224 protein-coding genes, 1 pseudogene and 3 riboswitches (1 of these 228 only partly in view) are annotated in these 230686 nt (G+C 30.0%); of the genes and pseudogenes, 45 read left to right on the top strand and 180 right to left on the bottom strand.

Features of this window, described 5'->3' with window-relative positions; genetic code table 11:
• Positions 1-104: 104 nt before the first annotated feature.
• The 18 genes from P3X86_RS08165 to P3X86_RS08250 form a co-directional block, all read right to left on the bottom strand.
• Positions 105-1040: a thiamine pyrophosphate-dependent enzyme gene (locus P3X86_RS08165; protein WP_483292176.1), complete on the bottom strand. Its 936-nt coding sequence runs from the start codon at positions 1038-1040 to the stop codon at positions 105-107.
• Positions 1041-1053: 13 nt separating this feature from the next.
• Entirely contained in the window at positions 1054-2226 is a 1173-nt protein-coding gene (porA, locus tag P3X86_RS08170) for a pyruvate ferredoxin oxidoreductase (protein WP_483292177.1), read from the bottom strand.
• A 12-nt stretch (positions 2227-2238) separates the two neighbouring features.
• A complete protein-coding gene (locus P3X86_RS08175) occupies positions 2239-2535 on the bottom strand; it encodes a 4Fe-4S binding protein (RefSeq protein WP_483292178.1) in 297 nt (98 codons plus the stop codon).
• Entirely contained in the window at positions 2535-3110 is a 576-nt protein-coding gene (locus P3X86_RS08180; protein ID WP_483292179.1) for a 2-oxoacid:acceptor oxidoreductase family protein, read from the bottom strand. Before P3X86_RS08180 ends, P3X86_RS08175 begins: the two co-directional genes overlap by 1 nt.
• 373 nt (positions 3111-3483) lie before the next feature.
• The gene (locus P3X86_RS08185) at positions 3484-4941 is read right to left on the bottom strand and encodes an ABC transporter ATP-binding protein (protein ID WP_483292180.1); all 1458 of its coding nucleotides are present in this window, start codon (positions 4939-4941) and stop codon (positions 3484-3486) included.
• Positions 4942-4950: 9 nt separating this feature from the next.
• Positions 4951-5670 (bottom strand): energy-coupling factor transporter transmembrane component T family protein, encoded by a 720-nt coding sequence (locus tag P3X86_RS08190; protein WP_483292181.1) that lies wholly within the window; start codon positions 5668-5670, stop codon positions 4951-4953.
• On the bottom strand, positions 5670-6245 hold the full coding sequence (locus P3X86_RS08195; protein ID WP_483292182.1) for an MptD family putative ECF transporter S component: 576 nt from the start codon (positions 6243-6245) through the stop codon (positions 5670-5672). Before P3X86_RS08195 ends, P3X86_RS08190 begins: the two co-directional genes overlap by 1 nt.
• Before the next feature lie 68 nt (positions 6246-6313).
• A complete protein-coding gene (locus tag P3X86_RS08200; protein WP_483292183.1) occupies positions 6314-8053 on the bottom strand; it encodes an ABC transporter ATP-binding protein in 1740 nt (579 codons plus the stop codon).
• Positions 8046-9818: an ABC transporter ATP-binding protein gene (locus P3X86_RS08205; protein ID WP_483292184.1), complete on the bottom strand. Its 1773-nt coding sequence runs from the start codon at positions 9816-9818 to the stop codon at positions 8046-8048. Before P3X86_RS08205 ends, P3X86_RS08200 begins: the two co-directional genes overlap by 8 nt.
• Before the next feature lie 162 nt (positions 9819-9980).
• The gene (locus P3X86_RS08210; protein WP_483292185.1) at positions 9981-11405 is read right to left on the bottom strand and encodes a sigma 54-interacting transcriptional regulator; all 1425 of its coding nucleotides are present in this window, start codon (positions 11403-11405) and stop codon (positions 9981-9983) included.
• A 28-nt stretch (positions 11406-11433) separates the two neighbouring features.
• A complete protein-coding gene (locus P3X86_RS08215; RefSeq protein ID WP_483292186.1) occupies positions 11434-12093 on the bottom strand; it encodes a Dph6-related ATP pyrophosphatase in 660 nt (219 codons plus the stop codon).
• Positions 12094-12117: 24 nt separating this feature from the next.
• Positions 12118-13065, bottom strand: coding sequence for a class I SAM-dependent methyltransferase (locus P3X86_RS08220; protein WP_483292187.1), 948 nt, complete (start codon positions 13063-13065; stop codon positions 12118-12120).
• A gap of 197 nt (positions 13066-13262) precedes the next feature.
• Entirely contained in the window at positions 13263-13493 is a 231-nt protein-coding gene (locus P3X86_RS08225) for a thioredoxin family protein (RefSeq protein WP_483292188.1), read from the bottom strand.
• Between the two features lie 133 nt (positions 13494-13626).
• Positions 13627-14640 carry a permease gene (locus tag P3X86_RS08230; protein ID WP_483292189.1) on the bottom strand — a complete coding sequence of 338 codons (1014 nt, stop codon included), beginning with the start codon at positions 14638-14640 and terminating at the stop codon, positions 13627-13629.
• Positions 14621-14998: an ArsR/SmtB family transcription factor gene (locus P3X86_RS08235; RefSeq protein ID WP_483292190.1), complete on the bottom strand. Its 378-nt coding sequence runs from the start codon at positions 14996-14998 to the stop codon at positions 14621-14623. Before P3X86_RS08235 ends, P3X86_RS08230 begins: the two co-directional genes overlap by 20 nt.
• Before the next feature lie 147 nt (positions 14999-15145).
• Positions 15146-16192 carry a 5'-nucleotidase, lipoprotein e(P4) family gene (locus P3X86_RS08240; protein WP_483292191.1) on the bottom strand — a complete coding sequence of 349 codons (1047 nt, stop codon included), beginning with the start codon at positions 16190-16192 and terminating at the stop codon, positions 15146-15148.
• A 382-nt stretch (positions 16193-16574) separates the two neighbouring features.
• Positions 16575-17255 carry a DNA alkylation repair protein gene (locus tag P3X86_RS08245; protein WP_483292192.1) on the bottom strand — a complete coding sequence of 227 codons (681 nt, stop codon included), beginning with the start codon at positions 17253-17255 and terminating at the stop codon, positions 16575-16577.
• 127 nt (positions 17256-17382) lie between these two features.
• Positions 17383-19389 carry a methyl-accepting chemotaxis protein gene (locus P3X86_RS08250; RefSeq protein ID WP_483292193.1) on the bottom strand — a complete coding sequence of 669 codons (2007 nt, stop codon included), beginning with the start codon at positions 19387-19389 and terminating at the stop codon, positions 17383-17385.
• Between the two features lie 374 nt (positions 19390-19763).
• On the opposite strand from P3X86_RS08250, the gene P3X86_RS08255 reads away from it, so the two are divergent.
• Complete coding sequence (locus P3X86_RS08255; RefSeq protein ID WP_483292194.1) at positions 19764-20105, top strand: helix-turn-helix domain-containing protein; 342 nt, start codon at positions 19764-19766, stop codon at positions 20103-20105.
• 158 nt (positions 20106-20263) lie between these two features.
• On the top strand, positions 20264-21625 hold the full coding sequence (locus tag P3X86_RS08260; protein WP_483292195.1) for an aldehyde dehydrogenase: 1362 nt from the start codon (positions 20264-20266) through the stop codon (positions 21623-21625).
• Positions 21626-21822: 197 nt separating this feature from the next.
• Here P3X86_RS08260 and P3X86_RS08265 read toward each other — a convergent pair whose 3' ends face one another.
• A complete protein-coding gene (locus tag P3X86_RS08265) occupies positions 21823-22230 on the bottom strand; it encodes a YjdF family protein (protein WP_483292196.1) in 408 nt (135 codons plus the stop codon).
• Positions 22231-22430: 200 nt separating this feature from the next.
• Positions 22431-23162, bottom strand: coding sequence for a sugar phosphate isomerase/epimerase family protein (locus tag P3X86_RS08270; RefSeq protein WP_483292197.1), 732 nt, complete (start codon positions 23160-23162; stop codon positions 22431-22433).
• Between the two features lie 495 nt (positions 23163-23657).
• Between P3X86_RS08270 and P3X86_RS08275 the strand changes: the two genes are divergently transcribed.
• Complete coding sequence (locus P3X86_RS08275; protein ID WP_483292198.1) at positions 23658-23978, top strand: hypothetical protein; 321 nt, start codon at positions 23658-23660, stop codon at positions 23976-23978.
• A 38-nt stretch (positions 23979-24016) separates the two neighbouring features.
• On the opposite strand, the gene P3X86_RS08280 is transcribed toward P3X86_RS08275, so the two are convergent.
• From P3X86_RS08280 to P3X86_RS08315, 8 genes are all read right to left on the bottom strand, one after another.
• Positions 24017-24772, bottom strand: coding sequence for a hypothetical protein (locus tag P3X86_RS08280; RefSeq protein WP_483292199.1), 756 nt, complete (start codon positions 24770-24772; stop codon positions 24017-24019).
• A gap of 13 nt (positions 24773-24785) precedes the next feature.
• Positions 24786-25424 (bottom strand): hypothetical protein, encoded by a 639-nt coding sequence (locus P3X86_RS08285; RefSeq protein WP_483292200.1) that lies wholly within the window; start codon positions 25422-25424, stop codon positions 24786-24788.
• Between the two features lies 1 nt (position 25425).
• The gene (locus tag P3X86_RS08290; protein WP_483292201.1) at positions 25426-26169 is read right to left on the bottom strand and encodes an ABC transporter permease; all 744 of its coding nucleotides are present in this window, start codon (positions 26167-26169) and stop codon (positions 25426-25428) included.
• On the bottom strand, positions 26169-27089 hold the full coding sequence (locus P3X86_RS08295; RefSeq protein WP_483292202.1) for an ABC transporter ATP-binding protein: 921 nt from the start codon (positions 27087-27089) through the stop codon (positions 26169-26171). Before P3X86_RS08295 ends, P3X86_RS08290 begins: the two co-directional genes overlap by 1 nt.
• Positions 27090-27285: 196 nt before the next feature.
• Positions 27286-27567 carry a YciI family protein gene (locus P3X86_RS08300; RefSeq protein WP_483292203.1) on the bottom strand — a complete coding sequence of 94 codons (282 nt, stop codon included), beginning with the start codon at positions 27565-27567 and terminating at the stop codon, positions 27286-27288.
• 68 nt (positions 27568-27635) lie between these two features.
• Positions 27636-27824, bottom strand: coding sequence for a hypothetical protein (locus P3X86_RS08305; protein WP_483292204.1), 189 nt, complete (start codon positions 27822-27824; stop codon positions 27636-27638).
• On the bottom strand, positions 27794-28108 hold the full coding sequence (locus P3X86_RS08310) for a flavodoxin family protein (protein WP_483292205.1): 315 nt from the start codon (positions 28106-28108) through the stop codon (positions 27794-27796). Before P3X86_RS08310 ends, P3X86_RS08305 begins: the two co-directional genes overlap by 31 nt.
• Before the next feature lie 131 nt (positions 28109-28239).
• Positions 28240-28881 carry a biotin transporter BioY gene (locus tag P3X86_RS08315; RefSeq protein WP_483292206.1) on the bottom strand — a complete coding sequence of 214 codons (642 nt, stop codon included), beginning with the start codon at positions 28879-28881 and terminating at the stop codon, positions 28240-28242.
• A gap of 141 nt (positions 28882-29022) precedes the next feature.
• Between P3X86_RS08315 and bioD the strand changes: the two genes are divergently transcribed.
• Both bioD and bioA read left to right on the top strand, forming a co-directional pair.
• The gene (gene bioD / locus P3X86_RS08320) at positions 29023-29739 is read left to right on the top strand and encodes a dethiobiotin synthase (protein ID WP_483292207.1); all 717 of its coding nucleotides are present in this window, start codon (positions 29023-29025) and stop codon (positions 29737-29739) included.
• A 1-nt stretch (position 29740) separates the two neighbouring features.
• Entirely contained in the window at positions 29741-31099 is a 1359-nt protein-coding gene (gene bioA / locus P3X86_RS08325; protein WP_483292540.1) for an adenosylmethionine--8-amino-7-oxononanoate transaminase, read from the top strand.
• 154 nt (positions 31100-31253) lie between these two features.
• Here the strand turns inward: bioA and P3X86_RS08330 are convergent, their stop codons facing one another.
• The 13 genes from P3X86_RS08330 to P3X86_RS08390 all read right to left on the bottom strand — a co-directional run bounded on the left by P3X86_RS08330 (position 31254) and on the right by P3X86_RS08390 (position 42411).
• Entirely contained in the window at positions 31254-32096 is an 843-nt protein-coding gene (locus P3X86_RS08330; RefSeq protein ID WP_483292208.1) for a hypothetical protein, read from the bottom strand.
• 68 nt (positions 32097-32164) lie between these two features.
• Positions 32165-33007 (bottom strand): hypothetical protein, encoded by an 843-nt coding sequence (locus P3X86_RS08335; RefSeq protein ID WP_483292209.1) that lies wholly within the window; start codon positions 33005-33007, stop codon positions 32165-32167.
• 39 nt (positions 33008-33046) lie between these two features.
• Positions 33047-33856 carry an ETX/MTX2 family pore-forming toxin gene (locus P3X86_RS08340; protein ID WP_483292210.1) on the bottom strand — a complete coding sequence of 270 codons (810 nt, stop codon included), beginning with the start codon at positions 33854-33856 and terminating at the stop codon, positions 33047-33049.
• A gap of 158 nt (positions 33857-34014) precedes the next feature.
• A complete protein-coding gene (locus P3X86_RS08345; protein WP_483292211.1) occupies positions 34015-35157 on the bottom strand; it encodes an ABC transporter permease in 1143 nt (380 codons plus the stop codon).
• The gene (locus P3X86_RS08350) at positions 35158-36291 is read right to left on the bottom strand and encodes an ABC transporter permease (protein ID WP_483292212.1); all 1134 of its coding nucleotides are present in this window, start codon (positions 36289-36291) and stop codon (positions 35158-35160) included.
• Positions 36292-36302: 11 nt separating this feature from the next.
• A complete protein-coding gene (locus P3X86_RS08355) occupies positions 36303-37241 on the bottom strand; it encodes an ABC transporter ATP-binding protein (protein ID WP_483292213.1) in 939 nt (312 codons plus the stop codon).
• A 5-nt stretch (positions 37242-37246) separates the two neighbouring features.
• A complete protein-coding gene (locus P3X86_RS08360) occupies positions 37247-37960 on the bottom strand; it encodes a SagF family protein (protein WP_483292214.1) in 714 nt (237 codons plus the stop codon).
• 4 nt (positions 37961-37964) lie between these two features.
• Complete coding sequence (locus P3X86_RS08365) at positions 37965-38600, bottom strand: CPBP family intramembrane glutamic endopeptidase (protein ID WP_483292215.1); 636 nt, start codon at positions 38598-38600, stop codon at positions 37965-37967.
• A complete protein-coding gene (locus P3X86_RS08370; RefSeq protein WP_483292216.1) occupies positions 38575-39936 on the bottom strand; it encodes a YcaO-like family protein in 1362 nt (453 codons plus the stop codon). Before P3X86_RS08370 ends, P3X86_RS08365 begins: the two co-directional genes overlap by 26 nt.
• A 24-nt stretch (positions 39937-39960) precedes the next feature.
• Positions 39961-41028, bottom strand: coding sequence for a streptolysin associated protein SagC (locus P3X86_RS08375; RefSeq protein WP_483292217.1), 1068 nt, complete (start codon positions 41026-41028; stop codon positions 39961-39963).
• 1 nt (position 41029) lies between these two features.
• Positions 41030-41959 (bottom strand): SagB family peptide dehydrogenase, encoded by a 930-nt coding sequence (locus P3X86_RS08380; protein WP_483292218.1) that lies wholly within the window; start codon positions 41957-41959, stop codon positions 41030-41032.
• A gap of 74 nt (positions 41960-42033) precedes the next feature.
• Positions 42034-42195 (bottom strand): streptolysin S family TOMM toxin, encoded by a 162-nt coding sequence (locus P3X86_RS08385; RefSeq protein ID WP_483292219.1) that lies wholly within the window; start codon positions 42193-42195, stop codon positions 42034-42036.
• 45 nt (positions 42196-42240) lie between these two features.
• Positions 42241-42411: a streptolysin S family TOMM toxin gene (locus P3X86_RS08390; RefSeq protein WP_483292220.1), complete on the bottom strand. Its 171-nt coding sequence runs from the start codon at positions 42409-42411 to the stop codon at positions 42241-42243.
• A gap of 378 nt (positions 42412-42789) precedes the next feature.
• Here P3X86_RS08390 and P3X86_RS08395 point away from each other — a divergent pair, with 378 nt between their 5' ends.
• Entirely contained in the window at positions 42790-43395 is a 606-nt protein-coding gene (locus P3X86_RS08395) for an accessory gene regulator ArgB-like protein (RefSeq protein WP_483292221.1), read from the top strand.
• On the top strand, positions 43376-43516 hold the full coding sequence (locus P3X86_RS08400) for a hypothetical protein (RefSeq protein WP_483292222.1): 141 nt from the start codon (positions 43376-43378) through the stop codon (positions 43514-43516). The genes P3X86_RS08395 and P3X86_RS08400 overlap by 20 nt, the downstream gene beginning before the upstream one ends.
• A gap of 47 nt (positions 43517-43563) precedes the next feature.
• On the opposite strand, the gene P3X86_RS08405 is transcribed toward P3X86_RS08400, so the two are convergent.
• From P3X86_RS08405 to pulA, 17 genes are all read right to left on the bottom strand, one after another.
• Complete coding sequence (locus P3X86_RS08405; RefSeq protein ID WP_483292223.1) at positions 43564-44835, bottom strand: sensor histidine kinase; 1272 nt, start codon at positions 44833-44835, stop codon at positions 43564-43566.
• 33 nt (positions 44836-44868) lie between these two features.
• Positions 44869-45600: a LytR/AlgR family response regulator transcription factor gene (locus P3X86_RS08410; RefSeq protein WP_483292224.1), complete on the bottom strand. Its 732-nt coding sequence runs from the start codon at positions 45598-45600 to the stop codon at positions 44869-44871.
• Positions 45601-46216: 616 nt separating this feature from the next.
• Entirely contained in the window at positions 46217-46624 is a 408-nt protein-coding gene (locus P3X86_RS08415) for an arsenate reductase ArsC (RefSeq protein WP_483292225.1), read from the bottom strand.
• A gap of 16 nt (positions 46625-46640) precedes the next feature.
• Positions 46641-47696: an endonuclease/exonuclease/phosphatase family protein gene (locus P3X86_RS08420; RefSeq protein ID WP_483292226.1), complete on the bottom strand. Its 1056-nt coding sequence runs from the start codon at positions 47694-47696 to the stop codon at positions 46641-46643.
• A 27-nt stretch (positions 47697-47723) separates the two neighbouring features.
• The gene (locus P3X86_RS08425) at positions 47724-48542 is read right to left on the bottom strand and encodes a sugar nucleotide-binding protein (protein WP_483292227.1); all 819 of its coding nucleotides are present in this window, start codon (positions 48540-48542) and stop codon (positions 47724-47726) included.
• Positions 48543-48555: 13 nt separating this feature from the next.
• Positions 48556-49194, bottom strand: coding sequence for a CatA-like O-acetyltransferase (locus tag P3X86_RS08430; protein WP_483292228.1), 639 nt, complete (start codon positions 49192-49194; stop codon positions 48556-48558).
• Between the two features lie 317 nt (positions 49195-49511).
• Complete coding sequence (locus P3X86_RS08435; protein WP_483292229.1) at positions 49512-50531, bottom strand: methyltransferase family protein; 1020 nt, start codon at positions 50529-50531, stop codon at positions 49512-49514.
• 94 nt (positions 50532-50625) lie between these two features.
• Complete coding sequence (locus tag P3X86_RS08440) at positions 50626-52350, bottom strand: ABC transporter ATP-binding protein (protein WP_483292230.1); 1725 nt, start codon at positions 52348-52350, stop codon at positions 50626-50628.
• 1 nt (position 52351) lies between these two features.
• Positions 52352-54094, bottom strand: coding sequence for an ABC transporter ATP-binding protein (locus P3X86_RS08445; protein WP_483292231.1), 1743 nt, complete (start codon positions 54092-54094; stop codon positions 52352-52354).
• A gap of 159 nt (positions 54095-54253) precedes the next feature.
• Complete coding sequence (locus P3X86_RS08450; protein ID WP_483292232.1) at positions 54254-55252, bottom strand: helix-turn-helix transcriptional regulator; 999 nt, start codon at positions 55250-55252, stop codon at positions 54254-54256.
• Between the two features lie 119 nt (positions 55253-55371).
• Positions 55372-56214 carry a multinuclear nonheme iron-dependent oxidase gene (locus tag P3X86_RS08455; RefSeq protein ID WP_483292233.1) on the bottom strand — a complete coding sequence of 281 codons (843 nt, stop codon included), beginning with the start codon at positions 56212-56214 and terminating at the stop codon, positions 55372-55374.
• A 1-nt stretch (position 56215) separates the two neighbouring features.
• On the bottom strand, positions 56216-56968 hold the full coding sequence (locus P3X86_RS08460; RefSeq protein ID WP_483292234.1) for a gamma-glutamyl-gamma-aminobutyrate hydrolase family protein: 753 nt from the start codon (positions 56966-56968) through the stop codon (positions 56216-56218).
• A 687-nt stretch (positions 56969-57655) separates the two neighbouring features.
• Complete coding sequence (locus P3X86_RS08465) at positions 57656-60202, bottom strand: FtsX-like permease family protein (protein ID WP_483292235.1); 2547 nt, start codon at positions 60200-60202, stop codon at positions 57656-57658.
• On the bottom strand, positions 60195-60878 hold the full coding sequence (locus P3X86_RS08470; RefSeq protein ID WP_483292236.1) for an ABC transporter ATP-binding protein: 684 nt from the start codon (positions 60876-60878) through the stop codon (positions 60195-60197). Before P3X86_RS08470 ends, P3X86_RS08465 begins: the two co-directional genes overlap by 8 nt.
• Before the next feature lie 99 nt (positions 60879-60977).
• Positions 60978-61889 carry a sensor histidine kinase gene (locus tag P3X86_RS08475; protein ID WP_483292237.1) on the bottom strand — a complete coding sequence of 304 codons (912 nt, stop codon included), beginning with the start codon at positions 61887-61889 and terminating at the stop codon, positions 60978-60980.
• Positions 61882-62571, bottom strand: coding sequence for a response regulator transcription factor (locus P3X86_RS08480; protein WP_483292238.1), 690 nt, complete (start codon positions 62569-62571; stop codon positions 61882-61884). The genes P3X86_RS08475 and P3X86_RS08480 overlap by 8 nt, the downstream gene beginning before the upstream one ends.
• 1175 nt (positions 62572-63746) lie before the next feature.
• Positions 63747-66764, bottom strand: coding sequence for a type I pullulanase (pulA, locus tag P3X86_RS08485; protein ID WP_483292239.1), 3018 nt, complete (start codon positions 66762-66764; stop codon positions 63747-63749).
• A gap of 295 nt (positions 66765-67059) precedes the next feature.
• Here pulA and P3X86_RS08490 point away from each other — a divergent pair, with 295 nt between their 5' ends.
• Complete coding sequence (locus P3X86_RS08490; RefSeq protein ID WP_483292240.1) at positions 67060-67695, top strand: hypothetical protein; 636 nt, start codon at positions 67060-67062, stop codon at positions 67693-67695.
• A gap of 184 nt (positions 67696-67879) precedes the next feature.
• Here the strand turns inward: P3X86_RS08490 and P3X86_RS08495 are convergent, their stop codons facing one another.
• Positions 67880-68812: a multicopper oxidase family protein gene (locus P3X86_RS08495; protein ID WP_483292241.1), complete on the bottom strand. Its 933-nt coding sequence runs from the start codon at positions 68810-68812 to the stop codon at positions 67880-67882.
• Between the two features lie 274 nt (positions 68813-69086).
• Between P3X86_RS08495 and P3X86_RS08500 the strand changes: the two genes are divergently transcribed.
• The 3 genes from P3X86_RS08500 (at position 69087) to P3X86_RS08510 (ending at position 72561) form a co-directional block, all read left to right on the top strand.
• The gene (locus P3X86_RS08500) at positions 69087-70388 is read left to right on the top strand and encodes a cation:proton antiporter (RefSeq protein ID WP_483292242.1); all 1302 of its coding nucleotides are present in this window, start codon (positions 69087-69089) and stop codon (positions 70386-70388) included.
• Positions 70389-70604: 216 nt separating this feature from the next.
• On the top strand, positions 70605-71342 hold the full coding sequence (locus P3X86_RS08505) for a hypothetical protein (RefSeq protein WP_483292243.1): 738 nt from the start codon (positions 70605-70607) through the stop codon (positions 71340-71342).
• Positions 71335-72561 carry an anti-sigma factor domain-containing protein gene (locus P3X86_RS08510; RefSeq protein ID WP_483292244.1) on the top strand — a complete coding sequence of 409 codons (1227 nt, stop codon included), beginning with the start codon at positions 71335-71337 and terminating at the stop codon, positions 72559-72561. Before P3X86_RS08505 ends, P3X86_RS08510 begins: the two co-directional genes overlap by 8 nt.
• Before the next feature lie 87 nt (positions 72562-72648).
• Here the strand turns inward: P3X86_RS08510 and P3X86_RS08515 are convergent, their stop codons facing one another.
• Positions 72649-73110 (bottom strand): hypothetical protein, encoded by a 462-nt coding sequence (locus tag P3X86_RS08515; protein WP_483292245.1) that lies wholly within the window; start codon positions 73108-73110, stop codon positions 72649-72651.
• A 374-nt stretch (positions 73111-73484) separates the two neighbouring features.
• Between P3X86_RS08515 and P3X86_RS08520 the strand changes: the two genes are divergently transcribed.
• On the top strand, positions 73485-73904 hold the full coding sequence (locus P3X86_RS08520; RefSeq protein WP_483292246.1) for a hypothetical protein: 420 nt from the start codon (positions 73485-73487) through the stop codon (positions 73902-73904).
• A gap of 36 nt (positions 73905-73940) precedes the next feature.
• Here the strand turns inward: P3X86_RS08520 and P3X86_RS08525 are convergent, their stop codons facing one another.
• The 7 genes from P3X86_RS08525 to P3X86_RS08555 all read right to left on the bottom strand — a co-directional run bounded on the left by P3X86_RS08525 (position 73941) and on the right by P3X86_RS08555 (position 82082).
• Positions 73941-74792, bottom strand: a complete 852-nt coding sequence (locus P3X86_RS08525; RefSeq protein ID WP_483292247.1) for an amidohydrolase family protein — start codon at positions 74790-74792, stop codon at positions 73941-73943.
• A gap of 15 nt (positions 74793-74807) precedes the next feature.
• The gene (locus P3X86_RS08530) at positions 74808-77870 is read right to left on the bottom strand and encodes a GNAT family N-acetyltransferase (protein WP_483292248.1); all 3063 of its coding nucleotides are present in this window, start codon (positions 77868-77870) and stop codon (positions 74808-74810) included.
• Between the two features lie 296 nt (positions 77871-78166).
• Entirely contained in the window at positions 78167-78868 is a 702-nt protein-coding gene (locus tag P3X86_RS08535; protein WP_483292249.1) for a permease, read from the bottom strand.
• Positions 78868-79344: a permease gene (locus tag P3X86_RS08540; RefSeq protein WP_483292250.1), complete on the bottom strand. Its 477-nt coding sequence runs from the start codon at positions 79342-79344 to the stop codon at positions 78868-78870. Before P3X86_RS08540 ends, P3X86_RS08535 begins: the two co-directional genes overlap by 1 nt.
• A gap of 258 nt (positions 79345-79602) precedes the next feature.
• Positions 79603-80277, bottom strand: a complete 675-nt coding sequence (locus tag P3X86_RS08545; RefSeq protein ID WP_483292251.1) for a Crp/Fnr family transcriptional regulator — start codon at positions 80275-80277, stop codon at positions 79603-79605.
• 46 nt (positions 80278-80323) lie between these two features.
• Positions 80324-80728: a hypothetical protein gene (locus P3X86_RS08550; protein ID WP_483292252.1), complete on the bottom strand. Its 405-nt coding sequence runs from the start codon at positions 80726-80728 to the stop codon at positions 80324-80326.
• Positions 80718-82082 (bottom strand): sulfurtransferase, encoded by a 1365-nt coding sequence (locus tag P3X86_RS08555; protein WP_483292253.1) that lies wholly within the window; start codon positions 82080-82082, stop codon positions 80718-80720. The genes P3X86_RS08550 and P3X86_RS08555 overlap by 11 nt, the downstream gene beginning before the upstream one ends.
• Positions 82083-82249: 167 nt before the next feature.
• Here P3X86_RS08555 and P3X86_RS08560 point away from each other — a divergent pair, with 167 nt between their 5' ends.
• Genes P3X86_RS08560 through P3X86_RS08570 form a run of 3 tightly spaced genes read left to right on the top strand, consistent with a single transcriptional unit; the run spans position 82250 to position 84361 of the window.
• Positions 82250-83086, top strand: coding sequence for a heterodisulfide reductase-related iron-sulfur binding cluster (locus tag P3X86_RS08560; RefSeq protein ID WP_483292254.1), 837 nt, complete (start codon positions 82250-82252; stop codon positions 83084-83086).
• Position 83087: 1 nt separating this feature from the next.
• Positions 83088-83669: a CDP-alcohol phosphatidyltransferase family protein gene (locus P3X86_RS08565; protein ID WP_483292255.1), complete on the top strand. Its 582-nt coding sequence runs from the start codon at positions 83088-83090 to the stop codon at positions 83667-83669.
• 17 nt (positions 83670-83686) lie between these two features.
• Positions 83687-84361 carry a TVP38/TMEM64 family protein gene (locus P3X86_RS08570; RefSeq protein WP_483292256.1) on the top strand — a complete coding sequence of 225 codons (675 nt, stop codon included), beginning with the start codon at positions 83687-83689 and terminating at the stop codon, positions 84359-84361.
• 8 nt (positions 84362-84369) lie between these two features.
• On the opposite strand, the gene P3X86_RS08575 is transcribed toward P3X86_RS08570, so the two are convergent.
• The 14 genes from P3X86_RS08575 to P3X86_RS08640 form a co-directional block, all read right to left on the bottom strand.
• A complete protein-coding gene (locus P3X86_RS08575; RefSeq protein WP_483292257.1) occupies positions 84370-85254 on the bottom strand; it encodes a M23 family metallopeptidase in 885 nt (294 codons plus the stop codon).
• Between the two features lie 368 nt (positions 85255-85622).
• Positions 85623-85937 (bottom strand): DUF3795 domain-containing protein, encoded by a 315-nt coding sequence (locus P3X86_RS08580; protein ID WP_483292258.1) that lies wholly within the window; start codon positions 85935-85937, stop codon positions 85623-85625.
• Between the two features lie 164 nt (positions 85938-86101).
• A complete protein-coding gene (locus P3X86_RS08585; RefSeq protein ID WP_483292259.1) occupies positions 86102-87076 on the bottom strand; it encodes a type I phosphomannose isomerase catalytic subunit in 975 nt (324 codons plus the stop codon).
• 15 nt (positions 87077-87091) lie between these two features.
• Positions 87092-89065 carry a BglG family transcription antiterminator gene (locus P3X86_RS08590; protein ID WP_483292260.1) on the bottom strand — a complete coding sequence of 658 codons (1974 nt, stop codon included), beginning with the start codon at positions 89063-89065 and terminating at the stop codon, positions 87092-87094.
• 72 nt (positions 89066-89137) lie between these two features.
• Positions 89138-89458 (bottom strand): PTS fructose-like transporter subunit IIB, encoded by a 321-nt coding sequence (locus tag P3X86_RS08595; RefSeq protein WP_483292261.1) that lies wholly within the window; start codon positions 89456-89458, stop codon positions 89138-89140.
• Positions 89459-89757: 299 nt separating this feature from the next.
• Complete coding sequence (locus tag P3X86_RS08600) at positions 89758-90816, bottom strand: PTS fructose transporter subunit IIC (protein ID WP_483292262.1); 1059 nt, start codon at positions 90814-90816, stop codon at positions 89758-89760.
• 200 nt (positions 90817-91016) lie between these two features.
• On the bottom strand, positions 91017-91484 hold the full coding sequence (locus tag P3X86_RS08605) for a PTS sugar transporter subunit IIA (protein WP_483292263.1): 468 nt from the start codon (positions 91482-91484) through the stop codon (positions 91017-91019).
• 182 nt (positions 91485-91666) lie between these two features.
• Positions 91667-91891, bottom strand: a complete 225-nt coding sequence (locus P3X86_RS08610; protein WP_483292264.1) for a DUF2164 domain-containing protein — start codon at positions 91889-91891, stop codon at positions 91667-91669.
• Between the two features lie 24 nt (positions 91892-91915).
• Positions 91916-92992, bottom strand: coding sequence for a M42 family metallopeptidase (locus P3X86_RS08615; protein WP_483292265.1), 1077 nt, complete (start codon positions 92990-92992; stop codon positions 91916-91918).
• 145 nt (positions 92993-93137) lie between these two features.
• A complete protein-coding gene (gene ribH / locus P3X86_RS08620) occupies positions 93138-93599 on the bottom strand; it encodes a 6,7-dimethyl-8-ribityllumazine synthase (RefSeq protein WP_483292266.1) in 462 nt (153 codons plus the stop codon).
• 9 nt (positions 93600-93608) lie between these two features.
• Positions 93609-94811 (bottom strand): bifunctional 3,4-dihydroxy-2-butanone-4-phosphate synthase/GTP cyclohydrolase II, encoded by a 1203-nt coding sequence (locus tag P3X86_RS08625; protein WP_483292267.1) that lies wholly within the window; start codon positions 94809-94811, stop codon positions 93609-93611.
• Positions 94812-94815: 4 nt separating this feature from the next.
• Positions 94816-95469 carry a riboflavin synthase gene (ribE, locus tag P3X86_RS08630; protein ID WP_483292268.1) on the bottom strand — a complete coding sequence of 218 codons (654 nt, stop codon included), beginning with the start codon at positions 95467-95469 and terminating at the stop codon, positions 94816-94818.
• A gap of 2 nt (positions 95470-95471) precedes the next feature.
• On the bottom strand, positions 95472-96566 hold the full coding sequence (ribD, locus tag P3X86_RS08635) for a bifunctional diaminohydroxyphosphoribosylaminopyrimidine deaminase/5-amino-6-(5-phosphoribosylamino)uracil reductase RibD (protein ID WP_483292269.1): 1095 nt from the start codon (positions 96564-96566) through the stop codon (positions 95472-95474).
• A 147-nt stretch (positions 96567-96713) separates the two neighbouring features.
• Positions 96714-96830: riboswitch (FMN riboswitch) on the bottom strand.
• Between the two features lie 83 nt (positions 96831-96913).
• Positions 96914-97588 carry a TraX family protein gene (locus P3X86_RS08640; protein WP_483292270.1) on the bottom strand — a complete coding sequence of 225 codons (675 nt, stop codon included), beginning with the start codon at positions 97586-97588 and terminating at the stop codon, positions 96914-96916.
• A gap of 550 nt (positions 97589-98138) precedes the next feature.
• Here P3X86_RS08640 and P3X86_RS08645 point away from each other — a divergent pair.
• Positions 98139-98579, top strand: coding sequence for a hypothetical protein (locus tag P3X86_RS08645; RefSeq protein WP_483292271.1), 441 nt, complete (start codon positions 98139-98141; stop codon positions 98577-98579).
• A gap of 175 nt (positions 98580-98754) precedes the next feature.
• Here P3X86_RS08645 and P3X86_RS08650 read toward each other — a convergent pair whose 3' ends face one another.
• From P3X86_RS08650 to P3X86_RS08735, 18 genes are all read right to left on the bottom strand, one after another.
• Entirely contained in the window at positions 98755-99513 is a 759-nt protein-coding gene (locus P3X86_RS08650) for a YdcF family protein (RefSeq protein ID WP_483292272.1), read from the bottom strand.
• Positions 99514-99590: 77 nt separating this feature from the next.
• Entirely contained in the window at positions 99591-100760 is a 1170-nt protein-coding gene (locus P3X86_RS08655; RefSeq protein ID WP_483292273.1) for a dicarboxylate/amino acid:cation symporter, read from the bottom strand.
• A 225-nt stretch (positions 100761-100985) separates the two neighbouring features.
• Positions 100986-101651 carry a response regulator transcription factor gene (locus tag P3X86_RS08660; protein ID WP_483292274.1) on the bottom strand — a complete coding sequence of 222 codons (666 nt, stop codon included), beginning with the start codon at positions 101649-101651 and terminating at the stop codon, positions 100986-100988.
• Between the two features lie 206 nt (positions 101652-101857).
• Positions 101858-103090 carry a hypothetical protein gene (locus P3X86_RS08665; RefSeq protein ID WP_483292275.1) on the bottom strand — a complete coding sequence of 411 codons (1233 nt, stop codon included), beginning with the start codon at positions 103088-103090 and terminating at the stop codon, positions 101858-101860.
• A gap of 283 nt (positions 103091-103373) precedes the next feature.
• Positions 103374-103523 carry a hypothetical protein gene (locus P3X86_RS08670; protein WP_483292276.1) on the bottom strand — a complete coding sequence of 50 codons (150 nt, stop codon included), beginning with the start codon at positions 103521-103523 and terminating at the stop codon, positions 103374-103376.
• Between the two features lie 52 nt (positions 103524-103575).
• Complete coding sequence (locus tag P3X86_RS08675) at positions 103576-105000, bottom strand: HAMP domain-containing sensor histidine kinase (protein ID WP_483292277.1); 1425 nt, start codon at positions 104998-105000, stop codon at positions 103576-103578.
• Complete coding sequence (locus P3X86_RS08680; protein WP_483292278.1) at positions 104997-105662, bottom strand: response regulator transcription factor; 666 nt, start codon at positions 105660-105662, stop codon at positions 104997-104999. Before P3X86_RS08680 ends, P3X86_RS08675 begins: the two co-directional genes overlap by 4 nt.
• 299 nt (positions 105663-105961) lie before the next feature.
• Positions 105962-106837, bottom strand: a complete 876-nt coding sequence (locus tag P3X86_RS08685; RefSeq protein WP_483292279.1) for a CAP domain-containing protein — start codon at positions 106835-106837, stop codon at positions 105962-105964.
• Between the two features lie 112 nt (positions 106838-106949).
• On the bottom strand, positions 106950-108416 hold the full coding sequence (locus tag P3X86_RS08690; RefSeq protein WP_483292280.1) for a hypothetical protein: 1467 nt from the start codon (positions 108414-108416) through the stop codon (positions 106950-106952).
• 100 nt (positions 108417-108516) lie between these two features.
• Entirely contained in the window at positions 108517-109968 is a 1452-nt protein-coding gene (locus tag P3X86_RS08695; RefSeq protein WP_483292281.1) for a HAMP domain-containing sensor histidine kinase, read from the bottom strand.
• Position 109969: 1 nt separating this feature from the next.
• A complete protein-coding gene (locus P3X86_RS08700; protein ID WP_483292282.1) occupies positions 109970-110677 on the bottom strand; it encodes a response regulator transcription factor in 708 nt (235 codons plus the stop codon).
• Positions 110678-111415: 738 nt separating this feature from the next.
• Positions 111416-112021: a hypothetical protein gene (locus tag P3X86_RS08705; protein ID WP_483292283.1), complete on the bottom strand. Its 606-nt coding sequence runs from the start codon at positions 112019-112021 to the stop codon at positions 111416-111418.
• Positions 112022-112381: 360 nt separating this feature from the next.
• On the bottom strand, positions 112382-112816 hold the full coding sequence (locus P3X86_RS08710; RefSeq protein WP_483292284.1) for a DMT family transporter: 435 nt from the start codon (positions 112814-112816) through the stop codon (positions 112382-112384).
• A gap of 18 nt (positions 112817-112834) precedes the next feature.
• Positions 112835-113653, bottom strand: coding sequence for an undecaprenyl-diphosphate phosphatase (locus P3X86_RS08715; RefSeq protein WP_483292285.1), 819 nt, complete (start codon positions 113651-113653; stop codon positions 112835-112837).
• Between the two features lie 194 nt (positions 113654-113847).
• Entirely contained in the window at positions 113848-115272 is a 1425-nt protein-coding gene (locus P3X86_RS08720; RefSeq protein WP_483292286.1) for a copper amine oxidase N-terminal domain-containing protein, read from the bottom strand.
• Positions 115273-115382: 110 nt separating this feature from the next.
• Positions 115383-116252, bottom strand: a complete 870-nt coding sequence (locus P3X86_RS08725) for a radical SAM protein (protein WP_483292287.1) — start codon at positions 116250-116252, stop codon at positions 115383-115385.
• Positions 116253-116267: 15 nt separating this feature from the next.
• Positions 116268-117074: a lysophospholipase gene (locus P3X86_RS08730; RefSeq protein ID WP_483292288.1), complete on the bottom strand. Its 807-nt coding sequence runs from the start codon at positions 117072-117074 to the stop codon at positions 116268-116270.
• Between the two features lie 432 nt (positions 117075-117506).
• On the bottom strand, positions 117507-118241 hold the full coding sequence (locus P3X86_RS08735; protein ID WP_483292289.1) for a hypothetical protein: 735 nt from the start codon (positions 118239-118241) through the stop codon (positions 117507-117509).
• Between the two features lie 228 nt (positions 118242-118469).
• Between P3X86_RS08735 and P3X86_RS08740 the strand changes: the two genes are divergently transcribed.
• Complete coding sequence (locus P3X86_RS08740; protein ID WP_483292290.1) at positions 118470-118844, top strand: winged helix-turn-helix transcriptional regulator; 375 nt, start codon at positions 118470-118472, stop codon at positions 118842-118844.
• Positions 118845-119914: 1070 nt separating this feature from the next.
• Here P3X86_RS08740 and P3X86_RS08745 read toward each other — a convergent pair.
• The 11 genes from P3X86_RS08745 to P3X86_RS08795 form a co-directional block, all read right to left on the bottom strand.
• The gene (locus P3X86_RS08745; protein WP_483292291.1) at positions 119915-120784 is read right to left on the bottom strand and encodes a radical SAM protein; all 870 of its coding nucleotides are present in this window, start codon (positions 120782-120784) and stop codon (positions 119915-119917) included.
• A 296-nt stretch (positions 120785-121080) separates the two neighbouring features.
• Complete coding sequence (locus P3X86_RS08750; RefSeq protein ID WP_483292292.1) at positions 121081-122103, bottom strand: electron transfer flavoprotein subunit alpha/FixB family protein; 1023 nt, start codon at positions 122101-122103, stop codon at positions 121081-121083.
• An 18-nt stretch (positions 122104-122121) separates the two neighbouring features.
• Positions 122122-122901, bottom strand: a complete 780-nt coding sequence (locus P3X86_RS08755; RefSeq protein WP_483292293.1) for an electron transfer flavoprotein subunit beta — start codon at positions 122899-122901, stop codon at positions 122122-122124.
• Positions 122902-122929: 28 nt separating this feature from the next.
• Positions 122930-124069, bottom strand: coding sequence for an acyl-CoA dehydrogenase (locus P3X86_RS08760; protein ID WP_483292294.1), 1140 nt, complete (start codon positions 124067-124069; stop codon positions 122930-122932).
• 277 nt (positions 124070-124346) lie between these two features.
• Positions 124347-125936, bottom strand: a complete 1590-nt coding sequence (locus P3X86_RS08765; RefSeq protein WP_483292295.1) for a BCCT family transporter — start codon at positions 125934-125936, stop codon at positions 124347-124349.
• Positions 125937-126024: 88 nt separating this feature from the next.
• A complete protein-coding gene (locus P3X86_RS08770; protein WP_483292296.1) occupies positions 126025-127209 on the bottom strand; it encodes a CaiB/BaiF CoA transferase family protein in 1185 nt (394 codons plus the stop codon).
• Positions 127210-127232: 23 nt separating this feature from the next.
• Positions 127233-128426 carry a CaiB/BaiF CoA transferase family protein gene (locus tag P3X86_RS08775; protein WP_483292297.1) on the bottom strand — a complete coding sequence of 398 codons (1194 nt, stop codon included), beginning with the start codon at positions 128424-128426 and terminating at the stop codon, positions 127233-127235.
• A gap of 554 nt (positions 128427-128980) precedes the next feature.
• Positions 128981-130351 carry a sigma-54 interaction domain-containing protein gene (locus P3X86_RS08780; protein WP_483292298.1) on the bottom strand — a complete coding sequence of 457 codons (1371 nt, stop codon included), beginning with the start codon at positions 130349-130351 and terminating at the stop codon, positions 128981-128983.
• Between the two features lie 873 nt (positions 130352-131224).
• Positions 131225-132016 (bottom strand): ABC transporter ATP-binding protein, encoded by a 792-nt coding sequence (locus P3X86_RS08785; protein WP_483292299.1) that lies wholly within the window; start codon positions 132014-132016, stop codon positions 131225-131227.
• Complete coding sequence (locus P3X86_RS08790) at positions 132013-132903, bottom strand: glycine betaine ABC transporter substrate-binding protein (RefSeq protein ID WP_483292300.1); 891 nt, start codon at positions 132901-132903, stop codon at positions 132013-132015. Before P3X86_RS08790 ends, P3X86_RS08785 begins: the two co-directional genes overlap by 4 nt.
• A 21-nt stretch (positions 132904-132924) precedes the next feature.
• Positions 132925-133554, bottom strand: coding sequence for an ABC transporter permease (locus tag P3X86_RS08795; RefSeq protein ID WP_483292301.1), 630 nt, complete (start codon positions 133552-133554; stop codon positions 132925-132927).
• A gap of 159 nt (positions 133555-133713) precedes the next feature.
• Here P3X86_RS08795 and P3X86_RS08800 point away from each other — a divergent pair, with 159 nt between their 5' ends.
• A complete protein-coding gene (locus tag P3X86_RS08800; protein WP_483292302.1) occupies positions 133714-134091 on the top strand; it encodes a hypothetical protein in 378 nt (125 codons plus the stop codon).
• A 111-nt stretch (positions 134092-134202) separates the two neighbouring features.
• On the opposite strand, the gene P3X86_RS08805 is transcribed toward P3X86_RS08800, so the two are convergent.
• Complete coding sequence (locus P3X86_RS08805) at positions 134203-135960, bottom strand: M56 family metallopeptidase (protein ID WP_483292541.1); 1758 nt, start codon at positions 135958-135960, stop codon at positions 134203-134205.
• On the bottom strand, positions 135960-136334 hold the full coding sequence (locus P3X86_RS08810; RefSeq protein ID WP_483292303.1) for a BlaI/MecI/CopY family transcriptional regulator: 375 nt from the start codon (positions 136332-136334) through the stop codon (positions 135960-135962). Before P3X86_RS08810 ends, P3X86_RS08805 begins: the two co-directional genes overlap by 1 nt.
• Before the next feature lie 159 nt (positions 136335-136493).
• Between P3X86_RS08810 and P3X86_RS08815 the strand changes: the two genes are divergently transcribed.
• From P3X86_RS08815 to P3X86_RS08850, 8 genes are all read left to right on the top strand, one after another.
• The gene (locus P3X86_RS08815; protein ID WP_483292304.1) at positions 136494-138023 is read left to right on the top strand and encodes a polysaccharide deacetylase family protein; all 1530 of its coding nucleotides are present in this window, start codon (positions 136494-136496) and stop codon (positions 138021-138023) included.
• 145 nt (positions 138024-138168) lie between these two features.
• Positions 138169-138265, top strand: a riboswitch (SAM riboswitch).
• Positions 138266-138324: 59 nt separating this feature from the next.
• Positions 138325-138425: riboswitch (SAM riboswitch) on the top strand.
• A 139-nt stretch (positions 138426-138564) separates the two neighbouring features.
• The gene (metF, locus tag P3X86_RS08820) at positions 138565-139452 is read left to right on the top strand and encodes a methylenetetrahydrofolate reductase [NAD(P)H] (RefSeq protein WP_483292305.1); all 888 of its coding nucleotides are present in this window, start codon (positions 138565-138567) and stop codon (positions 139450-139452) included.
• Positions 139436-140143 carry a methionine synthase gene (locus P3X86_RS08825; RefSeq protein WP_483292306.1) on the top strand — a complete coding sequence of 236 codons (708 nt, stop codon included), beginning with the start codon at positions 139436-139438 and terminating at the stop codon, positions 140141-140143. Before metF ends, P3X86_RS08825 begins: the two co-directional genes overlap by 17 nt.
• On the top strand, positions 140118-142496 hold the full coding sequence (locus P3X86_RS08830; RefSeq protein ID WP_483292307.1) for a homocysteine S-methyltransferase family protein: 2379 nt from the start codon (positions 140118-140120) through the stop codon (positions 142494-142496). The genes P3X86_RS08825 and P3X86_RS08830 overlap by 26 nt, the downstream gene beginning before the upstream one ends.
• A 71-nt stretch (positions 142497-142567) precedes the next feature.
• The gene (locus P3X86_RS08835) at positions 142568-142831 is read left to right on the top strand and encodes a hypothetical protein (RefSeq protein WP_483292308.1); all 264 of its coding nucleotides are present in this window, start codon (positions 142568-142570) and stop codon (positions 142829-142831) included.
• Between the two features lie 216 nt (positions 142832-143047).
• Entirely contained in the window at positions 143048-144745 is a 1698-nt protein-coding gene (locus tag P3X86_RS08840) for an ABC transporter ATP-binding protein (RefSeq protein ID WP_483292309.1), read from the top strand.
• An 867-nt stretch (positions 144746-145612) separates the two neighbouring features.
• On the top strand, positions 145613-146218 hold the full coding sequence (locus P3X86_RS08845) for an SPASM domain-containing protein (RefSeq protein WP_483292310.1): 606 nt from the start codon (positions 145613-145615) through the stop codon (positions 146216-146218).
• 17 nt (positions 146219-146235) lie between these two features.
• A complete protein-coding gene (locus P3X86_RS08850; protein ID WP_483292311.1) occupies positions 146236-147882 on the top strand; it encodes an ABC transporter transmembrane domain-containing protein in 1647 nt (548 codons plus the stop codon).
• Positions 147883-148164: 282 nt separating this feature from the next.
• Here P3X86_RS08850 and P3X86_RS08855 read toward each other — a convergent pair whose 3' ends face one another.
• Entirely contained in the window at positions 148165-148737 is a 573-nt protein-coding gene (locus tag P3X86_RS08855; protein ID WP_483292312.1) for a rhomboid family intramembrane serine protease, read from the bottom strand.
• Positions 148738-148858: 121 nt separating this feature from the next.
• Here P3X86_RS08855 and P3X86_RS08860 point away from each other — a divergent pair, with 121 nt between their 5' ends.
• Positions 148859-149350 (top strand): hypothetical protein, encoded by a 492-nt coding sequence (locus P3X86_RS08860; protein WP_483292313.1) that lies wholly within the window; start codon positions 148859-148861, stop codon positions 149348-149350.
• Positions 149351-149476: 126 nt separating this feature from the next.
• Here the strand turns inward: P3X86_RS08860 and P3X86_RS08865 are convergent, their stop codons facing one another.
• The 4 genes from P3X86_RS08865 to P3X86_RS08880 all read right to left on the bottom strand — a co-directional run bounded on the left by P3X86_RS08865 (position 149477) and on the right by P3X86_RS08880 (position 152565).
• Positions 149477-149902: a GNAT family N-acetyltransferase gene (locus tag P3X86_RS08865; protein WP_483292314.1), complete on the bottom strand. Its 426-nt coding sequence runs from the start codon at positions 149900-149902 to the stop codon at positions 149477-149479.
• Between the two features lie 214 nt (positions 149903-150116).
• Positions 150117-150578: a hypothetical protein gene (locus tag P3X86_RS08870; protein WP_483292315.1), complete on the bottom strand. Its 462-nt coding sequence runs from the start codon at positions 150576-150578 to the stop codon at positions 150117-150119.
• A gap of 29 nt (positions 150579-150607) precedes the next feature.
• A complete protein-coding gene (locus P3X86_RS08875) occupies positions 150608-151579 on the bottom strand; it encodes a phosphotransferase enzyme family protein (RefSeq protein ID WP_483292316.1) in 972 nt (323 codons plus the stop codon).
• A gap of 260 nt (positions 151580-151839) precedes the next feature.
• Positions 151840-152565 (bottom strand): DNA alkylation repair protein, encoded by a 726-nt coding sequence (locus P3X86_RS08880; protein WP_483292317.1) that lies wholly within the window; start codon positions 152563-152565, stop codon positions 151840-151842.
• A gap of 213 nt (positions 152566-152778) precedes the next feature.
• On the opposite strand from P3X86_RS08880, the gene P3X86_RS08885 reads away from it, so the two are divergent.
• Positions 152779-153255: a hypothetical protein gene (locus P3X86_RS08885; RefSeq protein ID WP_483292318.1), complete on the top strand. Its 477-nt coding sequence runs from the start codon at positions 152779-152781 to the stop codon at positions 153253-153255.
• Between the two features lie 135 nt (positions 153256-153390).
• Here P3X86_RS08885 and P3X86_RS08890 read toward each other — a convergent pair whose 3' ends face one another.
• Genes P3X86_RS08890 through P3X86_RS08950 form a run of 13 tightly spaced genes read right to left on the bottom strand, consistent with a single transcriptional unit; the run spans position 153391 to position 166778 of the window.
• On the bottom strand, positions 153391-155511 hold the full coding sequence (locus P3X86_RS08890) for an AAA family ATPase (RefSeq protein ID WP_483292319.1): 2121 nt from the start codon (positions 155509-155511) through the stop codon (positions 153391-153393).
• 29 nt (positions 155512-155540) lie between these two features.
• Entirely contained in the window at positions 155541-156884 is a 1344-nt protein-coding gene (locus P3X86_RS08895; protein WP_483292320.1) for an MATE family efflux transporter, read from the bottom strand.
• Between the two features lie 2 nt (positions 156885-156886).
• On the bottom strand, positions 156887-157786 hold the full coding sequence (locus P3X86_RS08900) for a hypothetical protein (protein ID WP_483292321.1): 900 nt from the start codon (positions 157784-157786) through the stop codon (positions 156887-156889).
• A 12-nt stretch (positions 157787-157798) separates the two neighbouring features.
• On the bottom strand, positions 157799-158596 hold the full coding sequence (locus tag P3X86_RS08905; RefSeq protein WP_483292322.1) for a hypothetical protein: 798 nt from the start codon (positions 158594-158596) through the stop codon (positions 157799-157801).
• A 27-nt stretch (positions 158597-158623) separates the two neighbouring features.
• Positions 158624-159091: a nucleoside 2-deoxyribosyltransferase gene (locus P3X86_RS08910; protein WP_483292323.1), complete on the bottom strand. Its 468-nt coding sequence runs from the start codon at positions 159089-159091 to the stop codon at positions 158624-158626.
• 2 nt (positions 159092-159093) lie between these two features.
• Entirely contained in the window at positions 159094-160095 is a 1002-nt protein-coding gene (locus P3X86_RS08915) for a thiamine biosynthesis protein ThiH (protein WP_483292324.1), read from the bottom strand.
• Positions 160096-160132: 37 nt separating this feature from the next.
• Positions 160133-160918 carry a class I SAM-dependent methyltransferase gene (locus tag P3X86_RS08920; RefSeq protein WP_483292325.1) on the bottom strand — a complete coding sequence of 262 codons (786 nt, stop codon included), beginning with the start codon at positions 160916-160918 and terminating at the stop codon, positions 160133-160135.
• Between the two features lie 11 nt (positions 160919-160929).
• Positions 160930-162315, bottom strand: coding sequence for a coproporphyrinogen-III oxidase family protein (locus P3X86_RS08925; RefSeq protein ID WP_483292326.1), 1386 nt, complete (start codon positions 162313-162315; stop codon positions 160930-160932).
• A gap of 2 nt (positions 162316-162317) precedes the next feature.
• Positions 162318-163559: a phenylacetate--CoA ligase family protein gene (locus P3X86_RS08930; RefSeq protein WP_483292327.1), complete on the bottom strand. Its 1242-nt coding sequence runs from the start codon at positions 163557-163559 to the stop codon at positions 162318-162320.
• Complete coding sequence (locus P3X86_RS08935; RefSeq protein WP_483292328.1) at positions 163556-164329, bottom strand: creatininase family protein; 774 nt, start codon at positions 164327-164329, stop codon at positions 163556-163558. Before P3X86_RS08935 ends, P3X86_RS08930 begins: the two co-directional genes overlap by 4 nt.
• A complete protein-coding gene (locus P3X86_RS08940) occupies positions 164329-165234 on the bottom strand; it encodes a beta/alpha barrel domain-containing protein (RefSeq protein WP_483292329.1) in 906 nt (301 codons plus the stop codon). Before P3X86_RS08940 ends, P3X86_RS08935 begins: the two co-directional genes overlap by 1 nt.
• Positions 165227-165718, bottom strand: coding sequence for a DinB family protein (locus tag P3X86_RS08945; protein ID WP_483292330.1), 492 nt, complete (start codon positions 165716-165718; stop codon positions 165227-165229). Before P3X86_RS08945 ends, P3X86_RS08940 begins: the two co-directional genes overlap by 8 nt.
• 10 nt (positions 165719-165728) lie before the next feature.
• Positions 165729-166778, bottom strand: coding sequence for a radical SAM protein (locus P3X86_RS08950; protein WP_483292331.1), 1050 nt, complete (start codon positions 166776-166778; stop codon positions 165729-165731).
• 565 nt (positions 166779-167343) lie between these two features.
• Here P3X86_RS08950 and P3X86_RS08955 point away from each other — a divergent pair.
• Positions 167344-168000: a helix-turn-helix transcriptional regulator gene (locus tag P3X86_RS08955; protein WP_483292332.1), complete on the top strand. Its 657-nt coding sequence runs from the start codon at positions 167344-167346 to the stop codon at positions 167998-168000.
• A 51-nt stretch (positions 168001-168051) separates the two neighbouring features.
• On the opposite strand, the gene P3X86_RS08960 is transcribed toward P3X86_RS08955, so the two are convergent.
• On the bottom strand, positions 168052-168798 hold the full coding sequence (locus P3X86_RS08960) for a hypothetical protein (protein ID WP_483292333.1): 747 nt from the start codon (positions 168796-168798) through the stop codon (positions 168052-168054).
• A gap of 109 nt (positions 168799-168907) precedes the next feature.
• On the opposite strand from P3X86_RS08960, the gene P3X86_RS08965 reads away from it, so the two are divergent.
• Positions 168908-169480 (top strand): hypothetical protein, encoded by a 573-nt coding sequence (locus tag P3X86_RS08965; RefSeq protein WP_483292334.1) that lies wholly within the window; start codon positions 168908-168910, stop codon positions 169478-169480.
• On the opposite strand, the gene P3X86_RS08970 is transcribed toward P3X86_RS08965, so the two are convergent.
• Together P3X86_RS08970 and P3X86_RS08975 are read right to left on the bottom strand one after the other, a co-directional pair.
• The gene (locus P3X86_RS08970) at positions 169481-170686 is read right to left on the bottom strand and encodes a metallophosphoesterase family protein (RefSeq protein WP_483292335.1); all 1206 of its coding nucleotides are present in this window, start codon (positions 170684-170686) and stop codon (positions 169481-169483) included.
• A gap of 138 nt (positions 170687-170824) precedes the next feature.
• Positions 170825-171727: a DUF1385 domain-containing protein gene (locus P3X86_RS08975; protein ID WP_483292336.1), complete on the bottom strand. Its 903-nt coding sequence runs from the start codon at positions 171725-171727 to the stop codon at positions 170825-170827.
• Positions 171728-172025: 298 nt separating this feature from the next.
• Between P3X86_RS08975 and P3X86_RS08980 the strand changes: the two genes are divergently transcribed.
• Together P3X86_RS08980 and P3X86_RS08985 are read left to right on the top strand one after the other, a co-directional pair.
• Positions 172026-172763, top strand: coding sequence for a LytR/AlgR family response regulator transcription factor (locus tag P3X86_RS08980; protein ID WP_483292337.1), 738 nt, complete (start codon positions 172026-172028; stop codon positions 172761-172763).
• Positions 172756-174069 (top strand): ATP-binding protein, encoded by a 1314-nt coding sequence (locus P3X86_RS08985; RefSeq protein WP_483292338.1) that lies wholly within the window; start codon positions 172756-172758, stop codon positions 174067-174069. The genes P3X86_RS08980 and P3X86_RS08985 overlap by 8 nt, the downstream gene beginning before the upstream one ends.
• 31 nt (positions 174070-174100) lie before the next feature.
• On the opposite strand, the gene P3X86_RS08990 is transcribed toward P3X86_RS08985, so the two are convergent.
• Positions 174101-174898 carry a helix-turn-helix domain-containing protein gene (locus tag P3X86_RS08990; RefSeq protein WP_483292339.1) on the bottom strand — a complete coding sequence of 266 codons (798 nt, stop codon included), beginning with the start codon at positions 174896-174898 and terminating at the stop codon, positions 174101-174103.
• 177 nt (positions 174899-175075) lie between these two features.
• Between P3X86_RS08990 and P3X86_RS08995 the strand changes: the two genes are divergently transcribed.
• Positions 175076-176416, top strand: coding sequence for an MATE family efflux transporter (locus tag P3X86_RS08995; RefSeq protein ID WP_483292340.1), 1341 nt, complete (start codon positions 175076-175078; stop codon positions 176414-176416).
• Between the two features lie 178 nt (positions 176417-176594).
• On the opposite strand, the gene P3X86_RS09000 is transcribed toward P3X86_RS08995, so the two are convergent.
• The 16 genes and pseudogenes from P3X86_RS09000 to P3X86_RS09075 all read right to left on the bottom strand — a co-directional run bounded on the left by P3X86_RS09000 (position 176595) and on the right by P3X86_RS09075 (position 192110).
• The gene (locus P3X86_RS09000; RefSeq protein ID WP_483292341.1) at positions 176595-176942 is read right to left on the bottom strand and encodes a TIGR04076 family protein; all 348 of its coding nucleotides are present in this window, start codon (positions 176940-176942) and stop codon (positions 176595-176597) included.
• A gap of 270 nt (positions 176943-177212) precedes the next feature.
• Positions 177213-177321 (bottom strand): annotated as a pseudogene (locus P3X86_RS09005) (IS1595 family transposase); the annotation flags it as partial.
• A 193-nt stretch (positions 177322-177514) separates the two neighbouring features.
• Positions 177515-177862, bottom strand: a complete 348-nt coding sequence (locus tag P3X86_RS09010; RefSeq protein WP_483292342.1) for a DUF4180 domain-containing protein — start codon at positions 177860-177862, stop codon at positions 177515-177517.
• An 11-nt stretch (positions 177863-177873) separates the two neighbouring features.
• Entirely contained in the window at positions 177874-178713 is an 840-nt protein-coding gene (locus P3X86_RS09015) for an alpha/beta fold hydrolase (RefSeq protein ID WP_483292343.1), read from the bottom strand.
• Positions 178714-178895: 182 nt separating this feature from the next.
• Entirely contained in the window at positions 178896-179522 is a 627-nt protein-coding gene (locus P3X86_RS09020; protein WP_483292344.1) for a hypothetical protein, read from the bottom strand.
• A 46-nt stretch (positions 179523-179568) separates the two neighbouring features.
• Complete coding sequence (locus P3X86_RS09025) at positions 179569-180936, bottom strand: MATE family efflux transporter (RefSeq protein ID WP_483292345.1); 1368 nt, start codon at positions 180934-180936, stop codon at positions 179569-179571.
• Between the two features lie 26 nt (positions 180937-180962).
• A complete protein-coding gene (locus P3X86_RS09030) occupies positions 180963-182708 on the bottom strand; it encodes an ABC transporter ATP-binding protein (protein WP_483292346.1) in 1746 nt (581 codons plus the stop codon).
• Positions 182701-184455 carry an ABC transporter ATP-binding protein gene (locus tag P3X86_RS09035; RefSeq protein ID WP_483292347.1) on the bottom strand — a complete coding sequence of 585 codons (1755 nt, stop codon included), beginning with the start codon at positions 184453-184455 and terminating at the stop codon, positions 182701-182703. The genes P3X86_RS09030 and P3X86_RS09035 overlap by 8 nt, the downstream gene beginning before the upstream one ends.
• A 15-nt stretch (positions 184456-184470) precedes the next feature.
• Positions 184471-186150: a nickel ABC transporter substrate-binding protein gene (gene nikA, locus P3X86_RS09040; RefSeq protein ID WP_483292348.1), complete on the bottom strand. Its 1680-nt coding sequence runs from the start codon at positions 186148-186150 to the stop codon at positions 184471-184473.
• Positions 186151-186171: 21 nt separating this feature from the next.
• Positions 186172-186966 (bottom strand): ABC transporter ATP-binding protein, encoded by a 795-nt coding sequence (locus P3X86_RS09045; RefSeq protein WP_483292349.1) that lies wholly within the window; start codon positions 186964-186966, stop codon positions 186172-186174.
• The gene (locus P3X86_RS09050) at positions 186959-187741 is read right to left on the bottom strand and encodes an ABC transporter ATP-binding protein (protein ID WP_483292350.1); all 783 of its coding nucleotides are present in this window, start codon (positions 187739-187741) and stop codon (positions 186959-186961) included. Before P3X86_RS09050 ends, P3X86_RS09045 begins: the two co-directional genes overlap by 8 nt.
• A 122-nt stretch (positions 187742-187863) precedes the next feature.
• Entirely contained in the window at positions 187864-188682 is an 819-nt protein-coding gene (locus P3X86_RS09055; RefSeq protein ID WP_483292351.1) for an ABC transporter permease, read from the bottom strand.
• Positions 188682-189620 (bottom strand): ABC transporter permease, encoded by a 939-nt coding sequence (locus tag P3X86_RS09060; protein ID WP_483292352.1) that lies wholly within the window; start codon positions 189618-189620, stop codon positions 188682-188684. The genes P3X86_RS09055 and P3X86_RS09060 overlap by 1 nt, the downstream gene beginning before the upstream one ends.
• A 152-nt stretch (positions 189621-189772) precedes the next feature.
• Positions 189773-190747: a helix-turn-helix transcriptional regulator gene (locus P3X86_RS09065; RefSeq protein ID WP_483292353.1), complete on the bottom strand. Its 975-nt coding sequence runs from the start codon at positions 190745-190747 to the stop codon at positions 189773-189775.
• A gap of 103 nt (positions 190748-190850) precedes the next feature.
• Entirely contained in the window at positions 190851-191495 is a 645-nt protein-coding gene (locus P3X86_RS09070; RefSeq protein WP_483292354.1) for a class I SAM-dependent methyltransferase, read from the bottom strand.
• 168 nt (positions 191496-191663) lie between these two features.
• Positions 191664-192110 (bottom strand): helix-turn-helix domain-containing protein, encoded by a 447-nt coding sequence (locus P3X86_RS09075; RefSeq protein ID WP_483292542.1) that lies wholly within the window; start codon positions 192108-192110, stop codon positions 191664-191666.
• A 196-nt stretch (positions 192111-192306) separates the two neighbouring features.
• Between P3X86_RS09075 and P3X86_RS09080 the strand changes: the two genes are divergently transcribed.
• Positions 192307-193380 carry an NAD(P)H-dependent flavin oxidoreductase gene (locus P3X86_RS09080; RefSeq protein WP_483292355.1) on the top strand — a complete coding sequence of 358 codons (1074 nt, stop codon included), beginning with the start codon at positions 192307-192309 and terminating at the stop codon, positions 193378-193380.
• Between the two features lie 313 nt (positions 193381-193693).
• On the top strand, positions 193694-194182 hold the full coding sequence (locus P3X86_RS09085; RefSeq protein WP_483292356.1) for a hypothetical protein: 489 nt from the start codon (positions 193694-193696) through the stop codon (positions 194180-194182).
• Between the two features lie 988 nt (positions 194183-195170).
• Here P3X86_RS09085 and P3X86_RS09090 read toward each other — a convergent pair.
• The 4 genes from P3X86_RS09090 to P3X86_RS09105 all read right to left on the bottom strand — a co-directional run bounded on the left by P3X86_RS09090 (position 195171) and on the right by P3X86_RS09105 (position 197817).
• Positions 195171-195854: a hypothetical protein gene (locus P3X86_RS09090; RefSeq protein WP_483292357.1), complete on the bottom strand. Its 684-nt coding sequence runs from the start codon at positions 195852-195854 to the stop codon at positions 195171-195173.
• Between the two features lie 28 nt (positions 195855-195882).
• A complete protein-coding gene (locus tag P3X86_RS09095; RefSeq protein WP_483292358.1) occupies positions 195883-196425 on the bottom strand; it encodes a C39 family peptidase in 543 nt (180 codons plus the stop codon).
• A gap of 142 nt (positions 196426-196567) precedes the next feature.
• Positions 196568-197248, bottom strand: a complete 681-nt coding sequence (locus P3X86_RS09100; protein WP_483292359.1) for a hypothetical protein — start codon at positions 197246-197248, stop codon at positions 196568-196570.
• 29 nt (positions 197249-197277) lie between these two features.
• On the bottom strand, positions 197278-197817 hold the full coding sequence (locus tag P3X86_RS09105; RefSeq protein WP_483292360.1) for a C39 family peptidase: 540 nt from the start codon (positions 197815-197817) through the stop codon (positions 197278-197280).
• 526 nt (positions 197818-198343) lie between these two features.
• On the opposite strand from P3X86_RS09105, the gene P3X86_RS09110 reads away from it, so the two are divergent.
• Entirely contained in the window at positions 198344-199363 is a 1020-nt protein-coding gene (locus tag P3X86_RS09110) for an NAD-dependent epimerase/dehydratase family protein (RefSeq protein WP_483292543.1), read from the top strand.
• A 72-nt stretch (positions 199364-199435) separates the two neighbouring features.
• Here P3X86_RS09110 and P3X86_RS09115 read toward each other — a convergent pair whose 3' ends face one another.
• From P3X86_RS09115 to P3X86_RS09155, 9 genes are all read right to left on the bottom strand, one after another.
• Positions 199436-199786, bottom strand: a complete 351-nt coding sequence (locus tag P3X86_RS09115) for a DUF1667 domain-containing protein (protein WP_483292361.1) — start codon at positions 199784-199786, stop codon at positions 199436-199438.
• Complete coding sequence (locus P3X86_RS09120) at positions 199787-201043, bottom strand: NAD(P)/FAD-dependent oxidoreductase (RefSeq protein ID WP_483292544.1); 1257 nt, start codon at positions 201041-201043, stop codon at positions 199787-199789.
• A 27-nt stretch (positions 201044-201070) separates the two neighbouring features.
• Positions 201071-202507 (bottom strand): FAD-dependent oxidoreductase, encoded by a 1437-nt coding sequence (locus P3X86_RS09125; protein WP_483292362.1) that lies wholly within the window; start codon positions 202505-202507, stop codon positions 201071-201073.
• Positions 202508-202686: 179 nt separating this feature from the next.
• On the bottom strand, positions 202687-204189 hold the full coding sequence (gene glpK, locus P3X86_RS09130; RefSeq protein WP_483292363.1) for a glycerol kinase GlpK: 1503 nt from the start codon (positions 204187-204189) through the stop codon (positions 202687-202689).
• Positions 204190-204300: 111 nt separating this feature from the next.
• The gene (locus P3X86_RS09135; RefSeq protein WP_483292364.1) at positions 204301-204633 is read right to left on the bottom strand and encodes a Lin0368 family putative glycerol transporter subunit; all 333 of its coding nucleotides are present in this window, start codon (positions 204631-204633) and stop codon (positions 204301-204303) included.
• 35 nt (positions 204634-204668) lie between these two features.
• A complete protein-coding gene (locus P3X86_RS09140) occupies positions 204669-205019 on the bottom strand; it encodes a Lin0368 family putative glycerol transporter subunit (protein ID WP_483292365.1) in 351 nt (116 codons plus the stop codon).
• An 88-nt stretch (positions 205020-205107) separates the two neighbouring features.
• On the bottom strand, positions 205108-205671 hold the full coding sequence (locus P3X86_RS09145) for a glycerol-3-phosphate responsive antiterminator (protein WP_483292366.1): 564 nt from the start codon (positions 205669-205671) through the stop codon (positions 205108-205110).
• Between the two features lie 325 nt (positions 205672-205996).
• Positions 205997-206596 (bottom strand): DUF3793 family protein, encoded by a 600-nt coding sequence (locus tag P3X86_RS09150; RefSeq protein WP_483292367.1) that lies wholly within the window; start codon positions 206594-206596, stop codon positions 205997-205999.
• Between the two features lie 28 nt (positions 206597-206624).
• Positions 206625-207053 carry a flavodoxin gene (locus tag P3X86_RS09155; RefSeq protein ID WP_483292368.1) on the bottom strand — a complete coding sequence of 143 codons (429 nt, stop codon included), beginning with the start codon at positions 207051-207053 and terminating at the stop codon, positions 206625-206627.
• 196 nt (positions 207054-207249) lie between these two features.
• Here P3X86_RS09155 and P3X86_RS09160 point away from each other — a divergent pair, with 196 nt between their 5' ends.
• Complete coding sequence (locus P3X86_RS09160; RefSeq protein WP_483292369.1) at positions 207250-208407, top strand: S53 family peptidase; 1158 nt, start codon at positions 207250-207252, stop codon at positions 208405-208407.
• 530 nt (positions 208408-208937) lie between these two features.
• On the opposite strand, the gene P3X86_RS09165 is transcribed toward P3X86_RS09160, so the two are convergent.
• Positions 208938-209129: a DUF4177 domain-containing protein gene (locus P3X86_RS09165; RefSeq protein WP_483292370.1), complete on the bottom strand. Its 192-nt coding sequence runs from the start codon at positions 209127-209129 to the stop codon at positions 208938-208940.
• Between the two features lie 12 nt (positions 209130-209141).
• Positions 209142-210137, bottom strand: a complete 996-nt coding sequence (locus tag P3X86_RS09170) for a hypothetical protein (protein ID WP_483292371.1) — start codon at positions 210135-210137, stop codon at positions 209142-209144.
• A gap of 195 nt (positions 210138-210332) precedes the next feature.
• On the opposite strand from P3X86_RS09170, the gene P3X86_RS09175 reads away from it, so the two are divergent.
• Together P3X86_RS09175 and P3X86_RS09180 are read left to right on the top strand one after the other, a co-directional pair.
• Positions 210333-211415 carry a YkvI family membrane protein gene (locus P3X86_RS09175; protein ID WP_483292372.1) on the top strand — a complete coding sequence of 361 codons (1083 nt, stop codon included), beginning with the start codon at positions 210333-210335 and terminating at the stop codon, positions 211413-211415.
• Positions 211416-212008: 593 nt separating this feature from the next.
• Entirely contained in the window at positions 212009-212206 is a 198-nt protein-coding gene (locus P3X86_RS09180) for a hypothetical protein (RefSeq protein WP_483292373.1), read from the top strand.
• Between the two features lie 60 nt (positions 212207-212266).
• On the opposite strand, the gene P3X86_RS09185 is transcribed toward P3X86_RS09180, so the two are convergent.
• From P3X86_RS09185 to P3X86_RS09215, 7 genes are all read right to left on the bottom strand, one after another.
• On the bottom strand, positions 212267-213016 hold the full coding sequence (locus tag P3X86_RS09185; RefSeq protein WP_483292374.1) for a MerR family transcriptional regulator: 750 nt from the start codon (positions 213014-213016) through the stop codon (positions 212267-212269).
• 5 nt (positions 213017-213021) lie between these two features.
• Positions 213022-213858 (bottom strand): creatininase family protein, encoded by an 837-nt coding sequence (locus P3X86_RS09190; protein ID WP_483292375.1) that lies wholly within the window; start codon positions 213856-213858, stop codon positions 213022-213024.
• Positions 213859-213938: 80 nt separating this feature from the next.
• Positions 213939-215051, bottom strand: coding sequence for a hypothetical protein (locus tag P3X86_RS09195; protein ID WP_483292376.1), 1113 nt, complete (start codon positions 215049-215051; stop codon positions 213939-213941).
• Between the two features lie 242 nt (positions 215052-215293).
• Positions 215294-215914, bottom strand: coding sequence for a hypothetical protein (locus P3X86_RS09200; protein WP_483292377.1), 621 nt, complete (start codon positions 215912-215914; stop codon positions 215294-215296).
• Positions 215915-215923: 9 nt separating this feature from the next.
• Positions 215924-216556, bottom strand: coding sequence for a hypothetical protein (locus P3X86_RS09205; RefSeq protein ID WP_483292378.1), 633 nt, complete (start codon positions 216554-216556; stop codon positions 215924-215926).
• Positions 216557-216690: 134 nt separating this feature from the next.
• On the bottom strand, positions 216691-217071 hold the full coding sequence (locus P3X86_RS09210; protein WP_483292379.1) for a LytR/AlgR family response regulator transcription factor: 381 nt from the start codon (positions 217069-217071) through the stop codon (positions 216691-216693).
• A 585-nt stretch (positions 217072-217656) separates the two neighbouring features.
• Positions 217657-218613 (bottom strand): aminoglycoside phosphotransferase family protein, encoded by a 957-nt coding sequence (locus tag P3X86_RS09215; RefSeq protein WP_483292380.1) that lies wholly within the window; start codon positions 218611-218613, stop codon positions 217657-217659.
• A gap of 138 nt (positions 218614-218751) precedes the next feature.
• Here P3X86_RS09215 and P3X86_RS09220 point away from each other — a divergent pair, with 138 nt between their 5' ends.
• Together P3X86_RS09220 and P3X86_RS09225 are read left to right on the top strand one after the other, a co-directional pair.
• Complete coding sequence (locus P3X86_RS09220) at positions 218752-219231, top strand: GyrI-like domain-containing protein (protein WP_483292381.1); 480 nt, start codon at positions 218752-218754, stop codon at positions 219229-219231.
• Between the two features lie 168 nt (positions 219232-219399).
• Positions 219400-220113: a hypothetical protein gene (locus P3X86_RS09225; RefSeq protein ID WP_483292382.1), complete on the top strand. Its 714-nt coding sequence runs from the start codon at positions 219400-219402 to the stop codon at positions 220111-220113.
• Between the two features lie 148 nt (positions 220114-220261).
• Here the strand turns inward: P3X86_RS09225 and P3X86_RS09230 are convergent, their stop codons facing one another.
• The 5 genes from P3X86_RS09230 to P3X86_RS09250 form a co-directional block, all read right to left on the bottom strand.
• Positions 220262-221794 (bottom strand): helix-turn-helix domain-containing protein, encoded by a 1533-nt coding sequence (locus P3X86_RS09230; RefSeq protein WP_483292383.1) that lies wholly within the window; start codon positions 221792-221794, stop codon positions 220262-220264.
• Positions 221795-221889: 95 nt separating this feature from the next.
• Positions 221890-222198 (bottom strand): DUF3795 domain-containing protein, encoded by a 309-nt coding sequence (locus P3X86_RS09235; protein WP_483292384.1) that lies wholly within the window; start codon positions 222196-222198, stop codon positions 221890-221892.
• Between the two features lie 131 nt (positions 222199-222329).
• Complete coding sequence (locus P3X86_RS09240; protein WP_483292385.1) at positions 222330-222935, bottom strand: class I SAM-dependent methyltransferase; 606 nt, start codon at positions 222933-222935, stop codon at positions 222330-222332.
• Positions 222936-223039: 104 nt separating this feature from the next.
• Positions 223040-223888, bottom strand: coding sequence for a GNAT family N-acetyltransferase (locus P3X86_RS09245; protein WP_483292386.1), 849 nt, complete (start codon positions 223886-223888; stop codon positions 223040-223042).
• A gap of 3 nt (positions 223889-223891) precedes the next feature.
• The gene (locus P3X86_RS09250; RefSeq protein WP_483292387.1) at positions 223892-224497 is read right to left on the bottom strand and encodes a TetR/AcrR family transcriptional regulator; all 606 of its coding nucleotides are present in this window, start codon (positions 224495-224497) and stop codon (positions 223892-223894) included.
• Positions 224498-224626: 129 nt separating this feature from the next.
• On the opposite strand from P3X86_RS09250, the gene P3X86_RS09255 reads away from it, so the two are divergent.
• The 3 genes from P3X86_RS09255 (at position 224627) to P3X86_RS09265 (ending at position 228540) form a co-directional block, all read left to right on the top strand.
• Positions 224627-225886: a helix-turn-helix transcriptional regulator gene (locus tag P3X86_RS09255; protein ID WP_483292388.1), complete on the top strand. Its 1260-nt coding sequence runs from the start codon at positions 224627-224629 to the stop codon at positions 225884-225886.
• 70 nt (positions 225887-225956) lie between these two features.
• Complete coding sequence (locus P3X86_RS09260; protein ID WP_483292389.1) at positions 225957-227759, top strand: GNAT family N-acetyltransferase; 1803 nt, start codon at positions 225957-225959, stop codon at positions 227757-227759.
• A gap of 130 nt (positions 227760-227889) precedes the next feature.
• Complete coding sequence (locus P3X86_RS09265; RefSeq protein WP_483292390.1) at positions 227890-228540, top strand: hypothetical protein; 651 nt, start codon at positions 227890-227892, stop codon at positions 228538-228540.
• A gap of 97 nt (positions 228541-228637) precedes the next feature.
• Here the strand turns inward: P3X86_RS09265 and P3X86_RS09270 are convergent, their stop codons facing one another.
• From P3X86_RS09270 to P3X86_RS09280, 3 genes are all read right to left on the bottom strand, one after another.
• A complete protein-coding gene (locus tag P3X86_RS09270; RefSeq protein ID WP_483292391.1) occupies positions 228638-229003 on the bottom strand; it encodes a VOC family protein in 366 nt (121 codons plus the stop codon).
• Between the two features lie 52 nt (positions 229004-229055).
• Positions 229056-229460 (bottom strand): VOC family protein, encoded by a 405-nt coding sequence (locus tag P3X86_RS09275; RefSeq protein ID WP_483292392.1) that lies wholly within the window; start codon positions 229458-229460, stop codon positions 229056-229058.
• Positions 229461-229559: 99 nt separating this feature from the next.
• Complete coding sequence (locus P3X86_RS09280) at positions 229560-230297, bottom strand: helix-turn-helix domain-containing protein (protein WP_483292393.1); 738 nt, start codon at positions 230295-230297, stop codon at positions 229560-229562.
• Positions 230298-230485: 188 nt separating this feature from the next.
• Between P3X86_RS09280 and P3X86_RS09285 the strand changes: the two genes are divergently transcribed.
• Positions 230486-230686, top strand: the beginning of a protein-coding gene (locus P3X86_RS09285; RefSeq protein ID WP_483292394.1) for a phosphotransferase family protein. The gene runs 750 nt beyond the window's last position; the window shows 201 of its 951 coding nt (coding positions 1-201); the start codon lies at positions 230486-230488; its stop codon lies off the right edge, out of view.

Consider the following 230686-nt stretch of genomic DNA (forward strand, 5'->3'; position numbering starts at 1 on the left):
ATAGTATCATATACATACTTTTACTTCAGTATCACATGTTACCAAAAAGGTATGTTAAATTAAATTTAACATACCTTTTTATAATATTATTATTTGAGGTTATTTTATAGCTCGCCACATTTTCTTAGAAGTTCTTCCCATCTTCTATCAACCTCTGCTTGCATATCTGCAATCAGATGCTCGTTTCCTTTTTTGAATAAATGCTTAAATCTTCCTTGAGGTTTTAAGAACTCTTCAATTGGAAGTTTCTTTTTCGGTTTATATGATAACTTATATTCACCGTTTATAACTTCAAATAGTGGCCAAAAACAAGTGTCTACTGCAAGTTTGCACATCTGCATCATGTCAGCAGCATCGTATCTCCATCCTCTTGGACATGGAGCTAATACGTTTAAGAACGTTGGCCCCTCTGTGTATATAGCTTTTTCTGATTTTTCATGTATATCTTTAAAATTACCCACAAAAGTTGTCTGTGCTACATATGGTATATTGTGGCTTACCATGATACTTGTTAAGTCTTTTCTATACTGTGTTTTTCCATCTGATTCTGTTCCAGTAGGTGTTGTTGTTGTATCAGCATATTTTGGTGTTGCTGATGACCTTTGGATACCTGTGTTCATGTATGCGCCATTATCATAGCATACATAAACCATGTCATGACCTCTCTCCATTGCTCCTGATAGTGATTGGAATCCAATATCGTATGTTCCTCCATCTCCACCAAAAGCTATAAATTTATATGTTTCATTCAATTTTCCTTTTCTTTTTAATGCAACATATGCAGCTTCCGCACCACTTACTGTAGCTCCTGCATTTTCAAATGCATTGTGTATGAAAGAATCTTTCCATGATGTATAAGGGTACATAAATGTAGAAACTTCTAAACATCCTGTAGCACTACCTATTACAGCTTTATCTTCTTCTTTTAATGCTCTAAGGACACTTCTTACAGCTACTGGAGCACCACATCCAGCACACATTCTATGTCCTCCTGCTAATCTATCAGGTTTACTAAATACTTCCTTATGATTATATGCCATTTAAGTGCACCTCCTATTCTCTAACGCCTAAATATCTATATACATTTTCTGGTTCTTTTAAATCTTCTATAGCACTGTATACAGTCTCTATATCTTCAACTCTAACATCTCTTCCACCTAATCCATAGATGTAATTAACTATATTTGGTTTCTCAGTCAATTGATACATTGCCGATCTAACCTCTGCAAATAATGGTCCTCCACAAGCTGAAAAACTCTCTGCTTTATCCATTACTGCTATAGTTTTTACATTTTTAAGAGCCTGAGCAATTTCTTCAGCTGGGAAAGGTCTGAATAATCTTATTTTAAGAAGTCCTACTTTCTTACCCTCTGCTCTTAATTTATCTACTGCTGTTTTCGCCGTTCCAGCTGTAGAGTTTATTATTACTAATGCTTGCTCAGCATCTTCTAATTTGTATTCTTCAAATAATCCGTAGCTTCTACCTGATATTTTTTCGAATTCTTTAGCTACTTCTATAGCCACTTTTTTAGCATTAATCATAGCCTGTGCTTGTTGTCTCTTGTGCTCTATATAATACATAGGAGTATCATATGGTCCTACTGATAATACTTGAGCTGGGTTTAATAAATACTCTTTTGGCTCATATTCTCCAACAAATGCTTTTACTTTATCATCTTCAATTAGCTCAATATTCTCTACGGCATGTGAAGTTATGAATCCATCTTGACATACCATTACTGGTAATTGTACGTCTTTATGCTCTCCTATTCTAAATGCTTGTATAAAGTTATCGTACGCTTCTTGATTGTTTTCTGAATATATTTGAATCCATCCACTGTCTCTAGAACCCATACTGTCTGAATGATCAGCATTGATATTGATTGGGCCTGACAAAGCTCTGTTTACTACTGCTATTGTTATTGGCAATCTATTTGATGAAGCAACGTATAACATTTCATGCATTAAAGCTAAACCACATGAAGAAGTTGCTGTTACCGTTCTAGCTCCTGCTGTTTGTGAACCAATACAGGCAGACATAGCACTATGCTCACTCTCTACTGGTACAAACTCAGTATCTACTTTTCCATTAGCTACATATCTTGAGAAATATTGAGGTATTTCTGTTGATGGAGTAATTGGAAATGCAGCCATTACGTCTGGATTTATTTGTCTCATCGCTGTTGCTACAGCTTCATTACCGGATAATCTCTCACGAATACTCATTTTTTGCACCTCCTATTTTTCTTCAACCATTTCTATTGCATCGAAAGGACAAACTTTAGCACAGATTCCGCATCCTTTACAATGGTCATAATCAAATTCTAATCTCTTTCCATCTTTTACAGGCACTGAACTATCTGGACAAACTGGTGCACATAATAAACATTGCTTGCATTTATCTTCTATAAAAATTGGCTTGTTTGATCTCCAATCCCCAGTTTTAAACTCTTCAGAGTTACCACTTGCACATACATTTCCACCAGGGGTTATATCTTTCCATTTTACTGTTTCATTAATGCTTGTTTTTGCCATTATGATCTAACCTCCTCGATAGTTCTTTTTAATGCATCCATATTTCCTTTTATAACCTCAGGCTTAGATGCAAATTTGTGCTCAAATGAATGTTGCATTTGATTAACAAATACATCTGTAGGCATTACCTCACTAACCTTTACTACTGCTGCAAGCATAGGTGTGTTAGGGAAGTATTTTCCTAAACAGGCTTCTGATATCGTCCTTGCATCAACTGTATATACTCTACCTTTATATCCTTTTAAGTAACTTTTTATTTCTTCTGGTTTTTTTGCTGTATTTATGATAATTGCTCCATCTTCCTTTAAACCTTTTGTAACATCAACGCTTTCTAATAATGTCTCATCTACTACTACTACATAATCTGGCTCATATATATTTGAATGAACCAATACTCTCTCATCACTTATTCTGTTGTAAGCTGTAATTGGTGCTCCCATTCTTTCTGGACCGTACTCAGGAAAACCTTGCACATATTTACCAGTGCTAAAAGCAACATCCGCCAATAATAACGATGCTGTTTTAGCACCTTGTCCACCACGACCATGCCATCTGATTTCAATCAGTTGTTTCATTTTTTTACCTCCATTCTCTTAGACAAATTCACATACTATTATACTAGCAATATTCATGCCAATAACTAAATACTTGTATATCTGCATGTGTTACGGAATATTATATCACATTTCATTGTATCCGTTGTTATAATTTGTTGTGATTCGTTAGTGTTTGTTGTAATTTGTTATATTATTTGAGGAAGTTAATTAGAAAAGCATTCAAATTTTTAATTGCAATATAAAAAATAACCATATATAAGCTATATTAATTGCCTATGAATAGTTATTTTTTGTATTGGTAATTTATTAGTTGAATAATAGAAATTAACGATATCAATTTTAGGGTTATCGGAAATATTTTTATTTGATAACTCTAATATAAATATACTTACTAGTTTCTAAAATAGTCTTTTATTTTTTCTATACCTATTTTATCAAGAGCATAACAATCTTTTATACTACCGTTCTCTAAATGTATAATACGATGACATGTCTTTAATATGAATTCTGGATCATGTGTTATTATTATTGTGCAGTGAGTTTTTTCTTTCATATCATCAATTAATTTGCTCATTTTTCCCATATTTTGATAATCTAGTCCACTTGTTGGCTCATCATATATCAAAATATCCTTATTAGCCATAGCTGCACTCGCTATAGCAACTCTTTGTTTTTGTCCTCCCGATAATGCCATAGGATGAGATTCTATTTCTTTAGAAAGTCCCAGTTTATTAAGAGTTTCTTCAACTGCTTCTATTGAAACGTTATCTAATTTTAATGTTATTTCTTCTTTAACGCTTTCTGTAAACAGTTGAGAGTTTACATTTTGCATAACCATAAAACTTTGACTAACTCTCTGTTTGTTATTTAGTTTAATACTGCCTTGATAAATCGAACCTTTGTGTTTCAATAGCCCACATAAGCAATGTGCAAATGTAGTTTTACCTGCACCATTATGCCCAACCAAAGCAACGATTTCGTTTTTATATAATTTTAAATCCTTAATATCAAGTATCTTATTTTTTTTGCGACTAAATGCAAGATTAGTGATTTTTATGCTCTCTGTTTTCTTAATATTATTAAAGCAATCCCCTTTTAGTGATTTTATGTCCAATGTTCTAAGCCCAAGCTCACTTAAAAATTCTGGCTTTAATTTCAAAAATTCTTTAGCTAAATAAACCTGTCTCACTTCTCCTTTTCTCATATATACAAACTTATCAGCAATGTGTTTGAGATAATGAATTCTATGCTCAGATATTATAATGGTCTTACCCATTTCTTTAAATTTCTCAATGACTTCTGATAATCGTTTTATTGAGTCAGCATCTAAACTTGAAGAGGGTTCATCTAATACAACTATTTCCGGATAAGTTGCATATACTGATCCACATGCAATTCTTTGCTTTTCTCCACCTGACAAATTAAATATACTTCTATTTATTAAATTATGGAGCTTGAATACTTCTTTTGCATCTTCAATTCTTTTCAATATATCAGTTACATCCATACCTTGGTTTTCACATCCAAATGCTAATTCACTAGTTGTATCAACGTTAAAGAATTGAGTTGCAGGATCTTGAAATACAGAACCGACTAATTTAGATGTCTTTGATATAGGTTTATCTTTAAGTTTTTCACCATTTACTATTATGTCGCCTGTTAATTCTCCTTTGTAGAAATTGGGGATTAATCCATTTATCAATCTTGTCAATGTAGTTTTTCCACAACCACTAACTCCACATAAAACAACACACTCTCCTTTTTTTATGTGGAGATTTATATTTTTAATGCCTCTTTTTTTATTGTCTATATCTTCATAGAAAAATGATACATTTTCAATTTTAACCATAGTTCCTCCTTAGTAAATTACAGAATATAAAACAAAACCAATTGATACAACTAAGATTAAGTAGTCTAGTAATCCAAATTTAATCTGTTTTATACATGTTCTGTATCCATCACTGTCTAGCCCCCTTGATAATGAAGCCGCTGATAAATCATTGGCTATTTTCATTGATGACATTAATAATGGCACTAAAATATATTCAATAGTCTGAAATGGTTTTAGTAAAACAGATTTTATACTTAATTTAATCCCCCTAAATTTCATAGCATTTTGAATATTGTTCCATTCTTCAATAATAGTTGGAAAGAATCTGAACATTACTGAAAAAGGAATGATTATTTTATTGCTAACTCTAAGTTTGTTAAATGCTGATACAAATTCGCTAACCGTTGTAGTACGAACAAGGAATAAAGCTGATAAAATTATTGGCATATATATCCTACAAATTCTAGTAATAGTTAAGAACATAACACCAAGCATTCCACTTAATAAAGGAGCTACATAAATATCAAGTACTAATAGTATAATGTACAAAGAGCTAGTCTTTATTGCTAAAGGTATTTGTTTTCCATTAATAAATATCAATGTCATAAACCCAAAGAATAAAACTTCTGGTATTATATCTATTCCACCCCATATAGCGATATTTGCTGCTATAAATAAGATAAACTTACTACGTGGGTCTATCCAAAAATAAGGTTTATTTGTAAAACCTATTGTTGTAATTTGCATTATATAACACCTGCTCTTTTAAAATGTTTGCCTAATATTTTATTACCAAACTTGACACCTATTAGCCCCCCTATGATAGCTATGCCTATTAATGGAAAAGCTATCCAAAGAGGTGTTAGTTTATCTAGTTTGTCTGCATATATCTGTCCATAGTAATCAACTACTCTTTGTATATAATAACTTTTGTTAAATAAAATACCGAAATATGGACCTACTGTTGTTGTTGCAAATATACAAAAACTAATATCTATGCGTTTTTTAGACTGATGCCCTTTTAGTAATACTAACTCTGTTATCAAACCAATAGTAATTGACCAAATACTAGCATGCCAACCTGCACCTAAAAATATAAATGCCATCAATATTGATAATATAAACACACTTCCTGTCTTTGGCACCTTCATAACGAAAAGCATATATATCGTAGCGCAAATTATGGCTACAAAAAACGGTGCTAATAAATACAAAATAGGAATTGTGCCTAACGCTGTAACTGTTATCATCATTACTATAATATACATTGCTCCAAAAATACCTACACTAATTAAATCTTTAACTTTTAATTTATTGTCCATGATGCGCCTCCTTATGGTTGACTTAATTTATAATTGATTAGTTCATTTATTTATTATATAAATAAGCTTTATGCTTTTTGAATTTTCCAACTTCTAGCTTTTGTACGACGCTGCCAAAAAATGTTATACATACCTTTTTGTTTGATAAGATCTTTATGAACGCCTTGTTCTATAATCTTTCCTTCATCCATAACTAAAATTTGCTGTGCATTTCGTACTGTTGATAATTTATGAGCTATAACAATAAGAGTTTTTTCTTTTACTAGTTCATTTATAGCTTGTTGTATATATTTTTCATTATCAGGATCAACACTGGCTGTTGCTTCATCTAGTAATACTATAGGTGCATCTTTTAAGATAGCTCTTGCTATTGATATACGTTGTTTTTCTCCACCTGATAAAGATTTACCTCCTTCATCAACCACAGTATCGAATCCATTTTCTAAGTTCATAATAAAATCATAGCATCTAGCCTTTTTGCATGCTCGTATTACTTCATCTTTAGTAGCATCAGGTTTACCAAATTTAATATTATTGATAATCCTATCATTAAACAAATATACATTTTGGAATACCATACTTATATTTTTAAGTAAGCTATCGCAAGTCATCTCTTTTACATTAACTCCACCGATTAGCACCTCTCCTTGTTGTACGTCCCAAAATCTAGCTACTAAATTAGTAACTGTTGTTTTCCCACAACCTGATTTTCCAACAAGTGCTGTCATACTTTTTGCTGGAACTTTAAAATTAATATTACTTATAACATCATCTTCTTCGTATCTAAAAGATACATTTTTAAACTCAATATCAAATTTATTAATCTTTATATCCTTTCCATCTTCATCAATAATTTTTGCTTTCATGATATTATCGTAACGATTCAGCCCTGCTTCCATAATACGAGCTAATGCAGCTACAGATCCTAACACTTGGAATGGAAGGAAAAATTCAAAGATATAAATTATAATCATTAAGGCAAATGTTTTGTCTATTTCTTTTCCAACATATAGCCATGATACTGTAAGTACAACCATCGCTATCCCTAATGCAAACCAGTTATGAAAACTTACATAAGTTTTACTAAAGCTTTGTTCAAAATTTATTGAGATATCTCTGTATTTTTTAAATTCTTTTTTTATACGTTTAGATCTCTTATTTGTCATATGAAATGCTTTTATTACTGCTATACCTTTAACATATTCAATAACTGACCCTATAAGCCTTCCCATACCATCTTGCCTTAATTTAGAATGTTTAAGAGCAACTTTATCCATATTTCCAAGTGCTCTTGAACCAAGTATAAATGTGATAATTGCTATTAAGCCTATTCTCCAATCAAAAAATAACATCATTATACTACCCAAGAACATACTAACATAGGCATTAACTATCTTCGACATAGTAGACATACCAAATTGCTCTGCAAAAATTATGTCTGATGTAACAACAGCCGTAACATCCCCAACAGTACCTTGTGCAAAATATCCCATAGGTAATCTTTTAAGATGCTCTCCTATTTTCATACGTTCATCTGCAAATATTTGGTATCCTGTTCCACTTTGCAAACCATCTACTATACGCCTTGTTATAGCTTTTAATATAACACTTAGGAAAAGTAATGCTGTTACTAACCATATATCGTTAAACTCTATAGTACTTGTTACTATTTTATAAACAGTTAACATCACTAAAATTTGTGGACTTATAGTAAATATTCCCTCAAAAAAACTAATTACTATTGCCCATTTTAATTTCCCTTTATACATATCAGACATGTTGATTAGCCTTTTAACAAGTTTAAGCATACTTTCCCTCCTTTAACACTTCATCTTCGACAACACGAATATCCCATGTTGTTGCCTGTATATGTGCTTGCCATAATTGAAGATATTTAGGTGAACTTTTCAACAATTCTTCGTGCGTTCCGCTAATAGATAATACTCCATTATCCATAAGTAGTATCTGATCTGACTCTACTATAGTTGATAGTCTATGAGCTATTATTATAAGCGTTTTGCCTTTAATTAAGCTATTTAATGCATCTTGTATTTTATCTTCGTTTTCTGAGTCTGTTGCTGATGTAGCTTCATCTAGCACTATTATTGGTGAATTTTTCAAGATTGCTCTAGCTATAGTAATTCGTTGTTTTTCGCCACCAGATAGTTTATTCCCTGAGTCTCCTGGCATTGTTTGATATCCATTACTTAAATTCATTATAAAATCATGACACTGTGCTAATTTAGCAGCATTTATAACTTCCTCATCAGTTGCATCTACTTTACCTACTCTGATATTTTCTATTATTGGTATATCAAAAAGGAAAGTATCTTGTGATACATAGCTAACTACGTCCATTAATTTATCCATTGACATGTCACACAAATCAACTCCACCAATTTTTATATTACCATCCTTAACATCCCAAAACTTTACTAGCAATTTAGCAAGTGTGCTTTTTCCACCACCTGATTCTCCAACGATTGCTGTGACAGAATCTTCTTTTGCTGTAAAACTCACATTTTTTATGACATCTACTTTTTCGTATGCAAAAGTTACATTTGAATAAGTTACATCATAATTTTTTAGTTTTATACCTTTATCTTTAGTTGTAACTTCATTCCCTTCAAAAGTTTTTTCTAGTTCTCTTATTTTAAAGTTCAAATTCGGTATTAAAGGTATGAATTCCATTAATTTGATAAGCGATATTCCAATACTCATTGTTATCATTAACGAAAATAGAAAAGTACTTAGTTCTAGAGTTCCACTTAGATAAAAATAAAGCCCAACTGGTAATAATAATAAAATCGTACATGGCAACACAGCGCTAGAAATAGCCATATAAGTCCAACTCTCTTTGAACCAATCCAGTGAATAGTCTCTATAATCTTTGACATTGTCTGAGTACTTTTCAAAAGAACTTGTTGTTCGATTAAATATTTTAATAACCTCCATACCTGTTATATAATCAACAATAGTCTTATTCATGTTTTCTTCACTTTTATAGTATGCCTTCATTTTTTTTACTCCATTTGACATCATCATCTTAAATATAATAGCTCCAAATGGTACAGACCCTAATGATAATAATGCTAACCTCCAGTCAACAATCATCAAAACAATAAATACCACAACAGGACTTAAAACGTAAGGTAATCCTTCTGGTATCATATGCGCTAGTAAAACCTCTAATTGTTCTATATCATCTATAAAATTTTTCTTATAAGATCCAACTCCTTTTTGCTGTATATCTCCCATAGGTAATCTCATCATTTTCTGAGCAAACGCTATACGCATACCCATTAATGTATCAAATGCCACTTCATGTGATGCTATTAATCCTTTTGAAAGCAACCATGTCTTTAGCCATAGAGTAAATCCTATACCACTAGCCATAGCTATAACATACCCAATAGTCGCCCCATCTCCTTCTATGAAAGTAGTTAAAATATGATATGCTAAAATATACGGTATAATTTGCACTATCACGCTGCAAAATATTAAGACTATAGACAAGTAATGTTTGTTTTTATACTCTCTAGCATAAGTTAACACTTTTTTAAATCCACTCATTTCTTATTCCCTTTCTATTTTTGACATAATTAATTATAGAATTTTTTTTCATTGTTGTCAATGATAATGATAATCATTTTTATTTATTTTATTAATTTATCTCTACCAATATGATAAAAAAATTCCCCAACGTCATTTGTTAAGGAATTTTTTTACTTTATATCAATATTCTCTATTATCTTTTAATTTCTTTAAAAAATATGCCACTTGATAGTATTTTATATCGTAGCCATCTTCCTGTAGTAGCTTAGATATACGCCTTGGTCCGAGTCCTTTATTCTTTAAATCTACTATTATTTGCTTAGGTAATATACTCTTTAAGTAGTTTGGTTTATCTACCACCTTTGTATAAGAACTATTATTAACAAATACATCTGTGTGGATCGGTATGTGAGATGAATCTACGTACACATCTATGGATGAATATGGTTTTATATCACTTATAAGAGGACTTGCAGAATCTATACTTGCATTTATAACATCTCTGTATTGTCTTATATTCCTAGGATAATTATCATTGACAAGTGTTTGCATTGCCACTGGTGCATAGTTAACATGTAGATTAATTTTATTGATAGCTAATACATTTTCTTCGTATTTATCTGTAAAGTACTTTAATAAATCCTCTTTTTCCTTTATGGTTCTTTCTGATAATGGTGGTAAATATAATTCATATTGAGCTAGTCTTTGATACAACTCAGGCAAAAGCACTTCTTTTAAGTTTTTGGTTGAAGCAGCTATTATTATTACATCTACATTATGAAATCTACTCCCTCCGATTTTTTTTATACTCCTTGTTTCTATTGCTTTGAGTAGCATAGTTTGATGATTTCCTAATGCATGTGCTTCATCTAAAAACAATACTCCTTTATCTGCTTGCTCAAATAATCCTTTTTTATTTGTAGAGCCTGTAAATGCTCCTTTTTCGCTACCAAATATCTCTATGGCAGCTATATCTGGATTTGTAAACTGTGCACAATTTACTTCTATAAATGGAGCATCTTTTGATAAAGCTCCTATTTTTTTTGCATAAAGGTATATATAATATGCGAGCATTGATTTTCCTGTACCTGACTCGCCAGTAATAATAGAGTGTCTTGGGCCTCCAAGTGAACCAACTGTCTTTTTAGCTTTTTTTATTAAATTTTTCAAACTACCATCCGACCCTATTATTGTTTCATAGTTACTCTCTGATTTACTTAGCCTAATTTGTAATTCTAGATGATTTAACCGTTCGTTTAGTTGTTCTATATCATCTATACTTTTAAATACAGAAAAACCACCTTTAAATTTTCCATCAACAAAAATAGGAAATGCATTAACTAAATATCGTTTTCCATTTTTATAGTTTATTTTTCTACCTACTATTTCTTGTTTGCCAATCATTAATTCATTTAAGGCTGAATGTGGATAAAATTCATCTATGGGCTTGTTTAGCATTTCTTTTACACTCTTTTCGGCATATTTAGCCGATACATTGTTGACATATATTAGCGTTCCATTTTCATCTATGACGTTAATACCATCGTTTACGCTGTTAAACATCGCATCAAATACACTATTCTTATCAAATACAGGTAGTTCCATATAAGTTACTCCCTTCCTAAAGTAGCATTTAGATTACTAAATCTAAATCCAACATATAGTAATTACCTACTTTGATTATTTCACCTTTTTTTAGTTCTAGCTGTTCTTTAAATAAAGGTCCATCTATTACTAATGTGTGAAACTCTCCATTTTCTCCACAAGCATCTATTCCTATTTCTTCAAATTCTTTTATTAGTTCCTTATTAAATACTTTTCCTAAGTAATCCTTTGACATTACTTCACTATTTACAGTAGTTATAATAGCTTTAAAACCTAAATCAACAAATTCATTTATTATATCTCTTCTATTTTCCAGCCATATTGGATGATATATTTCTAAATTAGTGTGTCTACATGCATCTATAACCCATTGTCTATGATCATCAATATCTATGTCGCCAAACACACCAATATTTAATCCTTTTGCTTCTAGCATAGTAACCTTTTGCTTAAAAACATTTTCATAGTCTTGCCACGTGGCTTCTCCACTTATAAAATTCATATTTAATAATTCAGACTGCTTCTTTATTATCTCTGGCTTTATACCATGTCCCCTTGACCTTAATCCATCTTCTTTAAACATAGTAAACAAATACTCAACCTTTATACCCTTTTTTATTGCTCTATATAGCGATAAGCACGAGTCTTTTCCACCACTCCATGAACAGAAACCTTTGTTTTCTTTCAATATGTCTCACTCCTAATAGTTATTTTATTCTCTAGTAATTGTTGTGCAGTAAAGTCTGCTATCCATAGCATATCCTAAAGAATGTATGTTTACTTTAAATCCATCTATTTTATCTATACTATTCTCAAGTATAGGTAACCCTGGGGCATATATAAAACTACCACCACTTTTTATTGAATATAATATTTCTTTTATTTTCACAAAAAACTTATCTTTATGTAAATCTTTCTTTTTTATATGATGATAGGCATGGTTTGAAAATGCCATATGAGATACTATTGTTCCCCAATAATCACGTCTAAATCTAAAATCAAACCAGTCTAATTTGTATAAAAAAGAGTTGTTTTGAACATTTCTATCGATTCCATATGATTCTATGCCTTTATATCTAAGATATTTAACTAATCCAAAGTTACTACCACAACCTATATCTAAAACAGGTTCTAATATTTTGTTAGTATTAATATTCAAAATATCTACCTGTAACTTTGATGAATATTCCTCACATATTATTTTGTCAATATATTTATTTGATTTGCTAGTAAAGACATTTTCTCCGTTGGTATTTATTAAAAAATTACACAAATTATTAGAATGTCTATAAAGCAATCTTTCTATTTTTTGCCAGGCAATACTCTCTGTCTCAAGTAATCTATGAATATCAATTATATAAGAGCTGTACAATCTTTTTAAATCCTCGCAACTTTTTCTCTGAAAATATAGGTATTGGTTATTCTCTGTAAACAGTTTTATTGCTCTCTTAGTAAAATAGCTAGATAAAGCATCATATCTATCATTTTCGTATTCATCATCTAAACACACTTTTATTTCTTCTTTTAACTCACTACACCCAATTAAAAATTCTTTAGTAGGTCTAATGTTACTCTTGTTTTCTCTATTATAAAAAAGATTTTTTCTGCTATTATAGTTAAATTGGACATCAATAAATTCTATCAATTTTCCCCTATTCATCAACTACCTCCATAGCATTGATATTTGGTTGCTTTTTAAGCATCAACGTTTATTTATATTTTTACATATTTATTGAGGCATGTACATCCAGCATTAATTATATAATACTAGATTAATATAGACAAGGGTACTAAAAAAAGACTGTCTCACATTCTAAAACAGCCTTTTGACATATCTAATAAGTATGTCTATTTCTTCTATGCTAAAAGCTCCTTTATCTCTTTAACAGTCAACAGCTTTCCTTTAACTTTCACTACATCATCGATAACCAGTGCTGGTGTACTCATAACTCCATATCCTAATATGTCTTTAATATCTTGCACTTTTTCTATTGTAGCATCAATGCTTAGTTCCTTAACTGCCTGTTTAACATTTTCTTCTAATTTATTGCATTTACTGCAACCTGTTCCTAAAACTTTTATAACCATATTATTTACCTCCAATTATTATATTAAACCTAAATTATCCGTAAAAAATAACACTATACTACTATACAAGCCAAGTATGCTTTTAGAACTTGCAACACTAAGTATATATTATGTGCCAAATTTTATAAATATTCTAGGTCAAAAGGTGTCCAACTGCATTAAATAAATAACCTACTAATATTATAGATATACCTGTTATAGCTACAAATATAGCTATAAGTTTAGGTTTTATAACCTTACGAAGAAGTATGAGCTCAGGTAAAGACAATGCTGTTACTGCCATCATAAATGCTAATGCTGTCCCCATACCAACACCTTTGTTCAAAAGTGCTTCTGCTATAGGGATTGTTCCTAAAGCATTAGAATATAATGGTATACCAAAAACAACAGCAACAACAACTGCAAATGGATTGTCTGGTCCTGCGTATTTAGCTAATATCGGTGCAGGTGCCCAGCCATGTATAGCAGCTCCTATCCCTATTCCTATAATTAAATATATCCACACTCTTTTAACTATATCTTTTACATTTCCGATTGCAAATCTTACTCTATCTTTATGGGTCAATTCTTCTATTTCTGCTTCACCAGTTTTAATCTGATATACATATTCTTCTACTTCACTTTCAAGTTTCAACTTTCCAATAAATATACCACTCACTACGCCAACTACTACTCCTGTGATTACGTATAAAACTGCTACTTTAAGCCCAAATGCCGGTAATGCTAGTAGTATAGCAAATGCAGCTTCATTGACTATTGGAGATGTTATCAGAAACGAAAATGTTACGCCTAATGGTATTCCTGCCTCTACAAAACCTATAAACAATGGTACTGATGAACATGAGCAAAATGGTGTAACTATTCCTAATAAAGATGCCATTATATTTCCGGTAACCCCTCCAAATTTGCACAAAATCTTTTTTGTCTTCTCGGGTGAAAAGTAACTTCTAATATAAGATATTATAAATATCATAATACCTAATAATATAGCTATCTTTAGTGTATCGTATATGAAGAAATGTATACTAGAGCCTAATCTAGTTTCCATAGATAGCTTAAATACATTCTCTACTAAAGTTTCTATCCAGTTATACAGCCATCTAAATGTTATAAGATAGTCAAGTAAACTAAATATCTCTTTTATCATCTTTATCACCTCTACATATTGTCTTGCACATGCTCAAATATTCTTCTTTGTTTAATAGTTCTTTTTTATCTTCATTAAGCAATTGGTAGCTTTCTATATTCACAGCTATAATATCTATTAATCTTTTTAAGACATCCTCTTCTATTTTTAGACTGTAATATATAAATTGCTCTTTTCTTTTTGATTCTACTATGTTCATATATCTTAGCTTTGCAAGATGCTTTGATACTTTAGGCTGTGATAAATTTAAAACACCACATATCTGACACACACACAGCTCATTTTTGTGTAATAGCATTACAATTCTTAATCTAGTCTCATCCGAAAGTAATTTAAAAAAATTAGTAAGTTCTTTCATAGCGTCCTCCTATATACTTATATACCCATATGCGTATATAGGTATTATATTATGTAATTTTTTTTATGTCAATAAAAAAAGAGAGATATCTCATCTGATTATGAGATATCTCTTATAATTTTCGATATCAGCTTTTATTATCCTTAACTAATTAGATGGAACCCACTTATTTAGTGAATCTTTTCTCGTTTTATCTTTTTCTGGTGCTTTTATCCCCCAGTTGTAGTTGATTATTGCTCCATCCCACTCTCCATAAGTTGGGTTAGGTAATACTATCCAATCTATACCAAATTTATCTTTATTGCTATCTGTAACTGCAAATCTTTCTTCTACAGTTTTCTTTCCAAACTCTGAAGAGAAATCATTTAAATTATCGCCCATGTACAATAATATGTTATACTCATCTTTTACTTTTTTTCTTCTTTCTTCTTTGTCACTTGAATCAGTTCTTAATAACATATGTTTTTCATCTACATTTGGAAATCCTAATTCTTTTAAGTTATTAACTGTTGCTTGGTATCCTACCATTTTTCTATTAGTAATATAGAATACCTCTACTCCTTTTTCTTTACAATAGCTTAAAAACTCTTTTGCTCCTGGCATAGCTTGAGCTTTCTGTGCATCTACCCATTTATTCCATGTAGATGATGAATATCCAAAATTGTTACCAATTAAATATGCTTGATATGGAGTGTTATCTATAACTGTCTCGTCTGCATCTACAACAATAGCTTGTTTTTTTGCATATTTAGGAGACTTAGTAGCATTTGATAGTTTGTTATCAATAGTTAATTTCGCCATGTTAAATGCTTGATAGCTTAATGCTCTGAACTCTGAAGATTTTTGCATCCATAGAGTCGCCATAACTAATTGCTCGTTTAAATCTTTAGTTGTATATTCTGGTGTTTTAGGTATTTCAATTGGTGCTTTTTCTCCAGGTGTAGGTATATCTATTTCTGCTTTAGTTTCTGTTGTAGGTATCTTTAACTCTTGTCCTACATATATCTTATTAAGGTCTTTTAAATTATTGTGTTTTGCTATATTTTTGTAATCTACTCCTACTGCTTTGCCTATTTTCCATAAAGCATCACCAGCTTTTACTGTATACACAGAATCAGCTGACACAAATCCACTTAACAACGTTACTATCATAACAATTGTTATAATTAAACCAATCGATCTTTTGTTTTTCATCTTTACCCCTCCAAGATTTTATTTTATTAGTGCATGTCCAACATTTTTACATAAACTATATACTATATATGTCATATGATAATAACAATATTGTAGAAATATAAAGACACAGCCCTAATAATGATTCATTTCTATTGATGTATAAAAATAAATCACAGTTTTTTCGTACAATTAATTATACCAATTAAGCAAGTAACAGTCAAAAGGAAAACGCTTTATTGCTTTAGGTAATATTAACTAATATTTTATCCTCTGTTCTGTATCCCTCTGTTTGTAATCCTTTTACGTAATTTAGCTATTCTAATAAAACACTCCATTTTTGCTAAAAATTATCATTATCAGTAGCTTCAACCTATTCATATTAGTTTTTGACCATTATGATTTACTTTCTTTTCATACTACGCATTAATGTCTTTGTTTCATTACATGTTCGTGTAGATTCTACTATTTTTTGCAAAGACTTATTATACGTAAAATCATCAAGTTCATTATTTTTTAAATAGTTTAGCGTTTGTTTTGGAAATTTTATATAACAAATTGATACTGTCCAAGCAACAGCCATCTTTACATAATATCCTTCATGCTTTATGCTATCTAGTCGTTTAAATATTTTATCTATATATTCTTTTTGAATATAATATTCTAGCAACATAACTACTGCAAATCTTACTTTGAATTCGCTAGTTGAGTCTATATATGGTAGTATAAAGTTCCACATCTTTTCTTTGTAATCATTTGTTATCTTTAACCCATTACAAAACACATCACACACTGCCCAATTATTTATTTTAGGAACAAATATAGATATATATTTGATTATTTCATCTATGTCAGCTTTTGCATATCCTAATACGATTCCTTGTAGCATTGTCTCATCATAATAATCATCTTTTGCTTCCTTTATATAATCTCTAAAATCTTCTTTAACTATTTGCTTAGCAAGCTTTCTAAGTTTGGGGATCCTGACTCCTAATATATTGTTGATACCAGGGCATAATTTACTTTGAAATTTTTGATACTCTTCGTCTGCTAACTGTATTAATTGTTGTTTTATTATATCCATTTCTATTTTTATCTCCTTTATATGACTTAGCTAAATTATAACACATTATATATTATAAAAGACCAACATATCTCATGGTGGTGAGATTGTTGGCCTTTTATGATATATTGCAAAACTTTTTTACTTATTAATTTTTATCTATAACAAATTTTTTAGTAATTTCTTCCATGGTTGCTGCTATAGCTGCCAATTCTTCACTAGCTTTTGCCATCTCTTCCATTGATGCTGTCTGTTCCTCGACAGATGCATTTACTTCCTCTGTCGAAGCTGCTGATTCCTCTGATACAGCACTTATACTTTCTATTGCTGCAAATGTCCTGTTCTTATTTACATCAATTTTCTTTAATGCATCTAACAGGTTTTCAAACATCAAACTAAATTCTTTCGTAGCACTATCTATATAGCCATATGATGTAACAGTATCTTCTAAATACACATTTACTCCTTTTACAATTTGTTCAGCTTTATTCATATTATTATTGGCAATGTCTACTTTCTCAGTCATTACTCCCAGTATATTTGATATATCTCCTGTCGCTTGCTCTGTCTCTTCTGCTAACTTTCTTATTTCTTCTGCTACTACTGCAAAGCCTCTACCTGCATCTCCTGCTCTTGCTGCCTCTATAGATGCATTTAACGCTAACAGATTAGTTTGACTAGCTATATTAGCTATTGTATCTAGTATGTTAACTATTAGTTTTGATTGTTTCTCTAGTTCTTCTGTGTTTTGTTTTACTTTCCCAGTCATTTCTAAATTAAAACCAAATTCTGTTTTAAGCTTTCCTACCGTTTCTTTTCCATCAATAGTTATGTTTCTTACTTTATCAGTTCCTTCTTTAGTTTCTGTTCCTATCTTTTGAAGGCTAACTATTACATCTCCTAAATCTGATAACTCTTTTACAGCTTTTTCAGATTCTTCTGCTTGAGTTGTAGCTCCTACTGCTATTCCTTCAACTGATTTGGATACTTCTTCGGCTGTGGCAGCATTTTCGTTTATTGTGTCAGCTAATAGTTTTGATGCCTGTGTTAAGTTTCCAGCTGACCCTTGTACATTTTTTATTATATCTATCATGTTTATCGATATAGTTTGGAATGCTCTTGCCAAATCTCCAAACTCATCTTTACTATTTAAATATTTCTGTGGAAGTTGTCTTGTCAAGTCTAAGTCAGCCAGTACCCCTGCATGATCAGTTACAAGTGTTATAGGTTTTACGAAGTTACTACCAACTATATAGACTGTTATAACTGCTAGCACTAATGCTACTATTATTGCTATTATCAGATTCCTTCTAAGTTCTAAACCATCTTTCATGAGCTCTGCTTCACCAGCACGTATACCGATGCTCCATCCATTTGTTCCTTTTATTGGACAGTATCCACTATAATACGTTTTTCCCATTAACTGATATGATTCTCCGTTTGTCTCACCAGCTATCATTTTTTCACCCATCATACCTAATGCTTTTAAGTCTTCATTTTGCCTAGCTATCTCGATTAAATTTTGCTTTGTTTCAACCTTTTCATACTCTTTATGTGCTATAGTAGTACCATTTTTATCTAATATAAATGCAGCACCACTTTCCTTTATCTCAACATTTTTAATTGCTTCACTCAATAATTTAGCATCTATTATTCCTACTACCACTGAAGATACTCTGCCATTTTCTTTTACTGGCGCAGATACATAAAACTCTAAAGCTTTAGATATCTTATTTTCACATAAATCACTAAAATATGAGTTACCTTTCATTGCCTCTTTAAAATAAGCTCTATCTTTTACATTAGCAGTTTTTCCACTTAAAGTCCTAGCAGTTCCACTCGTATTTACTATGAACATATCTGTGAACTTTTTATTCTTACTAATCTCATCTTTAAGAGCAATACTTTTTTCACTCCACATTCCTGACTTTATTACATTTCTATGTGTTATTGCTTCTATAACTACCTGTGATTCTCTTATTTCTGCTTGAATATACTTGCTATATGCTTTGGATAGTTCAATCAATTCTTCGTATACAGTTCTGTTTAAAGCCACCATAGACGAATATGTTGCCATAATACCTAGTCCACCACTGATTAAAATTATAACTATTGAAAAATAAGCTATCAATTTTACTTTAACACTTTTAAACATTATGTCTCCTCCTAGCTACAACATTTTAGTATGTTTTATTATAAATATTATTAACTCATAGCTATACTTTTTCACCATGTAGTCATTTAATAATATTTTCTGTAATTTATACCTTCTCAGTATATTAGAAGATATATCTACTTTTGACGATTTTTACTTATATTACAAAAATATTGTCATTCAAAATCGTAGCTTTTTCAATAGGTCTTTAGTCCTGGCTTTCTTTACTTAGGTAATTAGCTAAACTGTATTATTACCTGATTTTAATAATAATAGCATAGCATAATTCATAATTACTGTAAAGAGTATTTACTTTCGCTAGTTGCTTATTAAAATAATAATAATAGCATATCCTATGTATAGGAGGTGATTTCTTGGAAGAAAAAACAATTTGTTTGAAAGCTCTCGGAAAAAATGTCAAAAAATATAGGCTAGTTAATCAATTAACTCAAGAAAATCTAGCCAACTCAACTAATTTGTCTATTCAATATATAGGAAACATTGAGCGTGGCTATTCTACACCATCAATAGAAACTATTATGAAAATCAGCCTAGCTCTTAATATAACTCCTAACCATCTATTGTTGCCATCATTAGTTCCTAAACCTGACACTTTGAAAGAACAAATTGCTAATTCTTTACCTGTTGATAATGTCAAATTCTTAAGACATATACTGCAGTATATTGAATTCTTAAAGGATAGTAAGTACTTTTAAAATATGTAAAATGCTTAGATAAATTAGGACTATATACCTAAATAAATTATTAATATTGGCAAACATGTCTATATTAATAATTAAAGGTAAAATAGATTTTATAAAGAAGTTATATAGTAATACTTTTTCTTAAAGCTAATTTAAAGGGGTGCTTTACGATGTTAACAAATATGAAAGATTACTTTTACAGTGATGAAACAAAATCTTACGCATTTAGAATTAAACAGCTAAAAAAGCTAAGAACTATTATCATAAACTACGAAAATGACATTATTAAAGCTTTAGAATTGGATTTAGGTAGACATGGCTTTGAAACATATGCCGCTGAAATTGGTGGCGTGTTGAGTAGTATTACTTATATGACTAAGCATTTGAAAAAATGGATGAAAACTAAAAGAGTTAAAACTCCAATTCATCAGTTTTTATCTAAAAGTTACATAAAACCAGAACCATATGGTGTAGTGCTTATTATTGGCCCTTTTAACTACCCGTTTAATTTGTGCATTGAACCATTAATAGGTGCTATAGCTGCTGGGAACTGTGTTGTTGTGAAACCTTCTGAACAAACACCAAACGTTGCAAAAGTTATAACTAATATGCTAAGGGAAAATTTTGAGAAAAGTTATATTAATGTCGTAAATGGTGGTAGAGAAACTATAACAGACTTGATACACACTCCTTTTGATTATATTTTCTTTACTGGTAGTGTTCCCGTAGGAAAGATAATAATGAAAGCTGCTAGTGAAAATCTCGTCCCCGTAACACTAGAACTTGGTGGTAAAAGTCCATGTATTGTTGATAAAGAAGCAAATGTTAAAATTGCTGCCATGAGAATAGCCTGGGGGAAATTCTTCAACACTGGACAAACCTGTGTAGCTCCAGATTATTTATTTGTGCATACAGATATTAAAGAAACCTTTATTAAAGAATTTAAGCGTATTATAAAAACATTTTATGGAGAAAGGATCCATGAATCAAAAGACTTCGGAAGGATTGTAAATTTAAAACATACCAAGAGATTAGTATCTATTATAAATAAAGACAAAGATAAAATAATATATGGTGGTGGCTATGATATAGATAGTAAATATATTGAACCAACGTTAATTGATGAAGTAACATGGGATGATGAGTGTATGAAAGATGAAATTTTTGGACCTATATTGCCAATTATGGAATATAGCAATTTAGACACTGTTATTAAAATGATTAATAATCGGCCAAAGCCTCTTGCTCTTTACGTTTTTAGTGAAAATAAAAAAATACAATCAAAAATACTAAATAAAACTAGCTCTGGAGGGATTTGTGTTAACGATACAGTTAGCCATTTCACTAGTCATTATCTTCCCTTCGGTGGAGTTGGGAACTCGGGTATTGGTGCATACCATGGAAAATCAAGCTTTATTACATTTTCTCATATGAAAAGTATCCTCAATAAATCAACCAAAATTAATATGAAGATGGCTTTTCCTCCATATACAGATACTAACTTAAAATTAATTAAGAAGATACTAAAATAAACATTAAAAGGGGCTATTGTAAAATAGCCTCAGACTGTAAACAAAAGCCACTTTTCGTGTTGCCAAAATTTCGGCTGACTTACTCTAAGTAAGCTCTGCTACTCATTTTAACACGATCCTAGACTAGAACTTTCACCACCGTCTGTTATCTAGATGTCTTTGTCATCAATCTAGGTCTATAGATAATAGCCTTATTTTTAGTGACCCTTTTTTTTCTCTTTTTTCTTTTGTTTCTTTTTTTCAAATAGTATTTTTTTTCTATATTCTTTTTCTTTAGAAGATTTCTTCTTTCTCTCTATTCTTCGTCGCTCCTGCTCTAGCTTAATTGACTGCTGTGCTTTTGTCTCTATTCCTTTTTGTTTCCTGAGCTTGTTTATTTCTCTTTGTATTCTTTTGGGATTGAGTTTTTTGGTTTTAACTTCAGCATTGATAATTGTTTTGCTAAATTGTAGTTTGTAATAGTTTTTTAGTACAAAATCATATACTTCATAATCCTTTGGCTCAGCACCAAAAACAACTTTACATGTTCTAATATTTCCATGCTCTATGCTTTGGAAAACTCCAATCCAAAACGGATTTTCAAAATACACTGTTAATTTAATCATCTTTTCCTCCTGTTTTTTGAGTTTTACTAAAGAATGGACAACCCCAGGAGGGCAGGTTACTGACAAATATATTTGCATCCGGACTACCAACCGGATAGTGTTTTTATCTTTAAACTCATTAATTCACATTTCATTATATCATAATTTGCAGATTTTGTAGTATGACTAGTTTACATAGAAAAACTAAAAATCCTACAAAATCAGTTTTTATTAATTATTTTTTCTATTAATTGTTTAGACCTAATTATATCTTCATCACTTTGGTCTATCTCAAGTATTAGTTTGCCACTAAACCCCTTTAGGATATCTAATACCAGCTCATAATCTATCTCCCCACAGCCTAGTGGTAAATGTTCATGAATTACATCAAAGTGTCTATCTGCTATATGTAGAATTTTAGGCATTTTAATGTTTATCATTTCTTTAAGATGATTATAGTCATCTATATGTGCTACATCAAGTAAAAACTCTAGCTCTTTATTCTCTTCAAACATTATTTGTATTTCTTTAGTTGTTGTAAATATAGGATCTATTTTACTGTTATTTTCTAGATATAGCTTCACCCCTATACTACTGAATTCGTCTAATGCATATCCTACCTTTCTTGAAAGCTTGTATATCGTAAACTCATTGATATCCTCACTTTGACATATTGGATGTATAATTATATCTTTATGCTTAAGCTCACACATCATAGTTTTAAGTATTGGTATGTGTTTTTCAAATTCGTTAATATCTAAAACAGCGTGTATTATAGATTTATAATCTGTATCCTTTATTGCTTTAAGCCTTGGCTCGCTGTCTTTCTGTAAACCAATCCCATTTTTGTCATACCAAATTTGAACGAAATCAAATCCATTATCTTTTGAGAACTCTACTTCATCTTTATATTGTCTAAAATACCTAACATTTCTACCTATCTCTATCATCATATATCCCTCCTTTTTTTATATAACTCTAACAAAAAAACACTTAATATTCAATTTATATTTTAAAATTAATTTACTGAATTTTTTCAATTTTCTAATAACAAACGTGCATTTTTAGGGGTTTTATTACTATTATGAGTCATATTTGTTACAAATATTAACGATATGTTACTATACTGTTAAGAAAGTATTTGTACCCTTGATTTATGAAAAGGAGGTGATATAATTATTAGCAATAGACAGGCTACTAGGGGCTGTTTATAAAAGCATCCCTATAAATATTAATTTGATGAAATACTGTATACTAAATATACTAAAATATATAAGTAAAATAATTCATCAAAATGTGAATTAACAATGTCTATTGTATATAATTGGATGAAAAATCCAAAATAATCAAAATGAAATGTAGCTAATTAAGAAAATGTATGCAGTAAATTACAGCTGATATAGCTTATACACATCAATTGATATAACACTAAAGGAGGCAATAAAAAAATGAAAAGACCAATGGTAAAAATAATATTAGCAGTGAGTATTTGTGCAATGCTTTTAAGTGCTTGTAGCAAGAAGGATGATAAAAAACCAGCAGATAACACTTCTACTCCAGCAGTTGAGCAAAATGAAGATCAAAACACAGATGCTAATAAAGATCAAAACGCTACTGATGAAGATGCTAATAAAGATCAAAATGCTACTGATGAAGATGCTAATAAAGATCAAGATGCTAACGCTGATGATAAAAATGGAGACACTTCTTCAGATCAAAGTAGTGACAAAACTGACAATCAAGATAATAACAACGAAAAATCAAATTAATAATTTTAGAGGCTGTCTTACAAGACAGCCTCATTTTTTTAGTTTGCATCAATATTTGTTCTTTGAATTATTCTATTAATTAAAAAAGTTATCCATCTACTTGGTTCTTTTTTTTGTCCGAAATCAAATTCACTATATGATTTTACAATAGACTCAGCTTGATATTTTCCATTTTTTTGTTTTTCCTTTACACAGTCTAGCATATCTATAAATTCTTTTTTGTTAACTGCATACGGATATAATGATAATACGTCTAAAACTCTTAGTATCCCATATTTAACAGCAGGGTATTTAAGTTTTTTGAAATCTCTCCCTATTCCAAAACCATATGGCCTCCACTTTTCTGCTCTTCTATCCCAATGACTTAACAATAAATCTATAGCTGGGTTGAATCTAGAATCATTTTTATATTCTTCATACTGACCTAGTAACATCAAAACATTTAGGTTGTCCATAGGACAGGACTCGGTATCTTCTAGTTTATTTCCAACTGCCCTACTTTTCGCACAGTGCCATCCACCATCAAGCCTCTGAGTTTCTAGTACATTAAACCCTATATCAGCTAGAAAGAATAAATCCCAATAAGCATTACCTGTCTTAGTATAATATACCTCTCCTGTTTTTATAGCAGATAGTCCATTCTTTGGGTCCTTCAATCTTTTTATGACTTTCATGATTTTTTCATCATTTAATGCAGTTTTTGATACTTGTTCATTGCCCAATAGCTGTTTTTTGACAGCATATTTTATCCATTCTGCGCCTTGAAGTAACCAATTCATCACATTTTTATCCACTATTACACTCCTATCATAGATCAAACTTTTTCATTAACTTATTTGATTTTTTTCTAGTTTTAGGACTAACACTCACTTTAGCCTGTTCTATAAATTCTATAATTGTACTAGTGAGTTCTTCTTTTGTATATGTTTTATCAAATATATCCAATATATCAGACTTCAACAAATCCACTTGTTTTCTTGTATATGGAGTAATATTATCTATATTTAACAATACAGGTATTATTATTTCTTTTAAATCGTCTCTATACTCAAGAACATTTGCTAGATTTCTAACTAAACATTGAGATGTCATAAATTTTTCATCCTTAAGTATATCTAAATATTCATATATTATATTGTCAAATTTCTTTTCGCTATCTACTACTACCAAATTGGCTATTATTGATAACCCAAAATCTCTATGATATGAATTTTTATGACTAAGTAATAAAACTATCTGATCCCAGTATTTATAGAACAAATCTGGTCTATGACTACTTGCTTTTTGCACAATATAATAGCAATGATAGTATACCATTATGTCAATGTTACTAATCATTTGTTCAAACACTTGATCTCTAAATACAGGTTCTTTTATTGTTCTACTTGCAAAATATTCTATGTCTAAATTCTTATCTTTAATCTTATCAATAGTTTTTTTATCCATATTATTCCCACTTGAAAAGTTTTACTGACGCTACGCTTAACACTACTGTAAAACCTAACAGTATAAGTATTTCACTTTGATAATTACTAAGTGATTCTCCAAACCAAGCTCCTTTTAATAGCTTTATTGCATGAGTAAGAGGTAAAAATTTGGAGATACTTTTCATTGTATTTGGCATTGTTTCAAGTGGTATTGTAGCACCTGTTAAAAAAAGCATCGGAAAGTAGACTATATTTGATACAGCGCTTGCAGTCTTTGTGTTATTGACAACGCTAGCAATTAGAAATCCTATTGAAAAGATGCATATTACTGTTATAAAGAAAGCACATAATACCGATAAAATATTTCCATCAAAATGTAAGTTATACTTTAGTTTCGCTACTATTATTAACAAGATAATTCCTATTATAGTCATAACTATATTTACTATTATTTGAGATACTAAAAGATGAAAAGGACTCATTGGTGTTGCTTTAAATCTCTTAAGTATCTTTTTTTCTCTATAGCTAGATACCATCAATGGTAAAGACATTATTCCTGTTATAGCTACAATCATACCTATATACGATGGAACTAATATATCCACACTCCCTCTTCCATTAAAAAGAGCATTTGGCTTGTTGCCATACATTTCTCCAAAGACCAGCAATAGAAGAACTGGAAACAAAATAACAAAAAACATACTAATTATATTTCTTACGAAACATTTAAATTCTACCTTAATCATTTCAACAAATCCACTCATTATTGTTTTCCCTCCAAGTCCTCTATAGTCTCACCTGTATATTTAAAATAGATGTCTTCTAAGCTAGGTTTTTTAACATCTATATTTGTTACCATACAGTCGTTCTCAGAAGTATATTTATTAAGCTCTTTTAGGAATGTATCTCCATCACATTTTACACTTAATTTATTATCTTTCTCATCTACAGATTTAACACAATCAAAACTCATTAGTATATCTTTTTCTATTCCATTTACTGCAATAAAACTTACTGTATCTGAAATATCATTACTGCTCTTAAGATTATCAATAGTATCAAGTGCAACTATCTCTCCTTCTTTCATTATAGCCACCCTATCACATAAATACTCTGCTTCTTCCATGAAATGAGTAGTCAAATATACTGTTAATCCCTTATCTTTAAGTTTTAGTATTGTTTGCCACATATCCTTCCTAGACTTAGGATCTAATCCTGTTGTTAGCTCATCTAAAAATACTATTTTAGGCTTAGAAATCAATGCTAAAACTATTGAAAGCTTTTGTCGTTGCCCTCCTGAAAGCTTTTCTACATAGCTGTTTGATTTTTCAAATAGATTAAATTCTTTTAAAAGTGATTCAATATCTTCTGATTCTTTATAAAAGCTAGAAAAAAGTTTGCATATTTCTTTTACCTTAAGTTTATCTTGATAAGATGTCTCTTGCAATTGCACTCCTATAACTTTGTGCAATTTCCCCCTGTCTTTTTGGGGATCTATCCCTAGTACTCTTATCTGCCCATCATATTTATTTCGCAATCCTTCTATACATTCTATTGTTGTAGTTTTCCCTGCTCCATTTGCTCCTATCATGCCAAATATCTCTCCAGCGTTTATAGAAAAACTAACATTCTTTACAACTTTTTTACCATTATATTGCACACTCAAATTGTTTACTTCAATCATTTACTATGCACCTCCTATTTAATTCCTATGTACTATCTCTTTAATTCTTGATTAATGATTCATAGATTTATAATCTTTTGGCAGGTTATCTAGGCATGTATTCATCTTACATATTGTAAGTATATTTTAATAAAACTTTAGTGTCAATAGATGCAATAGCATATTTTATAAATTATTTTTTTACAGTATAATATCACTAATTCGAGTATAGCACTATTTCCCATTCTAATAGCTCGTAACAATATAATTTCCTGCTTATCAACGGATCTGCCCTACATATATTATGTGCGTCTTGTATGTCTTTAGCACTAAACACTATCATCCCTCCTGGGTTGTTTACGTAACCTCCACCCATAAGATATCTTTGCTTGGATACTTCAGTTAGGTACTCTATGTGGTCGTCATAGTCTTTTCTTGTAATTTTTGCCCCTTCTATTTTAGTATCTGTCCTTACATACAATACATCACCTTTATTCATATCTACTTCCTCCTAACTGTTTTTTTATATTCATTGTAAAGTTTTCAATGTATATCCTACTATTATTGTCATTCTCTATATCCTTTTTTACTTGGAACCCCTATATTCCAATAACTAGAGCCAATTATCATCATGCTGTTTACTAAAAAGAAATTAGTTAAGTCATTAATCGTAGCTACATGTCCTGCTTCTCCACCTACTACTATAACCCCTCCATTTTTACCAGCTAGTGTTCCATTGTTATTGAAGGATGCCATTGTAGCCTTTGAATAAATGCTAAAAGTAATGACGATGGTATCCCTACATATACTGGACTTCCTAACACTATACATTTACTAGTTAATATTCTGCTGTATATTTCATTAAAACTATCATTTCTTATGCATTTATTAATCCCCTTACATCCTTGGCAACCTATACAATGTCCGATGTTTTCAAAAGGCAAATCAACAATCTGAGTTTCAAATCCCTGACTAATTAAAAGCTCATCGAAATATTTAAGTAATTCAGAGGTATTGCCATCCCTCCTCGAAAGATCCATTTCCCATAATTATATCCATGTGCTACCTCCATTTACGTTTTTAAATATTATATTCGAACACGAGTTCGTTGTCAATTATAAAAAAAGGCCATCTCAAATATATCTGAGATAACCTTATGCACTATTTTAATCTAACTATTTTTGTACACATATCTTAACTGTGGAACAGCATTTTTAATACGCCCAACTGACATTGCTATTAGGATACAGCTTACAGTATCTCCTCCAACTGATATGATAAAACCATAATAAATCGCATTCCATATTGAGAATGTAGAATCTGCCGTTAGATAAAATTGCTTTGCTACATAATAATATGGTACTCCTGCTATATAAATAACCATCATACTTATTAAGCTAGCTACTAAGTACCAGCTGACTTTTTCTGTCTTTTTTATCTCTATTATCTTTCCTGCTACATATGCTCCTAAAATGAACCCTATAAGATAGCCAAAGGTTGGTTGATAAATGTAATTAATACCTCCTCCAAGAGTAAATACTGGTATACCTATCAATCCAATTAAAACATATACTAACTGGCTTATTAGTCCTAATCTTGAACCCAATAATATCCCTGCCATAATAGCGAAGAACAATTGCATTGTAAACGGTACATAAGGTAATGGTATCTTAATATACGCACCTATTGCTGTCAGTGCGGCAAACAGTCCTACCAACACAATACTTCTTGCATTTAGATCCGCTTTTTTAATATTATAGAAAGTTATTGTCATAATTCCAAGTAATGCGCTAATTGCTACTAATAATTTCACTATATAAACACTCCTTTTATTGTTAGTTCACTGTTATTATAAAATGTGATCATTTATTTGTCAACCTGTTTTTTATTATTAGTTGACAATCCAATCTTGTTTATTTATACTATACATATATTGTAGAAAGAAGGTAAAGTTATGAAGCATATTTTTATTACTGGTACAGATACAGATGTTGGTAAAACATTTGTTACTGCCGGCATAACGCATATTTTAAATAAACACAATCATAAAGTATGTCCATATAAGCCTGTTCAAAGCGGCGGTATATTTTATGATAATAATCTTATAGCGGGTGACTCAAAATTTGTTAAGGATTTAACTGGTATAGATATTGATTATAACACGATGAATACGTATTGTTTAAAGACTCCTGTATCACCTCACAGAGCTTCTGAAAAAGAAGATGTAATAATAGACCCAAATCACATAATAAGCCATTTTAATCATCTTAAGAATACCTATGAATATGTAATAGTTGAAGGTGCTGGTGGAGCTATAGTGCCTATTATAAGAAATAGTTATTATATTACTGATCTGATTAAAAGCTTAGGTCTGTCTACCTTAGTTGTGACTAGAACCTCTGTAGGAACTATTAACCACACTATATTAACTATTAATTATCTTAAGAGCCTCAATATAGATGTCAAAGGTATTGTTTTTAATGGATATAAGGGAAATGATTATGAAGATGATAATATACGGGTTATTAAAGACATAACAAATATAAAAAATATCTTTGTTTTACCTCATGTAGAAAGCCAAGATATTTTAGATATAAAATGCACCTACGAAAAATATTTGCCTTATAATCAAATAACTAAATTACTAGATATGGAGGATAACAATGAATAATTTGACTAAGCTACAAAAAATTGATCTGGATAATATATGGCATCCCTGTTCTCAGATGAAGGACTATGAAAGCTTTCCACCTATTGTTTTAAAAAGCGGTAAAGGAGCTTATCTGATAGATGAAAACGATAAAAAATATTTAGATGCAGTTTCTTCATGGTGGGTAAATATATTTGGACACTCTAATCAAAAAATAAATGATGCTCTTTATAATCAAGCAAATACTCTTGAGCATGCAATATTTGCAAACTTTTCACATAAACCAGCGATAGAACTTTCAAAGAGTATCTTAGAAGTAGTACCTAATGGTCTGTCAAAAATATTTTTCGGAGACAATGGGTCATCCGCTGTGGAGATAGCGCTTAAACTTAGCTTTCAATATCACCAACAAATTGGCAAGACTACTAAAACCAGATTTGTTGCATTGACTAATGCTTATCATGGCGAAACTATTGGAGCTTTATCTGTGAGTGGATGTGAGCTGTACAATAAAATATACAAGCCTCTTTTACTTGATATATTCAGACCAACTGGTCCTGATTGCTATAGATGCCCTTATGGAAAATGTAGAGACAATTGTGATGCAGAATGCTTTGAGCATATGGAAAAATTATTAAGTGAAAAACATAATGAGATAAGTGGGGTTATTGTAGAACCTCTTGTACAATGTGCTGCTGGAATGATGATATACTCTCCTGTTTACCTCAAAAAATTGAGGGCTGCCTGTGATAAATACGATGTACATCTTATTGCTGATGAGATAGCTGTTGGTTTTGGTCGTACTGGTAAGATGTTTGCTTGCGAACATGCAAATATTACTCCTGACATTATGTGTGTATCAAAAGGTCTAACTGCTGGTTATATGCCACTTTCTCTTGCAATAATGACTGATACTATATACGACGCATTTTATGATGATTATGATACAATGAAAGCATTTTTACACAGTCATAGCTACTCTGGTAATCCTCTTGGCTGTGCTATAGCTGTAGAGACTCTAAAGATGTTCAAGAATGAAAATACTATAGAAAACAATATCGCCAAATCTGAATTCATTAAGGAGCAAATAACAGAAAAATTACTTGATATACCTTATGTAGGTGAATTTAGACAAATAGGTATGATTGGTGCTATAGAGCTTGTTATGGACAAAGAAACTAAAGAGCCTTTTGATTCTAAAAAACGTGTGGGTTACGAAATATACAAGATAGCACTTAGTAAAGGGGTTCTCCTTAGACCTCTTGGAAATATTGTGTATTTTATGCCTCCTTATATAGTAAATGAAGATGATATAACGTTTATGATTGATGTAGCTAAGGAGTCAATTATAGAATACTTAAAAAGAGAAAATATTATGTAGTAGTTGCAATAGCACTCCCTAAATCCCCATAAAAAAGAGCTCGGATTTTTATTAATTCCTGCTCTCTTTTTTATTGGACCTATTTACTTTTTGGATATCAAAACAACTCACCAACTTTATTCTATTCTATATATGATGAGTTGTTTATAAAGTTTTATACAAGAAATGATCCCTTCTGTTGACCTGTATCTTTGTCTTTCAATTCTATCTTAGAATTAGAGTAATATCCTATTTCTATATCTTCTGTTGATTTTATTGAATTTGTTATCCCCCCGGCTGACATTACTGCACCTATTGGCAAGCTCCAAAAATGATGATCTTTATAAGTTGAACCGTAGTTTACTGCTGTTGATCCTATCAAATATGCATTGTATCTGAGTCTTACTTTTAGTGTACCTCTGCTAGCTGATAGCGATGCTATTATAGTCTCCCCTGGATCTAGCTCTACCGTTACACCAGATGTAGACCCAACTGTTATAGATTTAGAATGTGAGCCTCCTATTCCCCATGACTGACTATATGACATGTTGTATTCAACCTTTGCTTTAACTATAAAATCTATCCCTACCGATATTGACCTTCCAAATGTTAACGTTCCACCAGTTGACCAATTGCTAGAAGAAGTATTATTGAGTGTCTCTGATATTGCGACATTGAATGTCCCTTTTTGACTACTTTGATTTGAAAACTCTTGTGTTTTAACTATAACAGGTTGTGAAGTTAAGCCAAGTATTTCTGCACTTTCTACATAAAGCACAGTCTGAACCTGTGGCCATCCATAAGTTTTATATAGGTCTCCCCATGGTGTAGGGCTTTTTACATATGCATCATCTGGTGATCTTCCAAAATAAGCTCCTACTGCATCTTTTAGCTGTTTATCTCCTATCAAGAAACTTGCTCTTTCATCGTCTGTTATAACATGCTGAACAGAACCTGATGCACTGACTTTAGATGAAGCAGCATCTTCTCCTGCTGTAATCAATACATCTATACCCATTTAATAAACTCCTCTCAACAATTCTATTAAAAGTTATGATAACTTTAAATTCTTACAATATATCTTTTCTAAATGAAATAAGTTGCTTTCTTCTTCCCTGTATCTTTATCCGTAAGCTCTATCTTCGAATTTGAATAATAACCAACTTCAATATCTTCTGTAGATTTTACAGAATTACTTATACCAGCTGATGCCATGACATCACTGACTGGCATCGCCCAGAAATGGTGATCTTTATACTTTGAGCTATAATTAACTGCAGTATATCCTATTAGATATGCATTGTATCTAAGTCTTACCTTTAATACTCCTCTGCTTGCTGATAATGATGCTATTACTGTCTCTCCTGGGTCTAATTGTACTGTAACCCCTGAAGTTGAACCAACAGTTACTGAGCTTGAATGTGAGCCTCCTATTCCCCATGATTGGCTATACTTCAATGATGCTCCTCCTGATACTTCTCCTATAAAATCTATAGATACACTCGTCTTTTGTTCTATGCTTAGCTCTCCACCAACGCTCCATGTGCTTGTAGAAGTATTTTCAACGCTTTCTGATATAGCTACGTCAAAGGTTCCTACTTTACTACTGTTGTTTACAAATTCTTGGGTTTTTACTATTACTGGTTGTGATTGTATGCCAAGTATTTCAGCACTTTCTACTACTAGTACCATTTGAACCTGTGGCCAACTATAAGTTTTATACAAATCTCCCCATGGAGTCGGGCTCCTCAAATACGCATCGTCTGGTGTTTTTCCAAAATACTTATTAACTGCACTTTTTAGTTGACTATCTGATAGTTTAAACGTGTTTCTTTCGTCATCTGTTATTACATGCTGAACAGAGCCTGTAGCACTTACTTTTGATGCACTCCCATCTGGGCCAGCTGTAATCAATATATCTATACCCATTTTTATCTCCCTTTCCATTATTATTATCTATGAAACTACTTAGAGAAAATATGTTGATATATCTTTTCCTGTCTCTTTATTTTTAAGCTGTATTCTTGAATTTCCATAATAGCCGACTTCAATAGTTTCACTAGAGGTTATTGAATTGGACATACCAGCTCTGCTCAATATTTGTGCTATAGGAGTTCTTATTAAATTCCCTGCTAAAGGTTTGATAATAAGATTCCCTTGCAAATACGCATCATAGTTGATTAATACTTTTAAGACACCTCTACTTGCTGATAATTCAGCTAATACTGATTCTCCTGGCTTTAGTTCAACAGTTATCCCTGAAGTTGAACCAACTGTTATTGACTGTGAATGTGAGCCTCCTTGACTCCACGACTGACTATATGATATTGATGTCTCACCTGTTCCTCCACCTATAAAACTAATACCATAACTAATCTTTTGCGTAACTGTAAGCTGTTCTGTTGTACTCCAACTATTTGATGCTGTATCTGTTACTGTATCTGAAATACTAACATTAAACGTTCCTTTCACGTTACTTGTATTGATAAATTCTTGTGTCTTTACTATTATCGGTTGGGATGTTATCCCAACTATCTGTGCACTTTTTACAGTTAGTACTCTATCAATTTCAGTATAAAAAAACGGAAATAACGGATCTAGTACTACATATGGCTTACTTTCAAACAACATCCTTTGTACTGCATCTTTAATTTTGTCCGAATTTAGGCCATATGACTTAACTTCTTGATCACTAATTTTATCTATTATCATACCAGTTGCACTTACTTTTGACGTTTCTTTGGTCATACCTGCATCTATACTTATGTCAATTCCCATATTATCACCTCATATATATTGCTCTACTATAATATATGCATGAGAATAATATCTGTCAAAGCTCGTACCTTATGTTAGTTAAACTCACAATGTGCAATAAAAAAATGAGACCGATAGATTATCATCTCACGTCTCATTTTCTTAAACAAAATTCTTTTTTATGCTATTATATTCTTTACATCATCTTCTTTTGTCATCTTTAATATAGAAATCATAGTAAGTATTACTGCAAAGCTGATTATCACAAGTATATCTATTAATACACCTTCTAGACCTGTACCATGCTGTAATTTATCAACAGCTTTCAAAACCCATGTCTGTGGAAGTATTAGTGCAAATTTTTGTAGATATGAAGGCATTAACTCTATTGGCCAAAAACATCCTGCTAACATACTCGTAGGTACTATTACTATATTCGCTAACTGCGAAGCTTGGTTTGTAGAGTTTGATATTGTTGCTATTATTACTCCTACACTCATAGCGACTAGCCCAAATGATAAGAACAATATTATTAAATTGACTATCGAAATATAAAAATTTAGCTTAAATACAACTAATGACAACACTAGTATTATTGCAAGCTGTATTGTAAACACTAATAAATTTGTAACAATATTTGCTATTAGATATTGTATTTTAGTTGTAGAAGAACAAAATATCCTCGTATATGTTTTTGTTCGTTTATCTGTTATGATATAATTTGTTACTGCTCTTGATGCCATTAACATAAACACTAACAAAAAGCCTATACTTGATTTTGTTACTCCTTTACTTTTTGATACATCTCCTACACTAATCTTATTAAGTTTGATACCTTGATTCTTATATCCCTGATAGATTTGCTTATATTGATCATTTGTATCTGCTATCTTCCCAATTGATACTAAATTATCTATATAAAAGTTTAAATAATTTTCTATCCATATTGTTGTTGTTTGTCCTTTAATGCTATATATCCCCAATTTACTTGTCGTACCTTGCATTATTTTTCCTGAAAAATCTTTTGGCACTTTCACAACACAATCAAGTTTTCTATCCTTTAATAAACTTTCAAATTTCTCATTCTTTAACTCGACAATCTGGAAGCTGTCATTTTCTTTTAAACCACTAATCATATCTACAGTAATATAGCTCTTATTTAAGTCCAATACACCTATCCTTGTTACAGTTGATGCATCTTTATTAAATGCTAGTGCTGCAAACACTCCTAGTATCGGCAAAAGTAAAAATGTAACCCAATTACCTTTTTTCCTAAATGATAGTTTAGCTATATGTTTGAATAATACTAAGAAGTTTTTCACCTATACCACATCCTTTCTGGCAAAAGAATTGATAACAGGTACTAATAAAAACAATACTCCTATAAACAAATTGATCATTATGCATTTAGCCATTATCCCTAAGTCGTTAAAGTAAATTAAATTAAACATTGCTTGATTTGTCCACTTTAATGGCGACAATTCAGCTATCTTATTGAGTATATTACTATTAAATATACTTAGTGGAACATACCCTCCTGCTAAAAATACAAATACAGGTATTGTCATATTTAATACAGCTGCCATTATTGCTGGATTTTTAACACCTTCACCTAAACCAACACCTACTGATACAGCCATGAAAATTAATGATGCTGATATAAGTAATATATAAATTGGCTCGCTTCCCCAATTTGCCCCTAGTATATATTTACTAAACAAATATACTATCAAAACTTGTAATGATGTTACTATAAAACAGCTTATGACCTTCGCCATTATATAAGTTATCCTTTGTATGTTTGAACTCATCACTCTTTGATAAGTTTTTCTAATCTTTTCAGAAAGTATTGCAAATGCTCCTATATTAGTACTATAAAGTATTATCATTGTAAACATAGTAATCGAATAATAGTCTTTGGAGCTAGGTATATTGTTTGCTATTATTGATTTATTTTCTGTAAACACGGGAGCATATCCTTTTGTAGAAAGTATTGTGTCTATTGCCTGTGGCTTCGTCTGAATCACCTGTGCTATTAGCTTACTTTTATCAATAAATGATCTCATCATAGTTTCAATAAGGTTTGCATTATATATTCTAAGATTATTAACGTATATTTTCATTTCATTTTTATTTAATATTATAAAACTGTCATATAATCCTTCTCTTAACTTATCTTTTGCTATTTCTTCATCATCCAAAGGCTCAAAAGATATATCTAACTCTTTACTAATACTCTTTGTAAAACCAATAAAACTATCTCCTAGCTTACCTTCATCATTTATTTTATAAGAAACTTTAACATCTCTTATTATATTTGACGAGTTAAAGCTACTACTAAATGCTGCTCCTAATATCACGATTAATAAAATAGGGAATATAATCATTAAGAACATTGCTCTTTTATCTCTGATATTGTGTAACATCTCTTTTTTTACTATAGATAAAAATTTCAAGTCCTTCACCTCTAATCTCTCAATTTTTTGCCTGTGAGGTTTAAAAAGATAGTCTCTAGGTCATTAAATTTGCTCTCTATATTTTTTATTGTCACATTATGATCTTTTAATTCGTTTATGATTATATCCAAATTGTATTTATTTGGCTTTGAGTACAACACTATTTGCTTATCTAATATCTCAACCTTTACTATACCACATATCGTATGAAGTACTTTCTTTACTGATTCATCAACTTTGTCAAATACATCAATATTTATGATATTGGTATCACTATGTTTTGCTATTACATCTTTTATTGACCCTTCTGCTATTATCTTACCCTTGTCTATAATAGCAACTTTATTACAAATCGTCTGGACTTCCTCCATATAATGGCTAGTATATATAATACTACTTCCTAACTCATTCAATCTCTTTATTGACGAGAGTATATGATTCCTAGATTGTGGATCTATACCTACTGTTGGTTCATCCATTATTATCAATTTAGGCTTATGAACTATACTGCATGCAATATTTAACCTTCTCTTCATTCCTCCAGAAAATTTAGAAGGCCTTACTTTAGCTTTATCCGATAATGCAACAAACTCTAAAGCTTCTTTTGTATATTCTTTTAGAATTTTTCCTGAAAGACCATATAAGCTACCAAAAAATGATACGTTCTCAATTGCAGATAAATCATCGTAAATAGCTATATCCTGTGGGACTAAACCTATCTGATTTTTAACATCCATCTGCCCTTTTTTCATTTTTTCTCCTAAAACATAAATCTCTCCATCAGTTGGTGAAAGCAACCCACAGATCATATTTATCATCGTACTTTTCCCTGCACCATTAGGTCCGAGTATTCCATATATCTGTCCTTCCTCTATTTGCAAATTCACATTGTTTACTGCTAAATTTTTACCATAAAATTTTTTTAAATTTTTTATTTCTAGAACGTTCACAACAATTACCTCCTAATGCCTGCCTTTATATTTTTAAAGGAAACAAATAAATTACATATAAACAAAAAACATACTCCTATAAATAGGCTATTTGTTATTAAGGTTAATAGTAACCCCGGTAAACATATTGATATTCCAAGCACAAATAATGATATATTCTTTTTGATGCTTCTTCTCATTATAGCCTTCATTAAACCGTATATTATTGTTATTGTAACAATGACAATCCACAGTTTGAATTCATATGTTTCTAGTAAACTGTAACATATTATATCAAAAAAAACTATACCTTCAAACAAACTAACCATAAATGTAATAAAATAACCTGTATAGAACATACTGTTTATATCTAACTCCATAATATCTATGTTGTGCATAAATTCTGTTATATTTGATTTAAAAACTATACTTATTATATAGTTTATCATAAAAATCATTTGTATAAATATCAATATAGCCGACACTAATAATAAAATGCTATATAAAATACTATACTCTCCAAATATGCTGTTTTTTAGATTGACTTTTTCCATAAACTCAATAAAAGCTAAAATAAAAACTAGTACAACTGTGATAATTGCTCTGATTGTTCTTTCTCCCTGCTTTTTTGTGTCAAACTTATCAATAATAAATCTCTTGATATATAAATTATTTAATAGTGAGAATCTGTTTTGCCCATATATAATTGTAACTATAAGAATTATTACTATTATATTCATATCGTTATTTACTCCTAGCTATAATAATTGCATTTTGTAAACCATGTGTAATTATCGGAATCAGTACTGTTCCACTTGCTATATATAAAGCACTATAAATACTACCTGCTATTATTTTTTGTATAAATACATATCTACCAATTGAAATATGGTTTAATGCGTAAAATAAAGAAGACAAGATAATTGCTAAAGCTATATGAATATTGAAAACTCCAATCAAAATAGCAAGCCAAACTTGTCTATACATTATTTCTTCTAATACTCCAATTAGTACTACACTTATTTTAGATGATATTGCGCTAGCCCCTAATCCATTAAACTCTAGCTTAATTTTCACGTTTCCTCTTATTAGATATATGATAGTTACTGTCAATATTTCAACCAATATAACTATAGGAACTAACAGTATGGCAACAACAAACCATCTATTACTAGTTGGTAACCTAAACGATAATAGTTCCCTACTTACAAGTGCTACTAAAGATGTAATTAATACATATACAAAAAGCATAATATAATTTATCTTATCAGTATTTACTTGATTTCTAGAAATACTTACCCTGATTAACTGACCAATAGATATGGGATTTATAGCTAACAAGAGTATAAATATATTAAGGCATTGGATGCGGATATTCATTTTTTACCCCTCCATACTGTAACATTCTTGGATGGTTTGCAAACGGATAATCAGGTATACACATCTCTAATATCTCTGGAACTAATACTCTTGTAACATACCATCCTTTTTCTCTTGCCTCTGGAGGCGTGATATCTAAAACTACGGCATATTCACTTACCTTTTTAAGCTCTTTTATAAGATATGCCACATCTTCTTTTGCATTTTTGCCTTCATAGTTTGGTATGTTTGTCAACTTTATTTCTCCCTCAATCATATCAGCTAATACTCTTTCTTTTTCATCCTTTCTATGTGGCATAGCATAAAACAATACATTTTTATCAAGGTCTATAAACCAAGGTTTTTCTGATGTCACTTGCTTTATTGCTTCCTCATAAAATATTGTGTTATAAAATACACTTTGTGATATAGGTAAAGCTTCCATCACTCCTCTTAGAATACCATGTTTAGGGTTAGTATCAGCCTGAACTCCCACTAACATGAAGGGGGATTCTCCATCTTTTCTTTTTAATACAACTGAGTAATTTGGAAGCTTTACATCATCAAGTGATATATATAAAGGAATTATTTCATAAGCAGATTTATCACCATAAAGATTATGTTTTTTTAGTATTTGATTAACTATCTCATCATCGATAATAACTCTCTTACTCTTTCTTTTAGTATACCAATTTATCATAAATGCATCTATTTGAATATATTCTATTAAAGAATTCTTCAGTGCATTAAAATACGATTTATGAGATGCTGTCCCTGTGCTAAAAGCTGGAATATGCCTATACTCTTTTTTTGATATATCATTCTCATAACCAATAAAAAGCATTTGCATTGGAACATATATTTCTTCATCTGGATTAAATAATGACGGGCATTTTACCCATCCAATTATGTCATCTTTACTAGCTTTTTTATCACACAAAATTAGCTTTCTTTCTTTTATTTCTACAATTTGTTCATCTGTAAAGACATTCATATATTTTAAAGGCATTGCTTTGCCTTTTTTTGATATTTCATTGTAGCTAGCATATTCTACTTTATCCTCTAACAACTTTCCACCAACTAAGGAAGCATATCTCTCTATACTTTCACCTATATATTTAATAAATGCCTCTTCGTAGTAAGATCCATATCCTATTATGTGATACTGAACATCTTGACCACCTTTTAATATATGTTTGTGATAATTTGGCATAGTACCAGTCATGCTTCTTAACGTAGGCTCTCCTATATAATTTACTAATGGCACCACCATTGAATTAATTATTCCTGTTTGACTACCAGCTACCTTGTTGAATTGCTTTAGGACATTATTATAACTTGGGTACATTCTCATCATTGTATTCACCTTCTTAGCATTAAATTATCTCAAATCCTTTAATAAATCATTCATCATAACTCTTGACTGGATATTTGTTTCCTCAAATTTTGCTTTAGATATGTTTCCACAAGCATTACAATAAGGAACTCTAAGCAAATCCTGAACTTGAATTTCTAATGATGGTATGAATACACTGAGCACTCTACCCTCAAATTTCGTCATAGAATAGTTCTTTAATAAATATGCTTCAGTTATTAGTAAATTTGTAAGCATACTCGATAATATAATTTTAGCTGGATCTATTTCGGAAGATATATTTATATCTTGCTTAACATATTTTTCATATAATATATGATCTTCTAATCTAGATAAAATTCTTGTTTCAAAACATTCAACACACCCAGTTTTAGGTGGGTTAATGCTAAATACCGTTATAAATGGTCCATCTATAAAACCTATTGTCAAAACTTTGTTATACTCTAATGCTATTCTGTTTATATTCCTTAAAAAATTCATATTTGTATGTTTAAGAGATATAACAATCGAATCGAATTTTTCAAGTTTTTTACCTATTACAGATAATGATGTTTCTACTTCATATGCATCGAATTTAGTTGTTAAATCATGTTTGCTAATTTCTCTAATAAATTCTATACCTTCATATTCAATATCTAACTCCATTTGTTTACATATTTTTTTTGACATATCTATTGAAAAATCGCAATCTGAAACAAATAAAACACTTGACTCCTTCAAATCATCTTTTACTAATGATTCTTTCATTTGACCTAATAAAGAATTTGTAATTCTGTCTTTTAAATTTGAGTTTTGATTGCTGTATATCATACCCGCCCCGAAAAGACCATTTAATAAATCCATTAGTTGTTGTTTGTTTTCATTCTGTATATCCATTTGTTCTATTTCTGCTGGATCAAATCCATTGTTCTTAAGAGCATTAAGCATACTTACTGCAGCTTTCTTCATATTGTCATCATAAGGAGAAAGATCAATAACAGCTTCGTTATAATTCCAAAGTCCTGATCTTATTCTAACTTCATCTAACCCACCGTGTAATAATCGAATATCATTTTCAAATACATACTTTGCCATATTAATCTTCCTCCCCTTCATGACCAACTATAGTTACATGTAATAGGTGTTTGGTCAATCCATCTATTTCTAGCTCTGATTCTACCAACCCTTTATCATAACCACCAATATCACATGCACCATAGCCAAGAGCTGTTGATATTAGCTGGATATTTTGAGCCATTTCTCCAATCTCTATAAAAGCAAATGCTGCTCCAATATCACCATATTTTCTTGAGTTTATAAATAAATCGTATACATATAATATCACCATATTAACCTTTGATACGTCTATTGATGCGAAATCAGCGTATGTTGTTACTGATAGTAGTTTTTCTTTATCCTTTATAATATGGATAGCATGGTTTTCTGGATAATATACATATATACCTTCTTCTAAGCCTTTTACATTGTTACAATAGAAATATAATTTTATTGGATATAATCCTCCTCCTGAAGGAACATTTCTTAGCTTAAATACTAGAGGTTCTTCATAATAATCTAACTTATTCTCATCTTTTCCAGATACACCTGAGCTATAGTAGAGTATGTTACTTAAATCTTTTAAAGACATTTTACCCTCTCTATATTTTCTAACACTTCTTCTATTCTTTATAGCTTTTGATATAGATGTCTTTATTTTTTGAGGTTCAGGTAACAAAATAGCGCTATCTAGATTCTCTCCTAATTCTTTTTGAGTCAATGTTGCTAATCCTCCAGAACCATAAAAATCTGACGCTCCTATTCTGTTACCTAAATAATTATTATTACCTCTAAAGTTTAGTAGATACTCTTCACTTTTATATCTGTTTTGTGAGAAAATTCCTCCGTTTAGTATATTGTGTTGCATCCTAACTACTGTTGTATCTGTATAACTAGATATCCCTAAATACTGAGTATTAAAATGATATATCTGCTTATACATGGCTTTATTCTTGCCATTTTTTTTCACCCTTCTTCACCTCAATAAACTTAGCTTACATTTGTAGCTATTTTGCCCATTGTGGGCTATATTCTTTCTTTAATTTAGTTATTAGTGTTTATTGTATTATTATCCCCACTAATATTGTTCACTGTTACACAACAACAACAACTACATGTGCAACAACAACAACATCCTCCTGGTGCTACTTTTATACTGTCATGTTTTAGTGAGTCATTTAAAGATACATTATTGAATTTTAACATTTCTAAACGCCTCCCCTTTATTGTGTATGTTGATTATTATAGAAACTAATTACCACCTTTTGTTGTGTTTACTGTATTACCATCTCCACTAACTACATTTGTGCTAATGCAACAACAACAACTACATGTACAACAACAACAACATCCTCCTGGTGCTACTGTTACACTTCTACTGCCTAATGAGCTAGCTAATGAATTTTTCTCAAATCTCAACATGTGCTCCCCCCCTTTCGTTTTACATATTTTTGGTAATGTTCAACAGATGAGTTCATTTCTCTGTTTAATATCATTATAGCTCTTTATAATATTTATACAATACATATGCCTCGAAACGACATCTGTACGCCTTGTAAAGTCGTACCCCATTTAATAATTTTTTTTAAGTCGAAAAAGAGCGTTTTCATGCCAAAATTGTTTATAAATCTTAATATTTCTGTTATATTATATATAAGCACTATTTTATATTTAATTTGGTAAACTTTTAGTGTTTAGTCAATAATATATATACATAATTTATGCAAAAAAACTAATTACAAATGTATTTAAGAGAGGAGGAGTTGACACAGTTTAGATGTTTAGTAACTTATTAGCATTTTGCTCAGTCAACGCTTAAATATAAAAAGTATTAAACAAATTTCAGATAAAATTGCCAGTAATATTGGTAGAAGTTCAAAATTAAATTCTCAGGATGAAATAGAACAAATGTCATATGCACTACAGGTAATCATGAATGAAGGTCTAAAACTATTATTTTTATCAATCTTGTTCTTAACAGTTGGTAAGTTAGATTTGTTTTTATTTTCTTTTGTTATCTTATCTACTTTAAGGATTTTTGCAGGAGGCTATCATTCTAATAGCTTTTTAGGGTGCTTGATGTTTTCTTTGTTCTTTTTTTCAATAACTATGATAGGTTCCATATATTTAGCAAATTATATAATATCATATCATCTATACATATTTACAATAACTCTACTAGTAATTGTTATAAAATCTCCAATAGGTAGCAAATACAGGCCTATTAAATATGGCAAAAGATACTTAGTTCTAAAAATATTAGCAGTAATTGCCACTATATTTTGGTACGTTATTTTGGTATTATTAAAATATAACACTAAGTTATTTTGTATGGGGATTATAACTATAGCCATGGAATCCATCCAATTACTTTTAAAAAGGGGGAATGAGCATGCAACTAATTAAAAAGTTTGATGCTAAGTATACTTTTGGTATATTATTAATTGCTCTAGCTCAAATGGTTTCTATCGGTACTTCTTGGATTTTATTCAACGAAGTTAAGCCGCCAAAAAGTTTAGTAAAATAAGTATAAAAAAAATTCTTGAAACGGTGCATATTTCAAGAATTTTTTTCTTAATTTTTAGGTATACTTACTTTAAACACTGTAAAACCACTATCTATCGAGATCATAACCTTTCCTTTGTTGTCATCTACTATTTGTTTAACATTGTGTAATCCATACCCACTACCTCTATTTTTAGTAGAAAACCCTTTTCTAAATATTTTATCAATATTTTGAGCTTTAAGAGTATGTCCACTGTTTCTTACTTCTACAGTAAGTATATCATTATCTTCTTGTATTATTAACATTACAATCTTTTTGTTGTTTTCATCAGCCATTACAGCTTCAAAAGCATTATTTAAAAGATTTGATAGTATTTCTGACATTTCAAATCCTTGTATAGGTAATTTTGATAATTTACTTATACTATAATCAAATTTTATATTAAAATTGTTTGCATCACATACCTTACTATATATAATTGCATTAATAATGCTGTTATCACTTTTGACAATATTTATTTGATCTAGATTTTCATTTATTGATATAATATAGCTTTCTAACTCTTGTTTTATGGTATCTTCATCAGCTACTTGTATTATGCCATAGATAGCATTAATGTGGTTTTTGTATTCGTGCTGTTTACCACGTATGTCTTCTACTATAGAAGCCATAACAGGAGAATATTTATCATAGTATTCTTGCATTTTATTTTTTTCATACATTAATACATCATTCTTAAATATAAATATATTCACAACATATATTAATAAGAAAATTAAAAATATAAAAAACTTATATTTTATTATAACTGCTGGAGAATAATCCCAAACAATCTTTATGCACATACAATAGAATAACGTATTTGCAATCCATATATTTCTAAATTTAAAATTAATATCAGTAATGTAGTTATTGATTTTTGCAAATATATTATTAGCTTTTGTATTTTTATAAAGTACATATGATATAATTACGTTCATTGTATTTGCTATCACTAAAATGATATAATTATTAGTTTGAAAACTATTGCCATAGATAAAAGCTATAATTATTAATATAATAAGTTCAACAAATACTATAATTGCAAAGGAAACTATTATTTTAAGGAGTGTGTCAATTATTCCTACCTTATATATAACAGATAAACTTACCACTATTAAGCTGTAACTTATTATAAAATCAAATATAGGATTTATCCCTTCTATCATAAATCCTATTAGTACCAAGAACATGGCGATAATCAGGTTTAGCAAAATTTTTGAGTTTTTTTCAAATTTAGACCATATAATAAGCAAACTACTTAATTCTAAAAAACTCGCTATTACCCTTACTATCGTCATTATATCCCTCCTTAGATTAACTTGTTAAATTGTCTATTCCATAAATTTTTCTTTGAGAGCATTTTTATAGGTTGATGCCAAAAGTGCTTGTTCCTCATACCCATGAAAATGAATTTCCCAAATTCCTCTTGATATTTTTTCTATTTTGTCTATATAGTTAACGTTAACTGCATATGACTTATGTGTTTGTATAATATAATCAGCCTTTATCATACTTAATATACTTTTAAGCGATTTCCTATTAAGTGAGTAATTACCTGATTTAGTATGCAATATACAAGTTCTTAAATTAACTTCTACAAAGTATATTTCATCTACATATATCTTAAGCATAACTCCCTGCAATTCAAATACTATACTTTCTCTATGTCTATCATCTTTTTTTGTACTTTCATATGAGTTATCTAATAATAGCTTAGTTACATTTATAATTTCTGATTTTTTATATGGTTTTAGAATATAATCATAGCAGTGAACTTCCTTAAAAGCTTGTAACATATAGCTTACATGCGTTGTTAAAAAAATTATCCATGTTAACTTATATTCTTTCATTTTTCTTAGTTCTTTTGCTGTATCTAATCCTGTAGAATCATTTAACATCATATCTATAAAAAAGAAATCCATTTTTACAGCTTTAGAAATTCTAACAGCATCTGATTTATTGTCAGCTTGGTAAACTTTTATGTCATTCGATATATTTTTTAATATTTTTACTAGATTTTGTCTTTGAATTTGGTCATCTTCTACAACTAAAATATTAGACATACAATAATCACTCCAATTGATCTTTTTGTATTAATTTACCCAACTTTTATAAATTCAATAATAATAATTAGTGAAAATTAACAACTATACTGCATTCTCGATCATAGTTCTTTACTCTAAATCTAAACTAACCATAAATAATATTTCAGATTATTAATTCCTAAAAATAACAAAACTTATTCCATAATATAGTCTAATTTAATAATAATATAAATATCAAACATTTTCACTGCGTAAAATTTACCAAGTATTTTTTTTACATTTCCAATTGAATCATTTTGCAAGTTAAGTATACATTTAGCAATATATAAGCATGTTACTTACAAGCAGATATTCACTACTGTAATTCGTTATATAAATATTTTAACAAAATATTTTTTCCTAATCAATTGTTCCTGTAATTATCATACCAGAGTCACTGTTTTTGTATTTTAAAATTATAAAATTCGACATTTTCTTTTATTTTAAGTATACTTTGCCGAATTTTTATAATTTCTACTCGAATCCAAGATTTATAGACAATTTGTTGAATTTAGTTAGTGATACTACAAAAACATAAAAAGATGACCATAAGTTTCAACCTAAGCAAATTGATATGGTCATCTTTATATTGAGCCTATAACTTTATTTTACCATTCTTAAAATCTTGTATGAATTTATCCATCTTCTCTTTTATAATACCTCTTGTATTTCTAAAATCTTCTATTGACCCTCCAGAAGGGTCATCTAAACCCCAATCTTCAGAATATCTGTTTGAAACAAAAGGACACAATACATTGCACCCCATAGTTATCAATATATCTAGATTATCGGGTATATCTGATAACAATTTGGGCTTGTGTTCTTTCATGTCAATACCTATTTCCTCCATGACTTTGACTGCTTTAGGTTTTACTTCGTGGTATTTTTCAGTTCCGGCTGAATACACGTTGAATATATCACTTGCTAATTTTTTTGCAAAAGCTTCTGCCATCTGACTTCTACATGAATTATGAACACATACAAATGCTATTTTATATTTCATATTGGCCTCCATATTATTATTTTAATGTGAATTTTATAGACACAGGATTATGATCTGAATTTTTGAATTCCAGTTTCTCACCCATTGTTTCTAATACATTAATGTTTTTAGACACTAAATAACCATCTATAATGGATAAATAGTTATTTCCTTTTTCATATGACGAATCTAGTGATCTATGAGTAGCGACATTTTTATCAAGTTCAAAGCTAAAATTTTCTGACTTAAAATCATCAGGTATTTTTTGTAACCACTCTGGCCACTCATCTTTATTGCCGAATATATCTAAATCTGCACCTGGTACTAGATGGTTCCAATCCCCTCCAACTACAATATAGTTACCTTTTTCATATTCATTTTTTATATATTCCTTTAAAAACCCTAATTGTTGTCTTCTTATAATTCCACCTTTATCGTATGCAGATAAATGAACATTGAGCAATATAAGCTCACTTCCATCCTCTATAGGTACTCTGCTCTCTAAGAAACAACGATCTAAAAGCGCAAGTCGTCTTGGCCATTTTTCTTCGCCTGGAAGTTTATATCTAGTAACTTTATCAACCTTGTACTTGCTAAATGTTGCTAACCCAGATTTTACTTTACCGTGTGGCTTAGTAATTGGAACTGGAACCCACGGAACTTTGTAATTAACACAAAACGTTGCATTATAACTATCTAAAACATTCTTCATATGCTCGAATTGATTTATATTATAGCTTCTAGTAGCTTTTTCATCTACTTCTTGTAATAATAAGAAATCTACATCCTTATTTTTAATAAATGTTGTTATTTGGTTGAGATTCTCAAAAACTTTTTCCTTACTTTCTGCTCTAGAGCCTGTCCCTCCATCCATGAAAAAATCCTGTTTTTTATCTAATCCACAATACCCTATGTTGAATATCATAGCTGATATTTCCATGTTTTTACTCAAAATTCTCTGAGTATTATTCTCTGCTTTTAGCTGGATAATATCTTCTGGTTTATAATCAGTGACAGTCATATATAGAAAATATCCACCTAATATTAATATAAAAATACATATGATTGCTAATATTCCTTTTACTATTTTCATTTAATTCTCCTTATAATATTTATTGATTTAAAAGTTTTCACACAAATAATCTATAACCTGCGTATTGGTAATTTCAATACGAGGATTATAATCATCTTCTCTAACTGAATGTAATGCAAAACAACCTGCTACATTCATATCTTCTTCTATATTATCATATTTATATCCTAATCTCTCAGCTAACTCTTTATAAAAAGCACTATGATTAATAGTATCTGAGGCAGTAATATGAAATATACCCTTTAACTTGTTTGTGATTATATAAGATAATTTTTTTGCGATTATGATATCTGTAACAGTGTTAAATATCAAATTGGGGAACACTTTTATTTTTTCATTATTTTTTAAAGCTTTTACAATTTGATCCATTCTCCCTCCATTTTTACTCATCACTTGAGGGAATCTTAGTATAAGAGCATCATCACCTAGAATATCCATTATCACTTTTTCACATTGTATTTTAAATCTGCCATACTCTGATTTTGCTTTAACTCTGTCATATTCAGTATATGGTTTGGTAAGAGAATCATCAAACACATTCGCTGTTGAACAGTAATAAAGCTTTCCTTTGCTTTTTTTAAGCTGTTTTGCAACAGTGGTATGAAATGTTAGCTGTTTTTTGAAATCTCCTCTTAAACAAGATATAACTATATGAGGTTTTATATCATCTAATAATGTTACTATATAATTTAAATTATTTACATCCATTTTATAGCAATTATCCGTTTTCTTTGGTTTATTATGGTAGTACGTTGTATAAATCAAGTACTCTTTTTTATACTTTAATTCATTTACTATAGCTTTGCCAATCAACCCACTAGCCCCTAATACTAATACCTTTTCCATGTATACCTCCAATCTATAAACTTAATATCTCCTCTGGTTTATCAACAAAGCCTTGGAATAATGTAAAATATTCTCCAGCATGTGATCCATCCATAAGTGCGTGATGAACTTGAACTGATAATGGCAGTTTTATATTTTTGTTCTCCTTAAAATATTTGCCCCATGCTATTCTAGGTATACAGTCAACTGGATTCATACTAATAGGATGACTTGCGCTGGTAAATGAAACCCATGGAATACTTGTCATATATAATAGATCATCTCTTTGAGAAGGATTAAGTGAAACTTCCTTTTTGGACTTGTTAATTTGAGTCTTAGCTGTTTTTTCAAATAATCTAAAGTTGCTATTATATTCTATATCACAGAAATCAAATACCCCTTCTTCTGTCATAATTGTAGTTGCTGGACTTACAAAATCGTGCTCTACTACTTCATCACCACGTATTCTAAGCTTAAACTCAGCTATGCTGTTAGCTGTCCTTGTCGCTACATAAACTATTGAAATAAAAAAAGGTATATTTTTCTCTTTAATATATTTATACCAATTAGTTATATCTATATTAGCACATATATTAAAGTGAGGGTAATCCATTTTTTTGAAAAAATCAAATTGCTTCTTTCTCTTCCAATTTTGGATATCAATATACTTCATATTTTTCTCCTTTTAGTTTTTTAATGCATACTATCTATATTATACCTTACATTAGTAAACTGTAAATGAATTTATATTTATATCAAATAAAAAATAAGTGCTTCTCTTTAAGAGATAGCACTTTAGGTTGATGACAAAGTCATCTAAATAGCAGACTGTAGTAAGAGTTCAATTTCAAGGGGTGTTAAAATTGAGTAGCAGAGCTTACTTAGAGGTAAGTGAGCAACGGAAATTTTAACAACAACGCAGAAATTGGGCTTTTGTCTACAGTCTGAAGTGCTTCTCTTTACGAGATAGCACTTAACTAGATAAATCATCTACTTCCTAAGTATATCTACATCTAATTCAGCATTTAAAAATTCTATGGTTTTTCTAGATACACTGCTAAATCCATTATTTAAAGCTGATTTACTTACCTGTCCTTGCTCTAGATAAAAGTCAATACCTTGTAAAACTGCTGGTAGCCACGTTAAGATAGCCCTGACAGGTTTAGTTCCATCATCTGTTATACCATCAGATATGCTAATAAATACTCCTTTATCATTTAAACTATCATATATTTTTTTAGTTACTATATCTAAATTATCTTTTGCAAAATTTAGAGTTCCTATCGCTAAAACTAAATCATATCCATATCCGATATCATCTTCCTGATAGTTTCCAGCTATTGTTGTAAACCAATCTTCTATATTATATTCTTTTATACATCTCTTAGTAACATTTATACTATTTGGCGTATCAAATATTACCCCTTCGATATCTTCTTTTTCTTGCCCTATACATATTCCAATAAGCCCTGCTCCACCGCCTAAATCAAGCATCTTTTTGAAGTCTTTGAATTCAGGTAATTGTTTTACTACATCACAAAATTCTTTAGCCCTTCCTATACGTTGACTTTCTATCAAAAATGTGGTGTAATCTTCATACATTTTTAATGCCTCGAATCCATCTTTACCGTTATAAATACTAGCCCCTTCTTTAACTGACTTAACTATATCCATCTTATTAAGTCCAATCGCTGAATCATAGTCTATTATTAAGTCTCCCGCAAAACCATCTGAATTTCTTGAAAGATGTGAATTTGCAATTTCACTATTTTTAAATTTTCCAGACTTCTTTTCGAGTAAATCTATGCTTGTTAAAGCATTTAATATATGCTCAGTATTAACGATATTATAATTCATTTCTTCTGCAATTTCTTTAGCTGACTTAAATTCTTCCAGATGAGTAAATAAATCAAGTTCTATAGCTGAAAATAATAATTTTTTCCTTAATTCTCCCTCTCTAATATTGAATAGATATCTGTATTCTTTTTTCACATCTACTATAGGTTTCATTGTTTTTACCCCTTTCAAATCAAAATAGACTATACATATTTTTAATACTATAATCTTTGGTTTCTAAATCTAGCTAAAGTTTTGATATTGGGTGCTATATAACCCATTTTTTTGCTTTTTCCATTTCGCTATACATGTGATAATATCTTTTTTTATTTTTTATCAGTTGGTTATGATTCCCTATTTCTAGAACGCTTCCTTCATTTAACACAATAATCTGCTGTGCATCTTTAATCGTATTTAATCTATGCGCTATTACTATTACTGTTTTATTAGCTACAAGCTCTTTAATAGATTTTCTGATTTCTACTTCATTATCTGCATCAAGAGAAGCAGTAGCTTCATCTAAAAGTATTATAGGAGCATCTTTTAATATAGCTCTAGCAATTGATATCCTTTGCTTTTCACCTCCCGATAACGTTGATCCACCTTCTCCAATTACAGTATCATACTTGTCTTCCATGTTTTCTATAAACTCATGACAATTTGCTATCTTTGCTGCTTTAACAACCTCTTCTTTAGATGCTCTAGGATTTCCTAATTTAATATTGTTATAAACTGAGTCATTCAACAAGTATACATCTTGAAATACCATGCTTATATGCTTTAGTAAAGAATCTGGTTTAATATCTCTGATGTCTTTACCTCCTATTTTTATTAAACCCGTTTTAACATCCCAAAATCTAGCTATTAAACTGGTAACTGTGGTTTTGCCTGATCCTGAAGGACCTATTAGAGCTGTCATTGTACCCTCTTTTGCTGTAAAACTCAACTTATCTAAAACCTTTTTACCTTCTTCATACTCAAAACACACATCTTTAAATTCTATATCATAATTATTTAAATTAGCATCTTCATGTATATAACTCATTTGTGGTCGGTTGTATGTTTTAGTAAGTTTGTCAGAAGCTAATTTTAGATATCTAAATTCACTATAATGTGCTCCAAAAGCTTTTAGTACATTTATAAGTGCTACGTTGATTATTATAAACGTTAAAAATTCTCTCTTATTTATACTTCCCGCTCCAAACTTTATAGTAGATATTATTAATAATATAGGAAAACTTAAATCAAGTATTATCTGAAAAATCAACACATATGGTACTATTGATACTTCCATTCTAATACTTTCCTTCTTAAAATCTCTAAAGGATTTTTCTAGTCTAACAAATTTTTTCCCAACGAGATTAAAAGCTTTAAACACTTGCATTCCACTTAGATATTCAACTATTCTCGATATAACTTCATTCATCACTTGCTTTTTGTGTTTTCCTACTTTAGCTAATCTTTTACCACCTAAATAAATTATTGGTATTGCAAGCATCACTATAACAAGCTGAATAAATGCCAGCTGGATGTTAATTACAAATGTTATAGCAAGAAGGTAAATACTTAAAAAAATAGTTCTTATTAAATCACTTGTGCTATGTGTAATTACCATTTCAAAGTCTTGTAAATCATTTGTCATTATATTTGACAAGTTGCCAATACTGTTTTTATTAAAATATCCTAGATTAATATTCCTGATATGATCTCCTAAAGATATACGCATCTTTTCTACAATCCTTGCACCATTCATTTGTATACCTGCATAGCCTTTTGTATTAACTATAGCTCTACATATAAATGCAACTATCATGATTATAGAGTATGTTTTTATCTTTGAATAGCTTAAATCTTTATTCATTAAATCTAATAAAACAAAATACATCATTCCATAAAAAAACATATGGAACAAAGAATCTATAGTTAATAATATAATAGGTTTTCTTAGCTTCTTACCATCTCTGCCCATCAATTTCCTTATATCTGAAAACATATTAAGCACCTCTTTCCTCTACAACTTCGTAATCATACATATTCCAAAGATGATTGTATAAACCACCTTTATTCATCAGCGAACTATGAGTCCCTTTTTCTACTATTTCCCCTTCATCAAGGACTATTATTTCATCTACGTTTTTGATAGTATATAGTCTATGGGCAATAATTATAGCTGTTTTATCTTCTAATAATATACTAAGTGCTTTTTGTATCTTACTTTCATTTTCAACGTCTGAATATGAAGTTACTTCATCAAGAACCACAATAGGGCTATCTTTTAATATTGCTCTTGCTATAGATATTCTTTGCTTTTCTCCACCACTAAGTTTTACTCCATTTTCACCAAGTTTGGTTTCATATCCATTTGGAAGGCTCATTATAAAATCATGAATCTGAGCTTTCTTGCTTGCTCTAGTTATTTCTTCTAAACTTCTATCAAGTCCCATTCTAATATTCTCTTCTATAGTATCATGTAACATGAATACATCTTGAAAGACAAAAGAAACATTTTTCATTAATTCATCCATTTTTAATTCTTTTATATCTATTCCATCTATAGTTATATTACCTTTCTCTACATCCCAAAACCTTCCTACTAATTGCCCTAGTGTTGTTTTACCTGAGCCCGAAGGCCCTACAAGTGCAACTATATTCTTAGGTTTTATAGTGAGTGACAGATTTTTAATAACTTCTTTTTTATCATATTTAAAAGTAATATTATTAAACTGTATTCTTCCTTGAATTTTTCTATCAAATGTTTTATGCCCTTGCTCTTGAGGTTCATGGTTAATAATATCTCTTACCTTTCCAGCTCCCTCAAGTAACATTGAAAATTTAGAACCAAATTGTAATAACTGTTTAAATGAGTTAAGAAAACTTGAACTTAATAATAAGAATAGTATATAAGTTGAACCATTTATACTACCATTTAAAAACATAATACCTCCTATAGGAATTATACATAGTAATCCAGAATCTATAATTACAAGAAAAACTCCATAAAGCGGTGCCATTTTTTTTGTAAGTTTAGCCCAATAATCTGCATACTCCTTAGTAGTATCTTTATAATTTTTAAATGATTTTGCTGATAGATTAAAAGCTTTCAATACATTAATCCCATTAATATATTGAATAATTGTAGAATTAAGCTTTTGTACTAAACTATGATATTTTACCATTCTTGTTTTCATACTGCTAAGCATTACTATTTGCGAAAGGAACCCTACAACCACTGGTATAAATAACACAAGTGCTAATTTCCAATTTAGGTATAATAGATATGAAATAACTATTAAGGGTGTTACTACTGCTGAAGCTAAATCTGGTATTTGATGTGCTATAAAATTTTCTAGTTTTTCTATATCTTCATTTATAGTCTTTTTAACTTCACCGATAGTGTGCCCTGTAAAAAAGCCCATGTTTAATTTTGATATATGTCTTACTGCTTTCATTCTAAGCTCATAGAGTATTGTAAATGCTGCTACATGAGAAAACACTCCTGAAGCTAAAAACACTATCATTCTGATTACCACAATAATACTTACCATTATCGCCATTGATTTAATATGGTTAAAATCACTAGTTTCTTTAAATAATTCTACTATTATGTTGTACATTAAGATATACGGTGCTATGGCAAGAACTGAACTTACAATACTAAATATAGCAGATATATATAGCTTAAATCTTTCTTTGCCAGATACTTTAAGTAAAAATCTCAAATTTGACTCTTTCATCATGCTCTCCTTTTTAATATATTCAGAATTCATTAACCTGCAATAAATATACAATGTTACTGAAATATCTCCTACTATATATCTTATTGATATTGATAATCATTTTCTACTCTGATAAATTAAAAAAATGCTCCAAAAAACAAATATCGTTTTTTGAAACATCTAGCTATTTTTATTTATACTAATTTTTTTTCTATATTTTAATGGCGTTATATGATTGTATTTTTTAAATAAACTTGCAAATTTACTTGGATTCAAATATCCTATCTCATTTGAAATGTCTATGATAGACATTGAAGTATTTTTTAATAAATATTTAGCTTTTTCTAATCTAGACTCTTGTATATATTGATAAATCGTAATTCCTAATATGTTTTTAAATGCTTTTTGAAGCTTATATACACTTATATCCAATTCTTTAGCTAATTGTTTAATTAATGGCGGATTTTCTAAGTTTTCATTTATTATTTTCCGAGCTTTATTTATACACACCATTTCTTCGTCAATGGCATCTTTGCCATGATTTTGATTTAACTTTTCCTCAAGTATGGCTGCTAAAAACTCCCCTGTCTTGAATTTTAACTTCATAAAATTCATCATACTATCCAATGATATTGTATCAATCATTTCTGCTATCTTTTTTAAGTTATAACTAGCTTTTTGGATTATTAAAGCATCTTCTTTAAATATACGATTTATACATTTTTGCCAATCAATAATAAGTTTATTTTCCCATATTGAGTTTATAGCATTTTTTACCTCATAAAAATTCATATGGACAGATATCGTTTTAGCTTTGTCATAGACAAATCTAAAACCTTTAATATCGTTCAGCATTTTATAAATAAATACATCTCCTTTTTTGTAAATAAACTCCTCATTATCAGGCAATATAATGATTTTTATACTTCCACTATAACAATAACCTACTTCTACAATATCATCATCGTATATAGAATTATCGAAATCTATTACCATCTTGTCTATTTTAAACTTTGAGATTTCTAAACCTTCTTCTAATTTTATCCTAGAAAAAACACCGCTACCAAATTCCTTACCTATGACGTATTTTTTGCTCAATAACTCGTCTATAACTTCATCACAATACATATTCTCTAAATAATTACAATATTCATCTAATATATTTTTATTTATTTTCACACCTAATACCCCTTTTTTATTATTCTTAGACCGGTGTATTTATTTAAATCATTACTATTATTCCTTCAACATACAATAGAAAAACATATAAGCTTTTACGTCAATAATTTACAGTTATTTTATTTATAGCACTCAAGTATTCTTCTAATTCTTATAACCTGCTCTTCAATCTCATCCATAGCTCTTACATTTATTACGTCCTTTTTCATTACTGGACATCCTGAGTTTATTCTGTCATTGTGCCTTCCATACTCTATAGTTATCATCTTTGGTTTTGATATGTCTAGTACTTGTTTTAACAGTCTATATCCTTCTTCATGTATCTTAGTGTGCGCCATAATCTCTGAACCTTTTTCTATCCAACCATTAATATGTATCTCATACACTCTATCTAATGGGAGTGCTTTCATATAATCCCATATATCAATTTTAAGACTCTTTGCTGCTACATATGCATGACTTATATCTAATAAGAAATCTGCATCTGATTGCTGTATAATTTCACTAATAAAGTCTGCCTCGTATACAAATGGATTTCTTAACAAACCTATATTTTCTAATGCAAAGAATTCTAGATCATTGAATGTATTCTTCACATATCTAATATTATTTACCACTCTTTCCAATAACTCTGCTCTTGTATCATTGATATCTGATCCATCTAAGTGAATCGATAGCCCTTTCAGCTCACAAATGTCTATCAATTCTCTTACGATATCTACATCTAAATCTTCAATAAAAGTCTTAGAGCATATATTGTGAAGTGATGGATTTAAACCATGTAGATTTATAGGTTTTGTTTGCTTTAATCTATTAGCTAGTTTTTTTAACTCTATTAGATCTGGAGAATCAAAGACATCCATTTGATACCCTAAAGCAGGAAATTTGTAATAATCAATATCTATTTTATTTTCTTTTACTAGCCTCACTGTTTCTTCATGATAGTTACATCCTATAAGCATACTAAATCTCCCTTTCAACAGTCTTATTTCTTATTTCACCTACAAAATAGTTAAATATCTTTTGTTGTATATCGTTACTCGAAGCCATCATTTCTGGATACCACTGAACACCAAATACACATGGATATTCTTCATGCTCAAAGCCTTCTATTATATTATCCTCGGAAGTAGCAGTTACTACCAATCCATCTCCTAATTTATCAACTGCTTGATGGTGGAAGCTATTTACTCCTATTTCTTCTATGCCTATTGCTTTATGTAATATGCTATCTTTCTTTAGCTTAACATTATGACAAACCATGTCTCTAGACAGCATTGTTCCAACATGTTCTTGCTTAGCAATATTTTCTTCAAATATATCTTGATATAGTGTTCCATTAAAAAAAACATTTATCAATTGAAGACCTCTACAAATCCCTAATATAGGTTTATTATATTTTATCGCTTTTCCCATAAGCATGTATTCAAAATCATCCCTCTTGATTACAACATCTCCAAGTTTCCTTTTTACAACTTGTCCATAATATAACGGATAAATATCTGCTCCACCTGAAAATAGTACTCCGTCAAGTTTTTTTACCAATTCATCTATGTATTCTTCATCTTCTATTACTGGTACTAAAACAGGTACCCCACCTGCATTTTTTATACTCTCTGGATAATCTATTGAACATGAAATCCTATCTTGTCCAGTCCTGTTCGCTTCCTTCATCTTACTTGTATAGCAAGCAGTTATCCCTATTAACGGTTTCATCTTTTGTCCCCCTTTAATTTATCAGTTTTCTAAATTATAACATACCTAATTTAGATGAGAAACTTAAATTATTCTCTGGTTGATATGTAAAAAAGCTAACGTAGCATATATAAAAGGTAATATTGTATACATTATACGAATGCTATAGCCCTCCAATAGTGCAAAGAACACTGGAAGTCGACAGCATTAAAAATGGCTTGAAATGCGGATTTTGATAAGCAATAATAAATATTTTACTTGTTCACAAAAAATAAGAAGTGTATTACAATAAAGGATAAACGGGTTTTTAGAGTAACTATGAGGAATTGAAATCGGGTCATGCTTTGGAGTGTGAAAAAAAACACAATTATAAATACTAGTTCAATGGTGAAAGGGTTATCAAAGATAATCTTGCTGGTTCAGATGAGAGGGCATTTAAAGATGATGATATGGAAACGTTGAATAAATGCCCTCTCAAATTTACCGACAAGAAATATCTTTTAATTTCCCTTGTGACATTGCTTGTTAAAAAATGATGAGGAACCGAAAGACTCACAGCAATAATCTAAAAAAAGAATATAAATAACCAACAAACTAACAAAGAAGCCTATCCGTTTTCCAAGAGTAACTTTAAAAGTTATTGGAAATTAGATAAGCTTACTACAAATAAGCTATGAGCACCCTGCGTCATAAAGCAATTCAATGCACTTATTCCGCAATCCTCAATCTTTCAACTATACTATCTTTTCCTATACTAATATATGCTACATATGGAATTATAACAGAAACCAGTATTAATATAGGTGCTACAATTAGTAATGGCATAATAACGAATCTATAACTAAAGAACCATAGATTGCTTACTATTTCGTCTATAACAAACTTAGAAAATACAGTACTTAATACTATTGACGCAAATATAGTAAACAATGCGTAATAAAGCCCCTCAAACGACAGCATACTAATTAACTGTTTTCTAGACATTCCTATACCTTGCAACATAGCAAACTCTCTTCTTCTTGACCATATACTTGTAAACATAGAATTTACAAAATTGAGTACTCCTATTAGTCCTATTATAGCACTGAGTATTCCACCTACAGTCAAGAACAAATTGTATACTCCATCAAATTCATTAACAAAAACCGCTTTAGATTCGTAATCCATCAATGTTTGAATCTTATTTGTATAGCTCTTTAAGAAGCTTTCCATATCATTCTCTGTACCATCTATTACATCAAATGCATATGTCATTAAAACAGGTTTTTTAACAATACTCTTATATTTATCTGATGGAAGATAGAATGCAAAATCGTTATAGAATCGATTTGATATCGTCCTTGAATTAATCCTAGCCTTAGCCATTACTTCATATTCATAAGCATTACCATCAACAGTTATTTTTACTTTATCGCCTATTTCATAATGGGAGGTTTCATTTATTATGTTTCCATGGTCATCATCATGAACGCCTTCGATTATATATTGACCTTCTTTAAATCTGTCTATATCCATACTACCTCCAATTATGTCTAATCTTGATAGATTAAAATCATCCATACCATATAAATCTAACATCGGTTGACCATCTCGTGCTAGATTCAATTGATATCCATGACAGCCCTTTTCATTAGGATTTTCTCTATATATTGAACAGTCTCCTCTATATACATTATAATAAATCTTACCTCCCACTTTAAACTCATCTCTTGATTTAACAGCTGATATAAATGTCGCGTTTAATTCGTCCTCTGCAGATCTAAAACGATGTTGATTGAAATAATTAGCATGACCTATTAAAAAATCTGTATCAACAAATTTTGCTAAAAATTTATCCATGTCGATACCTTTTGTGATTGTGAAAACAGAATTTAGGATTACTAAACTTAACGTCATTGATATTATTGCAATTATTGTACGTTTTTTATTACGACTTAAGTTAGATAAAGCCATTTTTCTAATACTATTTTTACCCTTTGTTCTTTTGGTTTTGTTCTTTATGTTTTCGTTACCTCCACTATACTTTACAGCCTCAACAGGTGATGATTTACTAGCTATTCTTGCTGGTTTACGAGTACTAATAAAAACTGTAATCAGCGCAAAGATAGATGAAGCTATAAATATAGCTGGATTGTAAGATATTTTAATGTCACTTAAATCATAATTTGTTATGCTAAGCACTATAGGCATAACCTTACATCCGATTATAAAACCTACCAACAATCCTATAGGTATTCCTATAAGACATAATATAATAGCTTGAAATGATATTATCCTTCGTATTTGTTTTGACGTAGTTCCTATAATCTTCAAAAGGCCATAAAACTTTATATCTCTAATTACTGATATTTGAAATATATTGTAGATGATAAGATAGCCTGAAAAAATTATCAATAGAACTAGCAATGAAAATGAGATAATTGTGGTAGGATCAAGCGAAAAGCTACTTGATATATAAGCCCAATTTATATTATTCCTTATATCTGTATCTAAAAGTTTGCCCCCATTTTTAGCTTCTGGTATAGTGTATCCACTTTCTGTTATAGTTGTAGCTAATTTATCCTCTAAATTAAAACTATTGTCAAACATCACATATGAATTGATCGCCCCTACCATACTATAATCATCATTGTACGTATATTTTAATTTATCTCCCATAGCATCTATATAAGCTTTAGATACTATAGCTAATCCAACATTAAAAACAGGATCACTTTCCCAATATCCAGATAATTTAAAAGTTCGCTTAATCTTCTCTCCTCTAACTGTATATTCAAGTGGAACATTAGCCCCTATTTTATGAGGAACTCCTAATAAATCTAGAGTTTTTGTATCCGTTATTATTTCATTTTCTTTTATTGGCTTACTGCCTGCTGTAGGCTCGCAAAATCCAAGCTCCATTGCTACGTCATCCATATAGTACATCTCAACATGCCTTTTTAAAAATTCGGTACTGTCTACACTATCAGCAACAATCTTATTATAACTAATCTTATTTATAAGCTTATGATTTTTAATGTTATTGTACTGCTCATCATTTATATATTTTAAAGCTCCGTGGCCATCCCCACCTGCTTGCCTAATTGTTTGATATTGAAAAGAATCTTTAACACCTATACTTACTGTCAATAAACAGGTAAACAACACAGTTGTTAGTACTATCGCTAATATAGCCATTATATTTCTACTTTTAGCTGAGGTCATGTTCTTAAATGCAAGTTTATTGATCATTTTTTTATTGTTAACTTTAATCATTCTTATCACCGCCACCTACGATTTTACCATCTTCAATACGTATGCTACGGTCTGCCATTTGAGCTACTTCTTCGTTATGCGTTATCATAACTATTGTTTGGTTAAACTTTTTACTTGTTACTTTTAACAAACCTATTACATCTAAACTTGTTTTACTATCAAGATTTCCTGTAGGTTCATCTGCAAGTATAATAGCTGGCTTTGTAGACAATGCTCTAGCAATTGCAACACGTTGTTGTTGTCCACCTGATAGATTATTAGGCAAGTTATTGAGTTTTGAGCTAAGCCCTAATGTATCAACTATCTGGTTTATAAAGCCTTTATCTACTTCATTTCCATCTAGCTCAATAGGTAGCGTTATATTATCATATACGTTTAAAACAGGAACTAAATTGTAGCTTTGAAATATGAATCCAATCTTTCTTCTTCTAAATATAGTTAACTCATCATCTTTAAGAGTAAACAACTCTTTACCATCAACTTTAACAGACCCTTCTGTTGGTCTATCTAATCCTCCTAGCATATGCAAAAGTGTAGATTTACCGCTTCCTGATGTTCCTACTATTGATACAAATTCACCTGATTTAACAGTCAAATCTACTCCATCTAAGGCTTTAACTAGATTATCTTTCTGTCCATAATGCTTTACGAGATTCTTTGTCTCTAATATATTCATCTATGTACCCCCTATTAAATTTATAGCTTTAATTAAACTATACCGTAAGAATATTTCTGAACTCTTTCTTAAATCTTTCACATCTGAAAGATTTAATTTCTATTTAGGGATGAAAATAGAGAACTTTGAACCTCTATCTATGGATGATTTGACTTTAATGTAACCCCCTTGTTTTGTTATTATAGTTCTGGCTATATACAATCCTAGCCCTACCCCTTCATATTGACTAACATTCTTGCATCTATAAAACCTCTTAAATATAGCGTTTATATCTTCGTTATTAATACCTATTCCTTTATCTATAATATCTATCCTACAAAACATATCATAAACTATAATAGATACTGTAATTACACTACCTAAAGGAGAATATTTTACAGCATTATCTAAAACATTATACAAGGCTTCTTCAGTCCATTTTTTATCAAATTTAGCTATACACTCTTCTCCAATAATATTGATATATATGTCTTTTTCACTAGCTTTGCTCTTTATTCTATTTGCTGTCTCTTTAATCAATTCAAACACAGAAGTATCCTTTACTCTTACTGATATTATATCTGTCTCTAGCCTAGATGATTTTAATAAAGATTGAATCAAGAAATCAAGTTTTACTACATGTCTACTTATTTGATTAGCAAATTCTAAAGTATTATCATCTAGCTCTTGTTCAGATAGTAGTTGTGAGTATAAAGAAATATTGGCTATAGGAGTCTTTGTTTGATGAGATATATCTGCTACTAAAGCTTTTATGTTTTTCTTTTCATTATTTATACTTTGTTTAGCAACCAATGTATTTTTGACATATCTACTTAACTTTAATTCTATTGCTGATAAAAACGATTCATCATACGTGTCCTCTTCAAAGCTACCATCTAAAGCCTTGTCCAACATTTGGTTTAGTTTTTGCATTAGTTTTTTTACTTTATTCCTATGAACAATAGCGATTAACAAACATAATACTATAGTAATTAAATTTATTATAATAAATATTGAATAAGGTTTATTCATTGTCAATATCTCCATCCCACATGTAGCCTAATCCATAAATAGTTTTTATGTATTTTGGTTTTGCAGGATTATCTTCTAATTTATCTCTTAGTCTTTTGATAGCCACTGACAGGGCGTTCTCATTTACGTACTCTATATCTCCTGTCCATATCTTATCTATAAGCAAATCTCGTTTTAGTATGTTGCCTCTATTACTTATTAGTATATTCAATAATTTTTGCTCTGTTTTGCTTAACTCGATATTAGATTCACCTTTATAAAAAATCATATCTTCAAAATTAAAACTAAAATCTTGAGTGTTTATTTCTTTGTTAGTATCATTTTTAGACCTTCTCAGCAAACTTGCCACTCTCGCTCTAAGTATCATTAGACTAAAAGGTTTTGTGATATAATCATCTCCTCCGAGCTCTAAGCCTGTTAATTCATCAACTTCTAAATCTTTAGCCGTTAGAAATATAATAGGCACTGATGAAGTATGTCTTATCTTTTTACAAAGAACAAAACCATTACCATCAGGTAAGTTCACATCTAGTATTATTAAATCATATTGATTCTGTGCTAAATTTTTCTCAGCTTCTTCATTTGTATAACACTGTGTAAATTTGTATGTAGATTGCTTTAAACTCATCACAATACCATTATTTAATGATACATCATCTTCTATAATCAAAATATTAATCATAATACCACCTCCATTGTTTAATTAAATGTTTGATGTGTTTCTATATAAGCTGTATATGTTTTTACCTCATCTAATGTCTTTACAGGATAGTACTAGCTCTCGGTTTTTATTTTATCATAGTTATATTTAATGTAATATTAAAAACAAGGTTTTATCTAAATAATATTTCTATTTTCTTTACTTTTATCCTATAGAAAGCTTGTATATATTGTGCTTTGCTAATGCTAGTTTCGCACTATGTCACACAAATTTTATTGCAGTTTTTAGAGTAACTATGAGAATCTGAATTAGGGTCATGCTTTGCAGTGTGACTCATTTTTTTTAACTCGGAAAGAGCAGTGTTTCTTTGATTGTAATACTCATGTAGAAACACTACTCTCAATGTCGTTTACAGCAAATGTTATTCAGCTTCTATTAGGTTTATTAATTGTTCTTTTTTAGGGTAATGCGTTGGAGTGTGGGAAAAATACTCATTTCAAAGAATAGTTCATTGGTGAAAGGGAAAGCAAAGATAAACTTTGCGGTGCAGTAGAGAAGCTGTTTCTAATAATTTAAGTAAAAGCTTTGAAGAAACAGCTCCCCAAATTTACCTACAAGTAATATCTCTTGCTCTCCCTAGTAACATTGTTGGTTGGAATATTCAGAGTAGTTTATTAGGGTCATAAGGCATGATTTATTTTGAGTAAGAATAATAATTACAGCTGAATTAATAGAATTGTGAGCAATCACAAAACCCACAGAAATAATCTAAATAAATTCTAAAAACAACCAATAAATTATCTAAGAAGCATATTCGTTTTTCCGAAGAAGCGACTTTAGAAGACTTGTTCCTACAACGCTTCTACTTACATAATTAGGAACAGGACATCTATTGAAAAAAATTAGGATATGCTTCCCACCAATAAGTAACGAACCATCATAAAACTTTGCCCTTAATCTCATAAATCATTACCCTAAAAATAATATATCAACCAACCACCTTGAAGCTGAGATTGTTTTTCGACCACAACATTGTAAGCTGTAATTTAACATCTGATATAATAAAAAAATTACAGCTTACTCCGAGCAAGAAAAGCAATTGAAATGCTGAACCAATAAAACTACTATTAACCATATAAAAAAACTAGCAACAAATGTTATAATTTCAACATTTGTCGCTAGCCCTATAATTATTGTTATTTCTTCTTCTTAAAATACACAACTGCTAAACCAATAACAGCTACACCTGTTGCTAACGCTATAGGTAACACCTTACTTTTTTTAGGTTTTTCTTCGTGCATCACTATAGTTGATAATGCTGGCACTATTACCTTGTTTCCTTTTATAGTTTCTAGTGTCTTAACTCCTGCTTTTTCTTTATTCACAACAACAGCCCAAGTCTTTTCAGCGGGTAATGTTATTTGAATATCTTCTCTATTAGCATTAAATGCTACGAATATTTCATTCCACTCATCTCCATTAGCATTAGCTTTTAAAGTATATGCAACCGTGTTAGCTGGAGATTCAACGAAAGATAAATTTTGTCTTATATCATTAGCTGTAGCCATTCTAAAAGCTGGATGAGATTTTCTCATCTTTATAAGTCCTTTAAAATACTCTACAGTATCCATATTGTCATACTTTCTTTGCCAATCAAGTTTATTGATATCATCACTAGATTTATAGGAGTTCTCATCACCATACTTAGTCCTCAAAAATTCTTGACCTGCATGTATGAATGGTACTCCTTGAGATGTAAGGATTATTGCATCTGCCAATCTATGCATATCTTTTCTTATCTCTTCACTATCTTCTGGGTTTGTCAACTCTAATTTATCCCATAAAGTATTGTTATCATGCGCTTCTACGTAGGTGACTGCTTGGTTTGGCTCAATATCTCTCCAAGTTCTTATTATATTATCGTACTTAATTGCACCCACAATACCTTTTTTTATAACAAGCTCTGTGCCTTCTTTACCATTTACAAATCCTTTATCTTTTTTGTCAAATACACTTCCCTTTAAACCATCTCTAATTGAATCATTAAAGTGTGCTATATCTTTCATTTTTTCAGCGTTTATTTGGTTTGCCTTCTTGTCATCTTTCAATGTTGCTCCCATGTTCCAGCCTTCTCCAATAGTTATTATGGAAGGATCTATTTTGCTTAATTCTTCTCTTATATCATTCATTGTATCAACATCTAAAAGCCCCATAAGATCGAATCTAAATCCATCTAACTTATATTCTGTAGCCCAGTATTTAACAGAATCTACGATATACTTTCTAACCATTTTATTTTCGGATGCTATAACATTTCCGCATCCACTTTCGTTTTTGCTAGTTCCATCATCATTGTACCTAAAATAATACCCGGGAGCTAACTGATTAAATGCTGAAGCTTGGTCACTGTACATATGATTATAAACAACATCCATTATTACACCTAAACCGTTCTTATGCATTCCTTTTACTACTTCTTTAAACTCTTTAATTCTAACATCAGGTTTGTATGCATCTGTAGAATAACTCCCCTCTACAGCATTGTAATTTACAGGATCATAACCCCAGTTAAACTGTTGTCCTTTACCCGTTTCATCAACACTACCATAATCATAGATAGGTAATAACTGTACATGTGTAACACCTAAATCTTTAATATGATTTAGACCTGTCTTTGTGCCTTTAGGACCTTTAGTGCCCTCTTCTATCAAACCTAAGAATTTTCCTTTATTTTTTATTCCTGAGTTTTCATCCATTGATAAATCTCTTGTATGAAGTTCATAGATAATAGCATCATTAGCACTCTTTATTTTTACTCTATTCTGCTTATCCCATCCATCTGGATTAGTTTTTTCTAAATTTACTATAGAGCTTTTCTCTCCATTAATTGCTACTGCTTTAGCATATGGATCTACCGCTTCCACTAAATCACCGTTTATATTTACCTTGTATTTATAAAATTTGCCTTCATTATCTCCATCCAAAGTATATTGCCATACTGCTTTATCCTTTTTTTCCATTTTATATTCTTTACCATTATCAGAATCATATTTATCGTAAACAACAACATATGCTTCTTTTGCAAATGGAGTCCATAATTTAAACATCGTACTTTCTTTAGTGTAAGTATTACCTAAATCGTCACCATCATAATAATAAAGGTCATTGAACTGTTTACTTTTTATAACTCTACCAAAAACTACTTTAGTCAAACCATAAATTTTCTTTTCAACAGTTATATCACTATCAATAGATAAATTTTCTTTTAGCTTGATTACTGCACTTCTTGTATTTTTTTGGTCATTTGTATTACTATAAACTTTTTCTATTTCTACTACTTTTCCATTTTGTTTAACAATAAATCCTTCATCTTTGCTTGATCCTAAAGTGAAATCAAGATTTGTCTCTACTGCAATATCTTTTAACGTATTCAATTTAGCAGAAACAAACTTTGGATTTAAATCTACGTCATTCATGTTATAATACACTCCTTCATTTCCTTGGGCTAACCATATCTCTGCTTTGCCTTCCTGTGTAAACTTGGTTATAAATCTGTCTGAAAACTCTTTATTTGCCCATTCATTACCACCATCACTATACTTAACTATAAAACCAATCTTTTCTAATCCTTCAATATCAGGTATTTTTACTTTTGCTACCACTCCAAAATCATCAGTTTCTGTAAACTGATATGTACCACCATCTTTTGTAAATGGCCAAATCCACAAATTCCATCCATCATAATTTTTATCAAACCTATGGTAATGGATAATAAGCTCAGTTTCTTTCCCTAACTTTCTAGGTTTAGGTATATTATCAAGATTTGGTTCCTCTGTATATACAGTTTCATCTCCACCAAAAAGCCATATCTCAGCTTTACCATTTTCGAAATTTTTAATAAACCTATCCGAATCGCCATCTTTTTTCCAATCATTTGTTTTTACTATAAATCCTAGTTCTTTTATGTCCCCTTCGAATTCATATTCAGCTACTTTACCAAAATCATCTTCCCCATTAAATTCGTATTGCTTACCTTCTTTGCCAATTTCCCAAAGCCATAAATTCCAGTCTAAATCACTATTAGCGTCTTTCGCATAATGTATGATAACCTTTGTTTTATTAACTTGTGCAAACGCTTGCATAGCTGGGCTAAAAAAAACAACATTTGCAAATGTTAAAACAATAACCATAAAAAAGACCAATACTTTCTTCATATAAAAAATCTCCTCCTAGTTAGTTGAATAAATTTATATTATAATTGTATTTAATTATATTTTAACAGTAATTTATATTAATAACCACTATTTTTTTCATCGAATTGATATTTTAATAAATTATCTAACTAAATCAAACAAATTTATGGAAAAACTGGATTTTCTATAACTCTTTCAACCCGAAAACAAAAATAGATGTAAATTTTTACACAACACTTGATTTTTTTCAAAAATGGTATATAATGTAAATATAATCTTTTTGGCCAATAAGAACTATAACTTAAGGGGGATAAAAATGAAAGAAAAAATATCAAAAATAATTTCAATAACACTTATTATGTGTCTTTTAATGGTTTCAAATGTTTCAGCTACTCAATTAAATAATGTATCTAAACTTAATTTAAATGGATTAAGTTCAGAAGAAATAAACTTCCTAAAAGCATACCAGAGAATTTTAGGTGAGTTTGAATTTGATAAAACTGGAAAATTAGTATTGAAATTATCATTGAGCGAAATAAAAGAAAAATACGAGTTTACAGATGGTCAAATTTCAAAACTAAAAGAAGTTATGCAATTTGCAGATTCAATGGGTCCTGTATCTCAAAAAGATGAACCACATAATAAAAATGATATTTTTTGTAGAATACATTTTGAAGGTAGTAAAGTATATTTCACTAATGAGGATATAGTAACATTCCTCCTTGCAGCAGCCGAAATTGGACCAGCTGCAATATATGCTGCCCTTGTAGGACTTGGTTCTACTCTTGGTCCTGTTGGTACTGGAATTGTTGCAGTTGTGGGTATATTAGGTATGCCAAGCTTAGCTACTTTCACATATCAAGTAATCCAAGCACATTATGCTGGAAAAGGTGTGTATATTGGAGTTGAATGGAATGGATTCTTTCCAAATATAGTTAGTGGTGTTTGGTAAAAAACAGGAATTGAAATAAAAAATAAATAAGCCATCGTCATTTATTGATGATGGCTTATTAAATGTCTGAATAGGTAACCCCTTTCTAGGTATCCGCGTCCTTAATGAAATGTGTCCCTTAATAAAAACTCATTAGCTTTTGTTCATTGAACCAAAAACTGTAAAATATTTTATTGATATATTCTTAAATTGGGCATATTGCATATTTCAAGTTTTTAGCATAATCAAACTCCTTATAGTTTAATAGTGTTGCCATTCCACCAAAAGGAAGTGTCATGTTATTGCTTATATGATGTGGTATGTGACAATGCATCGGCCAGTATCCTGGATTATCAGCTTTAAAAGTAATATCCCATGTTGTACCTGATGACACTAAGACTGTGTTTTTAAGTAACCAATTTTCTTTTTTTATGGCATTGCCATCTGATGCAACTATGTTAAATTGATGGCCATGCAAATGTATAGGATGATTTTTCAATCCAATATTTCCGAATCGAATCTTTATATTATCTCCACTATTTATCCACATGGGAGTTGTGAATGGATGACATCTACCATTCATAGTAAAGAAGTTTTCATCCATAGAAAATGGGTCAACATCATATATGCCTTTTGTAAGAGTAAAAGGTTTTATATTGCTTACTGAATAACCTCCAAGCATAATAAAGTAATCTTTTTGTATATTTTGTTCTTTTGGATCTAGGATTATAAAGCCCCCTTCTAAACCTATCAAATCTTGATAAACAGTATAGTAGTGAGAATGATACATATGAGTCCCTGGATTGTTTTTTATTTTAAATCTATAATCAAAATAACACCCTGGTTCAATCAATGGTGATGGTTCTACAATTGGGACTCCATCCATATTATTTGGTATATCTAAGCCATGCCAATGCACGCTTGTAGGTTGAGGTAGCCTATTATAAACTCTTATTGAAACTTCTTCTTGTGGGTAACATAACATAGTTGGACCAGGTGAAACGCCATTGTACCCCCAAAGTTTAATATATATCCCTGGGAGTATCTCTCTGACAACTGGCTCAGCTACTAATTCAAAATGTCTTACACCATTTATTACTACACCACTCATACTTGGTAAATCAGGTGTTATAACCATCCAATCACTCCTTTGTCATTTGTACATAGTATGATTATAATTTCTATAATATTCAATGTAAGAATTGATGAAAAATCGATAAATCAATTAATGATAATTATATTCTTAGTTGCTTATTCATTAAGCTTTGTCTTTCTAAAATTTACAAATTAATGTTGAAATTACATAAAAAATAACGAATGTTTAACCTAACTTTAATGCGCTTGTAATGAATTGATTATTCAATATAGTGTTACAATATAGGTATAACTAAAGATTAAATGAGGTGAATGTGATGAGCATATCAGATGGATTATTGATACTTTCTGGAATCTTTATTTTTATTGTTTTAATCAGTTATATAAACGAAAAATTTGTAAAATTACCTTCTGAGATAGGTCTTATGACTATATCTTTGAGTATATCAGTAGTTATTTTATTATTAGATGCCTTTAATATAACATCTATGGCCACCTTTGAAAATGTAATACACAAATTAAATTTGCATGATATTATTTTAAATGGCTTTTTATGCTTTTTATTGTTTAGTGGTGCAGCTACGATTAGGCTAAAAGATTTAACCAATGACAAATTACTAATCGGTTCTTTATCTTTTGTATCAACATTGATTTCAGCTTTGATTTATGCTAGTCTTGCATTTGTTATTACTAAGCTCATAGGTATTTCCATGAGTTTTATTAAATGTTGTGTTTTAGGTAGTATCATAGCTCCGACAGATCCTATATCAGCAATGAGTATTTTAAAAAAAGCTGGCTTACCAAACCGATTGTCTATTATTATGGAAGGTGAATCTCTGTTCAATGATGGTATTGCTGTAGCACTGTTTCTAACTTTTACTTCACTATTAAAAGAAACAGCAAGCAGTCCTTCTATTATTTTTATTAAGGTAGTTGGCTGGAATGTTATAGGATCTATAACAGTAGGCTGTGTTGTTTCTATTATATTGTTTAAGTTATTTAAACGAACTTCTCTAAAACATCTTGAGATACTAATAAGCTTAGCTGCTGTTACAACAGCCTATAGCATTAGTGAAAAAATTAATGTCTCAGCTCCATCGGCAGCTGTTGTAGTAGGAATATTTTTTGCTACACAGATGAATAAACTACACGAAGATAATGAGAGTTATTACTCTAATTTTTATACTTTTTGGAATGTTATCGATAAATTCTTAAATGCTGTCTTATATATATTAATTGGTATCGTTGTACTTTATTTACAAAGTGTGGACAATTTTGGGATAATTTTAATCAGTGCGATATTCGCTTCTCTTATTGCTCGTTATATTAGTATATTAGGCCCTATTGCTCTGTTTAGCAGAAATAAAAATATGAATCCTAAGTCATATACACTATCTATTAGAAAAAAAGAGTTAAGTGCTATGTCTAAACTACTAACATGGGCTGGTTTAAAAGGAGGAATATGTATTGCTTTAGCGCTAGGTACTAGAAATATATTCTCTAGAGATCAATATTTCTTTACTTTGATAAGCACATATGCAGTAGTCGTATTTTCAACATTGATTCAAGGTCTTACAGTTAGAAAAGTATACGAAAGATTAAAAAATAATCTACATTAAATATTTTTTTAAAAAGGGTGACAGAAAAATTGCTAATACAACGCATTCTATTGTATAGTTGTATTTTGTTCCCCTTAGATATTTATTTTTTGGAAACAATTGCATTACCAATATATATTAACTATCAAACTATTATATACCATAATTTGATAAGCTAACTACAAATTTATATGAACGTCACTGATTTAATTTGTAAATCCTTAGGAGGTGATGTATTTGTTGTTTAGTTTAATTACAAACAATAATAAAAATGACAATGCAGATTTAGAAAAACAATTACTTTTAATACACAGTGGTGATGCACAAGAACGTGAAAAAATGATAAAGACTTATACTCCTTTTATCATAAAAGCTACTTCAAAAGTCATAAATACTTATATAGATTTAAATAATTGTGACGAATATAGCATTGCACTTATGGCTTTTAACGAAGCAATAGATAAATATTCTTTTACGAAAGGTCCTTTTCTTAATTACAGCGAACTTGTAATTAGAAATAGGATCATTGATTACAAAAGAAAACAAAATAAAATCTACTTAAATTCTGTATCAATTAATAATGATAATAATGCAGAAGATATTTTGACATGCAATGATGATTTCACATATAGCTTAGAAATCAAAGATCAGCTTGAAATACTTAAGGACAAGCTGTACAAATATAACATTACATTGGATGATTTATTATCATTGTCTCCAAAACATAAAGATACTCGATTGAGAGCTATCCAAATTGCATATTACATGCATAACACAGAAGAAATAAGAAATAATTTTTATAGATTAAAACGCTTGCCTATAAAAAAATTGGTTGCTAATTTTAATGTTTCTAGTAGAACACTCAAGCGTTTAAAAATATTCATTATTACTATATTTATAATCCTAGAGAGTGATTTAGATTTGATAAAAAATCATTTATTACAAATCGAAAGGAGGCTTTCTAATAATGCATGAGGGATTAGTTGTGAAAAAGTGTAAAAATTATATTGTTGTCAGCACTGATTTGGGCGAAATTTTAAAACTGAAAATGAAAAATGGAGTTGAAATAGGTAGCCATATTGCATTTTTTGATGATGATATCATTTACTCAAAGAAAAAAAACAGCATTTTTATACGCTCTATAGCAGCTTGCTTACTGTTGTTAATTGCTATTAGTATAATACTATTTCCTAAAAATAAGATATACGCAATTATTAGTATAGATTCTAATGACAGTATTGAATTAAGTGTAGATAAAAATTCCATAGTCATAGAAGTGGGTATATTAGATAAAACCTCCGATAGCGCCGACAATAGTGAATTAGTTGGATTAACCTTGAAGGAAGCTCTACTTAAAACAATTGAGCACAAATCTAATAAAAGTAAAACAGTTACAAATTTGCTTATTTCTCAGACTATAACAAATAAAGAATATAATCATACTTTAAATAAAGATGCACTAATAAATATAATTGAAAAAAAATCAAATATTAAAAATATGAATGTATATTTTTTAAATACTGATCCATCAGATTTAAAATATGCTCGCAAAAACAATATAAGTGCTGGAAAATATAAAGTTATTAAAATAATGCAAATAGATATTAATAATCATGAAGCTAAACAAAGTACCAGTAACTTATTAAATAAATTGAAAGACATTAAAAAGCCACCTGTACAGCCTGTAATAAAGAATAGTTATTCAAAATCAATAAACCATAACAGAAATGTTATAAGGGAGCTTATTGAAAAGAAGAAATACGATATGAATAAGCGTATACAGCAACAAATGGACAAAATTAACAAAAATATTGAAATACAAAAGCAAAAACTTAAAGAGTTAATAGATAAAACCATTGAAAATAATAATAAAATTATACAAGATTCTATAAAAAAAACAAACGAGCAAATAAAAAACAATATTGAGAATTATACTAAGAATATTGACAAAGATATCAATAAGGAAATTGAGAATAATGTTAATACTATGAATAAGAATATTAGCACTACGAACAGCGATACTAACAAGAAAATTCAGGATAATATTAATACTATGAACAAAGATATCAATAAAAAAGTCCAAAATAATATTAGTACTATAAATAAAGATATCAGTACTATGAACGAGAATATTAACAAAAAAGTCCAAGATAATATTAATACTATGAATAAAAATATAAATGCTAATAACTGATAATTTAATATCAAAATTCTCTTTATAATAATATTCATTTTGATCATACAAAGGGGGCTGCCTAGGCAGCCCAGCTTATTTTATTATTTAATTTATTTTTACTCCATTTATCCAATTATTGCCTTCATTGATGATATTGCCTTCTCCACTTACATGATTTCCATCTGTAATTATTACATTCCCATCATTATTATCTGAATTTATAACATTTCCACCTGTGTTTATGACATTTTTCCCTGTTGATGGATAATTCCAATTAGTTCTCCATTTTGATAGGTATGAATTTACCCACGTTGGTCTTGAGAAGTAATTTGATATATAACCATTACCACTATTATCAACAGTTTGTCCATCTCTATTAATAGCTACTCCACCTGAGTTGACATTAGTATTTCCATCAACAACCCAGCCACCTGTGTTTACATAATTTCCATCTCCAGTAACATGATTACCTCCTGTATTAATTGAAGCAGCATTTACAGGTGATTGAATCACGGCTGCTAATGCAAGTGACATAATTCCAAATATGATTTTATTTTTTCTTTTCATAGCTCTTTCTCCTTTTGTGTATAAATATTTTGCTTGTATTAGTGTTTTGTGTTTTATTTTGTCTTGCTATTATAGCAATGCGTAAGCACAAAAAATTTTCTGTCACCTTTATATTTTTTAACAAATTTTTAAGCATTACTGTTTAATACATCTTCTTAATGTCCTTAGGATAAAAATACTCATTTATTATACACATTAACGAACACTAGATGTGACCAGCTGTTGAATTACTCTAATATATGCTGAAATATATGATTCTGCCATTTGGTGTTTTATAATATTATCTTTCAACTTATAGCAAAACACCAAAAATAATCAATACTCCTCATTTCTACATATATTATTTATATAATATACTAATGGAGGTGAACATTATGCCTTTTATGTATTATTATCCTATGACTACAGATGATCTATTCACTCGTTATACGGAAATACTATTGAGAAATTTCACTTTCTATGATTGGAAGTTAAAACATTATAATGTTATAGGAGGTCACTTTGATCGCTATTATCCTCCAAAAGAGATACGCTCAAACTCAATAGGGGTTATTACAACTTCAAATTCAGGACTAGGGTATATCCAAGGCCCTGAGGGAACTATAACTTATACAGCTGTTATAGATGGTATTAAGACTGATATAATCTTTTATTATCTTCATCCTGTAGGTCCTAGTAAGAGCATTTACACTATCTCAACTAATCCTTCAGGTATGGTCAAATATGACCTAGACCCTGCAAACCCAGAAGGCTGGAATCAATCAGTCATGGTTAATGTTTACAATAAGGATTAAATAATTTTAGGGATGTCACAGAAGACATCCCCATTTTTAAAGCTTAAATATTCTTTTAGCATTATTATAAAATACATCTTCGTGATATTCTAAAGGTATTAGCTTTTTAATAAATTCAACATATGAACCTATTTCAACTAAAGGCCAATCGGAACCAAACATAAATTTGTTATAACAATCTGCATATACCAAAGCTCTTTTTATATGTTCAAAAAATAGCTTTTGATTACTAGTTTTTTCAACCTGCTGTCTATCTCCTACGATTAGACCCGAAAGGTCTGCAAACACATTATCATTCTTATATACAACCTCTGCACAATCCATAACCCAAGGATCACCTAGATGAGCTATTACAAAGTTAATATCTCTATTGTAAACTGCTAATTCATCTACATTTAGAGGATGTGAATATTTTAAAATGCCTCTTTCAGAATACGTATCTCCAGAGTGGATGACTACTGGTAGTTTGTATTTAACAGCTAGCTCATATACGGGCTTATATACATCATCATATACATGATAATGATAGTATCCTGCATATATCTTCAATGCCTTTACTGCATGTGTTTGTATATATTTTTCTATATTTTTTAGTTCCTCGTTTTTATTTACTCCTACTAATCTACTTGGATTAATACCTACACAACCATAAATATTATGGGGTATATCTTTTTCTAAATCAAGTAACATTGGATTAAGGCTATTTTCATCTGGAAAACTTCCGCTTTTAGTCTCTTGCACTCCCATAGCTATACTAGCCACTATATTGTTTGCTTCAAACTCTTTTATATATCCACAAGATGAATAATCTACCTTTGACATATCTACAGCTGTTTTCTTAAATGATTCTATATTTGAAAAATGTATGTGTGAGTCTATTATATTCATAGCATTCCTCCTCAGTTATATATCAAAAGATATTCTATACAAATCTTCAAACATTATATCATTTAAATCTTCATTACTAAATATCATAAAACTTGGATCTATTTTTACACTCTTTTCTTTTTGAAGATATATGTATCCTCTATCTTCTGCTGTTGTAAGCCCAAAACTATGTGATACTTCATGTTGTCTGTCTCTACCAAGAAGTCTTATCATTTTATAACCTTTACTTTCATGCACCATATAATTTTCAACTTTTAAGTCGTATACTTTATCAGAACTAATATATCTAATTTGCTCTCCTCTATCAACTATTTGGATACAGTCCTCTATTGTACACATATTTTGTGAAAGCTCAACACCGTGCATATATTCATCTCCATTATGAGTAAGAACAGAAAAATTACAAATTAAAGGCACTCCATCCATCAATAGAAAATATTCTTCTACTACTAAACCTTTATATTTATTGTGATTATTTATATTAAGTACTGTCTTAATTCCTGACCAGCAGTTACCAAAGTGGTCTACAATATCAATAAACTCTGCACTTTTTTCTTGTTGTTCTAACAATCCGTAGCTTATATCGTCTGGTTTATTAAATAGTCCTCCTGTCCAATGATTCCACCAACCCTTGATAGATGGTGTTGGGAAACTACTATCTAGCCATTCAATACCTTTGTAGCTTATAGAAAAAATACCTCCTGAAAACTCTGGTGACGCTTTTATAGTTAGTTCACCATTAGTTGCTTCATAAACTTTTTTATTCTGCTTCATAAAAATTTCATTTTTTATTTGATTATTCCCTTTTAAAAAGATAGCTCTTTTACGATTTACTCTTTTGACACCTAAATCAATATCTAAATTTAAAACATCTATATCACTTTTTTTATCAAATGAAAGCTTTAGACTAGAAGTATTATCTACAAAGTCTAACTCTTTTGTAATATTGTTAAAGAGGCCGTTTTTTGAAGTAATTTTAACTTTTGCTTTTGCCATATCTACTCTTTTATATTCTTTAAATGATACTTCACAGCTTTTTTCTATAAATGGATTACCTTCATTGATATTACAATCAAAACTCTGTCTATAGTCTTTATAATCTATCCTTTTTGTATTTCCCATGTATTCTCTAAATTTTTCAGCAGATGTAAATGTGTCTATCATACAAACAACTGGCTCAGTTTTCTTGCTTTCACCTGACTTTAAATCTAAAATTCTATTCTCTACATTGAGTTTATCATAATTCATGGATAGCTGTGCATCTTTATCCCATCCTAGTCCTACACAGTCTTCCCCAATCCTCATTACCCAATTTTCACTTATTTTTAACGCTTCCCATGATTTCATTTCTGAACCTTCTGCATTTGGTGTTCTAATTATTTTACCATCATACGGTAACAGTCCATTTTCTAAATACATATGACAGCCAATAGAAACATATATTTCTTCTATATCTTTTTGGGACTCATTTTTTAATTCGCAATATGCATTTACTAAACCATTTTGAAACAACTCTATATAATAAGTCATTACTACACCTTCAAAATCACATGATTCAAAAACAACCTTAATAACATCTTTATTTTCATATGATTCAAATGTAACATCATCAAGTTCTTTACTAGTAAACTCTTCAGTATAGGGTTTTCCTAATCTAGGTGTTAGTAATATTATACATGCATCTTTATCGTCTACTCCCAGTTTCTCAAAGTATACAGCATTATATTTATATTTTAATGTTACCATGTATTGACCATTGTAAATATTATAGCCTCTTTCGTTTTTTCCATAATATCTTCCTTCATAACCTTTAAAAGCACCTGCAATTTTTTCTACGTATGTGGATTCTTGACTTGATGACTCAATTACCACACTAATCTCTTCTTTATAAAATCCATATTTTTTTACCACGCATGGTATTGATACTGAGTTATTTCCGTTTTTATCAACTGAGCAAACTATATCTGTCTCAGTAAATTTTACTATATCACTGTCAGGCAGTAAGAATTTCAGTCTAACTTCCTCGTCTATATTACTTTTAATATTTATGTGACAAATACTTTCTTCATTGATATGCTTTATTTCGTTTTGATTTGCGATAGTCATTACTATTGGAAATTTGGGATTGATACCAGTTCTAAAAACGGCACTTTTACCGTTTATCGTGATATTTGATACTACACACGGATATGTTTTATCTTCGTTTTGTTCTTTGTTTATTTTATCTACATAAAATTCGCCTTTTACTACACTATTTTCTACTATTCTACCTTGATAATCCATATTAAATTTAATATTTTTATTATCTTCACCTTTTATACTTATCTCTAGAGGCTTTCCACTTTTATTTATTATCTCATATAATATCTCGTATTTTCTATCTATTACTAAATCTTGTTTTTTTACTCTAGTTTTTATTTGATAGTCAACTGTATCTATTCTAGTTAAACCCCTGCCTCTTCTTTCAAACTCCATATTAAGGTATTTGTCATCTTTTTTCCAGTTATAATCATAGTATTCAAAGTTATCTTCACTTCTCCCATCTTTTTCAACTTCAATCTCTCTGATACTATCTTCATACCAATCTAATACCTCTAAATACTCTCTGACAGCTTCTGTCTTCATTATATAAGGTAAAAAATTCATAAGATGTGTTGTATCTTCTCTCTTTTCCCAAAAGAATCCACATTTTTTATATAGAGGAACTGCTTTATCGTTCCCCGGCCAAGTATGTAAATCTAGTCTAATATACTGAGACTCTATGGCTTTTTTTACAGCTTGTAGTAGTAGTTTTTTACCTATTTTTTTACCTATACAATCTGGCCTTACATTCAATAGAGGTATATATGCTGTATTTTCATCTAATAAATCTTTATTATAGCTACAGTACCCCACAACTTCATCTTTAGCTACAGCTATAAAGTTGTTTATATTATTGCTTCTTTCCAATGCATTTAGAACACTCTCTCTGGTATGTATCGCATTACTTCCCCCCCAACTCTCACCACTTTTATTCCACATGTCTACTAGAGAATTAATATACTGCTTTTCAAACTCAACGATTTTGACATTATTCATATTTTACCTCCCCTTAAAATAGATAATAAAAAAACTGTAGAAATATATCTACAGTTAATCACAATATAATTATTAACAGAAACTAACAGATAATACTGCAGATAACCCTACAGTTCTGTACATAAATATTTACATATCCCGCAGGCCGTATTTTAAAATTGTATAATTTTCTACTGTTAATATTTCTTTTACTATAGTTAACATTTTACGACCTCCTTTATGTGGTACTTTGAAAACTATTATATCATTACCATTTTATTATATCAATATTTATTTTGTAAATCATTACTCTTTTGCTATGATATAGCATCTAACGGGCAACTTTGTTTAATCATTATTATTTCATCTCTGATTATATTTTGATTATCTATTATAGCTGCTTTTCCATTAACCAACTTAAATAACTTTGGATATTTTTTTACACAATTACCACAACCTATACACGTGTTTTTATTAATGTATAGCTTATCATTGCTTATTTTTGTTTCATGTTTTAGTATCTCATCTTTTTTAACCCATAGCTTCATTATACTTCCCATTGCTATTATAGCTATTGTTGTGAATATCCATCTAACTATCATATATTTAACCGTCATAAATTTAGCTTCATTTATAAGCATAGGAACTTTTATTACTGCCCAAGAACTTAGTATTATTATGACGTTCTCAACGCTAGCACCTTTATCTATCAACATTCTACAAACTGGAAATGCTGCATAAATAGGACCTGCTGACAATGAACCTATAGCAAAAGATATCATTTTGCCTTTAACACCCGAACCTGAACCAAAATTATTGATTATAACTCTTGTAGGTACCCATGTTTGTATTATTGAAGTTATAATAAAAATTGCTGGCAATATCTTTACCATCTCAATCAAATAGCTACCACTGATTTTAAGAGCATTTCTACCCATATCCATATTATAAACGAACAAAACTATATATCCTATTATTGCAATTAGCAATATCTTGTTTTTCATTATCTTTTGTTTCATCACATCACCACCCCTACTATTACTGCTATAACAAGTGCAAATACAAAACTCAACGCATTTCTCTTTATAGTAAATGTCTTACCAAATGTTCTACTTTCCACTGGAAACGTTACAAAACCTACCATTGTAAGTGTTGTTAGAAACGCAGTTAGTGTTACAATACCAGCTCCGTTTGCCTTTAATGAACCTATTAATGGGAATGCAATAACCGGTGGTATCAACGTTATCGTCCCCACTAGTGCTGCTATAACTGTAGCAATAAAGCTACTACCACTGCCTATCATCGTTTCTATTCTTTCAGGTGGAATAATAACTAATATTAACCCTATTATAAGTAATACTCCTATAATATCTGATGCCATACTTCCCATCATTCCTTTAGCTTTCTTAATTGACTCTATTGTTTTAGCTTTGTTTTTGTATAGTGAGATTATTAGCGAAACTACTGCACATACTATTAGCACTATTGTTGTCACTTTATATCACTCTCCTTTATCATTAATGTAAATATACCAACAAAGACAAAAAAAAGCCGTAATATATATTACGGTTCAGACCGTAGACAAAAGCCCAATTTCTGCGTTGTTGTTAAAATTTCCGTTGCTCACTTACCTCTAAGTAAGCTCTGCTACTCAATTTTAACACGCCTTGAAATTGAACTTTTACTAAAGTCTGCTATCTTGATGACTTTGTCATCAATCTAAGCCGTAATATATATTACGGTTTTTTGTGCTTTATATTTCATTTTTTAGTTTGCTTATATTTATTATCTCTATTCTATTATCCTTATAGTCTATTAACCCATCTTTTTTCATCTTTATCATTTCATTAGATAATGCTGGTCTTGTCACTCCGAAAAATTCAGCCATTTTCTTACGAGATATAGGTATTTCTAGTACTTGTGAATTCTGTTTTTCGTACTCATTTATTAAATAACCAATAAGTTTTTTTCTAATAGTCCCCAAGGAACTTAGTTTAAGTCTATTGCTTAAATATACTACTTGATTTGAAAGTATTCTAACTAGATTATTAAATATACTTCTATTATTCATACACATATCTGCTATACCTTCATTTGGAACAAACATTACTTCAGAGTCACCATGTGATATCAAAGTGCTAGTGTAAAAATTAGTATCTGCAAATACAAGTGCATGCCCTATCAGTTCTCCAAAGACCATCTTTTTAACCTGTAATTGCCTGCCATCTTCATATATTTTATTTACATACACTTCTCCTTTGAGTATTACCCCTATACCTTTGACTCTATCGCCTTGTAATGCTATTATGTCTTTATCGTTATACTTGTTTACTTTATACTTGATTGTGTTTAATATACGCTTTATTTGATCTTCATTGTAATCAGAAAACAATTCAACCTTCTTTAATTTTTTAAACAATAAATCCAACACATATCACCTCGTGTTTTATTATACATGTTTTATTTGATATGTTCTATTTTATTTTGTTTAGAAAACTGACTATTTGTAAACAAATCATTACTTCAATACCTATTAACATATGTGCATAGATGTTTAGATTGTTTAAACTTGGTATATACAACATAGCAACAAATAAACAATCAAGTATAAGGAGCCATATAATATTTATTCTTCTGCCAGTGTTTTTAGCTTTATTGTTTAATACCATCATCAAAACAGTTACTAACATCACTATACCAATATGAATTATTTTTGCTCCTTGACTGTATATAGTAGATAGGTATTCAATTTTTTTATAATACAAATGATGCATAATTCCTGCTTTATATTCTGACAAATATTCTAACACCGCTAGCACAGCTATTATTATTATTTGTATTGTTATTATAAATATATTAACTATCTTTTTAGTCTTCATTGTTTGGATTTCCCATTTCTACAGGATTTTGAGAAACGTTACTCCAACCAATCCAACCATCACTGTAAACAGCTGTATCTTTTAGTCCATAAACATTAGCATAAGTATAAATTTCCGATGCTCTCCATCCACTACCACACATGAAAGATAAATGTTTTTTCAGATCTATACCTTGCTCTTGCCATAACTTAGTAAACTCACTTCCATTTCTCATAGTTTTATCGACATTTCTAAAGTATTCCATACTATACGAGTTCTCTTTACCTGCATGTCCATACACACTACCTGGTATCCTTCCCTTTTTGTCGTGATAAGAATATCCTGATATTTCTCCTATATGCTCTTTCCATGTACGATTATCTACTAATATAAATCTATTTTTAGATTTTAGACCTATTTTTACCTCATCCATTGTATCTATTACATCTGGATTTCCTGGTATAGCTCTGCCAAAATCAGTTACAGGTGTTGGCTTGTTACTAGTTTTCTCAAGCTCATAACCTGCGAGTGTCCACGAAAGTGTTCCCCCATTTAGTACTCTTACATCTTTAACTCCAATATATTTGAGTACTGTTGCAACTCTATACGAAGCAAGTGGCTCCTCTGAGGTTAATATTACAGTATCATCCTTTGTAAACCCGTAATTCAATGCAAATTTCTCTAATTCATCATCACTTGCAAGCATCCACATAATTGGTTTCTCTTTTGTAGGCGGTTCTATTATATCTGTGTTAATATGAAATGAGGTTGGTATATGCCCTTTTGCATATGAAGTTTTTTCCTCTCCCCAGCTTGCTTCGACTATCTTTATATTTTCTGCATCCTCAAACGTCTCTGGTTTTTTACCATCAATTATTTCTTTTACAACTACAGCAGGAACTATCAACTCATAATTTTCATACTTCTCTAAAGCTAACTTTTCATCATCTGCCCATTCTTTTATATCATATATATATAATTTATCAAAACCTTTATTTTTTAAATACTTATAAACTTCTTTCGCGTCTTTACCATTAGCATCATAGAGTATTACGTTTTTGGCTTTAGTTATTCCTTTTATTTCTAAAGTCTCAGCTAGCACTGTATCTTCTGCTTCAACCTTTAACCAATTAGCAGAAAAATCTATTGCTCCTTTTATTCTCCCACCTCTACTAACTCCATCTAGCTTCCATCCGTTGTATGCATCATTTAATCTAGTATCCACTATAATCCATTCGTTGTCACTTAAAGCCTTAACTACTTCGTTCGTTTTAATTGTATTAAATTTTTCTACTGTATCCATTTCTTTTTTCTCATTCGTACACCCACTAATTATAAGAATAAGTGCTATAAATATTATTGTTATTTTTCTCACGGTAATTTCCTCCCTTTTAATAATCTTTTAAAGTATACCATCATAGTAAATGTAATAAACAGTTTTATTGTATTTTTTAATAGTTTACTTATAGTTATTAGTTTTTTTAATACATAATCTTTATAAAAACTGTTATAATAGAGATAAATTTCAAACAGGAGCGTATTATGATTTCATTAGATAAACTATGTAATAGTGGTTTGCTCAAAGTTAAAACGCATCAAAAACTAAGTTTTACAAAGCTTTTGACAACCCGTGCATCAGATAAATCAAAAATAGTCTTTTTTCCAGGTTGCAGTTTGGTTGATAACAATCCTTCTTTGGTTGTAAAAGCTTATGATTACCTAAAAGATATATATAATGATATTGAAATGATAGCTATGTGCTGTGGGAAGCCAGCTCAGTCTACTAAAAACGCTAAAATAATAACAAAATATCAAGATGAAGTTATCAAAGGTATAAATAATGCTAATACTATAATAACCGCTTGTCCGAATTGTTATAATTATTTAAGTAATTTTTTAGACACCAAAATTATAACAATATGGGATATATTTCGCAGTGCGGGAGTTCCAATTAAAGACAAGTTTCTTGAATCAAATAAAGTTTTTACAATACACGACCCGTGCCCTACTAAAAATAATCACAAGCTACATACTACTATTAGAAACATATGTAGTCAGCTAGGGCTAAGTATAATAGAAAGTAAAACTAGCAGACAGAGTACATCTTGCTGTGGAGCTATAAACATGCAAAAACTCTTCAATCCTTTATTATTCTCTAAAATTAGGCAAAAAAGATTGGATACACTTGCATGTAATTTATGTATAACGTATTGCCAAGAATGTGCAAATGTCCTCCAAGATACAACTATAAAAACGTATCATTTACTTGATTTAATATTAACAGATATGGTAGATAATTGCAACGATTTGTCTTCTTTAGATAAATGGTTTAATAGATATAAATTCAAAAAAATAGTAGTAAAATTAAAGGATGATTGATATGTTAGATACGCACGGAAGAAGATTTGTAGACCCTTTACTAAATAAATTTGCATGTATCTTTTTACGACTAAGGTTTAAGCCTAACCATATTACCATAATTGCATTGATTATAGGTATGGCATCTGGCATATTTATATACTTTGACAGATTACTGCTTGGTTGTATTTTTCTTTGGGTGTCAGGTTTATGTGATGCGGTGGATGGTGCTATGGCAAGGATTAGTAAAACATCCTCTCCTTGGGGTACATTAATAGATATAGTTTTTGATAGGATAGTTGAAGCTTCAGTAATATTAGGTCTAGCATCTAAAATTAGTAATGTATTTCCATTTTTATTACTTACTATATCAATACTTCTATCAATGACAATATTCCTAACAGTAGGTACTCTATCTGATAAACAGAGTAAGAAATCTTTTTATTATCAAGCTGGACTTGCTGAAAGAACTGAAGGTTTCATCATGTTTACTCTTATGATTTTTCTTAGAAGCTATATAAATGAGATAGCTTATATTTTTACTGTATTTGTTCTATTTACTGCACTTCAAAGAATTATTGAAGCAAAGAAAATACTAAGTTAATGGATTGGGGGATAAAAATGAAAAAAAGTACTTTAAAACTTATGTTATCATTGATTATACTAATTATAGCATTTGTAATCGCATGGAATTATGGTATTTTAGATAGATTGCAGGATATAGAAAAAATGCAAAACTTCATCAAATCCTTTGGTATATATAGCTATATTGCTTTTATACTAATTTATATTATTACTTGTATATTCATGTTGCCTGCGTCAGTGCTAACTATAGTTGCAGGTGCAGTTTTTGGACCTATTGTTGGTGGAATTTTATCATTGATAGGTGCAACTCTTGGAGCTACAACTTCATTTGTAATAGCAAAATACATAGCTTTTGATATGGTAAAAGAAAAGTTAGGTGATAATAAGATATATAGACGTATTGATAAAGGTATAACTAGCAACGGAGTAAGCTTTTTAATACTTACTCGTTTAGTCCCTATATTCCCATTTTCACTTCAAAACTATGCATATGGACTAACTAGTATAAGCCTAAAAATATATGTCACAGTATCACTGATATGCATGGCTCCTGGTGCACTCATTTACTCCTATATGTCTGGAGACATCATTGCCAACGGCATATCAATGAATACTGCTCTTAAATTCTTGATAGCTGGAATTATATTATTTTTGATCTCTTTAATACCTAAGTATATTGCTAAAAAGAAAAATATCGTTATTGATAGATAGTTATTTGTTTAATAATTTGAAGTCTTTACTGGCGAGATTTTATCACGTATAGTTCCTCCCTGTGGCATTGACCTTGTAGAAAACTCTTTGATATAAAGAGGTAATCCTTCTGTAAAAAAAATACATGTTGTTTTTGGATTTTGACGTTGATGATGAATATGCAAATGCGGTTCACTACTAGAACCTGAGTTGCCTACTTTTGCTATTATTTGCCCCTCTTTAACATATTGCCCTTTTTTAACTAATACAGAGTCTTTCTTAAGATGTGCCAGAACTAAATAAGTTCCTGTATCTGCTATCTTTATATATATGTAATTACCCATCATTGTTTTATTATCTTCGGTATTTGGAAGAATATCCTCTTCTAAATCATAAGCATCTACTACATATCCATTGCTCGGACATACTACATCAGCACCGTATATTCCATAATCACTCAGCTTGTTTGATCCAACATCATATGGTTTTATCAACAAATCATATGCCCATCTTTCCATTGGAGCAACCACATGTGGATAATTTGTCTCTAAGCTATCTCCACCCCATCCTACTGAAGCTGTTTCATTTAATGGCAAACGTATTACTGCTATAGGTTTCGTAGTTTTTATATCTGCTGGATATGCAATTTGACCTATACCAAAAAACCAACATATTGGGTAACTCATAATTAAAGTTACTAATAGTAAAGCTATAGTTCCTATTTTAATACCTTTACGCTTTACTAGTCTACATATTGTTTTGCCAGCAATTATTACAAATAATAAAGCCCCCACAAAGCTACTTCCCATAATAAACCACCAACTAGCTACTGAAATAACTCCATCTACAAAAAAAACACAACTCCATTCTATAACGATTAAAATACTTAAAACTACTGCTAATGTTTTTCTCATACTATAACATCCTTTCTTATGTTCTCAAATATATTAGACTGATTTTATAGTCAATGCACTTCATATTTTTATAAGTAACAAAGATAACTTGTTGTCTAATTTCCAGAGCAAAAAGCTATGCTTTTAAGCATAGCCTAGGTTGATGACAAAGTCATCAAGATAGCAGACTGTAGTAAGAGTTCAAGTTCAAGGCGTGTTAAAATTAAGTAGCAGAGCTTACTTAGAGGTAAGTGAGCAACGGAAATTTTAACAACACCGAAGAAATTGGGCTTTTATCTACAGTCTGAGCTATGCTTTCATAAGGGCATAGCCTTAAAATATTTCTCACTAACTATCAATATTTTATCTAAATACTCAATATAGTTATTTTATGATCTACATTCTTTATTTTTTTCTTTTAGCCACTTCTCTGCACCTTTTTCTTTGATTTCTTCTTGATTTTTCATTATGTCTTGACCATATTTTCTCCAACGCTTTGAATACTTATTGAACATATTGCACGGGTAAAAATCACATTCAAAACAATAGTTTAATCCTCTCTTTTTGGAACATCTATACACCTTACATCCGCTACCTTTACAATAGCTCGCTGCTCCTAGACACGGATCATTTTTCTTATTGTAACAAGGACATTTGCCACAAAACGCACAACATGGCGGTATAGCTCCGTTATACTCTTTCACAATATCACTTCCGACTTATATAAAATATTAACACAATATTTGCAAACACAAATATTGTGTTAATACTATATTATTAATTTTCATACAAAAATGACACCTATATTTTATGTAAATATTTTGAATTTTTAAAATATTGCCTAAGAAGTTAATTTATTCGTTCTTAATTAATATTTTGTTATACTAAGTATCTCCTTTTCTAGCATAGGTATATCTGGAACATACGACTTCAATAACTTGCATTCTCCTTTTACAGTATACTCACCCAAACTTGCGGGTATTAAAACAGTATCTCCTTTAGTGATTTTTTCTAATCCGTCTCCAAATATTATTTCTCCATCACCTTCTATGCACATAAATATATAAAACCTTTCTGGATTACTCTTTTCACTAAAACTTCTTTTTACATTATACTCTTCTAAAGAAAAATGTTTATTGTAGCAATAATACGTCTTATCATATCCTTCTTCTTGAACTTTAAGACCAACTGCTCTTCTACCTTGAAGATCGAAATCAATTACGTCCATAGCTTTTCTTTTATGGACCTCTCTATCTCTATTATAATCGTATACTCTATATGTAACATCACTGTTTTGCTGTATCTCAGCTACTAAAGCTCCTTCCATACTATGTATAAGACCACTTTTAATAAAATACACATCTCCTTTTCGTACTTTTATATGGTTGAGGTACTGCTCTATTTCTCCACTTTCTAATGCTTGTTTAAAAATTTCAGGTGTGCAATTTTGCGTACCCGCTACGATATATGCATCTTCTGTAGCTTCTAATACAACCCACACTTCATTTTTTCCTAGATCACACTCTTCTTTTAATGCGTATGAGTCATTTGGGTGTACTTGCAGTGATAGTTTATTTTTAGCATCCAGCAGTTTTATCAGTACAGGAAATCTATCTGTTGATATTCTGCTTCCAATGATTTTATCACTTTCTCTTAATATTAATTCTTTTAAATTTTCACCCTTATATTTGCCATTAGAAACTATACTTGTTACATCTTTCCTACAAGATAGTTCCCAGCTTTCACCTATATCACCGTCTGGTAAATCTTTTCTAAAAAAAGAAAAACGCCTTCCACCCCAAACCTTTTTTACATATATATGTTCGAACTTTAATGGATACATTATCTATCCTCCTGTTTAATTATTGATTAACTCATTTAATAATAGATTCACTTCTTTAATGTTTTTTCTACCTTTCCTTAGCATGTTAGCAAATTCTATATTATCCATGTTTTTATATAGGTTTTTTATAAAAGTTTTAGTCTTTGATAAATCTTTTTCTGCTATGCATAACATAAAAACGAACTCCACAGTTTGACTATCCCATATTATTGGATGTTTTAAAACGGTAAGTGCAATACAAGATTTTTTTACTTCTTTCTGATCACCATGAGGAATCGCGATTAGATTTCCAACTTCTGTTGATATTAAAGCTTCTCTAGATAAAACAGTTTCTTCAAAACCATTCTTAATATATTGTTTTACTTTCAAAAACTCACACATATCATGTATGAGTTGCTTACGGTTATATATTTTTTTGCTTCTGTAGAAAATTTCTTTAGCCATATTCTCTTCTTCTGTTCCTTTACTAGATATTTTTTTGTTGATTTTATTAATAAAAAATTCTACTTTTTTTACATCCGATTGTGTGAATATAGGACTAATAACTAACACTGGTGTATCTATTTGCAGTGGTACTGTAGATATAATCAAGTCTGCTCTAGTTATCATATCTTTAGTAATTTCTGTTGAAGCTGTTATCCCTAGAATATCTAGCTCTTTAAAGCATCTTTTTATTCTAGCTGACAGCAATTGTGATGTTCCTATACCACTATGACAAATTATCAGTGTCTTAATTTGACATCTATTTCTTTCTACAGCAGCTCCAATGTGAAGAGCTATATAACCTATCTCAGATTCTGGTATTTTTTTATCTAAATATTTTTCAAATACTCTACTTGTCATCCAAGCAACTCCAAATACATCAGGATAGTTAATCTTTATATCTTCCAATATAGGATTATTTAAAGTTAGGCCATATTTTAATCTATTAATTGTAGGTCTTAAATGTAGTATAAGACCGTTTATGAAAGCTTGGTCTTTGGATAAATTTATATCCAAGACATTGCTTGTAACTCTAACAATATCTTTCGCTATTATCACAGCTGTATCTGTTTCCTGAGCTTTATCAAAATATAAATTTAACTCTCCTAAATCATCATGATAAATTTTACTTCCCAATAAATGCAGTGTAATATATCCTATTTCAGACTCTGGTATCAGTACCTCTAAAAATTGTTGCATCTTTTGGCTCATATCGTAAGCGCATTTAAATTCTTTTGTATGTTTTATGCTTTCTAGTATAGTGTCTGATAACAAAATATCTTTTCCATCTTTTATGCGCCTTATTGATATGACTATATGAATGATAAGACTGATGTACGCTTCCTGAGAAAATTTGAATTTTAGCTTTTTTTCTACCCAATTTAATATCTCTTCAAGCCGTTTATAATCTATATCAAGTAAGGATTTAATTTTAATCATTGATTTATGATCTATTCTACTTTTATATGTTGAGTACAACAATTCTTGGAGTTCTTCAACTTCTTTGTTTTTAGAAATAATATTTGAGATTGCTTTTCTATAATTTTTTTCTTTTCCTATTATCTCAATTCCATTATTTCTTTTCTTGCGAAATTTCAAATCATATTTTTTTAACCAACTTTCTAGTTCTTTTAAATCATTATTTATTGTAGCTGTACATACATATAGTTCATTCGCTAATTCTTTGACTAAAATACTTTTACTATCCATAAAGCATCTTTGTAGTATATAATTTTGTCTTCCTTCTGGTGAATAAGGCTGGACATAATTAACATCTTTAAGTCTTTTTAATAATTGGGCTTTATTTTCTTCTCTTCCTTCTAATGTAGTTCCTACACCTGTTTTTTTGATTAATATTAAACCTTCTTTTTCAATAAAATCCTGAAGTTTTTTTAAATCATTGCGAACAGTTTTATTAGATACTTTTAATACCGAGGCTATGTTATTAATTGTGACTGGATATTTTGATTCTAATAAGATTTTTGCTATCTTCTTTATTCTCTCCACATTAATCCTCCTCTGTATAACGAATTATCTAAGCTATATAGGCAATTCAATTTAACCATATGTCTTAAATTCTTATTCCTTTTTATTATTCAAATGCTGAACAATCTTATCTAACAAAGGTCCTGTCTTCTTTATAACATCTCCAATACACACATTGATAACTGGGAGACCTTTAAATCGTTCCTTTCCCTTTATTGCCATATCTTTAGTCAGAATAACCACGTCAACTCCTTTTAAATCTTCTTTTGTAATCTCGTTTTCAACTCCTATTGACCCTTGAGTCTCTACCTTTATTTCGTGTCCTTTTGCCTTTGCTTCTTTTTCCAATGCTTCTGCCGCCATATATGTATGAGCAATACCTGTTGGACATGCAGTAACAGCTAAAATTTTCATATAATCTTCCTTTCTACATAGTGTTTATAAAGATATCCTAACTTTATTATATTATAAATAATGTTAAACTTGAATTATTCATGGAATGTTGATTAATAAACTGTAGTTTTCTAAATTACAATATTTCTGCGATTTTAAAAGCGTACGTGAAAAATTGATGAAAGCATTGTAATTAGAAGGATGCTGGATAGTATTGATTTTCTATGAACTATTTAGGTTAAATAAAAACTGCCTCAATATCCAATCTTTATTTGCTTGAGACAGTCTTTTATTACATTTTTAACTGATTATCATATATTTTATAAATCCAAGCTTATTTCTAGTTCATCTCCAGCGCTTTTTACTTCTTCTATTGTTTCTTTTTTCAATAAATTAACCATTAGTGCTGAAACTGCTACCCCTACTACAACCGCTATAATAAACATTATTTTATTATCAACTACTGGAAGAACTATTGGTCCTCCATGAGGAGCATGATCACCAACTTTTCCTATTGCTGCTATTGCTGCACCTATTGCAGAACCTGTAACTATTGAAGGTATTACTCTAAATGGATCTCCTGCAGCAAAAGGAATAGCACCTTCTGTAATACCTATAAGTCCCATGGCCAAAGCTCCTTTTCCTGCTTCTTTTTCTGCTAAGCTGTATTTTTTTGGACTCAATAAAGTTGCAACACCCATTGCTAAAGGAGGAACACATATAGCTACTGCTACTGGACCCATTACTGTGAAAACACCTTCTTTTATCATAGCTGCTCCAAACAAAAATGCAACTTTATTTACTGGTCCACCCATATCAAATGCAATCATAGCTCCCATTACGATAGCTAATAATATTGAATTTCCTGTCTCCATACTTCTTAAGGTTTCTGTCATAGATTCCATGAAATTACTTATAGGTGCTCCTATTATATACATACATGCTCCAACTACTACAGATGACAAGAGTGGTATTACAAATATAGGCATGATTGCTCTTAACTGTTTTGGTACTTTCCATGACTTAATCCATCTTGCTGTATATCCAGCTATAAAGCCTGCTATTATACCTCCTAAAAAACCTGCTCCTATTTCATCTGCTAATGCTCCACCAACTAATCCTGGCGCTAATCCTGGACGATCAGCTATGCCAAATGCAATGTAGCCTGCTAAAATAGGGACCATAAGTTTAAAAGCTTTGACTCCTATATTGAGCATTTTTGTTAATATAGGATTAGTTACATCCGCTCCTGCTCCAGCTTTAATACCACTAAGTGCAATAGATAAAGCTATCAATACACCTCCTATTACAACGATAGGTATCATGTACGATACTCCTGTCATTAGGTAAGTTCTTAACTTTTTTAGTTCTGACTTCATATACACATCCTCCTCATTTTATCTAAGTACTTAAAAGTACTTGGTATTAAAGATTTGTCGCTTCATTTTAATATAAATAATATAATTGCCTATAGGGCAACAAACCTATAACACATGTTGATGAAAAAATTGACTTTATAGAAAAATATAATGTCCCAGCTTTGAAAATATTGATATTGTGTATTTCGTGTATTGTAAATTTACATGACTTGTATTTCATTTATAATATCTTCTAATAATATTAAAATATCTTTAGAATCAGTAGCATCAAGTAGTTTATTTCTATATTCTTCATTCATCAATCTTCTTGAAAGTGCTGCTAATATTTTTAGATGTTGATTAGATGCTGATTCCTCTGGTACTGCTATTAAAAAAATAGTCTTAACTGCCTCTCCATCCATAGATTGCCAATCTATTCCCTCTTCACATCTGCCAATTGCTAGAGTTGGTATTTTGACTGCACCACTTTTGCCATGAGGTATACTAATACCAAATCCTATCCCTGTTGTAAATAACTCTTCTCTTTTTAAAACTTCTTTTAGATATTCATTCTTGTCTTTTAATCTTCCACTATCGTCTATTTTTTCTACCAACTTCTTTATAGCTTCTTCTTTTGTTTTACTCTCTAATTTTAAATCTATTAAATCAACAGTTGTAATATAATCCATTTTAATCTCTCCAATCCTTACTTAATATGCTATAAATTTATGATATCATATCCAGGTTATGTATGAGTAAATTACTATTACCATATTGTTGTGGTAATATTTAAGCCATATTATTTAAACGCTTATAATAAAAAAACAACGCCTTTGTGTATTACCTAAAAGCGTTGTTTTTCTAACTGAAACTATAACATATATCCATACATATCATCTATCTTTTCATTCATGTATTTTTGCATATCAGCTATAGCTTGATTGTATATGTATGGTGCTATTTTTTCTAATATAAATTCTAACATAAGCTGTCCTTGTAAATCTCCTATTGATTCTTCTCTTTCTATTTCAAAATACTTCCTTATCTCAGAAACGACTTCTTTGTATTGCTCTTTTTCCAATTTCACTTTGCTCATATTTCCACTCCTTATTTGTATTGTTTATAAAGTTTCCAATACTTGCCCATCCAAGGATCTAACTATCTCAGTTGCCCACTTGATAGTATTTTCGTAATCAATTATAGTCGATATACCATAGTGAGTATGAATATATCTAACAGGAACTCCTATAACTATAGTTGGTACACCATTATTTGATAAGTGGATTTTACCTCCATTTGTTCCTCCCCCAGATCTAACTGCATCTTGAATAGGGATATTATTTTTTATTGCTATGCCTCTAGCAAATTTAACGAATCTTGGATGGGTTATCATACTTCTATCAAAGTGTCTTATCTGAGGACCTTTTTTTAGTACTGATTGAGCTTCGTCATCAGGCTTAAAGCCATCATCTGCAGGTGTTCCTTCAAATACTATTGCAATATCAGGCTTAACTGTATTTGATGTAATAACCGCTCCCCTTGTACCAACCTCTTCTTGAGCAGCTATAGCTCCGATAAGATTTACGTTTAAATCTTCATCTACTAGTGCCTTTATTGTTTCAATTACACATCCACATCCTATTCTATTATCAAAAGCCTTACCTATAAAAGTATCATTAATGTAATTATACTCAAATTTTACATCTGGAACTATAGGCGCTCCTACCTCTATTCCAAACTTTTCTATAACTTCTTCTCTAGACGACGCTCCAACATCTATAAACAATTGCTGTATTTTGATTTGTGTGTTCTTCTCTTCTTCAGATAGAAAGTGAGGGGGTTTGGAAGATACAATACCAGTTATATATTTATTATCACAATTCTTTATCCTAACCTTTTGTGCTGAAATATTATATGGAACCCATCCTCCTAGTGGCAAAAACTTTATTAATCCATTAGCTTTGATTGATTGAACTATAAATGCAACCTCATCTGAATGTGCATCTAACATAACTGTTATCTTATTTTCATCTCTTTTCTTTCCTTTTACACTCATATATACGTTTCTCATTACATCTTCTGTTATATCAAATAAATTATTTGTATTTTCTCTTATAACATTAACTACTTCATCTTCAAAGCCTGGTGCTCCGTTTGCGTTGCTTAACATCTCTAGCAATTTAACTTTGTCATTCATAATATTCCCCCACCTTCTTTTATCTTTAATCTTTATTATTATGATGACATTATAATAGGTCTTTGTCAATGTTTGAAAATATTAAACCTAAATTATCTATTAAACTTTGATGAACATATTTATTGATTATCGTTATTAATTTAGGCTAGATTGTATTTAGTAAATTTACCATTTCAATAGCAGTAACAGCAGCCTCATATCCTTTATTTCCACTTTTGCTTCCTGCTCTTTCAATTGCTTGCTCTAGATTATTAGTAGTAAGAACTCCAAATATTATTGGTTTTTCTGACTCTAAAGATACTGAAGCTATACCTTTTGACACCTCACTTGACACATAATCAAAATGTGGTGTATGTCCTTTAATCACAGCACCAAGGCATATTATCCCGTCGTAATCTTTTTTTGATAGCATCTTTGCCATTAAAGGTATTTCAAACGCTCCTGGCACCCAAATAATATCTATATTATCTTCATTTACACCATGTCTAACAAGCCCGTCAATAGCTCCCTCTAGTAGCTTTCCTACTATAAATTCGTTAAATCTACTAGCTATAATACCATATCTCTGTTTTTTATCTGAAACTAATCCAGCATTTATTGTTCTCATATTTTCCTCCTACACTTCACTTAATAAGTGATTCATTCTTATTTTTTTAGTCTTTAAATAAGACTCATTATACTTATTTGTCTTAATCTCTATCGGTTTTCTATCCACAGTTTCAATTCCATACTCTTTTAATCCTTGTATCTTTTGTGGATTATTGGTTAATAACTCTACTTTGTCCACATCCATATCTTTTAGTATCTGCGCTGCCATATAGTAGTTTCTTTCATCTTCTTCAAAACCCAACGCTATATTTGCATCAACTGTGTCAAGCCCTTTATCCTGTAAATTATATGCTTTTATTTTGTTTATTAGTCCTATCCCTCTCCCCTCTTGTCTAAGATATATTATTATACCTGCTCCTTGTTCATTGATTCTCTTCATTGCATACTCAAGTTGGTTTCCACAATCACATCTAAGTGAGCTAAACACATCTCCAGTCATGCACTCCGAATGAATCCTTACTAATGGTTCTCTTATCTTACTTAAGTCTCCTTTTTTAAGTACAATATGCTCTTTACCTGTGAGCTTATCAATATATCCTATTATTTCAAATTCTCCATACTTTGTAGGCATTTTAGCACTGCTTTGTCTTTCTAGGATACACTCTGTTTTGATTCTATGTTTCTTTATACTTTCTACACTTATAAGCTTTAAATGGTATTTTTTACAAAACTCTTTTAAATCATCTAATCTAGCCATCGTACCATCTTCATTCATAATCTCACATATAACGCCTGCTGGATATGAACCACACATCTTAGCTAGATCAACTGTGGCTTCTGTATGCCCTTCTCTCTCTAGTACTCCACTAGGTCTTGCTCTAAGTGGAAATATATGACCTGGCATTTTAAAATCTTTGTGTGAAGAATTTACGTCTATTGCTTTTTTAACTGTATTTGATCTTTCATATGCAGATATACCAGTAGTTGAATCTGCACAATCTATTGATACTGTGAAAGCAGTACTGTGATTATCTGTATTCTTTACTACCATTTGATTGAGTCTTAGTTCTTCTAATCTCTCTTCATTCATAGGCATACATATAAGTCCTCTCGCGTGCGTTGCCATAAAATTTATTATCTCAGGCGTTGCGTGTTCTGCTAGAACTACCAGATCTCCTTCATTTTCTCTATTTTCATCATCTACAACTACTACCATTTTGCCTTTCTTTAAGTCACTTATTGCTTCTTGTATTGTACTAAATTCAGTCATGTCATCACCTCAAAAAATTATTTTGTTCTAAAAAACTATAGCTAATACCTAGCTCACTATCTGCTTTTTCATATACTTTAAAGAATCTTTGTACGTATTTACCTAATATGTCATATTCTAAATTTACAGTATCACCTTTAATCTTTTCTTTTAATATTGTGTTAGATAAAGTATGTGGAATAATAGCCACTGTAAAGTCTGACTCTGTAACTTCAGCTACTGTTAGACTTATACCGTCAATCCCTATTGATCCTTTGTCTATTACTAACTCTTTCTTGTAATTAACTGGCTTTATGCATATTAGTAGTGCATTTTCTATTCTTTCTATTGACTGTATAACACCAGTTGTATCTACATGCCCTGATAGTATATGTCCTCCTAACCTTGTTTCCATTTTTAGTGCTCTTTCTAAATTCACTTTATCTCCATATTTTAAATCCCTTAGGTTAGAAGATTGTAATGTTTTTGTCATTACGTCTACACTAAAGCTCACTTCATCATAAGATGTCACTGTTAAACATACTCCATTTGTACATACACTATCCCCTTGATTCAAATCTGTAAGTATCCTGTCTGCTGATATTTTTAACTGTGCACTATTTGAATTCATAGTGATATCTACTACCATGCCTATTTCCTCTACAATACCTGTAAACATAATTACCTCCTTATATATCCTTGTAAATGTACATCTTCATCTATTTTTTTGATATTTATATCTCTTATGAAAAATGCATCGTCAACCAAATCTACACCGGCTCCACCTACAAAACTTCTTGACTTTGCTCCACCTATTATCTTTGGAGCTATAAATAATTCCAGTTTATCTATTATTTTTGCCTCCAATGATGAATAAGCAATTTCTCCTCCCCCTTCGATTAATATGCTATCTATATCTCTATCTAATTTTTCTAACATATCTACCAAATCTACTCTTTCATTTACTGATTTGCACTCTATAACTCGCCCTCCAAGCTTTTTTATTTCTTTAATTTTACTTTTATCAGCTATGCTAGTTGTCGCAATTATTGTCTCTGCCTCATCTGTATTTTTTAGTACATTAGCATTTAACGAAATTCTTAATTTACTATCTACTATTATTTTTTTAGGGTGAGATGGTTTACTAATGTGTGGCATTCTTACGTTTAATCTTGGATTATCTTTAAGTATAGTATTGATACCAACCATTATCGCTGAATAGTTATGGCGTAGCTCATGTACTCTATTTCTTGACTTTTGATTACTAATCCATTTTGAGTCACCAGTATGTGTGGCTATTTTACCATCTAAGCTTATTGCTGATTTCAATACACAAAATGGTGATCCCGTTGATATGTGTTTGATGTATACCTCGTTTATCTTTTGAGCTTCGTCTTCCAAAATCCCCACGTCAACCATTATGTTATTTTCTTTTAGCTTTTGTATGCCTTTACCTGCTACTAATGGATTGGGATCTAGCATAGCAACATAGACTCTTTTTATACCAGCTTTTATTATTGCATCTACACAAGGAGGTGTTTTCCCATAGTGTGAGCAAGGTTCTAATGTCACGTACATAGATGCATCTTTTATACTTTCTTTTGCACTTTCTATTGCATTAATCTCTGCATGTTTATCTCCGTACCTCTCATGATAACCTGAGGATATAACTCTATTATCTTTAGTTATAATACATCCTACTAATGGATTAGGGTTAACATAACCATATCCTCTTTTACTTATTTCTAAAGCTTGCTTCATATATTTTATATCCAAAAAGTTCCCCTCCAAAATAAAACCCCTTAAAGACAAATTCTTTAAGGGGCTTATGATATATATGTAATCTGAGACAAAAAAATCCTGAAGCCAAAAGCCTCAGGACATTAATATCACTTATTACTAATATGGTACAAAGCTATGCACCTATTTCTTCTACCATCCAGACTATAACTGTCGGCTCTGGAATTTAACCAGATCAGCTAATTTTAGCTCGCGGGCTATACCGCCGGTAGGGAATCACACCCTGCCCCGAAGAATTATTAAGTTGTTTAAATACTAACACTCATATTAGTATATGTCAAGTAGCTTTTTAAAGTTAATTTATCGACTTTATTATATATTCTTTAATAATATAGCCTTACATACGTTAAAATAAACAAATGTACTGGATAGAACATATAGAAAAAATATTTTAAGTTTGCTTTTCCCTTTTTACCATTATAAAAACATATCAATATTGTACTTATTATAGCAATCATTTGAGCTGTTGTAGCAAATCCAATAAAATTGTATTCTATACACAATTCTACAGTGTATATTATTGTTAAACCTATAAAATAAAGCGATTTTTTCAACTTACTTTCTCTAAAAATATAGAACCCAAATATTATTAGCACTCCGTAATATCCATAATCCATGCCTGTTATTTTTGCTATATAAGCCAATACGATAACTACAACCATTCCTATGTATTTATTCTTGTCATATATGTATATTGATAGTAGCCCTGCAAAAAGAGTTGTAAATATGTTTAAGTTTTCTAAATCTAATATTTTCGATTCAAAATAAAGACTAAATGGTACTTGAGAAATTAATGCAAATATAAATAGTCTAGCAAGATATTTTTTGGCATTTTTAGTATGGTAAAAACCCTCCGCTATCAAAAAGGCAAATATAGGGAACGATAATCTACCCACACTTCTCATAACTCTATATACTATATCATTATTAATTATTAATGCAGTATGGTCTATTAACATAATTATGCACGCAAACATTTTTAATCTATTACTATTCATTTTTATCTCCTCAATTTGCCATTTTGATTATTAAAACTTATTGTTAATGAAATTTTGAATTGCTTCTTAATAAAAAATACTCTCTGTTGTAGCTAATTATACTTTTGGTTTATTATTTACAAATTGCAATAACAGTCTTTATTGTCAAAAATACCTGAGCATTATCTTCTAAGGATAAAAAAGCATGTCCAACTCAGCAGGTATAGTTTTCTGCCCTAATTCTTTGAACAAATACTATAACTATATTTTATTTTTACAATTACTTTATTTCTATCTTATCATAAATGTCATAAAAAAAATTAATCATTATAATAAAATGTCATAAGGTATTATATTGATCCTATTTAATAAGATACTGCTATATAATACTAATTAAGATATAATATATACTCTTAGGAAATATTGTTTTAAATTAACTTTTTTGTCTTATTACTTCAAAACATCTACTAACAATAATTACATAATATAGTTCGGTAGCCCTATGTTTTAGGTGAAGTTTATGTAGTATCATATTTTTAATTGGCTTTAACTTACTTAAGGAGGTCTTATTATGGAAAATGAAGCTTTATATCAAAATTCAGCTCCTAGAGAAAGCCTTGTAAAGGCTATTATCGGAGGTTTTATAGGTTCAATTGTAGGAGCCTTAGTATGGGCGGGTGTTGCACTTATATTTGATGTAAAAGTAGGATGGTTAGCTCTAGGTATAGGTTTATTAGTTGGTACACTTGTAAATATTCTAGGAAAAGGAGTTAGTTTACCTTATAGAATAGTTGGTGTAGTATTTTCGTTACTAGGTTGTGCATTAGGTAATATATTCATTATAGTAGGTGTATTTTCAAAACAATTCGATATGTCTTATATGGAAGTTATAAAAAATCTAAGTTTTGATGACACTCTTTATTTATTGAAAGAAACTTTTGATAAAATTGATGTATTATTTTATGCTTTCGCAGCATATGAAGGCTTCGTTATATCAGGCAAACGTAGATAAACTCATAGAGAGATGTCTTATAAGACATCTCTCTTCAGACTGTAGACAAAAGCCCAATTTCTGCGCCCGTGTTAAATTTCCGTTGCTCACTTACCTCTAAGTAAGCTCTGCTACTCAATTTTATCACTACCACTACAGTCTACTACTTGATATCATCAATCCTATGTTAGTTACATTAACGGCCTATAACCCAGTGCTTTAACACTGCTAAAAATTCTCTTGTATGTGTCGGTATTATTGAAACATATGCTACACTAGCATTATACCTTCTAGCATTTAAGCCTAGTTCTTTAGCTATGCTTCCTGCTCTATATGAATGATAGTTATTTGTTATATATGCTATGGTGTAGTTTTTATCAAATATATCATCCAATATTGCTTTTGAATACTTAAAATTTGTATATGTGCTAGTTGCTTTCTCTTCTTTGTATATCTTTTCTTTTGGTATTCCTTTTGAGACAAGATATTTTTTCATTGCTTCGGCTTCTGTGATATCTTCCTCTGGTCCTTGTCCACCACTAACTATTATGATAGCTCTTTTATTTTTGCTATAGTATTCAACCGTTTTTATTAACCTAAAATATAGTGGTCCTGAAATCTTCTCTCCTTGTATTCCACAACCTAAAACTACTACTGCATCTTCATTAAACTCAGCTGTATCTGTCTTGCCATATACTACGATAAATGTAGTGACACCTATCATAAATACAATTCCCATTATGCATATATACCTAAGCCATTTTAATACACCATTCTTGCTTAACTCATTGACTTTTTTATAAAAGGTTGTATATGCAAACAACACTATTCCCAATAAAAGCGTCGTAATATTTCCTAAGTTAAAGTTCGAAACAAAACATATAAATACACCATTAAGTAAAATCAATACGCTCAATATCATCAATATTATTCTTATAGCTTTTTTTATATTCACTATTCACCCCCACAATGATATTTATTATATCTAATATTTTATCATTGTTTTGAAGGCATGTAAATTTACTGTTGCTATTATTTTTTTGCTCTTTTTTTAGCTATAGTATCAACTAAAATAGCTATTGCTCCATCTCCTGTAATATTTGTAGCTGTACCAAAACTATCCTGTGCTGCATGAAGCGCTATCATTATACCTTGTTGTGCTTTTGTAAATAACAACATGTCTTGAAGTAATCCAAGTGCTGCATATACACCACCACCAGGTATACCTGGTGCTGCTATCATCGTGATTCCTAACATAAATATGAAAGGTAATAACTCCGCTAGTGTTGGATCTACCCCATTTAGTAGCATTACTCCCATTGATGTCAATACCAACGCTATTGTGTCTCCAGCAAGATGTATTGTTGCACATAGTGGTACTACAAAGCTTGATACATCTTCTGAAACATCATTATTTCTTACACTCTGTAACGTCATAGGTATAGTTGCTGCTGATGATTGTGTTCCCAGTGCCATCATATATGCTGGTAACATATTTTTTAGCGATATGAAAGGATTCTTTCTACTGATGAACCATACAACTGTATACTGAATCAACAAATAACATATCTGTAGCGCGATTAATATCACAAATACTGAAGAGAATGATTTTAGTGTGTTAAATATTTTCCCTGAAACTGTTAATTTTACAAATATACCAATTATATATACTGGTACAAAAGGTATCAAAGCTTTCTTTACTACTAGTTCAATGATATGCTGAAAATCATCAAATACTCCAGCTAGTGTTTTTCCTTTAATATGGGCTAATCCTAGACCTATCATAAATGACATAATAAGTGCTGTCATTATTCCCATAACGGGAGGTATTTCTATTGAGAAAAAAGGTTTTAGCTGTATATCAGCACCTTCTACAATATTAGCTGCTTTTATAATTCTTGGTAATATCGAAATACCTGCAAAGTAAGCTAATAGTCCAGCACATATTGTTGATAAATACGCTATCCCTGCTGTAATTAATAACATTCTGCCAGATTTTTTACCTAAATCTGCAATCCCTGGTACAACAAATGCTAATATTATACATGGAATTATGAAGCTTAAAAAGTTAGCAAATAAATCTGTGAATGTTACAAACAATCGACCTATTCTATAGTCATCAATTGATTTGCATAACATTCCTATAAGTATACCTGCTATTATTCCTATTAATAATTTTACTATTATTGGTTGTTTTCTCATATAATTTCTCCTTTAATGTATTCGTACGAAATACATATGTGTTTTGTTTGATTAATCATAACAGGTTTTTATCTGTATGTCAATAACTTAGGCGATATTTTTATGATTCAACCTTTTTTGATTTATTTAATCCTATTGAACAATGGATTAGTATAAAATTGTTAACTACTAAAGTATATTATTTCTCCTAAAAAGCTCGTATTTTTTATGCTAGTAAAGCTATATTTAACCTTTACGCCACCTATATCCATATCCATATATTGTTTCTATCCTTAAATGGGGTAACTTCTTTCTAACTCTTCTTACAGAATCGTCTACCACTCTATCTCTACCAAAAAAACCACACCCCCATACCATTTCTAATATATACTCTCTTGAAAGAGCGATGTTTTTATTTTTTACCATTACTTTCAAAATATCAAATTCTTTTGAAGTAAGCTCTATTTGCTGATTCCCTTCAAATATCATTCTCCTATCAAAATCTAATCTGTAACAAGTATTAATAACCATACTATTTTTTCTTTCTTGTTTATAAATTCTTTCTAGAAGTTTTTTTATTCTAATTACTAATTCCATAGGCAAAAACGGCTTAGATATATAGTCATCACATCCAAGTTGTAACCCTGTTATAATATCCATATCTGTATCTCTTGCTGAAATAAATATAACGGGTGTATTGGGATTGTATTCTTTTATCTTCTTTAATAATTCATACCCATTGATACATGGTAAAGTAATATCTAATACCCATAAATGTGGATCATCTTTTATATGTTTTGCTGCATCTATTCCTCTTGTAAAGTTTTTAACGTTGTAACCTGCTTTTTTTAGGTACAAAGCTAATATAGCATTCAAATTTTCTTCATCTTCTACTAAATAAATATTACTCACATTTATCCCCCTTTTGCTTAAAATTTTATAATTTATTTTTATGCAGTTAAAGAAGATATACCGCTCTGTATACCTTCTTTAAAACTTTTGCTTTATAAGATTAATAGTATATTTATTAAGAATAAATTTATTAGCTAGACAGGCTTACTATTCTTAATTAACTTTAAAATTTGCTTAAAATATTATCATATTTTGTATTTACTTGTTCATTCTATAATATTTTCTAATGTAGTATCTATTGTATCTACCAAATTTTCTTCTACTTCCTCTTCTATTTCTTCTGGTATTTCTACCTCTGGTTCTTCTACCGTTGGAGCTTCAACATCTGTATCATCTATTTCTGGAGTCTCTTCGTCCACCTCTGGTGTCTCTTCGTCAACTTCTGGTGTTTCTTCGTCTACCTCTGGTGTTTCTTCGTCTACCTCTGGTGTTTCTTCGTCTACCTCTGGCGTTTCTTCATCAACTTCTGGTGTTTCTTCGTCTACCTCTGGCGTTTCTTCATCAACTTCTGGTGTTTCTTCATCAACTTCTGGTGCTTCTTCGTCTACCTCTGGTGTTTCTTCGTCTACCTCTGGAGTCTCTTCGTCAACTTCTGGAGTCTCTTCATCAACTTCTGGTGTCTCTTCATCAACTTCTGGTGTCTCTTCGTCTACTTCTGGAGTCTCTTCGTCTACTTCTGGAGTCTCTTCGTCTACTTCTGGAGTCTCTTCATCAACTTCTGGTGTCTCTTCATCAACTTCTGGTGTTTCTTCATCAACTTCTGGTGTCTCTTCATCAACTTCTGGAGTCTCTTCATCAACTTCTGGTGTCTCTTCATCAACTTCTGGCGTCTCTTCATCAACTTCTGGAGTCTCTTCGTCTACTTCTGGCGTCTCTTCATCAACTTCTGGTGTTTCTTCATCAACTTCTGGTGTCTCTTCATCAACTTCTGGTGTCTCTTCATCAACTTCTGGTGTTTCTTCATCAACTTCTGGTGTTTCTTCGTCAACTTCTGGTGTTTCTTCGTCAACTTCTGGTGTTTCTTCGTCTACCTCTGGTGTTTCTTCGTCTACCTCTGGTGTTTCTTCATCAACTTCTGGTATCTCTGGAATAGGAAAATCTACTACTTTAAATACATCTTCTACTATATTTAAGTTACTTTCATAGTATTCAAGAATTTTCTGTTGCTCTGTTAGCATATTAGTATATGTCTTTCTGTATAATTCTTGAAATTTCTCTTCATATACTCTCATATAATCAGCTGTTGTCTCTGTTATCTTTTTAATAGTTTTAGATATTCTGTTGGAACTAAAAGGAACGTATGCTCTTGTAACTACATACTTTTTGTTATTTGTTTCATCAGTTTTGGGATTTGATTCACTTGCCTTAGAAATATTAGGTGCTAATAAACTTATTGATAATAAAACACTTAATCCGATTGATAACACTTTTTTTCTCATATAAACCCTCCATTTGATATTGTATTTTTATTACTATAATTTAAGCATATACGTAAATTATGGAATAATTGTATTTATAATATGTGAAAAAAAGGACAATCATGTGCAATTTTGTGCAATCATGTGTAATTGTCGTCATTTTTACTATCTATTTGTCATGAGAGCAAAAAAATTACAGGCAACCTTTATTTTTGCCTGTAATTTTGTACATTTTGTTATTTCAAGTTAAAAAGTTTATTAAAATATTATTTAATCTATAATCGTTATTTAATACACTTGTTGATTACTTTATCTCGTTTCCGCATATCTTACATACTTGTTGCTCATTATCTCCAGTCCATAATAACTTTACACCATCTCTTTTGCACTGTGGACATGTTCCTCTCCATCCAGCTTCTCTTTTAACGTTTTTACCTCTAGTGTTTTTTGCCAAAAGTTATCCCCCCTACAAAAATATTTGTATCCATTTAAGGTATATTTTAGCACTAAGCGTGGATTTTGTCAATTTGCCATTCTATCCTAAAAGTAACTCCTATAGCTTCATTGTGTGCACTTATATTACCACCATTTATAGTCACAAGTCTTTTTACTATATAAAGTCCTAGACCCGTTTGTCCCTTTGTCCCCTTTTTAAATATATCAAAAATATTCTCTTTATCTACAAGTTTATCTCCATCATTATAAAATTCTAATACTATTTTGTTATTTATATTTTTTATAGAAATCTTAATTATAGACTTTGCATATCTAATTTGATTGTTTAGTATATTTTCCACTATTATTTTAATATGATTGTAATCTGCAGGTATTTTAACATCTTTTAGTTTTAATTTGACTTCTATATCCATAATTTCTATTAGCATATTTTTGCTTACTTCTTCTATTACTTTCTTTAAACTTATTTCTTCTCTATGTTTAATCTCACTGTCAATATAATCAAGTCTTTGAATATATAAAAGATTTGATACCAGCTTTTGTAGCCTTTTACATTCTTCATCAATAACATCTAACGAAGCTTGCTTTGAACCTTTTGGGAATATTCCTCTTTTTAATGCATCAATATAACTTTGAATTATCATGGTAGGTGTTTTTAGTTCGTGGGATATAGCATGCATCCTAAATTTTTGATTCTCATCATGCGCTAATAATTCTCTTCTCATATCTTCTATGGTTTTTGCCAAAAATCCTATTTCATCGTTTCTGTCAATATCTATTGGCTTATCGAATTTTCTATTTGATATACGCTTTACAGACTTTGTTAGTTTTACTAATGGCCTTGTTATATAACCAGATAAGAAGAAAAATACTATCAGCATTGCTAAAAATGCTATTAACAGACATTTGTATAGCTGTCTATACAGTTGTTTTTTTAAGGAATCATCTAGTGGTTCCCATCTAAGTGTAGCTCTGTAAAGACCATTTTTGTTTGTATTTATATTTTGTGTATTTATGTCATTTCCCTTTTGATCTTTTAGTACTTCTTCTGACTCTAACATATTACTATTTGTTTCATATTTGTTAATTATATAAAATAATTTTCTCCCTTCAACACTTATACTATATCTCTTTGTAAATTGTGTTTGCTTTATTATGCTATCTTCTATTTTTTTTATAATATCTTCTGTTAAATTATTTGAACTTTCTTTTGTCTTTCTTTCAAATACTCCATTGGTTTTAATCCAATAAATTCTCTCAATGCTTCTATTATCTTTATTACTACTGTTAATAAATTCTTGTATATCAGTAATTACTTTTGCTGAATCACTGTTATCTTCTAATACTTTATAAATATCTTCGTAGTAATACTTGTTAAAGGATTCTATTAGGAGTACATAACTAACTACTAAGAAAAATAATATCGCTCCTATAAATGCTGTCATTAATTTTATATTTAGTGATGCTCTTTTCATTCCTCACACCACCTATAGCCATAACCATATATAGTTTCTATTCTAAGTTTTGGTAATTTCTTTCTTACTCTTCTAACTGAATCATCTACAGCTCTGTCACTTCCAAAATAATCCAAACCCCATACCTTTTCTAATAGATATTCTCTTGAAAGAGCATTGTTTTTATTTTTTACCATTATACTCAAGAAATCAAACTCTCTTGAAGTAAGTTCTATCGCCTTTTCGTCTTCAAAAATTACCCTTTTGTCAAAATCAACTCTATAACTATTATTAATTAACATAATATTTTTTGAACCGTTTTTATAGACTCTATCAAGTAATTTTTTTACTCGTATTACTAACTCCATAGGTAAAAATGGTTTTGAAATATAATCGTCACTTCCCATTTGCAATCCTGTGATAACATCTAAATCTGTATCTCTTGCAGATATAAATATCACTGGTACATTTTTATTATAGTGCTTGATTTCCTTTAATACTTCATACCCATCAACATCTGGCAACATAATATCTAGTATCCAGATATGAGCATCTTCTTTAACACATTCAAGTGCATCTTCGCCATTTACAAAACTCTTTACATTATAACCTTCATTCTTTAAATACAATGCTAATATATCATTGAGATTTTTCTCGTCTTCTACTAAGTAAACATTAAACATTATGATAACCTCCTTATGTTGTCTATTAGTAGGAAGTGACTTTTTGAACGAATAGTTGCTTTCACAACAGCTGAAGGACTGTCTCATTGTGTTATTTTAACTATTTATGAAACAGCCCTAAGGGTTGTCTTATATAAGACAACCCTTAACAATAAATAAGTTTAAATAATGAACACAATTTATAATTATTATATACGATATTAATCGTATTTAATTAGGAGAAACAATACTTTAACATAAGATTAATTATATTCGATTTATTGTAATGTTTTTGTAACACAATCTCAATGGTATTGTAATTATTTTTTAATGAACATCTGAGTGAACATTGATCCGTATTTACCACCATCTTTTATTCCTATACCGATATGTGTATAGTTTGGATCTAGTATATTTCTACGATGTCCTGGTGAATTCATTAATCTAACATGTGCATTTTCAACTGATTGATTTCCTGCTATATTCTCTCCTGCAGCCATGAAGGTTATACCAAATTTTTTCATCATATCAAACGGACTACCATAAGTAGGCGAAGTATGATCAAAATAGTTTTTATCAATCATATCTTGAGATTTCACCCTTGCTACTTTTGTCAATTTAATATCTACAATCAATGGTTTTAATCCATTATTTTTTCTTTCTTTATTAACCAAATTAACCATCTGTTGTTCTTTAGCTGTTAAGCCTTGGTTTATGTTATCTTTTTTATCTTCCTTTTTATTATCCTTTTTATCTTCTGTTTTCTTATCTTCTGTTTTCTTGTCTTCTGTTTCCTTGTTTTCTGTTTCCTTGTTTTCTGTTTTCTTATCTTCCACATTTTCATCTTTTTTTGGTATAGGTTTATTCTGTTTTTTTGGTGTATAGTTATCCATATTCTCTAGATACGCAAGTTTTTTATCTAAAAAGCTTTTTATCATTTCATAGCCTTCTTTACTTATCCAGCCATTTTTTCGAGCTTCTTCAACCTTGCTCATGTACCCATTTATCCTTTTTACTAAATAACTTTTGTCTATGTTTCTATTTTGATATGTGTTTTTACAATAAACCCTTGTATTCTTGTACTGCGGCCTTTGACTATTCGTCATATACTTATGATTACATGCACTTGCATTTGCAGGTAATAACATACTTGCTGATATTAAAACACTTAAACCTAATGATACTATCTTTTTCACTATAAAACCTCCCATTAATTTAAAAACTGTATAGCTTTATTTCTTGCTATACAGTAATTATAAACACACAATATGTAAGAATTATAATGAGATTGTGTGAAATTGTGGTTAATTATGAGAAATTGTCATCTATATATATCTTTTTACCAGTTTTTAAATCAATAATCAAATCATAATATTCACTCGAACATTCTGCATATAACTTCCCATTCTTTGAAAAATACAAATTAAAAATATTGTTTTTTGCAGTATAATAGTATTTGATATTTGTTAATTCACCTTTTATAAAATCACCAATAAATAACTCTTTTTTATCATTATCATAAAATGCAAGTTTATTAGTCTCCTCTGAATAGGCAAATGCTGTAACACAACCCTTATATAAAAGTTTCTTTTCTTTTGTATCAAGATTACAAGTATTTAATGATACTCCGTTTCTGTTTTTATAACTACCACCATAAACTAATAAATTGTCAACAACTATAGCATAATCTATAAATTCGTTATCAATGGTTATATCTCTTTCTTTGCTCTTTTTATCTATTTGTATTATACTATTAGCTCCTTTAACAGAATCAAGTATATATTTACCTTTATATATACCAATTATTTCTCTATCCTGAATCCACTTCTGAAAGCTTGATTTGTCTTTTTCTATACCTGATTCATTGGCTTTTCTTGAATTTTCAAATAGTATTCTTCTTTTTGTTAAAGCTTCTTTTTTTAAATTTTCTATAGTTTCACGGTTATTTAGTATATTATCATATACATCTTTTGAAACATAGCACTCATCAAAAAGCTCTTTATTATTAATAATATTGTTTATCTTCATGTCTTTTACAACGTATTCATTGTGTTTATATATCTTTGCCTCAAAATCTTTACAATATTTATCACTATCTTTCTCAGCTTTTACAATAATATATTGCTCGCCGAATACACTTTTTCCATCTTGTGACCATTTTGCATACCTTACATCATCAGATATTCTTGTAAGTTTTCTTTTTTCTATATTATAGATATAGCTTATTCCTTTATTGAAGACCTTTACTTTATCGCCCTTTTCTTTTGGCTGCAGGTATTCCATTGATATTAGTATATTTTCGCCGTCTGGCGATAATTTTGTAAGTATTTCTGTATCACAAAATACTAGAGTATCGCTATAATGTGACACTTGATTTTTGTAATCGTTTTCTGTTTTAATCTCAAAATCATAGCTATCTACTATTTTAAGTTGATTGTCCTTTATCTCATATTCTTCAAATTTTAATGTGCTCTCAAATCTACCACATAGCTTGTATTCAAAAACAACTAATCTGTCTTTTCTCCATCCTATTGCTTTATCTAATTTACCATAAGACATAGTACTTTGGTTTTTTATGTATCTTATATTTTTTCTAGATCTTATCTCATCATTATCCAAATGATCTATAGGATTACTTTCAATTGTAATTGATTGTTTTTTATCTTCTTTTTTTTCAATAATAACTGTTTCTGCTTTAGATTCATGTATATATGCTACATAAATTCCTCCTATTAAAATCATCATCATTAATATAATGCTACTCCATTTTTTCATCCTATCTACCTCTCTTTCATAATTTAAAACTTAGTTAAATATTCATAAATGATTTACAATTAAAGTTTTATGAGTATTTCAAATTAATTATATACGGTAGTTATTGCAGAGTTTTATCAAATGGAATTTTTATTATTATGATTGTTCCGATACCTATATCACTTGTCACTATTATTTTAGCACCTATTAATTTCGCAATACTATCTACTATTGCAAGGCCTAAGCCACTACTTTGAGAATAATTGTCTACTTCCTTAACTTTATAAAATGGTTTGAATATCTTATTAAGATCTTCTTTCGATATACCAAGTCCGGTATCTTCTATAGATAATTCTATACTATTGTCTATTTTGGTTGCAGATATAGTTATGCTTCCATTCATTTTATTGTACTTTATACTGTTATCAATAAGATTTATCAATATAGCTTTAATAGCATCTTTGTTTTCATTTATAATTAGCTTCTCATGTATATTATTTATAATTGAAACCGAAAATTTATTTGCCTTGAACTTCATTTTTGAGGTAATGCTATTTACTAATTGATTCAAATCAAATAATTCTTTATTTTTATATAAATTAACTTCATTGTAAAAAGACATATCTAATATACTTTTGACCAACTTTAATAGTCTATAACTCTCTTGGTTTATGATTTTAATCGCTTCAATATCATGAAAGTCGTCATCAAGCTCTTCCAGTAATAATTCTGAATATCCCATTATATTTGTAATAGGAGTTTTTAGTTCGTGAGTTACACTATCATAAAACGTCTTTTTGTAACTACTTATTTTCTTTATTTCATCTCTATCTTTTTTTATAGTCTCTATCTGCTCACTTATTCTTTTTTTCATCTCATTTAAATCATCTGATAGCTCTCCCATTTCATCTTTTGATGAAATACATAGCTCACTACTAAAATCATTGTCTATTATGTTCTTAGTAAAATCTTTAATCTTAAATACCTTTTTTAGTAAATTATTTGAATTTACCATTGATAGGATTATTATTAATAGTGAAAATACAAATGATAGTACAAATATGATAGTCTGTATTTTTCTTTCTGTAATTAGCATATCTGTATAATCAACAAAATACCTTATTACTACATCTGTATTATTTTTATTTAACTTTATTGGAAAATCAACTACTGCTTTATCTTTAAAGTAATTTATATCAAAGGCTACTATATTTTCATCTTTGTTTAAGAAACTGGTCTCTTTAAAATCATAGTTTAAATACAGTGGGGCAAATTCTGATATTGTTTCTCCATTTATATATATAATCAATTGCTCATTAAAACTCTCACTTAGATCAAAACGCAACTCTTTTACTGCATCTTTATTTTTAAAATCTACATTTTTATTTAAAAATACTCTTGTTTCATTTATATAATTCAGTGTTCTTTCTTTTAGTTCTTTCATATCGTTAATTACTATTTTTTTATTATTGGATTTAAGCTTACTTGTAACTATGACATTAAAGCTTAAAAATACTGCAACACTAATTATAATATAAAACATAAAAGTCTTTGTTTTTATTGACATCCTCATACTAATCTCCAATACTAATGTTCATTTTGTATCCTATTTTAAATACTGTCTCAATCAATGACTTCTCTTTAGTCAGTTTGAGCTTTTTCCTCAGTCTTTGAACATTTACATCAACGGTTCTGATATCACCATAAAAATCAATTCCCCATACTTTATCTAATATTTGCTCTCTAGTTAGTACTTGATTACTGTTATTGATAAGAAAAACTAGAAGTTCGTATTCCTTAGGATTTAGCTTTATATGTTTGTTATCAACTTTTACCTTATGCTCTTCTTCTAAAAGTACTATATTGTCAGCTATTTGCATTAAACTATGTATCTTTTTACTACCATGTACTCTTTTTAGTAATTTTTCTATTCTTATAACTACCTCTGCTATGTGAAAAGGCTTAGTAATATAATCATCTGCTCCTTGTTCTAATCCTCTTATCTTATCATAAATATGTGATTTTGCTGTAATCATTATTATTGGTATACTGTAGATACTAGAAATCCTACTACACATTTCAAATCCTGTGGTATCAGGTAACATAATATCTAACAAAACCATATCTATTTTGCTTTTCTTTACAAATGACAACGCTTCTTTTCCATTTGTAAATATATATGTAAAAGCTTGCTTTTTCTTTAGAACTCTACTAATTAACTTAGCTATATTTATATCATCCTCTACAATCACAATCTTTTTATTCTCTAATATATTTTTCATTGTATTCCTCCTATTAGACATAGTACACCTATTATTATACAGTAATATTGTTGCAAAGTTTTATCAATGTGCAAATAAAAATATGCTTATAGTTTTCTTTTTAGTATTTTTTAAAAGTCTAATACTATTACGAAAAATTAAGCTTACGCAAAGCAGCGAAGTACTTAGGTCATGCGCTTTGTGAGTATGGTTCGTAAGTTTTTGTGCAGAAGCATTAAATAACATTTGATTAACCCTGCGAGAGTAGTGTTTCTTGATTATATAATAATGTAGAAACACTGCTCTCAATGTCGTTTACAGCAAATGTCATTCAGCTTCTAGTAGGTTTATTTATTATTCTTCTTTAGGGTAAACCTTTGGAGTAAGTAAGAAAAACTCATTGTAAAGAGAAATTCATTGGTAAAAGGGAAAATAAAGATAATCTTACTGGCTCAGTAGATAATTATATAGAAGCTTTGTATAAATGCCCTCTCAAATTCGCCGACAAGAAACATCTTTTATTTTCCCTAATAACTCTATTGGTTGAAATATTTAGGGCAATGAAATTAGGGTAAAAAAATTACAGTTTACGCCATTAAAGTAGCAATATAATTTATCTAATAGTGACAATAGTATCGGTTTCAAATTAAAACAACTTAGCATAAAAAAACTATACGATAGTGTATTTAGATGAAAAAATATAAAATCGAGATAAGATTAAATATCCTTTCTCGATTTTATATATAACGTATAGAAGTTTTAAATTTTTTGGTAAATTATTTGGTTAACGTCATTATAGAAATAAATCCATGAATTATCTTTGAATTTAAATTCTAGTATAAATCTAAAATCATCACTATCATTGTCATATTTTTCAGTTTTATATTTGATGTAATCTTTGACAATATGGTAATAATCATTTATAGCTTTTTTATCAATAAAATCTTCTTTACTTACTTTTTCAGTCCCTTCCTTTATAAACCTTTTATAGCTATGTTCAAAAATTGTTTCTATATAATCTATATTACAATCCCAATTTTTCTTTTTCATAATATTTTTATTATTTTCATCAGATAATGTTACTAACTGATCCATCTTTTGAAGCTCATATAAAAAAATATGCATTGATTCAATCAAAACTTTTCGCACATATTCAACTGGGATTTCTTCACCATTTTCTATAGAATTTAATATATTATACGAATGCATAAAATATGAATCTAATCCTTTAAATTCTTCTTGTATTTTATACGTAAGATAATTTTCATACTCTCTTATTTTTCGTTTGTCTATAATTTTCAGTGAACATAAAATAAGTATTATGACTACCATTATTGAGATTAAAATCTTATACTGTTTTTTCATACTCTCACTTCCTATCATTAAATCTTGGTATGTTATTTTTCTACAACATCAAATTTAAATGTTCGTTCTTTATATGTATCTTCATTACCCCAGTAAGGATTTAAACTACTATTACATTCTGAGTAAATATTAACCCCAAAATAATAAGTACCGAAAACATTTTTGGTCTATCTGATAAGGATTATATTCTATACTCCCCCCTTGCTTCCCTCTCTGAAAATCAAATTAAGAGTAAATTACCCAAAAGCTTGTTCCATTGACATTTTACCCATAAAAAAATGACCTTTAATTTAGGTCTTAAATAGCCATTTTTCTATTGTGTACTATAATCAACTTATGTATGTTTTATAGCTTCATATTTTATCCCTTTAATTTAAAGACTACAATCCCCACTATCATTATAAATATTCCTAGTGGTTTTGTATAATCAAATTGGACCTTAGGAGTATCAAATAACCCTAATAAATCTATAACGGTTATTGTTATTAGTTGTGCTATTAACAGTATTGTAATAGAAAAAGATCCTCCTAGTATTCCTATACTTTTTGTAATAGAAAATATAATCATTACTCCTAGTGCGCCTCCTATGAGGTATAGCTTATTTACCTGTGTTATCTTTTTGATATCTCCATCACCAAAGAAACTTGCAAGTGCGATAGCTACTATTAATCCTACCCCATGAACAATAGCAGTAGCTTCTATTACACCTACTTTGTCTCCTAGCCTAGCATTAAACACTGATTGTACACTTATCAACGTTCCTGCTATTATTGAATATATTATCCCAAATACCATATTTACACCATGCCTTTTTTAGTTTATGTAAAAATAAATTAGGACTATTATACCTAATACTATTCTGTACCATCCAAATGCCTTAAAATCATGTTTCTTGATATATCCCATTAAGAATTTAATAGTTAGTATTGACACGATAAATGCTGTAAACATCCCTATAAATAAGATTGCTAGCTCGCTCCCTGAAAACGCTAATCCGAATTTTAATATTTTTAGTAAACTTGCACCAAACATAACTGGTATTGCTAAAAAGAATGTGAACTCAGCTGCTACTGTTCTAGATGTTCCAAGTAATATTGCACCTATTATAGTTGCACCTGACCTTGATGTACCCGGTATAAGTGCTAGTAACTGAAATATACCTATAAACAACGCCACCCTATAGCTTACTTGAGGTAATCGTACTATTTTAGGTTTGCTCTTATTAAATCTTTCAATCAAAATAAATAAAATACCATAAATAATTAATGTAATTGATACTGTTTTATGGTTAAAAAACAACTTATCTATTTTATCCTCATATAATAATCCTACAACTGCAGCTGGTACACATGCAACTATAATTTTAAACCAAAGTATTATTATACTATGCTTTACCTGCAACCTCCCTTTATATGAAAAGGGAAATAGTTTCTTGAAATAAAGTACCACTACTGCTAATATAGCCCCTAACTGTATAACGACCAAAAACATCTCTTTAAATGCACTGCTGACCCCAAGCTTTATAAGTTCATCAACTAAAATCATATGTCCTGTACTGCTTATTGGAAGCCATTCTGTGATTCCTTCTACTACTCCTAATATTATTACTTTCAATATCTCTACAAAACTCATGTCACGCTTCCTTTCTTATGTCATTTATGATTACCGTTTAGATTATACCATTTAACTACTCAATGAACAAGTAATATGACTCATATAAATTTAACATAAATCATAAAAAACTCCTTTCTACTTATATGGTTCTTTTCAGGAAAGGAGTTCTTTATTTTTACTTTATCACAAATCATAATATATATGTAACTTAACTAATTCAAACAAGTCTTTATAACTACTATATTAGACCTTTTATCATATTTCACTTCGCATCCAAAAGCTTCCATTACCACTCTAATTGGTAAATAAGTTCTTCCCAATTTTACCAAAGCTTTTGTGTCGTTTGAAATTTTCTCACCATTTTTAAGTATGTATTTTTCATCTATTGGAATTTCTATCTTTATATTATCTTTCTTAACTATTGCTACTCTCTTTTCATTATTCCACTCTACTGTTGCTCCGAATTTCTCCATAACTACTCTAATTGGAACTTGGGTTCTATCATTTTCATCTATAAAAGGGAATCCATACTTTTCATTAAACCAAACGAAATCATTATCTAATTTTACTCTAGTATAATTTCTTAGTTTGGTGAAATCTCCTGTAGTACTATTTGTCAATCTATTACTTTCTCTACCTATATAGAATATTTCTCCTTCTATATCTATATAGCAGCCGTAGTATATATCAGTGTCATATTCTTTTGGCACTGTATTATTTAATTTAACCATTTTGCCATCTTTGCCCATCTCATAAAATCTAAGGCCTTCTTCTACTAATGATACAAATTTAGCTTTACCCTCGTATATTCCTAACATCCTCAATTTTTCACAATCAAAACTATCTTTTATATTTTTCATTGTGTATTGTTTCGTTTCTTCTTTATAAGCTATTTTAAAAACAGACCCACCATCATTGTGAATACCTCCATAGTGGATTTTTCCGTAAAGGAAAATGATCCCGTTATCATTAACAAAACATTTTCTAGCACCAAATCCTTCTGGACTAGGAAACTTAGCTATCGTATCACCTGTCTTATTTGTTAGCACAATATCAGCTAATGCAACTGAGTAATCGTTGTACATCGCGGCACTTGTACTAATTTTATATAATATTTGCTCTTCATTTATTTTGTATCTGTAAACTGAAACTTTTATTGGACTTTTCTTAACTTTTTGCGTATTAGTTGTAAATTTTATTACTTTAAGTCTCTTGCCCTCGTTAATTGCATCTATCTTTTTATCTCTAGTCTCACTAGCAATGCTGTCGTTTTCATATATCTCATAAAATCGATTATTATAGTCAATATACTCACCAATGTCCATTATTTTAATCTCATTATGATATAATATGTTGTCTATAATTTTTATATTTTCATCCGGCACACTCTCTCCTTGTCTCTCTGAATTTCTAGGTTTTTTAGCTTCATTTAACACATCAATTTGTTCTTGCTTTGTCATGTATTCTCTATCATGATATAAACTTTTATGTATCTTTGTTATCTGATTATTTTGTTTTAAATATATGTAATCTTGATCGTCATGCACTATATAAAAATCAGACCCTCCAAAGCTCATTGTAGCTAGTATAAAAGCAAGCAATACAACTACTCCAACTATAAATATTTTTTTTATCATCTTTCACCATCCCTTTTCTAATAATTACAATAATAGTATATCACGGGATATATTATGTTTATATTACAAACTGATTAAATCCAATTGTATCTATATTGCAAACAATATATCTATAATCTCCTCATAAACTCATCTTTATAATCAAAATTTTCTTTAAGAGATTCATTTATTTCCGTTAATAATATGCCTTTATCTTGTGGAAGAACTCCGCCTAATGCAACATAATTTGAAGCATGATTACTTCTAAATACACAATGTTCAAGCTCAAGATTTTCTATAAACATTTTAGTTTCTAACATAATTTCTTTTGGAGAAAGAAGTTTCATTTCACCTTTTTCTATTTTTTCACTCATTTCAGAGCTTTTATTTATCAGTAATGTAAGTAGTGCAACATATTGTGGATTGATAGCACTTACTACTTTTGCTGAATCAATAGCGTGATCTCGCCATTTACTTGTTCCTCCGAGACCTGAAATTATCATGACTGAAAGATTTATCCCTGACTCAACTATTCTTTGCCCTGCTTTTATCATCTGCTGGCTAGTTACCCCTTTATTTATTTCCTTTAATACTTCATCATTGCCAGATTCTATGCCTAGATAAGCTATATCTAAGCCTAATTCATGTAGCTCCTTTAATTCGTTTACTGATTTACCTAATATATCTTTTGGAGCTGAGTACACACCTACTCTCTCACACTCTGGAAAAATCTCTTTTATATTAGAAAGTATATTCTTTAGTACTTCTGTTTTTAAAACAAGTGCATTTCCATCTGCAAGAAAAATCCTTTTAACATGCTTATAGTACTCTCTCATCTCCTTTAAATCCTCGAGTATCTCGTCTTGCTCTCTTACTCTAAACTTCTTCTCCTTATACATACTGCAAAATGTACATTTATTATGGGAACACCCTATAGTAACTTGGATAATTAAGCTGTTTGCCTCACTAGGTGGCCTATACACTGCACCTTCGTATCTCATATAATATATTCTCCTTTAATTTTCTTTGTAGTTTATTCTCTTGCTAATCCATATATGTATATCTTGGTATACTTCATATATATCTTTCAATAAAACATGTTTCATTCCCTCATAAATTTTGATTTCTTTATCTTGTGATGATATATTACTATAAAACTTTATAGAAGCATTTTTGTCTATTATTTTATCTTCTTCTCCGTGCATTATAAAACATGGACAGCGATATTTATTTAAATTATTGTTCAACATTGTTATAGCATGTACTAAAAACTGAACATAAAAATTTAGTGTAACACTCTTTAATTCTAATTCATCTCTAGCAACGGGATTTTTGATTTTAATTTTAGGCACAAATCTGTTTATTGATTTAAGTATTCTTCCTTTTATTCCTCTTGACTGTTTTGGCTCTGATGTTGCCGATGCTAAAAGAACTTGACCTAATATTTTATCACCATGCTTTATCCCATAAAGTGCTGTTATTAATCCACCCATACTATGCCCTAACATAATTATTGGTATCCCCTCGTATTCTCTTTTTATATAATCAACTATATCATCCGTATCTTTTATGAAATCATCAAATAATTCCAAATGTCCTCTTTCCCCTTCAGACATTCCATGCCCTCTTATATCAAATCTACATACTCCATACCCAAGGTTATTGAATACATCTTTTACATGATCATATTTTTCTAAGTATTCTCCAAAACCATGAACTATTATCAATATTGCAATTGGTTTTTCTACCATATCTATCACACAATTAAGTTTTAGGTCATTTTTATTTATTATTTTTAGCTTTGTTACTTTTGACTGATTCATATGTCTCACCTCAATATTTAACTATACTATATAATATAGCAAAAATCATATCAATAATAAATAATATGTGCAAGGGCAACAGATATCTCTTTTACAAGTATCATCAATGCTACGTATACCACTTATGTTCTAGTAAACAATTAAGGCAACCATCATAATTGGATTATACCCTTTAATTTATACTGGTTTAGAAGTCTATTAAAGTCTAGCTCCTTTGCTTATATCCAAAAACTTCATAAAAATACACTCCTCCTTATAGTAGATTTTTTATTATTTAATCTGTCTACTATAAGGGGAGCATATCATATTTCTGCTCTCTTTTTCTTTATAAGATTTTTTTATTTTTCGACACCTCTTTAAAATATAAATAAAAAGCATTAAACTGAAGCAATGATTGGGAAAATCAATAAAGAACTACAAATGTCTATATGATTAAATACAATAATGAAAAAGACGAAACATAGTGGTTTTTTTTAAAGAATCTTTGTTTATTTTTTTATTTTGATCTACCCATTCATAATAGTTATTCATAGCTTTATCTAAATATTTCATAAAATTCATTTTGTCGGTTAACTTGAGTAATGATTCAAAATCTTTTTTAAGTTCTATAGCTTTTTCAGATTTTCCTAAGTAAAATAGATTCATTATTTTTATCATCATAATTTTAAAGAATCTAAAATCAAATAAATAATGTTTTTGTGCGACAGCTATTGTTTTATTGCAAAAATCTAATGAATTTGAATAATCTTTAAATTCATAATACCCATTACCAATATTACCAAGAATTATAATGCTCACTTCACTAATATTTAGTAAATGAAGATTATGTATTAATTTCTCCTTGTACTTTAAGAAATTTTGCTCATCTCCAATTTCAATGTAAAAACCCATTAAAGAATTAATTATCCTAAAGTGAATTACATTTTCAATTTTTTCAGGCTTTACTTTTTCTAGCAAATCAATTGCTGCTTCTTTTTTATCACATGAATAAAATTCGGCTAGAGCTTTAACCCATTCATGAAATAATTGGTCTCCACTATCACCTCTCTTCATTATTTGTGATGATAATAAAAACGCTTCTTCATACTTATAATTTTGAATAAGATTATAAACTTCTTGTATGTTTAAAACAGTGTTGTCACTTATGCTTGTCACATCTGTTTTCAAGTTTAGCCACTCCTTAAAATTTAATTTGTATAAGATTATTGTACCATATATTACATTTTGTTTCATTGATTACAATTAATAATATTGTATAATTCAATCTTTGATTTGCACTCTATACATGATATAATTTGATAATAAACATGCTTTATTATGCTGTATAGTATATTTTGAATGATTGTATCAAATTGATATATAGTATTGTTTTGAAACTATAGGGAGGTTTTAATTATGTCAAAGATAAAAGATAAGGTTTATCAATGTCCGTTATCTCTATCTATAGATTTAATCGGAGGTAAATGGAAAAGTGTTATACTATGGCAATTGCGTGAAAAAGTTCTTCGTTTTAGTCAGCTTAAAAGAAGATTACCTGGTATAACTCAAAAAATGCTGACTCAACAATTGAGAGAACTTGAATCTGATGGGCTAATAACAAGAACTGTCTATCCAGAGGTCCCTCCAAAAGTTGAATATAAATTAACTCAATATGGTAAAACTGTGCTTCCAGTTTTGCGAATGATGTTTAAATGGGGATTAAATTACTCTGATAATTTTGATGTTGAGGTTGATTTAAGTGCTTATAACAATAATGGGGAGAATGTTTAGAGTTTTTGGTGATTTTTTATCTGGTGGTGGAACCTATCCTTTTTAATAGGTGTCCTATTCCTTTTATTTATATAAAAACGTTGTAGGAATAAGCCCTCTAAGTCGCTTCTCCAGAATAACGGATATGCTTCTTTGTAACTTTATTTATTATTTATACTGTTTCTTTGGATTATCTTTGTGGGTCTTGTAGTTGGTCGTTACTTTATGGTTCAGCTTTTTAATTGTTTTTCTTACCCTGCGTAAGCTGTAATTTTTTGATTATATTAATATTAAATTACAACTTCCAATGTCGCGTTCGAAAAACAATCTCAGCTTCAAAGTGTTTTTGGTATCTTTCTTTAGAGTCATGCTAAGATAAAAAACTTCTAGTTCTTGGTTACTCATCATATATTGGTGGAAGCCTATCCTAATTTCTTACGGACTCCGTATAGTACGTGTTCCTTTTTATTATTTAGAAACGTTGGAGGAACACGCACTCTAAAGTCGCTCTCCAGAAAAACGGATATGCTTCTTTGTAACTTGATTGGTTGTTTTATTAGTGATTTAGCTTATCTCTGTAGGTCTTATTTCTACCATCAAATATGGCTACTCACCATTTTGTTAATAAAAATTACAACAAGTAAAGTCACAAGGGAAAGCGAAAGATATCTTGTAGGTAAATTTGAGGAGCTGTTTCTTCAAAGCTTCTACTTAAATCATTAGAAACAGCTTCTCTACTGCACTAAAGATTATCTTTGGTTTCCCTTCACCAATGAACCATTCTTTACAATAGGTATTTTTCACGCACTCCAACGCCTTACCCTAAAGAATAACAACCAGCAAACCTACTAGAAGCTAAATAACATTTGCTGTAAACGACATTGAGAGTAGTGTTTCTACATCATTAATATAGTCAAGAAACACTACTCTCGCAGGGTTAAGCAAATGTTATTTAATGCTTCCACACAAAAATAATGAGCCACACTGCAAAGCATGACCCTTGTTCTTCTAGTTCATTTATAGGTTGTTCATATCCGTAGAGGTCTTGTGATTGCTCATAGTTCTATTGGCTTAGCTATTGAATTGCTTTGCTAAAACCTCCTCAAAAACTCATCTTTATAATCAAAATCCTCTTTTAGAGATTCATCTATTTGTTCTAATAATAGATTCTTATCTTGAGGTAAAACTCCACCAAGCACTACATAATTTGAAGCGTGATTGCTTCTAAATACACAGTTTTTAAGTTCAAGGTTTTCTATGAACAGCTTTGTTTCTAACATGGTTTCTTTTGGAGAAAGAAGCTTCATTTCGCCTTTTTCTATTTTATCGCTCATTTCAGTGTTTTTGTTTATCAATAGCGTAAGTAGTGCTACATAATGCGGATTAATAGCACTTACTACTCTAGCTGAATCTAAGGCATGTTGTTTCCATTTTTCTTTACCACCAAGTCCAGATATTATCATCACTGATAGTTTTATACCTGCTTTAACCATCTTCTGCCCTGCTTCTATCATTTGCTCTGAGGTTACTCCTTTTCTTGTATCTATCAACACATCATCATTACCTGACTCTACACCTAGATATGCTATATCTAAACCTAGTTCATGTAGTTCTTTTAGTTCTTCTACTGACTTTCTTAAGATATCTTTTGGTGCTGAATATATACCTATTCTTTCACACTCTGGAAATAGATTTTTTATGTTTACTAGTATCTTTTTTAAGTCTTCTGTCTTTAAAACCAATGCATTTCCATCTGCAAGAAAAATCCTTCTCACGTTTTTATAATATTCTCTCATTTCTTTTAAGTCTTCAATTATTTCATCAAGTTTTCTCACTCTAAAATTTTTCTCTTTATACATACTGCAAAATGTACATTTATTATGCGAGCACCCTATTGTTACCTGTATTATAAGGCTTCTTGCTTCGCTAGGTGGTCTATATACAGCACCCTCGTATCTCATATCTAACTCTCCTTATTAATTAATTTATTTCACTACCTACGGGTAGCTTATTTTCCATATTAGTAACTTTATTTACTTAAATGGCTAAGGACTGCTTAAATAGAAGCAGTCCTAATTATTCTATTACATAACTATTTAGTTTTTTGTATAGAAGTTATTCTATTATGCTTTGTTCTGAAACACTTAAAAGGGTTGATATTATTCCAGTTAACTAAGCATATTTAATCAGATAAATCACCCGCTTGCTTGTCAGCTGTTTATTTGTAACTCATTAAATCTGTATAGTCAATATGCTGTTAAGCATTCATTGCTAACTTTTTTTCTTTTATCTGAGCTGTTAGCTCTGGAACTATTTTATTTAAGTCTCCAACAAGCCCTAAATCTGCTACTTTCATAATAGGTGCTTGATCATCTTTGTTAACAGCTATTATAAAATCACTATCTTGCATACCAGCTAAATGTTGTATAGCTCCTGATATACCACATGCGACATATATCCTCGGTCTTACTGTTTTTCCTGTTTGACCAACTTGTAATGCATGGTCAATCCAACCATTGTCTATTGCTGCTCTTGATCCAGCCACAGTTCCACCTAAAGCATCTGCAAGTTCTTGTAGCTTGGCAAAATTCTCACTACTTCCGACTCCTCTACCTCCTGCTACTAGAACTTCGGCTTCACTAATGTCGATTACTTCTTTGAGTTCTTTAACAACTTCTAATACTTTAACTCTCATTTCTTTGTCTGTTAGCGTAGCTACTCTTTTTTCTATTTTTGACTCATCCATTCTCGAGTCATCTCTTGACAACTTATCGAAAACACCCGGTCTAACTGTTGACATTTGAGGTCTATGGTCTGTACAAATGATTGTAGCCATCAAGTTACCACCAAATGCTGGTCTTGTCATTAATAAATGTCCTGTTTCTTCTTGTATGTCTAAACCTGTACAATCTGCTGTCAATCCTGTCGCCAATCTTGCAGATACTCTTGGTCCTAAATCTCTACCTATATTTGTTGCTCCAATAAATATTATCTCTGGTTTCTTTTCATTTGCTAAATCACATATTACTTTTGTATATGATTCAGTAGAATATCTAGCCAAATTCTCGTCATCAACATATATAACTTTATCTGCACCATATGCTAATAACTCTTTAGCTTGGTCTTCTATCTTATTACCTAAAAGAACCGCTGTAAGTTCAACTCCTAATTTATCAGCTATAACTCTACCATTGCCTAGTAGCTCTAATGCAACTTTCTGTATTTGTCCATCTCTTTGTTCAGCAAAAACCCAAACACCTTTGTATAGTGCTAAATTCATATCTATCCCTCCTAGTCTCTAAATGTAGTGTTTCTCTTTTAATTTTGCAATAGCGAAAGCTGCTGCTTCTTTAGGTGGTAAGTTAACAATCTCTCCTTGCCCTTTTGGCTCTTTAGTCATTGATTTAAATACCTTTGTAGGAGAACCTCCCAATCCTAAAAGTGCTCTATCTACATCTATAAATTCTGCATCCCAGATTTTAACTTCTTTTTTGAAAGTTTCAAAAATATTTGTCATATTCATATATCTTGGTTTGTTTAAAGTATCTATTGCAGTTAAAAGACATGGAGTTTGAATTTCCAACATCTCATAACCATCTTCTAATGCTCTTCTAACTTTTAGTGACTTGCCATCTACTGTTACTTGCTCTACATATGTTACTTGAGGAAGCTGTAAATGCTCTGCTATCTGTGGCCCAACTTGCGCTGTATCGCCATCTATAGCTTGTCTTCCCGCAAATACTATGTCAAAGTCTAACTTCTTTAAAGCACCTGCCAATGCATTTGAAGTCGCTAAAGTATCAGCGCCAGCAAAAGCTCTATCTGTGATCAATACTGCATCATCAGCTCCCATAGCAATAGCTTCTCTCAATACAGCTTCTGCTTGAGGAGGTCCCATAGTGATAACAGTAACACTAGCTCCATTTTCGTCCTTTAATCTCAATGCCTCTTCTAGTGCATTTTTATCATCTGGATTCATTATTGATGGCACACCAGCTCTTATTAATGTACCTTTTACTGGATCTATTTTAACTTCGTTTGTATCTGGTACTTGTTTTACACAAACTACAATATTCATTATTTACCCTCCTTGTTTATCATTTATGTTATCTAAACATATCTCCTGATATTATCATTCTTTGAACTTCATTTGTTCCTTCATATATTTGTGTTATCTTAGCATCTCTCATCATTCTCTCCAATGGATAATCTTTAATAAATCCATATCCGCCTAACATCTGAACACAATTTGTAGTTACATACATTGCACAATCTGATGCTGTCATCTTTGCTAATGCAGCAGATACTGAGTATGGTTTCCCATTGTTTTTATCCATAGCTGCCTTATATACAAGATATCTAGCTTGCTCAATTCTAGCTTTTAAGTCAGCCATTCTGAAAGCTAAGTATTGGAACTTGTAAAGTTGCTTTCCAAACTGCTTTCTTTCCTTCATATATGTTATCGTCTCTTCTAATGCACCTTCAGCAATACCTAATGCTTGAGCTGCAACACCAATTCTTCCTCCATCAAGAGTTTTCATGGCCATTCCAAAACCTTTACCTTCTTTTCCAAGTAAATTTTCTGCTGGAACTCTGCAATCTTCAAGTACAACTTCACCAACTTGAGATGATCTTATACCCATTTTGTCCTCTATTTTTCCTATAGAGATTCCTGCATATTCTTTTTCAACTATAAATGCTGATATTCCTCTAGTCCCTTTACTTCTATCTGTCATTGCAAATATAACAAATGTATCTGCTATCGGACTATTTGTTATAAAACACTTTTGTCCATTCAATATATAGTGATCTCCATCTTTTACAGCTATAGTTTGAACTCCAGATGCATCTGTTCCTGCATTAGGCTCTGTTAATCCAAATGATCCAATTTTTTCACCCGTACATAAATCCGGAAGGTATTTTTTCTTTTGCTCTTCTGTACCAAAAGCGTTTATTGCTCCCATACATAATGATGTCTGCACTGAATAAGATATTCCTAATGATCCATCAACTTTAGAAATTTCCTCTACTGCAAGAATGTATGATAAATAATCTCCACCTGCTCCTTTATAATCAGTTGAAAATGGTAGTCCTAGTAACCCCATCTTCCCCATCTGTTTGTATTGATCCATAGGAAAAACTCCTGTTTGATCAGCTTCTGCAGCAATAGGTTTTATTTCATTTTCTGCTAATTCTCTTACAGCTTGTACAACTAACTTTTGTTCTTTAGTTAATTCAAAGTTCATTTACTTACCTCCTACGTTTCGATTTGAGTTAATCTTCATTTTACACTTTGCTAAACAAGTCAATAGTCTTTATCTAAAATTCCTATTTTCAAATTATTTAATATAATTCTAACTAGTATATTTCATTTGTGCAAGTACGCACTTTTTTGTTTTATAGTACCCTTTTTGATACTATGACTATCTATGTTACTATGAGCATTTACATAGCCAAAAACTTATTTTTGACTATATAAATACTGTATATATTGTGGTGGGTTCCTTCATTCATTCTTTATCTTTATTTTGCTGTTTCTTTTAGTTGTCCCATTTTCTGAATCTCTTCACGCGATACATTTCCAAAATCTTTGCGCAATTCTCGTAAGAAGCCATAGTAGATTATACCTAATATCACTACTAGAGGTAATCCAGTGGAAAGTACAATAGATTTAATCGTATTGATATCTGTCCCAATGTATGACACAGCTATCGGAATAGCTACCAACACTATACACCAAACAAATTTTATAAATTTACTTGGTTCTTGATTTGCTTTAAGTTTTTTAGATACTGTTGATGATAGTGTAAATGATGCAGCATCTAACGTAGTTGCTAAGAATAATATTATTACAAATAGATATACAACCATTACAATTTTACCAAACGGAAGTGTATTTATTGTCGCAGTAGCTATGTTTTCAGCCTGTCCATTAAGTAGCATTTTAGGTATATCTAAAATACCTTTGATTCTCAATGACTGTTGATATCCTCCAATGATACCGAAGAACAGCAATAATCCTAACGAACCACTTATTAACATATTGGCTATAACTTCTTTAATTTTTCTACCCTTAGATATCTTAGCTACAAACAATCCTGTGAAAGGCCCAAATGTCAGCCAGTAAACTAGATAGAACGCTGTCCATCCTTGAGGATAACCTGATCTTGCTATCGGATCAGTCCATAAACTCATTCTTGGATACTCTGTAGCTAATATACCAATTGAATTTACTATAGAATCTATAATATGTTGTGTTGGACCTGCAATTAAAATGAATCCTAATAACATCATGCACATATATACATTTGAATCTGATATTCTTCTCATTCCTTTTTCTATTCCTACTAGTGAGCTAGCAGAATATAAAAGTGCAACTCCTATGAGTACCATAGCAGTAAGCATAAACGTGTGAGGTATACCCAATAAATCAGCTATTGCAGATGAAACCGTAGACGCTGATGTTCCAGCGGTTATGCTTATTGATCCAACTGCTGCAAATATGAAAATAAAATCTACAACTTTACCAAATACACCCTTAACTGCTTTTTCTCCTAGTGCATATTTACAAAGAACACTAAATCTAAGCTCGCTATCTTTTTTTATGTAGTAATGATAAGCAAAAGGTAACACAAATACACATAATAATGCCCAAGCCGATGGACCCCAATCAAAGAATGTATATGCCATAGACAACTCATAATTTACTGCTTCACTAACTACTACACCATTTAACTGTGGAGCTGCATTAAAATGATGCCCCCACTCAAGAAATGCCCAATAAACAGTTCCTGCACCGTTACCACAGAAAAACATCATTGCAACCCAGCTCAATGTTGAAAACTGTGGTTTCTCATTTCCTAATCTTATATCCCCATACTTTGATAAAGATATGCAAATTAAGAACAATAGAATAAATACTGTAAACAACTGCATCGGTGATCCAAATGTATTAGTCAATATGTTTAATATTGTATTTGCAACTTCTTTACCTTGCTCAGGATATAGTGTAAGTCCTGTAACAATACCAATTATGACTAATATACTCAATATCATAAGAACCACTTCATACTTATCAAATAAACTTAAGTTCTTATTACCCTGTTTTGCCAAAAAAATCCCTCCTACTCAGTAATATTGCCGTCATTGTTCAATATGTACCAGTCGATTATGTGACTGGCACATATTGAAACAAATTAAGTTAAACTATTTCTTTTTCATGGAAGTTCTTTATTTCTTCGTCACTATAACCAATATCTTTTAATACTGAGTCTGTATCTTGTCCCAATAATGGTGCCCCATGCACTAGCTGTGCTGGAGTTTCACTTAATTTCATAGGATTACCTATGGCAAGATATTTACCTATTCCTGGATCTTCTAACTCTAACATCATATCTCTTGCCTTAATTTGTGGATGATGCATTATTTCTGGAATTGTTAACACTGGAGCATTTGGAACTCCTGCTTCAACAAATATTTCTTCTAATTCATTTTTAGTTTTGCTCATAAAGAATTCACCAACTACAGTAGTAAACTCATCATAGTTCTTACATCTTAGTTCGTTATCTATAAATCTAGGATCTTCCTTTAATTCAGGCATAGACACTGCATCACAGAATGTTGGCCAGCCTTTATCACTTGCTAGTCCTGCTGAAAAATAGCCATCTTTACATTCATATACATCATATGGAACAAGAGTAGCAGGATCAGCGTTTCCTGTTCTTGTAGATTCCTCTCCCAATAGAGTATCAAATAGTATTGGGCTTTCTAATATTGCAAAGATTGCATCGTACATTGCTACATCTATTTTCTGCCCTTTTCCTGTATTCATTTTGTTTAAATATGCCATACTTATAGCTAATGCCATAGTTAAACCAGTGAAATTATCTCCTATAGCTGGTCCCACTTTAGTAGGAATACCATCTGCAAATCCTGTCATCTCCATAATACCTGTCATAGCTTGTACAACATTATCGTAAGCTGCAAGACTTTTATGTGGCCCTGTTTCTCCAAAACCAGAAATTGACGCATAGATTATTTCTGGATTAACTTTCTTCATTTCCTCATAACCAATCCCTAATTTGTCAAGAGTTCCAACTTTGAAGTTTTCAACAATAATATCAGCATCTTTTACTAACTCTAAAACTATTTGTTTTCCTTGTTCTGTTGACATATCCAATGAAATGCCTTTTTTATTTCTATTTATAGCAGCATAGTAACCACTATGTCCGTTTTCTATAGGAGTCCACTCACGTGATTGATCTCCTATACCTCTTCTCTCTATTTTAATAACTTCAGCGCCAAAGTCTGCTAATTGCATAGTGCAAAATGGTCCACTGTATGCTTGTGTAAAATCTACTACTTTTACTCCTTCTAATACCTTCATGTTTTTCTCCCCTTTCCTTGGATTTACGCTCTTTCGATTAACTTTTTATTACATAATTCTTTGATTTGCTCTGTTGTGTAACCTAGCTTAGTAAGGTATTCTTCTGAATGCTCACCTAAAAGAGGAGCTCCATGTTCTATATTTCCAGGAGTCCCTTCTAAATTAATAACAATTCCTGGCATTTTAACCGTTCCTAGTGCTTTATCTTCTACATCTACTAACATTTCTCTAGCAGCTACTTGCTCTGTTTGCATAGCTTCTTTAACTGTGTAAACAGCTCCACATGCTAATCTAGCTTCTCTTAATATCTTTTCTATCTCAAATTTAGACATTTTCTTTGTTACATCTTCTAAAGCTTCCTTTAACCCTGTTTCATAGTTATCTCCTCTTTTTTCGTTGTTAATGTATCTAGGATCATCTTTTAAGTGACCAAGGTTAAGAGCATCACAGAATTTTTGCCATTGTCTATCTGTAGATATACCTACTGCAACATATCCATCTTTTGTCTCTAGTGCATCATATGGAGAAATTGATGGATATGAATTACCAACTCTAGGTGGAACATGATTTCTTAGACAGTTAGTAACTGGTGCTGCTTCAAGGATAGAAAATAATGAATCTAATATTGCTATATCTACTTTCTGTCCTTTGCCTGTTTTTTTCTTATGTATTAATGCTAAGTTTATAGCCATAGCCATGTAGTGTCCACTAAATTGGTCTCCCATTGCTGCACCTACTTTTGTTGGCGGGCCATCTGGAAAACCTGTTCTATCCATAAGTCCACTCATAGCTTGTAATTGTAAATCTAAGCCTATAACTTTTTTATATGGTCCATTTTGACCAAATCCATTTAATGATGCATATATGATTTCAGGGTTTACTTTTTTTAGTTCCTCATAGCTTAGTCCCATTCTTTCCATACTACCATACTTGAAGTTTTCACAAACTACATCTGCATCTGCAACTAGCTTTTTAATGATTTCCTTGCCTTCTTCACTAGCTGCATTTATACTTATGCTTTTCTTGCCTCTGTTCAAATAAGCATAATAAGCACTATTGTCATTTTTCATAGGTGCCCAATATCTAGCTAAGTCACCAACTCCTGCTCTTTCAATTTTAATTACTTCAGCTCCAAAATCTGCTAATATCATTGTCGCTAAACTTCCTGCATGTGCTTGAGTAAAATCTATTATTTTGACTCCTTCTAAAGGTCTCATAAATACGTACCCCTTTCTATGAATTAATTTTAATTTTGAAATTGTTAAATTTTCTTTGAGCTCACGTTCTATATAATAGGCAATAAGTATGCCAATCGTATTTTAGGCAATTTACTAATTCCTTTAGTCTTTTGTGTAATCTATGTAATTGATATGAGTCAAATAAGATTCATTGTTATATTTATAACTAAGTTATAAATCACTTGCACATATTGTATTTGCAATACATTTGACTTTTGAGTCGAAAACGCATCATTTTTTTCAATAACGACTCATTTCTCACAATACAGGAGAAAATTTTTAGGTTTTTTATTTTAAAAAAATAAAAAAATATTTTTTAGGTGTATTTATTTAGGTTTTATTAATTAATTTTTTGCATATTTGTATTTATTTTAAAAATAAAAATGTTAATTATATAACAAGGTAGTGGCACAGCATTTGTTATACTGTATACAATATATTTCTTATACACTAATGAGTTTTATTAACTATATTTACATATATACAAAAACACCTTAAGAGCTGTTATATCACAGTTCCTAAAGTGTTTAAGTCTATACTTCTATTTTATTCTTATACTGATTTTTATTCACATACTTTTTTATTAATCTACATGCCTTTGTTTGACTTATCTCCAATACTTCTGCTATCTTTCTAGTTGTTTTATATTTTTTATATGCTTCATTTATCATTCTTTTTTGTGTTGCCTTGAGCGCTTTCTCTAGATTCCCTATATCGGTACTATTAGTTAAATTATCTCTTTTAAAAAAGCAAGCTGGTAAATCAGTTGCCAATATTGTATTTGTATCAGTTGTAAGTATACATCTTTCAATGATATTTGAAAGTTCCCTTACATTTCCTTTCCAAGGATATTTCGATAAAAGTTCCATTGCTTTTTCTGAGAATTTACAGCTTTTAGAATATTTTTTATTGAATACATTTAGAAAATGAGATATTAATATGTATAGGTCTTTTTCTCTTTCTCTAAGTGGAGGGATATTAATCTCAAATACATTGAGTCTATGATATAAATCGCCTCTAAACTTATTCACTTCCACCATATTTTTTAAGTCACAATTAGTGGCGCATATTATTCTAACATCTAGCTTTATAGGCTTGATACTTCCAACAGGTGTTATCTCTTCTTCTTGCAATACATGAAGGAACTTTGCTTGCAAACTCATAGGAAGTTCACCTATTTCATCTAGAAACAATGTACCTCCATTTGCTAATTCAAATATTCCTTTCTTTCCTTGTTTGTTGGCACCCGTAAATGCACCTTTCTCATATCCAAAAATCTCGGATTCGATTAAAGAAGGGCTTATACTAGCCATGTTTATGCTTATGAACGGCTTATCTTTTCTATCGCTTACTTGATGTATATATCTAGCTAATAAACTCTTGCCTGTTCCTGTCTCCCCAAGTATCATACAGGGTACTTTTACTTTTGCTATCTTTTTTGAAAATTTGATTACTTGTTTCATGTTTTCACTCTTATGTATTAGAGAGTTATCACAATTAAGACTTTCATCTTTAGTAATTTCAATAGGAGATAACATTTTCTGTAAGTAGTCATCGTCATCTCTAACACTTTGAATTACATACTTCACATTATTTTCTTCGTCTAGTATCGGTACAGATATAGTAACTAAATTTGTTTCTAAGAACGTTTTTTGATTTTGAATAATTGGTTTCTTATGACGATATACAGATGGTATGCTTGATGGAGTCCAATAAGTATCTTTTTCAGTAAATTCATCAAGGCGTTTACCTATTATATCTTCTTGCCTTAATCCATAATGCCTGTAACATGCTTTGTTAACGTATAAAACAGTATAATTATTATCCCATATCATAATTTCATCATAAATATTATCTATCAAATCAATAAACGTCAATAAATCAAACTTGGTATCATAACTCATTTGTCAAGCCTCCCAATACTCTGTTACCGTTATTTTTTTAACATATATATTTTACAAAAAAAATTTATATCAATTTGTATATATTAATATAATTTAATTATATTATATCAATTCTTGTCATAAAATCAACTATGATTAATTATAAACGTGAATGTTTACACAAATATGCTATTTTTGCTTGCATAGTTGTAAAACATACAAATTTATTAAAATGAAATATAACATGCATAATTTATTATAAACTGCATATAAAACCCAAAAGATAGTTAAGTATTTATCATACATTTATGAATATTTTAATAAGAGTAGAAGAAGATATCAGAGTTATTTCTCCTATATACAGGAATTTTTTGTTATGATGATGTTGTTACTTTTATAATTGAGTTTGACAAAGAAGTTGGGAAATTTTTTATTAGGATTGGTTTATTTAGAAATAGTCCTATCAGAGAAGAACATATATGATATTGAGATATACTGTACACCTATTAAACAAAATAATTTATGAATAATATTACAAACATTATGAAAACATTTTTTATTAATTATAGTAATATAAAAAAGCAATATGTAATAATGTGTAAGAAAATATCCGTTGCTAGAATCTATTAATCAATTATAAAAATTAATCAAAATATATTATACTTACTTAAAATAAAAAACAAAGTTTGTTGAGACACCAAGCTGTCTCAATATATGATAACAACATCATCAACACAAAAAAGGTGATTTGAATGTTTCTTAATATCACCACTCTCAATCAAACCACCTATAGACAATTTTTAAGTTTTCTTCATTACTTCGTAAACCTGTGATAAAACATATCATGTTACTTTACAACTACTGATATATGATATTAAATTATCTATACCTTAACTAACTAATATTGATTAGTTTTGCATAAATATTCTTTATATCATTTTCATTTAATATCGTTTTAAAACCTTTTATACCTATGAATTCTTTTATAAATTTAGTCTTTGGACTAAAAATTAATTCCTCCTTTGTTCCACTTTGCTCTATTTTTCCATCTTTCATTATTACAATTCTTGTTCCCAGTTTTAAAGCTTCATCAATATCATGAGTAACAAATATTATTGTTTTTTTTAGCTTAGTATGTATTATTTTTAGCTCATCTTGAAGGCGATTCCTAGCTATTTCATCTACTGCACTAAATGGCTCATCCATAAGGATTATATCTGGATTACCTGCTAGTGCTCTAGCTACTCCTATACGCTGTTTTTGCCCTCCACTTAATTGGCTAGGGTATCTATCTAACAGCTCTTTTTTAAGTCCGACTAGCTCTATAAGTTCTTTAGCTTTTTTTTCTTTATACCCTTTATCAGCTTTAGTGATAGTCAAAACATAATTAATGTTATCTTTTATAGTCATATGTGGAAACAAACCTATCTGCTGAATAACATAACCTATGCTCCTTCTAAGCTTTATCGTATTCCATACTTTAACGGATTTTCCCTTAATTAAAATATCTCCCTCATCTATTTCTATCAGTTTATTTAGCATTTTAAGCAAAGTCGTTTTTCCACAACCTGAAGGTCCTAACAGTGTTATTAATTCCCCTTTTTTAACTTTGAGATTTATACCTTTTAAAATATTTTTATCACTATCATACCCTTTGTAAACATTCTTTATTTCTATATCAATCATTGTATTAGCCCTTTACTTTTAAGAAACTCTATAGCTACATCCTTTGGATCCTTTTTTTCTATTTCTACTAAGTAGTTCATATGTATAATTTCCTCATTATTTATTTGACCTTCTAACGGCTTAAGTACTTTCTCAATTTGTGGGTATTTTTTTAACGTCTGTGATCTAACCAATGTAGCTATCGAGTATGGAGGAAAATATTTTTTATCATCTTCCAATACAACTAAATTATTTTCCTTTAATCTGCCATCTGTTGAGAAGACATTGATTACATCTACTTTTCCCTCAGCTATAGCTTGATATTTTAAGCCTAAATCTACATCCTTCTTGTCTTTGAATTTGAAGTCATACTCTTTCGCTAAATTAGGATACCCATCATCTCTTTCATAAAAATCATACTCAGCAGCAAATATTAACTGGTCACTTATTTTCGCTAAATCAGAGTAGTTTTTTAGATTGTATTCTTCTGCTAATTCCCTTTTTACTGCTAATCCAAATTCATTGTTAAATCCATATAACCCAAGCCACTGTATATCATATTTCTGCTTATATTTTGCTTTTACTGATTCATATATAACAATAGTGTCATCTATTAAGTCTTCCTTTAAAACAAATAACCATCCGGTTCCTGTATATTCAGGATAGATATCTATTTCTCCATTTACCATTGCAGGATGTATGTTTGACGTCCCTCCTCCTATTCCAAACTTTTGTTCAACTTTTATATCTGTTCCTCTTTCTATTAGTTGTGTTATCATATGGCCTATTATAAATTGCTCTGTCATAGGTTTACTAGCAACAGTTATTTTTTTCTCATCACTTTTGCATGAAACAACTAAGAATACAAGTGCTATGATTATCAATAATATGCATAATCTTTTATACATCCTCTTTCCTCCCTTACATAATCAAACTCTTTTACATATTTTCCTCTGGACTATACCTAATAATAAATCAGCTACAATAGCTAATAAAGCCACCAACAAGCTCCCTGCTAATGTCATAGTAGAATAATTTGTAGATATCCCTCTCCATATAGCAACTCCTAATCCATCAGCTCCAACAAATGATGCTATACCGCCTAAAGCTATTGTCATTATCACCATAGTCCTAAATCCAGCTATTATGATGGGTAGTGCAAGTGGAAGCTTGATTTTAAATAGTAACTGTCTATCTGTACTTCCCATACCTACAGCTGACTGTATCACATCTTTATCTACTTCCATTAACCCTACATATGTATTGCGAATAATTGGTAGCACTCCATAAATAATCAGCGCTATTATGGCACTTTTGTTACCAATGCCTGTAATTGTGATTAAGAAACCAAAAAGTGCAATAGACGGTATTGTGTATAGAAAATTAACTAATGCTAGTACAATACCTGCTAATAACTTACTCTTGGTTATCAATATGCCAGTTAATACTCCTATAATGGTTATAAAAAACACCGATGTTAAAGTTAGCATAATATGCTGTAACAATAAATCACCAAAGAACTCCCATCTCTGGATATAGATTTTTATTAATTCATTCATATTTTGACTCCTCTATAATCTCCTATGAAAGTATATTCTTTTAACTTATTGTTAATTCATATTTTCTTGTTACTATTAACAAAAATCATACATGCTTCATATTATGAACATATACCCTATTTTAATGTTTAGGGAAATTAGTAGATAGGAGTATTTGTTATGTATAATATGTATGACATGTACAACATGTATGGTAGTCTTCAGCCAAATCCATATCAGAATCAGCCTTATGTTTACAGTGAAGGTAACAAAGGAGAAATAAGTATCGCTGGTATCATCAATGTAAAGTATGAAATCTCTGATGATTGGAGTTTTCATATAAGTGCAAACATAGCTAATTTATTTGACATAGGTTCTTTTACTCTAAATACTACACATCCTATGATAAACTTTACACAAGGTAATAGTTTTTATGGCTATTCATTGACTTTTGGAATTGATTATGACAGAAAAGAGTTTTATGTTTCGGGTTATGTTAAGATACCTTTTATTAGCCCATTTGAATCTGGAAGATTTGTGATATATAGTTGGTCATAAGTCGCTAATATAGCAAGTTTTCCAAACTAGAAATTACTTATATCTAAAAAAACATAAAGAGACATCTCATTTTGATGTCTCTTTATATCTTTTATCTAATATTTGCATTATTTACGGTACATACTGCTCTATAACATTTGTTACTTTATTGTCTTTCAGTGTTATCTTTATAAGCATACCTTCTGAATCAAATTCTTTCCATTCTTTTACTCTCTTTATAAAACTGTCTGTGTCAGCTGACACAGCTTCTCCACTACCAATATACTTTAATATAGTGAATTTTGCATTTTCATCTAAAACATATTCACTAACTTTATTATCTGCATTATGGATTATAAATCCGTTTGGCAAATCAGCATTTATATCGTACCCAAGTTCTTTTATTCTGTCACTGTCTTCTTCTGTTAACCATTCGACTTCATCTATCGTTAATGAATTAGTATTTTTGTCATATTTCTTTACATATCCTATGATATTTTTACTATCGCTTTCTTCTTTACTTAATGCTCTAAATGCTATACTTTTATCATCAAACATTTTTATTAAATCCTTATATTTCTTGGTCATAGCTTTGTCATTTAAGTCATATTGCACATCACTTGGAAAGTTATAGCACACGTAGTCCTTTTCAGTTTCACCTAAGTAAATCAAGTATACAGGAGATGTTTCCTCAATGTATTTATTTAATGCTTTTCTATCTGGATAATCATTTTTAGAATATCTAGTTATAAAAACTAATGTACCTCCAAATTTTGTATCTATACTTACAGTATCACCATTCTTATCTATTTTCACATTATCAGCTATGTTTTTAGGCAATGAGATTGCATATCCTAAATCTTTAATTATATATTCTTTACTCTCTTGTTTTTGTTTTTCTATATCACTTTTTGAATCATTACATGCTATCAATAACTGTGATGAAAGTAAAAGCACTATCATTCCTATCAAAAGTAATTTACCTTTTCTCTTTTTATTATATTCTAAAATTGCTTTCATTCTATTTTTACCTCCATTAAAATTTGTTGAAAGTATTACTCCTCTATTTCCATTTAGTTTCATTACTTTGAATACTGTCTTTATATAGTCTTTACCATTTTTGCTGTCTTGTTTTTTTATAACATCATAATCACAGCATATCTCTATATCTTCATTAGCCATTTTACTCATAATATGAACAAATGGATTAAACCAATGTATTGCTTTTGCAAATAGTATAAACAGCTTAGTCCCTATATCCCATCTGCTATAATGAGTTAGTTCATGAAGAAATATATGCTTTAAATCTTCTTTGCTAAAATCACCTTTAGATACTAATACTCTTGTTTTAAACAACCCTATAAGCATTGGAGAATTGATATAATCACATTTTAACAGCTCTATATCTTTATTTATATTGAGTTGTTTTTTTGTTTGCTCAAATACACTTTTAGTCTCATCATCACAGCTATAACACCACCTAAAGATATCCTTCTTGTATCTGAAATATGATATATAATTTTTTATCAAATACAAAACTGCAACTATAAGCCATAACCATATGATATGGTGTATATTAAATACACTGCTATTTTGAGTAGTATCATTATAATCACCTTGTTTTTCTATTGGCTGTACAGGTTCTATATTTTCACTTATATCTCTACCAATGACTATATTCTGTATACTTTGAGGTTTTATATTTATAGGAGCATTTTTTATAGACAAATTAAACGGTATTATAAGCATAACACTAACCATTATCCATACATAGTAACGCCATCTGTTTGAATATCTTTTTTTAGTTAGCGGTGTAACCATTATTATTAACAATACTATTGTTGAAGCAATAAGGGATATTTTTATATAGTTAAAAAAGATTTGAAGCATCACTCATCGTCCTCCTTATGCAAATGTATTAATTCTTCTATTTCTTTTATATCATCATTCGTTAATTTATCATCTGAGCACAAAGATGCTATAAGACTCTTGAATGAATTTTTGTGAAGCTTGCTAAAGAAAGTTTTACTCTCCCACCTTTTATAATCATTCTCATCTATAATATATCCATATTTCTTCGGTCTTCCTTCAACCTCAACTCTTATAAATCCTCTTTTTATTAGTCTAGATAAAAGTTTGTTCAAAGTTGTTACATGCCATTTTTTATTTTGTAACTTATCTAATATCTGGTTTGAAGTCAATGGTTTATTTGAATTCCATATTACTAACATAATAGTGAGCTCTGCATCAGGTAATCTTTCCAAATTTAATCCCTCCAATAAGACAAATGTAATATTACACTTTTAATATTACATTTGTCTTATTAAAATGTCAATAGTATATTTTTCCATGTTGCAGACATTTTATTTAACCTTGTATAATATAATTTGTATATAACATAAAAGTTGAGGAGATGTTTCCATATGATAAAAAAATTCAGATATCTTAAAATAACTTTAGTAATTGTTATAGTATTGCTTTCAGTAACAGTAAGTTATGTTAGCAGTGATAATAATCTAAACTCTATTAACCAAATACCTGATGTTGGATCTTCTAATCCCAATTTCTATCAAATACACTATGTTATACATCATAATATAATGCATCTTAATGAAAGTGGCTTATTTAATCCAAATAAACATATATCAGTAGCAGAACTACTCGATACATTTTCTATATTGATAAATAACAACCCTAATAGCATCAATTACAACAAACTTTGTAGTACATATAATTTAATTAAAAATATTTCTAAACAAGATAATAAACCTTTCAAAATATATGATAGCTATCTTCCTGATATCTTTTTTAAAGTAAAAGATCAAGAAATTATGAACAAACAGCTTACCATGGGAGCTTTTGCTGGCTATATATATAATTTTCTCAATAATGAAAATTTATTGACTAAGACAAAACTAGAAATACTTCCTATTGATAATTCTAACCTTGTTGCCACTAAAAATTTTGTACATACATTGTTAGGAACATACTCCGATAATCATGATCCTATCACTAAAATAGAACTTGCAAATATATTAGAAAGCTCTATATCCATTACTTACGACAATTATGAATACTATCGTTGCCATATCAAAGACACTGCAAATCATAATGCTCTAAAATGCTATAGTGAAGGTATAATGAACATAACTGAAGATGGATTGTTTGAGCCTAACAAAATTATGACTCAAGGAGAGGTAATAACTATAATTGATAAGATCAGCAATCCCCCTGCTCTAACTAGACCTAATTATGAGTATATTAAATACATTCCTATACTTATGTATCATGAAATAAATACTCTCCCACATAAAGGTCCAGCTAGTCTATATGTGAGTAGAGAGAACTTTAGTAAACAGCTTGATTTACTTAAAGATTACAACTATAATACAATATCTATGTCACAGCTTTACAATCACTGGGAAAATAACTATCCTCTACCCAAAAATCCTATAGTGTTAACATTTGATGATGGTTATCCCTCTCATTTTAATTATGCTGCAAATGAACTATCTAAAAGAGGAATGTGCGGAACATTTTATCTTATTACATCAACTTTATTAAATGATACTCCTCGCTCTCCAGATCATGTGAGAAAAATATTCTATGATGGTATGGAGATTGGTAGTCATACAGTAACTCATGTTGATTTTCATTATAATAGTAACGCCAAAATCAGTAAAGAAATTGCTCAGTCTAAAAAAATTCTTGAAAAAATGATAGATTCTAAAATTACTCATTTTTGCTATCCTGCAGGTCATTCTACGGTTTATGGTATAAATGAAGTAAAAAAACATGGATATTTGACTGCTGTTAAAACAAAATATGGTATTAGTAAAAAATCTGACGACTTCTTAACACTAAAGAGATTGAGAATAAACTACTATGATACTGCTAATTATTTCTTGAAAAGATTGGGTGGTAATGTAGCGTACAACGCATCACATCAATAAACTTAAGAGTTTTATTTGTTTATATATTATTCTATTTTATAACTTAACATTTATTGGCTACATTTATATTCACTTTTTAAATATCTGCTTATTAAAATATGTTGACAATTTCGCTTTATTGCATTATACTTAATATAATTTAATAGTCTTATTAAGAGTGACTGAGGGATCTGGCCCTACGAAGTCCAGCAACCTACTATAAGTAAGGTGCTAAAACCAGCGGCTATGCCGAGTGATAAGAGATGATTATAACCCTCTTTTCATTAAAGAGGTTTTTTTATTTTATAAAACAATTAAATATTTCTTATTGAGAGTGACTGAGGGATCTGGCCCTATGAAGTCCAGCAACCTACTGCAAGTAAAGGTGCTAAAACCAGCGGTTTATTAACCGAATGATAAGAGCTTAAATAGAAACTCTCTTATCTTAAGAGAGTTTTATTTTTACTCAAAATTAACAGATTCGTTACTTATAGATAACTGTATCATCAATAATAAATAGTATTGTTTATATTACTTTACTCATAAAAAAGGAGAGATTATAATGTATATTAGAGATATGTTTGACAAAGAAAAATCACTTATTTCGCTAGAAATATTTCCACCAAAAAAAGAATCAAAAATCGAAACAATTTATGATACTATATTCAAACTCAAAGAACTAAGACCAGATTTTATAAGCGTGACATATGGTGCTGGAGGTAGTACTAAAGATACAACGATTGATGTTTCATCATTTATTCATAGAATTTCAAATGTTCCATCATTGGCTCATTTGACATGTCTAACTTCAAATAAAGAGGAACTCAATATCACCTTAGATAGTTTGCATAAACAAGGAGTAAAAAACATACTAGCTTTACGAGGAGACTATCCTTTAGAAGGCTACCATGAAAATCATGGTTTTAAATATGCTTCTGATTTAGTAAAGCACATTAAAGAAAATTATGATTTTTGCATAGGAGGAGCGTGCTATCCAGAAAAGCATTTGGAGTGCGAATCTTTACACCAAGATATTGATAACTTAAAACAGAAAGTAGACTCTGGAGTTGAATTTTTAATTTCACAGCTATTTTTTGATAATAATTTATTCTACGAGTATAAAGATAAAGTTAGAAAGAAAAATATTAATGTTCCTATTTTAGCAGGTGTTTTACCAATTCTTAATAAAAATCAAGTTAAGAGGATTATTGAGCTTACTGGTTGTTCATTGCCTAAGAAAATCAAAAAGATTATAGAAAAATACGAACATTCACCAAATGCTTTAAGAGAAGCTGGTTTAGCATATGCAATCGAGCAAATTATTGATTTATTGTCATGGGATACAGACGGTATCCATATCTATACTATGAATAAACCAAAGGCAACTAGTCATATTTTAAATAATATAAAAGCGATAAGAGGAGTTGTATGTGATGAATGTGCATGCTAACAAGCGTGTTGGTCCATTAAATATTGACCGTAATGAAGTTTTGCGTTATCTTAGATATAAAAGCTCTGACATTGATAAATACACAATGGACATGATAACTGAATGTATCAAGGAAGTGAAATCTATTTCTAGTGGTAACTATATTTATAAACTTTTTGATATAGACATCGAATACAATATTTATCTTTATGAATGTGATACGGAAATAGTTAGTGAAAATTTAAAACAGCATTTAAGCAATTGTGATAAGTGCGCAATTATTGGTGCTACTTTAGGTATTGATATTGATAATAAAATACGATATTATAGTAAAACAAACCTTACAAAGGCTATCATTTTTGATGCTTGCGCTACAACTGCAATAGAATCTTTAGCTGACTTTGTAAGTTCATCAATAGAAGATATGGTTTCCAAGAAAAACTATAAAACAACCTCTAGATTTAGTCCCGGTTATGGAGATTTGTCTCTCGATTATCAATCCAAAATATTAAGGGTAATTGAGGGTAATACTATAGGGCTAACATGCAATGACAATAATATTCTTATACCTAGAAAATCAATTACGGCTTTCATAGGTATAGGTAAAAAAATACTAAAAAAGAGTACTAGTTGTAACAATTGTAACTTGAGTAAAGACTGTATGTATACAAAGGATGGGGATATATATGAATGTACTAAAAAAGTTAGGTAAAGACTTTATATTTCTGGATGGTTCTATGGGTACTATGCTTCAAAGCTATGGTATGAGAGCAGGTGAGATACCAGAAAAATATAATATCAAAAAACCAAATACTATACTAAATATACACAAAGCATATGTTAATGCAGGTGCTGATATAATAACAACAAATACTTTTGGAGCAAATGCATATAAGCTGAAAGATTCAATCTACAGTGTAGATGAAATCATCAATAATGCTGTAATGCTAGCTAAAAAATCAGTCACACATCAACTAATTGCTTTAGATATTGGCCCACTCGGTCAATTGTTAAGTCCATTGGGCACGCTAAGCTTTGATGATGCTTATGAAATGTTTAAGCAACAAGTTATAGCTGGTGATAATGCAGGAGCTGATATAATCTTAATCGAAACTATGAGCGATTTATATGAAGCTAAAGCAGCTATACTAGCAGCCAAAGAAAACTCTAATTTACCTATTTTCTGCACTATGACATTTGGAGAAAATATGAGGACTTTAACTGGCACTGATCCCCTAACGATGGTAGAGGTACTTGATGGTCTAGGTGTAGATGCTTTAGGTATAAACTGTTCACTAGGCCCAAAGCAAATATCTAGCGTAGTAAAAGAAATAGTTAAGTACTCTAATAAACCTGTTATCGTACAGCCTAACGCTGGACTACCTGAGATAGTAAATGGAGAAACAAGATATACTTTAGATTCATGTCAATATGCACAAGAGCTTGCGGACATTGCAAATATTGGTGGTGCGGTATTCGGAGGTTGCTGTGGCACAAATCCAGAGTATATTAGTAAAGTTATTACTTTGTTAAAAAATAAAAAGCCTTTAAAATCATCTAACTCAAAGTTAACAACTGCAACTTCAAGCACAAAAACGGTTATAGTTGATGAAAAAATATGCATTATTGGAGAAAGGATAAACCCTACTGGTAAACCAAGACTTAAAGCTTCTATAAATAGCAATGATTATAGCTATGTTATACAAGAAGCTATAAAGCAAGTAGATAGCGGAGCTGATATCTTAGACATAAATATCGGGATACCTGGGATTGACGAGATTCAAAAAATGAAGGATGTAATATTTGAACTTCAATCTATAATTGATACACCTTTGCAAATTGATAGTATGAAAGCTAAAGTAATAGAAACTGCTGTTAGATACTATAATGGTAAACCAATTATTAATTCAGTTAACGGAAAGCAAGAAAGCTTAGACTTTATTTTACCTATAGCAAAGAAATATGGCGCTTTAGTTGTAGGTTTAACTCTAGATGAAAATGGTCTGCCTAAAACTATAAATAAACGTGTAGAGATTGCTGAAAAAATAATAAATGAAGCCAAAAAATACAAAATACCAGAAGAAAACATTCTAATAGACTGCTTGACATTGACAGCTTCTTCTAACCAAAAAGCAGTGTTAGAAACTTTAAATGCTATAAAAATCATTAAATCAAAGTATAACGTAAAGACAACTTTAGGTGCTAGTAACGTTTCGTTTGGTCTTCCAAACCGTAATCTAATCAACAGTACATTTTTATCAATGGCACTTAGTTATGGTTTAGATGCTCCAATAACTGATCCAACTGTTAAATCTTTAAAAGATACAATTATGTCTTATAGAGTTTTAGCGAATATAGATCATGGATGCGAAGACTTTATATCTACTTATTCAAAAACTGATTCAACGCTAGAAGTTGTCACAAAAAATGATGACACTCTTTCTCTTGTCGATATAATAATCAAAGGACTAAAAGATAAAGCAGAAGATAAAACACTAAAGTTACTAAATACCTTAGAGCCTATGAATATAGTAAATAATCACTTAATAAAAGCTTTAGATATAGTTGGAGATAGGTATGAAAATGAAACTATTTTTCTACCTCAATTAATTAGAAGTGCTGAGACAGTAAAAATCGCTTTTGATGCAATTAAAAATCACTTACTTGAATCAGGCAATATGGACATATCTAAAGGCACTATAATACTTGCAACAGTAAAAGGTGATGTTCATGATATAGGTAAAAATATAGTTAAGATACTGCTTGAGAATTATGGTTATAAAATTATTGATTTAGGTAAAGATGTTTCTAAAGAAAAAATAATAAGTTCTATCACCGATGAAAATGCCAAGCTAGTCGGACTTAGTGCTTTAATGACAACAACTGTTCCTTCAATGGAAGAAATCATCAATGCTGTTAGAGAATTAGATGATTCTATAAGCATAATGGTGGGTGGTGCTGTATTGACTGAAATTTATGCTAAAAAAATAGGTGCTCATTACTACGGAAAAGATGCTAAGGAAGCTGTGCGTATTGCTGATATGGTATTTGAAAAAAAATTATAGCACTCTTAACTATATTAGTTCAGCCTTTAAAAAGTGTAACATTTAAAAAATATTATAAATGGGGTGACTTGATGAAAAAAACTTTTAACTTTATCATTATATTAATTGTTATATTATTAAGTTTGACAGCATGCAAGCAAGATACTAATTCTATAAAAAATACAAATGAAGGCGTGCGCCCACCGTTAATAGTATATAAGAATGTATTATACCAAACAACAGGAAAAGAAGAACCTTTTAGTAATGAGTTTACACTTATTGGAGAAATACAAAAGAAAATAAATCACAACGAGCTACCAAAAAAAGAGCTTCATTCAAATGTATTAAAGAACTAAAGTATATACTAAAAAGAACATAAATGAAGCTGTATATATTGAATATACAGATAATAAGTTAATACGGTATGTAGTTTCACAAAGTAAATAATCTTAGATTTCTCTCTGCTAGTTCAAATGCTTTAGTAGCGACAGTCTAGTGATATGGCTTTGCATATTTTCAAGTACAGCAAGGACATAATAATAGTAATAAATTACACGTTAAGAGGTGCCCTAATGAAGAGTAATTCTTTTATATCTAATAAGGAAAAGCTGTATATTTTTATAAAGTTTCTTGTAACTTCTATATCTACATTACTTTCGTTTTTAATACCTATTGTAATAAAGAATATAATTGATCATAAGGAATCTGGATTTGATCGGAAACAATTATTGTTATACGCAATCATATATATAGTTGTATATATAGTAAAAACTCTATTGGGAATTATTATAACTAGACAAAAGTTCATGTTATTGCAAAGCTTACAAAAGCAAGTATTTCGTAAAATTATGGTATTGAAAACTAAAAGAATAGGCAATACCTCATCAGGTCAGTTAATAGAGGTCATAGATAAGGATGTAAACAATGCCAGTACTTATTATTTCGAGGCATACCCTGATATTATACTCTCTGTTATAAACTTTTTGGGTAGTATTATTATTATATTTTATTTAGATATATTAATTACCATTGTTATTATTGTAGCACTTCTTTTATTAGCCGTTATTATAGTACCTATGTATATCTATTTAGCCAAATTTACCGAAAAAGAGTATGAAAATCATAAAGGCTTTATTGTATTTTTAAATAACATAATTAAAAGTTTGCCCCTCATAAAAGCAAGTGGAACAGAAGACGTTGAGATTGATATGGCTAATAAACATTTTGATAAGTCATTTAAAAATACTATTAAATCATTATCTATGGAAAGATTTGTAACTCCTATCATAGCCAGTACTTTTATTATAATAATTGGTGGCATTGTTGTATTTATATCTTTCAGAATTTCTATGGGCTTAATTACTATAGGAGAACTCACAGCTTATATCTTATATGCCCTAAAAGGGATAGTCCCATTATTGTTGATTATATTTAAATCAAAAGAGCTGGTTGTTGCTCGTAATAGTATAAAGAGAATAAAAGATATTTTATCATATGAAGAAGAAGACTTATATAGTGGTAAGAATTTAAAATATGTTGATAATATTAGATTTGATAATGTGAGTTTTAGATATACTAATGAAGACATACTAAAAAATATATGTTTAAGGATAAATAAAGGTGAATATATTGCTATAGTTGGGGCTAGTGGGACTGGAAAAACAACGCTTATTTCTTTAATTGAAAGATTCTTTGATCCAACTGAAGGTAGCATATTGGTGAACAATGAAGATTACCAATCTTATACCTTATCATCTCTTCGTAAAAATATTAGCTATGTTAGTCAGGACTATATTATTATGAATAAGAGTATTCGCAATAATATAACATATGGATTAAGCGAGAACTTAAGTGATGATGAAATTTTATCTAGGTTAAAAGGGATACAATGTTTTGATTTTATTTTAAAGCTAGAAAATAAGCTTGATTTTGTTGTGTCGGAAAATGCTATGAATCTTTCTGGAGGACAAAAGCAAAGACTTGCTATAGCACGAGCATATTTAAGAAATAGCGATATTTGGTTATTAGACGAAGCTACTGCAAACCTTGATTCTCATGCAGAAAAAGATATAGCATCTGTACTATCCATAATCAAAAATAATAAAGTTATTATTAGTATTGCTCATAGATTATCGAGTATTATAAATGCCGATAGAATTATTGTTATAGAAGATGGTAAGATTACAGGTGATGGTGAACACAATACATTATTAAAAACCCATGATTATTATAGAAAACTTGTTGAGAATCAGTTCATAAATAAAGAATAGTAGATTAATATACTACAGCTCACTACCCTATTTATAATTTAGATTGATGACTAAGTCATCTAGATAGCAAACTGTAGTATATATCTTTATTTAGACAAATATACAGTCATGCACTTATAATATTCCTTATTTTCTGTATGAATAATTTCTTCTATTTTCAATCCTGCGTCATTAAGCTCTCTCCCCGTGATAATCTATATTCACACATCTAAATGATGTGCTTGCAACATTGATTTGCTCTCCCGATCTTAGATTTCTTTCTGCTAGTTCAAATGCTTTGCTAGTGTTAGTATGTCTTTCTTCTTCTAAAGTCGTTTGATTTATTGGATAAAAACAAAAAAATTTAATCTATTTTATTTTTATGCAATCAAATATCTAACATTAGAAAAGTATCAAAAATAAGATTTTATTCCTGTTATTTTCTTGTTTTATATAGTTAATGTTACTACCTTAATGACATTGTACATCAGGATTGTTTTCAGTACTGATCTTTGATTATGTTTTATAAAATGAAAAATATAAAATATGTAGAATTAGTAGTATTATTGGTTTTTTTGTGATATTATTTTTTATATGGTAATAATTAAGTTGTAAAATATGAGTTAAAGGAGGTACAATGTTAACCTACTTTAAACTGGGGATTTATTGAAATGTTTATGGTCAATGTTCATTCATAATATAAATTTAAAAAACGATGTGTTATTATTTAATACATTATGCCTATAAGTTAACTAGCGAAAAATCTGATTTATTATATGAATATAATTGGAATAGAGCACAGATAACACTTGATGGAATGAAAAATATCCATGATTCTAGAAGATGCTTAAAAAATGGAAATGGGACATTTGATAAAATAATTTAAACATGCATTACATTTTAAATAACAATAAACTACCATATATAGATTTAAGAATTAATTATGACAATAATAATCTGAAAAATATACCAGAATTTATAAAATATATCTCCAAAGAATTTAATCCATCTGAAATTAGACTTTCTTTTGGTTTAGTTGCTCCAACTATTAGCGATACAAAAGCAACAGAATATGTAAATAAATGTTTAGTGGATGAAAATAGTATGCCTGATGATTATATCACACTATACAAAATCGCTACTAAGAATGGATTTAATATGAGAGAATATTTTGTTTTTGATGGAATGTGTACTTCAAAAATGAAAAACTCTATGGTTATTTCAGCAGATGGAAATATATATAAATGCCTGAGTATGGTAGGTAGAGTTGATTTTAAGGTGAGCAATATAAATCAAAACAACTTTGAATTTCCGAATTATTATTTTGAAGAGTTATATGATGAATGTTTTAAAAAAGAATGCGAATTAATACCCATTTGCCATACTGGCTGTAGGTTTGATAGTTATTTAAAGTATAACACCATTAACTCTATAGATTGTAAATATAATCAGACTAAAAAAATTAATGAAAAAATATTCAATTACCTTTATTAAAGGAGGTTATTTTTAATATGATAAATACCCTAGTATTTTTTAAAAAATATTATAAGGACAAAAAGACAAAAATTTTACTTTATATAGCATCTTATATAATTTATAAAGCTTGTATAATAATAATGCCTATATTCACTCAAAGGCTCATCGACAGTGCTGTCAGTAAAAATATTGATAAATTGAATCAAAATGGTGTTCATTTTATAGTCGTAACGTTTTTGTTTATTATGTTTTTATCATTAAAAACTTATTTTCAGAACAAAATAGAGATATCAATTTGTAATCAAATAAAAGTTGATATCTTAAAAAAGATAAATGATATACCTTATGTAAAACTAATCAAAAAAGACATTGGTTACTTTCTACTAAGAATTAATACTGATACTGAAAAGATTAAACTATTAGTAATAGAAAGCTATACTATGTTCATTATAAATATAATTTTTGTTATAGCTATATTGTCTATGATGTTAAAATTAAATTTAACAATGACTTTAATATTAACATCATTAATGCCTATATTTATAATGATATCAAAAATATATATACCAAAAATAGAAAAGATAAATAAAGAAATATTAAAAAAAGAAGAAACTATAAGTAGTTATTTTGAAGACAATATAAATGGTAATTACACATTACGAGCAAATAACTCATTGCACTATATGAAAGATAAAATTACAAAAAATCTAAATCAATTATTGTCTTTTAAGTTAAAGGATGTTAAATATGATATAACATATGACTATGTATTAGTTACAGGACTTATGAATTTAGCATCTTTTTTAACATATTTTATTGGAGGAAAGTTAGTCTATACTAATCAGTTCAGCGTTGGAACTTTAGTAGCTTTTACAATGTATTTTTCAAAGTTATGGAGTCCAATAGAAATATTTATGAACTACCCAAAGAGAATAAAGATTTCAAAAGTATCATTAGATAGAATAAAAGAGTTTTTATATTCTGATAGCAATATTATAGTAACTGACCAATATGAAAAACTTAGTGATATGAATACAATAACTTTAAAAAATGTTTCTTTTTCATATAATAATAGAGAAATATTAAACTCTATAAATCTTACTATAAACAAAGGAGATAAAATAGCCATTATTGGCTCAAATGGGTCTGGGAAATCAACTATTGCAAATTTGCTCCTGAAGTTGATACAACCTGATTCAGGGGACATATTCTTTAACAATATAAACTACACTGATATTCAGTTAAAGAGTTTAACAAAAAAGATAACCCTTATACCTGCCGATTCCTATTTATTTAAGACAACTTTAAGAGAAAATATAACATTAAAAGAACAGAATAATAATATAGAAAACAAACTTTTGCAACAATCAGAAATACAAAACCTTTTTTCGAATAATAATATCAATATGGAAACATTAATAGATAATAAAGGACAGAACTTATCAGGAGGAGAAAGAAAACTAATTTCAATTGCACGTGGAATAAATAATGATTCAGATTTATACATTATCGATGAACCTCTCAATTATGTTGATAAAAATTATAAACAAATAATAATGAACTTTATTAAAAATAATTACTTAAATAAGACAATTATAATTATATCCCATGATACAGATATAATAGAAATATGTAATAAAATTTATCATGTTAAAAATAAAAAATTGATAAAAGAAAAGTAGTATATGGTTGGCAAAAAAATTACCAAAACAAAATAAAAAACTCTATGGTTAAAATTAGTACGTCCAAATATAACCATAGAGTTTTTGTTAATTTTTAACTTATTTCTATTGCCGAGCTATACTTTTTAGTATACCAATTAACAATATCTCCAACACTACTATAACACACATATTATCTTAAACCATTAGAGTAAATATTCATAAATTCTATACCTTATTTCTTAATAGTATGTCTTTTTTATATGCATTACAATATCAAAACCTCTTTCCTTTAGGGCTGTTTTAACCTTGCTTAAAATGATGTCTGTTTAGTATATATCCAAAAAAGCTTCCTGCAAGTCCTCCTGTTATATGGGCTAAGTGTGAAATCTGATCATTAACTATAACACCATCTATGACTTCTCTACCAATATAAAGCACAAAAACAAGTACAAAAGTTAGAGGTATTTTGTTGCTCTTTATATTTGTATATGAAGTCATTATGATCATCATAAATACTATACCACTTGCACCTAACAATATTGTACTTGACGATAAAAGTATATGAACTAGACCTGTGATAATCGCAGTTATCCCCATAATCACTGCTAAATCAAGTGACCCATATCTTTCTTCAAGCACTGGTCCTAATAATAAAATCATCATTATATTACCGATATAGTGCTGAAAATTAGCGTGTCCAAATACATGTCCTATTAGCCTTGCAAAAAACAGTAGATTTGGAGAACTTCTGTATACTCCAAAAACCTGATACTTTGCTTGTCCATCCGTAAGTTTAATTATTAGCAGTGCTAAAAGAGATGTTATAGCAAATGTTAAAACTACAGGTGAGTTAAAATAAATTCTCTTTTTCATATTCTACCTCCTTGTAATGTCTATTAATTATATCGATTATTTTATCATTTTAATTGATTTTATACAATTTTTATGAAACTTTATTGTTTTTTTTTCGTCTAATAATAAGGGGGGAATCGCAATGAAAAAATATATTATACCACTTTGCATACCTATTCTTGTTATAATCCTGTATTTTAGCTATACCTTACATACAAGTAAAAAAGATATCATTGAAATCGGGAATGATTATATTACTAATCTAGGCTATGAAGTAGTATCATCTAGCAGTCAGCCTTCATCTCATATATTACGTCAAAAAGATATATGTCATCTCCCTTGGATGGGTATATGGGGTGTTCAAAGAATTAAACCTGATAAATACTTTGATAAAAAGCTTTTGATATACTCTTATATAGTCAAAAACCACCCTCTAGATAGCTATGGTGATAAAAATCAAACTAATTTATGGTTAATTGTTAATAACAATAGAATTATCGGTGGCTATTCTTTTCCAAACAATACAGAACCACTCTATGGCGGAGTGTTTTCTTTAACAGGGAAAACTATAAAACAGGTAAAAGGTTATAATTATCAAATATGGCGTGAGAAATGGTTTAAAAAATACAAGTAGCTTTTATATTAAGCTACTTGTACTTTAATGCCAATTTTGTCTTGGAGGTAATCAATTTTCCTTATAATTTTGTCAACAGGATGTTGCTACCAATTTATGAACACTAGTGAAAAAGAATATGCTAAACTATATATTCTTTTTCATATAATAACGTTTATGTCCTATTGGACAATCATCTAACACCCCAAATACTTCATATCCATGTTTAAGGTAAAAATCCTTTGCTTGAAAATCAAAAGTATCTAAATGAATTAATTTGCAACCTTTTTCTTTTGCGATTTTTTCTACTTCATTTAAAAGTACAGAACCATACCCTTCTTTTCTACACTCCTCTTTAACCCACAAAACATCTATAGCTAGGCAATTCCAACAGTATAATAAACTATTTACCCCTGCTAATACCTCTCCATTTGCCCCTTTTATTACCCTATTAATTGAAATAAAATATGGCTCTTGTGTAAAAGGAACTTTGGATAAGTTATATTTAACTATTCCATTATTAACCACCATATTGTCTTCTCTTGTACTCTCTTCAGTAACATAACTTCTCATATTTAATTTCCTCCAATTTAATTTATAAATTTTTTTGTACGTCTTAACTTACTATTGTTTAATATATATTGTTTTTAGAAATATTTCAATTGATAACTATGTTAGGTTTTTTGATATTGATGATATTATTCTAAACATGGAATGACATCAAACATGGCGATAACATGTTTTAAAAAACAAGTAGCTAATAAAAGCTACTTGATTTTTTTAATCTTTAACCACGTTTAAATTCTACCTTTTTTTCTCTTAACTTTTCTTTAATATATTCTATTTCCTTTTTCTGTTTTTCACTTACTGGTTTACTACTTCTCATAAATCTTGTACCTATTGTCAAAGTAACATAGTTCTCATCTGTTTCTCCTATCAAAAAGCTTTCATCTGATCCTAATTGTTTATTGCTTAGTTTTTCTTCTATCTCATTTCTACTAAATGTATTTTTTGAATGAACCATTATATTCCCAATGAACCCAGCTTCATTAGCCATTAGTAATGTCATTTTTTCCATTTCCATAAATTTAACTTTATTTTGCACACTCTTTGGCAAAATAATTGAATATCCTAACGCTTTATTTGTATAACTTGGTACAGTTTCTTTACATCCAACCAAAAATTGTCCAGCTACTATAGTAGCTATAATACACACTAATAATATCAAACTATTTTTTCTATTTTTCATTATTTCCCCTTAAAATAACTTCTATATATTTATAAAAATAAAAACTTCTCTCTTCTTGATAGTGGTCTGTAATTCTCTTCACACCACTTATCCAAAATTCCTTTAAACCACTCTTCTCTCGCTACACCCTCTAGATGCGATGCTATAAAAGATAAACTTTGAAATACATAAAACGGCTCTATGTATTCTGTTTCTATATCTTCTTTAGTTATGCTTACATATCCGTTAATGATACTTTTTCTTTGCTCTATATCTGTAAAATGACCGAAAAGTGACCCCAAGTCCATATAATAATGGCTATTACCACTCAAGCTGAAATCTATAGGTACAATTTCACCATGACTTAGTATCATATTTGTCTTTGATAAATCTGTATGTACAATACCTCTAGTTCCTTTGATTTTGTTTAATTTGTCTATTCTGTATTTTATCTCATCTATAGCTTTAACTATTATTTTAAAGTTTTGTTTATGTATTAAATCTTTTTTTGCTCCTGATTCTATTTTTGTATGTATTCTATCAAGTAGCTTTTCATCATATGAGTATCTACATATTTGATTTTCACTAGCAAACGCTTTAGTTGCTTGATGCAATTGTCCAGTCATCTTACCTATACTAGTCAGTACATCTTTATTTAACTCTATGTTATCTAGTGTATCCCCTTCAATCCAAGAAAGTATAGTAACGGGAGTCCCATCGCTGAGTATTGACACGAATTCTCCATCTTTATTTGGCAATGGTCTTTGCATTGCTATAGCTGTATTTTTATTAATATAGCTTATTAGGCTCATTTCCCCTTTTAAAAGCTTTGACATATCGAGATTCTTTCCAAAAAAATCAGTCGAAAAACCATCACATGGCTTATGTATTCTAACTACGTATTTATTGCCTGAGAGGCTCTCTTTAATTTTAAAAGTTTTATTTTCATTGTGCCTAATAAATGTTTCTTCAGTTTTGTCAATCTCATAATATTTAAGTGCTTCTTTTAATTGACTATCCATTTAACCTCCTCCTGTTTTATCTTATCAAGTAAAAAACAACTAAACAATTAGTTGTTTTAGATTGATGACAAAGTCATCAAGATAGCAGACTTTAGTAAAAGTTCAATTTCAAGGCGTGTTAAAATTGAGTAGCAGAGCTTACTTAGAGGTAAGTGAGCAACGGAAATTTTAACATCAACGCAGAAATTGGGCTTTTGTCTACGGTCTGAAACAACTAAACAATTAGTTGTTTTTATTATATCATATTGTAAACTTACATTTTATATCTTTCCTAGATTCTTTTTACCCATCTTTGAATTAGAAGTAAGTAGTCTACCCCTTTCTTCTACAGAAACTAATGTCTCAAGCTCCTTTAGTGCATTTTTGCCTATCCATTTCGAGTTTTTGTCCATACTTTCGTTGAGCTCATATGCTAGCTCTATAGCTTTATCTTGACATCTAAAATTCAATTTTCCTATTTCTCGAAGTGCCCAACTCATAGCTTTTCTTACATGTGGTCTTTCATCACATGAATAATTTCTGATTAATTCAAAATAATCGTCTAGTTCCTCTTCATCTATATCTTTATTATTTACTGCTTTTGCAGCTATAAGGCAGTAAGCTGCTCTTTTGTAATATGTCCTAGCACTATTACTCCACTGATATATGAATTTTTCATAATTTGGTAGTTTCACTATTAGGTTCTTACATATATGATCTGTTAAATCCCAAGAAAAAACATCTTTCATCAAATTCGTAATCGTATCAGAGTCAACTTTATTGACATCCATAATAAGAACTGCTAGTAGTTTTGCTTCGTGTAAACCTGTATTCCATAGCTCCATAGCAAGCTCATGCGACGTTTTTATTTTCTTTGCAAACTTTCTTATCACTCCAGTAGAAACTCCTATTGAATCTTCCTCTGGTATACCCATTCTTACAACATTTTTTTTGAATTTTTCATTACTATTTAAAGTTAAATAATCTAATGCCTCTTCCTTTGTCATTTTATCAGCTCCATTCTATTATAATCTATGTTGTATGCATAATTGTCTATATGAGTATTATTTTTATATTATACCATATTTTATACACTCAATCCATTTTATTAAATATAAATTAAAAATTGACATATAGGGTATATTATTATATTATGATAGCATAACTAAGCTGTCATTGTCAGCTAGATAAAAGAATATCGAGGTCGAGGTGATTTATAATTGAAAGTTTTATTTATAATTCTGTTGATTCCAATAGCATTGTATCTTTTAGGGCTTATACTACCGAAGTACAGAACTGCTAAAACGACTATCAAAGTAAAGCAACCTCCAAATGTTGTATGGAAAGCTGTCACTAATAACAACAGATGTGATTGGAGAAGTGATATAAGCAAGATTGACATTACAAACAATACATCTTGGATAGAGTATCCTAATAATGGTGTTCCAATAATTTTTACTATGAAATCAAAAATAGAAAATGAGTACTACCTTGTTGATATGAAAAATAAAATGTTCACTGGATATTTTGAACTGAAGTTTTCTAGTAATACAGGTAAAGATACCGAAGTTGATTTCATAGAAAAAATTGCTCTAAAATATAAAATACTTAAACCTGCATCATATTTATTTTTTAATATTCAAAAATTTCAAAACATGTATGTTGAAGATCTAAAAAAACATATTGATAATTTATAAGGGATGTCTATGACATCCCTTTAGACTGTAGATAAAAGCCCAATTTCTGTTGCTCAATTACTTTTAAATAAGCTATACTACTCAATTTTAACACGCTCACTATAATATGCTATTTATACTTTGTCATTTATCTACTTATTCTAAAACAAACTCAATACCCTCATTTTTATATACTATATTTATATTACTTTGTATATTTTCTATATCTAATAATACTCTACTAAGAGGGTTTATTATTTCATTTCGTATTGTTTTTCTTATGATTCTAGCACTACTATTTGTATTAGCTATTTTACTTGATATAGCTTCTTTTGCTTTACCATCTAATGATAGGTTTACCCCTCGATTCTTGAAACTATCTATTATATCCTTAATCTCTATATCTAATATATCTTTTAGATTTTTATCTGTAAGACTATTAAAGCATATCACTTCGTCAAATCTATCCATAAAGTTTGTAGTTATCATTTTTTTATTACCATTACTATCACTACTAGCAGTCATGATTATTACTGTATTCCTAAAATTTATTTCTTTACCTTGCCCATCAATCAGTTTTCCATTTTCTAAGACGTGTAATAATAGGTTCTTTATATCTTGATGTGCTTTGTCAATCTCATCAAATAATATAACACAATAAGGTTTAAATCTAACTTTTTCTGTAAGTAACCCGCCTTCTGTCTGTGAGCCGATCAGTTTGGATATTGTTCCTTTATCTTTATACTCAGACATATCTATATTTATAATGGATTCATCTCCACCAAATAGTATTTTAGCAAGTACATGAGCTAGATATGTTTTTCCGGTACCTGACTTACCCAAAAACAAAAATGAACCTAAAGGTCTTTTATAATCTGCTAATCCTACTCTAGAACGTATAATTGTATTTGATACGCTTTTTACCGCCTCTTGCTGTCCAATTATGCTTTTATTAATTTCATTTTCTAGATTTTTTAGCTTCTTTTTCTCATCCTTTAATATATTTGCTACAGGTATCTTGGTCAATCTGCTAACGATATACGCTATATCTGCTTTTGTTATACTACTTGTTTCTTTATTTTTAAAGGTACGATTCTTATATCTTGCAGCCGCTTCATCTATTACATCTATAGCTTTATCTGGCTGAAACCTATTTGTTATATATCTGTTTGAAAGTATTACTGCATATTTTAATGCCTCATCCTCAAATTTTATTTTGTGATAGTCTTCATATGCATGCTTGATACCTCTGAGTATTTCTATTGTTTCATTTATAGATGGCTCTTCAACTACTATTGGCTGAAATCTTCTCTCTAATGCAGAATCTTTTTCTATATATTTTCTGTACTCTTTTAATGTCGTAGCTCCAATACAATACAACTCCCCTCTAGCCAAAGCAGGTTTGAGTATATTACCAGCGTCTATTGCTCCCTCTCCTCCTCCTGCTCCTACTATTGTATGTATTTCATCTATGAAGAGTATTATTTTTTCTTTTGAATTTATTATCTCTGAAATAATACCTTTTAACCTTTCTTCAAAGTCACCTCTATACTTTGTACCAGACACCAATAATGCCAAATCCACAGAGAATACCCTTGCATTTCTTAGTTGGTTTGGTACTTTATTGCTCATTATAATATCTGCAAAACCTTCAACTATTGCAGTCTTGCCAACTCCAGCATCTCCAATAAGTATAGGATTATTCTTATTTTTTCTTAGTAAAACTTCTATTAATCTTTCAACCTCTTGTTCTCTACCAATCAATTTTTCTTTCCTATCATTATTATTAGTAAGCTCTATAGCATATTTATTTAAAAACACAATACCTGTATTATCTTTAGATGTTCCTTTTTTATCAATACTACTTAATACCTCTTTGTAGTTTATACTATGCCTTTTAAGAACATCTCTTATAATATCTGTTCTTTTACAAAAAGCTAACAAAACATGCTCAGAGCCAACCTCTTCTAAACTCATAGCTATTGATATATTAACTGCTTCTTTTAGTATCTTTTCTACTTCATAATCTATTACTATGTCTTTATGATAACTAGTTACAGACGCTGGCATGTTTTTTTCTAACATTAGTTTAAAATCAATACAAACCTTATCATAATCAGTACATATATCTTTAATTATTTTTCTGAAGCTACAATCTTGATTTATTAATTCATTGATAAGCATAAATGCATTTATTCTGCTTACACCTTTTTTTATGGCTTTATATTTAGTTATTTTTAATATATTTTGAAACTCTAAGCTATAATTTAAATCCACTGTTAAACTCCTTTATTATCGGGACTATCTCATAAGATAGTCCCTGATATATGTTTATATTTTTTATAAAATGCAATAACTATACCTATACAAGCTAACAACAATCCTGTTGTTAATCCTGTCAGCAATCCATTTTCATCAAAATATTTTGATAATACATAAGCTAAGCCTGTCCCCCAAGCCCAATATATAAAGATTACAAAGTAAAGTGGAATCTTTGTTTCTTTAAAACCTCTCATTATCCCTGCCATAATTGCTATGATACTATTAAGTATGAATATACACGCCATAAAATACATGTACTTGCTTGTCTTTGTTAATAGTTGATTGCTCACTATATCTTTTGAGACTACTAAATTCACTAATTTGTGATTATAGAAAACTATAACAAGTACTACTAAAATAACATACACCCCTAACATTATCATTACAGTCTGTAAGCTTAGAGTTAGTTTGTTTTTGTCTCTCTCTCCTAGACATTGGCCAACTCTAATAGATAAAGCATTTGCTAACCCCACAGGCAACATATAAAACACTGTAAGCCATTGAAGAGAAATGTTATACGATGCCAACGACATATAACCAAAGCTACCTATCATCATACTTGATGCAGTAAAAATAAGCTGCTCTGAAAAAAAAGTACATCCTGAAGGTATACCTATAAATGCTATTTCTTTTAATATAGGCTTTGATATCTTTCCCTTAGTAGACAATGCTTTTAGCTCATTTTTCTTAGCAAAACTTATAAAGTAATAAGACAGTATTAAGACTACTAACAACCAATTGGTTATACTAGTACTTATTGAACTACCTATTATATTTAAGCCCTTTTGATATATTAGAATATAGTTTCCTACAAAATTTATTAATACTCCCAGCAATGATATAACGGTTGCAACTATTACATCCGAATGTGATGCCAATATAAATCTAATATATATAAATAATATCCATGCAGGAATTCCTGGTATTAAACCGTACAGATATTGTGTAACGCTATGTGTAATACTACTATCCGGTATTATAAATCTCAGCACAACAATACACGCTAAGTAAAATACAATGTGAACTATGATAAGTAATAAACACATGATATAACCGTTTTTAGTTATGTCATAAATTTTATTTTTGTCATTAGCTCCTTTCGCCTCACCTATCATTGGAGGAATTACAATAATACATCCCATACTAAATAATGAAATCAAAAGATTAAGCAATGATGCAAGTGTAGCTGCTGACAACGCTTTCTCTCCCAATACACTTACCATTTTGACATCTGTCAACGATATTAGCACCTGTGAAAGTTGTCCAAGAGAAAGCCCTATAGCCATAGCTAATATTGTTTTTCCTTCTTTTATTTTACTATTTATCATATTCACACGCTCTTATTGTTGATATCTATATTTATGGTGTTATCCTTAGAAGCTCCTATCAGTTCTTTCTCTTTTATTTCTTTGGTTATACTCGTTACAGTCTCAATATTGATGTTTGATTTGCAAACTGTGTAACCGTGCACTAGGAATTCTACAAATTTGTTATCTTGAACTCTTCCTGTTATATGCATAGTTCCCATGTTATCAGGCAAATAACCAAGTTGCATACCAGTTTCATCAAAGTACATGTCTACTGTATCTTCTTTTCCGCTTCCGTCTCCTTTTACTATCTTAGGCTTATGAGCTATAGATAATCCTTCCATAGCTGAGTTTAATACATCTGCGGCTATCTCAGGTGTTATAGGTTCGTTAAATAATGGGTGGTATATAGTTGCTTCTTCATCAAATAAAGATAAGAATAAACTCATATCATTACTCATCCAAGCTTCTCCTACCATTCTAGCTAAATCCGTGGTACTCTCATCTTCTAGCTTTATTTCTCTTGTGATTCTGTTTGGAGCACTCTTATCTGCTACTATATCGTATCCATGTACTTTGAATCTGGTAAACTTGTGGTCTTTGATATATGCATCTATTATCATTTTCCCAGAAAATTTTGGTTTATACCCTGCGTTATCACCTGTATCTATAAAACTCATTTTTATGACATCATCTACTCCTGTTCCATCACCACTTATCAACTCGAATCCATCATAAAATGTCTGTCCACAAACTGTACTATTTAGAACCTCTACTACCGTCTGTGGTGAAACTTCCTTGCTAAAAAAAGGGTGATCGATTATAGCATCTTCACTAAATAAATCTTCAAACTCTTTACCATCATTTTTACCCCAATATTCGCCAACTATTTTAACCATTTCATATGCACTATATCTTAACACATCTCCACCCCACTACATGTTTATACTGATCTTATATCCATAGATATTAAGATAGCTTATTTTATGGTCTTTTATTACTATACAAACCATTACTTTTCCTACGTTTTCTGGTTGGAATCCCATTTCTGTTCCCGTCTCAACAAATGTAGCTTCTGCAGTATCATTTTTACCAGTACCATCACCTTTAACTAATGCATAATCAGTCAGCTTTGTTATACCTTTTACATTACAGTTCATAACTTCTGCTATTATCTCTGGTGTAGATTCATCTTTAAGTATTACATGCTTAATCTTTGCATCTTTTGCAAAAAGAGATATAAACTCATCTATTCTATTTGTCTCCCATGTTGCAGACAGTTTTTCTACTATTTCTTTTGTAGATATATCTCCATATTCAGTAATAGTATATTTTTTGTCCTTTACATCTACACTAGGATTTGGATATATTACTAAACCCTCAACATCTGATCTATATATTAAATGGTCTTTTATAAATAATCTTACCATCATGGCCCCTAGATACCTTAGCTTGCTACCTATTTGGTCTCCAGTCTCTTGATACTTAACTAGTATTACATCATCTTCTCCACTTCCATTACCTTTGATTAACTCTTGTCCTACAATTTTTGTATATCCACTTAAAGCTGCATTTATTACTTCCATCGCAACTCTAACATTAACAGGTTGACTAAAATATGGATGAGTGACAAGAGCATCTTCTGTGAAAAGTGCCAAATATCCATCGTAATTGTTAGTGCTCCACATTTTACCTAGTTTATTTATTATTTTCTCTGTACTTAATTTTTCCATTATTTTTCCTCCTCATTATAAACATAATCACTTTGGCAATCTATCTTTTAGTATTAAATCTAAATATATTTCGTCTTCTTTCCAGTTAACTTGATATATTCTAGTATCAGAAACGGATAGTAGACCTAATACTAATGGTGACAATTTAACATTTTTATCGGCTATTATTGTTATTGGTATTTTGAGTGCAGATGCCCAGCCTAACTCAATAAGGACACCTTCTGAAAAATAGTCACATATTATAGCTACTAAATGTGCTGATTCTTTTAATTCTCTATAATCTCTTTCAGTACATTCTTTGGCTGTGACTTTGACCAATCCCCATTTTTCTCTATCTATTGCTAAGAACACCTCATAATCAGTCGATAACATGTCAAATATTTTGTTGATTTTGACAGCTATATCTGATTCCATCAACCCTGTATTTGGATTTATAGTACTAGATATAGGAGTTGATAAGAACACCTTATTTCGATTAGGTTCTATATTTATCATTACTAATCACCTCCATGTCTTTCATCAAAATAAACTATAGAACCCTCGTAGTAATTAACTAATAGCTCTAAAACTTCTTTAGGTCTCATGCGTTTATCCTTAATATAAAACTGTGATGTTTTGGCGTTATTTGGTATAGCTCCACTGTTTGTATATGGTAGTATATCAGATGTTCCAGGACTTATCGCTCCTATAATAGGTAACAGTTGCTTTAATATTTTCATGTCCTCTCTAGTAGTTAAAACTATCTTGGCAAATGGACATTCTTTTGCTATCTTCTGTACTATATTAATAAACTCATCGTCTTTTAGTAGCGTGTTTATATCATTTACACCTCTTATTCTTGGCAGTGATATTTCCACGTCTGCTCCTAATGCCCTTAAAAAATTGGCATGCATTTTCACCATTTCTACATCATACTGTGGATCTGCAAGTCCTAGTAATATACCTATGTTTACTATTTTAAAACCTTTATTTATCCATCTTTGGGGTGTTGACAACCTAAAATCGTAATCTGCCTTAGGCACAGTACTTTTATCTGCTGAAAAATATGTCTTATATATATCACGATTATATGTTTCTTGAAACAACGAAAGCCCTAAGTTATATCCTTTAAACATTTGATAAAGCTTGTCTATTTCATGGTCATACAATGCTCCTATGTTGAAATTAACCTTTTTAAATCCCATCTCAAAAGCCATATTTATAGTCTTGATTATTGTTTTAAAGTTGTCTTCTCTGTCTTCTCCTTCTAGATATTCACCGCTCAGTATCATTACTGCTCTAACTTGCTCTATTTCATATAATATTCTTAGCTGATTTTCTATTTCTTTTATGTTGCCTTTAATACGCTTTAATTCTTTATTACTTTTTCTCATTGCACATATTTTGCAATCAGAATGACAATAGTTTGAGATATAAAGAGGTACTATTGCTTCTAGCTTCCTTTTCTCATACACTTTGTTTTCCTTATTGATTATTTTCACATTTTCACTAAATAACATATATCTATCTCCTTTAATACAAAGTATCTAGTAACTTTTAAAGTTTCCTAGCTGTTACTATAACCTCTTTGCTCCATGGAGGTGCTGATTTTCTTTTTGGTAGTGTAATAATGTCGATTATACTAAATCCTATCTCTTCTATTTGATGATAATATTCTTTACTTTTGTCTTCATCAAATAGCTCTATTTCATCATGATCTACAAATACGCTAAGTTCATTGTTTTCTTCTATTAACAAGACTGGGTTCCATTGTAAAAAGTCTCCTTCTTTCTCCCATGGCTCTATTCTAACAACCTTAGTGAACTCTGTTTGGCAGTGTTCAATTATAGACGTTTTATCATTAACTGGATTATTTTCTAATCCTTTTACAAACATAAATGATACTATCCCACCTTCATTAAGATTGCTTTTTATAGCTTTTAACATATTTAACTGGGATTTTTTTGAAAACGGTACAAACATCGAAACTATTGCATCACATTTGTCTTCTAGATTAAATTCAAGTGCATCATTAACTATAAACTCTACAGGTATGTTTTTGTTGTTTGCAATTTTTTTAGCTATATTTATAGACTCTTCATTCCTGTCTATGCCAAAGCACTCGTAACCTCCTTTCTGGTGAATCTTCATTATCAATGTTCCAGTTCCGCAGCCTAAATCTAAAACTTTCTTGACGTTATTTTGTCTAAAAACACTATCTAGCATTTCAACAATTTCATCATACCCTAGCAGTTTATGTCTGAGCATATCGTTGTATTTAATAATTCCTTTTGGATAATTTATCAGCCAATCTTCTCTAGACCAGCTTTTATCATTATTCATATTACTTCCTCCTATTTTTGTATAAGACTTTCAAAGCTATATTCATTGTTCGGCATTACATCTCTGAGGTTACAACCCCAAAGCTGAGTTTTACCTCTATTTGAGAGATTAAAGAAGCACTTTGATATATTATCAATATAAAATTTGCCTTTTTGTGTTATGCTCAATGTATTATCTTTGATTTCTATATATTCATATCTCATAAGAAGCTGTATTTCATATTTATATATATCTTTAAATTTCACATCAAACATGTCGTCAAATATATTTAAGTCAAGCTTTAAACATCTAACTCCAAGTGCAGGAAATCTTGATATAGCATCGTCTAACGACCATTTTTTCCCCATTAACACAGGAAATCTATTTTGATTCATCATAGATATATATTTGTCTGGATGATGAACATTTGCCCAAGTAAATCCGTTAAAACTTTCAGAAAATGCACCTGCTCCAAAACCTAAGTTTTGACATTGAGGACTTCCCCACAGATCCATTATCTGCTTGTTTTCGTGACCTCTTAATGAATAATCTGGCTGAGCAACCTGTACAAAATTTGCTTCCTGCATCCTATCGTATATATAATTAAACATCTTTTTTTCATCTAATAATATGTTTTGCTTTTGCTTTACATCATCCAGCTCCCTTACCTCTGAATCTAATGCATAAAAACTTATTCCTTGTACACCCAAATCCAGTGCTTTATCTATATCATTTGATAAATCCTCAAGTTTTTGATCTGGGAAGTTATACATTAAATCCATCGCAACTGTCTTGAATCCTACCTGCGTTGCTCTTTTTATTGTTTCTATACTTTGATCAACTTTTTGGTGAAGCTTTAAGCTATCTAGAAACTTTTGATTGAAAGATTGTATCCCAAAAGTTACTCTATTAATCCCTAGCTTTTTTATGTTTTCAAGATAGTTATTATCAACAGTCCTTGGATGGCACTCTAATGTTATCTCACAGTCACTCATTACATTATATTTTTTGTATATCATAGACAATATTGCTTCAATATGCTCCTCTTTTAGTAAACTTGCTGTACCACCACCAAAGTATATAGAACTTATTTTTACTTCCTTAGATAGATTGTGTTTAGCATAAAGCTTTATTTCTTTTAATAGAGCTTCTACATAAGCATTTAGCTTTTCTAAATTAAGTGGCTCGTGTGTAAAAGGACACATAGAGCATATGAATTTACAGTATGGAACATGAATGTACAAAGTCATTCGTTTAGGATACATTTTGACATTACTATTTTCTTTCCATATCTCTAAAGGGTTTACATCTCCTAGATTTATAGGATAGCACCAAGTGTAGCAATCTACTCTAGTTTCTAAATCTAATATCTCTTTACTGTCATATCTACTTGCAATTTCGTTTACATTTGAGTACATGTCTATCTCTCCTTTATCCTTAAATCTATAATCTTTGGAGTTTTACCTCTTCTAGTAACATATAGTTCATCCTTGTTTATTTCTACTCTAAACCTTAGACTCCCAATTTCTTTAGCTGAATCAAGGTCTAATGAGCAATCCCACAGTTTGTTTTCTATTTCCTTAGTTAACTTTTCTGCATCATTGACATCTGCAGTAACAACTTTTACTCTTATCTCCTCTAAGCCCTGTACTAATGTACTGCATACTATCTGATATCCACTCAGGTTAGGTAACTCCTGTTTTAATACATCTTCTATTTGATAAGCATATAACTTGATCCCATCAAATAATGTCACTACATCTCCAATTTTTCCATGAACTTTGATGATTCTATTTTTGCTACCACACTCACACTCTTCTGGTATTATCTCGATTATATCTCCTAGTCTATACCTTATAAGTGGCGTTCCTTCTGAATACAATGACGTAATCACTGCTTCTCCAATATTTTTTTTAGCACCTTCTATTGGTAATAGCTCTAGGTGATACAAATCATCCATGAAGTGCAGCTTTCTAGCTTTACACTCTCCTGCTAATCCATCTGTCTCTTCACTTCCATAAAGATCAATAGGTTCTACTTGCCAATAATCTCTGATGATCTTTCTATCAGATTCAAACATAGGCTCTCCAGCGACCAATATATGTTTAAATTTGATATTAAGTTTTTTTGCTTTGATTATTTCTGTTATTGCTTTTAGCCTTGATATAGAAATAAATATTGCTGTAGGCTTATAGTAGGACAGTAACTCTATCGTTTTTTCATTACTTTGCGATAATCCTGCTGGTATTGATAACACTCCCAGTCTCTCGCATGCATTCATTGTCAAATATCCTAAATGAGCCATATCAAAAGGTTGTCCAATATATATTGAATCACCTTTGGTTAATCCAGCCATTTTCAACAACTTTCCCATTACCATTGAACCTATATCAGTGTCTTTTCTCGTTCTAAATAAGCTTTTAGGCTTATTGGAAGTTCCACTGCTTGAACTAATCCTATATATATCAATATTTTCACTCATAAAATCCATTCCATTTGCTATCAAATCTTGTGATGTTATTATAGGTAGCTTTTGAATATCATCAATCCCTAAAAACTTATTTATGTCAACATTATTATCTTTATATAGCTTCCTATAAAATGGGGTGTTTTTTGCAGCATGCTCAACTATTCTACATAGCTGCTCATTTTTATTGTTCATGCACATCCTCCTTTTCCTTGTGTTAAGATTTTACTTAATTCGTCACAAATATGGTCAAATAATTTTTTGCCTAAATTTAGTGAAGCACCTTCTGAACTTGATAATACGCCGTTTTCTTGTTGACTTAGATCATCAATACTATTATGATAATATATGCCACATGCTGGTATCTTAGAAAAATCTTTATTTATATATCTAACTGAATTTGGCTTTATATAAAGCATAAGTGCAGTCTCTGTCAATCCTGCATGTTCAGCATGCCACCCTACGAATTTATCGTTTGTTATGGATTTTATAAACTCATCTTTGACTACACTCCACCAGCTTAAGGCGATAATATTTGTGTTAATTAAAAAGCCTCGCTCCTTGCAAATCTCTATAGCTTCAAATATAAATGCTTCGTTTTCGTAGTGCCCATTAATTATGAATATGTTTTTAAGTCCTGTATTTGAATATTGATGTATTATATCTACTAGATAATTTATAACTGTACTTGCATTTACCCATATCGTTCCTTTGCATGGATTTTTTCCTCCGCTTTGTGGAAGTGACCTACTCATATAACTTATTTGTGGCGCTTGTATCCATTGGTTTTTAAGGCATAGCTCATTGCATATTGCAACAGCTATATCTGTATCTACGGACAGTGGCAAATGTGGTCCATGTTGCTCTATACTTCCAATAGGTAGCATAAGCGAATTGTTAGGCAGTATTTTACTAAGCTCTAAGACAGTGTAATCTTTGTATTTTTTTATAGAGTTTTTACTCATTACTTCCCCCTTGCTTTTTGCACTTTTATATCTTTTAATGTTAATCGCATATTTTGGACATCATTATATAAATCATCTAGTATTTTAGGTACAACACCTATTCCATTAATATATATAGCTGAGCAAATCTGTACTGCGCTACATCCAATCGAAATATATTCGAGTACATCTGATGAATTTTGTATACCTCCTACACCAATGATTTGTATACCTGATATTTTACTTCTAGTTCTCAATATATAACTCTGTATAATAGGTTTAATAGGCACTCCTGAGTATCCACATTCATAGACTAAGCTTGGGCTAGATTCTCTATCTATGAATACTCCTGGTAACGTATCACTTATACTTACAGCTTTAGCTCCTCCACTCTTTGCAGCTAATACATCCCTCTGTAAATTATCACTACCTCTAAGTTTTACTATTATGGGTATCTCTATAATACTATCTACCTTTTTTGTGTACTCATAAATCCTTGAAGCCGTATCTTCGTTAGTATCATTGGGACAAGATATCCCTAACTCTAGAGCTGGGCTTCCAATTTTCTGCAATGCAAGTGCAAGTTTGGCTAAATCTTTAGGGTTATCTGCATAAATACTAGGGATAACAGGATGTTTTTCTTCATATAACCTACTTAGCATATCTAACCATTTAGTTATATTTTTTTTAGAGTACATAGTAGTATTGAATAAGCCCTTATTATTATTGGTCATAATTTTACCTGACTTCAATACTCTTTTGCCTAAATAAATTGTCTTTGTTATAACTGCTCCAACTCCAAAGTTTAACAACCTTCTTATATTTTTTTCATTGTCTGTTAATGAGCTTGATGCTACTATAATCGGATTCTTTAGTGTTAATCCCAACAACTCAGTTTCTAGCCTATTTATACTGTCCTTATTCATTCGAATCTTCATTTGCTGGCAATGCCCAGTTTTCTTTCCAACTCTCTGGTAGATGAATATTCAAGTTATACATTGCCATCGTCATCATCCCTTGGTGAAATACTTCGTGATTAATCAAATTCAGTATATGAATTTCCAGTGGGATTTCAATATCAAACCATTTTACCTTAGAGTTTTTATTAAGTTCTTTCATAGCTTTTTCCAATTTATTATCAACTTCTTTCATATCACTGAGTAATGAATCCTTATTTAAATCATCAGCAAACTCAAAAACGTCAGGAACACTCTCAAAGCTCATATTTCTTGAATACATTGCATCTATAAACGCTTCTTGTACATATATCATTTCTTTAAAGTGTTTTGTAAATGTATTTAATCCAGGTCTACTCCAAAGTAAACCAAATTGCTCATCTGTTAATTGATTAAAGACGTCATATGTTAATTGCCTGTTTGCTTTAAAGGTGTTTAAATATTCATTTAACATGACTTACCTCCTAAATTTCTATCTTTTTTATCTCTCTATAGTGATGTTTGTATATCTGACATGCGTATTTATTACTTTGTGAGTTAGTTTCCAGATGATTTAAAGTACATACTTCGCAAAAGTTTTTGGTGCAAATATCAGCTACATCACACTCCTTACATACTTTCTTAACATTTATAACATTACTTTTTATTCTTCTTTCTATAGTGCTTATACAACTTTCTAATGATTTAAACTCTTTCATAGACCCTATTTTGTTTTTTTCACCACTAGCTATAGGACAAGCAAATAGGTTCCCAAAGCAATCTACTTTCAATGTAGGTACACATAGTTGGTACTCTTTATTATTAGGTTCTAAAGATTCTATTATATGATTCAGCCTATTTACGGATATCTTTGTGTTACTTTCTTTATTGCATAACTCGGTTAGGAGATATTCCTCTATCTCAATTTGTTCTTTTATGGAAGGAGCTATATCATCCCAGTTATCATTACCTTTTCCTATACACACTAGCGTAGGAAAATGCACTGAAGCTATTCCTTTTTCTCTTGCAAAACTAACTAATTTCCTAACTTCGCTTATATTCTGCTTCATTATTGTCATAGAAAGTCCAACTCTATGTGCATATCCAGCTTCAGCAATGTAATTGATTGTATCAATAACTTTTTTTAAGTTCCCCTTGCCTCTTATAACATCATGTGTTTTTTCACTCATTCCATCTAAACTGACTTGTAAAAATATCTTTTCATTTCTCGATACTAAATCTAGATAGTATTTTGCATCTCTAGCTACGCCATTACTAGTTACAACTACATTTCCTATTTCACACATTCTCTCTGTTAATTCTTCGAAATCATTATGCAAAGTAGGCTCTCCCCCAGTTATAACACTATCAACAATTCCATATTTACTAAGATTACTATGAAACTGCAATATATCATCAATATCTAAAAAATTAACATCTTCTTCAGTGTAATTGCAGCAATGAATACAACTTAAATTACACGCGTTAGTTATTTCATAATATGCTCTATTAGATAATTTAAAAATAGTAATCACTCCTATTGATAATCTCTCCCAAAACTAAGCCGTCTTGTTTTTTGATAGCCCGAGGGCTGTTTCAATGCATTATGATACAGCCCTCTTTAGCTATATTGTTTATCTTACTGCTGATTGCCAGCCTGATGCTGATTGCCAACCTGATGCTGACTGCCAGCCTGACGCTGATTGCCAACCTGATGTAGATTTTTTAACAGCTTCTTTCCACATATTTATCCCTCCTTATAAAAATTTAGGCAAGTACCCTTGGGTCACACAATAATATTACATTTGTTTAGTAAAATTTGTAAGTCACATATTAGTATGACTTACATAAAAAAATGGAAATGTTTTACTAAACATCTCCATTTTTGATTATTAATTTATTGTTGTAATTTTAAAACTGCTTAAATAACATACATTTAGCAAAAAGATATAGTTTAAGTTGTCGAAATTGTACTAAAAATATAGTACTTTATTTTATTATAGATTTATAATAGCATTAACTCATAGAATATGTCATATTATAGCATTAATGTATTACGTGTTAATATTTTCTATAATAATTAAGACAGAGGAGGTTTGTATGATTGATCAGAAAACTGTAATACTTTATCAATCTGAAACATTGCGCCCTAACAATACTGAAATATTTACTAACCAAAATATTGTAAATATAAAATACCATGATTTAGATGATCCAATTATAAGTAAAATAGTAACTCTAAACCCTAACTTAATATTTCTTATAAAGTATGCCGATGAGCATGACTATGTTGATAAAAAGTACATATTATCATTAAAAAACGTTATCTCGTCATCTATAGTTATTTTAAATTTTGTATTAGAGTCAAATACTATATCAGAAATATCTGTACATTTTAGTAATTCTTATTGTTACAAGGACTATTTAATCTTTAAAAAATTGGTTAATTTTTTTTCTGTAAAAGATGATACTTTTAAGTATCACATTCCTCTTAATACAATAGCAATGCTTGATGAATTATACTTTGATAAAATTCTAACAGAATTTAATTTGACTCCTACGGAAAAAGAGATTGTTAAATTAAAACGGTTGAATTTGACTAGAAAAGAAATCGCAAAAAAACGCGTTGTATCGGAAGACACTATACGCAATCATATCTCTAATATCTTAAAAAAGCTGGATTGCGTAAATACCAAAGAGGCTTTATGTAAAATATCAAAGCTAATGAACGAGCGATTTAGAAATAAGCAAATATAATTACATAATAAAACAGGGTATATACCCTGCTATATTATCATTATCATGTTATTAACCTATATCTTGATCTACTAATAAATCCCCATTATTAGTAATCTTTATATGAGAAGGCTTAAAGCCATTTATATCATATTTATATGTAATCATGATTGCCATACTTAAATCTAGCTGGTTATCCCTTAATACTTTGCCATACACAAACGTATCTTGACCTTCGTTAACAGTCAACTTATTTCCATTGTAATAAAATAATTTGTATTTTTCGTAGTCTCTGACCTCATATCCATTTCCAAGTTTAAATTGATAATCTTTAATACCTTTTATTGATATACTTATGATATTACTTGATAACAATTTACATGTTACATAATCTCTTTCAAATAACACTGTAAATTTAAAGGTTTTAAGCCTATTAGCATAATCTAATATTTCATATCTAAAATTACTGATATTTTTACTATCATTAGAATCATTACCCAATATAATTTCTGGTACTCCGTCTCTGTTCAAATCCATTAGCTGAATATCACTTTTATTCCCTTTACTATCTTTTAAAACATTTTTCTCTAATACTTTACCTGTGCCTGTCCATATTCTAACCTTATTTTTTCCATCTTTCTTATATAGATCAATCCTCTCTGGTTTGTTATCTGAATCTAAATCTACTGTTCTAGATACAATATTGTCTTTATTATCTGCATCATCATTTTTAATACCTTTAGTTTCGTAGTATATGGACGCTACCTTATATGTCAAGCACATTAAAACCAATATAAAAATAAAATACTTTTTATTCATATGTTATTTCTCCTTTGCTATAATTGGCATATCTTGTAATATAGTAACGTAATGCGATTAAATAGCATATTGTAAACTAACTACTAATACTTTTGTGGCGGTGAAGTACATGAAAAAAAAACCAGACTGTGGTATGTATGATGGTGGAAAAATACCACCATGTAGTGCTTTTTTGAGCAATGCTAACCCTATCATTAAAGACGGGAAGTTCATATTTAAAAATGAAAACAGATTGTTTTATTTCATAAGTACGAGTCCAATGGATGGACGTAGTTCAGTTTCAATAACCACAAATCTTCAGATAAATCTGCCAACTTATATAATAGGTTTGTTTCTATATCAGGTACAAGAAGGTATAATTAACTATAATAAGAAAGCAGTACTCCATACTAACAAAAATATAAATACTTTTATTCACGAAACTCTTAGAAATCCTCCTAAGATTGAAGAAGATTTTGCACCTACTTTATCATTAGTGTACTCAAATGGTAATGCTATTGCTCCTCCTTTAAACTATGCTCTAAATTTAACTAGAATAAATTACTATATCCTCTTTATTATAGATAGATTAACAGTCGATCCTGGCTTGTTCTTTATTAACAACTCCTTTGCTACGGAAGATTGTTTGAATTTCTTCTTGGCTAGTTTGCATATACAATTTCCTGTGGATGATGACAAATAGTTATATAACTATTTTATCATCCATATCGTTTATATTGAGCAAATACATCATTTCGTCTGATGTTATATGCATTATTCTAGGTGTTATAGCTGTATAGGCTGTTTCATTATTTATGTTTTTTCCATCCTCAAGTACTATACCGCTAGAAAATACAGTAAATAGACTGTCATCAAAAAACCTCTTATATCCTTTTTCTTCTGCCTCATGTCCTCTTATTAGTATATCAAATCCTAATCTTTGTTTAAATGAGTTAAAATGCTCATATGTAAAACTAAATCTACCTGTATTCACTCTTAACTCTCCTTCTCCACTATATGGATCACTCCAAAGCATATTGCTTACAATAGTTCTATCTAAATGATCAATAATATCAATATTAGTTAAATCTGATATGCTATTGATATATTTATAATATTCTTTTATATCTTGGCTTGGTCTAGGTATCCCTCCATGTACCAGTAATATAGATTTATTTTCATTATTGATTATTGCAATATTACATAAGCTTTCAAACAGTTTTAGATAGTCTTTAACTACATCTATGTTTGCATATTTTTGTAAATACAATAAAAAATAATCTTCATCAACCTCAAAATCTTTTTTTCTTAATTTAAGTTTTACTTTGTCTTCTATTAATAATCCATCATCGTGGTTTCCTTGCAATAAATACACATTGTTAGGGAATAAATATTTTAGTACTAATATAATCTCTAATACCTTTACATGCGCTTTTCCTCTATCAACATAATCACCTAAAAATATCCATCTTTTCTTGTCTTTTTTTACCATGCAATCAAAAAAATCAGTTTCTTCTAGCATCTTAATTAAACTAATAGTATCCGAGTGAATATCTCCAATTATATAATATTCGTAGTTTGTATTATTAAATGTATATATACTACATGCTCTTTTACCATCTATCAAACTCGATTTTATTTTTTTTACATGAATATTCTCTCTTAATAATTTCTCATTAACTGAATCTTTTTCACCCTTATGTATATTGCAAACTTCTGCTATAAGATATCTTTGGATTTGGAAGATTTTATTTAAGTCAAAATTGGTATCATCATTTGTACTTACTCCAGTCATATCTTTGAATCTATAAAAATCTAGTTTCAAAGCCTCCCCCAAGTCATACACATTTTGCTCATAGTTAATCTTGATTTTATTAATAAAATCAAGAACTTTATTGGAATCGCACATTATGCTATCATCCTTTCACTTCATGTCGTAATAACAAACGGGACTGATTATTAATTTATAAACAGCCCCTTCATCGCACTTATTATTACTATAATACCATATCTGATAGTATTTGTGTATATTTCATACATTTTTCAGTTACCATTTTTCTACTTCTCCATTTTTTAATACCTCTTTAAAAGCAACTATTGCCACTTCTATTTGCTTATCATCTGGTTCTTTAGTAGTGAAGTATTGAAAAGCCATACCTGGTAAGTTTAAAATCTTGATTAGCTTATTGTCACATATATATAATCCTTTAAATATTTCATATGATATTCCTGCTACTAAGGGCATTAATGATAATCTCACTATCATGTTAATTACAGGGCTATACCACCCTACAAATGAAAATATAACTATACTTATAACTAGCACCATTACAATATATGATGTTCCACATCTTGAGTGTTTTGTAGAGTACTTTCTCACATTTTGTATCGTTAGACTCTCATTATTTTCATAGCAATGTATTGTTTTATGTTCTGCTCCATGATACATCCATATCCTTTTCATATCTTTTAGATTTGAAGAGGCTATTATGTATACTGTAAAAATAACTAGTCTGAGCATCCCTTCTAATGCATTATTAACAATAGTATTACTCCCCCCAATAAAACCAATAATTAAGTTTGGAATTAATACAAATAAAGCTATGCTAAAAAATACAGATATCATCGCTGCGAAATATAGTAATATTCCATTAAATTTATTCCCAAATTTTCTTATTAAAAATTCTTCTAGCTTTGACGATGGTATATTATCAAGTCCTGCTATTTCAGCTGAATACATGATTGCTTTTATACCTTGAACATTCATCCTGAAATATTCAACCATCCCTCTTACAATAGGGATTTTTTTTGTTATTATGTTGTTTTCAAAAGTAACATTTTTAACCTCTATCTCATCATTTGTTTTTCTAATTGCGATTGATGTCTTATTTGTGCCTTTTATCATTAACCCCTCGATAAGTGCTTGCCCTCCATAAACTGTTTTCTTCAACTTTAAATCTCCTTTAGCACAATTTTAATCTCTACCTACACCCTACGAATCTTTATAAAAAGTATCCCTAAAATAACTATAGCTAATGGTATATAATTGATAATTTTCATAAATACTTCTTTTTTCCTCATCTTAATCATCACCTCAAATCAATGTATTTATCTTTACTTTAACATGGTTTTCCATATGCAAATTATACAATGTCAAAAACGGTTAATTACTTGTCGCTTTTAATGCTTTTGAAATCATCTGACCAATGCTATAATGAAAATATAATGCTTAGAAGAGGTAAAATATTATGGTACATATTGCTATTTGTGATGATAATATTATAGATGTTGAAAATATTGAGAAAAGAATAAAAAATATTCAGCAGTATTATAATGAAAAAATAATGACGTATATATACTATTCAGGAGAAACCTTTTGTGATGCTATTGATGAAAAATGCCCTTTTGACATTGTCATAATGGATATAGAAATGGAAGGTATGAATGGGATTGATGCGGCTAAAAAATTACGCTCTAATGATGATAATGATTTCGTATTATTAATATACTTATCTAATCATGACAATTATTTATTAGAGTTATTTGATGTACAACCATATGGTTTCATACAAAAACCTGTTGATGCTAATGTATTTTATAATAAATTAAGAAAAGCAGTAGATAAGACTATTCGCTATAAAAGTAGTGGAAAGCGTCTAGTTTTACCCATAACCCAAAAAGGTAGGGAGCTTCTAGTTACATTTGATGATATCATTTATCTAGAAAGTAGAATCCGGGTAATCTATTTATTCACCTCAATCAACGTAATAAGGTACTATGGAAAGTTAAACAATGAAGAGTTAAAACTTTCAGCTGGTGCTTTTGTTAGAACGCACCAATCATATCTTGTGAATTTAAAGTATATAAAGGTAATCTATAGTGATATGTTAATACTTATTGATGGTACTGAAATTCCGATCAGCAACAATAAAAGACAATTAGTTAAAGAAACTTATCTAAAATATAGGAGGAATTATTTTGAGTGATTTTATAAAAGAAGAATTATTTTATTTAGGAACTTTACCATTACTCTGTATTATAATTCACTATTTTTTCTATAATTGTTTAGGTAGTAGCTTTAAAAAAACTTCTCATATTGTGTTAGTCTATGTTATGTATACAGCTTTGCATTTTACTCTACATTTGTCTTCACTGTATTCCACAGTAAACATGAGTCTAAACATCGTCATTCTACTCATTATTAGCTTCTTTTACAATAAAAATTATCTATGGAAAATAGGAACTGTATTATTTATCTGCGCAATAATGTTGTTAAGCGATGCAATGGTTCAATCATTTTTGTGTATTATTGTATTCCCAAACTATACAACTCCTGTTTATATAATTAGCTTATTTCTTTCAAAATGTATTATGTTTGTTTTAGTATATATAGCTAAAAAATTTTGCAAATCATTTTGTGAATGTAATTTATCTGCATATCATTGGGCGTTTATATTAATCGTTCCAATTACAAGCTATTATGGATTCTATCAATTTTATCTTTATTATTATATGGGTAAATCACCTTGGTTTCATACAATAATCGCCTTATTACTTATTTTTATTAATTTTATCGCATTCATATTATTTAACTACATTATACAACTTAAAATAAAACAGAATGATTCTATACTCTTGAAACAAGAAATAAATTATTACAATCATCAATACCTATTAGCAAAATCTACTCGCAAAGAAACTCTTAGATTTAGGCATGATATAAAAAACATATTAGTTGGTTTGTTATCTGAGCTGAAAAATGGAAATATTGATGAATGTAAAAAGCTTATTCTCTCGCACGTAGAAGATTATGACATTAGCACTATTCCATCCTATTGTAATAATTTAATTATTGATTCTATTATAAAATATAAATATAAAATAGCTAAATCATATGACATAGTATTTGATGTTGATTTGAAAATTCCAGATAATATAAAAGTTGATGCTACCAATATAAGTATTATACTTGGAAACGCTTTAGATAATGCTATAGAAGCATGCCAGAGAGTTTTGGTTAAAGATAAGATAATAAAATGTCAAATGCATTACCAAAATGAAAGCTTATTCATTCATATTGAAAATCCATATGTAAACTCTTTAAACAAAGATAATGACACAATCCTCTCAACTAAAAAGTCTAAATATCATGGCTTTGGAATAGACAGTATACGCAAAGCAGTGAGCAAATCAAATGGTATCTTTGATGTAACATTTACTGACAATGTATTTTGCATAGAGATAGTATTATTTTGTATTAAAAGAAAAAAACAAAAAGATATAGCAACTTAATAGAAAATATCAATCATGGTATAGTTTTATTTTACTTCTTTAAACTCTTCACTTGCACCTGTAGGGTATAATACATTCCGTTTGAGTAGAAACCCGAATATTTTATCTTTTCAATCACAATCAAATTACCTATAGGATAAAGAGCATTTTCTTCTATATAACCATAGAATTTAGATTTTTCAATATCCATTTCTGTTATATCCTCTATAAAAATATCATGACTTAAATAAAGCCCTTCCTTAAGAATTATTTTATCGAATCGTTTAAATCCTTCTGTATCATTAGTTTTAAGCAAACAAATACTTAAGGTCTCTTCATCTAAATGGACAATATAGCTATCTTGATAGGTATCATTAAAATTTATACTTTGTGACTTCATGAGTTCATAGGTTTCTTTAATTGTATATTCAAGTATATTCCCCGTATGAAGACAATAGAGTATTCTTTCTGGCATATGAGTAACGTGATAAAAGCACTTCATGTTTTTAGAATTTTCCACGTAATTTAAATTATTAATTATATGCTTTTTTTTGTTTTTAAGTTCTTGAATCTTTGCATCTATTGATATAAGTGAAGAATTTAAAATTTTTGTGTAATCATCAATAGAATAGTCATCAATAATATTTTTTATCTGTTTTAGTGGAATACCTAATTTTCTAAACAATAAAATATTTTCTAATTTATATAATTCATCGTAACCATAAAGTCTATAACCGTTATCATCAATATTACAGGGTGATATTAGTCCTTCTTTTTCATAGTAGCGAATACTTGAAGTGGAAGTATTGAGCATTTCTGCTAATTCTCCAATAATTAAATATTTACGCACTCTATAAAACCTCCTTGACATTAAACCTACTTTAAGGTTTATTATATAATAATATAAATACTAATACAAACATATTGAATTACTTAGTTTTATTATAAATGTAAATGAGTAAAATATTTAAATACTGATATTTAATATGTAAGTTTCTTAGAATAATTAGAAAGGATGCAATAATAAATGAAACTATCAAAACATACACAGATTGACTTAGGTAATGATAAAGTATATAAGATTTTTTGGAAATATGCTATTCCATCTATACTAGCAACATTAGCACAATGTACAGCTGGTTTTGTGGATTCAGTATTCATTGGACGATATGTTGGATCTGAAGGACTATCGGCAATTACTCTTATAATGCCTATCGTGATGTTTTTCGGAGGAATAGGCATAATGATTGCAATTGGAGGAACTACACTCGCAGGTATTCATAAAGGAAAAGAAGAACAAGAAAAAAGTAATAATTATTTCAATGTTACAATAATGCTACTCAGTATTTCATCAATTATAGCCACAATTATATTCGTTACATTTAGTAGAAATTTTTCGATTTTATTGGGTGCTAAAGGAGAAGTATTAGAACTTGTAGTTGATTATATAAAAACATTAGCTCTTTTTTTCCTACCATTTTTATTAACCTTTGCTTTTTCATATTTCTTAAAATTAGATGGAAAACCTGTTAAAGTAGTAGTAATTGTACTTAGTGGAACAGTAATAAATATATTTTTGGATTATTTGTTAGTTGGTATTTTAGGATGGAAGATGAAAGGTGCTGCACTTGCAACTGGAGTTTCACAACTGATTCCTTGGACACTTATGATTTATATTATCAAATTCAAATCATCCTGGAAATTTTCATTTCCCGTTTTTAGAATAAAAGAAATATGGGCAATGTTATTTAATGGATCATCAGAATTATTGAGTATGGCTGCAGCATCAATTGCAGGATTCATATATAACATAATAATAATTAAAAAAATCGGGTTACATGGTGTTGCAGCATATGCAGTAGCACTTCAAATAACAACAATTTCAACATCAATATTTTATGGATTTGCAGAAGCTGTTCAATCTGCTATAAGTTTTAATCTAGGTGCTAATAAACTTAAAAGAGTTAAAAAATTGAGAAATATCTCCATATATACAAATTTTATTGCTGGTATAGTTCTATGCCTAGTTTCACTTATCTTTGGTAAAGGTATAGCTAGTATTTTTGTTAAAGAACAAGGAACTATTGAAATGGCCACATATATATTAAATTTTTATGCATTTGCATTTGTATTGAGTGGGATAAATATAACTTTAACAACTTATTATACCGCTGTAAACTCACCAGTATTATCTGGTTTACTGGCGACGACACGAAGCCTTATAGCTATAATCATAGGACTAGTATTATTCCCAATGATATTTGGAGATCAAGGTATTTGGATGGTGGTAATATTTGCTGAGATTACTACAGTTATTATGGGAATTGTATGTATGAAACGATATACCTTTGGTTTAGTAAAAAAATAATACTAACCCAAATTGACTAAGAAGCATATCCGTTTTTCAAAATTAAACACTGTTTTAAACCAGTGTTGATAATAGAACACATAAAAGTGGACAAATTATTTGTCCACTTTACTTCTTAATCCTAATTAAGATTGCTCATAGAAATATATATATCGTTTTACCTCAATAACAATCAAAACTAATCAAAAAACTTCCCCTTATAAAAATTCTCATTATCAAGTTTTTTTGCCTTCAGCCTGAAAATGACACAGCCATCCGGGCATACAATATCCTTGCTATATTTACTATTGCCACCAATGTTCTCTAAATCTCCACCACTTCTCACCGACTCCATGATTGGAAACATAACCATCATAACTTTGGAACAGATACCTTGTCCATCCGAATTTACGGGACAGCCATAGGTGCAAGTATACCTATCTCCCACTTCCTCACCGTTTCGGCAGTACCTCTCTGTATGGTCACTGCGAAGAAACCCAGTTACCTCAATTTCAAATTCGTACTCCTCATTGTACCATTTTTTCATGATTAACCTCCAAATTCTAATTTATCGAGCAGTTTAATAAATAATTCACTCGCATAATAATACGATTGTTCAATACTTTATATTCTTATTATACATAATTTATGGTCATATTTTCAGTAATAATGTAAAGAATATTGAATTTATACAAATAACGGTTATTTCACCTGAAACCATTTGCCATAGTAAAACTACGAGGTATATAACTGTGAATTATCAAGTTTTAATTTTTAGAGTTTCTTTATCTGTGCTAAATGTAGTTATCTACTTATTCCATTTAATGTAGTTATTTAGATATTTTGTTGCAACTCCATTAAACTACTCATTATCTTTTTAAATTAGAGTGAAATCTGTTGATGCGCTGAATATGGTATAAATCCTTTTTATGTCTCCCTCTTATAATTCTTATGTTCCAATTCCATAGCAAATGCGTATAACCCTTGTGGCTATCTTTACATAGCATAGAATGCTCCTCTATACGATTACCATATAAGCATTTCAATTCGTCTTGCCAGTACATTAATAGCTCTATTATCAAATTACCTTTAAAAAAGATTGTGATAGCCTTCACAAGATTATTTACTGTGAAGCGTATTTAAACCATCCTCCAAAGTATCCTTAAAGAATATATTGTTTCCATTATTGCACTCGTATATAAAATCTCTAAGACTTTTGCTTTTGTAAATAGAAAAATCGCCTACGATTGCAACTCTCATCTTATAGTTAACAAATTTTTGCAACATCTCTCCTGCAAGTCTAGTTTTTAAATCAAAGAATTTTTCTGGTAAGTTCTCTTTGTATATGAGTACCTTGTCACATCCATTGTAAGCTGCATTTCCCATAACATCTATTGCCGCTTGTATATTATCTATATTATTCTGAACAATCGCAATCTTGGATTGCCCTCTTTTATCAAAAAACATCCTCAAACCTCCTATTCTCTTAAAAATTTAACTATGTCTTTAGTAACGCCAAATATAACATGCCCTCTATCCTTGATAACTTTAGTTTTTGCTTTAGGAAGTAATTTCAACAAACGCTCAGATGTTTTTTTAGTAGGTAATAATGCATCATTTTCTCCACCAATAAACAACACTGGATTTTTAATTTTACTCATTTCTTCATCTGTAAAAACAGGCAACGCTCCAACCATTGGATTGAAGTTATTTGCTATCAAGCTAGATGCTTCAATAGCTTCAATAGGAACATCATCACTTCCATATACAATCTGATTTAATTTTTTAAAACCTCTTTCCCCCATCATCAAAAGAGTTATAGATCTAAACAAAAAAGATATCTTTGCAGGTGCTATACCAGAAGTCGCTAGTAGTACTAATTTAGAGACTCTATTTGGATAAGTTATTGCAAATTTGAGCGACATCCAACCCCCTAATGAGTTACCCATAAATATTGCTTTTGATATATTTAGACTGTCTAATATATCCTTAATCCACAACGCATACTCATCACTTTTTAGATTTAATCTATTTTCATCGCTTTTTCCTGCTTCTCCTATTATATCTATCGCTATCACATAATAATGTTCACTTAACTCTAAGACATCTCCAATCCACATTGAAGAGTTACTACAACTACCATGTATTAAAATCAACGGCTGTTTTGCAATATCTCCACTTTTTACTACATAAGTTTTTCCATAGCGTGTATTGATATATTCTTCTTCATACGGTAAAGGCCATAGCTCCATTGTTGTTTCGTAGTGTTTTATAATCGCTTTTTTACCTTCATTAGATTTAAAAATTGATTTAGCCATATTATTACTCCTTCCATTTAGTATTATATTACACTCCTCATAATGCATTATAGTCCTATATTTAACTTTTGTCAATACTCTTTTTGGTATTTTATAATACTTTGTGGAACTTAAGTGTAATTGATTGAATAAAAAAAAGGCTGAAGATCTGTTATTTTCAACCTTTAACCAAATGTTCCTTATTACTCCTTATTATTAATAAATTTTCCCCTTACTACATAAACAGCACCGACTTTAGATAATTCTTTATATTTTTTTTCATCTAAAAGTTTTGCTTCATTTACTTTTCCTTGCTTTTCATCTTCTATTACTATTCTAACACCTAATATAAATTCTTCATCTTGCTTGATATTGATTGTTTTTGTATTTGGCTTATTATATATTATGCAATTTTTTATTGAATTTGCTCTAACTAAAGTTCCTCCGTCAAGAGTAATTCTAAGATTGCCATCTTCTCTTTTAAACATACATAATATCTTACCTTCTGATGATATTTGATTACTTGTACGTAATAATTTGTCTGTTACTAATTTTCCTTTTTCATAGTGAGTAACACTCATCTCTAACCAATTAAGCTCCTTCGGTACATTTGAATACTTAAAGTAAAAAATATTATTAGGATTGTTTCCTAACCCTCGTATGATTTCTTTTTGTTCATCATCAAATTCTATCAATCTAATAACACTATCCTTATTTTCAGCATCTTTACTAATATCTTTATTTATTGGCTTATCATTACACCCTGTTAATCCAACTATAGTTACTAAAAATACTACAGTTATTAATTTTTTTAACTTTTTATAATACATATCATCCTCCAAATATTTACATTATGTATGTATTATATCATATCTCTTATTGATGTATCACTTTTGTAGATCTAATATTTTTATTAAATGCTGTGAATTCAGTTATAGTAAATATAACTGCTAATATGATTGTAAGTAAATCACTTACTGGTAATGATAGCCACACTCCTATCTCGCCTATAAATCTTGGTAATAATAAAGCTATCGGTACAAAAAACAATATCTGTCTTCCCACAACTATAATCGCAGCCTTTCCTCCCTTTCCTAAAGCTTGGAATAGTGTAATGGATGTTATCATAAATCCGTACAATAAGAACACACACAAGTACATTCTAAACTTACTAGCACCCATAGCAATCAATCCTTCATCTGTAATAAACCAACTTAATATAAATTTAGGTAATATCATAAATGCTAACCAAAAAGCTATTGATATCCCACTAGCTATTTTGGTAAATGTTTTGAATGCGTCCTTTACCCTGGTATTATTTTTAGCCCCAAAATTCGCACCAAGTACAGGTTGTAAGCCTTGACCTATTCCCCACATTGGTATGAAAGCGAACATCATAATTCTTTGAGCAGCTCCTATAATAATAACACTATTGTCTCCTCCATATGAGGACATAAATCTTAGTAAAATTGCTAATTGTGCAGCTGACATAATCTGCATTAGCATTGCTGAAAATCCAACGCCAGCCATTTTAGGTAGTATATCAAATGACACTTTAAAACTATTCCTTGTAAGTTTAATAACACTTTTTCCATATTTAAAATATACTATATCTCCTATTAAATATATAAACTGACTTAATACTGTTGCTACTGCTGCACCTTCTATACCCATATCAAATACACTTATGAATATAGGATCTAGTATAATATTTATAATCATACCTATAAATACTATTTTCATTGCAGCTTTCATTCTACCTTCACCACGTATGAGCATGTTAAGTGCAGGCCCTACTCCCCCAAATATAAAGCCTAAAGATATGATTTTAATATATCTTTCACTCAGATTCAATATCTCATTTTTTGCTCCTATAAATTTAAGTAATCCTGAAGCATTAAAATAAACTACCCCCGTTAACAATAGCGATAAAATTGCTACACTCCAAAATACATTTCCAAATAACTTATCTATAGTTTTTTGGTCTTTCTCCCCTATTGCTCTAGATAATATTGATACCGCTCCTGTTGCAAAAAAAGTAAGTATAGCCTGATTTACCAATACTATATTGTAGCCCATTGTTATAGCTCCAACACTTTCACTGTTTATTAGCTGTCCAACAAATATAGCATCTACCATATTGTATAGTCCAACTGCCAACATACCTATCATTCCCGGTATAGCAAGCTTTGTAAAAAGCTTTCTCATGCTCATTGTAAGCAAATATTTTCTATTTTCATCCATATCTCTTTATCCCCCTTTATAATAAATTAATTTGCAATTTTACTTATTTTCCAACTTCTAGCCTTTGTTCTTCTTTTCCAAAAATCTTGATACTGCCCATTCTTATCTATAAGCTTCTCATGTGTACCACTCTGCATTATTTTACCGTTGTCTATAACCAATATTTGATCTGCATTTTTGATTGTAGATAATCTATGTGCTATTACTATGAGTGTTTTATCTTTTACTAGTTCATTGATAGCTTTTTGTATGTGCTTTTCGTTATCTGGATCAACACTTGCAGTTGCTTCATCTAATAATATTATTGGGGCATCTTTAAGTATAGCTCTTGCAATAGATATACGCTGTTTTTCTCCTCCCGATAAAGATGATCCACCTTCTCCTACTACAGTGTCATACCCATTATCTAGCTTCATGATAAAATCATGGCATCGTGCTTTTTTACACGCCTGTATAATTTCTTGCTTAGTTGCATCTGGTTTTCCAAACTTTACATTGTTTATAACAGTGTCATTAAAAAGATACACATTTTGAAAAACCATACTGATATTCCTTAGAAGACTATCGCAAGTCATTTCTTTAACATCTTTTTCCCCTATACTAACCGTACCTTTTTGTACATCCCAAAATCTTGCTACTAAATTGGCTATTGTTGTCTTACCGCATCCTGATTTCCCTACTAATGCCGTCATGGTATTCTGTGAGACTTTAAATGAAATATCATGCAGTATATTTTCTTTTTCATACGCAAATGATACATTTTTAAACTCAACATCATAGCTATTAAGTGTGATATCTCTTGCATCTTCATCTATAATCTTCTCATTAATTATTAAGTCATATCTATCTAAACAAGTTTCCATTATTCTAACAATCGCTGATACATCTCCAAGTACTTTAAAAGGCAAAAACAACTGAAATACAAAGATAAGCATTGCAAGCATAAATGACATATCTAATTCACCATTTAGTGTAAAATAAGCTGTAATAAATACTATTACTCCTGTTGCTATAGCAAAGCAATTTTCAAAGTTCCTTAGAGACGGAACAAGCTCTTTTTCAAAATCTATAGATACATCCCTGTACTTTTTGAATTCTCTATTTATTTTATCTCCTTTTTCTCCAGTCATATTAAATGATTTTATAACGGTTATTCCTTTTACATACTCTAATACTGAACTTACTAATCTTGATTGAGTCCACTGTCGTAACTCTGAGTTTCTTACACTTACTTTTTGTAACTTATTTAACATGACAACAGACACAATTAGAGTGATTATAGTGATTATTGATAGTCTTATATCTACAAACATTAACATTATAACTCCAATAATCATATTTATATATCCTGTAACTATCTTTGAAAGTGTCCTGATTGAATGTTCTTCAATAAATACTAAATCTGAAGTAATAACTGCCATAACATTCCCTATATTACCCTCAGAAAAATACCCCATTGGCAATCTCTTCAACCTATCTCCAATTTTCATTCTTTCTCTCTCAAAAATTTCATAACCAGTACCGCTTTGAAAATGATCTACTATCCTTCTTAACAATGCAGTTATAATAACACTCGTGATTATAGCTATACCAGATATCCATGCATCTCTTATTGTTATAGCATTCCTGTGCATTTTCACTATTACATATAACACTACCATAATTGGTACTTTTGAAAACATACCTTCGAAGATACTTATTACAAATGCTATTTTTAAGTTCTTAGCATAGTTATCTGCAAGTTTTAAAAGTCTTTTCACTATATTAAGCATTTTGTACCTCCTTTACATTGATGTCCCAGCTTATTGTCTCAATATGTGCATCCCATAAATCCTTATATTTCTTGGATTTAGATAGCATATCTTCATGGATTCCTTCTGAAAGTAACTTACCATTATCCATTAAAATAATTTTGTCAGCTTCCACTATAGTTGATAATCTGTGAGCTATTACAATAAGTGTCTTTCCTCCAATCAATTTGTTTAATCCTTCTTGAATTTTGTCTTCATTTTCCGAATCAGTAAATGCGGTTGCTTCGTCTAAAACGATTATAGGTGCATTTTTAAGTATGGCTCTAGCTATAGTTATTCTTTGTTTTTCTCCTCCAGAAAGTTTATCTCCTGAGTCACCTGCTTTTGTAAAATATCCATCCTTCATATTCATAATGAACTCGTGGCACATTGCTTTCTTGGAAGCTTCTATAACTTCTTCATCTGTTGCATTTGGTTTACCCATACGTATATTTTCTATTATCGATGTATTAAATAAAAACGTATCTTGAGAAACATAGCTTATCAAATCCATCAATTGTTCAAATGAAATATGCTTAATATTAACTCCACCAATAGTGATCTCCCCTTCTTTAACATCCCAAAAATGGACTAAAAGCTTTGCTAGTGTACTCTTGCCACTTCCAGATTCTCCAACTATTGCTGTTACTGTGTTTTCTTTTGCCATAAATGAAACCTCTTTAATTACATCTCTTTTATCATACGCAAAAGTTACATTATTGAAGTTTACATTATGATTCTTTATAGGTAACTTTTTATCATCAATACTTAATTCTTCCCCTTCAAATGTCATTTCGAGTTGTTCTATTTTATATTTTAGATTAGGTATAATAGGGAAAAACTCTACTAGTTTAACTAATGGAATACCAATACTCATAGACAAAAGTATGGAAAACACAAATGGTGCTAATTCGAGTGTTCCTTTAATATATAACATACTTCCAAAAGGAACTAATAAAATAACTGTGCATGGCAAGACTGTTCCATATATGGCCATATAAGTCCATGAATCTCTTATCCATGCTAGGGTATATTTTTTATAATTTTTAACAGAAGATACATACTTCTCATACGAATTAGTTGTTCTATTGAATATTTTAATAACTTCCATCCCTGTGATATACTCTACTATATTCGAGTTCATTTTTTGTGATGCTTCATAATATGGTACCATTCTTTTTATACCTGTTTTCATCATCATTCCCATTGCTAACATCCCTATAGGTATAGACCCCATCGCTAACAGTGCTAGTCTATAGTCTAATATAAACAATATAATATACACTATGATTGGTATTATTACATACGGAATACCCTCTGGAATCATATGGGCAATCAATGCTTCTACATTTTCAATATCATCTATAAAATTTTTCTTATATGTTCCTGTTCCTTTTGCGGCTATATCACCGAGCGGTAGTTTAGTCATCTTATTTGCAAAATTAATCCTCATACCCATAAGCGTATCGTAAGCTGCTTCATGTGATGATGCTAGTCCTCTTAAATAAAGATAAGTTTTTAGTAAGAGGCAGATAATTATTGCACCTGACATAATAGCCAAATACCCTATCGTTACGTTGTTATCTTCTATAAATCTCAGTATTATATCATAGGTTATTATATACGGAATCATGCCCACTATTACACTTAAGAAAATAAGAATCATAGCTATATAGACCTTGTTCTTATGTTCATTTGCGTATTTAAAAGCTTTCTTGAATGAACTCATTTCTTTACCTCCCTATTACTTTAATGTAATATTTGCTATATTGAAATTTGATGGCTGTCCGTCGAATTTATAATTTGCTATTTTCTCTTTACTATAAACAGTTAACTCTTTCATTTCTGAAATCGGTACATACGCATTATTAGCATGTATTTCTTTTAATATATAATTATATTTTTTTTGTATATCTTCCTCATTTACTGATGTTGATAATTGAGATATAATTTCATTACCATCCTTTAAATGAGCTAATCCTTGAGCATAACTATGATCCACCATAATATCTGAGTTCATATTACTTATACCTGTAAAAGGATCGAAGGGTATTCCATATGTTTCTCTGTATACAACTGTATAATTACCTTCTTGAACCCTTGAGTACCATGCTAGTAAATCTAACCCAGTAACTTTTACATCTATTCCTAGTTGCTTAAAATATGATGATATTGTTAATGAAATTTCATCCGAGGAACCTTCTCCAGTTTTATATAATATCTCAGCTACTAAAGGTTTTGAATTTTTTTCTCTAATTCCATCGCCATCTGTGTCAACCCATCCTGCTTTCTCTAGTATATTTTTTGCCTCCTCCAAATCATAATTGTAAGGCTCAGTATCAACATTGCAGTAAGGTAACGATTTATTAAAAAAACTATGTGCTACTGTTTCATAGCCATAAAATAAATTATTGCAAATGCTTTGTTTGTCTATAGCATGACTTATAGCTACTCTAAGATTCTTATCATTGAAAGGTTCTTTGTCTAAATTAAAACCAATAATTCTAGTCTTTAAACTTTCTTTAGATACTTTAGTTGTGAATTTGTCATTTTGCGAAAATTCTTTTATTGAATCATAAGATAATTTACTGCATCCAAATATCATATCTATTTCGCCTTTTCTTAGTGCTAATATCTTTGATTCATTATCTGGAATAACCTTTATATTAAATTTATTAATATCAGGTTTTTGCCCATGATAAAGCGGATTTCTGACAAAAGTATATAAATTGCCATTTTGTTGTTTTTCAAACATATATGGTCCTGTTCCTAATGTATGAGATAAAAGTTTATCAGATAACGTACCATCTTCATTAAAAGCATCTAATGACATCATACTCATAGGCATTGGTTTAGCAAAGTCTTGTAATGCTCCATAATAAGGTGTTTTTAGTTTAATCTGAATTGTATAATTATCAACGATTTTTAATTCTTCAAAAAGTGTTGTAACTAACCCAAATGAACCGTTATAGTCACCTAATAATTTAGGAATCATCTCTAAATTCTTTTTTACAACCTTTGCATTGAAATCCGTGCCATCAGAGAATTTTACACCTTCAACTAACTTAAATGTATAAACAGTACCATCCTCTGATATGGTCCATGATTTAGCAAGAGCTGGTATTATCTTTCCATTTTCGTATTCTACAAGCGTTTCATAAAAGTTGTCAAGATAATAGCTTACACCATGATTCATATTGTTTCCTGGTGTAAAAACTGTATAAAATCCTTCGCTAAATCCAAAATTTTCACACAAAGTAATCTCTTTCACTTTTTTTACATCATTATTCTGCTTCTCATTAGACTGCTCTGTATTACTACTGTCTTTGTCGTTATTAGATACTTGAGCATCATCCGAGCAACCAACTATTAATATCATTGCCATAAGCATTGTTATACATATTACACATAATTTTCTTGCCATAATTTTTTCTCCTTTTTACATTTATTTTCTTGTTTTACTCCTAGGTACTTTAGGGGGAAGAGCATTTATTAAAATTTTAGAATAATCGTGTTTAAAATCTCTAAGCGATTTTATATTTTCAATCTTTTCAACTATTTTCCCATCTTTCATAACTGATATATCTTTTGACATGTATAATGCAACATCTATATCGTGAGTGATAAACAAATATGAACTTTTGATTTCACTTCTAAGCTTCAAAAGCAAATTAAGTACTTTCTTCCTAACTGTAACATCTAGCCCACTTACAGCTTCATCAAAAATAATTAATCTAGGATTTATACTTATTGCTCTAGCTATACAAACACGTTTCTGCTCGCCCCCACTCAATTCATGAGGTAATCTATCTAAAATATCCATAGAAAGCTCAACCTTGTTTACTAAACTCTCCACTCTAAGTCTTTCATCTTTTTTATTTGTTTTTTCAAAATTTCTTATTGGTTCTGCTATACTATCATATATTTTAACCCTTGGATCAAGAGAGCTCTGTCCATCTTGCATAACCATCTGTATATCTACTCTTTTTAATCTTAACTGTTCTTTATTCAATTTCGATAAATCTTGATTATCTATCATAATCTGTCCCTTTGTAGGAGATTCTATAAACGCCATTAGTCTAGCAAGTGTACTTTTGCCCGATCCACTTTCCCCAACTAACGAATAGCTTTTATTCTCTCTTATTGTTAATGAAACATTCTCAACAGCTTTAATTATAGTTTTTTTTCCTTTTTTATCTTTTCTACTATAATGTTTATCAACATTCTTTAAGCTAAGCATAATTCACCTCATCAGTAAGTAATCTTGCCTTTAGAAGCTCTTTCGTATATGGATTACTTGGATGATAAAAAATTTGATTAACACTGCCACTCTCAATTACTTTACCATCTTTCATAACTATTACATCATCTGCTATTTGTGCTATAACACCAAAGTCATGAGATATAACCATCAATCTAATGCCTTTGTTACTAATATCCAAAAATTGCTCTAATATAATAGACTGAGTTTTTACATCAAGCGCCGTTGTTGCTTCATCAGCTATTATTATTTTAGGTTTTAAAACAAGTGATAAAGCAATCATAATTCGCTGTAACATACCTCCACTTAAAGCATGAGGATAACTATTCATTATCTCCGTCACTCTAGTTAAATTCATGGCTTTAAGTTGACTTACACTAAGGTCATAAGCCTGTTTTTTCGATAAATTTGTATGAGCTCTTATAGTTTCAATAAGTTGTTTGCCAATTTTCATAACAGGATCAAAAGCTGTCATAGGATTTTGCATTATTATAGATATATCTTTTCCTATAATTGATCTAACTTTCTTTTTGCTCATTTTCAACATATCTTCGCCTTGATATTTAACAGAGCCTTCTATATTAAATATATTGTTATTCAATAATTGCATTATTGCTTTACAAGTAAGTGATTTACCACTTCCACTGTCTCCTATTACCCCTAGAACTTTTCCTTTTTCTAGTTTAAAACTTACATTTTGTACAAGTTTTTTTCTGTTTTTAGCTAGCGTTATTGTCAAATCTTTTATATTCAATACACTTATGATTACCACCTCCTAATTTATGATATTGATCGTCATTATCATTGACCTTCCAATTCCAACTCCTCTTTTATTGGTTATTACGCCTATATATAATTAAGGTTTAAATAAAAACACTAATTATTCTGAGGTGATATTACATCTCTAACAGCCTCACCAAATAGATTAAATCCTGTCGCTGTAACCAAAATACACGTTCCTGGATAAATTAGCAATGATGGATGTGTGTACAAATATGCTTTTCCATTACTAAGCATTGCTCCCCATTCGGCTGTACCGGCTTTAAGTCCCAGACCTAAAAACGAAAACCCTGAAATCATAAGTATCATCAATGCAATACCTGTGCTAAAATATACAATGAGTTGTGGTAATATATTTGGAATAATATGCCTTGTTATTATCTTATAATCACTACACCCTGCTATCTTAGAAGCTGTTATATATCCCTTTCTTTTTTCAACAAGCACATAGCTACGAATAACTCTTGCAAACCATACCCACATTGAAAATACCACAGCCACTAAGATATTCATAACACCTTGCCCTAATGATCCCATCAGTGATAATACAATTATCAGTGGTGGAAATGCCATGAATATATCGCAAATTATAGCAAAAAATTTATCTATTTTCCCTCCTATATAAGCCGACAATGTCCCTACAATAGTACTGATAACAGCTAAAATTAATAACGCTGGTACTGCTAACCCTAAAGAATACCTTGCTCCGTAGATTAGTCGTGATAACACGCATCTACCTAGTTGGTCTCCCCCTAGTGGATATAGCTTGCTTTGTTTTGCAAACTTATAAGAAGGATTTATCTCATTTGGATCATTTGGCGCTATATATGGAGCTAAGATAGCAATCAATGTTATAAAAATTACTATGATTATACCAATTAATGCTTGTTTATTGCTTAGAATATTCTTTGCCATTAGCACTCCTCCATTTCGCTTAATAGTCTAGGGTTAATCATACCATTTAATATGTCTGCGATCAGATTACAAACTACAAATACTACTCCCATTAATAAAACACATCCATTTATAGTAGGTAAATCTCTACCAATAATAGCACCAACTAAATGTCTTCCCAGCCCAGGCCACGAAAAGACGCTTTCAACAATAGCACTTCCTGATATCATGTACCCTAAATTCTGAAAGAGTAAGGTTATCATTGGTGAAAGTGAATTTTTTAAAAGGTGCTTTAATATTGTAAAATTAGAGAGACCTCTTGCTTTTGCATAGGTGATATAATCACTATTCATATTTGAGATTAATGTAGATCTGAACAATCTAATAGACGATGATATGATAGGTATAGCTAATGTTAATGAAGGTAATATTAAACTTTTGAATGAACCATAATCAACCACATCAAAAACAGGTATAATTATAGCAAACAAAACTAATAGCATAAAGCCAAGCCAAAAATTAGGAATAGAAATACCGAAAATGGTTATCATTCTCATTACATGATCAAAAAAACTGTCTTTTTTTATTGCTAGTATTACTCCTACTGGTAGTGTTATAACGATAATCCAAAGAACACCCATTCCAACTATTGATAATGTAGCTGGTATTTTTTTTAATATATCTACTGCTACTGGATTTTTTGATATTAATGATGTTCCTAAATCTCCTTTTATAAAATCCTTTACCCATTTTAGATACTGTTTGTATATTGGTAAATTTAGCCCCATTTCTTCCCTTATTTCTTCTATTTGCTCTGTTGTGGGATTTGCCGTGTTTCTTCTAGCCTGTGCTTGAGCAGGGTCAACTTCTGATATATTAGCTAGTGCAAATGATAGCATTGTAACACCTAGTAGTACTATTATAAGACTTGCTACTTTGCCGAATAAATATCTAGCCATTTTGACACCTCCCATTTACTGTTTTTGATACTAAAGCTTTAAGCCATGTTCATTGACTAACTTAGTTTAACACAAAGCATAGTTTCTTTCTTACGCAAAAAGGGCAAAAAGTGTCTAAAAAGCAATTGGTTTATTTTTGAATTTTTATATGTTTATAGTATTGTTTTTCTTACTTCTCTAGGTGTGATCTTATATTCTTCTTTAAAAGCTTTGCTGAAGCTATGATGGTTACTATAACCACAAATTAGTGCTATCTCCGTAACTCTCTTATCGCTAGTTTGTAATAGTTTTTTTCCTTTTTGCAATCTAGATTTCTTTATATATGAATATACACTTTTTGAGTATAGTTTTTTAAACCCTCTCTTTAATGTATCTAATGATATATCAAAATCATTACTTAATTGCTTAACAGTTATTTTTTCATCTAAATTATTTATTATAAATTCATGAACATTTCGTATTTTATCTATTACTACGCGATTATAATAAACATGTTTTTTATTAATAGTTGTATCAATATTCCTCAATTCAAATAGCAACAACTCGATAGCCTTGATACGCAACTTATCATTTTCCCCTTTATTAATAGCATCTATGATTTCATATATATAATCCGTAGCTATTTTATTACTGCTGGCTACCACAAACTCAGTTTTATTATTTATACATTTACAGAACTTTGTAATCTTCTCAGGTTTTATTTGAAATGCATAATTTAATATATCAATTATCTCGTCTATATATCCACATAACGTAATGCTTTTATAGTTTTTATTAAAATGTTCGACTGTAAAAATGTTTTCTTTTCCTGTAAAATACGCTATACTATTTTCTCCAGCAATACAAGCTTTGCCTTGTCTATTGTAAGCGAGCATTTTTCCATCTATGCAGTAGTTTATTTTCAAAATAGGTTTAGAAAAAGTTTCATATTCATCAGATTCGTTGATTGTTTTCTTTTTCATTGCAAATTCATTAATACTCAATTTAATACCTGGCATAATTTCATATATAGTATACGTACCGCTTCCATACTGTGGTAATATCGTGTACTTTCGATAGTATTCATTAGTTTCTGAAAGCGCTGATATTTGATTAAGATAAAAAGATTCTTTATTTAGATTACTCATTTTTAACATCCTCTCAAAAATAAAACAATAGAACTAATTGTTATAGCTTATGTTTAGCCCTATTGTTTGATAACAAAGATTTGTATCTGATTATTATATTGTCTTACTTTATACATTTAAACCAAGCTATTGCATTATCATTGTGTATCTCTACATTTGAATACATACTCCTTAATATATAAGTTAATTCTCCCTTGGTATAAAAAGGTGGTGTAAACCAACCTTTTTTTGATAGAACATTGTTTACTACAAAATCAGTCAGTAATTTTTCCTTTCTTATATAAAAACATCCTATAAACATACCACCTTTTTTTAATACTCTAACAGTCTCAGAAAATGCACTTTGCTTGTCTTTAAATGCATGAAATCCATTCATAGAAAGTACTACATCAAAATTCTCGTCATCAAATGGTAAATCTCCAACATCTCCTTGCATACATTTAGTATTAGAATTGAGTCTTATTTTTGCTTTTTCAAGCATTTCATTAGAAAAGTCTAATGCTATTATATGTGCTTTTTTTAGTTTTCTATATTTTTCATGGGTAAATACTGCTGTTCCAACTGGGACATCTAGCAGTTTACCATCAAAATCATTTGGTAAAAAGTTTAGAACTTTATCTGCTATATCAATATCATCAACATTCCAAAAAATATTATTATAAAGCTTTGCCCAAAAATTCCCCTTTGTCAATACACTATCATATATATTTTTAGATGATTTGTACGCACTTGATATATTAGCTTCCATATTATCCCCCTATAATAATGATTATTGTTATCATTTATTATATTTTATATTCTGTTGTTTGTAAAGTTCTACATCTTTGATGTTTTATGGCATCTATATTGAAAAAAAGACTGCTTTGTTGGTATGATACAACCAAAATAAACAGTCTCCTTATTTTCTAATATAATATTAACTATCACCTGACAACACCGCTATTGACTGTAGCATTGTTTCTATGAATAATACGCTTCCACTTAGCATTATTCTAGTAATATTTTCACTTTGTATAAACTGTACACTCATGTTTGATGGTCCATACTTAGGGTCTTTATTGTTCATTGCAGCCATTAGCATATTAGATATGTTATTGCCTTCTTCCATATTTGATACATAAATATCAACAACAGTAGAAACACGTACTTTTTTTGTATTTACCTTTTCCTGTGTTGGTTGGTTGTTAATATCTTTTACATCTTTTTTTCCTTCAATAAATACACTTAAATCATGTCCAGTTATTCTCCACTGTTTGCCAACTTTATTTGCTTTTAGTTTTCCTTCTCTTACAAACTTTCTTATTGTTTTAGGATGCATATCAAGCATATCTGATACTTGGTCAACTGTATAATACTTCCCCATCACTCCATATCACTCCTTATTTAGTCTTTATTTGCATTATAATCAATAATCTTCGGGATGTCAAGTCCCTTATTTTCTTATATAATATTTTTTCACAAACTAATAAGATATGAATAATAATGACATAATACAAATAATATGCTATTATTAAAATAATACTTTGAATATCAAAATAATTTAAAAAGGAGTTTTTGTGATGAAATTACCTAGTTTAAATATAGGAAATATAAATTTACGTCTGCCTATTATACAAGGAGGCATGGGAATAGGTATATCTAGATCTAGTTTAGCATCCTCTATATCTAATGAAGGTGGATTAGGCGTTATATCTGCTGCTCAAATAGGCTACGATGAATCTGATTTTAAAACTAATACTCTTAGTGCAAACTTAAGAGCTTTAAGTAAAGAGATAAAAAAAGCGAAAGAACTTACTAGTAATGGAGCTATAGGAGTTAACATCATGGTAGCTATGAAAAACTATGCGGAAATAGTAAAAACAGCTGTCAAAGAAAAAGTTGACGTTATAATTTCTGGAGCAGGTTTGCCTACTGAACTTCCAGCACTTGTTAAAGGTTCTAATGTGAAAATAGTACCTATAGTTTCTTCTCTAAGAGCAGCAAAAATAATAGTTAAAAGATGGCTCAAAAAACACGACCGTTATCCAGATGCAATCATAGTAGAAGGTCCAAAAGCTGGAGGTCATCTTGGATTTTCTGTAGATGAACTTGATACAAACATTGATTTAAAGCAGATAGTAAGTAGTATTGTAGATTATGTTAAAGATATTAATATAGATATACCTGTTATAGCTGCTGGTGGAGTATATACTGGTGAAGATATAGCAATCCACATAAATAACGGTGCGTCAGGTGTACAAATGTCAACTCGCTTTGTGACCACTGAAGAATGTGATGCTCATAGAAACTACAAGCAAGCTTATATTGATGCTTCTAAAGATGATATTGTTATCGTGAAAAGCCCTGTTGGAATGCCAGCAAGAGCTATCAAAAATAATTTTATTAAGCAACTTGAATTAGACTCTATAGATAAAATAACAAAATGCTACCACTGCTTACTTGGCTGTGATCCTAGTAAAATACCTTACTGTATCACTGACAAGCTTATAAACGCAGTAAAAGGAAATGTTGATAAAGGCCTTATATTTGTTGGTAGCAATGCTTATTTGTCCAGTAAAATCGAAACTGTCAAAGACGTGTTTGATCAGTTAAAACGTGAGGTCAATGAGACTTTTTTGTCTCGTTTTGAGTAGGTTTGTATATAGCCTTGATTATATAATTTCATAATAGCCCTTCAACAGCTGACAATGTCCAAGTTGAATTTAGCCTTGTACTTAAAAAAGAAACCGATACCCCGGTTTCTTTTTTTGCCTTATTTGAAAACATAATAGATATGCTCTTTCAGTATTTAGGATAGGATTTCTAAGATATGTAAATATATATATTTATATAAAATTTAACATTTTTATTAAATTTTATTAAAAACTCAATGTTCGACATGGTTTTCATCTCTAATATGTTAATATAAATTTTGTTAAAAAATTTATATATAGGAGGTGAAAACAAATGAAAAAGTTTTTAGCATGTTTTATTATTCTCTGTACAATATTGTCTATAGGGTGTATAGCTTTTGCAACTTACAATGATAGTGAACATACTTTTGATTCATATGAGAGTGCTAAAAATAGTTCTATCGTTTCTGCAAGAATTGGTGGATCATATCAAGATAGCATAAAAATGAATGGAAGTGTAAGCGACAATAATGAAGTTGATATTTATAAACTTCACGTTCAATTAGCTAATAAAGACTATCTTGCTTTTAAATTACAAGTACCTGATGGTAATGATTATGATTTATACATTCTTGATTATTATGGAAAAGTAATAGGTAAATCAAAAAAAGGCGCAGGTGAAAATGAATACATCACCATAAAAGACCCTACTTTGCTGAAATATGCATATTCCGGATTTGATTATTTTTATGTAAAAGTAGAATATTTTTCAGGGAATTCTGGACAATATAGACTGGATGTAAAAACAGTAGACGGAAAATAATTTTATGTAGCATATATACTTTATGCCTAAAGCAATATGCTAAGAATATTTTTAATTTATTGCAAGGATATTATTTTATTAATATCCTTGCAGTGGTTTAAAGATACTATAATATTGGATATATTGAAATAAGAATAGCTTTTTCAAACAATAATTCATCTCATTTGCTTTTTCCCATAATATTTAATTGTCTTTTGTCATTACCTGCATTTGTTACTTCAAATTTTACAACTAGATTGTTCTTACTGTCTACTACTATTCTTTATCGGAGTGAATTGAGGGTCCTATTCTTTATCGGAGTGAATTGAGGGTCAGGCTTGAAAAGTTGACTAAATCACTTGTGGGAATTAATAATTATTTGGTGATAAAAATATCTTTAATTTTCACAACTTATATAAGCAGTAATAGGTCTAGCTTTAAAGCTTAAAAAGATATCAACTAAACTACCATGAATTGTTGAACCAATAAATAATGGGAAACCACACGATTTACAACAAATAGAAAAATAACCATCAAAGTAGTAAAGAATCATTTCCGTTTCTATGAAGAAGTGACTTCAGAGGACTCATTCCTACAACACTTCTACTTATGTATGTTAGGAACAGGACACCTATTAAGAAAAATTTAAGATAGTTTCTCACCAATAAGCATAATATAGCAAAAAACCCTATGCTTTAATCACATAAATCAAAAGAGAGATATCAAAACCAGTCTTGAAGCTTAGATTGTTTTTTGACCGCGACATTGGAAGCTGTGATTTAACATTAATAAAGCTGATGTTTTATACCTTACTAAAAAATCAGCCACACTAAAAAGCGTAGCTCATCTTGATTGCTAATAGTTCTAGTAAATAAGAAATAATAAAGAGATGAATTTTTTATCACATAAATTCATCTCTTTTCTTTTACTTGTCATACTCATCTAAGAGTAATATCCTACCAATATTTATATCTACTTTTGCTTTACATATTAAATATATTACAAATTATTATCTATTATAATAATATTCTAACAAGCTCGAAGAACTATATACAGTTTCTTCATTTCTATTTCTCTTGTTTATATTTTCTTTAATTATTTCTAGACAAATGGATCCAGACATAGGATCATCATATTTATCTTTATTTAATATATATGCCGATTTATTAGATGCAACCTCAAATATTTTATTATCTTCACTTAACATATAATAATTACCCTTATACGATAATAAAATCATTTCTTTAGAATTTAGCTTTTCAAAATTATCAAGAGTAACATCAAACATATCAGCGTTTCCACCATACATTAACACTTTATACGAATTGTCTATATCCCCTACTTTTATATATGAAACAGATTTGTTTTTATATTTTATTACAAAAAGCCACTCTTTACTATCCACTGTAATATCTTTTAAATTTTTGTAATTTTTATTTATATCTATGTTATTATTAATATGACTGATATTATAACCTGTACCTAAAGTAAAGTCAGAATTAACTATTTGAGTATTATATTCTTTGGCTAAATCAACAGAAATTATATTAACTATTCTATCAAAGTTATCTTTAGCCACTTGAATAACTTCAGTAGGTACACTATCATTACTGTTGATATCAGCATTAACAATCAAAGATGAAAGTAAAAGCACCAATAAAAAAGTCGCAATAACAATAATTTTTTTATTCATAATAAAACCTCCTCTTAAAATCTGTAAATTAATAAAGACTTACATCCCATTCCCAATCTGAATTAGACACAAAATAGTTAAAATTATAATATTCCTTTCTACCAACACCTGGATCCATAACCTCAAGAGAGTTATCCGACTTTTTATGACCTGAAATAACTACCATATGCCCACCACCATAATAATTGTAACGATAGCCTGCTATTATACCTTTACTACTGTTTAATGTATTTCTAACTGAACTAGAATACATACTACCTGATTTTTGAGTTGCGTTATAGCCAAATTGTCTTAACCCATATTGAACTTCATCAGCACTAGCACCCTGATCATTTGTGCTATTACCTTTTGTAGCAATTGAGAAAGAATTTTGAGTTGCAGAAATATTCTTACTAGATAGTAATGCAACACCTGAAGCGCACCAACACCAGTTACTTTTTATTTGTCTAATGTTTGGAATATTGACCGAGACCATATCTGGCATTGCAAAAGCTTGTACAGAAAAAACTAATAAAAAAATGAGCACTGATAATAATGAAATCTTTTTAATTTTGTTTTTTGTAAATAACATAAAAAACCTCCTTTAAAATATAATCACTAAATACAATGGTTATCACATAAAAATGTATAACCTACTAGTTTTAGATATTATCTTAGATTTCTATTATGCTATTGCTATTTATTTTGAATTTTTCATCTAAATCTACTTCTTATTATTTACTATAATAATCAATCAAGCTCGAAGAACTATATACAGTTTCTTCATTTCTATTTCTCTTGTTTATATTTTCTTTAATTATTTCTAGACAAATGGATCCTGACATAGGATTATCATATTTATCTTTATTTAGTATATATGCCGATTTATTAGATGCAACCTCAAGTATTTTATTATCTTCACTTAACATATAATAATTATTCATATATGATAATAAAATCATTTCTTTAGAATTTAACTTTGCAAAATTATCAAGAGAAACATCAAACATATCAGCGTTTCCACCATACATTAACACTTTATATGAATTGTCTATATACCCTACTTTAATATATGAAACAGATTTTTCTTTATATTTAATTACAAAAAGCCACTCTTTACTATTCACTGTAATATCTTTTAAATTTTCATAATTCTTATTTATATCTATGTCATTATTAATATGACTGATATTATAACCTGTACCTAAAGTGAAATCAGAATTAACTATCTGAGTATTATATTCTTTGGCTAAATCAGCAGAAATTCTATTAACTATTTTATCAAAATTATCTTTAGCCACTTGAATAACTTCGGTAGGTACGTTATCATTACTGTTGATATCAGCATTAACAATCAAAGATGAAAGTATAAGCACCAATAAGAAAGTCGCAATAATAGTAATTTTTTTATTCATAATAAATACCTCCTCTTATAATTTGTAAATTAATAAAGACTTACATCCCATTCCCAATCTGAATTAGACACAAAATAGTCAAAGTTATAATATTCTTTTCTGCCAACACCAGGATCCATAACCTCAAGAGTATCATTCGATTTTTTATGACCTGAAATAACTACATAATGTCCACCACCATAATATATATAGTGGTAACCTGCTATTATAGCTTTTCCGCTGTTTAATGTATCTCTAACCGAACTTGAACTCATTATACCTGTTTTAGTTGCGTTATAGCCAAAAGAACTTAACCCCAGTTTAATTTCTGTTGGATCACCGCCCTCATTATTTGTGCTATTACCTTTTACTGCAATTGAGAAAGAATTTTGAGTTACAGGAATGTCCTTACTAGATAATAATGCAACACCTGTAGCACACCAACACCAGTAGCTTTTTATTTGTCTAGTATCGGGAACATTGACCGAGACCATATCGGGCATTGCAAAAGCTTGTACAGAAAAAATTATTAAAAAAATAAGCACTGATAGTAATGAAATCTTTTTGATTTTGTTTTTTGTAAATAACATAAAAAACCTCCTTTAAAATATAATCACTAAATATGATGGTTATTACATAAAATGTGATATTATTGATAGATGTTCTATTTTGTATTTTATTTCTAATTATGTTATTTATTTGATTATATCATAAAAAATATGTTATTCAAACTTTTTTTTAGTTTTTTTGATATTATATATTTTATTAATATTTTCAGAGTTATTTACTCATTTAGTCTACCTTTTCTTAAAAAGCATTGAAAAAGGGGCTATGCAAATTGTTTTGTTTAATGAAAATTATAAGAAACTTATACATATCTAAAAAAAGTAGTTAATTATAAAAAACAATCTCAATGAGCTACCATACATATATGTGATAGCTTGTATCAAAAAAATATTATTTAATATATAATATAGTAAAGAGCATTTTTTTATATAGTTTTCTCTATTTATTTATTGTTTTACCAGATTTATTAATTTGGATTACATATTTTTACTGATTTTTGTTCATCATGTAAATAATAACAACAATAATTGATTAGGAGAATGATTTGTGATGTATAAAAAGACTATTTTACTAACTGGTGCGTCTGGCTCTATAGGTGAAGAAGCTTTGAAAGAGCTCATCAAAAGAAAAGATATATATGATATTAGGGTATTTGATATCAAAACTAAAGAAACTATGAAAGTGTTAAAAAAATACTCAGATGATATAACTATATATTGGGGAGATATTTCTAAAAGATCGTGTGTTGATGAATGTACATCTGGTGTAGATTTTGTAATTCATCTTGCATCTATTATCCCTCCTCTTGCTGATGAAAACATCCTACTAACTAAAAAAGTCAATATATATGGCACTAAAAATATTATAGAGTCTCTTGAAAAATATTCACCTCATGCTTTTTTACTGTACTCTTCTTCTATATCTGTATATGGAGATAGAATCAGCAATCCTTGGATAAGTGTGAACGATCCTCTTAATCCAGGTGAAGATGATTATTATGCCACTACAAAAATTACTTCTGAAAAACTAATCAAACAATCAAATCTCAACTGGAGCATATTTAGATTTTCTGCAATAATGGGTGAAAAAACAAAGCTCAGTCCGCTATTTTTTAAAATGCCTTTAGATACCTGTCTTGAATTAGCTACTACTAAAGATACAGGCTATGCATTAGTTAGAGCTATTGAAAAAACTAAGGATTTAAATGGTCGGATTTTTAATCTAGGTGGAGGAAAAGATTGTAGAGTTACCTATAGGGAAATGCTGAAAAAAACTTTTGAACTTCTAGGTTTACACCCTTTAGATTTTCCTAAAGGTGCATTTGCTGAAAAAAACTTTCACTGTGGCTATTTTCTAGATAGTGATGATCTAGAAAATATTCTTCATTTTCAAAAAGATACTTTAAAAGACTATTATGATTTAATTTCTAAAAAAACCTCTCGGTATAAACGTATGTTCATCCACTTATTAAATAAACCAATCAAAAAAATACTAATAAAAAAATCATCTCCATATATTGCATATAAGAAAAATGACACTCAAGCAAAAAACAAATATTTTAATCATTAACACAAAAAAGAAGTGTGCTTAATCAATTAAACACACTTCTTTTTAATACTTTTCTATTAGTAAAATATTAAATTACATGCTTCTAGATGCAACAACATTTACTCCTGTTCCTAATATATCTTTGACAATAATATCTCCAACTTTGATTGGTGAAGTCACTTCTACATTGTTGATAACCTTCATACATTCTGATAACAACTCTTTTGGTACTGCATCAACAGTTTTTACTGGCAATCTATTTAATAAACCACCTTTTATTTTTACTGTAGTTGTCAATACTCTAGTAGGATTTGTCAGTTCTTTTATACCATATGTTTTTCCTCTAGGGCATTTATTACCTGTTACGACATACTCATCTCCGCTTTTTTCAACATTTATATGACATCCCATAGGACATACTATACATATCATTTCTTTATTCATTTAAACACCCTCACTTTCTAATGAAACTGAAATAATCTCACATCCAGAAGATAGTTCTTCTTTTTTGATTTTGACAGATTCCATTTCTCCAGGAGCTAAATGCTTTTTCTTTATTCTTTTTATTTCTTTACCATCTATACTTACAACCATCTGCATATTCTTATAAACATTGTCTACTCTCATAAATAAATCAAGTGTATCATCAATGTTTTCTACTCTTACAAGCTGTGGAACAATATATCTTATTCCTGCGCCCGGATTTGTCTTAGCTACTTTCTCTGTCGTTATCTTATTTTTAATGAATTTTGCAGCATTTTTACCTGCTCTTCTACTTTCTTCTGTTACAAAGTCCACCAAATCATGAACATGTACGACATTACCACAGGCAAATATACCTTCTATACTAGTCTCCATAGCTTCATTTACTATTGGGCCAGATGTAACATTGTCTAAATCTATACCTGCGTTTTTTGATATTTCATTTTCTGGAATCAATCCTACTGATAAAAGTAATGTGTCACAATCATAGTATTTTTCTGTTCCTTTGATTGGCTTTCTGTTTTCATCAACCTCTGCTATAACTACCCCTTCTACCCTGTCTTTTCCCTTTATCTCTGTTACTGTGTGACTTAATAAAAGTGGTATATCAAAGTCTTCTAAACACTGAACTATGTTTCTTGTAAGTCCACCTGAAAAACTCATAAGCTCTGCTACTGCTAATACTTTAGCTCCCTCTAACGTCATCCTTCTAGCCATTATTAACCCTATATCTCCAGAGCCTAGTATCACTACTCTCTTCCCAACCATGTATCCTTCCATATTAACAAATCTTTGAGCTGTTCCTGCTGTAAGAACTCCTGCTGGTCTAGTTCCCGGTATATTTACTGCTCCTCTGGTTCTTTCTCTACAGCCCATTGCTAATATTACTGCTCCTGCTTCAATCCTCATAAAGCCGTCTACTGTATTAATAGCACTTACTACTCTATCATCACTTATTTCTAATACCATTGTATCCAATTTGTATTCTATTCCAGACTCTTGTAACTGCTCAATAAACCTGTGTGCATATTCTGGTCCTGTTAACTCTTCTTTAAATATGTGAAGTCCAAATCCATTGTGGATACACTGCTGTAAGATTCCGCCTAACTCTCTATCTCTTTCTATGACTAATATATTATCTACTCCATTTTTCTTTGCTTCTATTGCTGCTGCAAGCCCTGCAGGCCCTCCACCAATGACAACAATATCATATTTTATCATAACGTCACCTCCTAAATCTTATCCCTAATTCTCTTTAGTGTTTCCTGTAAGTATATATGAGTTCTTACCATCTTTTAAAACATCTTTTATATCCATGCCTAGCTCTCTTGCAAGTATCTCCATAACTCTAGGGCCACAGAAACCTCCTTGGCATCTTCCCATACCAGGTCTAGCCCTTCTTTTTATCGCATCAACTGTTTTAGCTCCTGCATTTCTTTTTATTACATCTACAATTTCGCCTTCAGTGATATTTTCACATCTGCATATTATTCTTCCATAACGTGGATCTTTTTTTATCAGTTTAGCTTTTTCTTCATCACTTAATTCCATAAACTTTATAAATGGTCTTCTACTGTCTATAAAGTCCTCTTTGACTTTCAAATCTCCTGCTACTTCTTTTACTATATCTACAACATAATCAGCTATAGCTGGAGCTGCTGAAAGACCTGGTGATTCTATACCTGCAACATTTATAAAACCTTTGGCGTCTTTTGATTCTTCTATTATGAAATCCTCTGTACTTGGCTTTGCTCTAAGTCCTGCAAAACTTGTTATTGTCGCTCCAAAAGGAATTTTATCGGTTGTTTTTTTAGATTTCTCTCTTATAAAACTAATTCTATCGCTAGATGTTGATGTATTTTCTTTGTCTTCTAAGTCCTCCGCATCAGGACCAACTAACAAATTACCATGTACTGTAGGTGCTACTAATGTTCCTTTTCCTGCCTTAGTTGGCGCTTGGAATATAACATGATTTACTATATCTCCTGCACTTTTGTCTAACACATTGTACTGACCTCTTGTTGGTCTTATATCAAAGCTTCTTGGTGCTACCATTGCGTTTATGTCATCTGCATATATACCTGCACAGTTTATTACATATTTAGCCTCTAGTTTCTCATCTTCCATCTCAATACTATAGCCTTCTTGGACTTTCTTGATATCTGTAACTTTATTACCTAGCTTTATTTCAACTCCATTGTCAGCAGCGTTCTCTGCAAGAGCTACCGCTAGTTCCCAAGGGCTTACTATCCCTGCTGTTGGTGAATACAGCGAACCAATTACGTTTTTGTTTATATTCTTTTCCATCTCGATAGTCTCTTTACCATCAAGTATCCTCATATTTGGAATATTATTTTCTATTCCTCTTTCATAAAGCTCTCTTACACTTGCCATTTCCTCTTGATTTGTAGCTATTACTAATGAACCTATTCTTTTAAAAGGTACATCTAACTTTGTGCAAATATCATTAAACATAGGGTTTCCTAGTGCATTTAACTTCGCTTTTAATGTTCCAGGTTTTGCATCATATCCTCCATGAACAATAGCACTGTTTGACTTAGTCGTTCCATTCGCTATATCTGTATCCTTTTCTATTAACACTATTTTAAGATCATACTTTGAAAGCTCTCTAGCTACAAAAGTACCTATTATACCTGCGCCTATTACAGCTATATCATACATACTTTTTCCTCCTTATTTAAAGCTAAAATTTTATAATTTTTACATTTATTGATTGATAAAATTATAAAAAGCCACACAAGTTATATCTATCTCTAGATTTACTCATGTGGCTTCTCCTAATCTCACGCCAAATACTATTTATATTATTATACTATTAATCTATTGATTAATTGTTCTTATTACTCTGCTTCTTCCCATGCACTAGCTCTCTTAACAGCTTTTTTCCATCCTGCATAGTATTTTTCTTTAACTTCTTCATCCATTTGTGGATCAAAGTTTTTATCTACTGCCCATTTCTTAGCTATTTCTTCTTTGCTTTCCCAAAAGCCTACTGCAAGCCCTGCTAAGTATGCTGCTCCTAAAGCTGTAGTTTCTGCTACTATTGGTCTATCTACTGGAACTCCTAATACATCCGATTGGAATTGCATCAAGAAGTTATTTGCTACTGCTCCACCATCTACTTTCAAGCTTTGTAGATTTATCCCTGAATCTTCTTGCATAGCTTCAAGTACGTCTCTAGTTTGGTAAGCTATTGACTCTAGTGTTGCTCTTATTATATGGTTTCTATTTGCTCCACGAGTTAAGCCTACTATAGTACCTCTTGCGTACATATCCCAGTAAGGTGCTCCTAATCCAACAAACGCAGGTACTACATATACTCCGTTTGTATCTTCAACTTGTGTTGCAAAATATTCACTGTCTTTAGCATCGTCTATTAATCTTAACTCATCACGTAGCCATTGAACAGATGCACCTGCTACAAATATACTTCCCTCTAGTGCATATTCAACTTTTCCATCTACTCCCCACGCTATAGTTGTCAATAGTCCGTTGTTAGAAGGAACCATTTCTTCGCCTGTATTCATAAGCATGAAACATCCTGTGCCGTATGTGTTTTTAGCCATACCTGCCTTGAAACATGCTTGTCCGAATAATGCTGCTTGTTGATCTCCTGCTATACCTGCTATAGGTATCTCAGCTCCACCAAATGTCTTTGGATCAGTATGTCCGTATACCTGACTTGATGGTTTAACCTCTGGAAGCATTGACATTGGGATATCAAGTTCTTTTAGTATTTTCTCATCCCATTTTAACTCTTTTATATTATATAACATCGTTCTAGATGCATTTGTATAATCTGTTACATATGTTTTTCCTCTAGTAAGATTCCAAATCAGCCATGTATCTATATTACCAAATAACAGCTCTCCGTTCTCAGCTTTTTCTCTAGCTCCTTCTACGTTATCAAGTATCCATTTAACTTTTGTTCCAGAAAAATATGCATCTACTACAAGTCCTGTATTTTCTCTGATATATTTTTCTAAACCACGCTCTTTTAGCTCGTCACAAATACCTGCTGTTCTTCTACACTGCCAAACTATAGCGTTATATACAGGTTTACCTGTGTTTTTGTCCCATACTACTGTTGTCTCTCTTTGATTTGTAATACCTATAGCAGCTATTTCTTCTGGACTAACACCTGCTGTCTCTAGAACTTCTCTTGCTACTCCACTCTGACTTCCCCAAATTTCCATAGCATCATGCTCAACCCAACCTGCTTTTGGATATATTTGAGTAAATTCTTTTTGTGCTGTCTTTACTATTTTACCATCGTGATTAAAAAGGATTGCTCTTGAACTTGTTGTTCCTTGATCTAAAGCTAAAATATATTTCTTAGTCATCTTATCTTCCTCCAATAATATAATAGTGTTGATTTATAAGAAAAAATTAAAATCTTCTGTCAATTGAATATATAATAAAAGTATATCACATGTTTAACTATATAGTTATTCTTATAAACAAGATAATATAAACCCGCCTAATGTTCCTCCAAGTATTGCAAAAAACGCATTAGTTAAACCTTCTTTTAGGTTATCTCCTGATAAAGCCGATGCAAAGAATAGTCCTATGGCTGCTGCCCATGCCATATCTATCCACGCTGAACCTGATTGTACTATTAGCCCAACTCCATGATTTAATGCCCAACATGTACCAACTATGAAACCAGCTGCCATCCATCCTCCTATAGCACCCCAAGCTTCACACATTTTGCCCCAACATAATCTAATCAAAAATGGAAATATAAATGCACCTGCAAATGTTGTAATTGCATGCTCTAAACTCATTGGCTTATGCCCCTTTCTATCTGTAATAGTATTTCTTATTTGTTATTAGCTAAATGTCTCTCTAACTTATAAGCAAAGAATCCTCCTACTAGCCCTCCTGCTAGTGTTACTCCTAGCGTTGGAAGTGAGTCTATTCCAGCTTGCACTCCGTTTTCAAATACTCCTCTCATAGTACCAGCAACACCTATACCTAATGCCATATCTATCCAAGCGCCGTCATTGTTATGAATACCTACGTTATGATTTAAAAACCACATTATACCTATAATTATTAGTCCCGCAAACCAGCCTCCACCAATACCATATGCTTCAGCAAATTTGCCCCAAACGCTCATTACAAAAATACCAGCAATAGCCGTTCCTATAACTGTACCTACATGCTTCATACAAATCCTCCTTTTGTCTTTTTTGGTGTTGTGCAATTTTAGTTTTTTATATATATCGCCTCCTTAAACGTTTTCCTTTAAAATAAAATTACATATTCCATATATCTATTTTACTTGTGGATGCTCCCACAGCTCCTGCTTTTATACTTTCTATAACATCCTCTTTAGTGCTAATAAGCCCTCCTGCTATTAGTGATACTTTAGTATGCTCTTGTACTCTCTTAATAATCTTTGGCATTATACCAGGCATTATCTCTATGGCATCTGGTTTAGTAGCAATAACAGAGTTTATCCCAGTTTCTAACGATAGAGAATCTAGCATGAATAATCTTTGAATCGCCCATATTCCCATCTTTTTTGCTTTCTTAATTAAATTACTTTTTGTAGTAATGATACCATCTGGTCTGATATTTTCACTAATATACTTTAATGCTACGGTATCTCTTGAAAAGCCTTCTAGCAAATCTATATGGACATAAACATCCATACCTGCGTTTTTGATTTTATCAACGACATCTTTTAGATTAAATATATTTCCTGTTAATAAAAAAACGATTTCACAAGGCGATTGGATTGCCTCGGTTATTTTTGAAGTGTCATTTACAGCTGCAATAATTGGATTCATCTCTATCTTTCTTTGAAATTTGCTCATAGTTATCTCTCCTACATAAAATTTTTCCTAAATTCCAAGATTAGTGATAGATGATTTTTTTAATTTTAGGTATTAAAAAATCCACACCAAATTAACCTATGTATTTAGGTTGCTTTTGTGTGGGCTCTCCTTATCTCCAGCCATAATATGATATTTATATACATTCTATTATATATTTCTCCATTAGTCAACATCTTTTATTAAAATGGTTAAATTTTCATAATTTTTAGGTATTGTGATTTCGCACAAAAAAGAAAGCTGTATACCCAAATTTGTATCTTAGTTAAACAGCTCTCTAATTGAGAATTATTGTTTGTTATAAATTCTAACTTGCTAATATATCTTTATATCTACCGTTTGTAAATAGCTTTACAATATTATCTTTGGCTTTATCATAAGCTTTAAAAAGAGCAATACTCTGCTGCAATTTGTGATAAACCTTCCAATAACCACAAACTAAATAATTTGATCCATCATGTTTAATAAAGCTCTCTACATCTTTTAACGGCACCCCTAAGAACAATCCTATTTCGTGTGGACACTGGTGCTTATATCTATTTTTTAATCTTTCTAAGTACTCATAAATACAAGTACATTTATCATAACCACAGTTTTTTAGAAACTCTCTATTTTCTTTGCTATTAAATACATCCTTAAGGCAATTCGGTATAAAGAACAATACAGAGACATGTTGACTTGTTCTTTTAAGTTCATAATAAGTTACTTCTCCTAATGAAAATTGTTCTTTATAATCATCCCAAAGTTTGTATACATTCCTATTTCTTTTATTGAATGTTAGAATTGATGAAGCTTTTTTACATTTAACAACAGGCGCTAAATGATAAGCTAAAGTTGCCATCAGATATTGCTGATCATTTAATTCTTCTTTTTGCTTCATAAATTGCTTAATAGTCTCTGTGGTCATGTACTACACTCCTTCTAACATTTATAATTTATTTTACTAAATCATTTCCTAGATTTTCACACTTTTCTATATCATCAACTTCTGGAGTAAGATGTACAATAAGTCCATCTTCTATTAGTTTAGCTCCATAGTCTCTCATTCTTTCTTCCCAATTTCTCATCCATTCACCATCTCCCCAGTCATAAGAACCGAAAAGAGCTAGTTTTTTATCACTCCAATCAATATCTGATAAAGCTTCAACAAAAGGTTCCATTACATCTTCTTCTAAAACTTCTGCTCCCATCGACGGGCAACCTAGTGCTATAAATTGTGCTTCTATAACATTTTGCTTTGTAGCATCCTCTACTGAAATAACTTCTACATCAACGCCGTCTACTCTGCCACCATCTGCAACAGCATCAGCCATCATTTTTGTATTCCCTGTTCCTGACCAATAAATTACTACCATTTTACTCAAGGTTATTACCTCCTAATTCAATATATGTGTATTATTTTGATAATGATTATCGTTATTATTAATTGTACTTCAGATTCTTGCTTTTGTAAAGAGGAAATTTAATATTTATAATAAAATCTTAAATCAAAATAATTGTTACACTTTTAATAGCTATATAGCATACTATATTATAAAATTCTAAAGGAGCGATTAATGAATGAATGAATTAATAACTACAAAACAACATAAAATAACTAACTCAAATGTATATAAACCTCATATTGTAGTATCTAATCTTAGCGAAACAATGCCAGTTGCTATACCTGCATATTCTCCTATGCAAATTAAAACAGCATATAATTTCTCTCCTAAATACGATGGTGAAGGAAATACTATTGCTATTATAGTAGCTTATGGTAATCCAAATATCATGAATGATGTTGAAGTTTTTAATGAGCGTTTCGATTTACCTCCTGCAGACATAGAAGTATTCTATCCACAAGGTCAACCACCTTTTGTTGACCCTGAATGGCAATTGGAAACTTCTTTGGACGTAGAATGGTCCCATGCTTTAGCACCTCGTGCAAAAATCCTACTAGTGGCTGCTAAGGACAGTACTTTCGAAAATTTAAATGAAGCTATACTCTTTGCTATTAATGAAGGAGCTAATATAATATCTATGAGCTGGGGTGCTAATGAATCTGCTATGCAACTTGAATTCGATAAAATATTCAAAGATAAGAACGTAGTTTTTGTTGCTTCTTCTGGTGATGCAGATGCTGTTTCTTATCCTGCTTCATCGCCTTATGTAATAGGCGTAGGAGGTACTTCAATGCAACTAGACGAATGTGGACATCGAGTTGCTCCGGAAACTGGCTGGTATGATAGTGGCGGTGGTATTAGCGAATTCGAAGTAAAGCCAGCTTATCAATATATCCCTAATAATGCTCAGCCAAAAACTGATATGCGTACTTCTCCTGATATATCTTTCTTTGCTGACGTCTTCCCTGGTGTTCCAATTTATGTAACTCCAGTTGAACCAGGTGAAAATCCATCAACAAAACAACGACAACAAGGAAATTGGATTACTGTAGGTGGAACTAGCGTTTCTGCTCCATGTCAAGCTGCTGTTTTAGCAAATGCACTTCCTACATGTGTATGCTATAATATGCCTGCAGTTCTATATGAGATATCTAATTCGTGCAGTGAACATGATATTAATAACGACATAAAACCTTATATTGATATTAAAAATGGAAATACACAGTTCTATCCAGCTATTAAAGGTTATGACTATGTTACAGGGTTAGGAAGCCCAGATGTAACTAATTTCATACATGCAATTAAACGGTATTATGAAATATATAATGATTAATGATAAATAACGCAACAATGAAGGAGCATTCTTACAGCCCCTTTTAAGTCATCAAGATAGCAGACTGTATTTAAGAATTCTAGTGGGGCGTGTTAAAATTGAATATCAGAGCTTACTTAGAGTTAAGTGAACAACGGAAATTTTAACTACAACGCAGAAATTATACTTTTTTCTACAGTCTAAAAAACAACTAAAGCATCTGCTCTAGTTGTTTTTAATTTATGTATCTATTATTTACTGTATAACTAGTTATCTTTTGTTAAATCTTTAATACCGCACCATCATAAGATGCCATTTGACGCAAAATTAGGTACCGCTGTTGATTGTTTCTACTGGAAAATAAGCTTTTCATCTTCAATCAAAATAAGTTTATTAGTCTTTATTTACTCTCCTGATGGTATATGGCTGGACAGAGCTGAGTAGTAAAAAGGAAATCTTTTATTATCCTCAATACAACATTAGGTGGTATTATACTATCTTTTGTTTTTTCAAGTAACATACCCCTTTGTGGCATTTTGCAACATATTTAGTTATAACTTCTCTTTTATTTCCTTTTCTAATACTATCTCAATCTCTACTGGCTTTCCATATCCATTGTAAGCACATGGAAATATCTGCACTAACCTCCATCCTACTTTTGCATACTCATGTACAATCTGCTTATAATTACCTTCACTAAACAGGCCAGCTATTGACGCTTTTACAAATTTATATTCATACATGTTGTTCACCTCTTATAATTTAAGCTCTTCATCATATAGTATTAATGCTTCTGCTTCTTTGTATTTTTCATTCATCTGTGATGTTTCTAAGTAGGTCATAAATATTTTATCTACTGGCAATGTTGCTTTTATCATATAAGATGTCTTGTACTTGTTATTTTCAAAATTGCTAAATGCTTTTGCTACATCAACGCTAAAAGTCATATGTAAAAATGTCCTATCTCTCTCACTCCAAGTACCTTCACTACTCATCCCCCTATATAAGGCCACACTAGATATATCAAGCAACTGAAAATATGCCCTTATAAATCCAAGTCTATTCACTATATATCTTCTTCTATTTTCTTTACTCCCAATACCTTTAAATACATCCTTTGTACGTGGCTCTTTACCACGATAAGGTACTAACCCCATCTCTGCAAGTACTATACACATTCCCTTAATCCATTCTCCAGAGTTAGGATTTAATACAATGCTATCTGCTGTCATTTTTTCTTCTTTTTCAAGTTTTAAATACTCCATATATTTTTTTAGATCCTTATATAAATACTCAGAACCTTCATTAGCACTTAGATCAAGTCTTTCTTTATTTTTTAGTAACAGTGAGTTTTCTTTAAGCCAGCAAATAGCTTTTTCTTTGGCTATAGATATTTCTGATTCACTCACAATCTTATCATTCTGATTTGCTTCTATTGTTATTTTATCCTTATATTTATTGACTATATGTGATATTTCTGTGATGTGATATTCTTCAAGTTTGTCCGAATTTTTTTCAAATTGAAATTTTATTACTTCTTCAGCGGGCAAATCCCAACATTTGCCTTCATCTTCATATTTAGTAATACGCCATCTAAACATACCCTCACTAATTTGTACTTCTTCTATAAATCCAGTAGTTCTTCTTCCATCTAAAAGTCTACACTTATTCCCTTTTACAAGTAATGAATATTCTCCTTTTATAAATTCACTATCAGGTAACATGTTGTCATCATATTTATGTATACTCATTTTACACCACCAAATCTATTTTATTATAATAGATATTATATCATAATATTTTATTACCCCAGTGATTCCTATTTCTATATAAGTATTATTTAACTTAAATAATAATAATTTATTACTCTATTCTGATTTATCTGCTATAATATACTAGTCAATTAAAGTGTATATAAACGTAATATATCTTCTAGGGGGATTATTTTGACTAAACAGAATTTAAACATTAAACAGGTATTAGGATTTGGAGGAGCTTTTATTGGCTTTTCTACTGGCGCTGGATTTTCTTCTGGTCAAGAAATACTACAGTTTTTTACTTGCCATGGATTTAAGAGCTTGCCCATCGTCATCATAAGCGCAGTTATATTTATATGGTGTGTTAACTGTCTACTAGAAAAAGGTCGTGTTCTCAAGCTTGAAAACTCAAGCGATGTATATAAATACTATTGTGGTAAGTACATAGGTACTTTTTTTCAGTGGTTTATACTTATATTTTTATTTTCAGCTATGACAATAATGATATCTGGAGGTGGAGCAACTATTCATCAATACTATGGTCTTCCAAGTATTTTAGGAAGGTGTATTATTGGTATATTAGTTTTGATATCTGTTTTATCTGGGCTTGATAGATTGATACAAATAATGGGTAAGCTTGGACCGTTTATAGCAATTACGGCTTTATTCGTAGGTGGAATGAGCATACTTGATAATATAGACGGATTAAGAGAATCTAGTAAGCAGATAACTCTATTATCAGTACCGAAAGCGACATCTTCTTGGCTATTTTCAGGTTTCTTATATCCTTCTTATACTATTGTGGCTATTACTCCTTTTTTAACTAGCATCGGTAAAAATGCAGAATCAAAGAAGACTACATTTTTGTCTGCATTGTGGAGTGGTATAGTACTAATGCTTGCTGTTTTGATGTTGAATCTAGGAATGCTTGCATATATTAATAATGTTTATAACAAGCCTATTCCTGTTTTAGTCCTTGCTAAAAAATTAATTCCAGCTCTAGGTGCAGGCTTCTCTATAATTCTAGTTTTAGGTATGTTTTCAACCTCAACTGCAATGATGTGGTCAATATGTAGTAAATTTGCTAATGAAGGTACTAAAAAATACAAAATCATAGCAACTGCTTTGCTAATCGTAGCTTTTGCAGCTGGTTCTTTACCTTTTGAAAAGCTAATTAGTATAGTATATCCTATTACAGGTTATATGGGTCTCATCTTAATTGTTGGAATGTTATATAGAACATATATAAACAATAAATATGAGTCTTTATAAAAACTGTATTGGGGTTTGCCATAGGCTCATTTCTTAGTATAGAAATAAGCCTATAGCTAGGGTTAATAATATGATAATTGTGGTAGTAAATGGCATAATTGTTGTGCATTTTATGGTTTTATTATTGAGTAAATCTATTCGCGGAATCATCTCAACTTCTCTATAAAATAAAAAAACCAACTAACTCATTGTCAGTCGGTTACGCTACTGCATCCACATAGTATAAAGCGTCCAAATGTAACTATGTTTCTCTTGCTCTGTTTTTTACATATTTTGCTGTAAACCAATTATATAATATTATGGAATATATTGCAATACTTTTAGTAATAAAACCACTATTTGTTTTGACTAGCAATGCATATATTTTATACAAATTTTAAATTACTGTTTCTGTTGTTTCTTCTATCAAATAATAATACATACAATATAACCTATATTGGTTATAACTATATGATTATTGTTATCTTTTTGTATCATCTCATGCATTTCAAACATTTTTTAATTAAATTCCAAAAACATAAAATTTTTGTAATTATAATGTAAATTTTGGTTATTATAAGTACTGATAAACAAATTTATCTAGGAGGTAGCGTATGCATACTCATAAAAATGCAAGAGAAAATGTAGAATGTGTTTTAAACAAATTACATGAAGCACAATCTGAGTTAAATTCAGCTGTAAGTACTGTGGAAAAGGCACACAACAAGGAAAATATTCAAGGTATACTGAACTCAGTTAATCAAGCTGTTCAGCATGCCACAACAACTCTTAACACTTACCAAGAGTCTTAAGTCTATACAGCACTACAAAAGGGATTAAGCTAGAAAAAACTTATTCCCTTTTTGTATACCTTACTTTATACCAAACATTATATCTATACTCATCTTACCACCATTCATTACATAAGCTTCATAGATATATTTTATCTCAATGTTATTCTGTCTAGTATAATCAAATAGCATTTGGTAACCATTTTCTCTATCTTTTATATCGCATGTTATTTTTAGACATATCTCTTTTTCTTGTCTTCTTATGTTTAAATTATTATTTTTATCTTCTGTATAAGCAAATATATCAAAGCTATCATCATTGTTTATATCAAATCTAAACATATGCCTTGATAGAAGTCCAATTCTACTATTTATGTATGAATAAAATTCCCCTATCGCGAAATTAATATCTTCATTTCTACTATATGTTTGATATACAATCTTTCCTCGCTCTATATAATATCCTTTGGTAATTTCAAGCTTAACTATATCTAGTGTATCAGATTGTAACTCATTTATGTATTTGTTAGTTATTTCTTTTTGCTTTTCTAATTCTCTTAATGAAGTTCTTATTTCATTTAATCTGTCATTGTATATCTCCAAGATGTTCGCATCATTTTTGCTTAATACCTCTTTTATCTTCTCTAGTGAAATATTTATCGCTTTCAACTTGATTATCTCTTTGACTGTTTTAACCTGCTCTTTGTTATAATACCTATACTGATTTGTAGGGTTTATATAAGCAGGCTTTAGCAATCCTATATCATCATAGTACCTTAATGTCTTCTTACTGAGCTTTGTTATTATAGAAAACTGACCTATACTATACATATTTGTTACCTCCATTTTTTTACTTTCATAATAGGAATTTTGTAAAGCTCATGGTGTTCGTATATTTTATAATTTTCTCTATTTAAAAAAGCACTTATGCATTTTTGTATTTGATTAATCATATCTTCATTTAATCTTCTTCCTAACTCTACAGAAGACTCTCTAGGATATCCTATGTGCCCAAAGTTTTTAATCTTTTTGTTTACTTTATTTGGGAACATCATACTTAATGACTTTATCTCAAAATCAGGTAGTTTTTTATACACCGCATCTACCAACCCTGGCGATATATCTAACATACAAGACGTTTCTATCCAACCGGCGTGAAAATCATTTTTATATCTATTAAGTTTATCTGACAGTAGTCCATCATGTTTACACTCATTATTACTAAATATATACCCCATTGGAGAAAATGCTATGTCTTTATATCGCTTATTAATTTTATAACATGCTTGTTCTATAGCTATTTGATGCTTTGGATCTGCATGTCCAGATATTATAACTATATTCTTTACTTGCCAGCTTGCTATTGCTTCTAATACTTGAATAACCAACTTATATATTAATTTCTGTGATACATGTATATCTCCACAGCTCCCTTTTATATCTGAAAATCCAAATGGTATAATAGGCATGGTTAAAAAAGTATATTTATTATATACTAACTCCAATTTTTCTATCACTCCTTTTATCCAATGCTCTGTCTCATATATATCTACTCCTAAAGGCAAATGTATGCTGTGTTGTTCTATTGGTGCAATGCCTATCATTACTACAGTTTTATCTTTATCTAGTTCTTCAATTTGTGTCTTTTTTAAATCCGCAAGTTTAAAACTCATTGTATACCTCCTTTACTATATACAATGAGTTTATCTATTCCCCTTACTGGAATGTCAAATTCTTATAGCACTGATTTATTTTATTTCTTCAATGTTACTATTTCTGCACCTATATCTACTTCTATAACTTCTGGTACTATATATCTCTGATCAAATAAAATCATATTCCATGTATCGTTATAAATAGCATTGCCTGTGAAACATTTCCTTTTGTTCTTATTCAAGTATTTCAATACTTTTTTATTGTCAAATTTTCTAATATACAATTGATTTTCCATTTCTCCTTTTATCTTTATATCATTTATATCAAATGACTGTTTTTTACCTAACAAATCGTTTACATATAAGTCTATTACATAAAATGCATCTTTATCCATGCAACCTATGTCTGCAAGTATCGTAGTTTCATTGTCTTTTCCTCTAAATTTGTTAACAGCATCTTCATAGTTAAAATTGTTAGTCTGCTGTGGTTGAACTAATGCTATAAACTGCACAAAATCGTCTGACATTCCTATATATACTGTTGAAAAACTACCTAAATATTTATCTAACTTCTTAATTTCTTCACTTATCCAATCTTCTGTATCTTTATCGTAAGTAATACGCTCCACTATGTTTGACTTGATTTTTGCATTTATAATATTATAGTTACTTGAATCTTTATGTACTAGAGTCATTGCCTCTTTAAAATTTCTTAGACTATTATCTTTAAATTCTTTAGTCAACTCTACTTGTCTAACACTTGCCTTATAAAATTGTGTTTCTCCAAACATAATGCTTATATAATAATACTTGCTTTCCTTGTCTTCACTCAAGTTGGCTAACTTTATTTTTATTTTTTCATTTTCTGACTTCTGTACAGTAGTATCATTAATATCATCCATTAGTATGTATTTTTTATTTACAGTTAATTCCAATACATCTGAATCAATTATGCTCCAATTACCAGAAATACTAGCTATGTTATCTTTTATATCATAATTACTATAATCCTTCTTAAATGTTCCATCTTCATTAAATGTATAAATATTACCAGGTGCATCACCACATGGCCCATCAGTCCATGTCCCGCATAGTACATCATTCGTTACACTTGTGTTATGTGAATTGTTACTTTCTTCCACCACATTTAATTTTGCACAACCTATACATCCGATTATTGTGATCATTATTAATATAATAATTTTTTTCATGAGTAGCTCTCTCCTTCTCCTCTTCAATTAAGTTAAATCAACCATATCTTACTGTCTTTGATAGCAAGCAAGTTCATTTTACCAAACCCTAAATAATTTGTCACTTATTAAATTTCAGTAAACATAAGTAATTTAATACAAAAATACAGGAATGCCTAGTCTTTAAGACATTCCTGTATTCTATATAGGGTGGATTGGTTAAACTTATAATATCGATTTGCAACTTGACTATAACTACATAATTATTCTTGGTTCTCTATTCTAAATTCGAATCCATTTTTGGCATTACCATTTAACGATATAGTGACTTCTGATAGCCCTTGTAGGTCTAGCTTATAGAATTCGTCCGAATTTAAAACAGCTGAGCTTAAAGATTTTCCTTCTTGTATCTCTGAAGCTATTCCCCAATAAATTATTGGATGCATCTTGAAAGTGGCCTTTTGTTTATATCCCACTACTTTTTTCTCCATCACTAATTTACCAGATTTGTATAGCCCAGCGCTAATACCTTTTTTTATACGAAAAGTATTTAATACTTCTATTAAATCTGTACTTGATGCAGCTCCATTTTCTTCAAGTACTATCCCTGTTCTATTCTTATCTACTGTATATCTATTGCCAATCGAAGCTGTCAATAGCCTAGTATGGTTAGATCCTTCATTCCATGTTACCCCAACTTGAGATTCTATAGGATATACAAATTCACTCCAAGAATCTCTACCTATATCTTCTATTACTTTCCATGCTACACCTTCCTTTAAAGCATCGAAGGTTGTAGCTTCATTTTTGGCAAATATAAATATCTTAGGTAGATCGTTATTTATGGATTTATTAATATATGTTATTTTAACTTCTGATAACATATTTCTCCCCTATTCTTGACTTTCTACCTTAAACTCATAACCATCTTTTGCATTACCATTAAGAGAAACTGTCATTTTTGAAATGTTTTCTAAATCTATTTCATGGAAATGATCTGAATCAAGCACTGCTGAACTTATTAACTCTCCTTCTTGTATCTCAGAAGCTATTCCCCAATATAATTTAGGATGTAGTACAAAGGTTGCCTTTTGCGCATATCCGACGATATCTTTAGTTATCATCTTTTTACTTTCGTTTCCATCTTTTTTATAAAAATTAACACTTATTCCGTTGTTTACATGGATATTGTTGATAACATCTATTGATTTAGTGTCTTTTGCTGGACCATTGTTCTTTAAGACTATACCTGTGTTATTTTTTTCTACTATATACGCTTCTCCTATTTGTGCTGTTAATTCTTGAGTTTTACAACTTCCATTGTCCCATGTAGCTGCTACGCTCGTCTTTATAGGGAAAATGAAATCGCAAGATGATCCTCTGCCTACGTCTTCTATTACCTTATACGCTACTCCATCTTTTAAAGCATCAAACGTAGGTGTTTCATTTTTTGTAAATATAAATATCTTTGGTAAATCTTTATTCATTGATTTGTTGATATAAGTAATTTTTACATCTGAACCCATTACATATTTCCTCCTTTAGATTTGTTTAATACATGTATTATCTTTATTATATAGATATTTCTTAAATTTGTGTTATATTATTACTATATTGTTATATTGTTGATTCGTTTTGTTGATATGCGTTTATCTTCAGTTTAAATCCCTAGTAAACTTTTCAACTGTTTTATTCTATCTCTACTCAATGGAACATGTTGATTTATATCTTCAAAATATATATTATATGTATAGTTAATTTGAGGTACTATCTTCTTTACTTTAATCAAATTGACTATGCAACTACGATAACATCTAAAAAAACAGTTCTCACACAATCTATTTTCATAGTAACTTATTGTTTTAGATGTAACAAACGAATCATTTTTAGTATGAATATATGATTTGCGTCCTATTTTTTCTATATAGTAAATTTCTTCGTTTTTAATTAGTATAACTTCTTCATCTCTTACAACTGCAATAAAATTTTGTAACTGTTTTCCCATATAAATAGTTTTATCACTTGTCATGCCTTCTCTCATAAACCTTATTCATCCTTTCAAGTTTTATTTTATTATAAGTATATTTTATTCCATATAAGTATTTAATTGTAATTTATGCTGTCAGTTGTTGATATTGCAACTTCTTTTGTAAAATAATGTATCCGAAAGTTAACTTTTATTCCCTTTATTTGTCTTATTAAAGATTTGCTGTTAACAGTTAGATTGAATTGTTAACTTTAAAATAATGTGCCCATAATATGTAATAAAAATAAACCTCATTATAGAAAGAATAAATAATACATTAGCATCTACTTAGAGATATTAAAATAAGGGGGAAATCCCCCCTACCTAAAATTGTAGTCAATTCACACTTATTACTAGATCATACATATAATTAATAATAGTATTTTTATCTATAATGTAAAAGATTCTTGTATAAACTCTAGAGTGTTTTTTATAATAGTTCTTGTTTCTTCATCATCGTTAAATAAATCAAACCCATGTTTGCCATTACTATGTGTTTCTAAATGACACTTCATTCCGTTCTATTTTGCTATCTTTCGTTATTTATAGTTTCTAGTTTACAATAAAATACTGTATATACTTTTGATAGCAAAATCGAACTTACAAACCGTTTAATCTATTTATTATTTTTGTCAGTTCTGATTCTAAATCTTTTTTGCATTTATTTTTATATTTATCTGGTTCTAAATATACCCCCATTTTTTCGCACAGACGATGGATAATACTGTAGAGCAATATTCTTTTTTCTTCTGGTTCCTTTTTGTACTCACTTAAAAATCCTTTATATACCTCTTTATCAAGCTCTCCAAATGGAGGGTATTTTAGCGTAGCTATATCATATGCCTCATCCCACCACATTACATCTCCTAGAGATAATATTTTTGTTACTTTCCATGTTTCTGATTTTTCTAAATATATATTCCAAAAGAATGCACTCATATGAATCAAGGATGGTTGATGGTCTTTTAGATACTCCATATTATCTTCCCACAGACTTATAATTCCATTATATAGCTCTTTTGAAATTAATCCTTTTTCGTATGCCAACTTTCCACTACCGTTTAGAATCTCTGCTTTGTACATATACTCATTTGGTGATATCGGATATTTAACTTCAAATAGATCCTTATCACTACAAACCCCTGATTTTTTTCCTTTTATAGAGTGAAGTTTCCTATAAAACTTCCCTATTTCTCTATAAATCTCTATTTTCTCTTCTATTGATACTGTCATCAAGATATCTCCAAGTCTCTTGCCACCAACTCTGGTTTGTACTAAGAATGGCTTTTCTATGTATTGACAGCTTTCATCTATCATCAACACCTCAGGGGCAGGTAACTGATTATTCTTTAATATATTTACTACATTGTGTTCATGTCTAAGACCTCCTGTTGGCTCTTGATGTGTGATAAGTTTAAAAAATACAGTTTTACTGTTACTGAGTTCTACTTCATAATGATGTCTAATCCACTGCCCTCTATCAGTTATATTTATAACTCTTAACCCCATATGTTTTGCTACATAATCTTTGATTTGAGATACATACTGATTATTCATATCTACCAATCCTTTCAATCATTTTTCACTATTATATCAATGTATTGTTGACAACATTTGGTCATGAAAGTTCATGACATACTGTTGTCTATATTTTTTTGATATAATTATATTAACGATTTATTAAGGAGGATGTATATGAAAGTAAAAATAATAACAAAAAAATCATTTAAAGTATTAGGTAAGCTAGGAGAGGGGAACTCTAATGAAGGCTTTAAATGGGTACCTCCTCTCTGGGAAGAAGCTAATGAGCATTTTAATGAAATAGCCTATCTAGCTAAAAGAGATGCAAATGACAATATTGTAGGTATGTGGGGTGCTATGAGTGATGTTGATGAAAGCTTTAACCCTTGGGGTAGTAATGGAAAATACCTTGCTGGATGTGAAGCCGTAGAGGATGCTATAGTTCAGGACAACTGGACACTTTGGCAAATACCTTCTTATAAGTACGCTACTATTAAATGTACTCAGGAAACTTACGGTAACGCTTTTACTTATATGAGCCAGCAATACCTACCTGATAACAACTACACACTAGCAGGTGCTGTACATGAATACTATCCACAAGACGCCAAGAAAGGTGAAGTACATTTATACTTTCCTGTTGAGAGAATATAAATAATACTAAATAAATGATCTTATAATTGGAGCAATATATGTCTAATTATAGATCATTTTTAATATGCATTACTTAAAACACACTCCTTGAATTCACCTTTATTGTAATAATTTTTATTATATGGTATGATTGATGTGTCATAATGATTCTTACGAGGAGTTGAACGTATGAAAAAAAAGGTGTTAAATTCAAATGACAACACAGTTTTAGACATACAAAAGATATTTGATCTCATTCAATATGGTAAATACAGCGAAGCATTTCTTTTATCGTCACAAGCAAAGGTAAATGATTCTAATAAAAACCATTTATTCCATGAATGGGTCATAGCTCTAAATGAATTTTATTCATGCAATAAAAGAGAGTCATCTATTAAAATGTTGGAAAAAATCAAACCCAGTAAATTAGAAAATGAACTTCACTTTAGGATTATTAACTCTCTAATGATATTTTATCTAGAAGATAAAAACAAAGAAAATTTCTTGAAATATAAAGACTTACTACTCTCCAATATTCATACAGTATCTAATAATGCGCTTCTGATTAAAATATTAAGTAATATCTGCAACGGTTTTTATGAGCTTGAATATTACACAGAGTCATTAAATTTTTGCGAAAAAATAATAAGCATATCTAAAAAACATGATCTGTACAATTTTCGTTTTTGTAAAACTCTAATGATTAAAATTATGAATTTGTTCTATTTAGGTAAACATGAAGAAGCTAATGAACTTAAAAACAATTTTGAATGTTTCTTAAAAATAATAGATAAACAAAATCTTATGGAATGTTTAGATAATGCTATAAATAAATTTTATGAAAAGGTTAACGTTTGCGATGATGATTGTTACAATAATTTTTTCAAGCTATTTCATGTATGAAAGTACTTAATATATTATCTCTAATGTTAATAATCGTTCTATGTTAAGAAGCGTATTTTCGCTAATATAAAAATACCCTAGCAAAATCCAGATATACTCTGAATTCTGCTAGTTTTTTCTTACATACAAACTTTTTTTATCACATATATTATTCCAACTTATAATATATATCCTTCATTAATTTACATGCTTTATATTCATGTTCCTTAGCTTTTATTATCAATTTTCCTATACTATTTCTAACCTCTGGTTTTATAAATGTGTTAAGAAGTTCTTCTGTTTGCTCAAATCCACCTTTTATTTTATTCATAGCAAATGAACACTGCATGATAGCTTTAAAGCACTTTGAAACTTCAGTACACTCTTCTTTTACATTCTCGTTATTATTACCAATACTGTCAATAAAGCATGATGCGTAGTATCGTCCTTCTCCTATCATTGTCTGTGCATCATTTTGACACATAAGACGTTCTATGAGTATGGGTACTATATTATTATTATCACATTCTTTTTGATCTGTTATAGATTTGCACCATAAATCATATGCTTCCCCACCTCCTGCATAAAGGCGGGTATTGTTTTTGACTGATATAGTTTCTTTAGTCATTATGTCTATTGCATTTTTCAATATTGATTTTGCGTCTATATTGTAATCATAACTTTCTCCTATAGACATAACTGCACATGTTTCTTCATTGTCCCACCATCTATTACATATAAAATATCCACTATCATCTATTTTAGTACCTTGGCTAAATTCTTTGTTTTCTTGGAAGCAGTTCCATCCCAATAGTTCTTTTCCATTATCTCTATATCCCGTTATCACACATGCCTCTGGTGGTCCTATTATTCCTAAAGCTATCACTGGTCTTCCTGCATTTATTTCTTTTTTAATAAACTCTATAAAATCTTCCTTTGTATGATGCTCTCGCTTTAATATTTCATACTTTCTATTAACAGCCTTAAAGGAACGTATGAATGACTCATATTCATCTTCATATATGTTCATTATATCAACATTTCCGCCATCCCAATATTCCTTGTTCCATCTCAATCTAAATGCTGCTCCCGATGCTGCCATAATATAACCATAATCTACCTTTTGCCCTATATAAGATAAACATGCTTTTAATGCTGTAGGAAATGGTGTACATTCTTCAAAAGAATATTCTACTTTAGGTACTCCATATAATATACAACTGGATTCCGTCTTACGCGATTTTTTAAGACTATCATTTGTACTCTTTAAGCTATCTACATCACAAGTATCACAATATAACCTAGCATACGTTGAATCATCTTCTTTATTTATTACTGGAGCAAATACACCCATTAATATTCTTCTACGTCCAACCTTGCAAGATTTGCTACGAAACTCAGAAGGTGTAATGCCTACATGATTCTTAAATGCTCTAGTAAACGAATCATAGCTATTAAACTTATAGTCATAAGCTATATCTGTCAGTTTTTTTTCTGTATTTGCTATATCAAACGCGGCATTAGAAAGTCTTCTCTCATTAATATACTTAGAAAGAGATACCCCTGTACATTCTTTAAATACCTCCCTAATATGTCTATATGAAAAGCCTGTCTTTCTTTCCATTTCTTCATATTTTATTTCTGATCTTACTCTTGCTTCTATATACGTTGAAATTGTCCATATTGTTAAAGAATAATCCACTATAAAACCACCTTTTATAAAAATTCTTCCGGAAGTTATCTATATTATATGACATCCACAATAAACTAACTCGACAATTTTGACCTTGTTGTATTTTATTTATTCCATTGTTTTATCCATTCTTTTTCACCTAGCTCCTTCAATAATTGTTGGTTTTTTAAAAGGTCTTGTCCCAGTTTAAGCCATGACTTCCTAAATGCTTTAAATCTACTACAGGGGAATATTCTACATTCATAACAGTAATTTATTCTTTTTTTCTCTATTGCACAAACATAGATACTTTTACATTTCCTATTTTTACAATGTTCACTCGCTCCTTTGCATGTGTTCTTTTCTCTAATATAGTTTGGACATTCTCCACAATATATGCCACAAGGTGGTATATACCCATCATATCTTTTCATCTAACTATCCTCCCCTTATATATAAAAAGCAACAATGAATTATCATTGTTGCTTCAGACTGTAGACAAAAGCCCAATTTCTGCTTGTAGTTAAACTTTTACTACAGTCTGCTATCTTTATGGCAAAGTCATCTAATCTTTTATAGCTTCTAATATATAATATCCCGCATCTTTAGCTAAAACCTTACAATTGCCAAATATCTCTTGTATTTTCTTTATTGAGCTTTTAGCTCCCTGTTTCTTTCGTATTACAACATATAACTTACCTCCAGCATTTAGATGCTTTATAGCTCCCTCATATATCGAATGAACTATGTCCTTACCTGCACGAATAGGTGGATTGGTGAGTATGTAATCATATGTTGAATTTATATTTTCATACCTATCAGATAATCTTATATCTTCTACATTCTCAACATGGTTTTGCTCTGTGTTAACCTTAGTAAGTTCCAATGCTCTTTCATTTACATCTACCATAGAAACTGTTAATTTAGGTAATATTTTAGCAACCGTTATTCCAATAGGACCATAGCCACATCCTACTTCAAGCAGTTTTCCACTGCTGTTCATATTATATTTTAAAAATGTATTTATCAATACACTAGATCCTTTATCTACTTGTTTCTTTGAAAAAACAGCGTTACTTGTCGTAAAAGTAAACTTATGCGAGCTTACTTCATAATGTATTTCTCCCGTTATATTTTCTGTTGATGATTTAGCAGTAAAGTAATGTTCCATTTTTATATTGTCCCTTCTATACAATCTAACCTTAATATTCCCTTGTTAAAGAAATTATATCAATTAGATTGTATTTGGTCAATTAGTGTAAATCACTAGCACTATTATAACCATCTGTACATTTCGTACTGTGAAATTTTATCCTTCTCCATATTTAAATGATTTGCAAATGTACACATGCTAGAGTTATTAGCATGCATTAGTGCAAGCACTTTTGGCTTTAAATCCGTTATAGCACTATTTAATAATGCTTTTGCATATCCTTTTAATCTATGGTCATCATGCACATATAAGTAAAATAATCTATTGTTTGTTGCAACACATCCAGCAACTATTACGCCATCTTCATATATTCCATAATAATGACAATCTATATCTTTAAAGAAATCAAAGCAACTTTGCCAAGGTATATGTGTATAATCAAATTGTTTAATCTTTCTCACTTCATCATAAGTTATTTCTTTTACTTTCTCTGATAAAGCTACATCAATTTTTAATGAGCTCACATTATCCATGCTCCATTTTCTATATTCTAAATCATAAACCTTTTCATATCCCAGTTTTTTATAGAAGCTTATCGCACGGTCGTTTCCCTTTAAAACTTCTAAGAACAATTGCTTACAATTAATTTTACGTGCTGCTTTTTCATGAAGTTTCATAAGTGATTTGGCTACACCTGTTCCTCTGTGTTCAGGGATTACTGACATACCTCCACATCTTAGTGTTTTTATTTTCTCATTAGTTTTTATACCTCCTAAACAAACACCTACTGGTACATCATCCTTTAATGCTACATAGGATAGTTCTCTGTCATTACCTTCTATTCCAAAGAATCTGTTTATAAAAAATTCCTCATCCATTTTTACTTGTATCATATAATCTACGAATCCATCTGTAAATGCTTTAAATGTTATTGTATCATCTACCTCACTACACTTTCTAAATGTGTACATAAATTACTCCCCCTTTAAGTAATATAAATACATGTCAATAGCAGTTTGAATATGTTTATCTGTTATAACTCTATTCATTGAACCTGCCAATACTCCTATACCATTAATTGTACCCATAATCTGATAAACTACTGAGTCAACATCACAGTTGCTTCTAAATTCACCGCAATTAATACCCCTGTTAATTATATACTTTATATCATCCTTATATTCTCTATATCTTCTATCTTTAATACTTGCTATCTCTGGCGTGTTTGAAGGTAAGGACCAAAACTCTAATGCTACCCTTGACCACTTACAATTTTCTTCTTGTTTAAATATCCCTAGCCTCTTTCTTAAATACTGTGATAACATATCATGTGATGATAGTGACTTATCTAGCTGATCTAAAATATAATGCCTTTTACTATCAAATCGTTCTACTAAAGACAATAAAATCTCTGTTTTACTTTTAAAATATACATATATACCACCCTTGCTTATATTAGCTACTTTCATAATATCTCTCATTCCAGTTGCAGTATATCCCTTTTGTGAAAACAGTTCAAATGCTACTTCTAATATATACTCTCTTTTTATTTGCTTTTTTTCTTCTGATATCTTTGGCATAATCCCTCCTTGTTATTTAAAAGACCATCGTGCTTTTATTTTAGCATTTTATATCTTTTTTTACAATAGCGTTTTTTTAGCAATATTGTGTTAAAATTATAGTAACAAAAATATATGAGGTGTGTTATTATGCAAAAATTTGATTATTTAAAAAGTGCAATTAAATATATTGAAGCTCACCTATACGAAAATATTAAAACTGACTATATTGCAAATATATGCTATGTATCATGTATGCAACTATATAGGGATTTCTATGCTTTTACTGGACATTCTGTAAAAGAATATATACGTAAGAGAAGATTATCAAATGCTTTGTCTTTGATAAAGTTCACTAATAAATCTATATCTGATATTGCTTATACTTGTGGCTACAGCTCTCAACAAGCATTTAATAAGTATGTTAAAAAAGCCATAAATCAGACACCTTTAGAATATAAATACAGTGATTTTTATTACTTTTTTCCTTGTTTTAAAGATGACATACATACTTATGTGTACGTTTCTACTAATAAAATACCTAAAACTATCAACTTTAAATTTTACCATCATGAATTACAGAATATTGAAAACAATGCTATTGATTATTTTTTATCACTTTTCCCTAACTATTCTGCTAAATTATTTGGACGCAATACAGCCAAAAGTGGTGAATTAAATTGCTATGAATTGAGCATCCCCTACAATAATAAATATATAGATATACTTGAAAAAAGTATATTTCGTGAAATTAAATCCTCTCCTCCTAACACTTTGACTTACGCAACTTTGACAGTCCAAAATGATGAGGAGAGCATAAATAACGGCTGGAATTATCTATATACCCATTGGATAAAAAATAGTATGTTTACACAGAATGATACTGATTTTTTCGAAGAATTCATCATAAAAAATAAAAGCATAGCCAAACTCAAGCTACACCTGCCAATAAAGAAAAAGCAATTGCTTTGTGATATTAATATTCAGCAATATGGCAATAGAAAATATCTTGTGTCTAGCTTACAAGGTAACAATGCTGAAGCAACAACTTCAAAAGTTGTTTTAAATTACGTTAACAGACATTATCCAAACCTATTTGAAAATATGAATGAATTTATAGTTATAAAAACAATTAAAGGCTACATGTGTGGTATAAGAATACCTTATAATCTAAATATATGCGAAAAAAAAGATGGTTTAAAAGTTTTAGTTTTAGAACAAGGATCTTATGCTAGATTAGAAAGCAAATGCTTAGCTGATAGTCAAATACATATCAAAACTCTGTTAAATTGGATATCTTCTAATAGCTTTACTATTGATAATACTCCTATTTTTACTATCTACAATACAAATGGTACCTTCAACCATGAAACTATAAGGATGACTACCTCTTGTAAAATAAAATGTTAAAAAAGGATAATACTATGATTAAATATTATGTTAATATTCGATTATAAGATAATATAATTAGGAGGGAATTATGAATACATTAAAAAAAATGACTTACATCAAATCGGAAGAACTCTTTTCTCCGAAAACTATACCTAGTATAATCAAGCATGCACAGCTAATGACAGAAACCCAAGCTAATATTTACTACAATGAAAAATCTCAACCCTATTTATACGAAACACGAGATTTTTATATACGCAACTTCTTACCTACTGATAATCAACAACTTCAATTACTAGCTATTAATAAAGAACATTCCCCTATGCAAAAATACGATCATACATGGGCAACTGATTTGAATAGTTGTACAAAAATGGCGAAATTATTCTCAGAGAACTCAGATTTCTGGGCAGTTATCGAAAAGAAAAATCATAACTTAATAGGTATGATCTCTTTTAACCAAAGTAATGATAATTTTGATAATATTGATTTAGGTCACGTGTGGCATACTGATTACCAAAATGGTTGTTATGATACTGAGGCTCTATCTTTAATTATACAGCATGCTTTTGAGACTCTTGATATTAAAAGCATTAGCACTAATAATACAGCTGAATGGCTACCTCAAATTTTACCTTATAAAAAAATAGGTCTAGATATAACAAATACTTTTAGCACTTCTTTTGTAAAAGATAGTAATAATCAAGACATCTTATTCAAGGGTTGTACTATGACAATGACTAGAGATAAATGGTATAATACTGTATCGTCTGAAGAAAACAATAACCCTGACAGCTACATCCCTAAAACTACACCACCAATAATAGATATATTTAAAGCTCACACTACTAATACTAATGAAACTTTTATAAAACGAATTAACGAACACTGCATTATTGTTGATAAAAATGAATTCAATGTAGTTGGTATCAAAATTAGATTTTCTGCTGAAAGTAGAGGATGGTATATTGAGGAAGCTACAAACACAGATAAATCAATGGCAATAAAATATATCTCTAATGGTACAATCAAACTTTTAGCTGATATATTAGATATTGATAACCCACAAATAATAGGAATTAGAACAAATATACAAGGAGATGGAATCTTTGATTTTGTTATAGGAGTAATCGTTGATTCTATTGAAAATTTACCAGAACATTTGCCTGAAAATTCTGTCACTCTAACCTGTTCATCTTGCAGATATGCCAAATTTAATATTAACGAAGAAAAAAATTCTGATAGAAATGGCTACTCTAGGAGGATGTCAGCTGATGAGTTTTTTGTTAATGAATTTAGAGAATTAAGCGAATATGTGTATAACAAAGACAGTTTACCATTTAACATGTATGATCGACATGGTAATATATTAACAAAATACGAACCTGTAAAAATACCAAAGAATACAGCTGAGAAATATGAGAGTATAATTTTTGATGTTGTAAGTCTTCCTGACATCTTATGTGCTTGTAGCATGACAGCACCAGACTCAGATGAATTTGTTATATATAAATTTTTCGATATCCAAGAGAGAATATTCTCACTTGATTGCGCTAAAATGTATAACGATGACTATTATGGCTTTGGTATTGAAACAGATGTAAAGGGTAAGTACAACTCATACTTTGGTAGTAGAGTAAGTAACTTTAATGATCTACCTGATAATATCGAAAAAATGACGATACCTTCTGGTGTATATCTTCATATAAGTCAGTTAGAATTCAACGGTGATAATCCATGCATATTATATGATATTGCATATAATCATTTAGATGAACTATTTTTTAAGTCCAATGATAAATATAAGCGTGATTATAATAAAGCTATAATAGCAAGATTTAGACAAGCAAATACTGCTTCTGTATTCATTCCTTTAGTACTAAAACAATAATGAACAAAATCTAAAGCTATATTACAAATTCGTAAGAACATTTACAAATCTTACTTCAATATGATAATATTTAAGTTGTTTCAATAATATAGATTTCCTACAATAACTTATGAAAAAGGAGAGAAATATAATGAAAAAGAGCTTAATGATTGCATTTTTAGTATTAATGATATCAATATTAATTATTGGTTGTAACACTGACAAAAAAGATGAACCGAAAGAACCTACGAAGAAGACACAAGGGAAAGTTGAAAATGAGCAAAAAGAAAATAATCAAGAGCAAAATAAAAATTTAGTAGAACTAGTTAAAAAAGTGGAAATGTTAGATATGAAATTATCCTTTTATGGTATTGATTATGATAAATACATGAAAGATATAAAAAGTGCTTTTAATGATATATACACTGATGAAAAGCATTTTGCCAGATTATTTGATGAAATGGATAAAGACACATACAATAGCAAAAGAGCAAAGATACCTAAAAGTGAAACTAATAAATATACTGCTGAAATATACATATCAAATGTTTATGAATCCAATAAAACCATGAAAAATGTTTATGTTAAAAATATAATCAAAACTTGTGAAGGTGAAGATAGCAAACCTACTTACATTACAAAACGATATATAATCACTGAAAATAGTAACAATTGGCAAATAATAGGTGTTGATTGGATGATTTCTTATGACGAGAACAAGGTTAAAAAATACACTACATTTAACAACAAACCTGTAGATTATACAGTAATCTTTAAAATGAGTGAAAAAGATAACGAGTAATTTGTGGAATTTTCTAACAGGGATGGTTACCATCCCTGTTTTTTATCATATTATATAGAAATAACTCATTATATTGATTGCGCTAATATATAAGAAGTTATGCAAAAAGGCACCAGCTAACACCAAATTTATCAATGAAAGAAACCATACATGAACTAAAAAAACATGGTCCTAATGGAGCAAAAATTTGCGCATCTTCTTCTAATACTCTAAATGCTTTTTCAACAAGTTCCTTATTATCTTCACCAAAATGCAAACAAAATTGCATAGTATTGCCAGGTATACTCTTATCTTCTGCCTCCGACAATGCCAAAATCTGCCCATATACATCTAGTTCAGCATGTATATAACTACCTTCATCATTTTTATGTTCGCTTACCAGTTTTGCATCAAAAGCTTTTTGGTACAATAGAGCTGCTTCAACACTACCTTTAACGTACACTTGCATCATTGATCTTAACATGTTAGCTTCACACTCCTTGGTATAATATTTTCTATAACTAATCTAATGTGGATTAGTTCCCAACGATTAACTGCCATCTTACTCCAAATTTATCTAATACGACTCCATACATCTCACTAAAGAATTGTGAATCAAGTTCTACTAAAACATTCCCACCTTCTTTTAGTTTATCAAATGTACATATTACTTCATCAGCTGTTTTAAAAAATACGTTAAAACAAATCATATTGCCAGGTAACGTTTTATCCTGTATATCACTGAAGTAAAAGCGTGTACCTCTAATAGTCATACTAGCATGCATTACATAATTCTTCGTATCGTCTGTAACAATGAATCCTGAATCAGATGGTGCATCACGATAAAGGGCAACATTCTTATCCGTTGCGTTAAACACCTTTTCATAAAAAGTTAATGCTTGCTTGCAATTACCTGAAAAATGAATAGCAGGTGAAATCATAGTATATCTCCTTTCATTTCACAATTCTTAATTTTAATAATTTAATTTTACTATAATGGTCAGCAACATTAATAGTAAAAATCGGACATTATTTATATATTAATTCCCTAGTTTACGTGACTTTAAATACTCTGTAGGTTTTTTTTGCGTATATTTTTTGAATTCCTTAATAAAGTGAGATTGGTCATAGTATCCGCATTCGTGCGCAATTTTAATGTTATTTTCCCCTTCTATAAGCATTTTTTTAGCTTTAATAAATCTTATTATATTAATATATCTTTTTGTAGTTACCCCGAACTTCTGTTGAAATAATCTGTTTAATTGCCTTGTACTCATTGGTATTTTATCTGCTAATTGTTTTACTCCACTATTTGTATCTATTTCATGAACAAAACTAAAAGGAGAATTTGCTTTAAATTCATTAATTAATGATAAAAAATATATATCATAAAAAGATATAATTTCATGTATATCATTAGATGTATATAAAATACCAATATCTAATAAATCATTATTTTTTAACATGCCTATTTTGTATTTAGTTGTTGTATTTTTTATTTCTGCTAAAGTAAGATTGAAAAATACATCTAAACTGTTAGGGTAAAACCTAACCCCTACTGTTTTAATATCTTTTAACAAATCAATTTTAACAATTTCATCCCATATTCCTGATAATGTAACTGTGTTTATGTCTTTGTAAATATATATATCAACAACTATATCAAAACATCCATCTGGTTCAACTGAGATGGTTGTATTTTCTTTGACATCTGATATAACCCAATAGCTTTCAATATATTTTCGTAACTCTCTTATAGGCTTAATCTCTATATACATTCAATCCTCCTAGAATAAGGTTAAATATTTATCTAATTATACCATAAGATAATATGCATAGAAAAAGAAGTCTTCATCGTTGTAATAACACTATTCTTTAATTTCTGTTGTGTAAATCCAGCCTTTTGACAAAAATTATATCTTTGTTTAAAATATATATTAACATCACAACAAAGGAGGAACTTTAAGTGTTTACAAACTCAAAATATATCAAAAAAAGATTACATGAGATAATTGAAAATATAGACCTAATAGAGCCTATTGGCAATCATGAACTTAAGCGTCATCTTGTATATAAAGTGGTATGTGGCGAGAACAAGTTTGTAGTGAAGTTTTATTTTAAGCAAAACAAATGGTGCAGAGAAGTTTTTTGTCTTAGGCATCTAGCC

It is taken from the genome of Abyssisolibacter sp. ZYX002, assembly GCF_056892235.1.

Bases quoted from the DNA above. Each gene is read 5' to 3' on its own strand.
- P3X86_RS09205 (WP_483292378.1), bottom strand. From the start codon at position 216,556: ATGGGTTCAGATGTAAAAATTACTTATATCAACAAATCAATGAATAAA.
- P3X86_RS08490 (WP_483292240.1), top strand. From the start codon at position 67,060: ATGAAAGAAAAAATATCAAAAATAATTTCAATAACACTTATTATGTGT.
- P3X86_RS08770 (WP_483292296.1), bottom strand. From the start codon at position 127,209: ATGAAGGTATTAGAAGGAGTAAAAGTAGTAGATTTTACACAAGCATAC.
- P3X86_RS08830 (WP_483292307.1), top strand. From the start codon at position 140,118: ATGAATGTACTAAAAAAGTTAGGTAAAGACTTTATATTTCTGGATGGT.
- P3X86_RS08500 (WP_483292242.1), top strand. From the start codon at position 69,087: ATGAGCATATCAGATGGATTATTGATACTTTCTGGAATCTTTATTTTT.
- P3X86_RS08235 (WP_483292190.1), bottom strand. From the start codon at position 14,998: ATGAAAGAACTTACTAATTTTTTTAAATTACTTTCGGATGAGACTAGA.
- P3X86_RS08690 (WP_483292280.1), bottom strand. From the start codon at position 108,416: ATGAAAAAATGGAGTAGCATTATATTAATGATGATGATTTTAATAGGA.
- P3X86_RS08165 (WP_483292176.1), bottom strand. From the start codon at position 1,040: ATGGCATATAATCATAAGGAAGTATTTAGTAAACCTGATAGATTAGCA.
- P3X86_RS08250 (WP_483292193.1), bottom strand. From the start codon at position 19,389: ATGTTTAAAAGTGTTAAAGTAAAATTGATAGCTTATTTTTCAATAGTT.
- P3X86_RS08665 (WP_483292275.1), bottom strand. From the start codon at position 103,090: ATGAGAAAAAAAGTGTTATCAATCGGATTAAGTGTTTTATTATCAATA.
- P3X86_RS08715 (WP_483292285.1), bottom strand. From the start codon at position 113,653: ATGAGTTTTGTAGAGATATTGAAAGTAATAATATTAGGAGTAGTAGAA.
- P3X86_RS08995 (WP_483292340.1), top strand. From the start codon at position 175,076: ATGAAACTATCAAAACATACACAGATTGACTTAGGTAATGATAAAGTA.
- P3X86_RS09090 (WP_483292357.1), bottom strand. From the start codon at position 195,854: ATGAATAAAAAAATTATTGTTATTGCGACTTTTTTATTGGTGCTTTTA.
- P3X86_RS09070 (WP_483292354.1), bottom strand. From the start codon at position 191,495: ATGGAAGCTAATATATCAAGTGCGTACAAATCATCTAAAAATATATAT.
- P3X86_RS08860 (WP_483292313.1), top strand. From the start codon at position 148,859: ATGAAAAAATATATTATACCACTTTGCATACCTATTCTTGTTATAATC.
- P3X86_RS09000 (WP_483292341.1), bottom strand. From the start codon at position 176,942: ATGAAAAAATGGTACAATGAGGAGTACGAATTTGAAATTGAGGTAACT.
- P3X86_RS08875 (WP_483292316.1), bottom strand. From the start codon at position 151,579: ATGGATAGTCAATTAAAAGAAGCACTTAAATATTATGAGATTGACAAA.
- P3X86_RS08480 (WP_483292238.1), bottom strand. From the start codon at position 62,571: ATGATTAATATTTTGATTATAGAAGATGATGTATCATTAAATAATGGT.
- P3X86_RS08220 (WP_483292187.1), bottom strand. From the start codon at position 13,065: ATGAATAGGGGAAAATTGATAGAATTTATTGATGTCCAATTTAACTAT.
- P3X86_RS08640 (WP_483292270.1), bottom strand. From the start codon at position 97,588: ATGAATAGTAATAGATTAAAAATGTTTGCGTGCATAATTATGTTAATA.
- P3X86_RS08335 (WP_483292209.1), bottom strand. From the start codon at position 33,007: ATGGGTATAGATATATTGATTACAGCTGGCCCAGATGGGAGTGCATCA.
- metF (WP_483292305.1), top strand. From the start codon at position 138,565: ATGTATATTAGAGATATGTTTGACAAAGAAAAATCACTTATTTCGCTA.
- P3X86_RS08445 (WP_483292231.1), bottom strand. From the start codon at position 54,094: ATGATGAAAGAGTCAAATTTGAGATTTTTACTTAAAGTATCTGGCAAA.
- P3X86_RS08285 (WP_483292200.1), bottom strand. From the start codon at position 25,424: ATGGATAAAAAAACTATTGATAAGATTAAAGATAAGAATTTAGACATA.
- P3X86_RS09015 (WP_483292343.1), bottom strand. From the start codon at position 178,713: ATGGCTAAATCAATTTTTAAATCTAATGAAGGTAAAAAAGCGATTATA.
- P3X86_RS08920 (WP_483292325.1), bottom strand. From the start codon at position 160,918: ATGAATAATGATAAAAGCTGGTCTAGAGAAGATTGGCTGATAAATTAT.
- P3X86_RS08420 (WP_483292226.1), bottom strand. From the start codon at position 47,696: ATGAAAATAGTAAAAGGAATATTAGCAATCATATGTATTTTTATATTA.
- P3X86_RS08330 (WP_483292208.1), bottom strand. From the start codon at position 32,096: ATGGGTATAGATGTATTGATTACAGCAGGAGAAGATGCTGCTTCATCT.
- P3X86_RS08700 (WP_483292282.1), bottom strand. From the start codon at position 110,677: ATGAAAAATATATTAGAGAATAAAAAGATTGTGATTGTAGAGGATGAT.
- P3X86_RS08955 (WP_483292332.1), top strand. From the start codon at position 167,344: ATGATTGATCAGAAAACTGTAATACTTTATCAATCTGAAACATTGCGC.
- P3X86_RS08625 (WP_483292267.1), bottom strand. From the start codon at position 94,811: ATGACTGAATTTAGTACAATACAAGAAGCAATAAGTGACTTAAAGAAA.
- P3X86_RS09170 (WP_483292371.1), bottom strand. From the start codon at position 210,137: ATGAGTATACATAAATATGATGACAACATGTTACCTGATAGTGAATTT.
- P3X86_RS08360 (WP_483292214.1), bottom strand. From the start codon at position 37,960: ATGAATATAATAGTAATAATTCTTATAGTTACAATTATATATGGGCAA.
- P3X86_RS08730 (WP_483292288.1), bottom strand. From the start codon at position 117,074: ATGAATCAGTCAAAAGTAACAAAGCTAAAAATAATAAATAAAAATGAC.
- P3X86_RS08780 (WP_483292298.1), bottom strand. From the start codon at position 130,351: ATGAGTTATGATACCAAGTTTGATTTATTGACGTTTATTGATTTGATA.
- P3X86_RS08740 (WP_483292290.1), top strand. From the start codon at position 118,470: ATGTCAAAGATAAAAGATAAGGTTTATCAATGTCCGTTATCTCTATCT.
- P3X86_RS08305 (WP_483292204.1), bottom strand. From the start codon at position 27,824: ATGGCATCCTTCAATAACAATGGAACACTAGCTGGTAAAAATGGAGGG.
- P3X86_RS08265 (WP_483292196.1), bottom strand. From the start codon at position 22,230: ATGATTAAATTAACAGTGTATTTTGAAAATCCGTTTTGGATTGGAGTT.
- P3X86_RS08495 (WP_483292241.1), bottom strand. From the start codon at position 68,812: ATGGTTATAACACCTGATTTACCAAGTATGAGTGGTGTAGTAATAAAT.
- P3X86_RS08230 (WP_483292189.1), bottom strand. From the start codon at position 14,640: ATGATAAAAGAGATATTTAGTTTACTTGACTATCTTATAACATTTAGA.
- P3X86_RS08245 (WP_483292192.1), bottom strand. From the start codon at position 17,255: ATGGATATAATAAAACAACAATTAATACAGTTAGCAGACGAAGAGTAT.
- P3X86_RS08865 (WP_483292314.1), bottom strand. From the start codon at position 149,902: ATGAGAAGTTATGTTACTGAAGAGAGTACAAGAGAAGACAATATGGTG.
- P3X86_RS09185 (WP_483292374.1), bottom strand. From the start codon at position 213,016: ATGTATAGTATAGGTCAGTTTTCTATAATAACAAAGCTCAGTAAGAAG.
- P3X86_RS08560 (WP_483292254.1), top strand. From the start codon at position 82,250: ATGATTTCATTAGATAAACTATGTAATAGTGGTTTGCTCAAAGTTAAA.
- P3X86_RS08945 (WP_483292330.1), bottom strand. From the start codon at position 165,718: ATGTTAAATGAATATTTAAACACCTTTAAAGCAAACAGGCAATTAACA.
- P3X86_RS08570 (WP_483292256.1), top strand. From the start codon at position 83,687: ATGAAAAAAAGTACTTTAAAACTTATGTTATCATTGATTATACTAATT.
- P3X86_RS08225 (WP_483292188.1), bottom strand. From the start codon at position 13,493: ATGGTTATAAAAGTTTTAGGAACAGGTTGCAGTAAATGCAATAAATTA.
- P3X86_RS09105 (WP_483292360.1), bottom strand. From the start codon at position 197,817: ATGTTATTTACAAAAAACAAAATCAAAAAGATTTCATTACTATCAGTG.
- P3X86_RS08310 (WP_483292205.1), bottom strand. From the start codon at position 28,108: ATGGATCTTTCGAGGAGGGATGGCAATACCTCTGAATTACTTAAATAT.
- P3X86_RS08205 (WP_483292184.1), bottom strand. From the start codon at position 9,818: ATGAGTGGATTTAAAAAAGTGTTAACTTATGCTAGAGAGTATAAAAAC.
- P3X86_RS08805 (WP_483292541.1), bottom strand. From the start codon at position 135,960: ATGCTTCAAATCTTTTTTAACTATATAAAAATATCCCTTATTGCTTCA.
- P3X86_RS08980 (WP_483292337.1), top strand. From the start codon at position 172,026: ATGGTACATATTGCTATTTGTGATGATAATATTATAGATGTTGAAAAT.
- P3X86_RS08785 (WP_483292299.1), bottom strand. From the start codon at position 132,016: ATGATTGATATAGAAATAAAGAATGTTTACAAAGGGTATGATAGTGAT.
- P3X86_RS08525 (WP_483292247.1), bottom strand. From the start codon at position 74,792: ATGAATATAATAGACTCACACATACATTTTTCAAATATAGAATCATTT.
- P3X86_RS09225 (WP_483292382.1), top strand. From the start codon at position 219,400: ATGAAAAAAAAGGTGTTAAATTCAAATGACAACACAGTTTTAGACATA.
- P3X86_RS08615 (WP_483292265.1), bottom strand. From the start codon at position 92,992: ATGAATGACAAAGTTAAATTGCTAGAGATGTTAAGCAACGCAAACGGA.
- P3X86_RS09265 (WP_483292390.1), top strand. From the start codon at position 227,890: ATGAAAAAGAGCTTAATGATTGCATTTTTAGTATTAATGATATCAATA.
- P3X86_RS08475 (WP_483292237.1), bottom strand. From the start codon at position 61,889: ATGAATAAACCTTATTCAATATTTATTATAATAAATTTAATTACTATA.
- P3X86_RS08365 (WP_483292215.1), bottom strand. From the start codon at position 38,600: ATGAATATCCGCATCCAATGCCTTAATATATTTATACTCTTGTTAGCT.
- P3X86_RS09245 (WP_483292386.1), bottom strand. From the start codon at position 223,888: ATGTACACATTTAGAAAGTGTAGTGAGGTAGATGATACAATAACATTT.
- P3X86_RS08795 (WP_483292301.1), bottom strand. From the start codon at position 133,554: ATGAATGAATTAATAAAAATCTATATCCAGAGATGGGAGTTCTTTGGT.
- P3X86_RS09115 (WP_483292361.1), bottom strand. From the start codon at position 199,786: ATGAATAAAGAAATGATATGTATAGTATGTCCTATGGGATGTCATATA.
- P3X86_RS08750 (WP_483292292.1), bottom strand. From the start codon at position 122,103: ATGAATTTAGCACTATACAAAGGTGTTTGGGTTTTTGCTGAACAAAGA.
- P3X86_RS09190 (WP_483292375.1), bottom strand. From the start codon at position 213,858: ATGAGTTTTAAACTTGCGGATTTAAAAAAGACACAAATTGAAGAACTA.
- P3X86_RS09150 (WP_483292367.1), bottom strand. From the start codon at position 206,596: ATGACCACAGAGACTATTAAGCAATTTATGAAGCAAAAAGAAGAATTA.
- P3X86_RS09035 (WP_483292347.1), bottom strand. From the start codon at position 184,455: ATGAGTTCATTCAAGAAAGCTTTTAAATACGCAAATGAACATAAGAAC.
- P3X86_RS08430 (WP_483292228.1), bottom strand. From the start codon at position 49,194: ATGAAGTATATTGATATCCAAAATTGGAAGAGAAAGAAGCAATTTGAT.
- P3X86_RS08880 (WP_483292317.1), bottom strand. From the start codon at position 152,565: ATGACAAAGGAAGAGGCATTAGATTATTTAACTTTAAATAGTAATGAA.
- P3X86_RS09200 (WP_483292377.1), bottom strand. From the start codon at position 215,914: ATGTTATCAGAAGTTAAAATAACATATATTAATAAATCCATAAATAAC.
- P3X86_RS09195 (WP_483292376.1), bottom strand. From the start codon at position 215,051: ATGAAAAAAATTATTATATTAATAATGATCACAATAATCGGATGTATA.
- P3X86_RS08870 (WP_483292315.1), bottom strand. From the start codon at position 150,578: ATGAAAAATAGAAAAAATAGTTTGATATTATTAGTGTGTATTATAGCT.
- P3X86_RS09075 (WP_483292542.1), bottom strand. From the start codon at position 192,110: ATGGGGAAGTATTATACAGTTGACCAAGTATCAGATATGCTTGATATG.
- P3X86_RS08720 (WP_483292286.1), bottom strand. From the start codon at position 115,272: ATGATAAAAAAAATATTTATAGTTGGAGTAGTTGTATTGCTTGCTTTT.
- P3X86_RS08695 (WP_483292281.1), bottom strand. From the start codon at position 109,968: ATGAGGATGTCAATAAAAACAAAGACTTTTATGTTTTATATTATAATT.
- pulA (WP_483292239.1), bottom strand. From the start codon at position 66,764: ATGAAGAAAGTATTGGTCTTTTTTATGGTTATTGTTTTAACATTTGCA.
- P3X86_RS08290 (WP_483292201.1), bottom strand. From the start codon at position 26,169: ATGAGTGGATTTGTTGAAATGATTAAGGTAGAATTTAAATGTTTCGTA.
- P3X86_RS08455 (WP_483292233.1), bottom strand. From the start codon at position 56,214: ATGCTTATAGGATGTAACTATCATGAAGAAACAGTGAGGCTAGTAAAA.
- P3X86_RS08195 (WP_483292182.1), bottom strand. From the start codon at position 6,245: ATGGACAATAAATTAAAAGTTAAAGATTTAATTAGTGTAGGTATTTTT.
- P3X86_RS09260 (WP_483292389.1), top strand. From the start codon at position 225,957: ATGAATACATTAAAAAAAATGACTTACATCAAATCGGAAGAACTCTTT.
- P3X86_RS08710 (WP_483292284.1), bottom strand. From the start codon at position 112,816: ATGGTATTTGGGATAATATATTCAATAATAGCAGGAACGTTGATAAGT.
- P3X86_RS09275 (WP_483292392.1), bottom strand. From the start codon at position 229,460: ATGATTTCACCTGCTATTCATTTTTCAGGTAATTGCAAGCAAGCATTA.
- P3X86_RS09010 (WP_483292342.1), bottom strand. From the start codon at position 177,862: ATGTTTTTTGATAAAAGAGGGCAATCCAAGATTGCGATTGTTCAGAAT.
- P3X86_RS09080 (WP_483292355.1), top strand. From the start codon at position 192,307: ATGAAATTACCTAGTTTAAATATAGGAAATATAAATTTACGTCTGCCT.
- P3X86_RS09255 (WP_483292388.1), top strand. From the start codon at position 224,627: ATGCAAAAATTTGATTATTTAAAAAGTGCAATTAAATATATTGAAGCT.
- P3X86_RS08410 (WP_483292224.1), bottom strand. From the start codon at position 45,600: ATGTCTAATATTTTAGTTGTAGAAGATGACCAAATTCAAAGACAAAAT.
- P3X86_RS08855 (WP_483292312.1), bottom strand. From the start codon at position 148,737: ATGAAAAAGAGAATTTATTTTAACTCACCTGTAGTTTTAACATTTGCT.
- P3X86_RS08840 (WP_483292309.1), top strand. From the start codon at position 143,048: ATGAAGAGTAATTCTTTTATATCTAATAAGGAAAAGCTGTATATTTTT.
- P3X86_RS08825 (WP_483292306.1), top strand. From the start codon at position 139,436: ATGAATGTGCATGCTAACAAGCGTGTTGGTCCATTAAATATTGACCGT.
- P3X86_RS09025 (WP_483292345.1), bottom strand. From the start codon at position 180,936: ATGGATGAAAATAGAAAATATTTGCTTACAATGAGCATGAGAAAGCTT.
- P3X86_RS08610 (WP_483292264.1), bottom strand. From the start codon at position 91,891: ATGAGCAAAGTGAAATTGGAAAAAGAGCAATACAAAGAAGTCGTTTCT.
- P3X86_RS08200 (WP_483292183.1), bottom strand. From the start codon at position 8,053: ATGCTTAAACTTGTTAAAAGGCTAATCAACATGTCTGATATGTATAAA.
- P3X86_RS08910 (WP_483292323.1), bottom strand. From the start codon at position 159,091: ATGATAAATATAGAACCTAATCGAAATAAGGTGTTCTTATCAACTCCT.
- P3X86_RS08775 (WP_483292297.1), bottom strand. From the start codon at position 128,426: ATGAGACCTTTAGAAGGAGTCAAAATAATAGATTTTACTCAAGCACAT.
- P3X86_RS09110 (WP_483292543.1), top strand. From the start codon at position 198,344: ATGTATAAAAAGACTATTTTACTAACTGGTGCGTCTGGCTCTATAGGT.
- P3X86_RS08240 (WP_483292191.1), bottom strand. From the start codon at position 16,192: ATGAAAAACAAAAGATCGATTGGTTTAATTATAACAATTGTTATGATA.
- P3X86_RS08815 (WP_483292304.1), top strand. From the start codon at position 136,494: ATGATAAAAAAATTCAGATATCTTAAAATAACTTTAGTAATTGTTATA.
- P3X86_RS09145 (WP_483292366.1), bottom strand. From the start codon at position 205,671: ATGAGCAAATTTCAAAGAAAGATAGAGATGAATCCAATTATTGCAGCT.
- P3X86_RS08180 (WP_483292179.1), bottom strand. From the start codon at position 3,110: ATGAAACAACTGATTGAAATCAGATGGCATGGTCGTGGTGGACAAGGT.
- P3X86_RS08745 (WP_483292291.1), bottom strand. From the start codon at position 120,784: ATGAGATACGAGGGTGCTGTATATAGACCACCTAGCGAAGCAAGAAGC.
- P3X86_RS08470 (WP_483292236.1), bottom strand. From the start codon at position 60,878: ATGAATATATTAGAGACAAAGAATCTCGTAAAGCATTATGGACAGAAA.
- P3X86_RS08565 (WP_483292255.1), top strand. From the start codon at position 83,088: ATGTTAGATACGCACGGAAGAAGATTTGTAGACCCTTTACTAAATAAA.
- P3X86_RS09055 (WP_483292351.1), bottom strand. From the start codon at position 188,682: ATGGCAAAGAATATTCTAAGCAATAAACAAGCATTAATTGGTATAATC.
- P3X86_RS08895 (WP_483292320.1), bottom strand. From the start codon at position 156,884: ATGATAAATAGTAAAATAAAAGAAGGAAAAACAATATTAGCTATGGCT.
- P3X86_RS08960 (WP_483292333.1), bottom strand. From the start codon at position 168,798: ATGAATAAAAAGTATTTTATTTTTATATTGGTTTTAATGTGCTTGACA.
- bioD (WP_483292207.1), top strand. From the start codon at position 29,023: ATGAAGCATATTTTTATTACTGGTACAGATACAGATGTTGGTAAAACA.
- P3X86_RS08705 (WP_483292283.1), bottom strand. From the start codon at position 112,021: ATGAAAAAACAGTATAAGATTTTAATCTCAATAATGGTAGTCATAATA.
- P3X86_RS08275 (WP_483292198.1), top strand. From the start codon at position 23,658: ATGAAAAGACCAATGGTAAAAATAATATTAGCAGTGAGTATTTGTGCA.
- P3X86_RS08210 (WP_483292185.1), bottom strand. From the start codon at position 11,405: ATGGAACTACCTGTATTTGATAAGAATAGTGTATTTGATGCGATGTTT.
- P3X86_RS08400 (WP_483292222.1), top strand. From the start codon at position 43,376: ATGAGCATGCAACTAATTAAAAAGTTTGATGCTAAGTATACTTTTGGT.
- P3X86_RS08440 (WP_483292230.1), bottom strand. From the start codon at position 52,350: ATGTTTTCAGATATAAGGAAATTGATGGGCAGAGATGGTAAGAAGCTA.
- P3X86_RS08390 (WP_483292220.1), bottom strand. From the start codon at position 42,411: ATGTTGAGATTTGAGAAAAATTCATTAGCTAGCTCATTAGGCAGTAGA.
- P3X86_RS08175 (WP_483292178.1), bottom strand. From the start codon at position 2,535: ATGGCAAAAACAAGCATTAATGAAACAGTAAAATGGAAAGATATAACC.
- P3X86_RS09220 (WP_483292381.1), top strand. From the start codon at position 218,752: ATGAAAGTAAAAATAATAACAAAAAAATCATTTAAAGTATTAGGTAAG.
- P3X86_RS08415 (WP_483292225.1), bottom strand. From the start codon at position 46,624: ATGAAATATAAAATAGCATTTGTATGTGTTCATAATTCATGTAGAAGT.
- P3X86_RS09095 (WP_483292358.1), bottom strand. From the start codon at position 196,425: ATGTTATTTACAAAAAACAAAATTAAAAAGATTTCATTATTATCAGTG.
- P3X86_RS09270 (WP_483292391.1), bottom strand. From the start codon at position 229,003: ATGTTAAGATCAATGATGCAAGTGTACGTTAAAGGTAGTGTTGAAGCA.
- P3X86_RS08460 (WP_483292234.1), bottom strand. From the start codon at position 56,968: ATGAAACCGTTAATAGGGATAACTGCTTGCTATACAAGTAAGATGAAG.
- P3X86_RS09160 (WP_483292369.1), top strand. From the start codon at position 207,250: ATGAATGAATTAATAACTACAAAACAACATAAAATAACTAACTCAAAT.
- P3X86_RS08520 (WP_483292246.1), top strand. From the start codon at position 73,485: ATGCCTTTTATGTATTATTATCCTATGACTACAGATGATCTATTCACT.
- P3X86_RS08260 (WP_483292195.1), top strand. From the start codon at position 20,264: ATGTTAACAAATATGAAAGATTACTTTTACAGTGATGAAACAAAATCT.
- P3X86_RS08550 (WP_483292252.1), bottom strand. From the start codon at position 80,728: ATGAAGACTAAAAAGATAGTTAATATATTTATAATAACAATACAAATA.
- P3X86_RS08605 (WP_483292263.1), bottom strand. From the start codon at position 91,484: ATGGATTATATTACAACTGTTGATTTAATAGATTTAAAATTAGAGAGT.
- P3X86_RS08515 (WP_483292245.1), bottom strand. From the start codon at position 73,110: ATGAAAAGAAAAAATAAAATCATATTTGGAATTATGTCACTTGCATTA.
- P3X86_RS08905 (WP_483292322.1), bottom strand. From the start codon at position 158,596: ATGGAAAAATTAAGTACAGAGAAAATAATAAATAAACTAGGTAAAATG.
- P3X86_RS09045 (WP_483292349.1), bottom strand. From the start codon at position 186,966: ATGCTTAGCTTAAAGAATGTTGATAAACATTATAGTAGAAAAGATAAA.
- P3X86_RS08185 (WP_483292180.1), bottom strand. From the start codon at position 4,941: ATGGTTAAAATTGAAAATGTATCATTTTTCTATGAAGATATAGACAAT.
- P3X86_RS09030 (WP_483292346.1), bottom strand. From the start codon at position 182,708: ATGCTTAATATAGTGAAAAGACTTTTAAAACTTGCAGATAACTATGCT.
- P3X86_RS09210 (WP_483292379.1), bottom strand. From the start codon at position 217,071: ATGAGAGAAGGCATGACAAGTGATAAAACTATTTATATGGGAAAACAG.
- P3X86_RS08930 (WP_483292327.1), bottom strand. From the start codon at position 163,559: ATGAACAATAAAAATGAGCAGCTATGTAGAATAGTTGAGCATGCTGCA.
- P3X86_RS08845 (WP_483292310.1), top strand. From the start codon at position 145,613: ATGCATTACATTTTAAATAACAATAAACTACCATATATAGATTTAAGA.
- P3X86_RS08850 (WP_483292311.1), top strand. From the start codon at position 146,236: ATGATAAATACCCTAGTATTTTTTAAAAAATATTATAAGGACAAAAAG.
- P3X86_RS08530 (WP_483292248.1), bottom strand. From the start codon at position 77,870: ATGAATAATGTCAAAATCGTTGAGTTTGAAAAGCAGTATATTAATTCT.
- P3X86_RS09085 (WP_483292356.1), top strand. From the start codon at position 193,694: ATGAAAAAGTTTTTAGCATGTTTTATTATTCTCTGTACAATATTGTCT.
- ribH (WP_483292266.1), bottom strand. From the start codon at position 93,599: ATGAGAACAATAAATGCTGGATTAGTTTCAGATAAAAAACAGAGATAT.
- P3X86_RS08435 (WP_483292229.1), bottom strand. From the start codon at position 50,531: ATGAAACCTATAGTAGATGTGAAAAAAGAATACAGATATCTATTCAAT.
- P3X86_RS08295 (WP_483292202.1), bottom strand. From the start codon at position 27,089: ATGATTGAAGTAAACAATTTGAGTGTGCAATATAATGGTAAAAAAGTT.
- P3X86_RS09135 (WP_483292364.1), bottom strand. From the start codon at position 204,633: ATGAGTTTAGAGCATGCAATTACAACATTTGCAGGTGCATTTATATTT.
- P3X86_RS08585 (WP_483292259.1), bottom strand. From the start codon at position 87,076: ATGTATCCATTAAAGTTCGAACATATATATGTAAAAAAGGTTTGGGGT.
- P3X86_RS08270 (WP_483292197.1), bottom strand. From the start codon at position 23,162: ATGATGATAGAGATAGGTAGAAATGTTAGGTATTTTAGACAATATAAA.
- P3X86_RS08940 (WP_483292329.1), bottom strand. From the start codon at position 165,234: ATGAATAAGGACAGTATAAATAGGCTAGAAACTGAGTTGTTGGGATTA.
- P3X86_RS08835 (WP_483292308.1), top strand. From the start codon at position 142,568: ATGAAAAAAACTTTTAACTTTATCATTATATTAATTGTTATATTATTA.
- P3X86_RS08425 (WP_483292227.1), bottom strand. From the start codon at position 48,542: ATGGAAAAGGTATTAGTATTAGGGGCTAGTGGGTTGATTGGCAAAGCT.
- glpK (WP_483292363.1), bottom strand. From the start codon at position 204,189: ATGACTAAGAAATATATTTTAGCTTTAGATCAAGGAACAACAAGTTCA.
- P3X86_RS08760 (WP_483292294.1), bottom strand. From the start codon at position 124,069: ATGAACTTTGAATTAACTAAAGAACAAAAGTTAGTTGTACAAGCTGTA.
- P3X86_RS08755 (WP_483292293.1), bottom strand. From the start codon at position 122,901: ATGAATATTGTAGTTTGTGTAAAACAAGTACCAGATACAAACGAAGTT.
- P3X86_RS09140 (WP_483292365.1), bottom strand. From the start codon at position 205,019: ATGAAGCATGTAGGTACAGTTATAGGAACGGCTATTGCTGGTATTTTT.
- P3X86_RS08375 (WP_483292217.1), bottom strand. From the start codon at position 41,028: ATGGCAAAGTATGTATTTGAAAATGATATTCGATTATTACACGGTGGG.
- P3X86_RS08575 (WP_483292257.1), bottom strand. From the start codon at position 85,254: ATGAGAAAAACATTAGCAGTAGTTTTAAGTATTTTAATCGTTATAGAA.
- P3X86_RS08800 (WP_483292302.1), top strand. From the start codon at position 133,714: ATGTATAATATGTATGACATGTACAACATGTATGGTAGTCTTCAGCCA.
- P3X86_RS08925 (WP_483292326.1), bottom strand. From the start codon at position 162,315: ATGTACTCAAATGTAAACGAAATTGCAAGTAGATATGACAGTAAAGAG.
- P3X86_RS08370 (WP_483292216.1), bottom strand. From the start codon at position 39,936: ATGATGAGAATGTACCCAAGTTATAATAATGTCCTAAAGCAATTCAAC.
- P3X86_RS09250 (WP_483292387.1), bottom strand. From the start codon at position 224,497: ATGCCAAAGATATCAGAAGAAAAAAAGCAAATAAAAAGAGAGTATATA.
- P3X86_RS08465 (WP_483292235.1), bottom strand. From the start codon at position 60,202: ATGATTAAAGTTAACAATAAAAAAATGATCAATAAACTTGCATTTAAG.
- P3X86_RS08595 (WP_483292261.1), bottom strand. From the start codon at position 89,458: ATGAAAATTTTAGCTGTTACTGCATGTCCAACAGGTATTGCTCATACA.
- P3X86_RS08915 (WP_483292324.1), bottom strand. From the start codon at position 160,095: ATGTTATTTAGTGAAAATGTGAAAATAATCAATAAGGAAAACAAAGTG.
- nikA (WP_483292348.1), bottom strand. From the start codon at position 186,150: ATGGCAAGAAAATTATGTGTAATATGTATAACAATGCTTATGGCAATG.
- P3X86_RS08680 (WP_483292278.1), bottom strand. From the start codon at position 105,662: ATGTTTAATGTTTACTTAGTAGAAGACGAGAAAAATCTCAATGATATA.
- P3X86_RS09065 (WP_483292353.1), bottom strand. From the start codon at position 190,747: ATGAGTAATCTAAATAAAGAATCTTTTTATCTTAATCAAATATCAGCG.
- P3X86_RS09060 (WP_483292352.1), bottom strand. From the start codon at position 189,620: ATGGCTAGATATTTATTCGGCAAAGTAGCAAGTCTTATAATAGTACTA.
- P3X86_RS09180 (WP_483292373.1), top strand. From the start codon at position 212,009: ATGCATACTCATAAAAATGCAAGAGAAAATGTAGAATGTGTTTTAAAC.
- P3X86_RS08645 (WP_483292271.1), top strand. From the start codon at position 98,139: ATGGAAAATGAAGCTTTATATCAAAATTCAGCTCCTAGAGAAAGCCTT.
- P3X86_RS08405 (WP_483292223.1), bottom strand. From the start codon at position 44,835: ATGACGATAGTAAGGGTAATAGCGAGTTTTTTAGAATTAAGTAGTTTG.
- P3X86_RS08725 (WP_483292287.1), bottom strand. From the start codon at position 116,252: ATGAGATACGAAGGTGCAGTGTATAGGCCACCTAGTGAGGCAAACAGC.
- P3X86_RS09165 (WP_483292370.1), bottom strand. From the start codon at position 209,129: ATGTATGAATATAAATTTGTAAAAGCGTCAATAGCTGGCCTGTTTAGT.
- P3X86_RS08190 (WP_483292181.1), bottom strand. From the start codon at position 5,670: ATGCAAATTACAACAATAGGTTTTACAAATAAACCTTATTTTTGGATA.
- ribE (WP_483292268.1), bottom strand. From the start codon at position 95,469: ATGTTTACAGGTATTGTAGAGGAAATAGGCATGGTAGTAGATATCACT.
- porA (WP_483292177.1), bottom strand. From the start codon at position 2,226: ATGAGTATTCGTGAGAGATTATCCGGTAATGAAGCTGTAGCAACAGCG.
- P3X86_RS09020 (WP_483292344.1), bottom strand. From the start codon at position 179,522: ATGTATTATAAAAAGTTAAAAAAATTAATAACTGTAGTATTTTTAGTA.
- P3X86_RS08600 (WP_483292262.1), bottom strand. From the start codon at position 90,816: ATGAAGTCAGAACTAAAAAAGTTAAGAACTTACCTAATGACAGGAGTA.
- P3X86_RS09215 (WP_483292380.1), bottom strand. From the start codon at position 218,613: ATGAATAATCAGTATGTATCTCAAATCAAAGATTATGTAGCAAAACAT.
- P3X86_RS08510 (WP_483292244.1), top strand. From the start codon at position 71,335: ATGCATGAGGGATTAGTTGTGAAAAAGTGTAAAAATTATATTGTTGTC.
- P3X86_RS08385 (WP_483292219.1), bottom strand. From the start codon at position 42,195: ATGTTAAAATTCAATAATGTATCTTTAAATGACTCACTAAAACATGAC.
- P3X86_RS08535 (WP_483292249.1), bottom strand. From the start codon at position 78,868: ATGAAACAAAAGATAATGAAAAACAAGATATTGCTAATTGCAATAATA.
- P3X86_RS08790 (WP_483292300.1), bottom strand. From the start codon at position 132,903: ATGTATAAAAGATTATGCATATTATTGATAATCATAGCACTTGTATTC.
- P3X86_RS09280 (WP_483292393.1), bottom strand. From the start codon at position 230,297: ATGTATATAGAGATTAAGCCTATAAGAGAGTTACGAAAATATATTGAA.
- P3X86_RS09100 (WP_483292359.1), bottom strand. From the start codon at position 197,248: ATGAATAAAAAAATTACTATTATTGCGACTTTCTTATTGGTGCTTATA.
- P3X86_RS08965 (WP_483292334.1), top strand. From the start codon at position 168,908: ATGAAAAAAAAACCAGACTGTGGTATGTATGATGGTGGAAAAATACCA.
- P3X86_RS09240 (WP_483292385.1), bottom strand. From the start codon at position 222,935: ATGGAACATTACTTTACTGCTAAATCATCAACAGAAAATATAACGGGA.
- P3X86_RS08300 (WP_483292203.1), bottom strand. From the start codon at position 27,567: ATGAATAAAGGTGATGTATTGTATGTAAGGACAGATACTAAAATAGAA.
- P3X86_RS08970 (WP_483292335.1), bottom strand. From the start codon at position 170,686: ATGTGCGATTCCAATAAAGTTCTTGATTTTATTAATAAAATCAAGATT.
- P3X86_RS08675 (WP_483292277.1), bottom strand. From the start codon at position 105,000: ATGAAAAGAGCATCACTAAATATAAAATTAATGACAGCATTTATAGGA.
- P3X86_RS08935 (WP_483292328.1), bottom strand. From the start codon at position 164,329: ATGAGTAAAAACTCTATAAAAAAATACAAAGATTACACTGTCTTAGAG.
- P3X86_RS08340 (WP_483292210.1), bottom strand. From the start codon at position 33,856: ATGGGAATTGACATAAGTATAGATGCAGGTATGACCAAAGAAACGTCA.
- P3X86_RS08655 (WP_483292273.1), bottom strand. From the start codon at position 100,760: ATGAGAAAACAACCAATAATAGTAAAATTATTAATAGGAATAATAGCA.
- P3X86_RS09125 (WP_483292362.1), bottom strand. From the start codon at position 202,507: ATGTATGATATAGCTGTAATAGGCGCAGGTATAATAGGTACTTTTGTA.
- P3X86_RS09235 (WP_483292384.1), bottom strand. From the start codon at position 222,198: ATGAAAAGATATGATGGGTATATACCACCTTGTGGCATATATTGTGGA.